Annotated in this window: 226 protein-coding genes, 6 tRNA genes, 1 other RNA gene, 2 pseudogenes and 1 riboswitch (2 of these 236 cut by a window edge); of the genes and pseudogenes, 128 read left to right on the plus strand and 107 right to left on the minus strand. The window is 63.3% G+C overall.

Features of this window, described 5'->3' with window-relative positions; translation table 11 throughout:
• A protein-coding gene (locus QU596_RS01775) for a citrate synthase (RefSeq protein ID WP_308516674.1) crosses the window boundary here: on the minus strand, positions 1–695 show its 5' portion. The gene continues 592 nt to the left of window position 1, outside the view; only the first 695 of its 1,287 coding nucleotides appear in the window; the start codon lies at positions 693–695; its stop codon lies beyond the left edge, outside the window.
• Positions 692–2,092: a glutamate--tRNA ligase gene (gene gltX, locus QU596_RS01780; protein ID WP_308516675.1), complete on the minus strand. Its 1,401-nt coding sequence runs from the start codon at positions 2,090–2,092 to the stop codon at positions 692–694. The genes QU596_RS01775 and gltX overlap by 4 nt, the downstream gene beginning before the upstream one ends.
• 179 nt (positions 2,093–2,271) lie before the next feature.
• Between gltX and QU596_RS01785 the strand changes: the two genes are divergently transcribed.
• On the plus strand, positions 2,272–4,329 hold the full coding sequence (locus tag QU596_RS01785; RefSeq protein ID WP_308516677.1) for a ComEC/Rec2 family competence protein: 2,058 nt from the start codon (positions 2,272–2,274) through the stop codon (positions 4,327–4,329).
• On the opposite strand, the gene QU596_RS01790 is transcribed toward QU596_RS01785, so the two are convergent.
• The 3 genes from QU596_RS01790 to QU596_RS01800 form a co-directional block, all read right to left on the minus strand.
• A complete protein-coding gene (locus tag QU596_RS01790) occupies positions 4,283–4,627 on the minus strand; it encodes a VOC family protein (protein WP_308516679.1) in 345 nt (114 codons plus the stop codon). The genes QU596_RS01785 and QU596_RS01790 overlap by 47 nt on opposite strands.
• 1 nt (position 4,628) lies before the next feature.
• Positions 4,629–5,279 carry a transcriptional repressor LexA gene (gene lexA, locus QU596_RS01795; RefSeq protein ID WP_308516681.1) on the minus strand — a complete coding sequence of 217 codons (651 nt, stop codon included), beginning with the start codon at positions 5,277–5,279 and terminating at the stop codon, positions 4,629–4,631.
• A 71-nt stretch (positions 5,280–5,350) separates the two neighbouring features.
• A complete protein-coding gene (locus tag QU596_RS01800; RefSeq protein WP_308516682.1) occupies positions 5,351–7,294 on the minus strand; it encodes a peptidylprolyl isomerase in 1,944 nt (647 codons plus the stop codon).
• A gap of 100 nt (positions 7,295–7,394) precedes the next feature.
• Here QU596_RS01800 and tpiA point away from each other — a divergent pair, with 100 nt between their 5' ends.
• From tpiA to QU596_RS01835, 7 genes are all read left to right on the plus strand, one after another.
• Entirely contained in the window at positions 7,395–8,138 is a 744-nt protein-coding gene (tpiA, locus tag QU596_RS01805; RefSeq protein ID WP_308517922.1) for a triose-phosphate isomerase, read from the plus strand.
• Between the two features lie 71 nt (positions 8,139–8,209).
• Entirely contained in the window at positions 8,210–8,713 is a 504-nt protein-coding gene (locus QU596_RS01810) for a ribosome maturation factor RimM (protein ID WP_308516684.1), read from the plus strand.
• Between the two features lie 64 nt (positions 8,714–8,777).
• Complete coding sequence (gene secG, locus QU596_RS01815) at positions 8,778–9,134, plus strand: preprotein translocase subunit SecG (RefSeq protein WP_308516686.1); 357 nt, start codon at positions 8,778–8,780, stop codon at positions 9,132–9,134.
• A gap of 74 nt (positions 9,135–9,208) precedes the next feature.
• Positions 9,209–10,843: a CTP synthase gene (locus tag QU596_RS01820; RefSeq protein WP_308516687.1), complete on the plus strand. Its 1,635-nt coding sequence runs from the start codon at positions 9,209–9,211 to the stop codon at positions 10,841–10,843.
• Positions 10,844–10,917: 74 nt separating this feature from the next.
• Positions 10,918–11,067: a lmo0937 family membrane protein gene (locus tag QU596_RS01825; protein ID WP_308516690.1), complete on the plus strand. Its 150-nt coding sequence runs from the start codon at positions 10,918–10,920 to the stop codon at positions 11,065–11,067.
• A 52-nt stretch (positions 11,068–11,119) separates the two neighbouring features.
• Positions 11,120–12,085 (plus strand): thioredoxin-disulfide reductase, encoded by a 966-nt coding sequence (trxB, locus tag QU596_RS01830; protein WP_308516691.1) that lies wholly within the window; start codon positions 11,120–11,122, stop codon positions 12,083–12,085.
• 27 nt (positions 12,086–12,112) lie between these two features.
• Complete coding sequence (locus QU596_RS01835) at positions 12,113–13,342, plus strand: type III PLP-dependent enzyme domain-containing protein (RefSeq protein WP_308516692.1); 1,230 nt, start codon at positions 12,113–12,115, stop codon at positions 13,340–13,342.
• On the opposite strand, the gene truA is transcribed toward QU596_RS01835, so the two are convergent.
• Together truA and fmt are read right to left on the minus strand one after the other, a co-directional pair.
• Entirely contained in the window at positions 13,339–14,079 is a 741-nt protein-coding gene (gene truA / locus QU596_RS01840; RefSeq protein ID WP_308516693.1) for a tRNA pseudouridine(38-40) synthase TruA, read from the minus strand. The two genes, QU596_RS01835 and truA, sit on opposite strands and share 4 nt — an antisense overlap.
• Positions 14,076–14,975: a methionyl-tRNA formyltransferase gene (gene fmt / locus QU596_RS01845; protein ID WP_308516695.1), complete on the minus strand. Its 900-nt coding sequence runs from the start codon at positions 14,973–14,975 to the stop codon at positions 14,076–14,078. The genes truA and fmt overlap by 4 nt, the downstream gene beginning before the upstream one ends.
• A gap of 102 nt (positions 14,976–15,077) precedes the next feature.
• Between fmt and recR the strand changes: the two genes are divergently transcribed.
• From recR to QU596_RS01860, 3 genes are read left to right on the plus strand one after another with little or no spacing between them, the layout of a single operon-like run.
• The gene (gene recR, locus QU596_RS01850; protein WP_308516697.1) at positions 15,078–15,674 is read left to right on the plus strand and encodes a recombination mediator RecR; all 597 of its coding nucleotides are present in this window, start codon (positions 15,078–15,080) and stop codon (positions 15,672–15,674) included.
• Positions 15,675–15,705: 31 nt separating this feature from the next.
• Positions 15,706–16,245 carry a peptide deformylase gene (def, locus tag QU596_RS01855; protein WP_308516698.1) on the plus strand — a complete coding sequence of 180 codons (540 nt, stop codon included), beginning with the start codon at positions 15,706–15,708 and terminating at the stop codon, positions 16,243–16,245.
• A 1-nt stretch (position 16,246) separates the two neighbouring features.
• A complete protein-coding gene (locus QU596_RS01860; protein WP_308516700.1) occupies positions 16,247–16,618 on the plus strand; it encodes a DOPA 4,5-dioxygenase family protein in 372 nt (123 codons plus the stop codon).
• On the opposite strand, the gene QU596_RS01865 is transcribed toward QU596_RS01860, so the two are convergent.
• On the minus strand, positions 16,615–17,004 hold the full coding sequence (locus QU596_RS01865; protein WP_308516701.1) for a four-helix bundle copper-binding protein: 390 nt from the start codon (positions 17,002–17,004) through the stop codon (positions 16,615–16,617). The two genes, QU596_RS01860 and QU596_RS01865, sit on opposite strands and share 4 nt — an antisense overlap.
• Positions 17,005–17,109: 105 nt before the next feature.
• Here QU596_RS01865 and QU596_RS01870 point away from each other — a divergent pair, with 105 nt between their 5' ends.
• Together QU596_RS01870 and QU596_RS01875 are read left to right on the plus strand one after the other, a co-directional pair.
• Positions 17,110–17,769 carry a hypothetical protein gene (locus QU596_RS01870; RefSeq protein WP_308516703.1) on the plus strand — a complete coding sequence of 220 codons (660 nt, stop codon included), beginning with the start codon at positions 17,110–17,112 and terminating at the stop codon, positions 17,767–17,769.
• Between the two features lie 54 nt (positions 17,770–17,823).
• Positions 17,824–19,173, plus strand: coding sequence for a DNA recombination protein RmuC (locus tag QU596_RS01875; protein ID WP_308516705.1), 1,350 nt, complete (start codon positions 17,824–17,826; stop codon positions 19,171–19,173).
• A 240-nt stretch (positions 19,174–19,413) separates the two neighbouring features.
• Here the strand turns inward: QU596_RS01875 and QU596_RS01880 are convergent, their stop codons facing one another.
• The 8 genes from QU596_RS01880 to QU596_RS01915 are packed head-to-tail and all read right to left on the minus strand — an operon-like array spanning position 19,414 to position 24,861.
• On the minus strand, positions 19,414–19,755 hold the full coding sequence (locus tag QU596_RS01880) for a COG3650 family protein (RefSeq protein ID WP_308516707.1): 342 nt from the start codon (positions 19,753–19,755) through the stop codon (positions 19,414–19,416).
• A gap of 10 nt (positions 19,756–19,765) precedes the next feature.
• Positions 19,766–20,563 carry a TrmH family RNA methyltransferase gene (locus QU596_RS01885; RefSeq protein WP_308516709.1) on the minus strand — a complete coding sequence of 266 codons (798 nt, stop codon included), beginning with the start codon at positions 20,561–20,563 and terminating at the stop codon, positions 19,766–19,768.
• Positions 20,563–20,835: an HPr family phosphocarrier protein gene (locus tag QU596_RS01890; RefSeq protein WP_308516711.1), complete on the minus strand. Its 273-nt coding sequence runs from the start codon at positions 20,833–20,835 to the stop codon at positions 20,563–20,565. Before QU596_RS01890 ends, QU596_RS01885 begins: the two co-directional genes overlap by 1 nt.
• Positions 20,832–21,239 (minus strand): PTS sugar transporter subunit IIA, encoded by a 408-nt coding sequence (locus tag QU596_RS01895; protein WP_308516713.1) that lies wholly within the window; start codon positions 21,237–21,239, stop codon positions 20,832–20,834. Before QU596_RS01895 ends, QU596_RS01890 begins: the two co-directional genes overlap by 4 nt.
• Positions 21,236–22,162 (minus strand): RNase adapter RapZ, encoded by a 927-nt coding sequence (gene rapZ, locus QU596_RS01900; RefSeq protein WP_308516716.1) that lies wholly within the window; start codon positions 22,160–22,162, stop codon positions 21,236–21,238. Before rapZ ends, QU596_RS01895 begins: the two co-directional genes overlap by 4 nt.
• A complete protein-coding gene (locus QU596_RS01905; protein WP_308516718.1) occupies positions 22,162–22,617 on the minus strand; it encodes an HPr kinase/phosphorylase in 456 nt (151 codons plus the stop codon). Before QU596_RS01905 ends, rapZ begins: the two co-directional genes overlap by 1 nt.
• Positions 22,614–24,185, minus strand: coding sequence for a sensor histidine kinase (locus QU596_RS01910; protein WP_308516721.1), 1,572 nt, complete (start codon positions 24,183–24,185; stop codon positions 22,614–22,616). Before QU596_RS01910 ends, QU596_RS01905 begins: the two co-directional genes overlap by 4 nt.
• The gene (locus QU596_RS01915; protein WP_308516724.1) at positions 24,154–24,861 is read right to left on the minus strand and encodes a response regulator transcription factor; all 708 of its coding nucleotides are present in this window, start codon (positions 24,859–24,861) and stop codon (positions 24,154–24,156) included. Before QU596_RS01915 ends, QU596_RS01910 begins: the two co-directional genes overlap by 32 nt.
• 239 nt (positions 24,862–25,100) lie before the next feature.
• On the opposite strand from QU596_RS01915, the gene QU596_RS01920 reads away from it, so the two are divergent.
• The 4 genes from QU596_RS01920 (at position 25,101) to QU596_RS01935 (ending at position 29,697) form a co-directional block, all read left to right on the plus strand.
• Positions 25,101–26,741 (plus strand): phosphoenolpyruvate carboxykinase, encoded by a 1,641-nt coding sequence (locus QU596_RS01920; RefSeq protein ID WP_308516726.1) that lies wholly within the window; start codon positions 25,101–25,103, stop codon positions 26,739–26,741.
• A 40-nt stretch (positions 26,742–26,781) separates the two neighbouring features.
• Entirely contained in the window at positions 26,782–27,228 is a 447-nt protein-coding gene (locus QU596_RS01925) for a hypothetical protein (RefSeq protein ID WP_308516728.1), read from the plus strand.
• Positions 27,229–27,292: 64 nt separating this feature from the next.
• Positions 27,293–29,044: a DUF885 domain-containing protein gene (locus QU596_RS01930; RefSeq protein WP_308516731.1), complete on the plus strand. Its 1,752-nt coding sequence runs from the start codon at positions 27,293–27,295 to the stop codon at positions 29,042–29,044.
• 62 nt (positions 29,045–29,106) lie between these two features.
• Positions 29,107–29,697, plus strand: coding sequence for a DUF937 domain-containing protein (locus QU596_RS01935; RefSeq protein ID WP_308516733.1), 591 nt, complete (start codon positions 29,107–29,109; stop codon positions 29,695–29,697).
• A 1-nt stretch (position 29,698) separates the two neighbouring features.
• Here the strand turns inward: QU596_RS01935 and QU596_RS01940 are convergent, their stop codons facing one another.
• The 3 genes from QU596_RS01940 to QU596_RS01950 are packed head-to-tail and all read right to left on the minus strand — an operon-like array spanning position 29,699 to position 33,014.
• Positions 29,699–31,546 carry a DUF885 domain-containing protein gene (locus tag QU596_RS01940; RefSeq protein ID WP_420030949.1) on the minus strand — a complete coding sequence of 616 codons (1,848 nt, stop codon included), beginning with the start codon at positions 31,544–31,546 and terminating at the stop codon, positions 29,699–29,701.
• Complete coding sequence (locus QU596_RS01945; RefSeq protein WP_308516738.1) at positions 31,543–32,010, minus strand: NfeD family protein; 468 nt, start codon at positions 32,008–32,010, stop codon at positions 31,543–31,545. The genes QU596_RS01940 and QU596_RS01945 overlap by 4 nt, the downstream gene beginning before the upstream one ends.
• Positions 32,010–33,014: an SPFH domain-containing protein gene (locus tag QU596_RS01950; RefSeq protein WP_308516740.1), complete on the minus strand. Its 1,005-nt coding sequence runs from the start codon at positions 33,012–33,014 to the stop codon at positions 32,010–32,012. Before QU596_RS01950 ends, QU596_RS01945 begins: the two co-directional genes overlap by 1 nt.
• 44 nt (positions 33,015–33,058) lie before the next feature.
• Here QU596_RS01950 and QU596_RS01955 point away from each other — a divergent pair, with 44 nt between their 5' ends.
• The 4 genes from QU596_RS01955 to QU596_RS01970 are packed head-to-tail and all read left to right on the plus strand — an operon-like array spanning position 33,059 to position 37,098.
• Entirely contained in the window at positions 33,059–33,886 is an 828-nt protein-coding gene (locus QU596_RS01955; RefSeq protein WP_308516742.1) for an HpcH/HpaI aldolase/citrate lyase family protein, read from the plus strand.
• A 37-nt stretch (positions 33,887–33,923) separates the two neighbouring features.
• Positions 33,924–35,396, plus strand: a complete 1,473-nt coding sequence (gene guaB / locus QU596_RS01960; protein ID WP_308516743.1) for an IMP dehydrogenase — start codon at positions 33,924–33,926, stop codon at positions 35,394–35,396.
• Positions 35,397–35,399: 3 nt separating this feature from the next.
• A complete protein-coding gene (locus QU596_RS01965; RefSeq protein ID WP_308516744.1) occupies positions 35,400–36,575 on the plus strand; it encodes an RsmB/NOP family class I SAM-dependent RNA methyltransferase in 1,176 nt (391 codons plus the stop codon).
• 25 nt (positions 36,576–36,600) lie between these two features.
• The gene (locus QU596_RS01970; RefSeq protein ID WP_308516746.1) at positions 36,601–37,098 is read left to right on the plus strand and encodes a tetratricopeptide repeat protein; all 498 of its coding nucleotides are present in this window, start codon (positions 36,601–36,603) and stop codon (positions 37,096–37,098) included.
• On the opposite strand, the gene rsmA is transcribed toward QU596_RS01970, so the two are convergent.
• The 4 genes from rsmA to QU596_RS01990 are packed head-to-tail and all read right to left on the minus strand — an operon-like array spanning position 37,095 to position 42,555.
• On the minus strand, positions 37,095–37,916 hold the full coding sequence (gene rsmA, locus QU596_RS01975) for a 16S rRNA (adenine(1518)-N(6)/adenine(1519)-N(6))-dimethyltransferase RsmA (RefSeq protein ID WP_308516748.1): 822 nt from the start codon (positions 37,914–37,916) through the stop codon (positions 37,095–37,097). The genes QU596_RS01970 and rsmA overlap by 4 nt on opposite strands.
• Positions 37,913–38,917, minus strand: a complete 1,005-nt coding sequence (pdxA, locus tag QU596_RS01980) for a 4-hydroxythreonine-4-phosphate dehydrogenase PdxA (protein WP_308516750.1) — start codon at positions 38,915–38,917, stop codon at positions 37,913–37,915. Before pdxA ends, rsmA begins: the two co-directional genes overlap by 4 nt.
• A gap of 25 nt (positions 38,918–38,942) precedes the next feature.
• Entirely contained in the window at positions 38,943–40,319 is a 1,377-nt protein-coding gene (locus tag QU596_RS01985) for a peptidylprolyl isomerase (protein WP_420030950.1), read from the minus strand.
• Between the two features lie 58 nt (positions 40,320–40,377).
• Positions 40,378–42,555 (minus strand): LPS-assembly protein LptD, encoded by a 2,178-nt coding sequence (locus QU596_RS01990; protein ID WP_308516754.1) that lies wholly within the window; start codon positions 42,553–42,555, stop codon positions 40,378–40,380.
• Between the two features lie 184 nt (positions 42,556–42,739).
• Here QU596_RS01990 and QU596_RS01995 point away from each other — a divergent pair, with 184 nt between their 5' ends.
• The 4 genes from QU596_RS01995 (at position 42,740) to ndk (ending at position 45,308) form a co-directional block, all read left to right on the plus strand.
• Entirely contained in the window at positions 42,740–44,209 is a 1,470-nt protein-coding gene (locus QU596_RS01995) for a leucyl aminopeptidase (RefSeq protein ID WP_308516756.1), read from the plus strand.
• A gap of 15 nt (positions 44,210–44,224) precedes the next feature.
• The gene (locus QU596_RS02000) at positions 44,225–44,374 is read left to right on the plus strand and encodes a DUF2256 domain-containing protein (RefSeq protein WP_308516757.1); all 150 of its coding nucleotides are present in this window, start codon (positions 44,225–44,227) and stop codon (positions 44,372–44,374) included.
• Positions 44,371–44,808, plus strand: coding sequence for a DNA polymerase III subunit chi (locus QU596_RS02005; RefSeq protein WP_308516759.1), 438 nt, complete (start codon positions 44,371–44,373; stop codon positions 44,806–44,808). Before QU596_RS02000 ends, QU596_RS02005 begins: the two co-directional genes overlap by 4 nt.
• Before the next feature lie 77 nt (positions 44,809–44,885).
• Complete coding sequence (gene ndk / locus QU596_RS02010; RefSeq protein ID WP_308516760.1) at positions 44,886–45,308, plus strand: nucleoside-diphosphate kinase; 423 nt, start codon at positions 44,886–44,888, stop codon at positions 45,306–45,308.
• An 8-nt stretch (positions 45,309–45,316) separates the two neighbouring features.
• Here the strand turns inward: ndk and cls are convergent, their stop codons facing one another.
• The 4 genes from cls to purM all read right to left on the minus strand — a co-directional run bounded on the left by cls (position 45,317) and on the right by purM (position 49,297).
• Entirely contained in the window at positions 45,317–46,699 is a 1,383-nt protein-coding gene (gene cls, locus QU596_RS02015; protein ID WP_420030951.1) for a cardiolipin synthase, read from the minus strand.
• A gap of 61 nt (positions 46,700–46,760) precedes the next feature.
• Positions 46,761–47,267, minus strand: coding sequence for a hypothetical protein (locus tag QU596_RS02020; RefSeq protein ID WP_308516763.1), 507 nt, complete (start codon positions 47,265–47,267; stop codon positions 46,761–46,763).
• Positions 47,268–47,277: 10 nt separating this feature from the next.
• Positions 47,278–48,240 (minus strand): phosphoribosylglycinamide formyltransferase, encoded by a 963-nt coding sequence (gene purN, locus QU596_RS02025; RefSeq protein ID WP_308516765.1) that lies wholly within the window; start codon positions 48,238–48,240, stop codon positions 47,278–47,280.
• Positions 48,233–49,297 (minus strand): phosphoribosylformylglycinamidine cyclo-ligase, encoded by a 1,065-nt coding sequence (gene purM / locus QU596_RS02030; protein ID WP_308516766.1) that lies wholly within the window; start codon positions 49,295–49,297, stop codon positions 48,233–48,235. Before purM ends, purN begins: the two co-directional genes overlap by 8 nt.
• Before the next feature lie 64 nt (positions 49,298–49,361).
• Between purM and QU596_RS02035 the strand changes: the two genes are divergently transcribed.
• Positions 49,362–50,642 carry a heavy-metal-associated domain-containing protein gene (locus QU596_RS02035; RefSeq protein WP_308516767.1) on the plus strand — a complete coding sequence of 427 codons (1,281 nt, stop codon included), beginning with the start codon at positions 49,362–49,364 and terminating at the stop codon, positions 50,640–50,642.
• On the plus strand, positions 50,639–51,262 hold the full coding sequence (locus QU596_RS02040; protein WP_308516768.1) for an HdaA/DnaA family protein: 624 nt from the start codon (positions 50,639–50,641) through the stop codon (positions 51,260–51,262). Before QU596_RS02035 ends, QU596_RS02040 begins: the two co-directional genes overlap by 4 nt.
• Here the strand turns inward: QU596_RS02040 and QU596_RS02045 are convergent.
• Together QU596_RS02045 and rnd are read right to left on the minus strand one after the other, a co-directional pair.
• Positions 51,259–51,537, minus strand: a complete 279-nt coding sequence (locus tag QU596_RS02045; RefSeq protein ID WP_308516770.1) for an I78 family peptidase inhibitor — start codon at positions 51,535–51,537, stop codon at positions 51,259–51,261. The genes QU596_RS02040 and QU596_RS02045 overlap by 4 nt on opposite strands.
• Positions 51,530–52,714 (minus strand): ribonuclease D, encoded by a 1,185-nt coding sequence (gene rnd / locus QU596_RS02050; protein ID WP_308516771.1) that lies wholly within the window; start codon positions 52,712–52,714, stop codon positions 51,530–51,532. The genes QU596_RS02045 and rnd overlap by 8 nt, the downstream gene beginning before the upstream one ends.
• Before the next feature lie 116 nt (positions 52,715–52,830).
• Between rnd and aspS the strand changes: the two genes are divergently transcribed.
• Together aspS and QU596_RS02060 are read left to right on the plus strand one after the other, a co-directional pair.
• Entirely contained in the window at positions 52,831–54,606 is a 1,776-nt protein-coding gene (gene aspS / locus QU596_RS02055; RefSeq protein ID WP_308516772.1) for an aspartate--tRNA ligase, read from the plus strand.
• A gap of 56 nt (positions 54,607–54,662) precedes the next feature.
• On the plus strand, positions 54,663–55,403 hold the full coding sequence (locus QU596_RS02060; protein WP_308516774.1) for a polyphosphate kinase 2 family protein: 741 nt from the start codon (positions 54,663–54,665) through the stop codon (positions 55,401–55,403).
• Here QU596_RS02060 and greB read toward each other — a convergent pair.
• Both greB and QU596_RS02070 read right to left on the minus strand, forming a co-directional pair.
• The gene (gene greB / locus QU596_RS02065; protein WP_420030952.1) at positions 55,400–55,846 is read right to left on the minus strand and encodes a transcription elongation factor GreB; all 447 of its coding nucleotides are present in this window, start codon (positions 55,844–55,846) and stop codon (positions 55,400–55,402) included. The genes QU596_RS02060 and greB overlap by 4 nt on opposite strands.
• A gap of 41 nt (positions 55,847–55,887) precedes the next feature.
• A complete protein-coding gene (locus QU596_RS02070; protein WP_308516778.1) occupies positions 55,888–57,846 on the minus strand; it encodes a lytic transglycosylase domain-containing protein in 1,959 nt (652 codons plus the stop codon).
• Positions 57,847–57,923: 77 nt separating this feature from the next.
• Between QU596_RS02070 and dapA the strand changes: the two genes are divergently transcribed.
• The 8 genes from dapA (at position 57,924) to clpX (ending at position 67,007) form a co-directional block, all read left to right on the plus strand.
• Positions 57,924–58,799: a 4-hydroxy-tetrahydrodipicolinate synthase gene (gene dapA / locus QU596_RS02075; protein WP_308516780.1), complete on the plus strand. Its 876-nt coding sequence runs from the start codon at positions 57,924–57,926 to the stop codon at positions 58,797–58,799.
• Between the two features lie 5 nt (positions 58,800–58,804).
• The gene (smpB, locus tag QU596_RS02080) at positions 58,805–59,287 is read left to right on the plus strand and encodes an SsrA-binding protein SmpB (RefSeq protein WP_308516781.1); all 483 of its coding nucleotides are present in this window, start codon (positions 58,805–58,807) and stop codon (positions 59,285–59,287) included.
• Positions 59,280–59,834, plus strand: coding sequence for a DUF2062 domain-containing protein (locus QU596_RS02085; protein ID WP_308516782.1), 555 nt, complete (start codon positions 59,280–59,282; stop codon positions 59,832–59,834). The genes smpB and QU596_RS02085 overlap by 8 nt, the downstream gene beginning before the upstream one ends.
• Positions 59,835–59,928: 94 nt before the next feature.
• Positions 59,929–61,983, plus strand: a complete 2,055-nt coding sequence (locus QU596_RS02090; RefSeq protein ID WP_308516784.1) for a M13 family metallopeptidase — start codon at positions 59,929–59,931, stop codon at positions 61,981–61,983.
• A 32-nt stretch (positions 61,984–62,015) separates the two neighbouring features.
• A complete protein-coding gene (locus QU596_RS02095; protein WP_308516785.1) occupies positions 62,016–64,388 on the plus strand; it encodes a response regulator in 2,373 nt (790 codons plus the stop codon).
• Positions 64,389–64,428: 40 nt separating this feature from the next.
• Positions 64,429–64,788 (plus strand): response regulator, encoded by a 360-nt coding sequence (locus tag QU596_RS02100; protein ID WP_308516787.1) that lies wholly within the window; start codon positions 64,429–64,431, stop codon positions 64,786–64,788.
• 28 nt (positions 64,789–64,816) lie between these two features.
• Positions 64,817–65,563, plus strand: coding sequence for an alpha/beta hydrolase (locus tag QU596_RS02105; protein WP_308516789.1), 747 nt, complete (start codon positions 64,817–64,819; stop codon positions 65,561–65,563).
• 178 nt (positions 65,564–65,741) lie between these two features.
• The gene (gene clpX / locus QU596_RS02110) at positions 65,742–67,007 is read left to right on the plus strand and encodes an ATP-dependent Clp protease ATP-binding subunit ClpX (protein ID WP_308516791.1); all 1,266 of its coding nucleotides are present in this window, start codon (positions 65,742–65,744) and stop codon (positions 67,005–67,007) included.
• Positions 67,008–67,029: 22 nt separating this feature from the next.
• On the opposite strand, the gene QU596_RS02115 is transcribed toward clpX, so the two are convergent.
• Entirely contained in the window at positions 67,030–68,316 is a 1,287-nt protein-coding gene (locus QU596_RS02115; RefSeq protein ID WP_308516792.1) for a L,D-transpeptidase family protein, read from the minus strand.
• A 230-nt stretch (positions 68,317–68,546) separates the two neighbouring features.
• A complete protein-coding gene (locus QU596_RS02120; protein WP_308516794.1) occupies positions 68,547–68,756 on the minus strand; it encodes a hypothetical protein in 210 nt (69 codons plus the stop codon).
• 98 nt (positions 68,757–68,854) lie between these two features.
• On the opposite strand from QU596_RS02120, the gene lon reads away from it, so the two are divergent.
• The 3 genes from lon to QU596_RS02135 all read left to right on the plus strand — a co-directional run bounded on the left by lon (position 68,855) and on the right by QU596_RS02135 (position 71,789).
• Positions 68,855–71,251 (plus strand): endopeptidase La, encoded by a 2,397-nt coding sequence (lon, locus tag QU596_RS02125; protein ID WP_308516795.1) that lies wholly within the window; start codon positions 68,855–68,857, stop codon positions 71,249–71,251.
• Positions 71,252–71,380: 129 nt separating this feature from the next.
• Complete coding sequence (locus QU596_RS02130) at positions 71,381–71,653, plus strand: HU family DNA-binding protein (protein ID WP_308516796.1); 273 nt, start codon at positions 71,381–71,383, stop codon at positions 71,651–71,653.
• 61 nt (positions 71,654–71,714) lie between these two features.
• Positions 71,715–71,789 (plus strand) — tRNA-Val (locus QU596_RS02135).
• A 15-nt stretch (positions 71,790–71,804) separates the two neighbouring features.
• On the opposite strand, the gene QU596_RS02140 is transcribed toward QU596_RS02135, so the two are convergent.
• Together QU596_RS02140 and QU596_RS02145 are read right to left on the minus strand one after the other, a co-directional pair.
• Complete coding sequence (locus tag QU596_RS02140; protein WP_308516798.1) at positions 71,805–72,236, minus strand: Crp/Fnr family transcriptional regulator; 432 nt, start codon at positions 72,234–72,236, stop codon at positions 71,805–71,807.
• A 359-nt stretch (positions 72,237–72,595) separates the two neighbouring features.
• Positions 72,596–73,024 carry an HIT family protein gene (locus QU596_RS02145; protein WP_308516799.1) on the minus strand — a complete coding sequence of 143 codons (429 nt, stop codon included), beginning with the start codon at positions 73,022–73,024 and terminating at the stop codon, positions 72,596–72,598.
• A 100-nt stretch (positions 73,025–73,124) separates the two neighbouring features.
• On the opposite strand from QU596_RS02145, the gene QU596_RS02150 reads away from it, so the two are divergent.
• From QU596_RS02150 to QU596_RS02185, 8 genes are all read left to right on the plus strand, one after another.
• Positions 73,125–73,201: transfer RNA gene (locus QU596_RS02150), tRNA-His, on the plus strand.
• 33 nt (positions 73,202–73,234) lie between these two features.
• A complete protein-coding gene (locus QU596_RS02155; RefSeq protein WP_308516800.1) occupies positions 73,235–74,293 on the plus strand; it encodes a Glu/Leu/Phe/Val family dehydrogenase in 1,059 nt (352 codons plus the stop codon).
• 40 nt (positions 74,294–74,333) lie between these two features.
• Positions 74,334–75,047 carry a heme ABC transporter permease CcmC gene (gene ccmC, locus QU596_RS02160; protein ID WP_308516801.1) on the plus strand — a complete coding sequence of 238 codons (714 nt, stop codon included), beginning with the start codon at positions 74,334–74,336 and terminating at the stop codon, positions 75,045–75,047.
• A 121-nt stretch (positions 75,048–75,168) separates the two neighbouring features.
• Entirely contained in the window at positions 75,169–75,609 is a 441-nt protein-coding gene (gene ccmE / locus QU596_RS02165) for a cytochrome c maturation protein CcmE (protein ID WP_308516802.1), read from the plus strand.
• The gene (locus tag QU596_RS02170) at positions 75,606–77,537 is read left to right on the plus strand and encodes a heme lyase CcmF/NrfE family subunit (protein ID WP_308516803.1); all 1,932 of its coding nucleotides are present in this window, start codon (positions 75,606–75,608) and stop codon (positions 77,535–77,537) included. The genes ccmE and QU596_RS02170 overlap by 4 nt, the downstream gene beginning before the upstream one ends.
• Entirely contained in the window at positions 77,534–78,061 is a 528-nt protein-coding gene (locus QU596_RS02175; RefSeq protein ID WP_308516804.1) for a redoxin family protein, read from the plus strand. Before QU596_RS02170 ends, QU596_RS02175 begins: the two co-directional genes overlap by 4 nt.
• Entirely contained in the window at positions 78,058–78,471 is a 414-nt protein-coding gene (locus tag QU596_RS02180) for a cytochrome c-type biogenesis protein (RefSeq protein ID WP_308516805.1), read from the plus strand. The genes QU596_RS02175 and QU596_RS02180 overlap by 4 nt, the downstream gene beginning before the upstream one ends.
• Entirely contained in the window at positions 78,471–79,100 is a 630-nt protein-coding gene (locus QU596_RS02185) for a tetratricopeptide repeat protein (protein WP_308516806.1), read from the plus strand. The genes QU596_RS02180 and QU596_RS02185 overlap by 1 nt, the downstream gene beginning before the upstream one ends.
• Here QU596_RS02185 and QU596_RS02190 read toward each other — a convergent pair.
• The gene (locus QU596_RS02190) at positions 79,097–79,321 is read right to left on the minus strand and encodes a DUF3072 domain-containing protein (protein WP_308516807.1); all 225 of its coding nucleotides are present in this window, start codon (positions 79,319–79,321) and stop codon (positions 79,097–79,099) included. The two genes, QU596_RS02185 and QU596_RS02190, sit on opposite strands and share 4 nt — an antisense overlap.
• Before the next feature lie 61 nt (positions 79,322–79,382).
• Entirely contained in the window at positions 79,383–80,489 is a 1,107-nt protein-coding gene (gene ald, locus QU596_RS02195; protein WP_308516808.1) for an alanine dehydrogenase, read from the minus strand.
• A gap of 177 nt (positions 80,490–80,666) precedes the next feature.
• Here ald and QU596_RS02200 point away from each other — a divergent pair, with 177 nt between their 5' ends.
• The 3 genes from QU596_RS02200 to QU596_RS02210 are packed head-to-tail and all read left to right on the plus strand — an operon-like array spanning position 80,667 to position 83,692.
• A complete protein-coding gene (locus QU596_RS02200) occupies positions 80,667–82,607 on the plus strand; it encodes a potassium transporter Kup (RefSeq protein ID WP_308516809.1) in 1,941 nt (646 codons plus the stop codon).
• A gap of 30 nt (positions 82,608–82,637) precedes the next feature.
• Entirely contained in the window at positions 82,638–83,201 is a 564-nt protein-coding gene (locus QU596_RS02205) for a PRC-barrel domain-containing protein (protein ID WP_308516810.1), read from the plus strand.
• On the plus strand, positions 83,186–83,692 hold the full coding sequence (locus QU596_RS02210) for a 2'-5' RNA ligase family protein (protein WP_308516811.1): 507 nt from the start codon (positions 83,186–83,188) through the stop codon (positions 83,690–83,692). Before QU596_RS02205 ends, QU596_RS02210 begins: the two co-directional genes overlap by 16 nt.
• Here QU596_RS02210 and QU596_RS02215 read toward each other — a convergent pair.
• Positions 83,689–84,114, minus strand: a complete 426-nt coding sequence (locus tag QU596_RS02215; RefSeq protein ID WP_308516813.1) for a DUF3775 domain-containing protein — start codon at positions 84,112–84,114, stop codon at positions 83,689–83,691. The genes QU596_RS02210 and QU596_RS02215 overlap by 4 nt on opposite strands.
• 128 nt (positions 84,115–84,242) lie before the next feature.
• Between QU596_RS02215 and QU596_RS02220 the strand changes: the two genes are divergently transcribed.
• The 4 genes from QU596_RS02220 (at position 84,243) to QU596_RS02235 (ending at position 86,474) form a co-directional block, all read left to right on the plus strand.
• A tRNA-Met gene (locus tag QU596_RS02220) sits at positions 84,243–84,319 on the plus strand.
• Between the two features lie 289 nt (positions 84,320–84,608).
• Positions 84,609–85,211 carry a PEPxxWA-CTERM sorting domain-containing protein gene (locus tag QU596_RS02225; RefSeq protein WP_308516815.1) on the plus strand — a complete coding sequence of 201 codons (603 nt, stop codon included), beginning with the start codon at positions 84,609–84,611 and terminating at the stop codon, positions 85,209–85,211.
• 3 nt (positions 85,212–85,214) lie between these two features.
• A complete protein-coding gene (locus tag QU596_RS02230) occupies positions 85,215–85,874 on the plus strand; it encodes a L,D-transpeptidase family protein (protein ID WP_308516816.1) in 660 nt (219 codons plus the stop codon).
• A 114-nt stretch (positions 85,875–85,988) separates the two neighbouring features.
• Positions 85,989–86,474 carry a CAP domain-containing protein gene (locus QU596_RS02235; RefSeq protein ID WP_308516817.1) on the plus strand — a complete coding sequence of 162 codons (486 nt, stop codon included), beginning with the start codon at positions 85,989–85,991 and terminating at the stop codon, positions 86,472–86,474.
• Here the strand turns inward: QU596_RS02235 and metC are convergent.
• Both metC and QU596_RS02245 read right to left on the minus strand, forming a co-directional pair.
• Positions 86,453–87,625: a cystathionine beta-lyase gene (gene metC / locus QU596_RS02240; protein WP_308516819.1), complete on the minus strand. Its 1,173-nt coding sequence runs from the start codon at positions 87,623–87,625 to the stop codon at positions 86,453–86,455. The two genes, QU596_RS02235 and metC, sit on opposite strands and share 22 nt — an antisense overlap.
• A 36-nt stretch (positions 87,626–87,661) precedes the next feature.
• The gene (locus QU596_RS02245; protein ID WP_308516820.1) at positions 87,662–87,901 is read right to left on the minus strand and encodes a YgaP family membrane protein; all 240 of its coding nucleotides are present in this window, start codon (positions 87,899–87,901) and stop codon (positions 87,662–87,664) included.
• Between the two features lie 399 nt (positions 87,902–88,300).
• On the opposite strand from QU596_RS02245, the gene proS reads away from it, so the two are divergent.
• From proS to dnaE, 5 genes are all read left to right on the plus strand, one after another.
• Positions 88,301–89,623, plus strand: a complete 1,323-nt coding sequence (gene proS, locus QU596_RS02250; RefSeq protein WP_308516821.1) for a proline--tRNA ligase — start codon at positions 88,301–88,303, stop codon at positions 89,621–89,623.
• Positions 89,620–90,870, plus strand: coding sequence for a lipoprotein-releasing ABC transporter permease subunit (locus tag QU596_RS02255; RefSeq protein ID WP_308516823.1), 1,251 nt, complete (start codon positions 89,620–89,622; stop codon positions 90,868–90,870). Before proS ends, QU596_RS02255 begins: the two co-directional genes overlap by 4 nt.
• Positions 90,863–91,537 carry an ABC transporter ATP-binding protein gene (locus tag QU596_RS02260; protein WP_308516824.1) on the plus strand — a complete coding sequence of 225 codons (675 nt, stop codon included), beginning with the start codon at positions 90,863–90,865 and terminating at the stop codon, positions 91,535–91,537. The genes QU596_RS02255 and QU596_RS02260 overlap by 8 nt, the downstream gene beginning before the upstream one ends.
• Positions 91,537–92,466, plus strand: coding sequence for a lysozyme inhibitor LprI family protein (locus QU596_RS02265; protein WP_308516825.1), 930 nt, complete (start codon positions 91,537–91,539; stop codon positions 92,464–92,466). The genes QU596_RS02260 and QU596_RS02265 overlap by 1 nt, the downstream gene beginning before the upstream one ends.
• Before the next feature lie 109 nt (positions 92,467–92,575).
• Complete coding sequence (gene dnaE, locus QU596_RS02270; protein ID WP_420030953.1) at positions 92,576–95,977, plus strand: DNA polymerase III subunit alpha; 3,402 nt, start codon at positions 92,576–92,578, stop codon at positions 95,975–95,977.
• 3 nt (positions 95,978–95,980) lie between these two features.
• Here the strand turns inward: dnaE and QU596_RS02275 are convergent, their stop codons facing one another.
• The 3 genes and pseudogenes from QU596_RS02275 to QU596_RS02285 form a co-directional block, all read right to left on the minus strand.
• A complete protein-coding gene (locus QU596_RS02275) occupies positions 95,981–96,658 on the minus strand; it encodes a hemerythrin domain-containing protein (RefSeq protein WP_308516828.1) in 678 nt (225 codons plus the stop codon).
• 323 nt (positions 96,659–96,981) lie between these two features.
• Positions 96,982–97,713, minus strand: a pseudogene (mtgA, locus tag QU596_RS02280) (monofunctional biosynthetic peptidoglycan transglycosylase); the annotation flags it as partial.
• Positions 97,714–97,724: 11 nt separating this feature from the next.
• The gene (locus QU596_RS02285) at positions 97,725–99,275 is read right to left on the minus strand and encodes a hypothetical protein (protein ID WP_308516829.1); all 1,551 of its coding nucleotides are present in this window, start codon (positions 99,273–99,275) and stop codon (positions 97,725–97,727) included.
• A gap of 91 nt (positions 99,276–99,366) precedes the next feature.
• Between QU596_RS02285 and alaS the strand changes: the two genes are divergently transcribed.
• Positions 99,367–102,021, plus strand: a complete 2,655-nt coding sequence (alaS, locus tag QU596_RS02290) for an alanine--tRNA ligase (RefSeq protein WP_308516831.1) — start codon at positions 99,367–99,369, stop codon at positions 102,019–102,021.
• Complete coding sequence (locus tag QU596_RS02295) at positions 102,018–102,464, plus strand: GFA family protein (protein WP_308516832.1); 447 nt, start codon at positions 102,018–102,020, stop codon at positions 102,462–102,464. Before alaS ends, QU596_RS02295 begins: the two co-directional genes overlap by 4 nt.
• Here QU596_RS02295 and QU596_RS02300 read toward each other — a convergent pair.
• Positions 102,419–104,221, minus strand: a complete 1,803-nt coding sequence (locus tag QU596_RS02300; protein ID WP_308516833.1) for a cation:proton antiporter domain-containing protein — start codon at positions 104,219–104,221, stop codon at positions 102,419–102,421. The two genes, QU596_RS02295 and QU596_RS02300, sit on opposite strands and share 46 nt — an antisense overlap.
• Before the next feature lie 65 nt (positions 104,222–104,286).
• Here QU596_RS02300 and QU596_RS02305 point away from each other — a divergent pair, with 65 nt between their 5' ends.
• Both QU596_RS02305 and QU596_RS02310 read left to right on the plus strand, forming a co-directional pair.
• Entirely contained in the window at positions 104,287–104,493 is a 207-nt protein-coding gene (locus QU596_RS02305) for a hypervirulence associated TUDOR domain-containing protein (RefSeq protein ID WP_308516834.1), read from the plus strand.
• 42 nt (positions 104,494–104,535) lie between these two features.
• Positions 104,536–105,735: an FAD-dependent oxidoreductase gene (locus QU596_RS02310; protein ID WP_308516836.1), complete on the plus strand. Its 1,200-nt coding sequence runs from the start codon at positions 104,536–104,538 to the stop codon at positions 105,733–105,735.
• Here the strand turns inward: QU596_RS02310 and QU596_RS02315 are convergent.
• Complete coding sequence (locus QU596_RS02315) at positions 105,732–106,961, minus strand: NADP-dependent isocitrate dehydrogenase (RefSeq protein ID WP_308516837.1); 1,230 nt, start codon at positions 106,959–106,961, stop codon at positions 105,732–105,734. The two genes, QU596_RS02310 and QU596_RS02315, sit on opposite strands and share 4 nt — an antisense overlap.
• Positions 106,962–107,061: 100 nt before the next feature.
• On the opposite strand from QU596_RS02315, the gene QU596_RS02320 reads away from it, so the two are divergent.
• Complete coding sequence (locus QU596_RS02320; protein WP_308516838.1) at positions 107,062–107,802, plus strand: phosphatidylserine decarboxylase; 741 nt, start codon at positions 107,062–107,064, stop codon at positions 107,800–107,802.
• A 38-nt stretch (positions 107,803–107,840) separates the two neighbouring features.
• Positions 107,841–108,566: a CDP-alcohol phosphatidyltransferase family protein gene (locus QU596_RS02325; protein WP_308517924.1), complete on the plus strand. Its 726-nt coding sequence runs from the start codon at positions 107,841–107,843 to the stop codon at positions 108,564–108,566.
• Here QU596_RS02325 and QU596_RS02330 read toward each other — a convergent pair.
• Positions 108,529–108,747, minus strand: coding sequence for a hypothetical protein (locus tag QU596_RS02330; RefSeq protein ID WP_308516839.1), 219 nt, complete (start codon positions 108,745–108,747; stop codon positions 108,529–108,531). The genes QU596_RS02325 and QU596_RS02330 overlap by 38 nt on opposite strands.
• A gap of 252 nt (positions 108,748–108,999) precedes the next feature.
• Between QU596_RS02330 and rpsB the strand changes: the two genes are divergently transcribed.
• The 11 genes from rpsB (at position 109,000) to fabZ (ending at position 119,645) form a co-directional block, all read left to right on the plus strand.
• Positions 109,000–109,755, plus strand: a complete 756-nt coding sequence (gene rpsB / locus QU596_RS02335) for a 30S ribosomal protein S2 (protein WP_308516840.1) — start codon at positions 109,000–109,002, stop codon at positions 109,753–109,755.
• 86 nt (positions 109,756–109,841) lie between these two features.
• On the plus strand, positions 109,842–110,786 hold the full coding sequence (gene tsf, locus QU596_RS02340; RefSeq protein WP_308516841.1) for a translation elongation factor Ts: 945 nt from the start codon (positions 109,842–109,844) through the stop codon (positions 110,784–110,786).
• 90 nt (positions 110,787–110,876) lie between these two features.
• Complete coding sequence (pyrH, locus tag QU596_RS02345) at positions 110,877–111,599, plus strand: UMP kinase (RefSeq protein ID WP_308516842.1); 723 nt, start codon at positions 110,877–110,879, stop codon at positions 111,597–111,599.
• Between the two features lie 3 nt (positions 111,600–111,602).
• Complete coding sequence (gene frr / locus QU596_RS02350; RefSeq protein ID WP_308516843.1) at positions 111,603–112,157, plus strand: ribosome recycling factor; 555 nt, start codon at positions 111,603–111,605, stop codon at positions 112,155–112,157.
• The gene (uppS, locus tag QU596_RS02355; RefSeq protein ID WP_308516844.1) at positions 112,154–112,921 is read left to right on the plus strand and encodes a polyprenyl diphosphate synthase; all 768 of its coding nucleotides are present in this window, start codon (positions 112,154–112,156) and stop codon (positions 112,919–112,921) included. Before frr ends, uppS begins: the two co-directional genes overlap by 4 nt.
• Complete coding sequence (locus tag QU596_RS02360; protein ID WP_308516846.1) at positions 112,918–113,550, plus strand: phosphatidate cytidylyltransferase; 633 nt, start codon at positions 112,918–112,920, stop codon at positions 113,548–113,550. The genes uppS and QU596_RS02360 overlap by 4 nt, the downstream gene beginning before the upstream one ends.
• An 8-nt stretch (positions 113,551–113,558) precedes the next feature.
• A complete protein-coding gene (locus QU596_RS02365; protein ID WP_420030954.1) occupies positions 113,559–114,704 on the plus strand; it encodes a 1-deoxy-D-xylulose-5-phosphate reductoisomerase in 1,146 nt (381 codons plus the stop codon).
• Between the two features lies 1 nt (position 114,705).
• Positions 114,706–115,833, plus strand: a complete 1,128-nt coding sequence (gene rseP, locus QU596_RS02370; protein WP_308516851.1) for an RIP metalloprotease RseP — start codon at positions 114,706–114,708, stop codon at positions 115,831–115,833.
• 217 nt (positions 115,834–116,050) lie between these two features.
• The gene (bamA, locus tag QU596_RS02375; RefSeq protein ID WP_308517925.1) at positions 116,051–118,561 is read left to right on the plus strand and encodes an outer membrane protein assembly factor BamA; all 2,511 of its coding nucleotides are present in this window, start codon (positions 116,051–116,053) and stop codon (positions 118,559–118,561) included.
• Positions 118,561–119,157 carry an OmpH/Skp family outer membrane protein gene (locus tag QU596_RS02380; protein ID WP_308516853.1) on the plus strand — a complete coding sequence of 199 codons (597 nt, stop codon included), beginning with the start codon at positions 118,561–118,563 and terminating at the stop codon, positions 119,155–119,157. The genes bamA and QU596_RS02380 overlap by 1 nt, the downstream gene beginning before the upstream one ends.
• Before the next feature lie 68 nt (positions 119,158–119,225).
• On the plus strand, positions 119,226–119,645 hold the full coding sequence (fabZ, locus tag QU596_RS02385) for a 3-hydroxyacyl-ACP dehydratase FabZ (protein WP_420030955.1): 420 nt from the start codon (positions 119,226–119,228) through the stop codon (positions 119,643–119,645).
• A 3-nt stretch (positions 119,646–119,648) separates the two neighbouring features.
• On the opposite strand, the gene QU596_RS02390 is transcribed toward fabZ, so the two are convergent.
• Positions 119,649–121,472 carry a TonB-dependent receptor plug domain-containing protein gene (locus QU596_RS02390; protein ID WP_308516857.1) on the minus strand — a complete coding sequence of 608 codons (1,824 nt, stop codon included), beginning with the start codon at positions 121,470–121,472 and terminating at the stop codon, positions 119,649–119,651.
• 88 nt (positions 121,473–121,560) lie between these two features.
• Positions 121,561–121,710, minus strand: a riboswitch (cobalamin riboswitch).
• Between the two features lie 56 nt (positions 121,711–121,766).
• Here QU596_RS02390 and QU596_RS02395 point away from each other — a divergent pair.
• The 3 genes from QU596_RS02395 to QU596_RS02405 all read left to right on the plus strand — a co-directional run bounded on the left by QU596_RS02395 (position 121,767) and on the right by QU596_RS02405 (position 123,201).
• Positions 121,767–122,297, plus strand: a complete 531-nt coding sequence (locus tag QU596_RS02395) for a DUF6580 family putative transport protein (protein ID WP_308516859.1) — start codon at positions 121,767–121,769, stop codon at positions 122,295–122,297.
• Positions 122,298–122,391: 94 nt separating this feature from the next.
• Positions 122,392–122,622, plus strand: a complete 231-nt coding sequence (gene rpmE, locus QU596_RS02400; protein WP_308516861.1) for a 50S ribosomal protein L31 — start codon at positions 122,392–122,394, stop codon at positions 122,620–122,622.
• Positions 122,623–122,625: 3 nt separating this feature from the next.
• Positions 122,626–123,201 carry a GNAT family N-acetyltransferase gene (locus QU596_RS02405; RefSeq protein ID WP_308516863.1) on the plus strand — a complete coding sequence of 192 codons (576 nt, stop codon included), beginning with the start codon at positions 122,626–122,628 and terminating at the stop codon, positions 123,199–123,201.
• On the opposite strand, the gene QU596_RS02410 is transcribed toward QU596_RS02405, so the two are convergent.
• From QU596_RS02410 to QU596_RS02440, 7 genes are all read right to left on the minus strand, one after another.
• Positions 123,160–125,058 (minus strand): DUF2207 domain-containing protein, encoded by a 1,899-nt coding sequence (locus QU596_RS02410; RefSeq protein WP_308516866.1) that lies wholly within the window; start codon positions 125,056–125,058, stop codon positions 123,160–123,162. The genes QU596_RS02405 and QU596_RS02410 overlap by 42 nt on opposite strands.
• Position 125,059: 1 nt before the next feature.
• The gene (locus QU596_RS02415) at positions 125,060–125,626 is read right to left on the minus strand and encodes a LemA family protein (protein ID WP_308516868.1); all 567 of its coding nucleotides are present in this window, start codon (positions 125,624–125,626) and stop codon (positions 125,060–125,062) included.
• A 783-nt stretch (positions 125,627–126,409) separates the two neighbouring features.
• Positions 126,410–127,600 (minus strand): acyl-CoA dehydrogenase, encoded by a 1,191-nt coding sequence (locus QU596_RS02420; protein ID WP_308516870.1) that lies wholly within the window; start codon positions 127,598–127,600, stop codon positions 126,410–126,412.
• A gap of 99 nt (positions 127,601–127,699) precedes the next feature.
• Positions 127,700–128,572, minus strand: coding sequence for a hypothetical protein (locus QU596_RS02425; RefSeq protein WP_308516872.1), 873 nt, complete (start codon positions 128,570–128,572; stop codon positions 127,700–127,702).
• 101 nt (positions 128,573–128,673) lie between these two features.
• Complete coding sequence (locus QU596_RS02430; RefSeq protein WP_308516873.1) at positions 128,674–130,560, minus strand: M56 family metallopeptidase; 1,887 nt, start codon at positions 130,558–130,560, stop codon at positions 128,674–128,676.
• A complete protein-coding gene (locus tag QU596_RS02435; protein ID WP_308516875.1) occupies positions 130,560–130,940 on the minus strand; it encodes a BlaI/MecI/CopY family transcriptional regulator in 381 nt (126 codons plus the stop codon). The genes QU596_RS02430 and QU596_RS02435 overlap by 1 nt, the downstream gene beginning before the upstream one ends.
• A gap of 656 nt (positions 130,941–131,596) precedes the next feature.
• A tRNA-Ser gene (locus tag QU596_RS02440) sits at positions 131,597–131,684 on the minus strand.
• Positions 131,685–131,818: 134 nt separating this feature from the next.
• On the opposite strand from QU596_RS02440, the gene QU596_RS02445 reads away from it, so the two are divergent.
• The 9 genes from QU596_RS02445 to mazG all read left to right on the plus strand — a co-directional run bounded on the left by QU596_RS02445 (position 131,819) and on the right by mazG (position 140,180).
• Entirely contained in the window at positions 131,819–132,883 is a 1,065-nt protein-coding gene (locus QU596_RS02445; RefSeq protein WP_308516876.1) for a lytic murein transglycosylase, read from the plus strand.
• 39 nt (positions 132,884–132,922) lie between these two features.
• Positions 132,923–134,101 (plus strand): D-alanyl-D-alanine carboxypeptidase family protein, encoded by a 1,179-nt coding sequence (locus QU596_RS02450; protein WP_308516878.1) that lies wholly within the window; start codon positions 132,923–132,925, stop codon positions 134,099–134,101.
• Positions 134,098–134,718, plus strand: a complete 621-nt coding sequence (tmk, locus tag QU596_RS02455; protein ID WP_308516879.1) for a dTMP kinase — start codon at positions 134,098–134,100, stop codon at positions 134,716–134,718. Before QU596_RS02450 ends, tmk begins: the two co-directional genes overlap by 4 nt.
• Positions 134,715–135,686, plus strand: coding sequence for a DNA polymerase III subunit delta' (locus QU596_RS02460; protein WP_308516880.1), 972 nt, complete (start codon positions 134,715–134,717; stop codon positions 135,684–135,686). The genes tmk and QU596_RS02460 overlap by 4 nt, the downstream gene beginning before the upstream one ends.
• A 34-nt stretch (positions 135,687–135,720) precedes the next feature.
• Complete coding sequence (gene metG / locus QU596_RS02465; protein WP_308516882.1) at positions 135,721–137,232, plus strand: methionine--tRNA ligase; 1,512 nt, start codon at positions 135,721–135,723, stop codon at positions 137,230–137,232.
• The gene (locus QU596_RS02470; protein ID WP_308516883.1) at positions 137,229–138,011 is read left to right on the plus strand and encodes a TatD family hydrolase; all 783 of its coding nucleotides are present in this window, start codon (positions 137,229–137,231) and stop codon (positions 138,009–138,011) included. Before metG ends, QU596_RS02470 begins: the two co-directional genes overlap by 4 nt.
• Before the next feature lie 5 nt (positions 138,012–138,016).
• Positions 138,017–138,775 (plus strand): MBL fold metallo-hydrolase, encoded by a 759-nt coding sequence (locus tag QU596_RS02475; RefSeq protein WP_308516885.1) that lies wholly within the window; start codon positions 138,017–138,019, stop codon positions 138,773–138,775.
• The gene (locus tag QU596_RS02480; RefSeq protein ID WP_308516886.1) at positions 138,772–139,362 is read left to right on the plus strand and encodes a retropepsin-like aspartic protease family protein; all 591 of its coding nucleotides are present in this window, start codon (positions 138,772–138,774) and stop codon (positions 139,360–139,362) included. The genes QU596_RS02475 and QU596_RS02480 overlap by 4 nt, the downstream gene beginning before the upstream one ends.
• A 65-nt stretch (positions 139,363–139,427) precedes the next feature.
• Complete coding sequence (mazG, locus tag QU596_RS02485) at positions 139,428–140,180, plus strand: nucleoside triphosphate pyrophosphohydrolase (protein ID WP_308516888.1); 753 nt, start codon at positions 139,428–139,430, stop codon at positions 140,178–140,180.
• Here mazG and hflX read toward each other — a convergent pair.
• The 5 genes from hflX to dusB form a co-directional block, all read right to left on the minus strand.
• Entirely contained in the window at positions 140,159–141,310 is a 1,152-nt protein-coding gene (hflX, locus tag QU596_RS02490; RefSeq protein WP_420030934.1) for a GTPase HflX, read from the minus strand. The genes mazG and hflX overlap by 22 nt on opposite strands.
• Positions 141,311–141,465: 155 nt before the next feature.
• Positions 141,466–141,960 (minus strand): RNA chaperone Hfq, encoded by a 495-nt coding sequence (gene hfq, locus QU596_RS02495; protein WP_308516890.1) that lies wholly within the window; start codon positions 141,958–141,960, stop codon positions 141,466–141,468.
• A gap of 8 nt (positions 141,961–141,968) precedes the next feature.
• Positions 141,969–143,351 carry a nitrogen assimilation response regulator NtrX gene (ntrX, locus tag QU596_RS02500; protein WP_308516892.1) on the minus strand — a complete coding sequence of 461 codons (1,383 nt, stop codon included), beginning with the start codon at positions 143,349–143,351 and terminating at the stop codon, positions 141,969–141,971.
• Positions 143,341–145,605, minus strand: coding sequence for a sensor histidine kinase NtrY-like (locus tag QU596_RS02505; RefSeq protein WP_308516894.1), 2,265 nt, complete (start codon positions 145,603–145,605; stop codon positions 143,341–143,343). Before QU596_RS02505 ends, ntrX begins: the two co-directional genes overlap by 11 nt.
• Before the next feature lie 61 nt (positions 145,606–145,666).
• Complete coding sequence (dusB, locus tag QU596_RS02510) at positions 145,667–146,665, minus strand: tRNA dihydrouridine synthase DusB (protein ID WP_308516895.1); 999 nt, start codon at positions 146,663–146,665, stop codon at positions 145,667–145,669.
• Positions 146,666–146,729: 64 nt separating this feature from the next.
• Between dusB and QU596_RS02515 the strand changes: the two genes are divergently transcribed.
• Both QU596_RS02515 and QU596_RS02520 read left to right on the plus strand, forming a co-directional pair.
• The gene (locus tag QU596_RS02515) at positions 146,730–147,869 is read left to right on the plus strand and encodes a bifunctional 2-C-methyl-D-erythritol 4-phosphate cytidylyltransferase/2-C-methyl-D-erythritol 2,4-cyclodiphosphate synthase (protein ID WP_308516896.1); all 1,140 of its coding nucleotides are present in this window, start codon (positions 146,730–146,732) and stop codon (positions 147,867–147,869) included.
• Positions 147,866–148,369 (plus strand): CinA family protein, encoded by a 504-nt coding sequence (locus QU596_RS02520; protein ID WP_308516897.1) that lies wholly within the window; start codon positions 147,866–147,868, stop codon positions 148,367–148,369. Before QU596_RS02515 ends, QU596_RS02520 begins: the two co-directional genes overlap by 4 nt.
• On the opposite strand, the gene QU596_RS02525 is transcribed toward QU596_RS02520, so the two are convergent.
• Together QU596_RS02525 and lipA are read right to left on the minus strand one after the other, a co-directional pair.
• On the minus strand, positions 148,330–148,791 hold the full coding sequence (locus QU596_RS02525; protein ID WP_308516899.1) for a type II toxin-antitoxin system RatA family toxin: 462 nt from the start codon (positions 148,789–148,791) through the stop codon (positions 148,330–148,332). The genes QU596_RS02520 and QU596_RS02525 overlap by 40 nt on opposite strands.
• The gene (gene lipA / locus QU596_RS02530; protein WP_308516901.1) at positions 148,791–149,711 is read right to left on the minus strand and encodes a lipoyl synthase; all 921 of its coding nucleotides are present in this window, start codon (positions 149,709–149,711) and stop codon (positions 148,791–148,793) included. The genes QU596_RS02525 and lipA overlap by 1 nt, the downstream gene beginning before the upstream one ends.
• A gap of 64 nt (positions 149,712–149,775) precedes the next feature.
• Between lipA and QU596_RS02535 the strand changes: the two genes are divergently transcribed.
• Positions 149,776–150,411: a carbonic anhydrase gene (locus QU596_RS02535; RefSeq protein ID WP_308516903.1), complete on the plus strand. Its 636-nt coding sequence runs from the start codon at positions 149,776–149,778 to the stop codon at positions 150,409–150,411.
• A gap of 33 nt (positions 150,412–150,444) precedes the next feature.
• Here the strand turns inward: QU596_RS02535 and QU596_RS02540 are convergent, their stop codons facing one another.
• Positions 150,445–150,825 carry a hypothetical protein gene (locus QU596_RS02540; RefSeq protein ID WP_308516905.1) on the minus strand — a complete coding sequence of 127 codons (381 nt, stop codon included), beginning with the start codon at positions 150,823–150,825 and terminating at the stop codon, positions 150,445–150,447.
• 157 nt (positions 150,826–150,982) lie between these two features.
• Here QU596_RS02540 and QU596_RS02545 point away from each other — a divergent pair, with 157 nt between their 5' ends.
• On the plus strand, positions 150,983–151,711 hold the full coding sequence (locus QU596_RS02545) for an NYN domain-containing protein (RefSeq protein ID WP_308516907.1): 729 nt from the start codon (positions 150,983–150,985) through the stop codon (positions 151,709–151,711).
• Positions 151,712–151,825: 114 nt separating this feature from the next.
• The gene (locus tag QU596_RS02550; RefSeq protein WP_308516909.1) at positions 151,826–151,996 is read left to right on the plus strand and encodes a hypothetical protein; all 171 of its coding nucleotides are present in this window, start codon (positions 151,826–151,828) and stop codon (positions 151,994–151,996) included.
• A 10-nt stretch (positions 151,997–152,006) separates the two neighbouring features.
• Here the strand turns inward: QU596_RS02550 and ettA are convergent, their stop codons facing one another.
• From ettA to QU596_RS02570, 4 genes are all read right to left on the minus strand, one after another.
• The gene (gene ettA, locus QU596_RS02555) at positions 152,007–153,686 is read right to left on the minus strand and encodes an energy-dependent translational throttle protein EttA (protein WP_308516911.1); all 1,680 of its coding nucleotides are present in this window, start codon (positions 153,684–153,686) and stop codon (positions 152,007–152,009) included.
• A gap of 66 nt (positions 153,687–153,752) precedes the next feature.
• Positions 153,753–155,354: a long-chain fatty acid--CoA ligase gene (locus QU596_RS02560; protein WP_420030956.1), complete on the minus strand. Its 1,602-nt coding sequence runs from the start codon at positions 155,352–155,354 to the stop codon at positions 153,753–153,755.
• A gap of 60 nt (positions 155,355–155,414) precedes the next feature.
• A complete protein-coding gene (locus QU596_RS02565; protein WP_308517927.1) occupies positions 155,415–155,738 on the minus strand; it encodes a YbaB/EbfC family nucleoid-associated protein in 324 nt (107 codons plus the stop codon).
• 10 nt (positions 155,739–155,748) lie between these two features.
• On the minus strand, positions 155,749–157,488 hold the full coding sequence (locus QU596_RS02570; protein ID WP_308516915.1) for a DNA polymerase III subunit gamma/tau: 1,740 nt from the start codon (positions 157,486–157,488) through the stop codon (positions 155,749–155,751).
• Positions 157,489–157,615: 127 nt separating this feature from the next.
• Between QU596_RS02570 and QU596_RS02575 the strand changes: the two genes are divergently transcribed.
• Positions 157,616–158,098 (plus strand): DUF4188 domain-containing protein, encoded by a 483-nt coding sequence (locus QU596_RS02575; RefSeq protein ID WP_308516917.1) that lies wholly within the window; start codon positions 157,616–157,618, stop codon positions 158,096–158,098.
• Here QU596_RS02575 and ffs read toward each other — a convergent pair.
• An RNA gene (gene ffs, locus QU596_RS02580) (signal recognition particle sRNA small type) lies at positions 158,096–158,190 on the minus strand. The genes QU596_RS02575 and ffs overlap by 3 nt on opposite strands.
• Before the next feature lie 100 nt (positions 158,191–158,290).
• Here ffs and QU596_RS02585 point away from each other — a divergent pair.
• Both QU596_RS02585 and QU596_RS02590 read left to right on the plus strand, forming a co-directional pair.
• Positions 158,291–159,028, plus strand: coding sequence for an EF-hand domain-containing protein (locus tag QU596_RS02585; protein WP_308516918.1), 738 nt, complete (start codon positions 158,291–158,293; stop codon positions 159,026–159,028).
• Positions 159,029–159,083: 55 nt separating this feature from the next.
• Positions 159,084–159,746: an EF-hand domain-containing protein gene (locus QU596_RS02590; RefSeq protein ID WP_308516920.1), complete on the plus strand. Its 663-nt coding sequence runs from the start codon at positions 159,084–159,086 to the stop codon at positions 159,744–159,746.
• Here QU596_RS02590 and QU596_RS02595 read toward each other — a convergent pair.
• The 3 genes from QU596_RS02595 to QU596_RS02605 are packed head-to-tail and all read right to left on the minus strand — an operon-like array spanning position 159,743 to position 162,260.
• On the minus strand, positions 159,743–160,078 hold the full coding sequence (locus QU596_RS02595; protein WP_308516922.1) for a 2Fe-2S iron-sulfur cluster-binding protein: 336 nt from the start codon (positions 160,076–160,078) through the stop codon (positions 159,743–159,745). The genes QU596_RS02590 and QU596_RS02595 overlap by 4 nt on opposite strands.
• On the minus strand, positions 160,075–161,193 hold the full coding sequence (locus tag QU596_RS02600) for a cysteine desulfurase family protein (protein ID WP_308516924.1): 1,119 nt from the start codon (positions 161,191–161,193) through the stop codon (positions 160,075–160,077). Before QU596_RS02600 ends, QU596_RS02595 begins: the two co-directional genes overlap by 4 nt.
• Positions 161,190–162,260 carry a cysteine desulfurase family protein gene (locus QU596_RS02605; protein WP_308516926.1) on the minus strand — a complete coding sequence of 357 codons (1,071 nt, stop codon included), beginning with the start codon at positions 162,258–162,260 and terminating at the stop codon, positions 161,190–161,192. Before QU596_RS02605 ends, QU596_RS02600 begins: the two co-directional genes overlap by 4 nt.
• Positions 162,261–162,370: 110 nt before the next feature.
• Between QU596_RS02605 and QU596_RS02610 the strand changes: the two genes are divergently transcribed.
• The gene (locus QU596_RS02610; protein WP_308516928.1) at positions 162,371–163,054 is read left to right on the plus strand and encodes an alpha/beta hydrolase; all 684 of its coding nucleotides are present in this window, start codon (positions 162,371–162,373) and stop codon (positions 163,052–163,054) included.
• Here QU596_RS02610 and QU596_RS02615 read toward each other — a convergent pair.
• Positions 163,026–163,193 carry a hypothetical protein gene (locus tag QU596_RS02615; RefSeq protein ID WP_308516930.1) on the minus strand — a complete coding sequence of 56 codons (168 nt, stop codon included), beginning with the start codon at positions 163,191–163,193 and terminating at the stop codon, positions 163,026–163,028. The two genes, QU596_RS02610 and QU596_RS02615, sit on opposite strands and share 29 nt — an antisense overlap.
• Positions 163,194–163,245: 52 nt before the next feature.
• Here QU596_RS02615 and QU596_RS02620 point away from each other — a divergent pair, with 52 nt between their 5' ends.
• A complete protein-coding gene (locus QU596_RS02620; protein WP_308516932.1) occupies positions 163,246–163,500 on the plus strand; it encodes a hypothetical protein in 255 nt (84 codons plus the stop codon).
• Here the strand turns inward: QU596_RS02620 and QU596_RS02625 are convergent.
• On the minus strand, positions 163,497–164,444 hold the full coding sequence (locus QU596_RS02625) for a threonine ammonia-lyase (RefSeq protein WP_308516934.1): 948 nt from the start codon (positions 164,442–164,444) through the stop codon (positions 163,497–163,499). The two genes, QU596_RS02620 and QU596_RS02625, sit on opposite strands and share 4 nt — an antisense overlap.
• A gap of 189 nt (positions 164,445–164,633) precedes the next feature.
• Here QU596_RS02625 and QU596_RS02630 point away from each other — a divergent pair, with 189 nt between their 5' ends.
• The 3 genes from QU596_RS02630 to QU596_RS02640 all read left to right on the plus strand — a co-directional run bounded on the left by QU596_RS02630 (position 164,634) and on the right by QU596_RS02640 (position 167,585).
• Entirely contained in the window at positions 164,634–165,863 is a 1,230-nt protein-coding gene (locus QU596_RS02630) for a type III PLP-dependent enzyme (RefSeq protein WP_308516936.1), read from the plus strand.
• A gap of 136 nt (positions 165,864–165,999) precedes the next feature.
• A complete protein-coding gene (locus tag QU596_RS02635; RefSeq protein ID WP_308517928.1) occupies positions 166,000–167,082 on the plus strand; it encodes a 1,9-bis(guanidino)-5-aza-nonane synthase in 1,083 nt (360 codons plus the stop codon).
• A 65-nt stretch (positions 167,083–167,147) separates the two neighbouring features.
• Positions 167,148–167,585: an MAPEG family protein gene (locus QU596_RS02640; RefSeq protein WP_308516937.1), complete on the plus strand. Its 438-nt coding sequence runs from the start codon at positions 167,148–167,150 to the stop codon at positions 167,583–167,585.
• Here the strand turns inward: QU596_RS02640 and QU596_RS02645 are convergent.
• Genes QU596_RS02645 through QU596_RS02665 form a run of 5 tightly spaced genes read right to left on the minus strand, consistent with a single transcriptional unit; the run spans position 167,572 to position 174,215 of the window.
• Positions 167,572–168,744, minus strand: a complete 1,173-nt coding sequence (locus QU596_RS02645) for a class I SAM-dependent RNA methyltransferase (RefSeq protein ID WP_308516939.1) — start codon at positions 168,742–168,744, stop codon at positions 167,572–167,574. The two genes, QU596_RS02640 and QU596_RS02645, sit on opposite strands and share 14 nt — an antisense overlap.
• Complete coding sequence (locus QU596_RS02650) at positions 168,741–170,102, minus strand: NAD(P)H-hydrate dehydratase (protein WP_308516941.1); 1,362 nt, start codon at positions 170,100–170,102, stop codon at positions 168,741–168,743. The genes QU596_RS02645 and QU596_RS02650 overlap by 4 nt, the downstream gene beginning before the upstream one ends.
• 9 nt (positions 170,103–170,111) lie before the next feature.
• A complete protein-coding gene (locus QU596_RS02655; RefSeq protein ID WP_308516943.1) occupies positions 170,112–170,918 on the minus strand; it encodes a 4-(cytidine 5'-diphospho)-2-C-methyl-D-erythritol kinase in 807 nt (268 codons plus the stop codon).
• Positions 170,915–172,564 carry a tetratricopeptide repeat protein gene (locus QU596_RS02660; RefSeq protein WP_308516945.1) on the minus strand — a complete coding sequence of 550 codons (1,650 nt, stop codon included), beginning with the start codon at positions 172,562–172,564 and terminating at the stop codon, positions 170,915–170,917. The genes QU596_RS02655 and QU596_RS02660 overlap by 4 nt, the downstream gene beginning before the upstream one ends.
• A 1-nt stretch (position 172,565) precedes the next feature.
• Positions 172,566–174,215, minus strand: a complete 1,650-nt coding sequence (locus QU596_RS02665) for an electron transfer flavoprotein-ubiquinone oxidoreductase (RefSeq protein WP_308516947.1) — start codon at positions 174,213–174,215, stop codon at positions 172,566–172,568.
• A gap of 113 nt (positions 174,216–174,328) precedes the next feature.
• Here QU596_RS02665 and QU596_RS02670 point away from each other — a divergent pair, with 113 nt between their 5' ends.
• The 5 genes from QU596_RS02670 to QU596_RS02690 all read left to right on the plus strand — a co-directional run bounded on the left by QU596_RS02670 (position 174,329) and on the right by QU596_RS02690 (position 179,834).
• Positions 174,329–175,030 (plus strand): uracil-DNA glycosylase family protein, encoded by a 702-nt coding sequence (locus QU596_RS02670; RefSeq protein WP_308516949.1) that lies wholly within the window; start codon positions 174,329–174,331, stop codon positions 175,028–175,030.
• The gene (locus QU596_RS02675) at positions 175,027–176,886 is read left to right on the plus strand and encodes a lytic transglycosylase domain-containing protein (protein ID WP_308516951.1); all 1,860 of its coding nucleotides are present in this window, start codon (positions 175,027–175,029) and stop codon (positions 176,884–176,886) included. The genes QU596_RS02670 and QU596_RS02675 overlap by 4 nt, the downstream gene beginning before the upstream one ends.
• 97 nt (positions 176,887–176,983) lie before the next feature.
• The gene (locus QU596_RS02680) at positions 176,984–178,054 is read left to right on the plus strand and encodes a PA0069 family radical SAM protein (protein ID WP_308516954.1); all 1,071 of its coding nucleotides are present in this window, start codon (positions 176,984–176,986) and stop codon (positions 178,052–178,054) included.
• Positions 178,055–178,123: 69 nt separating this feature from the next.
• The gene (locus QU596_RS02685; protein ID WP_308516956.1) at positions 178,124–179,527 is read left to right on the plus strand and encodes a M28 family peptidase; all 1,404 of its coding nucleotides are present in this window, start codon (positions 178,124–178,126) and stop codon (positions 179,525–179,527) included.
• A gap of 25 nt (positions 179,528–179,552) precedes the next feature.
• Positions 179,553–179,834: a hypothetical protein gene (locus tag QU596_RS02690; RefSeq protein ID WP_308516958.1), complete on the plus strand. Its 282-nt coding sequence runs from the start codon at positions 179,553–179,555 to the stop codon at positions 179,832–179,834.
• A gap of 21 nt (positions 179,835–179,855) precedes the next feature.
• On the opposite strand, the gene QU596_RS02695 is transcribed toward QU596_RS02690, so the two are convergent.
• The 4 genes from QU596_RS02695 to QU596_RS02710 form a co-directional block, all read right to left on the minus strand.
• Positions 179,856–179,932, minus strand: a tRNA-Pro gene (locus QU596_RS02695).
• A gap of 57 nt (positions 179,933–179,989) precedes the next feature.
• Positions 179,990–180,064, minus strand: a tRNA-Ile gene (locus QU596_RS02700).
• 55 nt (positions 180,065–180,119) lie between these two features.
• Entirely contained in the window at positions 180,120–181,625 is a 1,506-nt protein-coding gene (locus QU596_RS02705) for a histidine kinase dimerization/phospho-acceptor domain-containing protein (protein ID WP_308516960.1), read from the minus strand.
• A 161-nt stretch (positions 181,626–181,786) separates the two neighbouring features.
• Positions 181,787–183,013, minus strand: a complete 1,227-nt coding sequence (locus QU596_RS02710; protein ID WP_308516962.1) for a tetratricopeptide repeat protein — start codon at positions 183,011–183,013, stop codon at positions 181,787–181,789.
• A 350-nt stretch (positions 183,014–183,363) separates the two neighbouring features.
• Here QU596_RS02710 and gyrA point away from each other — a divergent pair, with 350 nt between their 5' ends.
• The 3 genes from gyrA to QU596_RS02725 all read left to right on the plus strand — a co-directional run bounded on the left by gyrA (position 183,364) and on the right by QU596_RS02725 (position 187,049).
• Positions 183,364–186,069, plus strand: coding sequence for a DNA gyrase subunit A (gene gyrA, locus QU596_RS02715; RefSeq protein ID WP_420030957.1), 2,706 nt, complete (start codon positions 183,364–183,366; stop codon positions 186,067–186,069).
• 95 nt (positions 186,070–186,164) lie between these two features.
• Entirely contained in the window at positions 186,165–186,632 is a 468-nt protein-coding gene (locus tag QU596_RS02720; protein WP_308516965.1) for a host attachment family protein, read from the plus strand.
• Positions 186,633–186,788: 156 nt separating this feature from the next.
• On the plus strand, positions 186,789–187,049 hold the full coding sequence (locus tag QU596_RS02725) for a hypothetical protein (protein ID WP_308516967.1): 261 nt from the start codon (positions 186,789–186,791) through the stop codon (positions 187,047–187,049).
• Here the strand turns inward: QU596_RS02725 and QU596_RS02730 are convergent.
• Positions 187,046–187,477, minus strand: a complete 432-nt coding sequence (locus QU596_RS02730) for a DUF488 domain-containing protein (protein ID WP_308516968.1) — start codon at positions 187,475–187,477, stop codon at positions 187,046–187,048. The two genes, QU596_RS02725 and QU596_RS02730, sit on opposite strands and share 4 nt — an antisense overlap.
• A gap of 41 nt (positions 187,478–187,518) precedes the next feature.
• Here QU596_RS02730 and trmFO point away from each other — a divergent pair, with 41 nt between their 5' ends.
• Positions 187,519–188,847, plus strand: a complete 1,329-nt coding sequence (trmFO, locus tag QU596_RS02735) for a methylenetetrahydrofolate--tRNA-(uracil(54)-C(5))-methyltransferase (FADH(2)-oxidizing) TrmFO (RefSeq protein WP_308516970.1) — start codon at positions 187,519–187,521, stop codon at positions 188,845–188,847.
• A gap of 70 nt (positions 188,848–188,917) precedes the next feature.
• A complete protein-coding gene (locus tag QU596_RS02740; protein ID WP_308516972.1) occupies positions 188,918–190,864 on the plus strand; it encodes a serine hydrolase domain-containing protein in 1,947 nt (648 codons plus the stop codon).
• A 10-nt stretch (positions 190,865–190,874) separates the two neighbouring features.
• On the opposite strand, the gene QU596_RS02745 is transcribed toward QU596_RS02740, so the two are convergent.
• From QU596_RS02745 to eno, 7 genes are all read right to left on the minus strand, one after another.
• Positions 190,875–191,459: a hypothetical protein gene (locus tag QU596_RS02745; protein ID WP_308516973.1), complete on the minus strand. Its 585-nt coding sequence runs from the start codon at positions 191,457–191,459 to the stop codon at positions 190,875–190,877.
• 61 nt (positions 191,460–191,520) lie between these two features.
• Positions 191,521–191,997 carry an EF-hand domain-containing protein gene (locus QU596_RS02750; RefSeq protein ID WP_308516975.1) on the minus strand — a complete coding sequence of 159 codons (477 nt, stop codon included), beginning with the start codon at positions 191,995–191,997 and terminating at the stop codon, positions 191,521–191,523.
• Positions 191,998–192,070: 73 nt separating this feature from the next.
• Positions 192,071–192,652, minus strand: coding sequence for a hypothetical protein (locus QU596_RS02755; protein WP_308516977.1), 582 nt, complete (start codon positions 192,650–192,652; stop codon positions 192,071–192,073).
• 43 nt (positions 192,653–192,695) lie between these two features.
• Positions 192,696–194,111, minus strand: coding sequence for a pyruvate dehydrogenase complex E1 component subunit beta (locus QU596_RS02760; protein WP_308516979.1), 1,416 nt, complete (start codon positions 194,109–194,111; stop codon positions 192,696–192,698).
• On the minus strand, positions 194,111–195,190 hold the full coding sequence (gene pdhA / locus QU596_RS02765; RefSeq protein ID WP_420030935.1) for a pyruvate dehydrogenase (acetyl-transferring) E1 component subunit alpha: 1,080 nt from the start codon (positions 195,188–195,190) through the stop codon (positions 194,111–194,113). Before pdhA ends, QU596_RS02760 begins: the two co-directional genes overlap by 1 nt.
• A 59-nt stretch (positions 195,191–195,249) precedes the next feature.
• Positions 195,250–195,561, minus strand: a complete 312-nt coding sequence (locus QU596_RS02770) for an FtsB family cell division protein (RefSeq protein ID WP_308516980.1) — start codon at positions 195,559–195,561, stop codon at positions 195,250–195,252.
• Positions 195,562–195,645: 84 nt separating this feature from the next.
• Positions 195,646–196,935, minus strand: coding sequence for a phosphopyruvate hydratase (eno, locus tag QU596_RS02775; protein WP_308516982.1), 1,290 nt, complete (start codon positions 196,933–196,935; stop codon positions 195,646–195,648).
• Positions 196,936–197,077: 142 nt separating this feature from the next.
• On the opposite strand from eno, the gene QU596_RS02780 reads away from it, so the two are divergent.
• The 5 genes from QU596_RS02780 to QU596_RS02800 are packed head-to-tail and all read left to right on the plus strand — an operon-like array spanning position 197,078 to position 198,978.
• Positions 197,078–197,608, plus strand: coding sequence for a hypothetical protein (locus tag QU596_RS02780; protein ID WP_308516984.1), 531 nt, complete (start codon positions 197,078–197,080; stop codon positions 197,606–197,608).
• A gap of 8 nt (positions 197,609–197,616) precedes the next feature.
• A complete protein-coding gene (locus tag QU596_RS02785; RefSeq protein WP_308516986.1) occupies positions 197,617–197,961 on the plus strand; it encodes a phage holin family protein in 345 nt (114 codons plus the stop codon).
• A complete protein-coding gene (locus QU596_RS02790; RefSeq protein WP_308516988.1) occupies positions 197,958–198,299 on the plus strand; it encodes a DUF3618 domain-containing protein in 342 nt (113 codons plus the stop codon). The genes QU596_RS02785 and QU596_RS02790 overlap by 4 nt, the downstream gene beginning before the upstream one ends.
• Positions 198,299–198,703 carry a hypothetical protein gene (locus QU596_RS02795; RefSeq protein WP_308516989.1) on the plus strand — a complete coding sequence of 135 codons (405 nt, stop codon included), beginning with the start codon at positions 198,299–198,301 and terminating at the stop codon, positions 198,701–198,703. Before QU596_RS02790 ends, QU596_RS02795 begins: the two co-directional genes overlap by 1 nt.
• 32 nt (positions 198,704–198,735) lie before the next feature.
• Complete coding sequence (locus tag QU596_RS02800) at positions 198,736–198,978, plus strand: DUF4170 domain-containing protein (protein ID WP_308516992.1); 243 nt, start codon at positions 198,736–198,738, stop codon at positions 198,976–198,978.
• On the opposite strand, the gene QU596_RS02805 is transcribed toward QU596_RS02800, so the two are convergent.
• The 6 genes from QU596_RS02805 to carA form a co-directional block, all read right to left on the minus strand.
• Positions 198,975–199,604, minus strand: a complete 630-nt coding sequence (locus QU596_RS02805) for a rhomboid family intramembrane serine protease (RefSeq protein WP_308516994.1) — start codon at positions 199,602–199,604, stop codon at positions 198,975–198,977. The genes QU596_RS02800 and QU596_RS02805 overlap by 4 nt on opposite strands.
• Position 199,605: 1 nt before the next feature.
• Positions 199,606–200,082, minus strand: coding sequence for a transcription elongation factor GreA (gene greA / locus QU596_RS02810; protein WP_308516996.1), 477 nt, complete (start codon positions 200,080–200,082; stop codon positions 199,606–199,608).
• Between the two features lie 75 nt (positions 200,083–200,157).
• The gene (gene carB / locus QU596_RS02815) at positions 200,158–203,502 is read right to left on the minus strand and encodes a carbamoyl-phosphate synthase large subunit (protein WP_308516998.1); all 3,345 of its coding nucleotides are present in this window, start codon (positions 203,500–203,502) and stop codon (positions 200,158–200,160) included.
• Positions 203,503–203,706: a hypothetical protein gene (locus tag QU596_RS02820; RefSeq protein WP_308517000.1), complete on the minus strand. Its 204-nt coding sequence runs from the start codon at positions 203,704–203,706 to the stop codon at positions 203,503–203,505.
• A 102-nt stretch (positions 203,707–203,808) separates the two neighbouring features.
• On the minus strand, positions 203,809–204,231 hold the full coding sequence (locus QU596_RS02825; RefSeq protein WP_308517001.1) for a hypothetical protein: 423 nt from the start codon (positions 204,229–204,231) through the stop codon (positions 203,809–203,811).
• On the minus strand, positions 204,228–205,412 hold the full coding sequence (gene carA / locus QU596_RS02830; RefSeq protein WP_308517003.1) for a glutamine-hydrolyzing carbamoyl-phosphate synthase small subunit: 1,185 nt from the start codon (positions 205,410–205,412) through the stop codon (positions 204,228–204,230). Before carA ends, QU596_RS02825 begins: the two co-directional genes overlap by 4 nt.
• A 119-nt stretch (positions 205,413–205,531) precedes the next feature.
• Between carA and QU596_RS02835 the strand changes: the two genes are divergently transcribed.
• The 5 genes from QU596_RS02835 (at position 205,532) to QU596_RS02855 (ending at position 212,845) form a co-directional block, all read left to right on the plus strand.
• A complete protein-coding gene (locus QU596_RS02835) occupies positions 205,532–205,987 on the plus strand; it encodes a GatB/YqeY domain-containing protein (RefSeq protein WP_308517005.1) in 456 nt (151 codons plus the stop codon).
• Between the two features lie 61 nt (positions 205,988–206,048).
• On the plus strand, positions 206,049–207,899 hold the full coding sequence (dnaG, locus tag QU596_RS02840; protein WP_308517006.1) for a DNA primase: 1,851 nt from the start codon (positions 206,049–206,051) through the stop codon (positions 207,897–207,899).
• A 13-nt stretch (positions 207,900–207,912) separates the two neighbouring features.
• Positions 207,913–209,970, plus strand: coding sequence for an RNA polymerase sigma factor RpoD (gene rpoD / locus QU596_RS02845; protein WP_308517008.1), 2,058 nt, complete (start codon positions 207,913–207,915; stop codon positions 209,968–209,970).
• A gap of 75 nt (positions 209,971–210,045) precedes the next feature.
• Positions 210,046–211,803 (plus strand): chloride channel protein, encoded by a 1,758-nt coding sequence (locus tag QU596_RS02850; protein ID WP_308517010.1) that lies wholly within the window; start codon positions 210,046–210,048, stop codon positions 211,801–211,803.
• Positions 211,796–212,845, plus strand: a complete 1,050-nt coding sequence (locus QU596_RS02855; protein WP_308517012.1) for a PDZ domain-containing protein — start codon at positions 211,796–211,798, stop codon at positions 212,843–212,845. Before QU596_RS02850 ends, QU596_RS02855 begins: the two co-directional genes overlap by 8 nt.
• 13 nt (positions 212,846–212,858) lie before the next feature.
• Here the strand turns inward: QU596_RS02855 and QU596_RS02860 are convergent, their stop codons facing one another.
• Entirely contained in the window at positions 212,859–213,422 is a 564-nt protein-coding gene (locus QU596_RS02860; RefSeq protein WP_308517015.1) for a DUF2939 domain-containing protein, read from the minus strand.
• A gap of 5 nt (positions 213,423–213,427) precedes the next feature.
• Positions 213,428–213,859: a hypothetical protein gene (locus tag QU596_RS02865; RefSeq protein ID WP_308517017.1), complete on the minus strand. Its 432-nt coding sequence runs from the start codon at positions 213,857–213,859 to the stop codon at positions 213,428–213,430.
• Positions 213,860–214,077: 218 nt separating this feature from the next.
• Between QU596_RS02865 and QU596_RS02870 the strand changes: the two genes are divergently transcribed.
• Both QU596_RS02870 and QU596_RS02875 read left to right on the plus strand, forming a co-directional pair.
• A complete protein-coding gene (locus tag QU596_RS02870; protein ID WP_308517019.1) occupies positions 214,078–214,713 on the plus strand; it encodes a hypothetical protein in 636 nt (211 codons plus the stop codon).
• A gap of 40 nt (positions 214,714–214,753) precedes the next feature.
• On the plus strand, positions 214,754–215,410 hold the full coding sequence (locus QU596_RS02875) for a YoaK family protein (RefSeq protein WP_308517021.1): 657 nt from the start codon (positions 214,754–214,756) through the stop codon (positions 215,408–215,410).
• Here QU596_RS02875 and QU596_RS02880 read toward each other — a convergent pair.
• The 3 genes and pseudogenes from QU596_RS02880 to QU596_RS02890 all read right to left on the minus strand — a co-directional run.
• Positions 215,407–215,793, minus strand: a complete 387-nt coding sequence (locus tag QU596_RS02880; RefSeq protein ID WP_308517022.1) for an energy transducer TonB — start codon at positions 215,791–215,793, stop codon at positions 215,407–215,409. The genes QU596_RS02875 and QU596_RS02880 overlap by 4 nt on opposite strands.
• A gap of 93 nt (positions 215,794–215,886) precedes the next feature.
• Positions 215,887–216,087, minus strand: coding sequence for a hypothetical protein (locus QU596_RS02885; RefSeq protein WP_308517024.1), 201 nt, complete (start codon positions 216,085–216,087; stop codon positions 215,887–215,889).
• A 66-nt stretch (positions 216,088–216,153) separates the two neighbouring features.
• Positions 216,154–216,348 (minus strand): annotated as a pseudogene (locus QU596_RS02890) (cold-shock protein); the annotation flags it as partial.
• Positions 216,349–216,579: 231 nt separating this feature from the next.
• On the opposite strand from QU596_RS02890, the gene QU596_RS02895 reads away from it, so the two are divergent.
• Positions 216,580–216,963 carry a SpoIIAA family protein gene (locus tag QU596_RS02895; RefSeq protein ID WP_308517025.1) on the plus strand — a complete coding sequence of 128 codons (384 nt, stop codon included), beginning with the start codon at positions 216,580–216,582 and terminating at the stop codon, positions 216,961–216,963.
• A gap of 158 nt (positions 216,964–217,121) precedes the next feature.
• Here QU596_RS02895 and QU596_RS02900 read toward each other — a convergent pair whose 3' ends face one another.
• The 3 genes from QU596_RS02900 to QU596_RS02910 all read right to left on the minus strand — a co-directional run bounded on the left by QU596_RS02900 (position 217,122) and on the right by QU596_RS02910 (position 218,530).
• Positions 217,122–217,640 (minus strand): DUF3761 domain-containing protein, encoded by a 519-nt coding sequence (locus tag QU596_RS02900; RefSeq protein ID WP_308517027.1) that lies wholly within the window; start codon positions 217,638–217,640, stop codon positions 217,122–217,124.
• Positions 217,641–217,665: 25 nt separating this feature from the next.
• Positions 217,666–217,827, minus strand: a complete 162-nt coding sequence (locus QU596_RS02905) for a hypothetical protein (protein WP_308517028.1) — start codon at positions 217,825–217,827, stop codon at positions 217,666–217,668.
• Positions 217,828–217,942: 115 nt separating this feature from the next.
• Complete coding sequence (locus QU596_RS02910) at positions 217,943–218,530, minus strand: DUF4142 domain-containing protein (protein WP_308517029.1); 588 nt, start codon at positions 218,528–218,530, stop codon at positions 217,943–217,945.
• Between the two features lie 119 nt (positions 218,531–218,649).
• On the opposite strand from QU596_RS02910, the gene QU596_RS02915 reads away from it, so the two are divergent.
• Positions 218,650–219,072: a DUF3597 domain-containing protein gene (locus QU596_RS02915; protein WP_308517031.1), complete on the plus strand. Its 423-nt coding sequence runs from the start codon at positions 218,650–218,652 to the stop codon at positions 219,070–219,072.
• On the opposite strand, the gene QU596_RS02920 is transcribed toward QU596_RS02915, so the two are convergent.
• Both QU596_RS02920 and QU596_RS02925 read right to left on the minus strand, forming a co-directional pair.
• Positions 219,069–219,605, minus strand: a complete 537-nt coding sequence (locus tag QU596_RS02920; RefSeq protein WP_308517032.1) for a hypothetical protein — start codon at positions 219,603–219,605, stop codon at positions 219,069–219,071. The two genes, QU596_RS02915 and QU596_RS02920, sit on opposite strands and share 4 nt — an antisense overlap.
• Positions 219,606–219,615: 10 nt before the next feature.
• Entirely contained in the window at positions 219,616–220,128 is a 513-nt protein-coding gene (locus tag QU596_RS02925; RefSeq protein WP_308517033.1) for a GNAT family N-acetyltransferase, read from the minus strand.
• A gap of 111 nt (positions 220,129–220,239) precedes the next feature.
• Here QU596_RS02925 and QU596_RS02930 point away from each other — a divergent pair, with 111 nt between their 5' ends.
• A complete protein-coding gene (locus QU596_RS02930; RefSeq protein WP_308517034.1) occupies positions 220,240–220,974 on the plus strand; it encodes a hypothetical protein in 735 nt (244 codons plus the stop codon).
• Here the strand turns inward: QU596_RS02930 and QU596_RS02935 are convergent, their stop codons facing one another.
• Together QU596_RS02935 and msrB are read right to left on the minus strand one after the other, a co-directional pair.
• On the minus strand, positions 220,975–221,766 hold the full coding sequence (locus tag QU596_RS02935) for a trypsin-like peptidase domain-containing protein (RefSeq protein WP_308517035.1): 792 nt from the start codon (positions 221,764–221,766) through the stop codon (positions 220,975–220,977). It abuts the gene before it with no gap.
• Between the two features lie 49 nt (positions 221,767–221,815).
• Complete coding sequence (msrB, locus tag QU596_RS02940; RefSeq protein WP_308517037.1) at positions 221,816–222,304, minus strand: peptide-methionine (R)-S-oxide reductase MsrB; 489 nt, start codon at positions 222,302–222,304, stop codon at positions 221,816–221,818.
• A gap of 47 nt (positions 222,305–222,351) precedes the next feature.
• Here msrB and QU596_RS02945 point away from each other — a divergent pair, with 47 nt between their 5' ends.
• Positions 222,352–223,255 carry the 5' portion of a chymotrypsin family serine protease gene (locus QU596_RS02945; protein WP_308517038.1) on the plus strand. 293 nt of this gene lie beyond the right edge of the window, so the window shows 904 of its 1,197 coding nt (coding positions 1–904); its start codon is at positions 222,352–222,354; the stop codon falls past the right edge of the window.

A 223,255-nucleotide genomic window follows, 5' to 3' on the forward strand; every position in this document is an offset into this window, starting at 1 on the left:
TGCTCGTGGTCGGCGTGCAGGATAAAGATCCGCCGCATCGCATTCTCGATGATCGGGTTCACTTCATAGGGCTCGGCCGGGACGCCGAATGTCATCCGCAGGAAGTTGCCCGTGTAGGACAGCTTGTTCTCCGGATACATGAACGGCTGGCCGATCGAATATTTGTACGCCATCGCGGCGATCGTCGGCATCTTGGCGATCAGCCGGTGCGACGCGATCATGCGCTGCTCGGGGTCGGTGATGTCGGTGCTATCGTGATAGAAAGCCGACAGGGCGCCGACAACGCCGATCATGATGGCCATCGGGTGCGCGTCGCGCCGGAACCCGCGGTAGAAGGTCGCCAGCTGCTCATGCAGCATGGTGTGGCGGCTGATCGTGTAGCTGAAATTGTCCAGCTCCGCCTTCTTCGGAAGCTCGCCGTTCAGCAGCAGATAGGCGACTTCCATAAAGCTCGAATTCTCGGCCAGCTGGTCGATCGGATAGCCGCGGTGAAGGAGGATGCCCTGTTCTCCGTCGATGTAGGTGATCGCGCTCTTGCAGGCGGCGGTCGAGGTAAAGCCCGGATCGTAGGTGAACTTGCCGGTTTCGCCGTACAGCTTGCGGATATCGATGACTTCAGGACCGACGGAGCCGTCGAGCACCGGGAACTGGTCGCTATCGTCCCCAACGTTCAGGGTCGCGGTCTTGTCGGTCATTCAGTCGGCTCCATCTGGTCGGCGATGCGGGCGAGGCTTTCGTCGCGGCCTAGCAGCGCCAGTACGTCAAAAATTCCCGGAGAGGTGGTGCGTCCGGTGAGCGCGGCGCGAAGCGGTTGGGCCAGCTTGCCCAGCTTCACGCCATTCTCCTCGGCGATCTCGCGGATGGCCGCCTCTAGAACTGCCGGTTCCCATTCCGCAAGGGCACCCAGCTTGGCATACGCCGCGCCGAGGATTTTGCGGGCATCGGGCGTCAGCAATGCGGCCGCCGCTTCATCCACGTCCAGCGGCCGCTGGACGAACAGGAAGCGCGCGCCGTCGGCCAGCTCGTTGAGCGTGTGCGCGCGGGCCTTAAGCTCCGGCATGGCTTTTACGAGCAGCGCCTTGTCGGCGCCGGGCAGGCGAGGGGCGACCAGATCCGCGAGCCGGGCATCGTCCGCCTCCCGGATGTAATGACCATTGAGGTTTTCGAGCTTCTTGAAGTCGAAGCGCGACGGCGATTTGCCCACCTGCGGCAGGTCGAACCACTCGATCGCCTGCGCGCGGCTGATAATCTCATCGTCGCCATGGCCCCAGCCAAGCCGCAGCAGATAATTGTTCACCGCCTCGGAGAGCAGACCGAGCTCGTCGCGATAGGCGTCGACGCCCATCGCGCCGTGGCGCTTGCTCAACTTCGCTCCATCCGGCCCATGGATCAGCGGCACGTGCGCATAGGTCGGCTCAGGCCAGCCCATGGCGCGGATGATCGCCAGCTGGCGGAAGGCGTTGTTGAGGTGATCGTCGCCGCGGATGACGTGGGTCACGCCCATGTCGTGATCGTCCACCACGACCGCCAGCATATAGGTCGGGGTACCGTCGGAACGGAGCAGCACGAAATCGTCCAGCTCCACGTTCTGCACCGTCACGCGGCCCTGAACCTCGTCGTCGATGACAGTCTCGCCCTCGCGGGGAGCCTTCAGGCGGATAACGAACGGCGTGTCGCCTTGGCCTTCGGTAACGTCGCGCCAGGGGCTGTCGATGCGGAACGGCTTGCGCTCCGCACGCGCCTGCTCGCGCTGGGCTGCCAACTCTTCCTGCGTCATATAGCAGCGATAGGCGGCGCCGCGCTCCAGCAGGCGATGCGCCACCTCGGCATGCCGCGCCCAGAATTGCGATTGATAATATTCGTGGCCGTCCCAATCGAGGCCGAGCCAGTTCATCCCGTCCAGGATCGCATCGATGGCATCCTCAGTAGACCGCGCCTTGTCGGTATCCTCGATGCGAAGCAGGAACTTGCCTCCGCGGTGCCGGGCGTAGAGCCAGTTGAACAGCGCCGTCCGGGCACCGCCGATGTGGAGGTAGCCGGTCGGCGAGGGGGCGAAGCGGGTGACGACGGGACGGTTGTTCTGATCGGCCAAAAGTTTCTCACTTGCGCCGGGCGGCGCTTTGCTCTTCTCTCTATGCTGCAATGCAACGGACGAGCGCCCCTAACATAGGGGAAGCGCCTCTTCCACAGCGTGCTCGGAGCTTTTGGAAGACGCGGATTTCCGCGCTTCACGGGGAGGTCGAAGGCTTCCTCGAGGCGGAGCGCGCCCAGTTGCCGCCTTGGTTCGTCGTCGGCTTCGGTGCCGGGATCGCGGCATGGTTCGTCATCGCCGGACCGCGGGGCTGGCAGGCGTTCCTTTGCGTTTCGCTCGCGCTTGTACTGATCGGTCTGGCCATCGGGCAGGAGCGGAGCGGGCGGGCGCTCGCCTGGTTCGCATTTGCCGCGGCGAGCGGCTGCGCGCTCGTCTGGGCACGGTCGGCCTGGGTCGCGTCGCCACGCCTCGACCGGCCGCAGGTCGTTCAATTCACCGCGACCGTCTCGGCCGTCGACCACCTCCCCGCGCGGGAAACTGTCCGCTTGCTGCTCAAGTCCGGAACGCCAGGGCTCCCGCCGACGGTCCGCGTATCGCTTGACGAAGACAAATTTCCCGCGGGTATCGCGCCGGGAGCGGTTGTCGACCTTCGCGCGCGCCTCGCGCCGCCACCGCCAATGGCGCTGCCCGGCACCTACGACTTCGCTCGCGATGCTTGGTTCAAGGGTATCGGCGCAGTCGGCAAGACGCTCGGTCCGGTCACCGTCACCAAAGCCGCGCAGCCGCACGGCCTCGACCGGGTCCGCGACCGGCTCCGGCGCCACATCATGGATCGCCTGCCTGGCAACGACGCAGGGATCGCCATCGCAATGGCGACCGGGGACCAGAATGCGGTCGACCAAGAAGACGCCGACGCCATGCGTCGCAGCGGCCTCACGCATCTTTTGTCGGTTAGCGGCTTGCACATCGCGGCGGTTGTCGCCTTCGCCATGTTCCTAACCCTCAAGTTACTTGCACTGAGTGAATGGCTGGCGCTCCGATTTAACTTGGTGCTGGTGGCGGCCGCGGCGGGGGCAATGGCAGGGATTGGCTATACCCTTCTCACTGGCGCCCAGGTGCCGACCGTCCGAAGCTGTGTCGCCGCGTTGCTCGTGCTTGCCGGGATAGCGCTTGGCCGTGAGGCGATCAGCATCCGGCTGATTGCCACCGGTGCGCTCGTGGTACTGATCTTTCGCCCTGAAGCGCTGGCTGGCCCGAGCTTCCAGATGAGTTTTGCGGCGGTGACCGCCATCGTCGCCTTTCATTCCGCTCCGTGGGCGCGGTGGTTACTGGAACGGCGGGAAGAGGGGCTATTGCAGCGCATCGGACGCAGCCTGCTGGGAGTCATTGCGACCGGGGTCGCCGTCGAATGTGCCTTAATTCCGATTGCGCTTTTCCATTTTCACCGGGCAGGTCTCTACGGGGTCGCCGCCAATATCCTTGCCATTCCACTGACGACCTTCCTCGTGATGCCATTGGAGGCAGGAGCGCTTATCCTCGACGGGATTGGGCTAGGTCGGCCGTTGTGGTTCCTTTGCGGTCTGGCGATCAAAACACTGCTCGCCCTGGCGCATGTCGTCGGATCCGCGCGAGGTGCGATTGCGATGATGCCGTCGATGCCGGGCTGGTCCTACGCACTGCTTGCCGCCGGCGGGTTGTGGATTTGCCTATGGACGACGCGGGCTCGTCGCCTGGGGCTCCTCCCCATTGCCGTCGGGGCCGCCGGCGCGCTCGCCGCCCCCGCGCCCGACCTCCTGATCACGGGCGATGGACGTCACCTCGCCATTGCTGACGCTGGAGAAGTTTACATTCTGCGTGACCGTGCCGGCGACTACATCCGCAGTTTGCTCGCCGAAGCGTCAGGATACGACGGCGATCCCTCCGCCATTGATGCACAGTCGACCAGTGATTGCACCTACGACGCTTGCCTGACGACCATCCATAGAAACGGATCGGCGTGGCACCTGCTTGCCACGCGCTCGGCAACCCGGATCGATTGGTCCGCGATTACACAGGCCTGCGCGTCTGCGGACATTGTCATCTCGGATCGACGTTTGCCGAAAGCTTGCGTGCCCCGCTGGTTGAAGCTTGACGCGGCCAGCCTCAAGCAGACCGGAGGACTCGCGATCACGCTCGCCGATGTGCCCCGCATAGCGACTGTCTCGGAGCGCGTGGGCAATCATCCATGGGCTTCACGCCCAAAGTTAAGCTCTACGTCGCACTCCAGACCGCGAGTTCGCTCCCGGACGGATCAATGAAGTGAAACCTCCTGCCACCCGGGAACGCAAAGATGGGCTTGGCAATCACGCCGCCCGCACCGGCTACCTGATTGAATGCCGCATCGAGGTCGTCGACCCGAATGACGGGCAATGGAGCCGAAAGCGCTTCGCTCCGGTCGCCCTGTAGACCGAGGTCCGTGATGCCGTTTGTCGTTGCAGCGTAATCTGGTCCGTATTTCGTGAACGTCCAGCCAAACGCTTTTGCATAGAAAGCCCACGTGAGCTCATGCGCCGTCGCGCTTGGCAATTCGACATAATCGATCCGCGGCCCGCTCACCTCAGTAACGGCGGATCAGACCGGCAAGTCGGCCCTGGATCCGCACCCGCCGCGGATCGTAGCGCTGAGGCTCGTAATTGCGGTTCGCCGGGTCGAGACGGATCATGCTGCCCTCGCGGCGGAAAGTCTTGAGCGTGGCTTCTTCCTCATCGATCAATGCCACGACAATCTCGCCGTCATGCGCGACATCGACCTTGCGGATCAACGCGAAGTCGCCATCGAGGATGCCCTCGTCGACCATCGAATCACCGGAAACCTCCAGCGCGTAATGCTCGCCCGTGCCGAGCAAAGCCGCCGGAACCGCAAAACTTTCCGTGCCCTGCAGCGCCTCGATCGGTGTGCCCGCGGCAATCTTGCCGTGCATCGGAATTTCAAGTGTGTCGTTGGCAGGCGCCGTGGTCACCGGGCGGATTGGTGTCACCGTGGCCGATGGCCTTGCTTCAGGTAGCTTCACCACCTCAAGCGCGCGCGCCCGATTGGGCAGTCGGCGTATGAAGCCGCGTTCCTCCAGCGCCGAGATCAACCGGTGCACACCCGACTTGGACTTCAGGTCCAAAGCCTCGCGCATTTCATCGAAACTGGGACTGATCCCCTTATCCTTGAGGCGGTCATCGATGAACAACAGCAATTCGCGCTGCTTGGCGGTGAGCATGGCCGTGAACCCCTTCAGGAACGAACGGGGAACTTTTAGGAAACAAAGATACTGTGGTCAAGCTTTGCCCGTTAATTCCCGCTGGTGAGAAGACGGGTCCGGAAGGCAGCAATCGCGCTTTCATTACGCTTTGCGCCCATTTCCTTGCGTAGTGCGGCGGTGAATTGTTCCGCATAATCTTGCGCCGTCGCTTCGCTCAACTGGCTTTGAACCTGGGTGATTAGCTGCGGCGCACTGAGCGCATTGCCCGGCGTGATCTTATTGGTTTTAACGATGAAATATCCGCCCCCTGCGGGATTGGCTAACATTCGTGCCTTACCGGTTGCGGTTGTGAACAACGCCCGCAAAGCCGGGGGCACGTTGCCGCGCTGATCGGAGATTTCGATGCGCCGGGCAGCGATGGGGCGCGAAGGCGGCAGCGTGACGCCGGCGGCCTTGACCGCATCGGCAATGGGGGCGCCGGCACTGGCCCTGTCGGCAATCTGCTTGGCGACGGCTTCAGCTTTTCTGTTTGCCTGGTCGACGATCCAGTCGGTCGCGACCCGGTCGCGAATGCTCGTCAGGGGTGCCGGGGCTGCCGGCAGAACCTGGCCGGGGGAGACCACCGCGTAACCGGCGTCGCCGCCCAGCGCGACGATTTCGGGCGGGTCGTTGGGTGCGATCTCAAACCCGGTCTTGATCACCGGCGCAAGCTCTGCAGGAGCCTTGTAAGCCGCGTCGACGCGTGATGTACCGGCGCTCGTGATCAGCGGCGTCGTCGTCACGGGCAGCTTGGCTGCCGCGACCGCCTCGGCAAAGTTGCTGCCATCGTCCAGTGCGGTCTGGACCTTGTCGACCAGATCCTCGATCGCGCTCTTCCGTTTGTCCGCGGTCAACTTTGTCGCAATTTCCGCGCGGGCCTGCTCGATCGTTTTGCCGCCACCGGCTTTCACTGCATCGATCTTCACGATCACCCATCCGAAGTCGGACTGGATGGGCCCGACCAACGCGCCGTTGGCAGCCGCAAAAACAGCATTGGCGGTCTTGTCTCCAGCCACGCTGGAGTAGGCCGCGCGGCTTTGATCTGTCAGCGTGGTGAGGGCAGCGTGGGCGCCTGCCGGGGCGGCGGCCGCAGACAAGGTCTGACCGCCCTTGACCCGCTGGGCGATGGCGTTGGCCGTCGGCTGGTCGGGCACCACGACTTGCGTTAGCGACCGCGTGTCACTGGGCGCATAGGCCGTCTTGTTCGCATTGTAATAATCGGTGATTTCCTTGTCGCTCGGCACAACGCCGGCGACCTGCTCCGCGCCGATCCGAGCGATGCGCAGCGCTCGTTGCTCCGGCACTGTGTAGCGATTTCGATTGGCCCCGTAGAACTGCTGGATCTGCGCGTCCGTTGGCTTCAGTCCGGCCTTGAACAGTTCGGTCGGGACAATGGCGGCTTCACCTTCGCGCGCCTCGAGCAGCAGGGACGCGTATGGCGTCGCCATGCCGACCGGCACGCGAGCGTTGGTCGCGATCGGCGTCAGCATCAGCCGCTGCAACAAACCCCCGGACAAGATGCGGCGGACTTGCGGGTCGGTCAGACGCTGCTGCGCCAGGAACTGCTGATAAGCCTGTTCGCTGAACTTGCCGTCCAGGCCTTTGGTGTTGGGCAATTGCGCGATCTCCGCATCGACCAGCCGCTTGGAGAGCGGGAAGCCATATTTGTCGGCGAATGCCAGCATTGTGCTCTGGTCGATCAACGCGTTGATGACCGCCGGAAGGTCGCTGATGACGCTGTTGTAATCCGCTTCGGGCCGCTGCTGCCGCGCTTCCTGAAGCCGGCGCTGCATCGCCTCGCTGGCTTCGCGCTCGGTCACGTCCTGGTTGCCGACGCTGGCCAGCGCACCTGTGCTTCCACCCAGACCGATCTTGCCTGATCCAAAGTTGGAAATGTCGGCGATTGCGAACCCGGCCAGGATGGCAATCAGGATCAGCGCCATGATGCCGGTGCCGATTTTGGATTTGGAAAGACGGCGGAAGAAGGAGAGCATCGGTATCCGGTGCGAAGTGGAGGTTGGGGGTGCTTTAGGGGCGGGGGTGGCACGCATCAAGCGGCGCCGCTACGGGACCGGCGAGCAGGGGAGTTTGCGCATGGTGAAGAAGCTCGTGGCCGGCAACTGGAAGATGCACGGCGTCTCGTCGGACGTCGCGGAAATCCGCGCCATCGCCGAAGGATCTCGTCAGTATCCGAGCGTCGACGTTGCGCTCTGCCTTCCCTCGATCCTAATCCATCGCGCGGTGGAGGCGGTGCCGGGCTTCGCAATCGGCGGTCAGGACGTTCACCATGCCGAAAAAGGCGCCCACACCGGCTGCACCTCCGCGCAAATGCTGGAGGACTCCGGAGCTAGGCTGACCATCGTCGGGCACAGCGAGCGGCGGGATGCGCAGCGGGAGAGCGATGACGAGGTGCGAGCGAAGGCCGAGGCCGCGCTTGGGATTGGCCTCGACGTCATCCTCTGCTGCGGCGAAAGCCTCGACGTTCGAGAAGGCGGCACCGCGGTGGAAACGGTACTCACCCAGCTCGAGGGATCGCTTCCGCCAGCACTCGCCGGCGGTGCCGAGCTCGCCATCGCGTACGAACCGATCTGGGCTATCGGCACCGGCAAGATCCCGAGCATTGCCGAGATTGCCGAGATGCATGCCGCCATCCGCGGCAAGCTTCAGGAGCGTTTTGGGGCCGCAGGCATCCAGCTCCGCATTCTCTACGGCGGATCGGTTAAGGCCTCCAACGCCGCCGAGATTTTCCGCATTGAGAACGTGGACGGGGCGCTCGTCGGTGGGGCAAGTCTCAAAGCCGCGGATTTTCTCCCCATCGTCGCAGCGGCAGGACTGTAAATTTCAACCGTTCAGTTCACAAACAGCAGGCGCATGCTATCTAAGGCCCCTAACGAAAGGTAGGGTTCAAGATGGTGAGGAACAATTTCGTCGTTGGTCTTTTGGGTCTCGCTTTGGCCATGCCGGTCGCCGCGCAGAGTGTCGGCATGCAGGTCGTGGACAGTGCGGGCGCACCGGTCGGCACAGTCACAGCCATTCAGGGCGACAACCTTCAGGTGAAGACGAGCAAGCACGAGGCACTCCTGCCAAAGTCTAGCTTCAGGGCGGAGGGCGGCAAGCTATTGTTCGGGATGACGCAGGCGCAGCTCGACGCCCAGATTGAAGCGACGGCAGCGTCGGCGAATGCCGCGGTGGTCGCCGGCGCGACTGTCAAAGGAATCGGCGGCACTACGGTTGGCACGATCGATTCGGTTGCTGACGATAAAGTCGTGATCGCTCTAAAGTCGGGGCAGAAGCTGGCTTTCCCGACCAGCGGCGTTCGGGGAAATGCCGACGGTTCGGTGACGGTCGGCTATTCATCCGCGCAGCTCGAAACGCTAGTCAAAGGATCGGCAACCGCGCCGCAGGGTCAGTAGTCCGGTTGAAAGCGGGTGCGGTGGCCGCTACTTGCTTCCGCACCTCATTCGTCAAAGGTCTTAAATGTTCGCCTTCCTGCTGATCGTTCAATCGCTCATTGCTGCGTCGCTCGTTGCCGTCATCCTGATGCAACGCTCGGAAGGTGGCGGCCTCGGCGTGGGTGGCAGTTCCTCAGGCTTCATGACGGCGCGCGGTGCGGCGGACTTTCTGACCCGCTCAACCGCCGTTCTTGGCGGCGCATTCATCGTCCTGTCGATCGTGATGGCGGCGATCGCCGGCGCATCGCGGGAACCGGCGAAGATCGATACCTCGCTCGCCGGCAAGACCGCGCCGGTCCAGGATACGCGGCCCGTGCAGCCGACGCCGACCGCGCCAGCGACGCAGAACCAATCCGCGCCAGCGGTCCCACTCGCCCAATAAGCGACGCTTTCCACGAATTTATTTCACGCGGCGGGTTGCGTCGCCGCGCCAACACCCCCTAAGCCCCGACACCCATGGCGCGGTTCATTTTTGTCACCGGCGGCGTGGTTTCCTCGCTTGGAAAAGGCTTGCTTTCGGCGTCCCTCGGGGCGCTTCTCCAGGCGCGTGGATACAAGGTCCGCATTCGAAAGTTCGACCCCTATCTCAACGTAGATCCGGGGACGATGTCCCCGTATCAGCATGGGGAGGTCTTCGTTACCGACGACGGCGCCGAGACCGATCTCGATCTCGGCCATTACGAGCGGTACACCGGCGTATCGGCGCGCCAATCGGACAACATCACCACCGGCCGCATCTACCGCGACATTATCGCGAAGGAGCGGCGCGGCGATTATCTCGGCGCGACCGTCCAGGTCATTCCGCACGTAACCAACGCGATCAAGGAATTCGCGCTCGCCGACACCGACGGCCTCGACTTCGTCATCTGTGAGATCGGCGGCACCGTCGGTGACATCGAAAGCCTGCCGTTCATCGAATCGATCCGGCAGCTCCGCAACGATCTCGGCCGCGGCAATTCGGTCAGCGTGCACACCACGCTCGTGCCGTGGATCGCCGCCGCGGGTGAGCTGAAGACCAAGCCGACCCAGCAGTCCGTCCGCGAGATCGCCAGCCTCGGCGTTCAACCGGAAGTGCTGCTTTGCCGCTGCGACCGTCCGCTGCCCGACAGCGACCGCGAGAAGATCGCGCTCTTCTGCAACGTCCGGAAGTCGGCGGTCATCCCCGCGCTCGACGCGCGCAACATCTACGACGTGCCGCTGCAATATCATCGGGCAGGCCTGGACGACGAAGTCCTTTACGCATTCGGAATCGAGGATGCGCCGCCGCCAGACATGACTCGCTGGAACGCCGTCATGGACGCCATCGACCACCCGGACAGCGAGGTCACGATCGGCGTCGTCGGCAAATATGTCGGGCTACCCGACGCCTACAAAAGCCTCCGGGAAGCCCTGGTCCACGGGGGCATCGCCAATCGCGCGAAGGTCAACATCCAGTGGCTCGACGCCGAACTCTTCGAGCATCCCGACGCCGAGATCGCGGCCGAGCTCGAGCCGCTGCACGGCATCCTCGTTCCCGGCGGTTTCGGCGAACGCGGCAGCGAGGGCAAGATCGCATCCGTGAAGTTCGCTCGCGAGCGCGAAATTCCCTTCTTCGGGATTTGCCTCGGCATGCAGATGGCCTGCATCGAGGGAGCACGGAACGTCGCCGGCATCGCCGAAGCGTCGACGACCGAGTTTGGCGAGACCTCGGAACCCGTGGTCGGCATGATCACCGAGTGGATGAGCGAGGAGGGGCTGCAAAAGCGCGCCGCTGGCGGCGACCTCGGCGGCACGATGCGTCTCGGAGCCTATCCCGCAAAGCTGGACGGCAACAGCGTCGTCCGCTCGATCTACGGCACCGACACGATCAGCGAGCGGCACCGCCACCGCTATGAGGTCAACGTCCACTATCGCGAGGCGCTGGAGAATGGCGGCCTGATCTTTTCCGGCATGTCGCCCGACGGCGCGCTGCCGGAGATCGTCGAGCGGCCCGACCACCCCTGGTTCATCGGCGTCCAGTTTCACCCCGAATTAAAGAGCCGCCCGTTCGAGCCGCACCCGCTCTTTGCCGGGTTCATCGGCGCTGCGGTGGAGCAATCGCGCCTCGTTTGATGGACATCAGTTAACGGAACGCCCTTTGTGCGCGTTGGTTACGTTCACGTCCTTCACCAACGCGAGGCTGTCCGATGCTCCTGACCATCGCCATCATTCTTTTCATCCTGTGGGTATTGGGCGCGTTCGTTGTCCACGTCGGCGGCGGCCTCATCCACCTGCTGCTGGTCATCGCCGTTATCGTCGTGATCTGGAACTTCGTTACCGGCCGCCGCGCCGTTTAACTGCGGGTAACCAGCATTGCGGCGTGGCGTCACGCCGCTTAGATGTTGTTCGATGACGAACAGCATTTCTACGCGGGTGGCCGTGCTCGGCTCCGGGCCGGCCGGCCTCACCGCGGCGATTTACGCGGCGCGTGCAGGCCTCGGCCCCGTGGTGATCCAGGGGATTCAACCGGGCGGCCAGCTCACGACCACGACGGACGTGGAAAATTATCCTGGCTTCCGCGAGGTCATCCAGGGCCCGTGGCTGATGGAAGAAATGCAGGCGCAGGCCGAGCATGTCGGCACCAAGGTTGTTTGGGATCACATCAGCGCAGTCGACCTGTCCCGCCGCCCGTTCCGGCTGACCGGGGACAGCGGCGCGCAATTCTTCGCCGACAGCCTGATCATCTCCACCGGTGCCCAGGCCAAGTGGCTCGGCCTGCCGTCGGAGGAGCATATGAAGGGCAGGGGCGCCTCAGCCTGCGCCACCTGCGACGGCTTCTTCTACCGCGGCAAGAAGGTGGCGGTGATCGGCGGTGGCAATACCGCGGTCGAGGAAGCGCTCTACCTCACCAATCACAGCCACGACGTCACACTCATTCACCGGCGCGATTCGCTGCGCGCCGAGAAGATCCTGCAGGACCGCCTGTTCGCGCACCCGAACATCAACATCATCTGGGACAGCGAAGTCGTCGAATTCGTCGGCGGGGGGCAGCCGGAAGCGCTGGTCGGCCTCGACATCCGCAACAAACGGACGGGCGAAGTCAGCCGTGTCGACTGCGAAGGCGCATTCGTCGCCATCGGCCACCAGCCCGCGACCGAACTCTTCAACGGCCAGCTCAAGCTGGACGACGATGGCTATATTCTCGTCGAACCGGGCACCACGCGCACCAGCGTCGACGGGGTGTTCGCCTGCGGCGACGTCATGGACAAGATTTACCGCCAGGCGGTCACCGCCGCCGGCACCGGCTGCATGGCCGCCCTCGACGCGGAGAAATATCTGGCCGCTCAGGAATATGAGGCGATCGCCGCCGAGTAAGGCGGTTCACGGGGAGGGGGATCGCAGTTGAAGCCAGTCGGACCGATCCCGCCCTATTTCGAAGCCCGCGACGACGGCCAATTGATGATCGGCGGCATCGCCGCGGACGAGCTGATCGAAGAGGCTGGCGGCACCCCGCTGTTCGTCTACGACAACAATATCGTCGGCGCGCAAGTCGCCCGTTTCAAGGGCGCGATGGCCGATGGCATCGCTCTCCATTATTCAGTAACGGCAAACCCTTACGAGCCATTGCTCGAGTTCCTTGGCAGATACGTCGACGGTTTCCGCATCGTCTCAAAGGGCGAATTGCGCCGCCTTCAGGATGCGAAGTTAGCAGGTATCCCGATCAACTTCGCCGGTCCCGGTAAGCTGTCCGAGGAGCTTGAGGCGGCGGTCATCGCCGGTGCAACGATAAGCGTGGAGAGTGAAGGCGAAGCCGAACGCGCGATCCGTGCCGCCGAACGCGTCGGCATCCAGCCGCGCATCTCGGTCCGCGTCACGCCGCCGTACAGCATCGAAGCCGGCGCCGTGACTCTCGTCTGCGAAGCCAGCCCGTTCGGCGTCGATGCCGAACGCGTGCCTTCGCTCGTTCAGGGCCTGCTCGAGGCCGATGTCGACTGGCGCGGCCTGCACATGTTCGGCGGCGCGCAGTGCCTTGATGCAGATGCGCTGTCCGAAATTCATCGTCTCACGGTAGGTCAGGCCGGCGAAATCGCCGACGCCATCGGCCTGCCGCTTCCCGAGCTAAACCTCGGCAGCGGTTTCGACATCGCCTGCCGCCCGGGGGACGAGCCGCTGGACATCGACCGCGTCGCCGCCGCGCTCAATCATACCCTATGCAATGCGCCGCCGCTGCTCGCCACAACGCGCTTCACGATCGAGCTCGGCCGCTGGCTGGTCGGCGAGAGCGGCGTCTACCTGACCCGCGTCGTCGACCGTACCGAAAGCTGCGGCCACACCTTCCTGACGACCGATGGCGGTGGGCATCACCTAATCGGCGCGACCGGGAGCCTCGGCGAACGCGGCATGGCCAATTTCCCCATTGCCGTTGCCAATCGCTTCGATGCCGAGCCCGAGGAGTCCGTGACCGTCGCCGGCTGCCTGTGCACGCCGTTCGACGTGCTTGGCGACAACGTCAGCCTGCCGCGTGCGGACGTCGGTGACGTGATCGCCGTGTTTTGCGCCGGCGCCTACGGCCTCAGCGCGAGCCCCCAAGGCTGGGAAAGCCGACCGCTAGCGCGTGAGATACTCGTCTAGGGGTAGATCGCCTCGACGAAATAGAGACCCTGCGGCGGCGCATTGAACCCCAGCGCCGCGCGATCCCGCGCCTCCAGCGCCTTGAGCATGTCGTCAGGCTGCCACTGCCCACGCCCGACCATCGCCAGGCACCCGACCATCGACCGCACCTGGTGATGCAGGAAACTCCGCGCGGCCGCGATCACATGGATTTCTTCACCAACCCGACCGACCTCCAGCCGGTCCAGCGTCTTCACCGGACTGTCCGACTGGCACTGCGCCGAGCGGAAGGTGGTGAAGTCGTGCCGCCCCAAGAGATGCGCGGCACCCGCCTGCATCGCGTCGAGGTCCAAGGGCACTCCGATGTGCCACACGCGCCCGGCATCCAGCGCCGGGGGCGCCCGCCGGTTGAGAATGCGGTACAGATAGCGCCGACCCACGCACGAAAAGCGCGCGTGCCAATCGTCGGCGACCGTCTCCACTTCCAGCACCGATACGGGCTGCGGCCGCACCAGCGCGTTCAGTCCCTCGCGCAGTCGATGCGGCGTGAGTGACGTCATGACGTCGACATGCGCAGCCATCGCCAGCGCATGCACTCCCGCGTCCGTCCGCCCCGCAGCCAGCACCTGCGCCGGCTCACCGGTCATCCGCTGAAGCGCCTCCTCCACCGTCTGTTGCACCGACGGTCCATGATCCTGCCGCTGCCAGCCCATGAATGGCCCGCCATTATATTCGACTGTTAGGCGCCAGCGCGTCACGGCAGCACGGTGCCTTTCGGGACCGCAAAGCCCCGCAGCAGCTCGCCCGGAGTCATCGCCCCGCGTCCCGCGCGCTGCACCGACAAAGGCCGCAACGCACCTTCGCCACATGCGATCGTCAATTGCTCGTCCAGCACCTCACCACGCGCGCCGCTGCCGTCAATCAATTCTGCGGCAAGTAGCTTGATCCGCTCTCCACCGGCCTCGAGCCAGGCGCCCGGCACCGGATTGAACGCTCGCACCTGCCGCTCGATTTCCGCAGCGCTCCGCGACCAATCGATCCGCGCTTCGGCCTTGTCGATCTTCGCCGCGTAGGTCACGCCCTCTTCAGGCTGCACTGTCGGTAGCGTCTGCTCTGCTAGCCAGTCGACCAAGGCGTTTGCGCCAAGTTTCGCCATTTCTTCCGTAACTTGACCCGCCGTCTTGCCGTGAAGGCTAAGCTCACGCGTCAGTAGCATCGGCCCGGTATCTAGCCCTTCCTCCATCTGCATGATGGTCACGCCGCTAACTTCGTCGCCTGCCAGAATGGCCCGCTGGATCGGCGCCGCGCCCCGCCAGCGCGGCAGCAGCGAGGCGTGCACGTTGATGCACCCCATGCGCGGCGCCTGCAGGATCGGCCGTGGCAGGATCAGCCCGTAAGCCGCCACCACTGCCAAATCCGAATCGAGCGCTCGAAACCGCACCTGCTCTTCCTCGTTGCGCAACGTGCGCGGTGTCCGCACCTCGATGCCGAGCGTCTCCGCTCGCTCATGTACCGCGGTCTTGCGGTCACCCTTGCCGCGTCCCGCCGGCCGCGGGGGCTGCGAATAGACGCACACCACCTCGTGACCGGCCTCGATCAGAGCATTCAGGCTCGGGACCGCAAAGTCCGGAGACCCCATGAAGATTAGTTTCAAACCGTTCGCCCTGAGCTTGTCGAAGGGCTGCCCTTCTACTTCGCAAGCCCGAAAGGAAAAGGCAGGGCTTCGACAAGCTCAGCCCGAACGGTATGGAGAGGCGTGGCTAGTCAGGAAATCGAAGCATTGTCGCAAGCGCTGGCCCGCTTGCCGGGGCTCGGACCGCGTTCGGCGCGGCGCGCCGTGCTGCACCTGATGAAAAAGCGCGAGACGGCACTTCAACCGTTGCTCTCCGCCCTTCAGAACGTGTCGCAGAAGCTCTCAACCTGCTCGATCTGCGGCAATGTCGACACCTCCGACCCCTGCAATATCTGCCGCGACCCGCGCCGCGACGAGAAGTCATTGTGCGTGGTGGAAGAAGTCGCCGACCTCTGGGCCCTCGATCGCTCGCGGCTGTTTCCCGGCCGCTACCACGTCCTCGGCGGCCGGCTCTCCGCGCTGGAAGGCGTCCGGCCCGAAGATCTGGCCATCGACCAGCTTGTTCGCCGCGTCTCCGCCGGCGGCATTGACGAAGTGGTGCTGGCGATGAACGCAACGCTCGAGGGCCAGACCACCGCCCATTATGTGGCGGAACGCCTCGAAAACTTTCCTATTCGCCTCAGCCAGTTGGCGCACGGACTTCCCGTCGGCGGTGAACTCGACTATCTCGACGAGGGCACGCTCGCCCAGGCCCTCCGTGCCCGCCGCCCCATCGCTTGAACCGCCCAAACTGAAAGCCTAAATCTCACTCATGGCCATTCGTCGTATCTACGAGACCCCGGATCCCGTCCTCCGGCAGATCAGCAAGCCCGTCGAGACGTTCGATGCGGACCTGAGGACGCTCGTCGAAGACATGTTCGAGACGATGTACGACGCGCCCGGCATCGGCTTGGCGGCCGTGCAGGTCGGGGAACCGATCCGCCTGCTGGTGATCGATCTGCAGGAGCCGGAAGAAGAGGGCGGTGAGCCCGCCCGCGACCCAAAGGTATTCATCAATCCCGAGGTCCTGTGGCATTCGGAAAGCGACGTGCCCTATACCGAGGGCTGCCTTTCCGTCCCGGAGCAATATGCCGAGGTCATGCGTCCCGACCGCATCCGCGCCCGCTGGCGCGACGTCGAGGGCAATCAGTATGAGGAAGAGATCGACGGCTTGCTGGCGGTTTGCCTGCAGCACGAAATGGACCACCTCAACGGGGTCCTGTTCATCGATCATTTGTCGCGTCTGAAGCGCGACATGGTGCTAAAGAAGCTCGCGAAGTGGCGGAAAGAAAACAACTTAAAGGCCGCTTGAGTTGTCTGACGCGCCATTCCACGCGCATATCTATTATTCAGCCGAACAGCGCGACGCCGCCGATCGACTGCGCTCCAGCTTCACCAATGATCCGCAAATCCTGTTCGTCGGCGGCCTGACCGACCGCGGCGTCGGCCCGCATCCGATCCCCCAATATGAGATCCACTTTCTCGGGTCGGCGCGCGATCATGTAATTGCGTCGATCGAGGCATCCGGCCTGCGCGCCCTCGTTCACCCCCTAACCGACGACGACCTCGCGGATCACACGGATTTAGGTCACTGGATCGGCGAGCCGATCGAGCTCGACGTCAGCGTTCTCGACCCGCCGGGCGTGAACCAGGGGATGGACCGCTTCGGCAAGTCCGACTTTTAAGCCAGCGAAGCAGCCGCGTTCCGGCAATCTTCCGCGCATTCGCGGCATATTTGCGCGCACAGCTTGCAATGCTCGTGGTCGTGGCTCTCGCATTCGGCCGCGCATTGCTCGCACATGCGCGCGCACAGCTCGAGCAACTCGCGCAGCATTGGCTGATCGTCGCCCGTCCGCCGCAGCCCCAGCCGCGCCGTCGCCTCGCAAATGTCGGAGCAGTCCAGGCACAGGCGGATGCACTGCGTCATGTCCATCGGCTCGGCCATGCAGGCGTCCGCACAGCTCAGGCACATCTTCGAACAATACATCAGGTGATGGACGGCATCGCCCAGCGGCTGGTTGTTATGGTCTTTGCTCGCCGGGTGCAGCGCGATCATCTTGCGAATGGACATTGAAATCTCCTCATCTGGCTAACCGCATCGACTAGCTTGTGTTCCCGCTGCGCAGGGCTTCATTTACGCTTTCGCATTACATCGCCGCGCTGGCGAGGCCCGAACATGGCGGAACTTTCGAAACGCGAATTCACCAAGTCCCGGCATGCCCAGCGCCGCGAACTTTTCAAGGCCTGTCGAACTGTCACGAGGGGCACGCGCTGGCGTTCCAACCAGGGCGTTCTGTTCGCTCAGGACGGTGGCTGGTTCATGTCCGTCCAGGAAATGACAGACATCCTGCGTGAACGGACAAGGGCGAGGGTTTCGCTCAAGCCGATGGCGATCGATCCCATCTTCTGGCGCCTCGTCGGCCATCCCGAGCTTTGCAATCAGCCGCTGTCGTTCCGTGCCTATGGCTGGATGAAATGCGGTCTTTTGATCTTGGACGAGTTCGAGGTTTCCGAGGACGGGGGCGTTGACCACATTGCGCGGCGCTTGCTTGAGCAAGCCGATCACATGCTTGACGAGGTCGCCCGCGAATGGACGGCTGACGAATTCCTGAAGCAGATCGATAACTCCCGGAAACCTGATCAACGGTTCGTGACCCGGGTTACGACGCTTCTCGCTGTACAACGCTATGATGAGGCGCAGGCGCTTTGCGAGGAGTCCGCCGCCCATGGGTCAAGCGGTGGTTTCTGGTCCTCGTCGCTCGGGACGTTCAATGAGATGGTGATTAGGTTCGTCGCCGAGCAAAGGACTGTGGAAAACAGCAGCTCGCAGACTTGAGCGAGTAGCGCTGCTGGCGTAAAGTTCCCCAAATGTTCCGGGGAGTACGCGGTCATGACTGCCGCCATGCTGATCTTTCTTCTTATCGCTCTTGTCATTGGGGCGGCCATTGGCTGGCTGGTCGGAAGCCGCGCCGCGGCCGGCGCTGCGCACACCGTCGACGCGCTGCGCTTGCAATTGGACGGGGTCGTCAAGGAACGTGACGTCAACCGCGACGCCGCGACCAGGCTCGCTGCGATGGAAGCCGCGCATGCCGAACGCGAACGCGGTTTCGAGGCGCGGATCAACGAACTGATCGAGGCTAAGGAAGGGCTGTCGGCGCAATTCTCCGAAATTAGCAACAAGATCCTGGCCGAAGCGCAGGAGAGCTTCCTCAAGCGCGCGGACCAGCGTTTCCGTCAGTCGGAAGAGAATAGCGGACAGAATCTGCGGGCATTGCTGCAGCCGGTCCACGACCGGCTCGAGCGCTACGAAACCACGGTGCAGAAGGTCGAGGCCGAGCGCCGCGACGCCTTCGGGCTGCTATCGGGCCAGATCGAGGCCATGCGCACGGGCACTGAACGCGTCTCCGCTGAGGCCGCGAAGCTCGTCAACGCGCTGCGCAACGCACCCAAGGCGCGGGGCCGCTGGGGCGAACAGCAGCTCCGCAACGTGCTCGAAAGCTGCGGCCTGTCCGAACATTGCGACTTTGCGACCGAAATCAGCGTCGCGGACGGCGAGGGCGGTCGCCTTCGCCCCGACGTTGTCGTGCGCGTGCCCGGCGGTCAAAGCCTGGTGATCGACGCCAAGGTGTCGCTTAACGACTATCAGGATGCGTTTGGTGCGGTCGACGAAACTGACCGCGGCCGTTCGCTCGCGGCGCACGCCACGGCCATCCGCGCCCACGTTAACACGCTCGGCGCCAAGGCCTATTGGTCGCAGTTCGATGACGCGCCCGACTATGTCGTGATGTTCATTCCGGGCGAGCACTTCCTGACTGCCGCGCTCGAGCAGGATCCGAACCTGTGGGACTATGCCTTCGACAAGAAGGTACTGCTCGCGACCCCGACCAATCTGATCGCCATCGCGCGTACCGTGGCGGCGGTCTGGCGGCAGGAGCGCCTCGCCAAGGAAGCGCGGCAGATCGGCGAGCTCGGCAAGGAGTTGTACGAACGGCTCGCGAAGGCGGCAGACGATCTCCGCAAGGTCGGCAGCGGTTTGTCGACAGCGGTCAATAATTACAACAGCTTCGTCTCCAGCTTTGAGACGCGCTCGCTGGTCACGGCGCGCAAGTTCCGCGATTTGAACATCGAGCCTGGCCGCCGCGACATCGACGTGCTGACTCCAGTCGAAGCGCTTCCGCGCTACGCCGATGCCGAGTTCGGTCTCAACGATGAAGATCCGCCGCAGATCGCCGCGGAATGATTGCAAAGTAGGATTTGGTCTGGAAGCTACCTCTGATCAGCCTCCACGCCGTCGCTCTTTCACATCGTCGCCGACATGGTTTCTCGACCAAACTTGTTACCCCGGCTGTAACCCTCGAACCTGCCGCGTACGCAGCATGATCCGTGAGAAATGGCGCAAAACTGCCGCTTCCAATGGACGAGGGTTACAAAGTGGAGGAAGTGGAGGACCCCCCGGTTTCACTCTGTCCGGGTTACAGGTTCACAGTCCGCCGCAGCCCTCGAATCGTCGCCCATCGACCGTGACCTGCACCTTGTCCGGATAAACGCGATCGCTCATTCCGTCGCTGCATTGGGCGTGCACGATATTCACGTTGATCCGCGGGGTCTGATAGATTTCGCCCGCGATGCCGTGGATAGCCTGCGGTCTCGGCTGGCGAATTGGCTGTCCGTCGGGCTGGGTAAAAGTGACGTCACGCTCGTCGATCAGCACGTTCCAGAATGGCTCGGTCCCGATCGCCCGATAGGGCGGGGGCGGCGGCCCCGGGATCGGGTAGCAGGCGCTGAGCGCGAGAAACGAAGGCAGGATTATTCGCAAGCGCATTCCGATCTCCTTAGCGCCAACTGGCTTTGATGGCGAAAGCCATGACCGCCGTGGCGATCGCCGCGTTCAAGCTGTCGGCGCGTCCCGCCATCGGGATTTTGACGAGCAGGTCGCACTCGGCTTCGTATTCAACGGGAAGCCCTTGCTGCTCGTTCCCGACCACTAGGAAACACGGCTGTTCGTATTTCGGCTCGAGATAGTCGTGATCGGTCTTGAGGCTGGTCCCGACGAGCTGCCCCGGACCGCTGCGCAGCCACTCGACGAACTCGGGCCAACGGGCGGTCGCGATTCGCTGGGTAAACAGCGCCCCCATCGAGGCGCGGACCGCCTCCACCGAGAACGAATCGGCGCAGTCGTCGATCAGGATCAGACCGCCGGCGCCCACCGCATCCCCGGTCCGAAGGATGGTCCCGATATTGCCCGGGTCGCGGAGCGCCTGTGCCACGATCCAGAGCGGCGCGGCGCTCCGGTCGATCGCCGCGAGCTCGGTCGGCGGCTGCCGGTAGGCGCCGAGCAGCATCTGCGGATTGCCCTTGCCGCTCATCTTGGTGAGGATGTCCGGCGTCGTCAGGATAGCGTCGCCGCCAGCGGCCTCGGTCGCGGCGATGATCTCTGCAGCCAGCGGGTGCCGGGTGCCTTCGGCAGAGAAGGCCACGATTTCCGGCAGTTGCCCGCTGTCCCGCGCCTCGGTCAGGATCCTTAGCCCTTCCGCCAGAAACAGTCCTTCGACGCGCCGCGCCTTCTTATCCCGAAGGGAACGGAGCAATTTTACCGTAGAATTGGAAAAGGCGGTGACTTCGCGGGGCATTATTCTTCCCCGAACCGCTCCTCGACGAGCGCGACCATCTTGGCCAATGCGTCGTCGGCACCGTCGCCGTCACAGTGAATGACGATCGAATCGCCCATCGCCGCGCCGAGCATCATCAGGCCCATGATCGACGTGCCGCACACTCGGTTGCCGTCTTTTTCGACCTCGATCTTGGCAGGGAGCTCGCTGGCGAGATTGACGAACTTGGCGCTTGCCCGCGCATGGAGCCCGCGTCTGTTGGTAATCGCGACCTCTTGACTGAGCGCCGTCAAGCGGCGGCTTCCCCGAGGATCTCGCTGGCGACCGAAATATACTTGCGGCCCGCTTCTCGGGCGGCGGCGACCGCGGCGTGGACCGGCATCACCTTGCGGGCGCCTTCCAGCCGGATCAGCATCGGCAGGTTTACGCCGGCGATGACCTCGATGTTTTCGCTCTTCATTAGGCTGATGGCGAGGTTCGAGGGCGTTCCGCCGAACAGGTCGGTGAGGATGATGACGCCCTGGCCGCGGTCGACCTCGCGGATGGCCTTCGCAATATCCTTGCGGCGGCCTTCCATGTCGTCGTCCGGCCCGATGCAGATCGCGGCAATGGCTTCCTGCGGTCCGACTACATGTTCCATCGCCACGACGAACTCGGTCGCCAGTCGGCCATGGGTTACCAGCACTAGTCCAATCATCCGTTCAACTCGTCCTCGCTCGCCGGCGCACGCTGTCGTTCGATCGTGTCCCTTGGCAGCGACGCCAGATCACGGTGACGGACATTCGGAGCCATTCCGGCACGACGTAGACGTTCTGCCATTTCGGTTGCAGCGGCAACCGAACGGTGTCTCCCTCCAGTACACCCGAACGCGACCGTCACGTAGCTCTTGCCGGCGGCCCAGTAGCGGGGAATCCAATCGATGAGAAGCGCCTCGATGCGGTCCATCGCCTCGCTCCATGCTGGCTCCTTCTGAAGGTAGGCGCGAATTTCCGGGTCCTCGCCGGTCAGTGGCCGCAATTCCTCAACCCAGTGCGGATTGGGGAGGAAGCGCATGTCGAAGACCAGGTCGCCGGTACGGCTGATTCCGCGCGAGAAGGCGAAGGAGCTGATGGTAAGTACGGGCTGATCCGTAGCGCCGCCGTAGCGCAGACGAAGCTCGTCGCGCAGCGTGGCTGGCGAAAGGTCGGTGGTGTCGATCACGCTGTCGGCTGCAGCCCGGAGCAGGAACGTTTCGCGGCGCTCCCTTGCAATGCCGTCCTCCGCCGGCCGGTCCATTGCCAGTGGATGACGCCGCCGCGTCTCATCGTAGCGGCGGATCAGCTCGGCCTCACCGCAATCCAGGTAAAGAATTTCGGGCTGCACCCCGGGCGTCGCGTGAATTTGGTCGTGCAACGCCTCGGGATCGAACCCTCGGCTGCGAACATCCATGCCGATGGCGACGTTGGCGGTCCGGCACTGGTCGCCGCCGTGGACAAACGCCTCGATCAGGTCGGCGGGAAGGTTGTCGACTACATCCCAGCCCATGTCCTCCAGCGCATCGAGCACGGTCGATTTGCCGGCACCGGACATGCCGGTCACGAGCAGCAGGCGCGGCGGCCGTTTCTGGCCGCCACTCGTCATCAGAATTTCAGTCCCATGCGCTCGAACGCCAGGTCGACCTTGGCCGGCGCCGATGCCGGCATGGCATCGATGGTCACGAACGGAAGACCGACGCCGAGCATCAATCGTTCGCGGCTGTCTTCGGGAAGACGCTGAATGTCGCTTGTCAGCTCGACAACCAGGGCTACGGGCACTCCGTCGGTGTGTTCCAGTTCGACGATGCCAAGACCGCGGACTTCGAGCTTGCCGGCAATGGTGGGGGGCGCCGAAGCGACGATGCGTTCGCCGTCACGTTTCAGGATTGTGCGGTCGTCGCTGATCAGGCCGTAGCCACGATCGAAAAGGCGGAGCGTAAGGTCCGATTTACCCGAACCCGACGGACCGGTGATCAGGATCGCGCGTCCATCCTTGGTGACACTATTGCCATGAACGGTTTCCGCGCTGATGCGCGGTGCGGTCGGTGTAACGCGGTTCATTCGCGGTCTGCTGCCGGTAGCTTGATGATGAAGCGCGCTCCCGAAGGGGCGTCGTCGCGGTCCTGCACGTCAATCTCTCCGTCGTGGCCATTCACGATTGCCTGGGCGATGGCAAGGCCAAGACCGGAGTGACGGCCGAAGCTTTCGCCTTCGGGCCGTACTGAATGGAAGCGGTTAAAAATCGCCTCACGGGCTTCCTGCGGAACGCCGGGCCCCTCATCATCGATGCGGATTCGAACTTCATCGCCAACGCGCGCAACGGCCACCTCGACCAGACCGGCTGGCGGAGAGAAGCTCACCGCATTGTCGATGATCGCATTGATGGCTCGGGCCAGTCGATCCGGCTTCCCCATGACCGCCGCCGATTCCTTGCGTGGCCGTGCGAAAGCGATGCGGGCGTCACCAGTCTCGCGCCGCGTCTCCCAACTGTTGACCAGCTGGCCGATAAGCGTGCCGAGGTCGATCCGCTCGAATGTAGCGCGCGCGAGCTCGGCGTCGGTCCGAGCGGCTTCGCTAATGTCACCAATGAGACGGTCGAGACGCGCAACATCTTCACGGACGATTGTCTTCAATTTCTCGCGCAGTTGAGGATCCTCGACGCGATCGAGTCCATCGATTGCCGATCGGAGGGAGGCCAACGGGTTCTTCAGCTCATGAGTGACGTCCGCTGCAAATGCCTCGATATTGTCGATGCGGTGCCGGAGTGACTGGCTCATGTCCGAGACGGCACGTGCAAGCAGGCCGATTTCATCGCTGCGCGTGGGTAGGCGAGGGACGTTCACTTCGCGCGAGCGTCCCAGACGAACACGGTGCGCTGCAAGCGCTAGACGACGAAGCGGACGAACGATGGTCCGAGCGAGAAACAGCGAGAGCAGGACCGAGAGCCCAACCAAAAAGATCATTGCGCCAAGGATGTTGGCGCGCTGAGTGCGAACGGTCCGGGTGAAGGCCCGATCATTGGTCGTGGCCATGAGGACGCCGCCGTCCACCGGCACGGCCGCGGAAATCACCGGCGTTAGGTCCGGCGCATTACGGACGACTGTCACCGCCTTTCGTTGGGCCCTGGCCTGCTTCGCCTCGGGCCAGCTTTCCAAAGTGTCAGGGGTGGGCTCGGTATAATCATCCAGATGTTCGGCGCCGACCAGCGCATTAAAGCCGCGGTCGAGCGCTCGCGCCGCGCCCTTCGCCCACCCCTGTGTGGCGGGATCCTTCAACTCGAAGGTCGGACCAGTGAGGTGCCAACTATCGGCGAGCAACCGGCCATCGGGCGCGAAGAGACGCATGCGGCTGCCGGTCGATTTGGAGACGGTTGCCAGGATCGGCTCGCGGTCTTCGGGGCCCGCAGCCTCAATCGCCAGAGCCGTTGCGGTAGCTTCGATGCGTGTCTGGCGGGTCCGCTCCTTCGCAAGCCGATTGCGGAACACGTCAAGGTATAGCGTGCTCAACGCGACCAGAAGCACCGTGATCAAATTGAGTGCAAGGATACGATGCGCGAGCGACCACCGTCCCGACCAGGTCAGCCGGAGATCGGGATCCTCACTGCTCGTCGAAACGGTATCCGACGCCATAGAGTGTCTCGATAGAGTCGAACTTGGGATCCTGGAGTCGAAACTTCCGGCGAATACGCTTGATGTGGCTGTCGATGGTGCGGTCGTCGACATAGACATCATCGTTATAAGCCACGTCCAGAAGCTGATTGCGGGACTTCACAACTCCGGGCCGCTGCGCGAGTGCCTCGAGAATCAAGAACTCCGTTACCGTCAGGCTGACATCCTTGCCGTCCCAGATGACTTTGTGTCGCGCCGGATCCATGAGCAATCGCCCGCGCTCCAGACGCGGCGGCTCGGGCTCGCTATTTGCTGCCGCCTCGCCGCGTTCGAGGTCTTGGCGGCGTAGAATGGCACGGATGCGCGCAATCAGAAGCCTCTGGGAGAAGGGTTTGGCGATATAGTCGTCGGCTCCCATCGCCAGCCCGAGTGCCTCGTCCAGTTCATCATCCTTTGAGGTGAGGAAGATGACGGGCACGGAACTCGTTTCCCGCACACGCCGCAGAAGCTCCATGCCGTCCATGCCGGGCATCTTGATGTCGAACACGCCGAGGTCGGGCGGATTGTCGTTGATCGCTTTCAAGGCGGCTTGCCCATCAGAGTAGACGCGCGTGACAAAGCCTTCGGCTTGCAGCGCGATCGACACCGAGGTCAGAATGTTGCGGTCGTCATCGACCAGCGCGATCACCTGGCTCATCGTTGATTGGGGCTTAGCCAGCAGGGTTGCGGTGCACAAGGCGAGGGGTTCTCGCGAGTTGGACCGCACGGTTGTCCGGCTGTGGCACGATGTAACCGGTTTCATTGGCTAATCTGCCCTTTTCGGCTGCTACACCGTTTTGACCCCAGCCGATTTTCAGAGTTATAGGGCCTGCATACGTATGCGGCGGTGGGCCAGTGGCCGCCGCCGTTTCGACATTTTAAAAGGATGGATTGTCAGTGACCGACCGGGTTTCGAATAATGGCCTCGACGCGCAGGGTTTGTCGACGTCTGCTCATATCTTCTGGAATCTTGGGACGGCGCCGCTGGTCGAGCACGCGCTGAAGCGCGGCGAGGGCCGCCTGACCAAGGACGGCGCACTGCTGGTCGACACCGGCAAGTTCACCGGTCGCAGCGTTAAGGACAAGTTCGTTGTCCGCGATGCCACGACCGAAGACACCATCAACTGGGGCACGATCAACCAGCCGATGACGCCGGATCATTGGGCAAACCTTAAGGAAGACTTCCTCGCCGCGCTGAAGGGTCAGGATGAGCTCTTTGTCGCCGACCTGTTTGGTGGCAGCCAGCCGGAATATCGCGTCAACGTCCGCGTCATCAACGAGATGGCGTGGCACAATCTGTTCGTTCGCACCTTGCTTGTGCGTCCCACAGCCGAGGAACTCGCGGGCTTCACGCCTGAGTATACGATCATCAATCTGCCCAGCTTCAAGGCTGATCCGGCGCGTCACGGGAGCCGCAGTGACACGGTGATCGCGGTCAATTTTACGGAAAAGATGATCCTGATCGGCAATACGGAATATTCGGGCGAGATGAAGAAAGGCGTCTTTGGCCTCCTTAACTTCCTTCTCCCGGCCGAAGGTGTGATGCCGATGCATTGTTCGGCCAACATCGGCGCCGACGGCAAGAGCGCGATCTTCTTCGGCCTGTCAGGCACCGGCAAGACGACGCTGTCGGCTGATGCCAGCCGTACGCTGATCGGCGATGACGAGCATGGCTGGTCCGACACCGCGGTCTTCAACTTCGAAGGCGGCTGCTACGCCAAGATGATCAACCTGTCGGCCGAGGGTGAGCCGGAGATTTACGCGACGACCAAGATGTTCGGCACGATCCTCGAGAACGTGACGATGGACGAGACGACGCGCGAACTCGACTTCACCGACGACAGCAAGACAGAAAACACCCGCGGCGCATATCCGATCGAGTTCATCCCGAACACGAGCGAGAAGAACCTCGGCCCGCCGCCGTCAACGATCATCTTCCTGACGGCCGACGCATTCGGCGTGCTGCCCCCGATCGCGCGGCTGACGCCGGATCAGGCGATGTACCACTTCCTGTCGGGCTATACCGCCAAGGTCGCCGGCACCGAAATCGGCGTGACCGAGCCGACCGCGACCTTCAGTACCTGTTTCGGCGCCGCGTTCATGCCGCGTCCGCCGCAGGTCTATGGCAACCTGCTGAAGAAGCGTATCGCCGAGGGCGGCGCGGAGTGCTGGTTGGTCAACACCGGCTGGACTGGCGGCAAGTACGGCGTGGGCAAGCGCATGCCGATCAAGGAAACGCGGGCGCTGTTGAACGCCGCGCTCGACGGTGGCCTGAACGACGTGGAGTTCCGCAAAGACCCGAACTTCGGTTTCGAAGTGCCGGTCTCGGTGCCGGGCGTCGACAACTCGATCCTCGATCCGCGCAATACTTGGTCGAACCCGGCCGAATATGACGCGACGGCTGCGAAGCTGGTTGATCTGTTCGTCGACAACTTCGCGCAGTTTGCGGAGCACGTAGACGAAGGCGTTCGCCAATGCGCCCCGAAGGTCGCGCAACAACAAGCGCAACCTTCGCCCAGCCAAGCCACCGCCGCTTAACGGCTCGGTCAAGGATCGGGCCCCGCCAAGGACCCGATCGATGACCGAATACCGACCCAGACTTTTTGCTTCCGACGCCGACGTTGAACACGTCGGCGAAGGGCTGCTGTCGCATGAACTGCCTCGGGCAGAATGGACGCATGAGGCCCATCTCGCGGCGACGACCTATCTGCTGCTGCTGCATCCGGAGATCGACCTGGACGCTGAACTTCCCGGCTTGATCCGCCGCTACAATGAGAGCGTCGGAGGGGTGAACAGCGACACCGAGGGCTACCACGAGACGATTACGCGCGTGTTTCTTCATGGCGTGCGGCTGTTTCTCGCTGAGGCCAACCCGTTGGGGCCCGTGCATGAGCTTGTGAATGAGCTACTGTTGAGTCCGATGGGGAGACGCGACTGGCCGTTCCGTTTTTACTCACGCGAACGGCTGTTTTCGGTGGAAGCCCGGAGGCATTTCGTGACGCCTGATCTCGCTGCACTTCCCTGAGGCCAGTTGGCCGATTACCACCCGGGCACAAAGAGGGAGGGCAGGAATGCGGTTACGGACGTGGATGGCGGTTGGGATCATCGCGGCCGCGGCTGCGCCCGTTAGTGCTCAGGCTCCGGCGAAGGTTGCTTCACAGCCTTCCAACGCGGACGGTAGGCTGCGCGCCCTGTACGATGGCTATGCGGCCTGGGATGCGCGCGAGTCTGAGCAGTTCGAGGATGCCAAGGGTGAGACCAAGTCCACGGCGCATCTGCCCCATGTGGACGCCGCGTCGCAAATGCGGCGCGCGGCCTATCTCAAGGATTTGCTGGCGCAACTGAACGCCATCGACCCCAAATCATTGTCGGAGCCGGAACGGGTCAATGCGGCGGTGTTCCGCACCGTGTTGGAAAATGCCCTGGGCGAGGCGCGCTTCCGCCAATGGGAGATGCCCTTCAACAGCGATAGTTCCTTCTGGACCTATCTCGATGGCCGGCGCTCCTTTTCCGAGGTCGGGGAGTACCAGCGCTATATCGGCCGGATGCGCGACATCCCGCGTTACTTCGACGAGCAGATCGCGAATATGCGTGCGGGGCTCAAGCGGGGCTTCTCCGTACCGAAGGCAACCCTGGCCGGACGCGACGCGTCGATCGCCCTGTTTGTGGTGGACGATCCGGCCAAAAGTTCCTTCCTCAAGCCGTTCGCCGATATGCCGGCAACCATTCCGGCAGCCCAGCAGCAGGCGCTAAGGGCCGAAGCAATCGATGCCGTTCGGACGAATGTTCTGCCGGCCTATCGCAAGCTGCTGCAATTCTACCGGACGGAATATTATCCGAAAGCGCGCACCACCATCGCGGCGCGAGATATGCCCGATGGCGACGCTTATTATCGCGCCAATATCCGGCAATATACGACGACCGACAAATCGCCGGAGGAAATCCACCAGCTGGGATTGAAGGAGGTCGCACGCATCGATGCCGAGATGCGCAAGACCATGGCGGAGACCGGCTTCAAGGGCAGCTTCGAGCAGTTCCTCGTCTTCCTGAAGACCGACCCGCAGTTCTACGCCAAGACGCCCGATGAGCTGATGGGCGTGTCGTCGTACGTAGCGAAGCGTACCGATGGGAAAATCGGCGAATTCTTCGGGCTATTGCCGCGGCGGCGGTTCGCAATCGTGCCGGTGCCCGACGCGCTTGCGCCATTCTACACGTCGGGCCGTGGCGGCCTCGAAAGCTGCCAGATGAACACCTACAATCTGCCGACACGGCCGCTCTATCAGACGCCGGCATTGACGCTGCACGAGTGCGCACCGGGGCACAGCTTCCAGGCGGCACTCAGCCAGGAACAGAAGGCGCTGCCGCGCTTCCGGCAAAACCTTTATTTCTCGGGCTATGGAGAGGGGTGGGGCCTCTACAGCGAGTGGCTCGGCTACCCGATGGGCATCTATCGCACGCCCTACGAGCGCTTTGGCGCGCTGAGCTACGAGATGTGGCGCGCCGCCCGGCTGGTGATCGATACCGGCATCCACCGCTACGGCTGGTCCCGGCAGAAGGCGATCGATTATTTGTCTTCGCACACCGCCTTGTCGCAACATGAAGTCGTCAACGAAGTCGACCGCTACATCAGCTGGCCGGGGCAAGCGCTGGCCTATAAGCTTGGTGAGCTGACGATCCGCAAGCTGCGCACCGAGGCCGAGACGCAACTCGGGCCGCGCTTTGATCAACGCGCGTTCCATGACCGCATCCTGGGCATGGGCGCAGTTCCGCTGACGGTACTTGAAGAGCAGATGCGGGCGTGGATCTTCGCGGAAAAAGCTAAGCCCGCTAAGCCAACCTGATTTCACGGAACGGCCGCCGCCTGCTGCTGTTTAAGTTGAACCTATTCAAAGGAGTGGCCGAAATGGATTTGCTCAGCGCATTTGAATCGAACGGTGGCGTGGATGCGGTTTCGAAGGAATTGGGAATCGACCGGCAGACCGCGTCGACGGGGATTGGCGCTCTCCTGCCGTCGGTGCTGGAGGGAATTCGCGGTCAAGCGACAGGCGGCGCTCCCGGAGGCGCTCCGGCAGCGGGCGGTATCGGCGGCCTCCTTTCGATGCTCGGCTCGCTTGGCGGCGGGGGTCTTCTGAGCAACGTTCTTGGGTCCGAACCGACGGACGTCAGCCAGGGCAATAATGTGCTCGGTCAGATTTTCGGCAGCAAAGATACCAGCCGTGCAGTCGCGGACGACGCCGCGCAAAAATCGGGCCTTTCGCCCGACCTGCTCAAGAAGATGCTGCCGATCGTGGCGATGCTCGCGGTGGGCTATCTGGCGATGCACGGACGAAACTCTCAGCCGTCTGCTGCTGGAGAGCAGCCTGCCGAGGAGCACGAAGGCGGCCTGCTAGGCGGGCTGCTCAAAGGTGAAATCGGCGGCGGTGGCCTTCTCGGTACGACTGTAAGCGGTGGCGGAATTCTCGGCTCGATCCTTGGTGGCCTGAAGCGCGACTGACTTAGCCCCGCTTCGCTCGCGTTATGTAATCGTCGATGTTGGAGGCGAGCACGTCCATCGGGACGTTGCCGCCTTTGACCACCGCGTCGTTAAACGTTCGCAAGTCGTAGCGGCTGCCAAGCTCCGCCTTTGCCCTATCGCGCAGTCGATCGATGGTGGATTGGCCGACCTTGTAGCCGCACGCCTGGCCTGGCCAGCTGCAATAACGGTCCACCTCGCTCGCCACTTCGAGCGGGTTCGATCCGTTGCGCTGGACGAAGAAGTCTACGCCCTGCTGACGGGTCCAGCGCTTGGCGTGGATGCCGCTGTCGACGACGAGCCGGCAGCAGCGGAAAGCAATGGACTGGAGGTAACCGAGCCGGCCGACGGGGAAGTCATCGTACACGCCGAGCTCGTCGACCAACTGCTCGGCGTAAAGTGCCCAGCCCTCCGAATAAGCGTTGAAGGATTGAAGGGTACGGATCAGCGGGAGCTGATTTGCATATTCGCCCTGCCACACGTGGCCGGGGATTGCTTCGTGCGCAGCGAGGTCGGGCAGGCTGTAGCGGCTGTGCAGGTCGGTCGAGCGCAGGTTGATCCAGAATTTGCCCGGAATCTTGCCGTCGATCGAGCCTGCACCACCGTACGCGCCGGGCGCGCCGGGCTCCTGTTCGGGCGACATGCGCCGGACCTCGAGATGCCCGGGCACCAGCGTGTGAAAGGCGCGCGGCAGGACCGTGCGGATCTTCGCGATCCGCTCCTGGATGTAGGCCATGATCTCGGCGCGGCCCTTGTCGCCTTCGCTGAACTTGTACCGCGGGTCCTTGGCCAGCGCCTGCATCCGTTCGCCGACCGATCCTTGCGTGTAGCCGATAGATTTGAGGATCGGGTCCATGCGGCCGTGAAGCTCGGCAAGCTGGTCGAGGCCCATCTTGTGGACTTCGTCCGGCGTCATCTCGGTGGTGGTCGAGGCCTTCAGCGCCCAGCGGTAATAATCCTCGCCGCGCGGCCGCGACCACATGCCGGCGACGTCGGTCGCGACTTTGCGTTCGGCTTGAAGCTCGGCGATCTGGCGCTGCAGTGCTGCCACGACCGGGCCGGTGGCGATGCGCTTCGCCCGCGCTTCCCAATCGCCGGCGATCTTCTTCTCGCGGGTACGCTGGACCAGCGATTCAACCAGCGTGCCGCCTTGCTGAGTGCTCTTGAGCGAGATGTTGAGCTGCTCGATCGCCTTGTCGATCAGGAATGAAGGTGGGACGAGCCCGGCCGCGCGGGCTGACTTGATCCGCTCCAGCTCCCCATCGAGCTGCGCGGGAAATTGCGATAGGCGCGCGAGATATGCTTCGGCGTCCGCCCGATTTTCGATCGGATGGTCGGTGTCGAGCAGCTGTGGGGTGTCGATGTACGCGCCGACATTCTGGATCACGACGTAGGGCGTGTTGCGCCACGCATCGCCCGCAACGGGTGCATCGCCGTAGGGGAAGGCGAGGCCCTCGAGCTTGATCCTGAAGGCGTATTTCACGACCTCGACACTGGTCCGCGTCGTGAAGCTGAGCTTTGACGTATCCAGGGCATCAACGCGAGCGAGGTCTGCTTTCACGACCTGCGCAACGCGGCGCTGCCCTGCAGCCGAACGGTCCGGGAGTTTGGATCGCAGCGATGCGAGAGCGCCGGTATCGACACCGAGCCCGGTCGCCGTGGTTGGATAGAGCCGCAGCAAGTTGTTCGCGACGCTGTTCAGCAGCGCGTTGGCCTGCGCATCAATCGCGGGAGCTGCCAGCGCCGGAGATGAAAGCAGCGGCAGTGCCGTCGTGGCGGCGAGGCTAGCGAGCGTTTCGCGCCGGCTGAGCGACAGGTTTGGCAAGTCTATTCTCCGCTGGGTGGGGGTAGGCGGTGTTCGGGTTCGACCTTCAGGCAATTGCCTTCGACATCGACGATGCGGACGCGGTCGCCGACGGCGGCCGGCGCGCCGCGGGCGCTCCATTCGCTGTCGCCGAGCTTCACCCGGCCGCCGTGCGAGTCCACGGGCTGCACAACGACCACCACGCGGCCGAGCAGGCGGGCGGTGGGGTCGTTGATCGTGCGGTCCGCGCTGTGATCATAACGCGCGGCGTAAAAACGGCGGCCGCCGAAGTGGACGCTGAGGTACGCGAGAATGGCGAAGACGGCGAGCTGGGGCACCAATCCAAAGCCGAGCAGCAGCGCGAGGATGCCGGTGAACAACGCCGCCACCCCGATGAAGAGAAGAAAGAAGCCGGGCGCGATGACCTCAGCGATCAGCAGGACGACTCCGCCGATGGTCCACAGCCAGCCCAAGTCCCAGCCGCCGACCATCAGCCTTCGATCCGCGGCGTACCCGGCACGCTGACGGGCGGTGCGCCCCGCGTCGCGGTTGCCGGCGGCTTGGGCCGAGGAGCATTCTCCTTTGCGCCGCCGCCGATCGCTTCCTTGGCCAGTTCGCCGATGCCGCCAAGTGTGCCGATGAGTTGCGTCGCTTCGACCGGGAACAGGATGGTCTTGGCGTTGGGTGAGCGCGCGAACTCCCCGATTGCTTCGACATATTTTTGCGCGATGAAGTAGTTGATCGCCTGGCCGCTGCCTTGCTCGATCGCGTCGCTGACGGCCTTGGTGGCAGTGGCTTCGGCCTGAGCGGCACGCTCGCGGGCCTCGGCCTCGCGGAATGCCGCCTCACGAGCACCTTCGGCGGACAGGATGGCGGACTGCTTCTCGCCCTCGGCGCGGAGGATCGCCGATTGCCGCGAGCCCTCTGCTTCGAGAATGACCGCGCGCTTCTCGCGCTCCGCCTTCATCTGGCGGGTCATAGCATTGACGATGTCCTGCGGCGGACGGATGTCGCGCAGCTCGACGCGGGTGATCTTCACGCCCCAGTTCTCGGTCGCGTTGTCGACGACGGCGAGCAGACGCGTGTTGATCTCGTCGCGCTTGGACAGGGTTTCGTCGAGGTCCATCGAGCCCATGACGGTGCGCAAGTTGGTGGTCGAAAGCGCCATGATCGCGGCGTAAAGGTCGGACACTTCGTAGGCCGCCTTGGCGGGATCGAGCACCTGGAAGAAGACGACGCCGTCGACCGCGACCATCGCGTTGTCCTTGGTAATGATCTCCTGTCCCGGGATATCAAGAACCTGCTCCATCATGTTGATGCGCCGGCCGACGCGATAGAAAAATGGGGTCACGTAGTTGAACCCCGGCTCCGCCACGCGGACGAAGCGGCCGAAATGCTCGATGGTGTAGCGATAGCCCTGGCGAACGATTTTCACGCCCATCATCACGAAGACCAGTGCCAAAACCGCGACCGCGATCATGAACGTCGTCAGCATTCCTCTTCCCCAATATCCCTGTTGCAGGGCATGATGCGTCGGCCATGACGCAAGCGGAAGCCAAAAACGACAAAGGCGTCGACCTGTTCGCCGTGCGGTCGCTATTGTTCCTGCCGGCGTCCAACCCGCGGGCCATCGCCAAGGCGCGGGATGCAGGAGCGGACCTCGTCGTCCTCGACCTGGAGGATGCGGTGAAGCCGGCCGACAAGGCGGAAGGCCGTCGCGCAGCCGTCGAAGCGGTCAACACGGGCTGGGGGATGCCGGTCGCTATTCGGATAAACGGCGTCGGTACGGGATGGCATTCGCTGGATCTCGATGCGGTGGCGCGCTCGAAGGCCGATCTGGTCGTCGTGCCCCGAGCGTCGTCCGAACATCTGGTGCGCGATGTGGCGTCGACGACGGGGAAGCCGGTGATGGCGATGATCGAGACGGCGGCGGGGGTTTTGGCGGCGCCACAGATTGCCCATTCTTGTGCAGGCCTGATTGCCGGCACAAATGACCTTCGCGCCGATCTGCGCCTGCCGATAAACGCGACCCGTGAGCCAATCTCGGCGGCACTGCAGATGATCGTGTTGGCCGCGCGCGCCGCCGGGATTGCGGTATTCGATGGAGTTTTCAACGGTCTGGACGATCCCGATGGGCTTGCCGCCGAGGCGGCGGACGGGAGCCGGCTTGGCTTCGACGGCAAGAGCCTGATTCATCCCAACCAGATCGCTGGCTGCCACAGCGCTTTCGCGCCGAGCGCCGCTGAAGTCGAACGTGCGCAAGCGCTGGTCGAGGCATTCAACGGCGGCGCCGAGCGGTTCGGCAATGAGATGATCGAGCGCATGCACGTCGAAACCGCTAAGCGGGTGCTGGAGCGCGCCGGCTGAGGCTTGGCGAATCGCGCACCGCCTGCCATGGGCCGATATGGCTCAACTCAATAACATCGCCGACATCCCCCTTGGCCTGACGTTCGACGACGTCTTGCTGCAGCCGCTCGAATCCAGTGTGCTGCCCAGCCAGGCGGACACGCGCACGTTCCTGACGCGCGAAATTCCGCTCAACATCCCCGTGCTGTCCTCGGCAATGGACACGGTGACCGAAGCCGACATGGCCATCGCGCTGGCGCAGCTCGGTGGCATCGGCGTGCTTCACCGCAATCTGTCCGTCGAGGAGCAGGCAACTGCGGTCCGCCAGGTGAAGCGGTTCGAAAGTGGAATGGTCGTCAATCCGATTACCATGACGCCGGACCAGACGCTGGCTGAAGCGCTGGAGTTGATGAAGGCGAACCGGATCAGCGGCATTCCGATTGTTGAAAAGTCAGGAAAGCTGTGCGGGATTCTGACCAATCGCGACGTCCGCTTCGCCGAAAATCCCCGCCAACCTGTCAGCGAACTGATGACTCACCAGAACCTTGCGACTGTGCCGGTGGGCACCACTGAAGCCGAGGCTCGCAAGATCCTTCATCAGCGTCGCATCGAAAAGTTGCTGGTGGTCGATCGCGAGGACCATTGCGTCGGGCTCATCACGGTCAAGGACATCGAGAAGTCTGTCGCATCCCCGTTGGCCACGAAGGACGGGGAAGGGCGCCTCCGCGTGGCGGCTGCGACCACCGTGGGGGATGCGGGCTTCGCGCGCTCCGAGGCACTGATCGAAGCCGGCTGCGACTGCGTGGTCATCGATACCGCGCACGGGCACAATCGCGACGTGGCCGCCGCTGTGGAACGCGTGAAGGCGCTCAGTAACTCAGTGCAGGTCGTTGCTGGCAACGTCGCGACAGCAGAGGCCGCAAAGGTGCTTGCAGGCGCAGGCGCCGACGCGATCAAGGTTGGCATCGGTCCCGGTTCGATCTGCACAACGCGCATCGTCGCCGGCGTCGGCGTGCCGCAGCTCACGGCGATCATGGAGGCGTCGAGCGCGGCGGGGGACGTACCAGTCATCGCTGATGGTGGGCTGCGAACAAGCGGAGACGCGGCGAAAGCGCTGGCTGCGGGCGCATCGACCGTGATGGTCGGTTCGCTACTCGCGGGGACCGACGAAGCTCCGGGTGAAATTTTCCTGTACCAGGGCCGCAGCTATAAATCGTATCGCGGCATGGGCTCGGTCGGAGCCATGGCCCGCGGCTCGGCGGACCGTTACTTCCAGCAGGACATCAAGGATCATTTGAAGCTGGTTCCCGAAGGGATCGAGGGCCAAGTGCCGTACAAGGGTCCTGTCCGCGAGATCGTCCATCAGCTGGTCGGCGGTGTGAAGGCGGCGATGGGCTACACGGGTTCGTCCACGTTGCGGGATCTGCGTCAGCGCGCGCGTTTTGTCCGGATTACCAACGCGGGCCTGTCGGAAAGTCACGTGCACGACGTGACGATTACCCGCGAGGCGCCCAATTACCCGACGCGATAGACCATGACGCCCGCCGCGCGGACCCAAGCCGCCGTTGAGATACTCGACGAAGTCATTGCCGCTGCACATGGCAACGGGCCACCCGCCGACACGATCGTCAGCCGATACTTCAAGCAGCGCCGTTACGCCGGTTCAAAGGACCGGCGGGCGGTCCGGGAACTGGTGTTCCGGGCGATCCGGCGGTCAGCAGAAATTCCGATTAGCGGCCGCTCAGCGATCCTGGGACTGGCTCAGGACGATCCCGGGATTCTGTCAGGGTTTGGCGAACCACGCGGTCCGGACGCACTTGGCGACGGTGAAATACCGGCCGACGCCGGACATGTTCCTTCGTGGCTGCAGCCGCTGCTGTCGCCGCTGGTGGACGAAGCTGAGTGGCCTGCCTTGCTCAATCGTGCGCCGCTCGATTTGCGCGTGAATATTGCTCGCACGTCACGGGACAGAATGTTCGACGAGTTCGCCGAGGCGGTCCCGACGCCACTCAGCCCGTGGGGCCTGCGGCTACCTGCTGAGACCAAAGTCGACGATCGCGCGGCATTTATGTCCGGGCTTGTCGAAGTCCAGGACGAGGGCAGCCAGCTGATCGCGTTGACCTGTGAAGCCAGTAATGACGAACGATTGCTCGATCTGTGCGCAGGGGCTGGCGGCAAGGCGCTCGCGCTGGTTGCCGCGGCTCCCGGCATTACGATCCTCGCGACCGACAGCAACCGCGCGCGTTTAGCGCAGTTGGGACCGCGCGCTGAACGTGCGGGTGCGACGATCGAAACCCGATTGCTCAATCAACCGCGGGAACTGGATGAGCTGGCTGATTGGCGGGACGGAGCCGACACAGTCCTTGTCGACGCGCCCTGCTCGGGCAGCGGAACATGGCGCCGCAACCCCGAGGGCCGATGGCGGCTGACGCCGGATCGGCTTGAGCGTCTGATTTCCAGCCAAGAGCGCTTGCTGGACATTGCCGCGCAGCTTGTTCGACCCGGCGGAGCATTGGTTTACGCCGTTTGCTCCCTGCTGTCCCGTGAGGGGGCGGGGCAGATCGCGCGCTTCCTAGAGCATCATTCATCGTGGATTAGTGAGCCATTGCCCATCGAGGGAGGAAGGCATGACGGTGGCGGAAGATTATTAACGCCGGGTCACGACCAAACTGACGGGTTTTTCGTCGCGCGACTACGCCGGCCATGCTAGGCTGAACGGTGCTTTGGAGAGTTTAATGCAGTCTCTGTCTCGCCTACTGCTCGTCGGAATTGCTGGTTTGGTTGTGGCGGCACCTGTCGCAAGCCAGCGGGCAGACGATCAGATCTTGCCGCGTTCCGTTGAATTGCTGAAGCAGGCGCGAGCGTTGATTTCCGCGGGAAAACTGGAGAGCGCCGAGGATCTGCTCGAAACGGCGCTGGCGGTCGATCCGCGGAACCGTGGCGCCTACGTGGACATCGCGCGGGTCGCTGAAAAGCAGCACCTGTTCGGGAAAGCGATCCTGATGACGAGCAAGGCGCTCGCGCTCGAGCCTAATGATGCGGATGCGATCGCCGTACAGGGCGAAGCGATGGTCGAACTAGGCGCGACCGCTCGCGCGCAGGCCAATCTGCAGAAGCTTCAGACAATCTGTGGTACCAAGGGCTGCCCGCAGATTGCTCAGCTGTCGGGCGCGATCAGTCGCGGTCCGACCGTTGCCTCCGCCAAATCGCCGGAAAGCCCGAAGTCGAACTAAGCGTCGAGCTGTCGGGCGAGGCTTACCCATCCCGCGACGGACAGGGTTTCCGCCCGTCGCTGAGTATCAATGCCGACGATTTCCGCAGCTTTTAGCGCCCCGTCCAGCTGTTTCAGACTTGAGCGGAGCATTTTGCGGCGCTGACCAAAGGCTGCTTCGGTCAGTCGTTCCAGAGTGCGGGGCGATACGCCGGCCGGCTGCTCGCCTGGAACGATATGCACAATTGCTGACGTGACCTTCGGTGGCGGGACGAAGGAGGAACGATTGACTGTCATCGCAATACGAGCCGCACATCGCCACTGGACCGCGACGGAAAGCCGACCGTACGCATCGCTTCCCGGGGAGGCGACTATGCGCTCCGCCACCTCCTTTTGAAACATCAGCGTGAGCGAGCGCCACCAGGGCGGCCACATGTCGCCGCTAAGCCATTTGAGCAGCAAGGCCGTCCCAACGTTATAAGGAAGGTTCGCGACCACGTGCGCGCCGGGCACCATCTCCGGCTCATCGATCCGGAGGGCGTCGCCTTCGATTAGCTGAAGCCGATGCGCAAAGGCATCGCTGAGTTCTTCCAGTGCGGGGATGCACCTGCGGTCGCGCTCGACAGCGGTCACTTTCGCACCAGCTTCGAGCAGTGCGCGTGTCAGCCCCCCAGGACCGGGCCCGACCTCATAGACGCGTTCTCCTTCGCGAATACCGGGCACGGCAGCGATGCGGGCAAGAAGCTGGCGATCGAGGATGAAGTTCTGCCCGAGGGCCTTGCTGGCGGTTAGCCCGTGCCGGGCAATGACGTCACGGAGGGGCTCGGAGCTTTCGGTCAAGCGACTTCCGCGCGAAGAGCGGCATTGTCGGCAGCCATGCGCATCGCCGCCGCCATAGGTCTTGGATCGGCCTGATCGAGCCCCGCAATGTCGAAGGCTGTGCCATGGTCGGGTGCGGTGCGAACGATTGGCAGACCTAGCGTCACGTTGACCGCCTCCTCAAAATGAAGTGCCTTGATCGGAATCAACGCCTGGTCGTGGTACATGCACAACGCAGCGTCGTAATTGGCGCGGGCGCGGGCGTGGAACATCGTATCGGCGGGGTGGGGGCCGGTCACACGCCAACCTTCAGCCGCCAATGCGGCAATCGCCGGCTCGATAATGTCTATTTCTTCGTGACCGAGCTTGCCGCCCTCGCCGGCGTGGGGATTGAGTCCCGAAATTGCCAGCCGTGGTTCGGCAATCCCGAAATTTCGCTGCAATCCACGCAAAGCCGCGCGCCCGCGGCATTCGATTAAAATACTGCTCAGACGGTCGCGCACTTCGGTCAATGGCAGATGCGTGGTGACTGGGATGGTACGCAAAGTCGGTCCTGCCAGCATCATCACTACATTCTGCGGCGAAACGCCACAGCGTTCGGCCACAAATTCGGTCTGTCCCGGGTGAGCGAATCCGATGGCGTAAAGTTGTTCCTTGGCGACCGGCCCAGTGACGACAGCCGAGGCCGAGCCCGAACGCGCAAGTCCTACCGCAATCTCAAGGGAATCGAGCGACGTATGCGCGCCGCTAACACTCGGGTGACCCGGCTGGTCGCGTTCGGGAGCGTTGAGTTGGATGAGGGGTAGCCCGTAATCGAATGCCGCGTCCGCCTGACGGGGGTCGTCGACCAACTCGATGGGCCCATCCCATACCGCGGCTACCGACCGCGGGTCACCGATGGCCACGAATGCGGGCAAAGCGAAGCTGTCTCGATTGTCCCAGCACTTGGCAATCACCTCGGGACCAATCCCTGCAGGGTCGCCAAGCGAGACCGCCAGTGGATTTTGTAGCGCGCGAGCCATCAGCTCCGGCTTCTCACTGAGCGATCTACCTGAATTCGATTACCGCGTCGCGGCGAAGATCGCGCAGGTAGCGGCGGGCGCGCGAGTTCACGCGTTCCTCGTTCAACTGGTTGTACACGTCATCGTAGCTAGGCGCCGTCGAATCGACTTCATCGCGGCCGCACATTACCAGCACCCGGACGCCTTCATCGAGCGTCCCGAACGGCTGCGTCGCCTGACCTACCTGCATCGGCAGCATCAGACGCTGAAGGGCCGGCGGCAAATCGCGCATCTTGACCTGATCGCTCGTGACAACTTCGCCATGGAAGGTGGACGCGAGACGTTCCGCGCCGCCGCAGCCGCCGATATTGCGGGCAGCCTCGGCGAAGCGGGCGACAATCGGCTCGGCCGTGGCTTTCGAGGTTCCTTTCGGAAAATTGATCGAGACCTGCTTCAGCGCCAGCACGGCATCACGCGGGTCCGCGGTTAAAATCTTGCGCGTGTCCTGGATGGCGATGATCGAAAAGCCCCCGCCGACGGGAATGGGGTTACTGATTGCACCGGCATCCATTTGACGCACAGCGGCGGCCAATGATGCTGGCAATTGTTCGGGACGAACCCACCCGAGGTCGCCGCCGACGGGCGCAGTCGACGATTCGGAATATTGCCGCGCATAGCCGGCGAATGAGGCGCCGTTACGCAGCTGCGCGAGAATCTTGTTCGCGTTGTCCAGGGTCTGCGCTTCCGTGGCTGGGGTAGCCGACAGGAAAATCTCACTGATCCGGAATTCCTCGGTGCCCTTCGACGCGTTGAGCTTGTCGAGCACGGCCTTTACCTCGTCATCGCCGACGCTGACGCCGCTTTCGATCTTCGCGCGCTGCAGGCGCTGCCAAGCGATTTCCGCCTCGATTTGACGGCGCATCGATTTAATATTGGAGCCTTGACTGGCAAGGAGATCGGCCATCTGTTCCGGCGTTTTCTTGGCGTTCTCCGCCACGCGCTGGACCGTTCGGTCAATTTCGGACTGCTTGACCTCGATCTTCTCGGTCTTTGCCGCTTGAATTTCGAGCATTTCGTCGATCAAGTTGCGTAGGACCTGCTCGCGGAGGCGGTCAATCTCACCGCTCGGGATTTCGCCGCCGTTGGCTATCGCCATGAATGCGAGCCGCTGGTCGACGTCGGTCTGCGTGATCACGTCGCCGTTGACGATTGCCGTGGCCTTCACCACCGACGGCATTGCCTGGCCGAACACCTGCGGGTTCTGCGGAAGCCGAAGGGATTGGCTGCTGTTGACCGAGGCAGGTGCCGCCGCGGCTTGCTGATCGCCCGCCTGCGCAAGCGCACCGCTCGCCAATCCAAGGCCCGCGCCCGCACCCAGCATCAACGCGCGCACCGCGTTCGTTCGGAAAGTTGAACTCACGATCAGATTAATCCCTTGGTTTTCGTGACTTGCCCTTGCTGCGGGCCCGCTGAACGCAGGCTTAGCGGCTGACCCCCTTCAACGCCAAGTGAATGGCGAAGGTGCTGCCCTTACGGAAGGCACCGATGCGCTCATAGTCGCGCCGCCACGTCAGGCCAAGTTGCAGGCAATCGTCTTCATATTCGATCCCCAGGCGGTTGCGGATCGGCTGATAGCCGTCGGCGAGCGAAAGCGGGTCCTCGCTCTTGTCGGTCAGGTCGATGACTGCCGCACCGAAGATCGACCAGTATTTGCGAAACTTGATCCTTCCAGCGACCCGGAGCTCTTCTTTGTCGCGGAGATCCTCAATCGACGGATCGATGTCTCGGTTGAGCTTAAGATAGCCAATCTGGGCATAGGTATCGTTGGTGCCGATCGTAAGATCGAGCTCGTTGCGCCGAACCGTGAAGTTCTTTTTGTCGATGCGGAAGCGGTCGGTGATGTCGATGAAGTTGCCGTAGCGGATCCGCGTCCTTCCGACGATATCGGAGACCCGCCCGGTGAGGCCGGTGCCTTGCGGGAAGATCGTGCGAACCTTTTCGAAACGGAAACTCTGCCCAATGTTGCTGTCGATCGACAGGTTCTTGCGCTCGATCGACCAGTCCAGCCCGTAGGTGACGCGGGAAGAATCCTCCCACCGGTCATAGCCAGGGAAGCGGTTCAGCGCGAAAAGATTGCTATCCTCCAGGTCGACGGAGCGAGCATCTTCGTTGGGAATGTCGATGTTGGAGGTGCGAGGCGTGACAACGAACTGCACGCGCGGAGTGAGCCGCTGAATCCCGCCCAGGAACGGACCGATGAACGGCCATTTGATGTCTGCTGCGAGCGCCCCGATTGCACGGCCGTGCCAGCCATTGGTGCCCCGATAAATTGCGACATCCGTCAGCTCGGCTTCGTCGGTATGGTAGACGTCGGCCCGTCCATAGGCGGTCAGGTCCAGTTCCTGACCCCAAGGGGTGATGCGCCGCAAATCCCAGCGCAGGCTCGCAAAAGCGCGCTGCGTATCCTGGCCCTCGACCCGGTAAAGCGACAAGCTATTGGCCTGAAGTTCAATCTTGCCGCCGGCAACATCGCCGACACGGAAGCGAGCGTCGATCGCGGGAAGGGCAATTGGAATGGTCTTCTGGCGGTCGTCGACCCGGAGGCCTTGGAAGGCCCAACCGGCGATCGAGATGTAGCTGTCCGGCGTGATCCGCTCGGCATTGATGACGTTCCGCAGCCGGTCGTCGTTCGTCAGGTCGTAGCGGCGGGTGACCGTTTTGTCGGTTGCGGCGCGAAGCGAGGCGGTAATGCTCCAGACGGGATCGAGCTGGAACCGGCCGTTGCCCTCAAAGTAGCCGCGGAACCGCTTGGTGTCATCGGCTGTGACCGTTGGATCGATCTGATCGACCTCGCCGTAGGTCAGGAACCCGTGAAGCTGGAATGCTCCAAGACTGTTCAATTCGCGATACTGCGCATCCAGCGCAGGCAAGACGTTGGTGTAGACGTGCGGCGTGATCGTCGCATCGCGGTTGGGGCCAAGCTGCCAATGATACGGCACGGCGACTTCAAAGCCGTTGCGGCTTGAGACGGCGATATCGGGTACCAGCAGGCCCGTGGCGCCTTCGGTGCCCCGGGAAATATTGAAGATCGGCAGCAATGGGAGATTGATGCCGAACAGCTGCATCCGGCCGCCTTCGAAGCGGACGCGCTTGCTGGCCGGGTCGTCGACCACGCGCGCCGCCGTGATCGACCAGCTTGGCCGCTTCGGACAGCCTGTGTCGCTGGTCACCGGACAAGGCGAGTAGATAGCGTCTGTAAGACTCAGGACGCCATTCGTCCTGGAGCCGCGGCGGGCGGCAATTCGTCCGCCGCTGGCGAGCACGACCATCAGATTGTCGATCGTGCCATCGCGCATGGTATCCGTCAGCTGGACATTCTCGCCGACAAGCTTGTCCCCTTGCGGGGTCAGCATGACGACGTTGCCCCGTGCGAAAACCTGCCCGGTTTTCCGCTCCCAGATTACCTGATTGGCCGCGAGGTAATTGCCGTCGCGGTTCATGCGAACGTCGCCGGTGGCAGTGACCGTTTCCGCCTCACTGTCGTAGGCGACGGAATCGGCGCTGAATTCGATGATCTGGTCAGGCGGAACGATCGCGGCGGGCGCAGCAGCCGGTGCGGTGGTTTGCGCCTCAGCGGCTGCCGGGACCGTCAAAAGCAAGGGGAGCGCGGTCCACCAGACAAATTTCGTCCGCAACGCTCGTCCCGCCCCAACTTCCCAAAGATGATCTTTGCGCCTGACTAGAGGCTCGGGGCGGCGGGGACAATCGTTCAAGACGCTACTTTGCCAAGCTTTCAGTTGCATCTTAAAGGTCGCCGCAACTGATCGCTTGCAAGGGATACTCATGAAAATTCGTTTCGCCGATAGCCGGCCCGCCGGCGAATATGCGCTGGTTCTGCCCGTTGCGGGCAAGGATCGCGGCACGTTGTCGTCGCTAGGCGCCTCGGAGAAAGCGGTTTCGGCGGCGCTCGATCGTCAGCGTTTCGAAGGCGATGCTTCCGGTGTCGCCGAGCAATTTTATGATGACGGAGGCGGCGCTCGACGCTTGATCGTGGTCGGCACCGGAAGCAGTGCGCCCAAGGAGGCAGCCGAAAAGCTCGGCGGCAACGCGGTGGCGCGACTTTTGACGTCCGGCGAGAAGATCGCCGTCATCGACATCACCGGTCTAAATTACGACGCTGATGCCGCCGCCCGGGTCGGCTTCGGCGCCTTGCTCCGTTCGTGGCGCCACGATCGGTACCGGACCAAGCTAAAGGACAATCAAAAGCCAACCCTTGAAGAGGTTGTCGTCGTGGGCGGCGATCCGGCGGCGGCAAAGCGCTACGAAGACCGCTGGGCGCCTGTGGCCAAGGGTGTCTCTCTAACCCGGGAACTCGTCACCGAGCCGGCGAACATCATTTATCCAGAGACATTCGTTGACCACGTGACAGCGTCCGTCGATGGCCTAGGCCTCGAAGTCGAAGTGCTGGACCGCGCGGCGATGACCGAACTGGGCATGGGCGCCTTGCTGGGCGTAGCGCAGGGATCGGTCAGAGAGGCGCGCCTCTTGATCCTGAAATGGACCGGCGCGGGTGCGGGCGCGCCGCCGGTGGCCTTCGTGGGCAAGGGCGTAACGTTCGATACCGGCGGCATCTCCATCAAGCCCGCCGCCGGCATGGAAGCCATGAAGTGGGACATGGGCGGCGCCGGCGCCGTGGTCGGCGCAATGAAGGCGCTCGCCGGCCGCAAGGCTAAGGCGAACATCGTCGGCATCTGCGGCCTCGTTGAGAACATGCCTGGTGGAAATGCGCAGCGTCCTGGGGACGTCGTGACGACGATGTCGGGGCAAACGGTGGAGGTCATCAACACCGACGCGGAAGGTCGCCTCGTGCTGGCGGATGCGGTCACCTACGTCCAGCGCAACTTCAAGCCGACGGCAATCATCGACCTGGCCACGTTGACAGGGGCCATTCTCATCTCGCTTGGGCACGAGTGGGCAGGCCTGTTCTCGAACAACGAGGATCTCGCGGGCAAGCTGCAGGCCGCCGGCGAGGAGTCCGGTGACAAGTTGTGGCGCATGCCGCTCGCGGAGACCTTCGACCGCTTGATCGATTCGCCGATCGCGGACATGAAGAACGTCGGCCCGCGCGAAGGCGGCTCGATCACTGCCGCGCAGTTCATCCAGCGCTTTGTCGAGAACGACACCAAGTGGGCGCATATCGACATGGCGGGCAAGGCATGGTCCGACAAAGCCGCATCGACCTTCGACAAGGGTGCGACCGGATTCGGCGTCCGGCTGCTGGACCAGTATGTCGCGGATAACCTCGAGCACTGATCGCCGGTGCCCAAAATGCGCCGGAAAACGGACCTGCCGTCGAAGATCTGCGCGGCCTGCAGGTTGCCTTTCTCCTGGCGCAAGAAATGGGAGCGGGACTGGGAACAGGTTCGCTTCTGTTCCGAGCGGTGCCGCCGCGCGGGCAAGTCTGCTGATCAGCAGTGAAAGTTGATTTCTACCAGCTTGCTGGTCTCGCAGCCGAACAGGTCATCGCCAGCTTGGCAGAGAAAGTTCTGGCGCTGGACGAACGACTGCTTGTCGTTGCCGACGACGAGGCTGCCCTTGCGCGCCTGGATCGGGTGCTGTGGGACCAGGGACCTACCAGCTTCCTCCCGCATGGGCTTTCCGGTTCCGTCGACGACGCCGATCAGCCGATCTTGCTGACCACCGGTTCCGACGCGCCCAATCAGGCGCGCAACATGCTCATTGCCGACGGCGTGTGGCGGGAAGCGGCACTAACTTACGACCGCAGCTTTTATTTGTTCGACGCAGCCTCATTGGATGCGGCGCGGCTGGCATGGAAACTGCTGGCTGGGAGGGAAGGCGTTGAGCGTCGCTACTGGGCGCAAGAGGGCGGCCGCTGGGTGCAGAAGGCGTAGGCCTTGCCCACTCCGCGTCGCGCGGCTAGGCCGCGCCTCAAATTCCACCCGTTCCAACCACAGGAGATCGCCCGGTCATGGCCGCGACGCGCACTTTTTCGATCATCAAGCCCGATGCCACCCGCCGCAATCTGACTGGCGCCGTGACCAAGATGCTGGAAGACGCCGGTCTGCGTGTCGTTGCCTCGAAGCGTATCCACATGACCCGCGACCAGGCCGAGGGCTTCTACGCCGTCCACAAGGAGCGTCCCTTCTTCAACGACCTTTGCACCTTCATGACGTCGGGCCCGGTCGTGGTTCAGGTCCTCGAGGGCGAGGATGCCGTAACCCGCAACCGCACCGTCATGGGCGCCACGAACCCGGAGCAGGCCGACGAGGGCACGATCCGCAAGACCTATGCGGAATCGATCGAAGCGAACTCGGTTCACGGCTCGGACAGCGATGAGAACGCAAAAATCGAAATCGAATATTTCTTCAAGCCTGAAGAAATCGTCGGCTAACTAGCTGGTCAGAGCAGCGGGCTGAGCATAGCCACGCTGTTCTGCCAAAGGCGCTGCCCAAGGGTGAAGCGCTCAATATCCTCCATCGTGACGCGGCGGCTGTCGGCGAGATAGTCGGCCTGCCGCGCCATGACCTGCGCCGCGAAGCCCGGGTCGGTGAAAAGGATGTTGTTCTCGAAATTGAGCTCGAAGCTGCGGCGGTCGAGATTGGCAGACCCGATCAGCGCCACTGTTCGATCGGCGACGATCGTCTTCGCGTGCAGCAGTCCACAGCGATACTCGTACAGCTCGATCCCGGCGGCGACCAAGTCGCGATAGTAACTCTTGCAGGTCGCTGCGACGAAGCGGCTGTCGACCCGCGCGGGGAGAATGAGCTTAACCGACACTCTTCGCCGAGCGGCAGCGGTTAGCGCAAAAAGGATCTGCTCGTCGGGCACGAAATAGGGCGTCGTAACGGTCAATTGCTCCCGCGCCGCGTGGATCAACGATGCAAAGCAACTGGGCATGGCGTCGTAGCGAAGTGTCGGGCCGGTGCCGAATACTTGCGCCGTGATGCCGTCGCTGCCGGATGGGACGGCGTCTGTCAGGCAATGGCTTGGATCGTCGCTGCCATCGGCTAGCCAATCGGACACGAAGAGGTACTGGCACTGCTGAGCGGCCGGCCCCTCCCAGCGGGTCATGATGTCCACCCACGGGGCATAGTGCGGCTTGACGCGAAACTCGGGATCGGCGGTATTCTGGCTGCCGATCCACGCGATGCGGTTGTCGATGATGGTCAGCTTGCGATGATTGCGAAGATCCAGTCTTCCGCGCAGGATCGTCATCAGCGGGTTGCCAAGCGGAATCGCCGCGCAGGCAGCAACGCCAGCCTCTTTCAGATCGCGCCAATGCTGCGATCCGATGAACGCGCGTGACCCGAAAGCGTCGGCAAGCACGCGAACTTGGACGCCGCGCTTCGCTGCGCGTCGGCATGCATCCTTGACCTTGAGGCCGTTCCCGTCCGCCAGCCAGATGTAATAACAGGCGTGGACGGTGGTCTTGGCGGCGTCGATGTCAGCGACGATTTCGTCGATGGCGCGGTTGCTGTCGGCGGCGAGCGAGGCGCGATTGCCCGAAGTTGGCCCGAGGCCATTGATCGATGCAGCAAGGCGGAAAGTCCCCCCGTAGCTGCCAAGTCTGGTCGTGTCGGCATCGCGGAGGGTTGTGGCCGGCCTCAGCAGCCTGGCGTCGATGGCCATTCCGCGCTCGCGCCGGCGGCCGCCAATTCGCGCCTCTCCAAGTAGCAAATATCCGATCGCCCCGATGATGGGCGCCACTACGATTACCAGAACCCATGCGAAGCGGGACGCCGGCTGGCGATGGGGACGGAGGAGGGCGCGACCGAGAACCACCAGCTCGATGGCGAGCAATATGACACTGAAGGCCTCTCGTGCCGTCAAGCGCGCACGCGCCTCACGCGCGGGAAAAACCCACTAACCGCAGCGAGCGGCCGCCGAACAAGCCTCCGCCCTCCCACTTGTAGCGAAGGACATAATTGCCGCCCCCGCGCCGATCGACGCCATCTTCGACGTATCGAGCCTCAGCTTTCATGGGCAGCCGCAGGACTGTCCCTTTGCTCTCGTCTCCGCCGCTTTTCAGTGTCTGCTGGATTTGCGAGGCGTCGAACTTCCCGTCGCTGCCGACCTCGATCGACGATCTACCAATCTTCAGGACGATGGATTCGAGCGCGTGGGATGGGTCAGCGGGTGAGATGGTCAGGGTCTCTCCACGATCGTCTACGCTCCCCCGCAATGCTAATGGCACCCGCTTACGCTGCTCGACGATCTGCGTGGGACCGCTCGGTTTGCTGCTTTCCCAAGCGATCCAGACGCCGAGGGCAGATACGACCAGCGCCGCTAGCGCAATCAATTCGCCAAAGGGGATAAGCGGTCGTTTTTTGGAAGGATCGGCTTCGCTCATTCATTCGATCCTAGAAGTCTTCCGCAGCGCGCATCAATTTGGTGAGGCGATGTGGGGCACAGGCACGCCAACTGCGCTCTAGCCAATCCTCGACCTCGCCCCAATCAACGTCCCGGCGGTTCATCTTAAGCCCCAGCCATCCGCTCACGCCGTAATATTTGGGCCAGTAATATTTGTCGGGCTGGGTTTCGATCAGGCCGGTCATTTCGTCCAGCCCACTGGCCTTGATCAGCAGGCCAATCGCGTCCTCGCCGTGATGTTGGTCGGCGATAATGGCGAAGAGCTTTCCTTTCTCACCGCCCGCAGACCAGCCGGGCGAGCCGTGACTGGTCTTGCGACCGACTTCGGGGAGCCGTCGGGCGAGGCCGTCGACTTGCCGTTCGATCCACGCTGCGTCGAAGGGCCGCGACGCATATTCGGCGAGTATGCGCGGATAAAGCTGGTGCTCGGCGATCAGTACGCGGTCGGCCAGGGCTTGATCATCGTCGTCAGGCAACACTGCGACTTCCACCTGCCCGAGGATTTCCCCGGAATCGAGTTCCTCGGACACGAGATGGACAGTTGCGCCGCTCACACGATCGCCGGCCGCAATGCAGGCGGCGTGGGTCTTTAGCCCCTTGTGTTTCGGCAGCAGGGAAGGGTGAATGTTGATAATTCGGCCAGCCCATTTGGCGACGAAATGGGCCGGAAGGATGCGCATGAACCCGGCCAATGCGATCAAGTCGACGCGGGCTTCCTCGAGCGTCTGTTGAAGAGCGGCAAAGAACAAGTCTTTGCCCTTTGCGGGCGCCGGTAGGCGGGCGACAGGCACGTCTTCGGCTTCGGCAAGCGTGAGCCCCGGCGCGTCGGGCCGATCCCCGGTGACGAGCACAATTTCGTAAGGACAGCTTGCGGCGCGGGACGCGTAGATCAAGGCGGCCATGTTCGAACCGCGGCCTGAGATCAGCACCGCCACGCGGCTGCGATCAGGCATTATGCGTAGCGCTCCATCCCGGGCCGCTCACGGTGCAGCCCCGCTCGCCCGCTTCTACCTCCCCAATGCGCATCACCTGTTCACCGGCAGCTTCGAGACGGAGGGTTACGGCCTCAACATTCGCCGGGGCGACGATTACTGCCATCCCAACGCCGCAGTTGAAGGTGCGGACCATTTCCTCGTTGGCGAGATTGCCCCCCTGCTGGAGCATCTCGAAAACTGGCGGCAGCGGCCAATCCATCGTCACCCGAGCATGGCGACCGTCCGGCATAATGCGCGGAATGTTTTCAAGAAGCCCGCCGCCCGTGATATGGGCAAGCCCTTTGATCGCCTTTTCCTGGACGGGCGGGAGGAGCGATCTCACGTAAATTCGCGTTGGCGCCAGCAGCAAGTCGGCAAGTGTCTGACCGCCGGCCGAGGGCAATATCTCGTCAAGCTTCCACCGGCGGTCGGCAATGATCCTTCGCACGAGTGAAAAGCCGTTGCTGTGCACGCCCGAACTCGCAAGGCCAATGATAACATCCCCGGGAGCGATCTTGCTCCCGTCGAGAACCTTGTCGCGATCGACGGCGCCGACGCAGAAGCCGGCAAGGTCGTAATCCCCGGCGTCGTACATGCCGGGCATCTCGGCAGTTTCGCCGCCAATCAATGCGCAGCCTGCCTGGCGGCAACCTTCCGCAATCGAAGCGACCACTTGCGCGGCCACGTCGTTGTCGAGCTTTCCCGTCGCGTAATAGTCCAGGAAGAACAATGGCTCGGCGCCCTGTACGATGAGATCGTTGGCGCACATCGCGACGAGATCGATGCCGACGCCCTCATGTCGACCCGTCTCGATCGCCAATTTCAGCTTCGTGCCTACGCCGTCGTTTGCGGCGACCAGCAAAGGATCCTCGTAACCCGCCGCTTTGAGATCGAAGAAGCCACCGAAGCCGCCGAGTTCCGCACCTGCGCCCGGGCGGGCGGTCGAGCGGGCGAGGGGTCCAATCGCTTTTACCAGTGCATTACCGGCGTCGATCGAAACGCCTGCCTCGGCGTAGGTCAGCGGTTTGGTCGTCATTCTTCGGCGGCACTAAAGACAAGCCGCTTGGATTTCCACGCCGTTATCGCCAAAAGACGCCCGAATGCTTCGCCGCCCCGTCCTTGCATCGCTGTTGGTTGCCGCGGCGCTCACTGCGTCGGCCGCGATCTATGCGCAGCTCGAGACGGCTGATCGCGGCATCCTGCCTCTCGACAGCTCCAATACGCTCGAGATTGGCGGCATTCATGTCGACGCCAGCGGCGCGGATGCCGACAGCGCGCGCTACGCGGGATGGCGAATGGCCCAGCGGCAAGGCTTCAAGGCGCTGTGGGCGAAGATGCACAACGCGCCGATCGGCCAGGCGCCCAATTTGCCGGACGGGGCACTCGATCAGATCGTCAGCTCGATCAACGTGGAGCGCGAACAGATCGGCCCCGGCCGATATATCGCGGACCTTGGCGTTCAATTCGATCGCTCGCTTGCGGCGCAATATCTTGGGGTTGAGGGAAGCGCCGTGCAGCGCTCAGAGCCGATGCTGCTGATCCCGATGATCGTGACCGCGGGAACGGTGACTAGCGTGGAATTGCGCAATGCCTGGCAGCGCGCTTGGGCGCAATTCCGGACCGGGGGAAGCCCGGTCAATTACGTTCGCGTCAGCGGAATGGGTTCGGACCCGTTGCTGGTGAATGCCGCCCAGACGACGCGGCCGGGCCGGGGATGGTGGCGTAATCTGGTCGACATGTACGGCGCGTCGGACATCCTGATCGCCGAGGTCCAGCTCCAGCGACTGTATCCGGGCGGGCCCGCGCGTGGTCGCTTCATCGCTCGCCATGGCCCTGACAACGAAATCATTGGCGGCTTCACGCTGACTGCGCAAAATAGCGAGGGCATCCCCGCGATGATGGCCGAAGGCACGCGCAGGATCGACGCCATCTACACGAAGGCACTCGTCGCTGGTCAGCTGTCGCGAGACCCTTCCCTCAACCTGCCCCCGCCGCCAGTGCTTCCGCCAATTGTCGAGGAAAAGCCGGTGGTCCAGGTGGCGGCCTCGACGGCGGTGCAGATCCAGGTGACCGGGAAAAACGTCACCATCTACAATTTCGCCATGGCGCATTTGCGGACGATGGCCGGCGTGGAATCGGCGACGCCGCAACAGATCAACCCCGGTGGCACCAGCTACATCCTGGTGAATTACAAGGGCAATATCGCGTCATTGGCGAGCGCATTGGCCGGGCGCGGCTGGGTCGTTGAAACTGCCGGCACGGTTATCCGCATCCATTCGAACGCGGACAAGCCCCCGGCTTTACCGCCGCCGCCGGTGCAACCGCAGGCGACGCCGCCGGCACAAGCAGCCACGAGCAATCAGAGCGGAGCCGATCGGTGAAGCAGGGCGCGGACCAGATCGCGCTCCCGCTCGACTGGCCGCAAAGTGATGGCGATGCGCGGTTTATCGTTAGCGATGCCAATCGCGATGCCTTCGATCATTTCCGCAAACTCAGCATGTGGCCCGTCAAGGCAACCATCCTGACCGGACCGCGGAGATCAGGCCGTACCTTGCTTGGGCGCAGCTTCGTAGAGCGCGTCGGCGGCCGTCTCTTCGACGAAGCGGACAGCCGTGATGAGGAAGAACTGTTTCACGCCTGGAACCAGGCCCAGGAGAGCGGTCGTCCTCTCGTTATGATCGCCGACCAGGCGCCGCCCGCCTGGACGCCGCGATTGCCCGACCTGAAAACGCGCCTCGCGGTAACGCCGGTTGTCACAATTCTTCATCCTGACGATGCGCTCTTCGCGGCACTGATCCAGCTTCATTTCGCCGACCGCGGACTTCACATTCCGGCCGACGCGCTTCGCTTCATGAGCGAACGGTTGCATCGGGACTATTGGACAGCCGAGCGCGCGGTCGAGACGGTCGATCGCTACGCTATTGCCGAGCGCGCGCGGCTTTCGCTGCCGACGATCCGGCGCGCATTGCTCGACGCGCGCATGATTGGAGAGGCGGCCTAGCCGCAGTGAATTGCGGCGATCCGGCCGTCGGGGCCGAGCCTGACGGTAACGCGGCTCCCATTGAACTCCATGGTCATCATCATGCCGGGCCTTGCCCAGCGCAGCGTGGAAGAATGGGTCGCGGCGAGGATGGCCGCTCCCGTTTCGCTCGTTCCTGCCTGACCGACAAACCGGTCCGCTCCCATCGCATCGCACACAGCGTTCGAGCTAGCGTTCGTGGAGACCGTCGAGCACCCCGCCAGAAACACCGCGCCGACGGCCGCGAACTTACGCATCCACCGCCTCTTGCTGGACGACGCGGCTCATCTTGAGCTTGCCGTTCTCGATCGCGAAAGCGAGGCGGCCTTCGACCAGATCGAGGGCATCCTTGCCAAACTGTTCGTAGCGCCAGCCCGCCAGGATATTCAGGTTTTTGCGCACACCCGCTGCCAAGGCTTCCAGATCATCCGAGCGGGCGATGAGGCGGGCAGCGACGCCCGTCTCTTTGGCGCGGATCTTGAGGAGGAGCTTGAGGAGGTCGCTCACCAGCACGCCGTCCTTGGTCAGGCCCGGACGGCGCGGTTCGCGGTCGGGCATGTCCTCCTGATCGAGCGGCTTCCCGGCCTGGATCGCGCTCATCAAACGAGCGCCGATGTCATTAGTACGCCAGCCGGCGGAAAGGCCGCGGACGCGCCCCAAATCATCCTGATTTTTCGGCGGGTGGAGGACGATCTCGTTGAGCGTATCGTCCTTGATGATCCTGCCGCGAGGAAGATTTTTAGAGCGGGCCTCGGTTTCCCGCCATGCCGCCAAGGCCTTCAAACGCCCTAGCACCGCCGGGTTTCGAGAGGGCAGCTTGAGGCGCTTCCAGGCGTCCTCCGGGGCGAATGCGAAGCTCGACGGATCGGCAAGACGGTCCATCTCCTCGTCCAGCCAAGCCCCGCGCCCGGTCTTGCGCAGCTTTTCCACCATGCGTGGAAAGACGGTCGCGAGATGGGTGACGTCAGCGATGGCGTAGTCGATCTGGCGCTTGTCGAGCGGACGCCGGCTCCAGTCGGTAAACCGCGCACCTTTGTCGAGGCTGTGACCGAGCAGACTCTCGATCAGATTCGAATAGCCGATCTGCTCGCCATGCCCGAGGGCCATCGCCGCGATCTGCGTATCGAAGAGTGGCAACGGTACTTTGCCGGTCAAGTTGTGAATGATCTCCAAGTCCTGCCCGCCGGCGTGAAATACTTTGAGGACTTCATCGTTCGTGACGAACAAGTCGAGCAAAGGCTGCAGGTCGAGATCCGCCTTGGGATCGATCGCTGCAGCTTCCTCGGGACTTGCGACCTGGATCAGGCAAAGGTCAGGCCAATAGGTATTTTCGCGCATGAACTCAGTGTCCACGGCGATGAAGTTGTGGGCGGAGAGGCGGTCGACGAGAGCGTTGAGGTCGTCGGATTTGGTAATCAGAGGATGGATACGCATGAGTCTTGGGCGGCCTTTAGCGGGCGCCTGCCGGGTTGACAAAAAGCTTCGTGCCAGTGAAGCGCGGCGCGCGCTTTTCTCCACAATTTTTCGCTTGGAAGCAGGCTTAATTCATCATGCACGCCTATCGTTCGCACAATTGCGCTGAACTGCGCGCCGCAAATGTCGGTGAGACCGTCCGGCTGTCGGGCTGGGTCCACCGCAAGCGCGATCACGGGCACCTGCTGTTTATCGACCTGCGCGACCATTACGGGATCACGCAGATCGTCACCGATACGGACTCGGCGGCATTTGCCACGCTGGACCGCCTTCGCGTGGAATCGGTGGTGACGGTGGAAGGGGAGGTCGTTGCCCGGTCCAAGGAAACGGTGAACGCGAACCTCCCGACCGGCGAGATCGAAGTTCGGGCTGGCAGCGTGACGGTTCAATCCGCCGCGGCGGAGCTGCCGATGCCGGTCTTCGGTGACCAGGAATATCCGGAGGAAATCCGCCTCAAATATCGTTACCTCGACCTGCGCCGGGAGCAAGTTCATTCGAACATCGTCCTGCGGTCGAAGGTCATCAGCTCGATCCGTCGCCGGATGATCGATCAGGGCTTCACCGAGTTCCAGACGCCGATCCTGACCGCCAGCTCGCCAGAGGGCGCGCGCGATTATCTGGTGCCGAGCCGCGTCCACCCGGGCAAATTCTACGCGCTTCCCCAGGCGCCGCAGATGTTCAAGCAACTGATCATGGTCGCTGGCTTCGACCGCTATTTCCAGATCGCGCCCTGCTTCCGTGACGAGGATGCCCGCGCGGATCGCTCGCCGGGCGAGTTCTATCAGCTCGATTTTGAAATGAGTTTCGTCACGCAGGACGACGTGTTCAACGCGATCGAGCCGGTGCTTTCGGGCGTTTTCGAGGAATTCGCGGATGGGCGGAAAGTCACTGCCGCAGGCGACTATCCTCGCATTCCTTATAAGGAAGCGCTGCTAAAATACGGCAGTGACAAGCCGGACCTGCGCAACCCGTTGTTGATCAGCGACGTCGGCGAGCAGTTTAAGGGCTCGGGCTTCGGCCTGTTTTCGGGGTTGGTCGAGAAGGGCGCCGTCGTTCGCGCCATTCCGGCTCCCGGTACGGCGGAGAAGAGCCGCAAGTTCTTCGACGACATGAACGAATGGGCTCGGGGCGAGGGCTTTGCGGGCTTAGGTTACGCCACGCGCAAGGGCGGCGAGTGGGGCGGTCCGATTGCTAAAAACCACGGCGAAGAGGGCATGAACCGACTGGCCGACACCATGGGTCTCGGCCCGGACGACGGCATTTTCTTTGCCGCCGGCAAGGAAGAGGAAGCGGCAAAGCTGGCGGGTCTCGCACGCACCCGGGTCGGCGAGCAGCTTGGGTTGATCGAACAGGGGACATTCCGCTTCTGCTGGATCGTCGATTTCCCGATGTTCGAGTACAATGACGACCAGAAGAAGATCGATTTCAGCCACAACCCCTTCTCCATGCCGCAGGGCGAGATGGAGGCGCTGGAGACCAAGGATCCGCTCGAAATCCTCGCGTGGCAGTATGACATCGTCTGCAACGGCGTGGAGCTGAGCTCCGGCGCAATCCGGAACCACCGTCCGGACATCATGTACAAGGCGTTCGAGATTGCCGGCTACACGAAGGAAGAGGTCGACACGAACTTCGCGGGCATGATTAACGCCTTCAAGTTCGGCGCGCCGCCGCACGGCGGATCGGCACCGGGCATCGACCGCATCGTCATGCTGATCGCCGACGAGCCGAACATCCGTGAGGTCATCCTCTTCCCGATGAATCAGAAAGCGGAAGATCTGATGATGAATGCGCCAGCGGCCGTGACGCCGAAGCAGCTCAAGGAGCTGAGCATTAAGGTCGTCGCCGACAGCTGATGGGTGTCGTTTCGACCCCGTTGTAAGCGCGATAGATTGCGGTAACTTCAGCGGCAATGGTCGAGACCCATTCCCGCTTTGCCGGCAGCGGCGGTAGTGACGCCAGGGGCGAGCTTGACGCGCTTTGCGCATGCATAGCGGAGCGGCAATTGCCGCAAATCGCGCATGGCCGCCGGGCTATCGTCGTTCTGGAAGGCCCGGAAGGCGCCTCGAAGAAGCACGCGCTGCGCCTATTGGTTCGCGCATTCGATCCATGCCACCTCAGCGTGCATGCCACCGGCTTTGATCGGCGGGAGGCGACTGAAGGTCACTGGCTTGCGCGGTTCTGGCGTCAGCTACCGCCGGCGGGCAACACCGCCGTGTTCTTCCGCAGCTGGTATCGCCGGGCGTTGGAAGACCGCGTGCTCGGTCGGACGGCCGGCGATTCGGTGCCGCGCGTATTCGACGAGATTAACGAATTCGAAGCGCAGCAGCGCGATTATGGAACGCTGCTGGTCAAGCTGTACTTCGACGTCAGCGCGGACGTGCAGGAGCGTCGTCTAGCGAAACGACGGCAAAGCCCGTGGCGAACGCGTGCTGCGGCTGACGATTTCATCCGTGCCGACGATCCGGCTTATCAGCATGCTTTGGCAGAACTGCGGGCCAATACGGACACGCGCTGGTCGCCGTGGCGGACCATTGACGGAGACGATGAGGATCGGGCTGCGTTGGCGACATTGGAAGTCGTTGCGGAGGCCTGGACTAAAGCCATGCCCGCGGAACCTCCCAAGTTGGTTTCGCCACCCCGCGTCGCTTAGCCTGGATACCGAATCTCTAGCACTTCATAAGATTTTTCGCCGCCGGGGAGGCGGACAGTGCGCTCGTCGCCAACGCGAGCGCCAACGAAGGCACGGGCAAGGGGGGCGCTCCAGCCGATCCGCCCCGCGGAAGCGTCGCTTTCGTCGTCACCAACAATAGTCAGAGTGCGGCGGTTGTCGTCTTCGTCGGCGAGGTCGATGGTCGCACCGAACCGGATCTGGTCGCGAGAAGGCTGACGGGCCGGGTCGACGACCTTCGCCGCTTTCATGACTTTCGATAGATAGCCGAGACGGCGATCGATCTCCCGAAGCCGCTTCTTGCCGTATAGGTAATCCGCATTTTCAGAGCGATCGCCCAGCGAAGCTGCCCATGAAACAACCTCGACGATCTTCGGCCGCTCGGTGCTAAATAAATCCTGATATTCCGCGCGTATGCGCGCCATGCCTTCGGGCGTGATAAAGCGGTCAACCACGCCTCCGCCTATCAGCCAGGGCGGTCTTTCCCAAGATAGCGCGAGACGTGCATCGCCGATTGTTGTGGCTGCTGCGGCCGCATCGAGTCGTAGACGACGCTATTCTCGATGACGCGCTGCACGTAGGCCCGCGTTTCCGAGAATGGGATTGCCTCGATCCACTTGAGCACGTCGACTTGGCTGCGGGGATCGCCGTACTGGCGGACCCATTTGCCTGCGTTGCCGGACCCGGCATTGTAGCTTGCGACTGCCAGCGGGACGTTGCCGTTCCAGATGTTCAGCATTCGCTGGAAATAGGATGCGCCGATCGAGACATTATAGGCCGGGTCGCTGATAAGCCGATACCCGTCATAGGCGATGCCCATCTTGCCGGCCTGTTCGCGGGCCGTACCCGTCATCAACTGCATCATCCCGCGCGCGCCAGCGTGGCTCGTGACGTAGGGATCGAACGAGCTTTCCTGCCGGCTGATGCCATGGGCCAACGACCAAAGCTCGCCGGAGACGTTGCCGGGGAGGATCGGGTAGGCTTGCCGGACGTAAAATGCCGAGCCCTTCACCCGCGCCATCCGCGCCGTCCAGACTGCAATGTCCTGCCGGCCAATCTGCTGGCCAAGATCGACCGCAAGGTTCCGGTCGGTATCGTTTTCGAGCGATTCGGCGAGTGCCCGCACGAACAGTGCTTGTTCATTGGCACTGTTCTGAAGCAGGCGGATCGCTTGCACGAGACGCCGGCTATTGAAGGCGGTTCGTTGCAGCTGCGTCGTCACATATTGCGGGAGTGCGGCAGGGGGAGGAGTGACGGATCGCCCAAGGCGTTCGAGCGCGAGTTGCCCGTAGAAAAGTTCCGGATAGGCCGCGGCGCGAGCAAAGTACGCGTTCGCTTCGGCATAGCGACCTGCGCCAAGCGAGGCCCGACCCGCCCAATAGTTCCCCTTCGTGCTCACTTGGAGCGACCGGCCGCCGCGGGCGTAACGATCGAACATCGCAACAGCGCTTGAAGGCCGATTCATCCGGTCCAGCGCAACAGTCCCGGCAAGCCAGGCCAGCGTCGTGTAATCGTCGCGGACACCCAAGGGCTGCTTGGCCATGTCAGCGCCGGCCGGAAGCGCGTCATCGATCTGGCTCGCGATGTTGTATGCGGTTTGCCAATTGCGATCCGCAACGGCGTCGCCGGCGAGCTGGATCAGCATGTCGTAGAAACGCTCTGGGTCGGCAGGCTTGAGCGTAAACTGGTGATCGCGTGCCGCGAGTTGCTGGGCCGCCGCGCTGAAATTGTTGGCCCGCAGCCAACGCGCGCGGTCCATCATCAATCCAGCGTCCTGAGTCACGCTGCCGATCACGGCGGCGTACCTGGCATCGGCGTCAGCCGCATTTTGCTGCATGGCGATGCGAGCACCGAATGCCGCCTGGCGCTCCGGACTTGTGGCCGTCAGGTAGCGGAGAGCCGCGTCCGGCTTCTTGGCGAACAGCAGCTCGTCGACCCGGTTGTCATTGTCCGCGCGCGTGAAATTGCCGCCGAAGCGGGCCCAGATCGCCTGCTCGTCGGTCGCGCTGAGGTCCGGGGAACGCCAGGCCTGCCGAGCGGCGTCCAGGGCGGGCCCCGCCTGCGCGGTTGACGATAAGGCCTCGGCGAGGCGTGCCCAACCGTTGCCCGTGCGCGGCTTATCGCTCGCGAAGAAGGCGATGACCGTTGCCGCATTCTCGCCGGGCTGCATCGCTTTCTCGGCCCAGCCGCGCATCCGGCTTTCGTCGGGCCAATCAGGATTGGCGATCAGGAAATTCGCATAATCGGAGAAGCGATAGCCGCTGCTTTGCCTCAGTGTTCGCCAAGTTTGAATCGAAGAAGCGACCGTCGGCGCATAAGCTGGCGCGGATACGTAGGTGGGGCTCGCATATTGTGCAGAGCTGCTGCCTGGCGTCATCGCCAGCATGACCGGGAAGATGGCCGCTACTCGCCACATGCTGGACATCTTGGCTTCCCCCTCCTTATCAGACCGTGAACGCCGGCCGGCCGCTCAATTCAGCGGCCCTAAGTGAAAGAAAAAGCATGTTTTCTGGCTCGATACCCGCGCTGGTAACGCCATTTGCGGCAGGACGAGTCGATGGAGCGCTATTCCGTGATTTCGTCGAATGGCAGATCGCGGAGGGTTCGAATGGGCTGGTGCCCTGCGGCACGACAGGAGAGACTGCGACCCTGACCCGCGAGGAGCACCGCGAGGTCGTCAGCATCGCGGTTGAAACGGCGAAGGGCCGGGTGCCGGTCATCGCGGGATGCGGCAGTTATTCAACGGCTGTCGCGATCGATCTGGTTAAAACCGCCGCTGAAGTCGGCGCGGACGCTGCCTTGGTCGTGGTGCCTTACTATAACAAGCCAAGCCAGGTTGGGCTGGTCGCGCACTTTTCGGCGATCGCCGAGGCGTCGTCTCTGCCGATTGTCGTGTACAACGTCCCGTCGCGTACGGTCGCGGACATCTCGGTCGAAGCGCTGGCGGAAGTTGCCAAGCATCCGAAAATTACGGCCATCAAGGATGCGACCGGCAATCTTGCACGGGTAACTGCGCAGCGCCTCGCGTGCGGAACGGAATTCATTCAGTTGTCGGGCAATGACGACATGGCCTTGGGCTTCAATGCCATGGGCGGGGTGGGTTGTATCTCGGTGACTGCCAACGTTGCGCCGCGGTTGTGCGCGGACTTCCAGAGGGCAACCCTTGAAGGGCGTTGGGGCGATGCGCTTGCGCTCCAGGATCGCCTATATCCTCTGCACGCAGCCCTGTTTTCCGACGCGTCGCCCGGACCGACGAAATATGCGCTGACACGGGTGCGAGCCGGCTTTCCCATGGCACTTCGACTGCCGCTGACTGAGCCATCGGACGCGTCCCGCCGTGCCGTGGACTTGGCGCTGGAGCATGCAGGCCTCATTTAGTCAGTATGGCCAAGGCGCTCCCCCAACCGTTCGACAAGCAAAAGGTCGTCGCTGAGAACCGGCGCGCGCGCTTCGATTATTTCGTCGAAGACCGTTACGAGGCCGGTATTCAGCTTGCCGGAACCGAGGTGAAGTCGCTTCGGCACGGCGAGGGCTCCATCGCAGAAAGCTACGCGACCGCGGAAGGAGACGAGATCTGGCTGATTAACAGCCACATTCCTGAATACAGCCATGGGAACCGCTTGAACCACGAGCCGCGACGGCCGCGTAAACTGTTGCTCAAGGGTCGTGAGATAGCAAAACTCAACGGTGCGGTGACGCGCCAGGGTCTAACGCTGGTCCCGCTTTCGATCTATTTTAACGGCGCGGGCCGGGCGAAGGTTGAGCTGGCGCTGGCCCGAGGCAAGAAGGTGCACGACAAGCGCGATACGATGAAGGAACGTGACTGGAAGCGGGAGCAGCAGCGGCTGCTCAAGTCCCGTGGCTGAGATCAGCCGCGCACCTCGGTTCCAGTGGATCACGCGTCACATCCCGACGCGCGATTCCATCCACCGATACCGTCTGCTTCGTCCGTTCGCGCCCTACCTGACGCACAACTCCTTATGGCGCATGAACCGCCGGTCGGTGCCACGGGCAGTGGCGCTCGGTTTGTTCGTCGCGGTCATCATTCCGGTGATGCACACGGCAATTGCGGCCATTCTGGCGATTCCCACGCGGGCGAATATCGCAATTGCGGCCGCATTCACCCTTGTCGTCAATCCGCTGACGATCCCGCCTTTATATTACGCGGCCTATCGCGTCGGATCTTGGGAACTCCACCACGATCTGACGATCGTCGACCCGCATGCAGCGGCACATTTTTCAAGTGAACTGAGCCGGATGCTGTTCTGGATCCATCAGGCTTCAAGCTCGATCGCGCTCGGCGTGCTGACGATTGCGGTGGCAGTAGCCATCGTCGGATATGGAATTGCCTCGCTGACCTGGCGGTATTGGTCCCGTAATCGTTGGCAGCAGCGGAGGCGTACAAGAGGCTGAACGGCACTCTCTGGCGCTGAGCGAGCGATTGGCATTGACCTTCTCGCCGATCCCGGCACCTTGTCCAACGATAGGTGCCTGAGAGGGGAATCCAATGATTCGGAAGTTTGCGTTCGTTCTTGCATCGACGGCTATCGCGGGAAGCGCGAGCTTGGCCCTTGCCCAAGCGGGCTCTTCGGCAAATGTCGCGGGCGCTTCCACTGCAACGGTGCGCCCGCAATATGGTAGCTTCGGTTTCGACGCGGCGGGGATGGATCGTAGCGTTAGCCCCGGCGACGACTTTTTCGATTACGCCAACGGCACTTGGCTCAAGAATAACCCGATCCCGGCCGACAAGTCGCGTTACGGCATGTTCAATGTTCTCGACGACCTGTCGAAGACCCGGACCAAAGCGATCATCGATGCGCAGTCGAAAGATCCGAATAGCCGGATCGGTAACGCTTACGCGGCCTTCATGGATCAAGCCGCGATCGAAGCGAAAGGCCTCGCGCCGATCCAACCATGGCTGAATCAGATCAAGGCGACGAAGTCCAACGCTGGGCTCGCCACTCTGTATGCGAAAGCTGACCGGATCGGGGTCAACATCCCGTTCCGACTGTTCGTCGGCCAGGATCGCAAGGCGAGCGATCGCTACACGCTGAACATGTCGCAAGGCGGCCTCGGCATGCCCGACCGTGATTATTACCTGTCGAGCGACCCGAAGCTCACGGAGACACGGGCGAAATATCTCGAGCATCTTACTAACGTCCTGACGCTCGCCGGCGAGACTGATGCGGCCGCGCGGGCGAAGGCTGTGCTCGACTTCGAAACGGGGATAGCCCAGGCGCATTGGACGCGTGCCCAGTCGCGCGATGCGAACAAGACCTACAACAAGTTCACGATGGCCGAGCTCGCCAAGCAGGCGCCCGGCTTCGACTTTGCCGGCCTTGCGAAGGGCGAGGGAGCTTCGACGCCTTATGTCATTGTTGCCCAGCCCAGCGCCGTGACCGGGATTGCGGCCGCGCTGAACAAGGCGCCGCTCCAGGTCCTCAAGGATCAGCTGATGATCCGCTCCTTCGACGCTTATGCGTCGGTCCTGCCGCAAAAGTTCGACCGCGAAAATTTCAATTTCTTCGGGACGATGCTCTCTGGAACGCCCGAGCAGGAAGTCCGGTGGAAACGCGGGGTGAGCTTTACGGTCGGCGCACTGGGTGATGACGTCAGCAAACTCTACGTCGCCGAATATTTTCCGCCGGCCACGAAGGCCGCCGCTGATCAGCTGGTCAAAAACCTGATCAAAGCAATGGACCGCCGGCTCGACCAGCTCGACTGGATGAGCACGGAAACCAAGGCCAAGGCGCATGCCAAGCTGGCCGCTTTCACGCCGAAGATCGGCTACCCCTCCCAATGGCGGAATATGAGTGGGCTCGTCATCAAGCCGGGCGATGCGTTCGGCAACGCGATGCGTTCGCGCGAGTTCGAGCATGCCTATCAAGTCGGCAAGCTGGGCGGCCCGATCCGCCGCTGGGAATGGGGCATGACCCCGATGACCATCAACGCCTACTCGAATTCGACAATGGTCGAGATCGTGTTTCCGGCCGCGATTCTGCAGCCGCCGTTTTTTGATCCGAACGCCGATCCGGCGGTGAATTACGGTGGAATCGGCGCCGTGATCGGTCACGAGATGAGCCACCAGTTCGACGACCAGGGGTCGAAATTCGACTTGCACGGCAATCTGATCGATTGGTGGACTCCGGGCGACAGCAAGCAGTTCACCGCGCGGCTCGACAAATATGAGCAGCAAATCAACGCGTACGAGCCGCTGCCGGGCATGCACGTCAACGGCAAGCTGACGATGGGCGAAAATGTCGCGGATCTCGCCGGTCTGACAATTGCCCATGACGCGTATCTCGCGTCGCTGAACGGCAAGGCGCCGCCAGTGATTGATGGCCTCACCGCGGATCAGCGCTTTTACCTGGGCTTCGCGCAAGTATGGCGTTGCAACCAGCGCGAAGCGGCTCTGCGGCAACAACTGCTGACCGACCCGCACTCGCCGTGTCCGGTGCGCGCGAGCGTCGTTCGCAACATGGATCCGTGGTACCAGGCGTTCGACGTGAAGCCGGGTCAAAAGCTCTACCTTGCACCGGCCGACCGCGTTCGCATCTGGTAGGCTGCGCCACGGCTGCTAACATGCGGCCGGCGATGCTATACCAAAAACTGCCCTTCATCGATTCCACGCCACTCGATGGGTGGGATCGATGGCTGGCGCCTGCGTTGCTGGTCGCCGCCGGCGTTAGTGCCGCCGCCGTCGTTCTGCTTGCAGGATTTTCTCTCTGGTCGCTGCTCGCGCTATTGGTGGCGCCGGCAATACTCGCCGCATTGCATTTGAAAAAGGCCGACGCTCGGTCGTTCGAATGCGTTCCGAGACAAGCTCCCGATTACGCGCTGGTAGGGACGGCTCTGAGCCTGAGTGACGAGCCAATTGCGCTTACCGATCGCGACGGTTCCTTGCTCATCGCTAACGTCGCATATCGGGAAGCGTTCGGAACTGAGGTCCCGCGCTCACTTGGCATCGACGAGGACTCGCAACGCGGCCTGGACCTCGCCCATAGCATGGCGTGGCGGGATGGAGCGGGGTGTGTCACGGGGATCAGGACAAACGACGGATTGCGGCCCGTCGAAGTCGAGAGAGGCGGCGCCACTCAGGACGTTCTGATTTGGCATTTTCCCAAATCCGCTGCGCCGGATGCGCTGACAACAGCCGTCAAAAGGATCGATGGTGAGGCAGGCCAACGCTTGGCTGCCGCTGGAATTGCGAGCGCCGTCGTCGATGCTGGCGGCGTTATTCTCGCGACCAACAGTCTATTCAACGAACGAGCGGGTGAGAAAGGCGAAGGCGTCCGCGGCCGCCGCTTGTCAGATCTGATTGACGTCGGGTCGGATCATCAAATGCGGTTCGACGCGGACGGAGAAAATGGGCCGCCTGTGCGGGCAGTCCACCTTCCCGAGGGGGACGGGGGCGCGGGCACCTTCCTGATGTTCGATCCCACCGATGAAGCGTCGGTCGCGCAATCTTCCAATCTCCAGGCGCTTCTCGATGTCATGCCAATTGGGCTGGCGTTGGTCGACCGTGACGGGCGCTTTCTCACCATGAATGCCGCTTTTCGTCAGGCGGCCGGGATCGGGGAACGACCGATGCCTGCCTATCCTGGCGATCTCGTCGTCAAAGAGGACAAGGCAGCGGTTGCGGATGCCGTCCGACGCAATGCGCGAGGTCCCGCGATGTCGGGCGATCTAGCCGTCAGGCTCGCTCAGCAGACGGCTGAGCCGGTTGCGTTGACGATCGCCGGGCTACGCGGGTTAGGCGATGCCGCCGTAATGCTATTGCTTAAGGACAATAGCGAGGAGGCGAAGCTCAAGCGGCAGGTGGCACAGGCAACGAAGATGCAGGTGGTCGGCCAGTTGGCTGGCGGTGTCGCACACGACTTCAACAACATTCTGACCGCGATCATTGGCCACTGCGACCTGATGCTGATGCGGCACACGCCTGGCGACAGCGACTATGACGATCTGCAGCAGATCAAATCCAATTCGAACCGCGCGGCCGGTTTGACGCGTCAGCTCCTGGCCTTCTCTCGTCAGCAGACGCTTCGGCCTCAAGTCCTGCAGTTGCCCGACGTCGTTTCCGAAGTTTCGCATCTGCTTAAGAGACTGCTTGGTGAGACCGTGCAATTGGTCGTCAAGCACGGCCGCAGCCTAGGCTCTATCCGGGCAGACCCTGGTCAACTGGAGCAGGTTATCATCAATCTCGCGGTCAATGCGCGCGACGCGATGGCGCCGAAAGGCGGCGGAACGCTGACCATTCAAACCTATGCGGTCAAAGCAGACCAGGTTGCGGAACTGGGTTCGGACATTCTGCCGATCGCCGAATATACAGCGCTATCCGTCACCGATAGCGGAACGGGAATTCCTCGGAACGTCCTCGGAAAGATCTTCGAGCCATTCTTTACTACAAAAGAAGTGGGGAAGGGCACAGGGCTCGGCCTCTCCACCGTCTACGGCATCGTCAAGCAGTCCGGTGGTTTCATCTTTGCGGATTCGCAGCCGGGCGAATGGACTCAATTCGTCATTTATCTTCCTGTTCATCGAGAGGAGGCTGGCGCGGCCAAGAGCCGCAAGCCGGCTAAAACGAAGAAAGATGAGCTATGGGGAAGCGGGACAGTCCTGCTTGTTGAGGACGAGCCGATGGTTCGCGGGGTCGCCGAACGCGCGCTGACGCGGCACGGTTACAATGTCATCACCGCGGACAATGGCGAGGATGCGCTGGAAATCCTGGCACGAAATGAGCCTATCGATCTTTTGATCAGCGACGTCGTGATGCCGGGCATGGATGGGCCCACCATGGTGCGCGAGGCGCGACAGAGCCGGCCTGACCTTAAAATCCTTTTTATGTCCGGCTATGCCGAGGAGCAGCTGCGCAAATCGATCGACATCGAGAACGTCAATTTCTTGCCTAAGCCCTTCTCGGTCACCGACCTCGCGGAAGCAGCTCGCCGGGCCGTGATGCCTAAATAGGTATTTGCGCTTTGTTCTGTGGGCAGTATGCCAAGGGAATATGTCGGGGCCACAGCATTCCATCCTGATCGTTGAAGATGAGCCGCTCATCGCAATGATGCTCGAAGATTTTCTGGATTCGCTCGGCCACAAGGTCAGCGGGACCTGCGACACCGTGCAGTGCGCGCTGGCGGAAGTGGAAAAGGGCGGCTTCGATCTCGCGATCCTGGACGTGAACCTGAAGGGCGAGAACGTCTGGCCGGTCGCGACCAAGCTTCGCGAACGTAATGTGCCCTTCGTTATTGCCACCGGCGGTCACGTCGATCCCCCGCCGCCCGAGTTCGACAATGCGCCGGTGATCGAGAAGCCGTATACCGTGGATCGTGTCACGCCCGCTATCGAGGCTGCCGTCGCCGGCTGAGTAGGCCGCACCCGACCGGCCTCCAACAATGATCGATTTCCAAAGTCATCTGATTTTTCCGGTCCATGCGGTTCCGCGGGCCGGCCCGCTGCCTGCGGGAGCCGAACGGCTAACGGTGAAGACACAGGGAGCCACGCTTCAAGGCGTTTACCTGCCCGCTGATCATCCCGGTAAGCAAAAAACTCTGATTCTCGGGTTTGGCGGAAATGGCTGGAACGGTCAGGATGTGGCCGAGTATCTGCATGGAGTTTTCCCTGACGACGAGGTCGTGGCTTTCCACTATCGTGGCTATGCCCCTTCCACCGGTTCTCCCTCCAGCGATGCGCTCGTTGCCGACGCTCCGCTGATCTTCGATGCGGCGATGGAGCGGGTTTCTCCGAGCCGCGTGATCGCGGTGGGATTCAGCATCGGCACTGGCGTCGCCGCGCAGCTCTCCTCGCAGCGGAAACTCGACGGAATCATCCTGGTGACGCCCTTCGACTCGCTGAAGGCGGTGGCGCAGGCAATGTATCCTTGGCTGCCGATCAGTCCCTTCTTTCACCACGAAATCGATGCAGCGACGCCGTTGCAGGCAGGCAACGCCCCGGTTGCGATCATCGCGGCCGACCGGGATGAATTGGTACCGACCGATCGGACTGACGCCTTGCGCAAGGCCGCGGTTAAAGTCGTCTTTGATCAGACGATCAAGAACGCGGGACACAACAGCATTTATGCTCGGCTGGATTTTCAGAACGCGATGCGCTCAGCTCGAGACGCCGTCTTGAGATCGGCCTAGTGACTACAGGCTGGTGAAGGGCCTTGCTACGCCGGGGCGGCGCATCCATATTCTTGATTCTAAAGGGCCAATCCGGGGCGGGGATACGTTAACCCCCTAGCGGTGTTGATTGTGCCATAAAGCGGGCTAGCATGCCCAATAGAGGACGGTCGTTCGCGACCGAGATGCAGGACAACGAATGACCAAGCTTTCAGGCGGCGACAGCAAGAGCACCCTTTATTGCTCCTTCTGCGGCAAGTCTCAGCACGAAGTCCGGAAGCTGATCGCCGGCCCGACCGTGTTCATCTGCGATGAGTGCGTGGAACTGTGCAACGATATCATCCGCGAGGAATCCAAGTCGGCGCTGGTCAAGACGCGCGACGGCGTTCCGACCCCGCTGGAGATCTGCAAGGTTCTGGACGACTATGTGATTGGGCAGGCTCGCGCGAAGCGCGTGCTCTCGGTCGCGGTGCACAACCATTACAAGCGCCTGTCGCATGGCGCCAAGGCCGGCAACGAAGTTGAGCTCGCCAAGTCGAACATCCTGCTGATAGGCCCGACGGGCTGCGGCAAGACGCTGCTGGCGCAAACGCTGGCGCGCATTCTCGACGTGCCATTCACGATGGCGGACGCAACCACGCTGACGGAAGCCGGCTACGTCGGTGAGGACGTCGAAAACATTATCTTGAAGCTGCTCCAGGCCTCCGATTACAATGTCGAAAAGGCGCAGCGCGGCATCGTTTACATCGACGAAATCGACAAGATTAGTCGCAAGTCTGATAACCCGTCGATCACACGTGACGTGTCGGGTGAGGGCGTGCAGCAGGCGCTGCTCAAGCTGATGGAAGGCACGACTGCAAGCGTCCCGCCGCAAGGTGGTCGTAAGCACCCGCAGCAGGAGTTCTTGCAGGTCGACACAACGAACATCCTGTTCATTTGCGGTGGCGCTTTCGCCGGCCTCGATAAGATCATCTCTGACCGCATGCAGGGCAAGTCGATGGGCTTCGGCGCGCATGTCGCTGCCCCCGACGAGCGCAAGACCGGTGAGATCCTCAAGCATTGCGAGCCCGAGGATTTGCTGAAGTTCGGCCTGATTCCCGAATTCGTCGGCCGTCTGCCGGTGATCGCGACTCTACTCGACCTCGACGAAGCTGCGCTCGTTAAGATCCTGGTTGAGCCAAAGAATGCACTGGTGAAGCAGTACGCCAAGCTGTTCGACATGGAAGATGTCCAGCTGGAGTTTACCGACGACGCGCTCCATTCGATCGCCGTGAAGGCCATTGAGCGGAAAACCGGTGCACGCGGATTGCGCTCGATCCTCGAGGGCATCTTGCTCGACACGATGTTCGACCTTCCGTCGATGGACGGCGTCGACGAAGTGCATGTCGATGGTGAGGTGGTCGAGGGACGAAAGGATCCGGTCCGCGTCTACGCCGCCAAGGACAAAGCAGACGACGCCGCTTAACGCGGCGTCGCCTTCCTCATTCTCAGTGGAGGCCGCGAACTGCGGCGGTCAGCTGCGTTCCGAAGCGCTCCATCAAGTGAGCGTCACGGCCATAGGGGTCAGGCATGAACTGAATGCCTGATGCCGTTGGCTGCGCGGTCAGATACGTCATGTAGACCGGAACCGGCTTCGGCAAATCCACTTCCTGCTCGACCTTCGGATTCTGTCCTTGCGGTACCGAACCGTTGAACAACCACTTGGCAAAACGCTTGTAGTCCTCGACCCGAACACAGCCGTTGCTGATCCACAGTTCGTTCTTGGTAAAATGCTCCTTCTCCGGGGAGTCATGAAGATAGATGCCGAAGTAGTTGGGCAGCATGAACTTCATCATGCCCATCGAATTTGCCGGGCTGGGGAGGCGGCGTAGGCGCACTTGCTGCTGTCCGGCGACGACCGCGCGCCAATCCACAGTGTGCGGATCGATCGTTTGCGCATTTTCCGTGTAGTCCGTGAGAACCTGATACTCACGATCGGTCAGGTAGCTCACGCCTTGCGCCGCCACACGCGGCGCGATGAGGCTCCGGACCAGTTCGGGCGGTACATTCCAATAGGGGTTTACGCTGGCGTACTTGATGTACGCAGCCATCATTGGCGTGGCGGTTTCCGACTTGCCAACGACAACTTTCATCTCGTCGACCTTCCGTCCATTCTCCCACAGCGAAAGGCGAGCATTGCCGGCATCGACCACGGCATATTTGCGCTGCTCTTCGGGCGCAGGAAGCCGCCGCGCGCGCTCCATATTTATGATGATCAGTTGCTCGTAATATTGCGCCCCGCGATTGAGCGCTTCAATCGTTCCAGCACCAGCGATCCCGTCGGCTTTCAAGCCGTGTACCGATTGGAACTCCTTGACCTGGGCAGCGAGAGCTGCGTCAAACTTGTCGCCTGCCGGAAGACCTAGCCTGGCGCGCATGGCCGCGACGCGATCGCCGGTCATTCCGGTCTTGAGCGTCGGGCCGGCGGGGACCGGCACGTCCGGCAGATTGCCCCAACGTTGCTGGTACCGGACGAGACCTCGCCGCAAATCCGTATAGATCGGGTTGACGGACTCGAACATGTCGACCGGCGCCCCGCTCCACGCAGCAAAGTTCATGTCCGTCGCCGGACCGCCGTCGTGAACGGCCTTCGGGACGAGCTCCTCGTCAATGTAGATCATGTCGACGCCCTGCTCGATGGCCGGGGGCAGGTCGATCGGCTCAAGCGACGGCGCCTTGTTGGTTTCGGCCACCGGCGATTGCCAGGGCTGCCCCTGCGGCGCCGGGCGCGCCATCCAGGGCTCTGCAACCGCGGCTTGAGGGGCAGGTGCGTTTTGGACAGGCATTGCTCGGGGCGGAGGCGGAACGGCTCCGGGCACGGGCCAATTTCCGTTCCACTGCGCGAGCGCTGCAGCCGGAAGTGTGAGCGCGCTGAAGGCGATGAAGGATAGGTATCTGTTCACGCCGCCAAAATAGGCAGGAAAGCTGAACAGTTACAGAATCAGCGCCTTAAGCCTGCCGCGAATTACTCACCGTCGAGCGGAAGCGGGTCACTTTTCGATCGTGCGCCAAGCTTGATTGCTGCGCGCTCGACTTCCGCATCCGTCGGAGCAGTTGCGATTTCTTCGCCGGGCGCGAGCGCGTCGTCCGGAATGCCGGGAGCGGTTCCAGCAATGCTTTCGTTGATAGCTTCCTCGTTCGGACCCGTGCTGATCTTCTCGCGGTCGTAAGCCATCCTTATCCTCCGTTCGCCCTCCGATGATAAGCGAGCGACGCAATGCCAATGTTCCCGTCTTTGTTGCGCGGGCGCTGGGGGCCGCCCATATACTCCCCATGACTCGCTTCCTCCCCATTCTGCCGCTCCGTGACATCGTTGTTTTCCCTCACCGCATCGTTCCTCTCTTTGTCGGGCGCGAGAAGTCGGTGGCGGCGCTTGAAGCGGCGATGGCGTCGGACAAAGAACTGTTTCTGGTGGCCCAACTCGATCCGGGCGAGGACGACCCGGATCGCGACGCGCTGTACGATCTCGGGGTCGTGGCGACCGCCATGCAGCTCCTGAAACTCCCCGACGGCACTGTGCGCGTGCTTGTGGAGGGCGTGAAGCGCGCGCGCCTCGTCGACCTCGTGGATCGGGATGGCTTCACCGCCGCCGAGATCGAAGAGATTGAAGAAGAAGCCGCCGACGGACCCGAGGCGCAGGCGCTCATGCGTTCGGTGATCGATCAGTTCGAGAATTATGCGAAGCTCAACAAGCGGCTTCCGCCCGAGACGGGCATCCAGCTCGGTGAAATTGAAGAGCCGTCCGGATTGGCGGACGCTGTCGCTTCGAACCTGTCGGTAAAGGTGGCGGACAAGCAGGCGCTGCTTGGCGAGCTCAACCCGGCGCGGCGCCTTGAGATGGTATTCGCGTTCATGGAGGGCGAGCTCGGCGTTCTCCAGGTCGAGAAGAAGATTCGCAGCCGCGTGAAGCGGCAGATGGAGAAGACCCAACGCGAATATTATCTGAATGAGCAGCTGAAGGCGATCCAGCGCGAGCTTGGCAATGAAGGCGAAGAGGGTGGCGATGAGCTGCAGGAACTCGCCGAGAAAATCCGCAAGACACGGCTCAGCAAGGAAGCGCGGACCCGGGCGAACGCCGAGTTGAAGAAGCTGCGGGCGATGGCGCCGATGTCGGCCGAGGCTACAGTCGCGCGCAACTATCTTGATGTGCTGCTCGGCTTGCCCTGGGGGAAGAAGTCAAAGGTCAAGAAAGACATCGCCGAAGCGCAGCAGGTTTTGGATGAGGATCACTATGGCCTCGAGAAGGTCAAGGATCGGATCGTCGAATACCTCGCCGTCCAGGCCCGGACGAACAAACTGAAGGGGCCGATTTTGTGCCTCGTCGGTCCGCCGGGCGTCGGCAAGACATCGCTTGGCCGATCGATTGCCCGTGCAACGGGCCGCGAGTTCGTTCGCCAATCGCTCGGCGGCGTTCGCGACGAGGCCGAGATCCGTGGCCATCGCCGAACCTACATCGGCTCACTACCCGGTAAGATCATTTCGAATTTGAAGAAGGCAGGCACGTCCAACCCGCTGTTCCTGCTCGATGAGATCGACAAGCTGGGTCAGGATTTCCGCGGTGATCCGGCGTCGGCGCTTCTCGAGGTCCTCGACCCTGAGCAGAACAGCAAGTTTCAGGACCATTATCTGGAGCTGGATTACGACCTGTCCGACGTGATGTTCGTCACCACCGCGAACTCGCTCGACATGCCGCAGCCGCTGATGGATCGAATGGAGATCATTCGTCTCGAGGGCTATACCGAGGATGAGAAGGTACAGATTTCCAAGCAGCACCTCATTCCCAAACAGATGGATGCGCATGGGTTGAAGGCGGAAGAACTCACCTTCACGGACGAGGCGCTGCGCTCCGTCATTCGTCACTACACGCGCGAGGCGGGCGTTCGCACGCTCGAGCGCGAACTTGCGAAAGTCGCGCGCAAGTCCCTGCGCCAAATCCTGGAGGGCAAGGCGCAGACCGTAGAACTGACACCGGAAAACGTCGGCGATTTCCTTGGCGTCCGGAAATACCGCTTCGGAATGGGCGAAGAAGAGGATCAGATCGGTGCCGTGACGGGCCTGGCCTGGACCGAGGTCGGCGGCGAACTGCTGACGATCGAGGCCGTCACCGTCCCCGGTAAGGGCCAGATCAAGACGACAGGCAAGCTTGGGGAAGTCATGCAGGAGTCGATCCAGGCTGCGATGAGCTTCGTGAAAGCACGCGCGCCCGCCTATGGCGTCAAGCCGTCGATCTTCGCACGCAAGGATATTCACATCCACTTGCCCGAAGGGGCGGTGCCGAAGGACGGACCTTCGGCAGGCATCGGCATGGTCACGGCGATGATCTCGACCTTGACCGGCATCGCGGTGCGACGTGATGTCGCTATGACTGGTGAGGTTACGCTGCGGGGCCGTGTACTGCCGATCGGTGGCCTCAAGGAGAAGCTGCTGGCAGCTCTGCGCGGCGGCATCACGACTGTGCTGATCCCGCGGGAGAATGAAAAGGACCTCGTTGAGCTTCCGGCGACCGTGAAGGACGGCCTGGAAATCATCCCCGTCGATCATGTCGACGAGGTCTTGGCCCGTGCATTGGTCGAACCGCTCAAAGCTATCGAGTGGACCGATGCAGACGAGCACGCTGCGGAACCTCCGCACAACGGCGGCACGGCGGGCGAACCGGCGGTTCGGCACTGAGCGCGATCCCATAATCTGTCAGATTGTCGCGGCTTGGAGCGTCGCAAACGCTGGACAGCCGGGTGAAGACTTGCCTTAAGGGCTCGCGTTGTGCCGGGCTGATTCCGGCAACCGTCGGGAGCGCGGGGCATGAATAAGCAGGAACTGATCGGTCACGTCGCCGACCGTTCAGGGCTCAATCGGAACGACGCCGCGCGCGCGGTGGAAACCATGTTGGAAGTCATCACCTCGACGCTCAAGCGCGGTGACGAGGTGCGTCTGGTCGGTTTCGGCAACTTTTCTGTCACTCGGCGGAAGGCGTCGACAGGCCGCAACCCGCGAACCGGGGAGCCAATGCAGATCGCGGCCAGCGCCCAGCCGAAGTTTCGACCCGGCAAGATCCTGAAGGACGCGGTTCAGTAGCTGGACAGATGATGCGGCGGCACTATATCCGCCGCTTTCCGCAACTCGCGGATGGCAGGGCGGGCGCGTAGCTCAGCGGTAGAGCACACCCTTCACACGGGTGGGGTCACAGGTTCAATCCCTGTCGCGCCCACCACGCCTTGGCCACAACCTAGATATGAAGATATTCGGGCTGGAAGCTCGCCACTCGCCGCAACTCGGGCCAGTCCGTGAACTCGATCTCACGACCCTGTCGGCGAATTAAACCTTGGCGCTCCATGTCAGCAAACACTCGATTGACGTTGACGGACGTTTGCCCCGTGATGTCCGCAATCTGCTGTTGGGTGAATGGGTTCATCATTGCTTCTCCACCAGGCACGTGGAGCCTTGTCGCCGTCTCACACAACAGGTGGGCGACGCGAGCAACTGAATCACGACGTCCGCAATTCACCAGCCACTCGTAGCCAATGGCCTCATTGCGTTGCACCAGCTTCCAGAAGAACCGCTGCATTGCAGGATTGGCGTCGACGATCGGATCGAAGTCACTGGCCTTGCCAACAAGGACCTCACTGCGAACGATGGCTTGGATCCCGTAAGGCGCCAAGCCCGAACTCGGCAGAATTCCTTCACCCGCAAAGCGGAGCGCTACGATCTGTCTACGGCCCGAGGCGTCCGTTTGAAACTTCGACAAAAGCCCTGACCGTACGAACATGACTTCGTCACGCGGCGCGCCAGGTTCTCGAAATGGTCGGCGAGGGTCGACGTGAACCAAGCGCTGCGGAAACTTGTCGAGAAGATCAGCAAGTTCCGGTTCGAGGCCCGCGCGAATAAGTGTCTCGCGCAATTCAACTGGTCCAATTGGAACCCTGGGGCGCCGACTCGCCATCTGCTATCTCTCCCGGGCAGAACGATGCGCCTGCGTAACTTAACCTGCAACAGTATATTTGTTTTGGCTTACAATACTTAGCGAAAGATTCCGGCTAATTCGCTTGTCAACTTGTGCTGATCATCATGCCTTAAGGCTATTCCCGTTTCCAACCGGGGCGGGCCGGGCCAGCCGGCATCGCGGAAAGTCTGACCGTTCCAATCTCGGCTGCCTTCATAGCGCGGGATTACGTGGAAGTGCACGTGGGGGTCCACCATCATGAGCATGAGGTAATTGATCCGCTCGTAGTCGACGAATCGTTTGAGCGCGTGTTCAATCGCGCCGACAGCCTTGGATTGCTCCGCGAATGCGGCTTCCGGCAACTGACTGTACGCTGTTGCATCGCCTGACGCCGCCAGGACCAGGCTCCCGAGCGTTACCTGATTGGCGCGGACTAAGACGGCCCAATGGTCGAATTCGACAACGAGCGTTTCGGGGTAGCCGAACTTCTTCATCGTTGCGTTCATTGCTGGTCCTTTCCCGGTTGAGCGGGCGGCATCCTTGCGTTCGGAAACGCCGACCCTTAAGTGGCCCGCGCGGCCAAGGAAATGCTCCTTGATCACCGTGGCGATCGTAGCTCAGCTGGTTAGAGCATCGGTTTGTGGTACCGAGGGTCGGGGGTTCAAGTCCCCTCGATCGCCCCATTTTCTTTTCGCAGAACCGGAAATTCGAAGACGATGACGACGCCCTGGGGCTTGCCCGATTTCGACGCGCATGAAGAAGTCCATTTCGTCACCGACGAGAAGACCGGGCTCAAGGCGATCATCGCGATACACTCCACCCATCTCGGTCCTGCCGGCGGTGGCGCCCGCTTCTGGCACTATGCGGAGGACGAGGAAGCCCTCACCGACGCGCTGCGCCTCTCGCGTGGCATGAGCTATAAGAACGCCATGGCGGGATTGCCGCTCGGCGGTGGCAAGTCGGTGATCCTCGCTGACGCGGACCGCACCAAGACGCCCGAGATGCTGCACGCCTTCGGGAAGGCGGTCGACGGTATTTGTGGCCGTTACGTCACCGCGGAGGATGTCGGCATTAATGTTGCGGACATGATCGAGATCTCGCGGTCGACCAAGTTCGTCGCCGGACTGCCCAATTCGGCGGGTGACGTTGGCGGCGACCCAGGCCCGCATACGTCGCTGGGCGTCTTCCTCGGCATCAAGGCCGCCGTGAAGTGGGCATTGGGTAAGGACAGCCTGCGCGATCTTCACATCGCAATGCAGGGTGCCGGTAGCGTCGCCACAGGGGTGGCGATGCACGCCTGTGCCGAAGGCGCAAAATTGACAATCGCCGACGTTGATCAAGCCAAGGCTGAAAAGCTGGCCTCGCAGACCGGTGGAAAGGTCGTCTCGACTGACGAAATTCTTGGCGTTGAAGCTGACGTCATTAGCCCCAATGCCTTGGGTGCCATCCTCAATGAGCAATCTATCGCCGCGCTCAAGACGCCGATCGTCGCCGGCGGCGCGAATAACCAATTGGCCACACCCGAAGATGGGCATCGCCTTCATCAACGCGGCATCCTTTACGCTCCCGATTACGTCATCAACGCCGGCGGGATCATCAACGTCTGCACCGAGTATCTCGGCGACGGCGACGCAACCTTGGTTCGCCGCAGGATTGAGGGCATCCCCGTGCGCCTGGAACAGGTCTGGAAGGAAGGCTCGGAGACCGGGCGCGACCCGGCGGCCGTTGCCGATGCGATGGCACAACGCCTGATTGGTCGCGCGCCCCGCGGATAAGCGATTGCGCAGTATGCCTGCCGCTCGCAAATAAGGTTCAATGCACGCCCTAGCGAACCCTGCCCGATTCCTGCGTTTAGCACGGCCACTGACGACATGGTCGCTGCTAATCGGTGTGACACTTGCGCTGATTGGGGTCGCGGCCGGGCTGTTCTTCACACCGCCGGACTACCTGCAGGGGGAGACAGTCCGCATTTTGTACATCCACGTCCCCGCGGCGTGGCTCGGCATGGCGGGGTGGCTGGGCATCGCTGGGGCGTCGGTCAGCCAGATTGTCTGGCGTCATCCTCTGGCAGCAATCGCCGGGCGCGCCGTGGCGCCTGCCGGGGCAACGTTTGCAGCAATTTGCCTCATAACCGGTTCAATCTGGGGTCGGCCGACATGGGGGACGTGGTGGGAATGGGACGGTCGCCTGACCTCGATGCTGATCCTGTTCTTCATGTATCTTGGATACATTGCCTTGGGATCCGCCGAGCGGGAGCGAGGCGGGGAGAGGCGCATCGCAGCTATCTACGGCCTGGTAGGGGCGATCAACCTGCCCATCATTCATTACTCGGTGCTCTGGTGGCGAACGCTCCATCAAGGCCAGAGCATTACTGTGACAGGATCGTCGATCGACAACTCATTGTTGTGGCCTCTTCCCCTGACAATGATTGGGTTCACCTGCCTGTTCACTGCGGTAGCGCTGATGCGCATGCGCGCCGAGCTTGCTGAGACTAAGGTTGAAGCACGTATGCGGAGATTGAGCGCGTGAACCCCTGGCCGTTTGTGATCGCCGCCTACAGCGTTTGCATCATCCTCACCGGGACGTTGGTAATTTGGGCCCTCCTGTCCATGCGCCGGGCCGAGGCCGCGGTCGACGCGATCACTCGGCGGTGAGGCCCAAAAACCAGCGGCTGGCGCTGGTCTGCGCAGCAATCGCCGCCGTGCTGTTGGCGGTCCTCCTTGCTATGTGGGGTCTGCGCGATCGAGCATCCTACTTCTACACGCCGGCTGACATCATGGCCGGTAAGGCTGCGGGTGGTCAGGCAATACGGCTGGGCGGCATGGTTGAAACGGGCTCGATCCAGCGCGCGCCCGACGGAGTCACCATCCGGTTCAGATTGACGGACGGGAGGGCCGCAACGCCGGTGACGTACCGAGGCATCGTCCCAGACCTATTCCGCGAAGGTAGCGGCGCCGTCGCCGAGGGGCGGATGCAAGGGGATACATTCGTCGCTGACACCATTCTCGCCAAGCACGACGAGCGTTACATGCCACCGGAACTCGGCAACCTTTCAGCTGAGCACAAGGTTGGGAAGACGCTGGAGAAATGATCGCGGAGGCGGGCCTCGCAGCGCTTTGGCTGGCAGCTGGCCTAGCTATTTATCAGTTAGTCCTGATGGTTCTCGCATTGCGCAGCGATGTGTCGGTCGCCCGGCCGATGCGAGCCGTTGCCGTCTCTCAAGGGCTACTGACGATTATTGCGTTCGCTGCGCTGCTCCTCGTTTTCGCCCGTAGCGACATGTCCGTCGCGCTTGTTTTCGCCAACAGCCACAGCGACAAGCCGTTTATCTACAAGATCGCGGGAGCCTGGGGGAACCACGAGGGCTCGATGCTGATGTGGGTTACCATCCTCTCCGTATCCGGGGCGTTTCTGGCGCTATTCTCACGCAAGCTTACCGAGCGAACCCTGATTTCAGGCCTGGGCAGCCAAGCGGTCCTCGCCATCGGCTTTTATGCCTTTTTGTTGATCGCTTCGAACCCGTTCAAGCGCCTGTTCCCAGCGCCGCCGAACGGGCAGGGCCTTAACCCACTGCTGCAGGACCCGGGGCTCGCCTTCCACCCCCCGACGCTTTACCTCGGCTACGTTGGCTTGTCGGTCGCCTTCAGCCTCGCCGTCGGCGCGCTGCTCACCAACGAGGTCGACAGCCGCCTGGCTCGCGCCATGCGGCCCTGGGTGCTAGGTGCCTGGGTGTTTCTTACACTCGGCATTACGGCCGGAAGCTACTGGGCTTATTACGAGCTTGGCTGGGGCGGCTACTGGTTTTGGGATCCGGTAGAAAACGCGTCCCTGATGCCTTGGCTAGCGGCGACAGCCTTGCTGCATTCCATCAACGTTCTCGCGGCGCGCGGCGCGCTTAAAGCCTGGACCATGATGCTCGCAGTGATTGCTTTCTCGATGTCGATGGTCGGGACTTTCCTTGTGCGATCCGGCATTCTGACATCGGTCCACGCGTTTGCGATCGATCCAGAGCGCGGAACTTTCCTGCTGGCATTGCTGACGATCTATGTCGGCGCCGCGTTCGTCTTGTTCGCGTGGCGCGGCGCGACGCTCAAAGAGGGGGCACCGTTCCAGCTCATCAGTCGCGAAACAGGGCTGGTAGTGAACAACCTGATTCTCAGCGTCATCCTGGGCATTGTCTTTCTGGGCACGCTCTATCCGCTCTTCGTCGAGGGGATCAGCGGCGAGAAGATGTCGGTCGGTGCACCTTATTTCAACGCGGTCGCCGGCCCCCTCGCTCTCGTTCTGGCGGCGCTCGTAGGTGTCGGTCCACTGCTTAGGTGGCGGCGGGAGCGACGCCCTGTGCTCGCGAAGCTGAAGATCCCCGCGCTTCTCGGCGTTACCGCTTTCGTCATCACAATAATCATCTCGGCCAGCAATAGCCTGTTGTCGCGTTTCGGATTTGCCGTCGCCGCATTCCTCGCGGCTTCCAGCATTCTGCCGCTGCTCGGCCGCAATCCCTTACGCGCTCCGCTCGCGACGTGGGGCATGGTCGTTGCGCACCTGGGTATTGCGGTGTCACTGGCCGGCATGGCCTCAAATGCTGCTTTCACGAGTGAGCGCCTTGCCGTGGTTCAACTCGGAGAGACGGTCAAAGTTGGCCCATGGCTCGTTCAACTCGAGGACGTCACGCCGACCGCCGGGCAGAATTGGACCGCAATCGAAGCGCAATTGCGCGCAACCCGGGGCTCCGGCCCGCTCTTTCTTCACCCGCAAACCCGATATTTCACCGATCCGGTCACCGAAACCAACGAGGCCGCGATCGACACGTTCTGGAACGGGCAGCTTTATACGGTTCTCGGCAAGGCCGATCCATCCGGTGGTTGGCAGGTGCGGCTTTGGTGGAAACCATTCGTGACCCTGATCTGGGCGGGCGGGTTTCTGATCGCATTCGGTGGCGCGCTCGCACTGGGGGGACGGCTCTGGCGGATGCGGCGGCGAGGTGCGTCGTCGGATTGGCGTCGCGAGCGCTACGCATGAGTCGCGGTCTTCGCCTGGTCCCGATCATCTTGCTGCTATGGTTGGTGTCGACCTTCGCATGGCGCTTGATCAAGCCCGCCGATCCTGCGGTTCGGTCTCAGCTTGTCGAGCGGTCCTTACCGAACTTCACGTTGCCGCCGATGGTACCTGGGAAAGCGGGTTTAAGCGCGTCGGATCTTGCCACCGGGAAGCCACGGCTGCTCAATATTTTCGCGAGCTGGTGCGTTCCGTGCATTGGCGAAGCTCCGGTACTCGAAGAGTTAAAGCGGCGCGGCGTGCCAATCGATGCGATTGCCGTTCGTGACCGTCCGGTAGCGGTCCAAACGTTCCTCAACAGTCACGGCGACCCTTACCAGCGGATTGGAAACGACCCGCAGTCCGCGATACAAATTTCGTTGGGATCGTCCGGCGTGCCGGAGACGTTCGTGGTCGACGGGCGCGGGGTGATCAGACATCAATATGTTGGCCCGCTGACGAAGGCGAATATCCCGGGCGTGATCGCCCAACTCCAGGCGCTAAAGTGAGACCGGCGATCCTCGCCTTGATCCTGCTGCTCGCCGCGCCCGCGTTCGCCGACAGCGATCTCCCACCGGCCTATTGGGCCAACCGTCAGCTTCCCGACGCAAAGCAGGAAGCTCGCGCGCAGGGCCTGATGAACGAAATCCGATGTCTTGTGTGCCAAGGTCAATCCATCGCCGACTCTGATGCTGAACTTGCCGGAGACATGCGCGACCTCGTCCGTCGCCGCATTGCAGCGGGGGAACAGCCGTCCGCCATTCGGTCCTGGTTGGTCGAGCGATATGGAAGCTGGATCAGCTACAAGCCGACTGCCGAGCCGGCCGCCTGGCCGCTGTGGCTGCTGCCCATCGCGTTATTGATCGCGGGAGGGTGGCTGGTGCGGCGTCGCGTCAAGTTGGGGCGGGGGCAGAGCTGATGGGTTGGTTCGTCCTTGGGGTCCTGCTGGCGATCAGCATTGGCTTGATCTGGATCCAGCGCGTGCGCGGCGGCCTGCTTACCGCCAGCGCCGCAGCACTGCTTGTCGGCGCGTCCGGTTACGCGCTGCAGGGTCGACCGGATCTGCCTGCCGCGCCCGCCGAGCGGGTCGACAAAAGCGACGCCTTTCCCCTGACGGATGCGCGACATGCATTTTTCGGCCACTTTACCGCGGCGGAAAGCTGGCTGCGGATGTCCGAGGCACTCGCCCGCGACGGCAAGAGCGAAGACGCTGTCGGCATTCTTCAAAACGCTGCGCGCCGTTACCCAGGCGATCCGCAAATCTGGATTGGCCTAGGCAACGCCTTGGTCGATCATGCCCATGGCCTGACGCCGCCCGCCGAGATGGCCTATCGCCGAGCCGCACAACTTGCGCCGGGTTATCCGGCGCCAGCGTTCTTTTATGGCCTTGCGATGGCGCGGTCGGGGGATCGTGAAGGCGCGATAAATATGTGGAACGGCATCCTCGCGACTGCACCGCCGAACGCGCAGTGGCGTCCGCTGGTCGAGCAGGGCGTCAATGCGCTCACCAACCCTCCGCGCCAGCAGCCACCAGCGCTTGGCCGCTAGTCGCCGCGTCCTGTCGCCGCCTGTAGTTCGTCGATTCGCTTCGACGCATCGGCCTTCGAAAGATCGGGTTCGAATTCAGCGCCGGCCTCTTCACTAAGCGTCTGCAGGTAGGAGGCTTGCGCGCCGGTCATGGGCTCGTCGCCCGTTACCCAATCGTCAGGGTTCTTCTCGGCATTCCCGGTCGGATGCTGCTTGGGATCGGTCGGAATGTGGGTCGACATTGATGCACCTTTACAATCACTTGATCGGTGCACCAACGCCGAGTGTTCTCTTTGTGTTCCGTTATGCGGCCACCGGCTCGTAAGCCAGGTCGAGCGCTTCGGCGACCGCTTCGTGGCGGATTTTACCGCCCGACACGTTGAGTCCCATCGCAAGATGCGGGTCCTGCTTCATTGCTTCTTCCGCGCCGAGGTTCGCAATCTTGATCGCGAAGGGCAGGGTCGCATTGTTGAGCGCGAAGGCGCTCGTCCGGGCAACCGCGCCCGGCATGTTCGCCACGCAATAATGAATGATCCCATCGACCTCGTAGACCGGATCGGCATGCGTCGTCGCATGGCTGGTCTCGAAGCAGCCGCCCTGGTCGATCGCGATGTCGACCAGCACCGATCCGCGCTTCATCGTTTTCAGCATTTCCCGCGTGACGAGCTTCGGCGCCGCGGCACCCGGAACGAGGACTGCGCCAATGACCAGCTCGGCCTCCTTAACGGCATTCGCGATCGCCGCGCGCGAAGCGTATGCGGTCTTGATCTGGCTCGAGAAGAACATGTCCAGCTCGGCCAGGCGGTCGTTGTTGATGTCGTAAATGGTGACGTCCGCGCGCATGCCGGTCGCCATCTGCGCGGCATTCACCCCCGACACGCCGCCACCGAGGATCGCCACCTTGGCCGGCGCAACGCCGGGAACGCCGCCGAGCAGCACGCCGCGCCCGCCCTGTTCCTTCTCGAGATAATGCGCGCCGACCTGGACCGACATACGGCCTGCGACCTCGCTCATCGGCTTCAGCAGCGGCAGCGAACCATTGCGTGACGTCACCGTTTCATATGCGATGCAAGTGGCGCCAGACTTCATCAAACCTTCCGCCTGCGGCTTGTCTGCGGCGAGGTGCAAGTAGGTAAAGAGGATGTGCCGGGGCTCGAGCAGCGCGATTTCCGACTGCTGCGGCTCCTTGACCTTGACGATCATGTCCGCCGCCTTGAACACTGATGCAGCATCGGGAAGGATCTTCGCGCCGACGTTTTTATAAGTGTGGTCCGGGCAATCGATGCCATCGCCCGCCTTGGTTTCGACCACGACTTCGTGGCCGTGCGCGATCAGTTCCGCGACCGAAGCCGGCGTGAGACCCACGCGATATTCATGGACCTTGATCTCTTTTGGCACCCCAATGCGCATTACGTCGTTCTCTCCGATGGTGATGTTTGCGCGGGCCTATAGACCGGCTTTTCCTGGCTGTCCCCTGCGATTGCGGGGTCGAAACGGCGGTGCTATCCGGCGCGCTCCGCAGACGAGCGTGTCGAAGGCGGTTTTAGGAATGCAAGTTCGCAGTCTGCCGGGTTTGAACCGCACCACATGAGCATTACTCCCACCGGAGGCGCCACGACCGAGGCGCCGCAGGATACTGCGCACGGCCATGCTCATGGACCGCTGTACAAGCTCGTCATCGGCGCCATCGGTATCGTCTACGGCGATATCGGTACGTCGCCGATCTACGCCTTCCGTGAGACCTTCGCGGGTCATCATGAGCTGAAGGTCGACCAGCTTCACATCTTCGGCGTTCTCAGCCTCATTTTCTGGTCGATGATGATCATCGTGACGCTGAAATACGTCAGCATCATCATGCGTGCCGACAATAAGGGTGAGGGCGGTAGCCTCGCGCTTCTCGCGCTGATCAATCGCACCCTGTCCGGCAAGAAGAAGTGGACCAGCGGGGTGATCATGCTCGGCGTGTTCGCGACCGCGCTATTCTATGGCGATTCGATGATCACGCCGGCGATTTCGGTTTTGTCGGCGGTGGAGGGCCTGACGACCGTCAATGCCGGGCTGGAGCCGTTTGTCGTTCCCATCGCCATCGGCATCCTCGTCGGCCTGTTCACGATCCAGTCGCGCGGGACGGCGCGGGTGGGCCTGATGTTCGGCCCGGTCATGCTCCTCTATTTTCTGACGCTCGCGGTTCTGGGCGTGATTCACATCCTCGATCATCCCGCGGTGATCCTGGCGATGCTCAATCCGCTGAATGCCGTTCATTTCTTCACGTCGGATTTCGTCCGCGCCTTTATCGCCATGGGCTCGGTGGTGCTCGCAGTTACCGGGGCCGAAGCGCTCTACGCGGACATGGGACATTTCGGCCGTAGGCCGATCAAGATTTCGTGGATTTACTTCGTCCTGCCGGCGCTGTTGTTGAACTATCTCGGGCAGGGGGCGATGCTGCTGTCGGCCGACCCGAAGACCGCGCTTTCGCTTGTCCGGGATCCGTTCTTCTATCTGGCTTCGGACCAATGGCGGTTGCCGCTGGTGCTGCTCGCCACGGCCGCGACGGTGATTGCCAGTCAAGCGGTCATCTCCGGGGCGTTCTCGGTCACCCAGCAGGCGATTCAGCTTGGCTTCGTTCCGCGCTTGCGTATTGCCCACACCAGCGAAAGCGCGGCTGGCCAGATCTACATCCCTATCGTCAACTGGGCGCTGATGGTGATGGTCATCCTGCTGGTGTTGACCTTCCGCAGTTCGTCAAACCTGGCAGCCGCCTATGGCATTGCCGTCACTGGTGCGATGCTGATCGACACCGTGCTGATCGCAGTCGTGCTTCGGCAAATGTGGAACTGGAATCGCTACGTCGTGGGCGGGCTTCTCGCGCTCTTCTTCCTTGTCGACTTCACCTATCTCTCGGCCAACTTGCTCAAGATCCCCGCCGGGGGCTGGTTCCCGCTGCTGATTGGCGGAATTGCATTCACGCTGCTGACGACCTGGGCGAAAGGCCGCCAGCTGATGATCAGCCGGATGAACGAAGCCAGCCTGCCGATGGAAATCTTCATCAAGTCGGCAGCGCCGAGCGCGCAGCGCGTTCCCGGCACTGCGGTTTTCATGACCAGCTCGGCCAGTGGCGTGCCGCATGCGCTGTTGCACAATCTCAAGCACAACAAAGTGCTTCATGAGCGGGTCATCCTTTTGACCGTGCGTATCGAGGACGTCCCCTACGTCCCGCTCAAAAAGCGGATGGAAACCAGTCACTACGGATCTGGCTTCCACCGCGTCATCCTTCGCTATGGTTTCATGGAAGAGATCGACGTTCCAACAGCGCTCGCCCAACTCAAGGACATCGGCTCTCAGTGTAGGATGATGGACACCAGCTTCTTCTTGGCGCGGCAAACACTTCTCGCGTCATCAAGACCGGGAATGGCCATCTGGCGCGAGAAGCTCTTCGCCTGGATGCTGCGTAATGCGGAAAGTGCGATGGAGTTCTTCAAACTCCCGACCAACCGCGTCGTCGAACTTGGCAGCCAGGTCGAAATCTGAACCAAAATGGGCGCCGGGCATTCCGGCGCCATGGCTGACACCGTTTCCTGGATCGCGACGGCAGCGACGATCATCGCCGCCTCAATGACTGCTGCAAATTTGGGCTCGCGAATCACGGGTTATGGCTTTTGCGTATTCCTCGTCGGCTCGTTGGCTTGGATCGCCGCCGGACTGATGACCGGCCAGCCAGCACTTTTGTGGACCAACATTGTGCTGACCCTCCTCAATGTCTTTGGGATTTGGCGTTGGCTCGGCCGCCAGGCGAAAGTGGAAGAGGGTGCTCGGAGCGCGGCGGAAGTCAGCCACGAGACGCCCGGGGAAAGCCTTTTTCCCGTCTCGCTTTTGACCAAGGCGGCTGCAGGCAATGGGAATAGGAAGCTCGGCCAGTGCATCGATGCGATGGTCGGCTGCCGCACCGGACAGTTGAACTATATCGTCATCTCCGAAGGTGGCGTCGCTGGTATCGGGGAAACACTTCGCCGGGTACCTTGGCGGGACGTCAGCGTCGATGGAGAAGACGTGCGGGTGAAGATGGATCGCCGGGCATTTGATCGGCTTGAAATACTCGATCGGGATCAATGGCCGGGGCGCTAATCGTCACTGCGGAACTGGCACCTGCAGATTTCGCCTGGTTCGACAGCCTTAGGCGTCGACATTTTCCGCCTGAGCGCAATGTGTTGGGCGCGCACCTGACGATGTTCCATGCGCTGCCTCCGTCTGCCGAAAATGAGGTACGGCGCGATCTCGCACGCCTCGCCGTGCGGTCGCGGCCACGAGCGACGGTGGCCGGGCTCATGAACCTAGGTGGTGGCGTGGCCTATCGCATCGTCTCTGATGACTTAGAGGAAGTGCGGGAGGAGCTCGCCGACCGATTTCGCGGTCTCTTAACGGCACAGGACGCGGGGGGCTGGCGCCCGCATATCACAATTCAGAATAAGGTCGGCAGCAGCGTAGCGGCGCAGCTTAAGGCTGAACTGGAAGCGACTTTCGAACCGCATCCGCTGCATTCGAGCGGACTGGCGTTGCATCGATACCTTAATGGGCCGTGGGAGCAGGTCGCCTCTTTCGCATTTCGCGGCAGCTAAGAGAGGTCGCCAATCCCGTCGCAGCTTAGATCGAACGCAGCCATGCCTGATTCGAGCACCGACGCCAGCATTGGCTGCTGCATCAGTTCGTCAATTGCACCTCTAGCGCCGTCGCTGACGGTCGACTGCGCCTCCTCGATCGCCTCATCCCAATCGGCGGCTTCGTATGTGCCTTGGCCGACCCAGGTAAACGCGATCACTTCGGCCAGCTGGTCTTCGCCCAGATCTTCGAACGCCGCCTGCAGCTCTTCCTCGACGCTATCGTTGATCTCGTCCTCGAGGACGGAAAGCGCACCTTCCTGCTCGTCATCGACGTTGTCGGGATCCTCTCCACCGTCATAATCGCTGGCGGTTTGGGCCTCATATTCACGGGCCCGGAGGATGATTCGGCAAAGTGTGTCGAGTGGGGTCAGCGGGTCCATTGATGCCTCTTGTTGTTGTCGGCTCAACGAGGGCCGGGGTAAGCGGTTCCTCGCGTTGACCGACCGGATACGCGCACCTATATGCCGCGCCTTCCGGAGCCCTATCGGGCGGTCCCGAAGCGATTTGGGGCGGAGTAGCTCAGCTGGTTAGAGCAGCGGAATCATAATCCGCGTGTCGGGGGTTCAAGTCCCTCCTCCGCTACCATTTCCTGCGCCGTGTCTGGCGCACAACACCCACCGGAAAACTACTAAGGAAGTTTTGCTGGCAATTTGCGGGCCGCAACAAATCTCCTAATCGATGGTTAACGGTTGAATAACCAAGTTCGGGGCTGATCCTTGGTAGACGCGCGTTTTTCCCTAAAGTTTGAGTTTAGTTTGGATCTGCGCCGGGGTTCTGGCGCGAGATGAGCGCGCTTTCAGCTTCATTGGCAGGAAGGCGCGGCCTAATCGCCCTGCTAGCGCTTGCAATCGCGGCTGCGATTGGAATCAGCGTCATGAACGATCGAGGCATGTTCGGTCGCTCGCCGGATTCGTCCGCGGTGCCAGGCGTGGTCCGCAATAGCGTTCAGGCCGGAGTGAACAGTCTTAAAGCCGTCGGCGACAGCGTCGCGAGCTTGTTCGATAGCCGCTCGCCCGGTGAACGCGCGGCGGGCGTGCTTGCAAATATGAAGCACCGGAAAGCGCCCGCGCTCCATCAGCGCGCGCTGCCCAAGGTTCGTAAAAACCCGGTGAACCCTCTCGCGGGTATCGTTGGCGCGGTTCCGACGCCGCCAGTCGAGGCTCCTCCAATTGCGCCGCCGCTAGAAAAGGTTCTCAGCGGTGCACCGAGTGGGCCGGTCGCGATTTCACCGCCTCCGGGCGGCACTATCGGCGGACCGGGCGGCGGGGGATTCCCCGGCGTATTCGTCCCCGGTGGCGGCGGGGGAGGGGTCATTATCCCGCCGCCCGCCGTCAACCCGCCCGTGACGCCACCTGTCGTAACCCCGCCGACCACGTCTGGCGTGCCTGAACCGTCGACGTGGGCGATGATGCTATTAGGGTTCATCCTAATCGGTACCGCCGCGCGTCGCGCGCAAGCCCGTTCGGTTATTGCCTAAAAGATGAAGGCAAGACTGGCCGCCGGTGCGGCTCTGTTGATAATTTTGATCGGGGCGTGCTGGCTCTGGTTCTCGGCTGAAGCTCCACCGGCAAGAACCGAATTGCCTCAGGCGGCGGCAGCACCAAAAGCGTTAGCGTTGCCACCGGAGGCAGCGGCCAGTCGCGTGCTCCTGACAGACGACCAAGTTCAAAAAGCTCTCCAAGACGGGACGCTCGATCGCCCCGTGAAGTCGCTCCTCAAGGTTCGCGGCCCATTGCAATTTGGCGATTACCGCTGGGATGATGCTGGAGTGCCGTCCGGACCCACGTGGATCCGCGTCGACTTGGGTAAGCAGTTGCTTTCCGTTTTTCGGGCTGGGCACGAAATCGGTACGTCGGTGATCGTCTACGGCGGAGACAATAAGCAGACCCCGTCGGGCACACTGCACGTCCTGGCCAGGGCGCGCGATCACCGCTCGTCACTCTACGATGCGGAGATGCCGTTCACCCTGCGGCTCACCGATGATGGGGTCTCAATTCACGGAAGCACGGTGGCGTCCGGCAAGGCCACCCATGGCTGTATTGGCGTTCCTCTGGCGTTCGCCGGGCGCTTGTTCGATGCGACCAGGGTTGGCGAGGAGGTTGTGATCGTCCCTGCTGCACCCAGAACGCCTGTTTCCTGACGCCGCGTTAACCCTGGTTCGTAACGGGCTGCCAAGCCTGACATCCGTAATTTGGCGCTTCGAACAGAGGCGCACGTGGCAACCCGCAATCTTAGTCCCTTCGTTGCAATCGCAATGCTGGTCAGCAGTCCGCTGCTGATTGGAGGGACTTCGGCACGCGCAAACTTCAACGAGCGCCTGCTCGCCGCGCAGAATGCCGAGCGCGCAAAGCTTGGTGTTCCGGCATTGAAGTGGAATGCGGGCCTCGCCGCCGATGCTCGCCAATGGGCCGATCAGCTCGCCGCCACTGGGCGATTCGAACATTCGGCCGACGAGCCGGGGAAAGAACCGCAGGGCGAAAATCTTTGGGCCGGTACGCCTCGCGCATTTACGCCGGAAGCGATGGTGGGCCTGTGGGCCGCCGAAAAGCGCGATTACAAACCGGGCGTGTTCCCGAACAACAGCCGGTCGGGCGACGTCGAGCAAGTCGGACATTACACCCAGCTGATCTGGCGCGCGACCGGACAGGTCGGTTGCGCCACCGCAATCGGCAAAAAGGAGGAAGTCCTGGTTTGCCGCTACAGTGAAGCTGGCAACGTCTACGGCGAGCGGCCTGCCTGATCGAAGGAAGCCGCGAGGTCGGCAATCAAATCGTCGGGGTCTTCGAGGCCTATGTGAAGGCGCACTAGGTTGCGCGCGGGCGGGTCGCTCACCGTCCTCTGAGGATCAACTGGCAAGACCAGGCTTTCGTATCCGCCCCAACTATACCCGATCCCGAAAAGATTTAACGCATCGACGAAAGCGTCGCGATGAGCCGCAGCGTCTCCGGCGAGCTCGAAACTAAAAAGCCCGGAGGAACCGCGGAAATCTCGCTGCCAGAAACCATGGCCGGGACAATCCGCGAGTGCAGGGTGAAGCACCCGGCCGACTTCTGAACGCGTTTTCAGCCAATGCGCGACCTTCAGCGCATTCGCCTCATGTTGGCGCAGGCGAACCGCCATCGTCCTCAGTCCGCGCGAGGCCAGGAAGCAGTCGTCAGGCGACACCGCGAAGCCGAGGTCCCAGGCCGCCGTCTGGATGCGCTCGTAATAACTTGCGGTGGTGGTGGCGGAACCCAGCATGACGTCAGCGTGACCGCCGACATATTTGGTTGCCGCCATGATCGTGACATCGACCCCGGCGGCAATGGCTGGAAAGAGGAGGGGAGTCGCCCAGGTATTGTCTAGCAATGTGACGATGCTGCGCTCTCGCGCGGCAGCGCAGATGGCCGCCACGTCCTGCACCTCCATGGTGAGTGAACCCGGGCTCTCAAGGACGACCATACGGGTCGATTCACTGAAAAGGTCGGCGATGCCGCTGCCGACCAATGGGTCGTAATAGCGCGTCGCGATGCCCAACCGGCGCAGCATCGTATCGCAAAATTTGCGCGTGGGGCCGTAGACGCTGTCGGGAACCAGGAGTTCGTCCCCAGCTGTCAGAAGCGACAGCAACGGGCCGGTGATTGAGGCTAGGCCCGTTGGATACAAAACGGTCCCAGCCGCGCCGGGCTCTAACTCGGTCAAGGCTTCGGCAAGGGCCCAATAGGTCGCGGTGCCTTGAAGCCCATATCGATACCGCCCGTGACCAGGCTTGCTCGCGCGAAGCTCGGCCAGGTCTTCGAACAAGATGCTCGATGCACGCTCGACCGGGACGTTGACGAGTTTGCCGCGCCACTCCGGCCGACGCCCGCCGTGCACGAGCTTCGTCGCCGGACCGGTTTTACGGTCAGTCATTGGTGAGGAGGGGCCGCGTTGCCACGGCCCGAAAGCTTACAGGCCCGAGCGGTCGTCGGTGGTCGAGTAGGGCTGTTCCTGGACGCTCGTATCGACGTCGATCATCTTGTAGAAGATGCAACGCGCGAGCAGGCCAGTGATCAGCAGATACGCGGCCACGACGTAAACGACGATTTTCGCGACATCCGAAAGACCCGCGAAATAGGCGAGGACGCAGAGGCCCAGCGCCACGACAATGCGAACTACGCGATCTTCCGGTCCGATATTCCTGGTCATTGCCGCTAACCCCTTATTCAAGCGCTCTGAGAGCCTTCTAGGACGGGCGGTTCCTCCCATCAATATCGCGTTCGCGTCAATCGCATTCATGATTTGTGTGCAGGCGCCTTTGACAGAAACGCAAACGCCCGGATCGACATGCGATCCGGGCGCCCTGCGTGACGATTGCTCGCCAGCCCCCTTGGATGTGTCGCGGAGCCAGCGTCCCCAGTCGCCTACTCCGCGCCCCGAACCCGACCCAAGGGTCTGTGTCCGGACAAGCGCTGGGTAGGCCGCAAGCTTGCGCCTTGTCACCGCTGATTCGTCTCGGCGTTGCGATTCTGCCGAGGCCTGTGTCGAATGGGTCACATCGGCCGCGCGGTTGCCAGTGTCGATGAATGACCGCTAGAGCGCGCGCCCATGCGCTGGTCACAAGCATTCTTGCCCGTTCTCAAGGAAAGTCCCTCTGACGCTCAAATCGTCAGCCACAAGCTGATGCTGCGCGCCGGACTGGTTCGCCAGACCGCCGCAGGCATCTATGCGTGGCTGCCGCTCGGCTACCGAGTGTTACAGAAGATCGAGCAGATCGTGCGCGAGGAACAAAACCGCTCGGGCGCGCAGGAAATGCTGATGCCAACACTGCAGTCGGCAGACTTGTGGCGCGAGAGCGGCCGCTATGACGCCTACGGTCCTGAAATGCTCCGCATCCGTGACCGGCACGAGCGCGAGATCCTCTACGGTCCGACCAACGAAGAGATGATCACCGCGCTCTTCCGCGATGACGTGAAGAGCTACCGCGATCTGCCGCGCACGCTCTACCACATCCAGTGGAAGTTTCGCGACGAAGTCCGTCCGCGCTTCGGCGTGATGCGCGGACGCGAATTTCTGATGAAGGATGCCTACAGCTTCGACCTAGACGAAGCTGGCGCGCGCCAGAGCTACTACACGCAGATGCTGGCCTATCTGCGCACCTTCCAGCAGCTCGGCATCCGAGCGGTGCCCATGAAAGCAGCATCAGGCCCGATCGGCGGCGACCTCAGTCACGAGTTCATCGTCCTCGCGCCGACCGGCGAGAGCGAAGTCTTCTATGACGCCGCATACGAGGATTTTGACTGGCAGCAGTCGGATCTGGCGTATGGTGACGAAGCCGGCCTTCAGAACCTCTTCGACCGCGTCAACTCGACCTATGCCGCGACCGACGAGACTCACGACGAAGCGCGCTGGGCAACGGTTGCCGGGGATCGCCAGCGCACTGGCCGGGGGATAGAGGTCGGCCACATCTTCTACTTCGGCGACAAATATTCGAACGCCATGGGCCTGAAGGTTTCAGGCCGTGACGGCACGACGGTCACACCGATGATGGGCAGTTATGGCGTCGGCGTTTCCCGCCTTGTCGGCGCCATCATCGAGGCTAGTCATGACGATGCCGGCATTGTCTGGCCGGAAGCAGTAGCCCCCTGGAGGGTCGGCATCGTCACCATGCGAGCCGATGACGAGCCCAGCAACGCCGCGGCTGCGTCGCTTTACGAAAAGCTTCGAGCCGCCGGCGTCGAGGTCCTGTTCGACGATCGCGACGAGCGGGGCGGGGTCAAGCTTGGCTCGATGGACCTCATCGGCCTGCCCTGGCAGGTCGTCATCGGCCCGCGTGGCATCGCCAACGGCACCGTCGAGTTAAAGCGCCGTTCAACGGGAGAGCGCGAAGAGCTTAGCCTCGAAAGCGCATTGGCAAGGCTGACTCAGTGATCCTCAATCGCGCCGAGCGAATGCTCGCCCGCCGCTACCTTCTCCCTGGCAAAGGCGAGGGATTCATTTTCCTCGTCGCCAGCATCAGCCTGGTCGCCGTCGCCCTCGGCGTCGCCGCGCTGATCATTGTGATGAGCGTAATGAACGGCTTCCGCGCCGAGCTGTTCGACAAGATCGTCGGCCTCAACGGTCACGCCGTCGTCCAGTCCTACGATGGGCGCCTGTCGAACTGGCAGCAGATCGCCGAGCAGGCGAAGAGGACGCCGGGCGTAACTTCGGCCATTCCGCTGATCGAGCAGCCGTTAATGGCCACGGCTAATGGCCGTTTTGAGGGCGTACTCGTCCGGGGCATGCGCTTTGAGGACATTCGCGCCAACAAGACGATCATGGGCAATGTTCGCGCCGGCGACATGAAGTCCGTGACGCCGGGCAGCGGCATGGTCGCCCTGGGCTCCAGGCTTGCCGACACGCTAGGCGCCTATCCTGGCAGCAAGATTACATTGTGGAACCCCGAAGGCCGTTCAACGGTGGTCGGTACGGTTCCGCGGGAAGTGACCTACACGGTCGGCGCGGTGTTCGAGATCGGCGTCTACGATTACGACAAGGCCTTCGTGTTGCTTCCGATGCAGGATGCGCAGGAATTGCTGCTGACCGGCGATTCCGTCGGGATGATCGAAATCCAGACGCAGAACCCCGACAAGGTCGATCAGATCGTCGCGCCGCTCCGCAAGGCGGTGCAGGGCCAGGGCGCGATCGTCGACTGGCGTCAGATGAACTCCGCGCTGTTCCAGGCGCTTGAGATCGAGCGCGTCGCAATGTTCGTCGTCCTTTCCCTGATCGTGCTGGTGGCCGTATTCAACATCCTGTCCTCGCTGATCATGCTGGTTCGCGCTAAGACGCGTGACATCGCGATCCTGCGCACCATGGGTTCGAGCCGCAGCGGGATGATGAAAGTCTTTGTGACCGTGGGCGTGACGATCGGCTCGCTCGGCATCGTCCTTGGCGTAATCCTCGGCGCGATCTTCCTGTTCTTCCGTCAAAACGTCGTTGACGCCATTCAGGCGGTGACGGGCCAGAATCTTTGGGACCCGTCGGTACGCTTCCTGACCGATTTGCCCTCGAAGTCCGACCCGGTGGAAGTCGCGGCGATCGTTATCACCGCGCTGATCCTGTCGTTCCTTGCGACACTCTACCCGGCCTACAAGGCCGCGAGTACCGACCCGGTTCAGGTACTCCGCTATGAGTAGCCCGGTGCTCCAGACCGCTGGCCTCAAGCGCAGTTTCACCCAAGGCGAGGTGACCATCGATGTCCTGCGCGGCGTTGACCTCAGCATCCAGCCTGGCGAGATCGTCGCACTGCTGGGCCCCTCCGGCTCGGGCAAATCGACGTTGCTGCAAGCGGTCGGGTTACTCGAAGGGGGCTTCGAAGGATCGATTAAACTGGCCGGCGAGGAAGCCGCGACGCTTGACGACGACGGCCGAACGCGGCTGCGCCGCGACCTTCTCGGTTTCGTCTACCAGTTTCACCATCTCCTGCCGGAATTCAGCGCGGTCGAAAACGTCGTGCTGCCTCAGCTCGTCAGCGGGGCCGAGCCTGCAGCGGCGTACGAACGGGCACGCCAGCTGCTCGACACGCTCGGCCTCGGCAAGCGCCTCGATCACCGACCCGCCAAGCTGTCCGGCGGCGAGCAACAACGCGTCGCCGTCGCTCGTGCCCTCGCCAACAAGCCGCCGCTAATCCTCGCCGACGAGCCCACCGGCAATTTGGACGAACATACCGCCGACACGGTTTTCGCGGAATTTCTGAATCTGGTACGGGGTCAGGGCACCGCGGCACTCGTTGCGACCCATAACGAACGTCTGGCGGCCCGCATGGACCGCGTGGTGCGCCTCCACGAGGGCCGTCTCGAATAATGGTTGAACCGCCACCTTCGGATGAAGATGCCGTCCGGCAGGCTCCGTCGACGGCGAACTGGATCCTCATCGGTGCGCTGCTCCTCATTTTAGCGTTCGGCATTTTCATCGCCACGCGCGGCGGCGGAGATCAGGATAAGCTCAGCAATCCCGAGGTGAGTTCAACGGCGGCGCCGAGCAAAGACAAGGTCTGCGCCAGTAAGTCCACCTACGACTTCATTAAGCGAGATCTCTTCCGCAGGGCCGCCCAGGTCCGGGGCAGCGACCAGGCCGAATATGACCAGTTGGCTGCCGCGGCATCCCTGCGGATGGAAAACCCGGTGATGGAAAGCGAGGACAGCCGTACCGGCGCGGTGAATTGCTCGGGCGCGCTATCGCTCGACCTGCCACCCGGCGTTGCAGTGGTCGGAGGGCGTCGCACGCTGTCGTCGGACGTCGACTACACCGTCCAGCCCGCTGCCGATGGCAGCGGCCAAGTCGTCCTGCTTCGCAATGCCGACGCGATCGTGACGCCGCTCGCGACCCTCGCGCGCACGGCCGAAACCCCGCCCGAGACCGCGGGCGAGCCGAATGGAGTCGATACCTCCGACGACGATAGCGCCGCAGCCACCGCCGCAGCGCCGATCCCGCCACAGCAGCCCGCCGTGGTCCGGCCGGGCTTCGACTGCGGCGGCGCGCGGACGACGGGTGAGCGCGCGGTTTGTGGCGACGGCGGTCTCGCCGCACTTGACGCGAACATGACGGCGCAATTCCGCCGCGCTCTGGCGAACGCTGCGCCGGCTGAGCGCGCGCTCCTGCAATCCACCGGACGTCGTTTCATCCGCTATCGCGACGGCTGCCGGGATCGTGAGTGCATAGCCGATGCCTATGTCGGGCGCATGCGCGAGATCCGCGACATCGTCGATGGCAATTGGCAGCCGCCGCGCTGAGGTTTTCGGGGATAAGTGACCGCCCGGCCTTTCATCCGGCAGGCCGCAATTCCATAACGTTCTTGTGACTCAGCCCTTCGTCCCGCTTCGCGTCTTCTCCTCCTTCACGATGCTCGAAGGGGCGATGGAGCCGAAGACGATCGCCGAGCGCGCGGCCAAGCTCGGCTTTCCCGCGGTCGCGCTCACCGATCGCAACGGCCTCTACGGTTCGATGCAATTCAGCGACGGCTGTTTCGCCAAGGGTGTGCAGCCGATCGTCGGCGCGATGCTCGCGGTCGCCCGTCCGCCGAAGCTTGGTGGCGAAGCCGGCATCGACTGGCTCGCGCTGCTCGCGCAGGACGAGCTTGGCTATGCGAACCTGTGCAAACTGGTCTCCTCCGCACACCTCGACCGTCCGATCGAACAGGATCCTCATGTCTCTTTCGCCCGCCTCGAGGAGCTTAGCGGCGGGCTCATCGCGCTGACTGCCGGCGCGGAAGGCGCGCTCGCCAAGCTGCTTGCCGCCGGCCAGCAGACCAAGGCCGAGGCTTATCTCGACCACCTCCAAGCGACGTTCCCGCAGCGCCTCTACATCGAACTGACGCGGCGGCAGGACCCGATCGAGGATGCCGCCGAGGCCGCGCTGCTCGATCTCGCCTATGCCCGCGACATTCCCATCGTCGCGACCAATCCCGCGGCCTATCCGGACCCGGCGTTCCACGCCGCGCACGATGCCATGCTGTGCATCGCCAATTCGGCCTATGTCGAAAGCGCGGATCGCATCACGTCGTCCGCCGAGGCTTGGCTCAAGGACACGGCGTCGATGAATGCCTTGTTCGACGATCTGCCGGAGGCGCTCTCCAATACCGTTGTCATCGCCCAGCGCTGCGCCGTCGCCGCACCCAAGCGCAAGCCGATCCTGCCGCGCCTTGGGCAGGACGAGGACGAACAGCTTCGCAGCGATGCCCGCGCAGGGCTGGAAGCGCGCTTGGTGGGCCGTGATCCTGCCCAGCTCCCGGCCTACATCGAGCGGTTAAATTTCGAGCTCGATGTCATCACCAGCATGGGATTCGCGGGTTACTTCCTGATCGTTGCCGACTTCATCAAATGGGCCAAGGCCAACGACATTCCGGTCGGACCGGGCCGCGGTTCCGGCGCGGGCTCGGTCGTCGCCTGGGCGCTCACCATCACCGACCTCGATCCGCTGGCGCTCGGCCTGCTGTTTGAACGCTTTCTCAATCCGGAACGCGTGTCGATGCCCGACTTCGACATCGACTTCTGCGAAACCCACCGCGACAAGGTCATCTCCTACGTCCAGCGCAAGTACGGGCGCGACAAGGTGGCGCAGATCATCACCTTCGGCCGCCTCAAGGCCCGCGCCGTACTCAAGGATACGGGCCGCGTCCTGCAGATGAGCTACGGCCAGGTCGATCGCCTCGCGAAGCTGATCCCCAACCACCCGACCGACCCATGGACGCTGGAACGTTCGCTCAACGGCGTTTCGGAGCTTGCCGCCGAGTACAAGGGCGAGCCGGACGTCAAACGGCTGTTCGACCTCGCCATGAAGCTGGAGGGCCTGCCGCGCCACGCTTCGACCCACGCAGCGGGCGTCGTCATCGGCGACCGGCCGCTGGACGAGCTCGTCCCGCTCTATCGCGACCCGCGCTCAGACATGCCCGTCACGCAGTTCGACATGAAGTATGTCGAAGGGGCAGGCCTGGTGAAGTTCGACTTCCTCGGCCTCAAAACGCTCTCGGTCCTCAAGGAAGGCCAGCGGCTGCTTCGCGAGCAGGGCATCGAGGTCGATTTCGGTGCGTTGCCGTGGGACGACACTGCTGTCTACGACCTGCTCCAACGCGGCGACGCGGTCGGCGTATTCCAGCTGGAATCGGAAGGCATGCGCCGGACCCTATCGGCGGTTCGCCCAACCAACTTCGGCGACATCATCGCACTCGTCGCCCTCTATCGCCCGGGGCCGATGGACAACATTCCGTTGTTCGGCGACCGCAAGAACGGCCGCGTGCCCATCGAATATCCCCACCCTTTGCTCGAAGGCATCTTGGCCGAGACCTACGGCATCTTCGTCTATCAGGAACAAGTGATGCAGGCCGCGCAGATCCTGGCGGGCTACTCGCTCGGCGACGCCGATTTGCTCCGCCGCGCGATGGGCAAGAAGATCAAGGCCGAGATGGACGCCCAGCGCGCGACCTTCGTCGAGGGCTGCGCGAAGCACAACAATATCCCCGCCGCAAAGGCCAACGAGCTGTTCGACTTGATCGACAAGTTTGCGGGCTATGGCTTCAACAAGAGCCACGCCGCTGCCTACGCGCTCGTCGCCTACCAGACAGCTTGGCTCAAGGCACACCACCGCGCCGAATTCTATGCGGCCTCGATGAGTTTCGACATGGCGCTGACCGACAAGCTCGGCATCTTCGTCGAGGACATGCGCCGCGGGGGCGTCGAATGCCTGCCACCGGACATCAATGCCAGCCATCCGTTCTTCACGGTTGAAAATGGGGCGGTCCGCTATGCGCTGGGCGCGCTCAAGGGCGTCGGCGAAAAGGCGATGGAAGCCCTAGTCGAGGAGCGCGATCGGCACGGCCTGTATCCGAGCCTGGAGGAATTCGCCGCGCGCATCGATCCCCGGCTGCTCAATCGGCGCCAACTCGAAAGCTTGGCCGGGGCAGGGGCCTTCGATTCGATCAAGCCGGACCGCGCCGCCGTCTATGCGGCCGCGGAGATCATCCTCGCGCATGCCGCCAGCGCCCAGGATCAGCGCGAGAGCGGACAGGCAGCGCTGTTCGGCAGCAATCCTGCCGAGGCCGCACCGATCCGACTTCCGCGCGACGCCTCGTGGACCTTGGCCCAGCGCATGGCCGCTGAGCGCGATGCGTTCGGCTTCTACTTCTCTGCCCACCCTGTCGACGCATCGCGGCACCTGCTCGCGGCGCACAAGGTCAAGACCTTCGCGGAGATCGGCGAGCTGCAGATCGCCGAAGGGGAGCGGGTGGGCGCCCACATGGCAGCCCTGATCGAGGATACGCGCTGGCGCACGTCCGCCAAGGGGCGCCGCTACATGATGGCCACGCTCAGCGACAATTCGGGACAATTCATCGTCACCGCCTTCGATGACGATGCCACAGCCGCGCTCGAAGCCGCCGCAAAGGCAGGACAGTGCGGCCTATTATCCGTAGAACTCGATCGCCGCGCCGGCGACGAAACGCCCCGCGTCACCGTGAAGCGTTTTCAATCACTGGGAGACGTGGCCAAGCGAACCCGCCTGCAGATGACCGTTCGCGTGCCGGATGGCGGAATGGTCACTCGCGTTGCGAGCAGCCTAGCCACCGCCCGCGGCTCCAACGGGCTTTTGCGTTTCATAGTCCCGATGAGCGGTGGCGGCGAAGCCTCGATAATCGCCGGCCGCGACTTCGCGCTCGACGCGGAGCTGGCGGCGCACGTCGAACGGATCAGCGGCGAGGGGAGCGTCGACCTGTCCGCGCAAGAACCGCCGAAGCTCGCCCTCGTCGGCTAAGGCTCACGCCATCCAGAAGCCGTCGCGGTTGACCAGGCTAGTCACGCGATCGTTCTGATCTTCGCTCAGCGACTGCTTGAAGCGCGGGAAGACCTGCTCTTCTTCCATATGCGCATGCTCGGCGACCAGTGCGCGGAATTCGCGGACCGTCTCCAACCAACTGGGCGCTTCCGGGCCCATCTCGTTGAGCTGGTAGATGAACGTCTTGATATAGCCATGCTCGCCCTCGAGGTGGTCGGCGTCGACGGTTTCATCCGCTTCGCGAAGCGCTGGATAGACGACCATTTCTTCCTGATGCGCATGCTTGTCGAGCGCGTGGGTCAGCTTCATCAGCAGCATCTTGCGCTTAAAGCTCTGCGTATCGTCGGTCGCCAGCATCTTGTCGAAGATGGCCAGCGCCATGTCATGCTCCGCGGCGAGGATCTCGTCCCAGTCGCCAGCAGCCGATTCCAGGCCCTGCATCAGGAATTTGCGCCCGTAGTTGGCAGCAAAGCCGATGGCTGCACCGCCCAGAGCGGCAGCGAGGATCGGAGCCGTGCCTTCGCCCCATGAAAAGGCGCTGCGGCTCTGATTGCCGCGATTGCTGCTCGATGAGCGTTCGCTGCTGCCGCTGCTGCGATTGTCGCCGTTGCGGCTGTTGCCGGAACGGTTCGAGGTCCGGCTTTGGGTACGCGTTGCCATTACATCCTCCTGATTTTTCGGTTGCCCCGTCAACCCTTACAGAATGTGGGCCGTTCCTATCGTGAAGCCTGCGTTACGATCTAGCCTCAGCCCTGGTTTTCGACGGGCGGTAGCGTTTCAGCAGGACGCTGCTCTGCGGCCGGGAGCGGTGGGACAACCTCGACTGGACGATCCTGCTCGGTCGCCTCAGGCACGGGCTCCGCCTGCGCAGGCTCCGCAGGTGGGAGAGGCTTGGCGGTTTCATATTCTTCGCCAGGCAGCGGCCGCGCTTTCTTAGTGACCGAAGGCGGCGCCTTGTTCACCGGCGCAGGCGCGTCGCGATAGACGCACGCATCCAATCCGTCGCGCGAAACCGCGCCGATCCGTGCCGTGATCGTGTTCCCGTAGCGCCGCGTGAAGCCCTTCGGGGCAATCGCCCCACGCTTCTTTGGCAAGGGAAGCACTGCGGCGATCCGCGCCGCCTCGGTCGGGCTCATCGCGCTCGCGTCGTGTCCAAAATAGCGCTGCGATCCCGCACTTACGCCGTAGGTCCCAATCCCCGTCTCGGCGAGGTTGAGATATACCTCCATGATCCGCCGTTTGCCCCACAGATGCTCGATTAGGAATGTGAACCACGCCTCGGCGCCTTTGCGCGCATAGCCGCCGCCTTGCCACAGGAACGCGTTCTTCGCAGTCTGCTGACTGATCGTCGATCCGCCGCGAATACGTCCACCCGATGCGTTTCTTTTCATCGCATCTTCAATGGCTTCATAGTCGAAGCCGTTATGCGCACAGAATTTCCCGTCCTCTGCCGCAATGGCCGCGCGGACCATGTCGCGGTCGATTTGGCCGATCGGCATCCAATCCCGTGATGCCCCGCGTCCAGCCACGACGTCGCCAAGCATGGTCACCGTCGTCGGCGGGTTCACGAAGCGATAGGCCAGCACCCACAGCACCGAGAGAATCAGGCAGGCCAGCACCAGCTTGGCGATCCAGCCGAAGATGCGCCCGAGCAGCGATCCGCCTTTGCGCTTCCGTTTGTACTTCGGGATGGAGGGCGTGGATTTCCTGGCCATTGGCCCGGCGACTAGCGAGCCGCCGTCGCCGCGCCAAGCTTGGACAGCAACGCCAGCGATCCCGGATCCATCGGCCGATACTTGAGCGCAGCGTCCAGCTCCCGCCGGGCGCCAGCCCGATCATTCTGAGCGAGCAAAGCCGCCGCCAGATCGCGCCGGACCGGATAATGCCAGGCCGGCGGATCCGACACAGAACTGAAGTCGTCGCTCTCCTGCAATTCGGCAGCCTGCTGAAACGCGATCGCTGCTTCCGCTGGGCGACGATCCAACATCGCCGCGCGACCTATCAGCACGTTGCGCGCGATGAAAGTCATCGTCTGGGCCTGAAGCGAACCGTCGTCCTTGCTGAGTTCGCCGGTGATGCCACGGATCGCCGCGGCTTCCCGGCGGACGCCCGCGGCGTTGCCTTGCCGCGCCAGCGCCTCGCCGCGCGCATAATGCCAGGCGGCAATCAGGAACGGCAGTTTCGGCTCCGGCAGCGCCATGACTCGTGCTGGCTCGGCGAATTGCGCCATGGCCAGGTAACCGTTGGCGGCGATGAGCTGGCGGAACGCGCCTGCCTTGGTGTCCGTCTGCGATCGCTCGACCAGCGGCACGCCGAGTTTCAGCGCAATGTCGCGATCGCCGGCCTCCATGGCGCCGCCCAGCCCGAACGTCACATTATGCGCGTGATACGGTAGACCCCACACGCCGTCGGGCTGAGGCAGTCCCAACCGCTTGGCGTTCTCGATGCCGAGCTCGACAGCGCGCAGGTTGGTGCGCGCGGCCTCCTCATAGCGGCCGACCCAATAGTAAGTGTGACTTGGCATGTGCACGAGGTGGCTTGCCCGCGGCGCCAGCGCTGCCAGCTTGTCGGCATAGGGCTCGGCCTTGGCAGGCTCGCCGGCGACCTCGGTCGCGTGAATGTAGAAATGGATAGCCGGCGTGTTGTTCGGATTGCGCTTAAGGATGCCCTCCAGCAGCGGCATCGCCAGCGCGGCGTTAAGTTTCCACTCTTCGTTCGTCTTGGCCGGCGACATCAGCCACGCATCCGCCGCAATTACCGCAATCTCGTCGTCGGTCGGATACTGGCTCGCCAGCGCGGCCATCGCCCGCGCGAAGTTCAGGTCGCCGTTCTTGCCGCCGCTGCCATCCTTGTACCGCAGCTGCAGGGCATGGATCAGCGCGCGCTCGCGTTCTGTGCCATTCGTTTTCGCGAGGTCCGCCGCCTTGTCGGCCTGCGTCGCGAGCTCGCCGACCTCGTCCTCGCTCTTGCCGTAATTAATTGTCGGGCCGGAAGCCCAGGCCTCGCCCCACACGCACATCGCGCAGTGGGGGTCGAGCCGCACTGCCTCCTTCATCGCCTCGATCGCCGCCTTGTGTGCGAAGGCGTGCGCGAGCTGCATCCCATTGTCGAAATAGGCCTGGGCCTTCGGGTTCGTTGTCGTGATCGGGAAGCCGCCGTTGCCATAGCCTTCCAGCAGCATCGGCGTCTTCGGCGCAGCCATGTCACCGTGCGACATGTGGTCTTGCGCGGCGGCGGGCACCGCGGCGAACAGCATCAAGCCAAGCAATTTCTTCATGTGAGCCCCCTCGACCGAAAGCCTAGCACGCCGGCGCGACCGCTCAAGCGCCGTCCTTGCCGCACTGCAGCAAGAGATTTACATCGGCAGCATGACCTCGACCAACGACATCCGCCGCTCCTTCCTCGACTATTTCGAGACCAACGGTCACGCGCGGGTGCAGTCGGCGCCGCTGGTGCCGCAGAACGATCCCACGTTGATGTTCGTCAACGCCGGGATGGTCCCGTTCAAGAACGTCTTCACCGGCCTCGAAAGCCGACCTTATTCGCAGGCGACGAGCAGCCAAAAATGCGTCCGCGCGGGCGGCAAGCACAACGATCTCGACAATGTCGGCTATACCGCGCGCCACCACACCTTCTTCGAGATGCTCGGCAACTTCTCGTTCGGCGACTATTTTAAGGATCGCGCGATCGAGCTTGCCTGGAATCTGCTGACGAATGAGTGGGGGCTGAACCCCAATCGCCTGACCGCCACCGTCTATCACACCGATGACGAAGCCTTCGACCTGTGGCGCAAGATCAGCGGCCTTCCCGAGCACCGCATCATCCGCATTCCGACCAAGGACAATTTCTGGTCGATGGGCGACGACGGTCCGTGCGGGCCTTGTTCGGAAATCTTTTACGACCACGGCGAGCATATCCCGGGCGGACCTCCCGGCAGCCCGGACGAGGACGGCGACCGCTTCGTTGAGGTCTGGAACCTCGTCTTCATGCAGTACGAGCAGGCGGCGGGTGAGATCGTTTCCGAACTCCCCAGCAAGTCGATCGACACCGGCATGGGCCTCGAGCGCATCGCCGCGGTGCTTCAGGGCACCACCGACAATTACGAGACGGACACGTTCAAGGCGCTGATCGCCGCCTCGGAAATGCTGACGTCGAACGCTGCGCCGGACATGGCCGCCAGCCACCGCATCATTGCGGATCACCTGCGCACTTCGGGTTTCCTGATCGCCGACGGCGTGCTGCCGGCCAACGAAGGTCGCGGCTACGTCCTCCGCCGGATCATGCGCCGCGCCATGCGCCACGCGCATCTACTCGGCTCGAAGGACCCGCTGATGTATCGCCTGGTCCCGGCGCTCGTTGCGGAAATGGGCGTCGCCTATCCCGAGCTTCTCCGTGCTCAGCCGCTGATCGAAGCGACGCTGCAGCAGGAAGAGACGCGGTTCCGCCAGACGCTCGCCAACGGCCTTAAACTACTGGACGAAGCTACCGGCGACCTTGCCGAGGGCGGTACGCTGCCCGGCGCGACGGCGTTCAAGCTCTACGACACCTACGGCTTTCCTTACGACCTGACCGAGGATGCGTTGCGCGCCCGCGGAATTCAAGTCGATCGCCCCGGCTTCGACGCCGCCATGGCCGGGCAAAAGGCCAAGGCTCGCGCCGCCTGGAAAGGCTCCGGCGCCAAGGCGAGCGACGACGTCTGGTTCGATCTCGCCGAGGAATATGGTGCGACTGAATTCACCGGCTATTCGGGCGATGAAGGCGAGGGCGTGGTGCTCGCCATCGTCAAGGACGGCGCGCGTGCCGAGACTGCCGAGATTGGCGACACGGTCGAACTGCTGCTCAACCAGACGCCTTTCTATGGCGAGAGCGGCGGGCAGACCGGCGACCAGGGAAAATTGACCACGCTCAAGGGCTTCGTGGGTGAGGTTGAGGATACATCCAAGCCGCTGGGCAAGCTCCACGTCCTGCGGACGAAAATCACTGCGGGCGAGCTCAACCTCGGCGAAACGGTGCATCAGGCCGTCGACGCCGCGCGTCGTGACCGCGTCCGCGCCAATCATAGCGCCACGCACCTCCTGCATGCCGCCCTGCGCCGCCATCTCGGAACCCACGTAACGCAGAAGGGCAGCCTCGTCGCACCGGACTATTTCCGGTTCGACTTCTCCCATCCCAGCGCGCTGACCCGCGACGAGATCGAGGTGGTGGAGGCCGAAGTGAACGCGCAGATCCGCTCGAACGAGACGGTCAGCACCCGCCTGATGACGCCGGACGAGGCCATTGCCGCGGGCGCCATGGCCCTGTTCGGCGAGAAGTACGGCGACGAGGTTCGCGTCCTCTCCATGGGTCGCTTCGACGAGAACGACTATTCGGTCGAGCTGTGCGGCGGCACGCACGTCCGGGCGCTGGGCGACATCCAGCTGCTCAAGATCATCTCGGAAAGTGCCGTGTCGGCGGGCGTCCGCCGTATCGAAGCGCTCACTGGCGAGGCCGCGCGTGCATGGCTCAACCAGCGCGACGCCCGCCTGCGCGAAGCCGCCGCGACGCTGAAGTCCGCGCCGGACGAAGTTCCCGCGCGGATAGCGGCCCTGGTCGAAGACCGGCGCCGGCTCGAACGCGAGCTTGCGGATGCCAAGAAGGCGCTGGCGATGGGCGGCAGCGGCAACGCATCGGGCGCCGCGGAGCCGGAAGACGTGGGCGGCTACAAGTTCCTCGGCCAGATCGCGGAAGGTCTCAATCCCAAGGACTTACGATCCACTGTTGACGAGCTGAAGAAGCGCGTCGGCTCCGGGATCGGCGTGCTTATCGCGGTGAACGAGGGTCGCGCCAGCGTTGCCGTCGGCGTCACCGACGACCTCGTCGGGCAGGTCAGCGCGGTAGACCTGCTCAAGACCGCCGTGGCGGAACTGGGCGGGCAGGGCGGTGGTGGCCGCCCGGACATGGCGCAAGGCGGCGGACCGGACGGGTCCAGGGCCGCCGAAGCCATCGCCGCCGTGAAGGACGCGCTGCAGAAAGTTGCCGCATGATCGACACCGCATCGTCGGCGCCAGTCACATTGAATGGCGCCTGCCATTGCGGTGCGGTCAAATTCACGGCTGAACTGCCAGAGGGCCTGGCGTCGGCCCGTCGATGCACCTGTTCCATGTGCCGAATGCGCGGCGCGGTCGCGGTTACCGGAAGCATCGACGGCTTCACGCTCCTTCAGGGCGAGGCCAAGCTCGCCACCTATCGTTTCAACACCGGCGTGGCCGAACATCACTTCTGCACCGAGTGCGGCATCTACACGCACCACAAGCGCCGCTCGAACCCAAATGAGCTCGGCCTCAATGTCGCCTGCCTCGAAGGCCTGTCGCCGTTCGACTTCAAGGAGGTTGTCGTCAACGACGGCCAGCGACACCCTTCCGACAATGCTGAGCATCGGACTTACGTCGCTGGCGTGCTCCGCTTCGAGGCGGCCCCGGTCGCCTGAACATCCTCGCGGATGCGTCGGCGTCCTAACGTCGGCTCCTCGACCAGTTGCGCATCGGACATGATCTGGCCGCGCAATTCCGCTCGCTTTTCGTGGATTGACGCGATCACCGGCCCCATTGGCGCCCCAACGTCAACGAGCACCGCCTCGGCAAGCTGCAGCGAGGCTTCCAGAGCTTCTGGGACGGCATCGGTTACGCCGGCCTTGTACAGTTGGGCGGCATGAGCGGTGTCGCGAGCACGCGCGATAATCGGCAATTCGGGGACCCATCCGCGAACGCGCCTCGTCAGCTGCGCCACAAGTACTGGGTCATCCATGGTCAGGACCAGCGCGGATGCATGCCCTAGGTGTAGCCGGTCAGCGAGTTCCGGACGGCGGACGTCACCGAAGATCACCGAGTAACCGGCTTCCCGGGCCCGGCGGACGCCATCAACGTCGCTGTCGACTGCGAGATAGGGTTTGCCGTGCGCTATCAGCATGTCCGACACCATGCGCCCGACGCGACCAAAGCCGAAAATGACGACGCGCTGCTTGCCCGAGTAAGCTCCGTCGTCGAGGACGTCGTTCTCAACCCGCCGGGCCATCCGATTGCCAGCGGCGGCCAGCAATGGCGTGACGGTCAAACCAAGCGCCGTCACTGTGGTCCAGAACTCGGCATCAGCCGTAGCGATGATCCCGGCGCTCGCGGCGGCACCTATAACGATTAGGCTGGTTTCCGACGGACTTGCCATCACAACGCCGGTTTCCACCGCCACTGCCGGACGAATGCCTGACGCGCGCAAAAGAAGTGTCGTCACGATCGCCTTCACGACAAGAACCGCAGCCGCCGCGCCCAAAATCGCGGGCCAATTATGCATCAATTCCGGCAGGTCGATCCGCATGCCGACCGTGATAAGAAAAATGCCGAGCGCCAGACCGGCGAGGGGCGTGGTGATTGCCTCGACCTCCGCGCTGTAATCGGTCTCGGCGATGAGGATTCCGGCAATAAGCGCACCTAATATCGGCGATAGCCCGACCGCCCCGGTGGCGAGGCTTGCAAGAATGACGGTCAATAGGCTGATCGACAGGAACAATTCCGGGCTCTTGGTCCGCGCAGCCTGCGCGAACAGACCCGGCAACGCGAGTCGCCCAAGCACCAGCATGGCACCGACCACCAAGAGGCCGAGGATGGCCGTGCGAACGAACTCGCCGGTCTCGGCATGTCCGCCGATAAGCTCGATCAGAAAAAGCATGGGTACCAGCGCGAGATCTTCGAACAGCAGCATGGCAAAGGCCGAGCGGCCGACCGCGCGCTCGGTGCCGGTGATCGGCAAGACTAGAGCTGTAGACGACATCGCCAGGGCGAGGCCGAGAGCTACGGACAGCGCAAGCGAAGCTCCGAAGGCGTAGAGACCCGCACCGATGAGCAGCGCTGCGCCGAGCAGTTCCGCAATACCGACGCCAAAGACGGCATTGCGCATCGCGCGGAGCCGCCGAAAGCTGATGTGCAAGCCGGCCGAGAACAACAGCAGGATGATCCCGAGTTCCGCAAAGGGCTCAATCGATTTTGGCTCGGAAATCGAGACGGTGTGCAGCCAAGGATGATCGCGCGCGAGAGCGCCCAGTGCGAAGGGTCCTGCAATGATGCCAACCAGGATAAACCCGATGACCGGCGAAATTTTGAGGCGGGCGAACGCCGGTATGACGATGCCTGCAGCGCCGAGGATCGTCAGCGCGTCGCTTAGTCCATGGCCGCCAATCGATGTCTCTCCTGCCATACCGCCTTTAGAGCAGGCGCGGGGCGGGAAGTCATCCGCAAGCGTTATTGCGGCGGAGGTACACGATGACAAAAACGTTGAAGGCGGGCGACCGCGTATCTTGGAGTTCGCACGGCGGCACCGCCAAGGGCAAGGTCGTCAAAAAGGTCACGTCGCCGATGACCATCAAGGGGCACAAGGTCGCCGCGTCCAAGGACAATCCGGAATATCTCGTCGAGACTGACGAGGGCAAGCGCGCCGCGCACAAGGCAGGATCGCTCAAGAAAGCTTAACAGCTTCCGCATCGCGACTCCGTCTGGCAAGCTGCCGACGTCATGACGTCAGATCCTGACATCATCGTCGTTGGCGGCGGCCCTGCCGGGATGATCGCCGCGCTACTTTTCGCTCGCGCGGGTTGCCGCGTCCACGTCCTTGAAAAGCATGCGGACTTCTTCCGCGATTTCCGTGGCGACACAGTCCATCCCTCGACGATGCAAGTTCTTCATGAACTCGGGCTCCTCGGAGAGTTCCTGAAGCGGCCCCACAACCGCATCGATCGCGCTGAAATCAGCTGGAACGGTCGCCTGATGCAGATCGGCGACCTCACGCACCTCCACATGCCGGCGCCGTTCATCGCGATGATGCCGCAGTGGGATTTCCTCGATTTCCTCCGCGACCATGCAGTGACGCTGCCCGGTTTCCATCTCGCGATGGAAGCGCCGGTCGTCGAATATCTGCAGGAAGCGGGCAGGGTGGTCGGCGTTCGTTTGGCCGACGGCCAAGAGCTCCGCGCCCCGTTGGTAATCGCCGCGGATGGCCGAGATTCCCGCGTGCGGCAGATCCTGCCGCTCGAGGAGCTGGGTGCGCCGATCGATGTGTTCTGGGTGCCCGTCCCCAAAACAGAGAGCGGCACTGCGCTTCGTGGCGCGATCAAGGGCTATCGCTTGATAGTGATGATCGATCGTGGCGACTATTGGCAATGCGCCTTCGTAATCGCCAAGGGTGGCGCAGAGAAAATCATGGCCCGCGGAATCGAAGCGCTTCGGGCTGACTTGCGAGCCGCTGCGCCCGACCTGCCCAACCTGGAGCAGGCGATCCCAGACTTCGACCACGTCCGGCTTCTGTCCGTGTCGCTGGACCGCCTTACGCGCTGGCACATGCCCGGCCTGCTCGCCATCGGCGATGCGGCCCACGCAATGAGCCCGGTCGGGGGCATCGGCATCAACCTCGCCGTGCAGGATGCGGTCTGCACCGCGAATATCCTCGCCGGCCCGATCGCCCGCGGCGAGCAGGTCGACGATCTTCTCGCCAAGGTTCAGGAACGCCGAATGTTTCCGACCCGCGCGATCCAGGGCGCGCAACGCGCTGTGCACGAGCGCGTCCTGCAACCGCTTATCGAAGGTAGGCTGCAAGCAACGGAAAAACCGCCGTTTTTGCTGCGAATGCTAAATCGCTTCCCGCTCCTGCGGCGGATCCCGGGCTATTTCATCGGCCACGGGATCCGCCAGGAGCATGTCCGCTCGCCAAAGGCTTAGGCGGCCACCCCTTCGCCGGCCATGGCCGTCTCGAGGTTATGGACGATCGCGTCGAAAAACTGCTCGGTCGTCATCCACGCCTGCTCGGGGCCAACGAGGATCGCGAGGTCCTTGGTCATCTGGCCCTTCTCGACGGTCTCGACGCACACCCGCTCCAGCGTCTCGGCGAAGCGGACGACATCCGGCGTGTCGTCGAACTTGCCGCGATACTTGAGGCCGCCGGTCCAGGCGAAGATCGACGCGATGGGGTTGGTCGAGGTCGCCTTGCCCTGCTGATGCATGCGGTAGTGGCGGGTCACGGTGCCGTGCGCCGCCTCAGCCTCGATGGTCTTGCCGTCTGGGGTCATCAGCACCGAAGTCATCAGACCCAGCGAGCCGAAGCCCTGCGCGACCTGGTCGGACTGCACGTCGCCATCGTAATTTTTGCAGGCCCAAACGAACTTGCCGCTCCACTTGAGCGCGGAAGCAACCATGTCGTCGATCAGGCGGTGCTGATATTCGATACCAGCAGCCTCGAACTTCGCCTTGTATTCGCTGTCGTAAATCTCCTGGAAGATATCCTTGAAGCGGCCGTCATAGGCCTTGAGGATCGTATTCTTCGTCGAAAGGTACAGCGGCCAGCCGCGGCCGAGGCTGTAGTTGAAGCAGGCGTGGGCGAAATCACGGATGCTTTCGTCCAGATTGTACATGCCCATCGCGACGCCGGCCGCCGGGAAGTCGAACACGTCGAAATCGAGTTCCTGCCCGTCGTTGCCTACCCACTTCATGGTCAGCTTGCCGGGGCCGGGCACCTTGAAGTCGGTCGCGCGATACTGGTCGCCGAAGGCATGACGGCCAACCACGATCGGGTCGGTCCAGCCCGGGATCAGCCGCGGCACGTTCGAAATCACGATCGGTTCACGGAAGATGACGCCGCCCAGGATGTTGCGGATCGTGCCATTGGGCGACTTCCACATCTTGGTGAGCTTGAATTCCTCGACGCGGGCTTCGTCGGGGGTAATCGTCGCGCACTTCACGCCGACGCCATGCTCCTTAATCGCATTGGCGGCGTCGATGGTGACCTGGTCGCCGGTCGCGTCGCGGTTCTCGACCGAGAGATCGTAATAAAGCAGGTCGACGTCGAGATAGGGCTGGATCAGTCGTTCACGGATCCACTGCCAGATGATCCGCGTCATCTCATCGCCGTCGAGCTCGACGACCGGGTTCTTTACCTTGATCTTGGCCATATTTTCCCTGCGTTCTGGTTTGGCGGGCGCTCTAGGACTGCCGCCGCCGGAGGGCAACCGCAGCGTTGTGCGCGCTGATTTGTCCAAGTAAGGCACCGCGATGCCCGCAATCGACAAGCATGACAGCCCGCTTCCCACGACCACTGTAAAGTGGCGCTTTCCGGCCGTTCACCCCGAAGGCCGCAAATATGCGGTGGGTGTCGGCGCAGTCACGCTGCTGGCGTTCCTGTTGCATTGGCAGATGCTCGGATGGCTTCTCGTGGGCCTGACGATTTGGGTCGCGACATTCTTCCGTGATCCGGTGCGGACCACGCCGCGCGGGGAGGGGCTGATCGTCGCCCCTGCCGACGGCCTCATCACCATGATCGCCCGCGTGGCGCCGCCGCCCGAACTACGCGGCGCCGACGGTCTTGCCGACGGCGAGTACACCCGCGTCTCGATTTTCATGAGCGTGTTCGACGTGCACATCAATCGCGCGCCGATTTCGGGCCGCATCAAGCGCATCGCCTACGTTCCGGGCAAATTCGTCAACGCCGACCTCGACAAGGCCAGCGAGGATAATGAGCGGCAGCATTTCCTGGTCGAGAGTGCGGACGGCCTGCGCATTGGGTTTACGCAAATCGCCGGCCTCGTCGCTCGCCGCATTCTGTCGTTCGTGCGCGAAGGCGATGCGGTGGACGTGGGCCAGCGGGTCGGCCTGATCCGCTTCGGCAGCCGTGTCGATGTCTATCTACCGGCGGGAACTGCACCGAAGGTGTTGCTCGGCCAGCGATCGATCGCCGGCGAGACGGTGATTGCCGAGATCGGGAGTGACGTCACGCTGACCGGCATCAGCCAGTGAAGGACGACGCCGACCCGCGGCGCATTCCCTTTCGGGCGATGATCCCCAACGCCATCACGGCGATGGCACTGTGCATGGGCCTAACGGGCGTCCGCTTCGCCATTGGCGCGGAGTGGGAGAAAGCCCTCGCGGCCATCATTATCGCCGGCATCCTTGACGGCATGGACGGCCGCATTGCGCGTCTCCTTCGCGCGCAGAGCAAGTTCGGTGCCGAACTCGATTCGCTGTCCGACAACATCGCGTTCGGAACTGCGCCAGCGCTGATTATCTTCCTTTGGTCACTGCAGGCGGCGCCACGCTTCGGGTGGACCGCGGCGCTTGCCCTGGCGGTCTGCTGCGCACTGCGCCTCGCGCGGTTCAACGCTCGCATGGATGCTGCCGAACAGCCGCACAAATCCGCAGGATTCAACACCGGTGTTCCCGCGCCGGCAGGGGCGGGCCTCGCTTTCGTGCCGATCTATCTGTGGCTGATCACAGGGCGGCCGATCTTTCAGGATTGGCCTTTGGTCATGGCCTGGACGATCTTCATCGCCGCACTGATGATCTCCAGCCTGCCGACCTACAGCTGGACGAGCATCCGGATCAGGCGTGAGTGGCGGCTGTTCGCGCTCGCGGGTGTCGCCCTTTTTGGCGCAGCCTTGCTCACCGCCCCATGGATCACACTGCTGGCGCTGTCGTGTGTCTACCTGCTGATGATTCCATCAGCCTTGGCAAGCTACGCGAGGGTCAGGCGGCGGCGCGCCATTCCGCGGTTGCCCGCATAGGCTGCTGCAGCCGGGGCCGGGTGCGCATGCGAACCGGCATCGCCTGAACGGGACTGACGGCCGGCTTGCCCTTAAGCGCGGCGAGGATTTTCCCGCCGCTCTCTTCGAGCACCGCCGCGCCGACGACGACCAACAACCAAACCAGAACCAGAAAAACGAGGGTGCCCAACGCTGCAGTCATTGCATCATGTCCCTTCTTGGGAGCGCCTAACCATGCTGGACCTGATTTGTTCCAGTAGAGCGGCAGCGCTCTGGTGAGACGACTCAATGTTCCCTATATGTTCTAACGTGTCAAGCGGCGGCTCGCACCCTTGAAAGCCAGCCTCCGTTCCGCTAGAGGGCCGCGCATTCCACAAGCGGAGCCAACATACCGGTGCCGGCCGTAAGGCTGGTCATTCGGCTCCGCTGAGGCAAAACCGGAAGGAGAAAGACTATGGCGGCCACGGTCGTCACCATGCAGCAATTGCTCGAAGCCGGAGCGCACTTCGGCCACCAGACCCATCGTTGGAACCCCAAGATGAAGCCGTACATCTTCGGCGACCGCAACGGGGTGCACATCATCGACCTGTCGCAGACGGTTCCGCTGTTCTCGCGCGCGCTCGACTTCGTCCAGCAGACCGTTGCCCGTGGAGGCAAGGTTCTGTTCGTGGGCACCAAGCGCCAGGCGCAGGACGCGATCGCGGAAGCTGCGGCCGCTTCGGGTCAGCACTTCGTCAATCACCGCTGGCTGGGCGGCATGCTCACCAACTGGAAGACGATCTCGAACTCGATCAAGCGCCTCAAGACGCTCGAAGAGCAGCTGTCGGGCGACACCGCCGGCCTCACCAAGAAGGAAGTCCTTCAGCTGACGCGTGAGCGCGACAAGCTGGAGAAGAGCCTTGGCGGCATCCGCGACATGGGCGGCCTGCCGGACATCATGTTCGTGGTCGACACCAACAAGGAAGAGCTGGCGATCAAGGAAGCCAACACGCTCGGCATCCCGGTCGTCGCGATCCTCGATTCCAACAGCGACCCGAGCGGCATCGCGTTCCCGGTCCCGGGCAATGACGACGCCAGCCGCGCGATTCGCCTGTACACGGACTCGGTGGCGCAGGCCGTCGGCCAGGGCCGTCAGGGCAATGCGTCGTCGCGCGGGCAGGACATCGGCGCGATGGCCGAGCCTCCGGTCGAGGCCGCGCTCGAAGCCTAAGGCTTGGGCGCCTCGGAAAACGGGGCGCCATTCCTATCTATCTGACTGGACCCCGGTCGTCGCCGGGGAACGAAAGGACAATGGACATGGCGGAGATCACAGCCGCAACCGTGAAAGAACTGCGCGAGCGCACCAGCGCCGGCATGATGGACTGCAAGAAGGCGTTGGCCGAAAACAACGGCGACATGGAAGCCGCCATCGACTGGCTGCGTGCCAAGGGCCTGTCGGCTGCTGCCAAGAAGGCGGGCCGCACCGCCTCGGAAGGCCTCGTCGGCGTGACCGTCGAGGGCAATCGCGGCGCGGTCGTTGAAGTAAACTCGGAAACGGACTTCGTTGCCAAGAACGAAACCTTCCAGGAATTCGTTCGCAACGTGGCCAAGCTTGCGCTGCAGACCGGCAATGACGTCGAGGCGCTGGCTGCGGCGGCTTATCCCGGCGGCGGCACGGTTCAGGACAAGCTGACCGAGAACATCGCCACCATCGGCGAAAACCAGTCGCTGCGCCGCGCGGCCGTATTGGAAGTGAGCGAGGGCGCCATTGTGCCTTACGTTCACAATCAGGTCGTTCCGGGTCTCGGCAAGATCGGCGTGCTGGTCGCGCTCGAGAGCGCCGCAGCCTCCGATACGCTGACCGCCCTTGGCAAGCAGATCGCGATGCACGTCGCCGCTGCGCACCCGCTGGCGCTTAACGCCGATGATCTCGACGCCGACCTGATCGAGCGCGAGCGTTCGATCGCCATGGAAAAGGCAAAGGAAAGCGGCAAGCCGCAGAATATCGTCGAGAAGATGGTCGAAGGCGGCCTCGCGAAATTCCGCAAGGAAAGCGCTCTACTTAGCCAGTTGTTAGTGCACGACGGCAAGACGCCGATTTCGGACGTCGTCGCCGCTGCTGCGAAGGACGCTGGCTCGCCGATCACGCTCGCGGGCTTCATCCGCTTTCAGCTCGGCGAAGGCATTGAGAAGAAGCAGGAAGACTTCGCAGCCGAAGTCGCGGCAGCTGCCGGCACCAACAAGGCTGAGCCAGTCGCCTAACCGACGACGCTGCCCTAAGGCAGTTGGCAACAGGGCGGCTCGGCCATAAAGGCTGGGCCGCCTTTGTCATAACTGGGAAACATTCGCCGCATGACCGTCCCGCGTTTCAACCGCATCTTGCTGAAGCTGTCGGGCGAAGCGCTCATGGGGCAGGGCCAGTTCGGCATCGACCCCGCTACGGTCGCAAGCATGGCCGAAGAGGTCAAGGCGGCCAAGGAACAGAGCCATGAGCTCTGCCTGGTGATCGGGGGCGGCAACATCTTTCGCGGGATGGCCGGTGCGGCCAAGGGCATGGACCGCGCCCAAGCTGATTACATGGGCATGCTGGCAACGGTCATGAACGCGCTCGCGATGCAGAATGCGCTGGAGCAGATCGGTGTCGAGACCCGCGTTCAATCGGCGATCAAGATGGACCAGGTCTGCGAACCGGTGATCCGCCGCCGCGCCGAACGCCACCTCGCCAAGGGCCGTGTCGTCATCTTCGCCGCCGGGGTCGGCAGCCCGTACTTCACCACCGATACCGGGGCTGCGCTCCGTGCCGCCGAAATGAAGTGTGACGCGCTGTTCAAGGGAACCAGTGTGGACGGCGTCTATGATGCCGATCCGAAGAAGAAGAGCGGCGCCAAGCGCTACGACACCATCAGCTTCGACCGCGTGCTGGCGGACGACCTCAAGGTGATGGACGCCGCTGCCGTCGCCTTGTGCCGTGACAACAACATACCGATCGTGGTGTTCAACATCCGGCAGTCCGGCAATCTTGCCGAGGTGCTCGCCGGACGTGGGATCGCAACGGTCGTCGAGAACGGAGAGTAAGACATGGCTACCGATACTGCCGACCTCAAGCGCCGCATGCATGGCGCGGTCGAAGCGCTGAAGCACGATCTCGTCGGTCTTCGGACTGGGCGCGCCTCGACTGCCTTGCTCGATCCCATCCAGGTTGAGGTCTACGGCGCCAACATGCCGCTCAACCAGGTTGCGACGGTGTCGACGCCTGAAGCGCGCATGCTCGCGGTACAAGTGTGGGATCGCTCGAACGTGCAGCCCGTGGAGAAGGCAATTCGGGCCGCGGGCCTTGGTCTCAACCCGATCACTGATGGCCAGATGATCCGCTTGCCGATCCCTGAACTGACCGAAGAGCGCCGCAAGGAACTTGCGAAGCTGGTCGGCCAATATGCCGAAAAGGCGCGCGTGGCCGTCCGCAACGTGCGCCGCGACGGCATGGATGGGCTCAAGGCCGATGAGAAAAAGCACGAGATCAGCGAGGACGAGCGCAAGCGCCTCGAGACCGAGGTGCAGAAGCTGACGGACGACACCATCAAGGAAGTCGACGACGCCGCGGCCGCCAAGGAAAAGGAAATCCTCGGCAAGTGACCGCTGCACCGGCCCCGAAAGCGGGCGCGGCGGATAACGCGGCCGGCTTGGCAGGGGGCGGTCCGCGCTCCACGCCGCGCCACGTCGCGATCATCATGGATGGCAACGGCCGCTGGGCACAGCAACGCGGCCTTCCGCGCGCGGCTGGGCATAAGGCCGGCGCCGAGTCTGTCCGGCGTGCCTTGCAAGCGGCTACCGACAACGGTGTAGAAGTCCTTACGCTTTATGCCTTTTCTTCCGAGAACTGGCGCCGCAGCAGCGAGGAAATCTCCGACCTCACGGCGCTGATGCGCTATTATCTGGAGCGTGAGCTTAAGACGCTCGAGAAGGAGAAGGTCCGGCTCAAGCTGATCGGCGACTATTCCGCGTTCGGCGGCGAGCTGGTGGAGCGGCTGGAGCGCGCCGTCGAGCGCTGCGCTGATAATAGTCGGATCACGCTGGTAGTGGCGCTGAATTACGGATCGCGGGCGGAGATTGCCGCAGCTTCGCGCCGATTGGCGGCGAAGGCCGTCCGCGGCGAAATCGAATTACCCGCGATCACCGAGCAGGCCATCGGCGCCGAGTTGCAGACCGCGGATTTGCCCGAGCTCGATCTCCTGATCCGCACGTCGGGGGAGGTGCGGCTGTCCAACTTCCTTCTTTGGCAAGCCGCCTACGCCGAGCTTCTCTTCCTTGACACGCTTTGGCCTGACTTCGATGAGGCGGCTTTCACCAATGCGCTTGCAGTCTATGCGCGCCGGCAACGCCGGTTTGGCGGCCGATGAACGAGCTTTCGGTTCGCGCCCTCACCGGCCTAATCCTGATTGCGATTGCGCTGATCGCGGCAGTGCAGGGCGGTTACGTCCTCGCCGTCTTGGTCGCCGCAATCGCGACATTGATGTTCTACGAGTGGACCCGGCTGACGAAAGGCTGGGGCGCTGGGTGGTATCTTGGCGGTTTCATCTACGCGCTGTTGCCCGCCTTGGCACTGCTGTGGATCCGCGAACGGGATGTGCACGGTCTCGCACTGCTGATCTGGGCCTTCATCGTAACCTGGTCGACCGACATTGGCGCGTACTTCTCCGGCCGCCGCTTCGGACGCCGTAAGCTTGCTCCGACGCTAAGCCCCAACAAGACGGTCGAAGGACTTGCTGGAGGCGTTATTGCTGCCGCTTTACTTGGTGGCGCATGGGCAATCGCGATGGACCTTGGGAAACCTCTGCTGTTGCTGGCGCCCGTGTTCGCCATCTTCGCGCAGGCGGGCGACTTGTTTGAAAGCGGCATGAAGCGCCGGGCGGGCGTCAAGGATTCCGGAGCGCTTCTGCCTGGCCATGGCGGCGCTCTCGATCGCCTTGACGGATTGGTCCCGGTCGCGATCCTGACCGCAGCGGCGCAGATGTGCGGACTGACGTGAAGCGCAGAATCTCAATCCTCGGCGCAACGGGTTCGATCGGCGAGTCGACTCTGGACTTGGTTGAGCGCGAACCCGATCGCTTCGCCGTTGAAGCTGTCACCGCGGGCAGCAACGCTGCGTCCTTGGCCGACATTGCCCGGCGCACGGGGGCCCGCCTCGCAGTAATCGCGGACGAAACCAAGCTTGACGAACTTAAGTCGCTGCTTGCCGGGACAGATTGCCGCGCGGCCGCCGGTGAGCAGGCATTGGTCGAAGCGGCCTCGTGTGCGGATTTCGTCATGGCTGCCATCGTCGGATGTGCCGGCCTTCGGCCGACAATGGCCGCGGTGGAAGCCGGTGCAACCGTGGCCCTCGCGAATAAGGAGGCGCTGGTCACTGCGGGCGCATTGATGACGAGTGCCGCTATAGCGAGCGGCACCACGCTTCTGCCAGTCGACAGCGAACATAATGCAATCTTTCAATGTCTTGCGGGTAACCGCGAGGAGGACGTGTCAAGAATAATTCTGACGGCCAGTGGCGGGCCGTTCCGCACTGCGTCAGCGGAGACGATCGACAATGCGACGCCGGCTGAGGCTATCGCTCATCCCAATTGGTCGATGGGCGCCAAGATTTCCGTCGATTCCGCGACACTAATGAACAAGGGTCTCGAGCTCATCGAGGCCTCATACCTTTTTGGCCTGCCGTCTGATCGGCTGGATATCGTGGTGCATCCGCAATCCGTCATCCACTCGATGGTGGAATACATCGATGGCTCGGTTCTCGCGCAACTGGGCAGCGCCGATATGCGCATTCCCATCGCTTCCGCGCTTGCCTGGCCGCAGCGCATGGTGACGCCAGCTGCGAAACTGGACCTTGCATCGATCGGCAGGCTCGAATTTGAAGAGCCCGATCTCGAACGGTTTCCGGCTCTGGCACTGGCTCGCCAGGCGCTGGAAGCGGGCGGTGCGGCGGCGATCGTGCTCAACGCCGCGAATGAGATTGCCGTCGAACAATTCCTGGCCGGCAACATCCGTTTCGTCGATATTGCTGGCTGCGTACGCCAGGCGCTCGACGAGGCGGAATTCGACACGCCGCGCTCAATCGGCGATGTGTTGGAGGTCGACAGGGTGACCCGAGCGCGGACCCGCGCCATGATGAAGGCGAGCTGCGCTTAAGATGTTTTCCTCCCCACCGCTCTGGCTGATACTCGTCGCATTCGTGGCGATGCTGGGCCCACTCGTGTTTTTCCATGAGCTTGGGCACTATTCGGTTGCGCGTCTATTCCGCATTCCCGCGGAGACGTTCTCAATCGGCTTTGGCCGCGAGGTGATCGGCTGGACCGATCGGCAGGGAACCCGCTGGAAGGTCGGATGGCTGCCTTTGGGCGGCTACGTAAAGTTCGTGGGCGATATGAGTCCCGCAAGCAATCCAGCGGATCTCGAGTCCATTCCCGAGGAGCTGCGTGGCCACGTGTTCCAGGCCAGGCCGGTCTGGCAAAGGTTTCTGGTCGTGCTGGCCGGCCCCGCGGCAAACTTCCTGCTCGCGATCTTGATCTTCGCCGCCTTCTTCATGCTGCTTGGTGCGCCGCAGACGAACGTCGTCGGCGCGGTGGAGCCAGGTACGCCGGCGGCGCGTGCCGGTCTCCAGCCCGGAGACAAGATCTTGTCGGTAGGCGGGCGTGAAACCCCGACTTTCAATGATCTGCGGACCGTCGTTTCCCTTCGCGCCGGCGAGCAGGTCGATGTCACATACGAGCGGGACGCGGAAGCCCGGCACGTCGACGTCCAACTAAAGGCGGACACCTTTACTGACCAGTTCGGGAAACCACAGAAGAAGGGCCTGCTGGGCATCGCCCCGACGTCGACCGTGTTGGCGCCGCTATCCCCACTCGCTGCGCTGGGCGCTGCGGTCGATTACACCTGGCGGCTGGTCGTCTCAACGGTCGATGGCCTTGGCCGCATCATGAGCGGACAAATTTCTCCGAAAGCGATCGGCGGTCCGATTTCGATCGCCAAGGTCGCGGGAGAGGGCGCGTCATTGGGCCCGCTGGCCTTCGTGTCGCTGCTCGCATTCCTCTCAATTAATCTCGGATTCATCAACCTGTTGCCAGTCCCGATGCTCGATGGAGGGCACCTCTTGTTCTACGGCGTCGAGGCCGTCCGCCGGCGTCCGCTCAGTGCGGAAGCCCTGGAATGGTCGTTCCGTGGTGGACTCGCGGTTCTCTTCGCGCTGATGGTGTTTACAACGCTCAATGATTTGAGCTCGCTGGGCCTGTGGGATCGGTTACAGCGCTTGATTGGCTAGAAGGGTTGGGGCAGGGGCACTAACCGGGGCTTGGCGGCGGAGCGCGCCGCGTCTGCACCAACTACTCACAAGGCGGGGACGCGTGATTTCAAGATCGAAGAGTTTTAACCGGCGCGCCGGTTCTTTGCTTCTAGTCGGGACGGTCCTTGGCGGCTCTGCGGTGCCCCTGTGGGCTCAGGCTGCTGCGCCGGCCCAGATCGCGCCTCCGCCGCCGGCGATGACCGTCGCCGCGCCGGCACCGGCAGAGCGTCAAATCCGCTCAATTCTCGTCAAGGGCAGCCAGCGTCTCGAGCCCGAAACGATTCGGGCCTACGCCAATCTGTCCCCCGGCCAGACCTACACCGCACAGACGCTCGACCAAGCCCTAAAGGACCTCTACGCAACCCAACTCTTCGCCGACGTTCAGATCACGGGCGCGGACACGGGTGACCTCGTCATCGCCGTCCGTGAGAACCCGGTTATCAATCGTATCATCCTTGAGGGCAACAAGCGCCTAAAGGACGACAAGATCACGCCAGAGATCAAACTGGCGCCGCGGCAGATCTTCACACGCAGCGCCGCTCGCGCCGACGTCGATCGCATCCTTGAGCTCTATCGGCGGCAAGGCCGCTTCGCTGCGCGCGTCGAGCCGAAGATCGTCCAGCTCGATCAGAACCGCGTCGACGTCGTTTTCGAGATCTACGAAGGCGATCTCGCCAAGGTTCGCGCGATCAACATCCTCGGCAACACGCATTATCCAGACGGCCGCCTGCGCAAGGAAATGTACACGCGGCAGACCGGTGGTTTGCTTGGGTTCATGAAGTCCAATGACACCTACGACCCGGACCGCCTCGCAGCCGACCAGCAGAAGCTGCGCGCCTTCTATTTGACGCAGGGCTATGCCGACTTCCGCGTCGTTCAGGCGCTCGCCGAGCTGACGCCGGACCGCCGCGACTTCGTGATCACCTACGTCGTCGAGGAAGGTCCCCGCTACAAATTCGGCACCGTCGAGGCCGACAGCGCGCTTCGCGACTTCCCGAACAGTGAGGTCCTCGCAAAAGCGAAAATTCAGCCAGGCGCCTGGTTCAACGCCAAGCAGGTTGAAGACGCGGTCACGAACCTCAACGAGGCAGCGGGCAACCTTGGCTACGCATTCGCCGACATCAGTCCCGCCTATAATCGCGATGCCGAAAAGCGGGTGATGAACCTCACGATCAAGGTCGCGCCAACGCCGCGCGTCTACGTTGAGCGGATCGATATCACCGGCAATACCGCGACCCGTGACAAGGTCATTCGTCGCGAATTCCGCCTGAACGAGGGCGACGCGTTTAGCGCGCTTCGCGTGAAGCGCAGCCAGGACCGGATTCAGAGCTTGGGCTTCTTCCAGGAGAAGCTGGAGATCAAGCAGACCGAAGGGTCGGCGCCCGATCGCGTGGTTCTCGGCGTCAACGTTGAAGAAAAGCCGACCGGTCAGTTGTCCCTTTCCGGCGGCTATTCGAGCCTGGAGCGCTTCGTAGTCCAGCTCGCAGTTTCGCAAAATAATTTCATGGGCAAGGGCCAATCCCTGGATGCCTCGCTGAACTGGTCGCAATATTCGAAGTCGGTCGAGCTCGGTTTCACCGATCCCTACTTCCTGGATAAGTCGATCATCGTCGGCGCGAACCTGTTCCGTCGCGATTACCGCAGCTTCAACTTCATCGGCAACAACCGGAATACGACCTATTCGCAAACTAGCACCGGCGGTGCGCTGCGGTTCGGCTTCCCGATCACCGAATATTGGAGTTTCGGCGGCCGTTACAGCTTGAGCAACGACAAGCTCTCGCTCGACAAGAATACGTTCTATACAAACGGCACCTGCAACCCCGACCTCGCGGGTCGCTACCTGTGTGACGAAATCGGCACGCGTCTGACGTCGTTGATCGGCGTGTCTACGATCTACGACGATACGGACGGGCTTCATCCGACCCGCGGACAGCGGCTGAGCCTGTCGCAGGATTTTGCCGGCCTTGGTGGCGACGTGCGCTATCTGCGCTCGCGCGTCGACGCGACCAAGTATCGCAGCATTGGCGGAGGATGGGTCGTCTCGCTCCACGGCGAGGGTGGCTTCATTGCGCCGTTGCAAAAATCGCCGGGACCCGGTCGTGACGCGATCCGGCTGACCGATCGGTTCTTTGATCCGGGTCTTCGCGGCTTCGATATCCGCGGCATCGGCCCCCGCATTCAGCGCCGGAACTATACCTGTACCGATTCTACCACAAATGCGGACCAAACGGTCACCTGCAATGCGGTGGGCTTCACCGACGCTAAGGCTATTACGACGGACGCCATTGGTGGCCGTGCCTATTACATGGGCCGTTTGGAACTGGAGTTTCCGGTGAGTTCCGGCCTCAAAAGCCTCGGTCTCCGTCCCTCGGCCTTCGTCGACGTCGGATCGCTGTGGAAGGTCACGCAGCCCAACCTCAGCGATTACACCACGATTTGTTCGCGGGCGGCGACGGAGACGGTTCCCGCGGATGAAATCCGGCTTGCGCCCGGGCAGGGCATTAACTGCCCGACCGGTTACGCGCGCATCGATGGATACAAGGAGTTCTTCCTCGGCAATTCGCCGAAGCCACGGTTGACGATCGGTGTCGGCGTCAACTGGGTTTCGCCGTTCGGTCCGCTGCGGATCGACATTGCCAAGGCGCTCCTCAAGCAACCAGGGGACGACACCAAATTGTTCAGCTTCAACGTAGGAACTCAATTCTGATGACGAAAACTCTGCTCATTGCCGCGTCGCTGACTGCGGTCGCCATTCCTTCCGTCGCGCAGGCGCAGGCGCTTCCCGCGGCCGTCGTTGCCGTTGTCGACATCGAAAAGGTGACCAGCACGTGCAACGCGTGCCGTACCGCTATTACCGCCCTGCAAGGCCAGGTGACCGCGCTGCAGAACCGCGAGCGTACCCTGGGCACGCCCCTCGAAACTGAAGGAAAGTCCATTCAGACTGCGATCGACGCGCTGAATGGCAAGGAGCCCGACGCGGCGCTGAAGACTCGCGTACAGTCCTTTGGAACGAAGCGTCAGCAGGCGATGGCCGAATTGGAGCGTGGCAAGCAGCAGATCGGCCTGAATCAGCAGTATGTGAACAAGCAGATCGGCGACAAGCTTGGTCCGATCTACTCGCAGGTGATGCAAAAGCGCGGCGCCAACCTGATGGTCGAAATCGGCACCACGCTCGCCAGCGGTGCGGCGCTTGACGTCACCAATGACGTCCTGACCGCGCTGAACGCGGCGCTGCCGTCGATCTCGACTACCGCTCCGGCTCAGCCGGCGCAGCAGCAGCGCACGCAGCCGCAGGGCCGCTAAGCTTGAACGATAAACCGGCCGGCGCCGCCACATCCGCATCGGGCGGTCCGCTCGACATCAAGCGGGTGATGGCGGCGCTGCCGCACCGCTATCCGATGCTGCTCGTCGACCGGGTCGAAAGCCTCGACCCGGACACGGGCATCGTCGCGATCAAGGCGGTGAGCATGAACGAAGAATTCTTCCAGGGGCATTTCCCGGGAAGGCCGATCATGCCCGGCGTCCTGCAGGTCGAGGCGCTGGCCCAGGCTGCCGGCGTGCTGGCCGTAGAAAGCCTTGGTCTCGCCGGTTCCGGCAAGCTCGTCTACTTCATGTCGATCGACAACGTGAAGTTTCGCAAGCCTGTCGAACCCGGCGTGCTACTCCGCCTAGAGGTGCAATTCCTCCAGAAGCGCTCGCGGGTGTGCAAGTTCTCCGGCAAGGCCATGCTCGACGGCGAAGTTGCAACCGAATGCGAATTCACGGCGATGATCGCCGACCCTCCGGCCTGATATTCAACGGCTGAGGCGGACCCCGCCGAACAGCCCGCGCGGATTGGTCCGGTAACTGTACACGTCCTGATAGTGCTGGTTGAGAAGGTTCGAGCCGCGGGCGAACAGCTCGACGCCGGGCCTTATCGCGTAAGCCACGCGTGCATCCGCCAGCCAGTATGATCCAAGCGTCACCCGGTCGAACGGGAAGACGTCGCGATTATCCAGATGCTTGCCCACGTAAGCGAGCGAGGCGCCGTAAGTGAATGCCCCCGATTTGCCATCGACCGCCACTGCGCCGCTGTGCTTCGGGCGGCGAACCTCGGTCTGCTGTCCGCCAGACAAAGCATCCAGCTGCGTGGACTTTAAATAGGCATAGTTCGCCGACAGGCGGATGGCGGCAGTCGGCATCCAATCGAGCGTTGCCTCCACGCCGGAGCGCTTGCTCTTCCCCGTTGCATTTATGACGCTGGTGAAGGTGGCGTTGTTGACGATCTCGTCGCGCAAACGCTGCTGATAGCCGGTCAGGGAGGCGCCGACAGTGCCGCGCCGATAACGAAGCGACAGCTCGAACCCTCGTGAACTTTCCGGCTTCAAATTGGGGTTGCCGACGAAGCTTCCAGGGAAGAAGCCGTACAGGTCGAAAAAGGTCGGTTGCGCTATGCCTTCCCCATAGGAGCCGGCGAGGGCGAAGCCGTGACCCAGCTGGCCAAGCAGGGACGCGCGAAGGGTCGTCGCGTCTTTGAAGCGGTCGAAGCTGTCGTGCCGGACCGCGACGTCGGCGGCTACGCTGTCGGTCTCCGCGCGCCATTCGCCGGCGACGGAAGTGTGGCGGCGGGTGCGGTCCTGGTTCGTGAAACCGCCGAAAGCCGTGTCGCGGGCATGGAACTCTTCGCGCTCGGTGTCCGCGGCGACGATCAGACGGTGGGTGACAGCGCCGGTCGTCAGCTTCCGCTCCAACTGGGCCGATAGGTTGCGACGCTCGCCGCGAGTCCGGTTCTGCTCGAGTTCCGCGAGGTAATTTTTGTTTGAAGACCCAAGCAATGTGCCGGCGACCTTCGCCCGCCAGTCCGACGCGTCATCGCCGTAGATTGCCCACACGCGTCCCGCCGTCAGCCGGTTGCGACTATTGTCCAGCGTGTCGGTATGAGCCCCGGTGAACAGGTCGAAGCCGTCGAACTGCGAGCGGCCGGTAAGGGCCAGTAGCGACGCGCCGACGTGGAGCAAGTTGGTCGGTCGCCAAGTCCCGCGCAACCGACCCGACAGGTTTCGATACCCGTCCTTGTCGCCCGGGCCCTCGACACTGTTGATGCCACGGGCTCTTTGGAAGCCGATGGCGCCGCTCAGGCTCGTACGCTCGCCGGCGTAGCTCGCCGAGCCGCTGCCGCGAACGGATCCAAACGAACCGGCCTCTGCGCTCGCGGAATAGCCATCAACGTCGTCGACCCCGTTGACGGCAATCACGCCGCCGATCGCTTCCGATCCCCACAGTGCCGATTGCGGCCCGCGGACGATCTCAAGCCGCGACGCCAAGTCGGCATTCAGGATCTCGTACCGAGGCGTGTCGCCTGACGCGGGGTCGTCGATTTTGATGCCGTCCACGAACAGCAAGGTATGGTTGGCTTCGGCGCCGCGGATGCGGATTTCGGTCAGGGAACCGGCGGGACCGGAGGTGACGACCGCAGCCGAAGGCGTCAGGCGGATGAGATTGCTGAGCAATGGTTCGGACAGGCTGTCGATGAGTTGCCTGTCGATGACGGAAACGCTGGCTGCGGTTTGATCTTGCGCTTGCGGCGCGTGGGACGCGGTGATGACGATCTGGTCGGCAGGGACGGGGGGTACGGGCATTCAATCCTCCTTTGACGAAGTCGTCACGGAGGGATCGCTGTGTTCACACAGCGTTGCCCCACGTCCCATGGCTGGTCCCGGCCAAGGAAACGGACGACGGACCAAGGCAGGTTCCTGACTTCGCCGAAAAGGCTCGGCGTTCACAGTTGCGGGCACAGTGCCGGAATTTCGCCGGCTTCCCTTTGAACCGCCCCCGCCAGCAGAAGCTGTGGGCGGCACCCTAGTCGGTGGCGGCTGCTAGTCGCTCGCGACTTGGGCTGTCAAATCGCGAAATCTGGCGCTAAACGGCACGTCATGAACGCCAACACCCGCTTGCTTGCGCTGCTTTCGGCAATTCTCGCCGTGGCCGCACTCCGCCTCGTGCCCCATCCGCCAAACTTCACGCCCATCGGCGCGATGGCGCTCTTTAGTGGTGCGTATCTCGGCCGGCGCGCGCTGGCCTTCGTGGCGCCGCTCGCAGCCCTGCTGCTGAGCGATCTGGTGCTCGGTTTCTATCACGGTATGGCGACCGTCTACCTGAGCACGGCACTCGTCGCGGTCATCGGAATGCTCGCCCTGCAGCGCCGTTCCGCGCTACGCATCGGCAGCGCAGCCGTTTTTGGCTCCTTGCTCTTCTTCGTCCTGACCAACCTCGGCATGTGGTGGTTCAGCGGCTTCTATCCGCACACCCTGACCGGGCTCGAGGCCTGCTACGTCGCGGCGATCCCGTTCTTCCAGAACAGCCTTGCTGGCGACTTGTTCTATACTACGTTGCTGTTCGGCGGCTTCGCGTTAGCTGAACGGATGTTGCCGGCCCTCCAAGTGGACCAGCGTCAGCCAGCCTGACCGTCGGTTGCAACCTGGCGCCTCCTTCTGTAGAGGCGCCGCTCATCCTTTCGCTGCTGGTCGGAAACCAGCGGCTAACCCAAGGAAAAATCAGATGAAGTCCGATACGCATCCCGATTATCACATGATCACCGTCGAAATGACCGACGGGACCAAGTTCCAGACCCGTTCGACCTGGGGCAAGGAAGGTGACACGCTTCACCTCGACATCGATCCCACAGCGCACCCGGCCTGGACCGGCGGCAACTCGAAGCTGCTCGATACGGGCGGCCAGGTTGCGCGCTTCAACAAGCGCTTCGGCGGGCTGAGCCTCGGCAAGAAGTAGAAGGTGCGGTTTTCGGCACTGACCTCGGCTCCCACGCTGGAGACCGAGCGTCTGGTGTTGCGCGGCTTTCGCGAGGACGATCTCGACGCGCATGCGGCGATGTTGTCCGACCCCGTGGTCATGGAGCATTTCGGTGGCCACCTGTTCGGCCGCGAGGATGCGTGGCGCCGTTTGGTCGGCGGGGTAGGGCTGTGGCAACTGCAGGGCGTCGGCCTGCTCGCAGTCGAGCGGAAGGCTGACGGCAAGCTGATCGGCCACGTGGGCCTGTTCGACTATCACCGCGAAATGACGCCCTCGATCGAAGGCAAGCCGGAGCTCGGTTACATCTTCGCCGCGGAAGCCCACGGGCAGGGTTTCGCCGGCGAGGCTTGCGGCGCCCTCATGCAATGGGCCGACGAGGCAGTTGAGGCGGCGGAGGTGATGGCAATCATCGCACCAACCAACGCTCCCTCCATGCGGCTGGCAGAGCGGCTCGGCTTCCAGCGGCTACTGGACGCTATCTATCGGAACGAGCCGACCACGCTGTGGACCCGGGCTTTACCAGCCTCCACCACCTCCGCCGCCTCCACCGCCGCCTGAGAAGCCGCCGCCGCCGGAGCCGCTGCTCGAGCCGGGGGCGGTCGAGGCGGAGCTGATCGCGCTGGAGAGGGAGGAGCCGACGTTCTTCGCGAAACCGTCGGGGTCGGACCAGGGGCTGTGGTTGCCGGAGTACCACATGAAGCCCTGCTGACCCTGCGCGGCAGCGGCGGCGAGGACGCTCGCGAAGCGGTCGGCCCAGCGGTTTTCGACGCCAAGCGCGATTGCGTAGGGCAGGAAGCGCTCGAATATCTCGGGCGTATCCTCGGGCGGGTTCATGCGGTCGAGCCGCTCGCGCTCGGTGATCGAGAGATACTGCTTGAAGCCGGCAATGCGGTCGAGAACCTTGCGCCCGTCGAGCGTCGGCGCGTCGATCCAGAAGAAGGCGGAGATCACGAGCGGGATCGCAGCCAGCGCGGGAAGGAAGGGCAACAGCCAGCCCGTGGCCAGCGCCTGGGCGAGGATGGGGAAGCCGGTAAAGAGCGCGAGGATGCCGAAGATGGCGGCCATGCCTGTCGCGAGACATTTGCCGGTCGAGCTCGCAGTCTGCACCCACGCGAGCAGCAGCGCTGCCGTCGTAGCCGCCCCGAGCGATACGAGGACGAGCCGCACAACCAGTCCGGCCGCAGCGACGATCGCGGCGGCGACGAGCCACAAAGCGGCGATGAAAATCAGGACGCCCGCGATCGCCCAGCCCCAATTCTTGTTAAACAGTTTCCCTTCGTACTTGGCCTTCAGATCGGCATCCAAGGCCTTCTTCGCGGACGAAAAATCTTCGTGGTTCTTCTGCTCCATGATGATTGAGTCATCACTGGCGAAGAGCTTCGGCAGCGCGGCATTCTCGTCGCTGGTCAGCGGCTTGTCGGATTGCAGGCGGTCGATCCGCGTCTTGTCGCTGGAGAACCAGCCGCCTTCCTCTTCGACGAGTTTGACGTGGCCCTTAACCCCCATGTCGATCAGCGCCGCCGCGAAGGTGCGGTCGTCGCTGCCCATCCGGGTGACGTAACGGACCGCCGCGGGGCTGAGGTCGTCAGGCGGCGAGAACAGTGGGACGACGGTTCCGGCGGGGGGATCCCGGCCGACCCGGCGATAGGCGAAGATGTAGAAAGCGACGATGCCGATCAGGCCGAGGCCACCGACGATCGGCGGTCCGTTGTCGGCCAGCCAGTCGTGCAGCCGACTCGCCGAGCTTGGTGCCGCAACGACGTCCTTCGGGAAGGCCACCGCGACGGACAGCCCTTCGCCTGGCCCGAGCGGTCCCGTCGTCCTGATCAATATGTCGCCCGGCTTCTCCTCCACGACCTCGGCGGAATGGTCGGTCGATCCGTAAGCGCCCGTATAGAGCGACCGTTGTCCGAATTTCTCGGCGGACGGCAGACGAATTCTCGCCTCCGCCACGTCGATCGGAAAGATCCAGCCGTTACCGGTCGCGTTCCAGTAAAGCTCGTCATAGTTCTCGAAGCGGCCGATCTGTCGGGTGGTGCTGTAGCGGAGCACGTATCGATGTTCGCCCGGTTCGACATATTTGTCGGGATCGCCGACCTTGATGCGAACGCCGTTGCCGTAAGCTTCGGCACTGGCCGCGACCGGCTGTCCGTCCAGGGTCGCACCCTCGAAAGTAAAGCCGACGCGGACCTGACTGCCGTTGCGACCGCGGTATCGTGTCGGGAAGTCGCGGTAGATGCCATGATTGATCCGGTTGCGCTCGGCGCGGACGTCGATCGTTTCCGCCACCTGCAGCGACGAGTCCCGCTGGACCTGGACATCGCTCAGATATCGAAGGATGCGCTCGTCGGCGTGAGCCGGCGCTGACGCGACAACGAGCGCGAGGGCCGCACCAACCCAGCGCAGAAGGCGCATCTCAGCCTGCGGGCTTGGGGAAGGCGACCTTCGGCGCGCTCTGGATCGCCGGATCGTCGTCTTGATAGAACGGCTCTTCGGTGAAGCCCATCGGCCGCGCGATCAGCACCGGCGGGAAGCTCTGGATGCTCGAGTTCAGGTCGCGGACGGTCGCGTTGTAGTAACGGCGCGCGCTCTGCAATTCGCCCTCGATCCCCGACAGCTGGTCCTGCAGCTGCAGGAAGTTGGTGTTGGCCTTGAGCTCCGGATAGGCCTCCGCGACTGCGAAGAGGCGGCCGAGCATGCCAGTCATCTGCGCATCGGCCTGGGCCGTGGCAGCGACGCTGCCCGCATTCACCGACGCCGCGCGCGCCTTCGACACTTCCTCGAACACCTCGCGCTCATGCGTCGCATAACCCTGCACGGTTTCGACCAGATTGGGGATGAGGTCGGCGCGCCGGCGGAGTTGCACGGTGATGCCGCTGAAACCTTCCTTCACCAACGCGCGCAGGCGCACGAGCCGATTGTAGGTCGCAATGAAATACAACAGGACCAGGACGGCGACGCCCAGGACAATCCAGCCGATCATGATTTTCACCCCCGTAAAAGCCGACCGAGCATAAAAGCGATTTTGCGCACCGCATAGCTGTTCTGGTTCAGGACGACCGAAGACGCCAACGGGATGAGGCTAATGTCCGCTTTCGACCCATTGCGGACACTAGCGGCGTCCTCAGCGATACCAGAATGACTCGGCGTTGGAGTCTTCCGAGACGGACTCTGTTAGCGCGCCGTGAGCCACGGTGATTTGGCCAGACCGATACGAAACGTTGCCATGACCGTCAGACTCTCCGCACCCACCGGACATAAATCGGGCCATCGCGTTGGCCACATTCAAAGGAGATGCGGTACGCCGCGCGCACGTCGCTAAGCTCCTTCTGAACCCTCGCCAAATCTCCCCGAACCGATTGTCCATTGATGTGCAGACTGTTGGCGAACGTCAGCAGGTCGTGCGGCGTCGCCGAGCGCTGGGGTCAGTCATGTGACGTGACCGTGAAGAGACACGCGCTGCGCGAGATGGGACTGCTGGGACACTTCGCCGGGTTCGCGTGCGTCCGAATTGTCTGCACCGACCTTTCTGACTGCCAGGCGCCTAAGCCACGCAGACATTAGCCAGCGGCAATTCTCACCCATTGCAGACGTTTAGCGCCGCCAGTGCCGGACAATCATTACCGCGCCAAATGTAACAAGCATCAAACCCAAGAACCCGGGCAGCAAGAGTATCAGAATTGCTATCGGGTCTTCGTTGCCCATCGCCAGAAACCTAGCAGTCTAATGTCCGCTTTCCACCCAAAGCGGACACCAGATCACAATCTCAGAAGGCCGACAGTCCGGTGATCGCACGGCCCATGATCAGCGCGTGGATGTCGTGCGTGCCTTCGTAGGTGTTCACGGTCTCCAGGTTGGCGGCGTGGCGCATGACGTGGAATTCGGCGGAGATGCCGTTGCCGCCGTGCATGTCGCGCGCGATGCGGGCGATGTCGAGTGCCTTGCCGCAATTGTTGCGCTTCACCAGGCTGATCGTCTCGGGGATCAGCTCATCCTGCTCGAGCCGGCGGCCGACGCGTAGCGACGCCTGGAGCCCGAGCGTGATCTCGGTCGCCATATTGGCGAGCTTGAGCTGCACCAGTTGGTTGGCGGCGAGGGGGCGGCCGAACTGCTTGCGGTCCAGCGTGTATTGGCGCGCGGCGGCGTAGCAGGCCTCCGCGGCACCCATCGAGCCCCAGCTGATGCCGTAGCGGGCGCGGTTCAGGCAGCCGAACGGGCCTTTGAGCCCCTCGACATTTGGCAGCAGCGCGTCCTCGGGGACCTCGACGCCGTCCATCACGATCTCACCGGTGATCGAGGCGCGGAGCGACAGTTTCTCCTTGATCTTCGGCGCAGACAGGCCCGCCATGCCCTTTTCGAGGATGAAGCCGCGGATCTTGCCGTCATGCGCGTCGGACTTCGCCCAGACGACGAACACGTCGGCGATGGGCGAGTTGGTGATCCACATCTTGGATCCGCTGAGCAGATAGCCGCCCTGAACCTTCTGCGCGCGGGTGCGCATGCCGCCGGGGTCGGAGCCCGCGTCGGGCTCGGTCAGGCCGAAGCAGCCGACCCATTCGCCGCTGGCGAGCTTGGGTAGATATTTCTTGCGCTGCTCTTCGCTGCCGTAGGCGAAGATGGGGTACATCACGAGGCTGGACTGGACCGACATGGCGGAGCGGTAGCCGCTGTCGACGCGCTCCACGGCGCGGGCGATCAGGCCGTAGCTGACGTAGCCGAGGCCGGCGCCGCCATATTCGTGCGGGATCGTCGCGCCGAGCAGGCCGAGCTCGCCAAACTCGCTCATGATCTCGCGGTCGAACCGCTCTTCGAGATAGGCCGAGGTGACCCGCGGGAGCAGCTTCTCCTGCGCGTATCCCTCCGCAGTGTCGCGGACGAGGCGTTCCTCGTCGGACAGCTGGTGATTGAGATCGAACGGATCCTGCCAATCGAACGGCAAGATGGCTGGCTCGGCCATGAAGTTTCCCGCGCTTGCTGAAAGTTGCCGCGCTCTTAGCCGGGGAGGGCGGGACGCGCCACCCCGGCGAAGGTTCGCATGCTCAGCGCCATGGAGACCTTAGCGTCGACGACCGAAGATCTTCAACTCCGCGAGCTGGTTGAGCGGCGGCACGGCGCCGTTGGCGGGCGTCACCGACCGGACGAATTCCGGCGTGATGTCCAGCGCCTTGAGCTCGACGAGCTTGTTCACCGGCAGGTTGCCGTAGCCGATCCGCTGGAAGCCGGCGATGAAGTCCGGCGTGATGTTCAGCGCGCGAAGCTGGACCAGTTCGTCGGCGGGCAGATTGGCATAGCCGGCGCGGGCGAAGCTGCCGATCCATTGCGCATTGATGTTCAGCGCCTTGAATTCGATCAGCGAGCTGATCTTCTGCGGCCGATATCCCGCGCGGGCCAGATCACCGATATAGCGGCCATCAACACCGAGGGCGGAGAGGGCGATGACGTCATCCATTCGCGGTGTCGGGTAGCGGGCGGCGGCGATCGCATCGAGCATGGCGCGATGGGCATTGACGGCCATCAGCGCGAAGGCCTGGTCGCGCGTCGGCTGTCCGATGCCGCGCGACGCCAGCATCTGTGCGAAGCCTGCGTCAGCCGTGAACCGACAGTTGCCCGCGGCGAAGCTGTTCCCGCCGCTTCCGGCGCAATCGAGGCGGCCTGCTTCCCTTACTACGGAGAAGTGAAGCGGCCGGCTGCCGGCAGCACGAAAGGAGGACACCTCCAACCCGACGAGCTCGGACGGGGTGAAGCCGCTCGACCAATTGGAGTCGTTGCGGCCATCGCGCTGCTCGCGGAAGCTCGCGTGTAGCCTGGCACCGTCGCCCCGCTGCGGTTCGAGAATGAAGCGAAGGCCGTCGGACGGTGCAGCGCAAGCCGAACCGACCGTGACGAAGGCGCACAACAGTGCGGCGATGAAGGTAATGGAGCGGTTCATGACGACCTCCTTTTTCAGTTCACCGGGCAAAGTGCGCCCGTCCGCCCGGGATGGGCGCTTAGAAATCGGCGTACGGAGTTGATCAGTCGGTTAGGGTGACGTCAGCCGTCCGGGTCAGCCGCATGACGCGGCGGGACCGGTGGACGCGGCGGCACCGGCGGCGCTGTCCCGCCGAGCGCGCGTAGCTCGACGAGATCGTCAGCGTCGGTGACCTTTACACCCGACGCCTTGACCCGCGCAGCGAACGCGGGATCCACACCGACAGCGCGGAGCGAGACGAAGTCGTCGAGGTCACCGCGAAGGCCGGTCGCACGCATGGCCTGGATGTAGCCGCCGGTCAGCCCGACCGCGCGTGCCTCGACCAATTCGTCAGCGGTGATCCTGGGAAAACCCGCGGCAGCCATACCGCGCGCATATTCGGGTGTGACGCCAACCGCGCGCATGCTGGTGAGGTCTTCGAGATCAGCACCGGCGAGCTGGGGAAGTGCAGCGCGCATCGCGCCGACATATTCCGGGGTGACCCCGACGGCCTTCATCTCGAGGACCTTGTCGATCGGGCGATTGCTGCGGGGCACGCGGGTGTCGCGGAAGTCTCGCGCGTCGGCGTAGGTCACCGCGGTGGCGCCATTGGCCGCGACGGCCACGACCTTGCGGCGGCCGTTGGCATCCGGCGGATAAATGGTCGAGGTCGCGCCGTTCGGAGCGCGCGCGATCAACAGGCCGTCCTTCTGTTCGACCGTCGCACCGTTGGGGGCGGTGGTCTTGAAATCCGGCTCTACGGCGTGGCGGACGGTGTTGGGCGCTATCGCGGTCGCTGCCGCGACGGCCGTGGTGACCGACGTCGACACGCCGTCGGCGATGAGGCTTGGCAAATCGGCAGGAGGCTCGCTCGGCGCAGTGTAATAGGGGTCGCGCGGCTCGCCCGCGGCGATCGCCTTTTTGGCCGGGGTCGATTTCATCCCGGCTGGCGTCAGCGTCAGGGCCGCAAGGGGCGCCGCCACCATGATCGCACCAACGAATACGCCGATGGCGAACGGGCGGGCGACCGGGCCGCGGGTCAGCTTGCCGTCGAGGACGCGCTGGACGCGGCGGGCGAGCGAGCTTTTGGACGGAGCGACGCCATGGGCACCGAGCAGCAGGCCGGGGCATTCGTGCCGGGCGACGCCGACCAGCAGTTGCGCATAGTCGGTATCGACGATGTCGGCGGCAAGCACGGTGTCGTCGGCAGTCTCTTCGCGGAGCTGATGCGCTTCGCGAGCGAGCACCCAGACGAGCGGGTTGAACCAGAACAGAGCCGTCGCGACGCGTGCGAGCAGCAGCTTGATCCAGTCCAGGCGGGCGACGTGCGCGAGCTCGTGTGCGATGATTGCTTCGGCTTCGCCCGACGCTTCGACGGCGCGGCTGTTGAGCAGGATCACCGGGCGCATAAGACCCCAGCTGATCGGCGAGGCGAGCTCGTCGCTGGTCAGCAGGGCGGTGCCATGCTTGAAACCCATGCGCTTCTGGGCGCGGGCGAGGGCGCTCAACCAATGGCCGTCGACAAGGACGTCGGCGCGGGCTCGCAAGGCAATTAGTCGCGCAAGGGCGAGAAACGTAATGAGCAGCAGAATGGCCGCCGGCACCGCATAAAGCGCCGTCGCAGCTGCTGACAGGCCGAGCGAAGGGAATTCGAACCTTGGCTGAGCGGTTACCGGTTGTGTAGCGATTGGCTTAGCCGCGGATGACGTAACCGCCGCTGGAGGCGTCGCCACTTCCTTAACCGGCGAAATCGGTGCGGTCTCCGCGGCGGTGCCGAACATCGCGGGGGTTTCGACATTCCAGGTCGGCATGACCAGCGGCGCGAACGCCATGATCACCAGGGCCAGCAGGCCGATGTGCGCGACCCACGACCGTTCAGCCGCCGAGCGCTCCTTCATCAACCGCATCAAGCCCAGGGTCAGCCCCGCAAGGAGCAGCGACTTCAGGGCAATGCCGACCAGAATATGCATTACTTGGACCCCTTATCCTTGCGTGCACGGGCGATCATTTGTTCGAGCTGGCTTAGCTCGTCGTCTTTCAGTTTGTCGGACATGCCGAGCAGGGCGCTTGCTGCGCTGGCCGGCGACCCGTTGAAGAACACGCGGACGATCTCGCTGAGCGCGGACTTCTTGGCGACGGTGTCCGACACGACCGGACTATACAGGAACCCGCGGTCGGATTCATCGCGCTGCACGAAGCCCTTGTCTTCCAGGCGCTTGAGCATGGCACGAACGGCGGATCCACTAAGCTGAACGGGAAGAGCGTCGCAGATATCGGCGACAGGCATGGCGCCGCGTTCGTAGAGAATGTCCACGATCTGGCGTTCGCGCGGTGGGAGTTTACTAAGCATTCGCTTCCTTTCGGCACGGCGACTCGCCGCGCTACATTTGTAGAGTGCTACATTTGTAGCGTGAATGCAAGATGAATTCGATGGCTTTGATGGTTAGGTGACTGGCGCTTGCAAAGGCGAGGACCGACAACATGCGATCGAAACCATTGCGAAATGAGCAGCCGGCTATTGGTTCTCGTCATCAGCGTATTGCCGACTGTTGCCACAGCCGCTTGTCCAATTACCGGAGCGACCTATTCCACACCCAGCGGAGCGCGCGCCGAGTTTCGTTCGGTAGGAAGCATCGGCTGGATGTCAGATCTTGCGATCGGGGTCCGATCTGGCACGAACAGAGCAACGCACTGGTTTCTCTTCGACCGAGGATCGGCACGATACATCAATCTGATCTCCACGACCGATGTTACGCGTGCAGGATGGCGCCCGCCTTCTGCCGACGGAGGGGTTAGGCCCCTTGGCGAGACGCATTTCGTTGCGGCTTCCCGTGACCTGGTTGTTTCAGAAGAAGTCCCGACGTCTCATACTGCCGTGCCCTATTATCTCTTCTTCCCAGATTTACCCGAACTGCTCGCCCACAGTCCAATTCCTCCAGAAGACATGACCCAAGCCATCTTCAAGCTCGCGCGGTGCGGCCACCGCTAGGATTGAAAGTTAAAAGGTGGCGGATGGGGTGGGATTCGAACCCACGGACGCTTGCACGTCGCCGGTTTTCAAGACCGGTGCCTTAAACCGCTCGGCCACCCATCCGTCGCGCGGCTCTTGGCGGGAGGAGACCGCGCTTGGCAAGCGGCAATTGACGGCGAACTGTGCAGCAGGCGGGACGGATCAAGCTGGCCTGCGACCCTGCTTCACCTCTAGCCTTTCAGGGAAGGGGACGACGAATGGGTTTCTGGTTGGTCGCGGCGGGTTTGGCAGGGGCGGAGCCGGCAACGCTATCCAGCGTCCAACTGGCCCAAGCCGACGTGACGACGCCAACTTACGCAGCCGCAGCGCCGGACCCTTGGTACACGTACAAGATCCGATTGGCCGCGCTCGCGCGGCAGCAAGGGGTGAGCGACGCTACGGTCCAGGCGAATGTCTATTCGTTGACGGTCAATCAGCGTGTTATCGAACTGGAACGCTCCGAGCCCATCGCTCGCACGAGCGGTGGCGTGGTGGGGGCATTGGCGCCCTACCTCCGTTCGCACGTAACGACTTCGCTCATTCGCCGCGGGCAGGCGAACTATGCCGATCATTACGGATCGCTTCGACAGCTGGAGGTTCGCTTTGGCGTCGATCCGGCGGTGCTAATGGCGATATGGGGGCATGAGACCAGCTACGGCACCGTCACCGGCAGCACCGATCTGCTACAGGCGCTGGCCAGCCTCGGTTATTACGGCCGTCGCCGGGATTTCTTCGAGGCGGAATTTGTCGCCGCGCTGAAGCTCATGGACCAAGGCGTGCCGCGCTGGCGCCTCAAGGGCAGCTGGGCGGGTGCGACGGGATATCCGCAATTCATGCCATCTGTTGCCTTGAGACTTCGAGCCGACGGCGATGGTGACGGCTACGCCGACATCTGGTCCAACGAACTGGACGGGCTTGCGTCAATCGCCACCTACCTGCGCGACGCCGGATGGAAACCGAACGTCGCCTGGGGCATTCCCGTGCGCACGCCCTCCGGGCTCAACCGCGCTCAGCTTGTTAATCGTACCACGGCACCCCGCTGTCCGCAGGTCTATCGCCGTCATAGCCGTTGGCTGACAATGCGAGAGTGGCGCGCGCTGGGTGTGACGGCGATCGGTCGTGGGCTACCGGACACAGAGATGGCGAGCCTGATCGAGCCGGATGGCCCCGATGCGACGGCGTATCTGCTGACCACCAACTATCGCGCGATCCTCGATTACAATTGCTCAAATTTCTACGCGATCTCGGTCGGAGTTCTGGCGGACGCGATTGCGCGGCGATAGACGGGGTCGCACAAGCTTATCGGGAGGCCGAAACTTCTAATGCCGCGTATCATTCTTCTCGCCGCTGCAGGTTCGCTGCTTGTCACGACCGCGGCACCGGCGGCCGCGCCGCAATTCGACACGCCGGCAAAATATGCCTTCCTGATCGATCTGTCGTCGGGCGCCATCCTCTACAACAAGAATGCCGACGTCCGCATGCCGCCGGCGTCGATGGCCAAGATGATGACGAGCAATGTTGCGTTCGACCTGATCAAGCGCGGCGAGCTGAAGCTCGACAAGATGTGCACCGTGCGGCCGGAGACCTGGCAGAAGTGGCATGGGCCCGCGGCCGGATCGACGATGTTTTTGAGTCCCAACGAGCAGGTTAGCGTCGAGAACCTCCTGCACGGCATCATCACCTTGTCCGGAAATGACGCGTCGGTCGTGCTTGCCGAGTGCATCGCCGGAACCGAGGAAGCTTTCGTCGGCCAGATGAACGAGCAGGCGCGGCGGCTGGGCCTGACGAACAGCCATTTCGGGACCGCGAACGGCTGGCCGGACGAGGGGCGGACCTATGTCTCAGCGCGCGACCTAGCGAGCCTCGCGCGGGCCGAGATCGAGCATTTCCCTGATCTTTACAAGAAGTTCTACGGGCAGACGAGCTTCACCTGGGGCAAGACGCTGGGCGCCGGGCAGGACATCACGCAGGCGAACCGCAATCCGATCCTCGGCAAGGTACCCGGCGCGGATGGCCTGAAGACTGGGCACACCGAGGAGGCTGGTTACGGTTTCACCGGTTCGGCCGAGCAGAACGGTCGCCGCCTCATTGAAGTACTGGCCGGCCTGCCGAGCTGGAACGCGCGTGTCCAGGAGTCGACGCGGCTGATCCAATGGGGCTTCGGCGCGTGGCAGGCCAAACCGCTGTTCGCGGCGGGCGCTAAGGTCGGGGTGGCGAAGGTGCAGCTGGGCAGCGCGAGCGAAGTTTCGCTCGTGGCGCCGCGCAATCTCGCCGTGACGGTGCCGGCGGGGCTATCGACCGGCGCCATCAAGACCAGCATTCGCTATAACGGCCCGCTGGCCGCGCCGATCGCCAAGGGGCAGGAAGTCGCGCAGCTGGTCGTCACCACCGGTGACACCCCCCCGCAAATCGTCCCGCTCATTGCCGGTGAGGATGTCGGCAAGGCCGGCTTTTTCGGCCGCATCTGGCTCGGTCTCAAATCTTTGTTCGGGATGGCGTGACGACCGGCAGGTTCATCGCGCTCGAAGGCGGAGAAGGGGTCGGCAAATCGACGCAGGTCCGGGCGCTGGCAGAAGCGCTCCGTCAGCGCGGGATCGACGTCGTCGTTACGCGCGAACCCGGCGGTAGCGAGGGCGCCGAGCGCATTCGCGAACTGCTACTGAAGGGCAGTGAAGATCGCTGGGGCGCCCGCGCCGAGGCGTTGCTGTTCGCGGCTGCGAGGACGGACCATGTCGAGAAGACGATCCGCCCGGCGCTCGCCCGCGGGCAATGGGTGCTGTCCGATCGCTTCATCGACAGTTCGCTCGCCTACCAGGGCGGGGCCGGCGGGCTGGAGATCGACGCCGTCCGCGCCATCAATGCGTTCGGAATTGGCGACAGCTTCCCCGACCGCACCTTGATTCTGGTACACCATGAAGGCGGCGCGCGGGCGCGCGCTCGCGACGCCGAAGGCAGCGACCGGATTGGCGGGCGTTCGGATGACTATCACCGTGCGGTCAACGCTGGCTTTCGTGCCGTTGCGGAGGCAGAGGCTGATCGCGTGATGCTGGTCGATGCGTCGGGGTCGCCGGAGAACGTTACGAAACGTCTCCTGGCAGCGCTTGAGGACTTTCTGTGATCGTAGGACAGGATCGCGCGGTTCAGCAGTTCGCGAGTGCCTGGGGAACTCGCAAGCTGCACCATGCATGGCTGCTCGCCGGTCCGCGCGGCGTTGGAAAAGCAAGCTTCGCACATGCCGCCGCGCGCCGTGTGCTCGCCGAAGCGGCTGGGCCGCCGTTCGATCTGCCGGGGATCGACACACCCGACAGCCACCCGATCGTCAAACTGGTTGAAGCCGGGAGCCATCCCGACATGCGCCAGCTCGCGCGCCTGACCAACGAAAAGACCGGCAACCTCAACCGCAGCATCAAGGTCGAGCAGATCCGCGAGCTCGGCGAGTTCATGGGGATGACCGCGGGGCTGTCGCCGTGGCGCGTGGTGGTCATCGACAGCGTCGACGATCTCGAGACGTCGGGCGCGAACGCCCTTCTCAAGATCCTCGAGGAGCCGCCGGCGAACACCCTGTTCTTCCTCGTCACCCACGCGCCGGGCCGGTTGTTGGCGACAATCCGCTCACGCTGCCGCCGCCTTGAGTTCGGCCCGCTGGACGACGACGCCATGACGTCAGTTCTCGAAGCGCACGCAGCGGGCGTGACCGGCGCCGAGCGGGCGCAGATTATCGCCATGTCGTTCGGATCGGCGGGGAGGGCGCTGGCATTCGCCGAACTCGGCCTCGCCAAGCTGGAAGACGCGGCATTGGCGATCCTTCGCCAGGGCGATCCCACCAACGCCCGCCGTTCGGAACTCGCGCAGGATCTCGGCAAGAAGGCGTCGGCCGACCGCTACGCGGCGTTCCTCGAGCTCGCGCCGTCGCTGATCGCGCGGGAAGCTCGCTCAATGACGGGCGATCGCCTGGAGCGTGCGCTCGACGCTTATGCAAAGGCGCGCGAGTTGGCTTCGATTGCGCCGCGATTGTCACTCGACCCGGCGGCCACCGTGTTCCAGGTCGGCGGGATCCTTGCCGAAGCCGCGCCGCCGCTTCCTTGATGCCCCCGCGCGGCCCCGCTAGGGCCAGCGCAATATGGGCGACCCTTATTACATCACCACGGCCATCAGTTACCCAAACGGGCCGCCGCACATCGGTCATGCGTACGAAGCGATCGCAGCAGACGCGATGGCGCGCTTCCAGCGCTCGCAAGGTCGTGACGTCCGCTTCCAGACCGGCACGGACGAGCATGGGCTGAAGATGGCCCAGGCGGCGCGCAACAAAGGCGTGGAGCCTCGTGCGTTCGCTGACGAAATGTCGCGTCTTTTCCAGGACATGTGCGACACGCTTAATGTTTCCTACGACCGCTTTATCCGCACGTCCGAGGCCGACCATTACCGCGCCAGCCAGGCGATCTGGGCGGCGATGGAGGAGAGGGGGGACCTGTACCTCGACCGCTACGAGGGTTGGTACTCGGTCCGCGACGAAGCTTATTATGAGGAAGAAGAACTCGTCTCCGCGGACGATGGCACGAAGCTGTCGCCGCAAGGCACGCCAGTCGAATGGACCATTGAGGAAAGCTGGTTCTTCCGCCTGTCGAAGTACCAGCAGCCGCTGCTCGATCTTTACTCAGCCAATCCGGAGTTCATCCGACCCGAGAGCCGCCGTAACGAGGTCGTCCGCTTCGTCGAAGGCGGGCTGAAGGATCTCAGCATCTCACGCACCAGCTTCGACTGGGGCGTGCCGGTGCCGGGGAGCGACAATCACGTCATGTACGTGTGGCTCGATGCGCTGACCAACTACATCACCGGGCTCGGGTATCCGGACGACACAGAGCTTTGGCGCACCTACTGGCCGGCCGACGTCCACCTGATCGGCAAGGACGTCGTCCGCTTTCATGCCGTCTACTGGCCCGCGTTCTTGATGTCGGCGGGCATTGAGTTGCCGAAGCAGGTGTATGGCCACGGCTTCCTGCTCAGCCGCGGCGAGAAGATGTCGAAGAGTGTCGGCAACGTCGTCGACCCGATGGCGCTCGCCGAGCGGTTCGGCGTCGACGCATTGCGCTATTTCCTGCTGCGCGAAGTCACCTTCGGCCAGGACGGCAGCTACAGTGCCGAAGCTATTGTTAGCCGAGCCAATGCCGAGCTGGCGAACAGCTTCGGCAATCTGGCGCAGCGGACTTTGTCCATGATTTACAAGAATCTGGACGGCATTCTTCCGGCCCACGGCGAAAGCGCCGAAGACCGTGAATTGCTTGCACTCGTGCGCGGTATCACATCGGGCGAAATGGTCGAGCAACTCAATCGCTTCGGTTTCTCGTTCGCCATCGATGCTTGGATGAGGGCGGTCTTCGCCTGCAACGCCTACGTCGACGCCCAGGCCCCATGGGCGCTACGCAAGACGGACCCTCAGCGGATGGCGGCTGTCCTTGGTACGCTGGTTGCGGCAGTGCGCCAACTGGCTGAGACGATAGCTCCCATCATTCCGACCGCCGCAGCCAAGCTAATCGAGGCGATCGACGCCGGCTCAGGTGGCGCACCCATCGCGCAGCCCGTGCCGCTGTTTCCACGACTTGAATTGCCGGAAGCCGAGGACGCCGCCGCGTGACGCTGATCGATAGTCATTGCCACCTGAATTATGAAGGGTTGGTCGAGCGACAGGGCGACGTGCTCGATGCGGCACGCGGCCGGGGCGTCGCCGGTTTCCTCAACATCGCGACCAGGCAGCGTGAATGGCAGGACATTATCGGCGTCGCAGAGCGTGAGCCGGATGTCTGGGCCAGCGTTGGCGTCCATCCACACGAGGCTGATTCTCATCCTGACCTTGGCGCCGCGGCGCTGATCGAAGCCGCCGACCATCCGCGTGTGATTGCCATTGGCGAGTGCGGACTCGATTATTTCTACGACAAGTCCGACCGCGCGTCGCAGCGCGAGCGCTTCCAGGCGCACATCGATGCCGCCCGCGAGACCGGGCTGCCGCTGGTGATCCACACGCGGGAGGCTGAAGATGACACGGCGGAGATCTTGACCGAGGCCGTCAGGGAAGGGGGCGGCGTCACCGGTGTGCTCCACTGCTTCACGGGCTCCGCTGAACTCGCCCGCAAAGGGCTGGACCTCGGTTTCTACGTGTCGTTGTCGGGGATCGTTACGTTCAAGAATGCGGCTGACCTGCAGGAAACGGCGAAATGGCTGCCGGCAGATCAGATGCTAGTCGAAACGGACGCGCCCTTTTTGGCACCGGTGCCGCACCGCGGGCAGAAGTGCGAGCCCGCGTTTGTCGTCGACACGGCAGCCTTCGTAGCGGGGCTACGTGGCGAGGAGCCTGAGCAGCTTGCTGCGACCACGACCGAAAATTTCTTCCGACTTTTTGCCAAGGCAAGGGCCTAAATCGCGTGAAAGTCCGCATCCTCGGCTGCGGAACCTCGACCGGCGTTCCGAAGATCGGCGGAGATTGGGGCCGGTGCGATCCCGCCGAGCCGCGGAATCGCCGTTTGCGCACTTCCATCATGGTCGAAAGCCGGGGGGAGCGGATGCTGGTCGATTGCGGTCCGGACTTGCGGCAGCAGTTGCTCGCGGCGGAGGTTAACCGGCTGACCGGCGTCATCGTCACACACGCGCATGCCGACCATTGCCACGGCATCGATGAACTGCGTCCCGTAGCGCAAGCGATCGACGCGCCAGTGCCCATTCACGCACGCCGCGACGTCCTGGACCGCCTGCGGAACAGCTTCGCTTATGCGTTCACGCGGACGAGCTTCTATCGAACCATCCTCGAGCCTTGTGAGTTGGGCGACAGTCTGTCGTTCGGGGACGCCAACGTAAGGTTCGCGGATCAGCCGCATGGCGGGATCACGTCGCTCGGCCTGCGCTTCGAAGAGCAGGGCCGTAGCGTAGGATACGCCGTTGATTTCAACGCCTTCAATGACGACATGCTGGCTCTGTATGAGGGCGTGGACGTGTGGATTGCCGATTGCCTGACGCGTCAGCCGCATCCCACGCACATGCATCTGGACGGCATATTGCGAGCCGCGCGCGACCTGCGCGTTGGCCAGGTCTATCTCGTCCACATGGGTAATGGCCTCGACTATCGCACTTTGGTCAACGAACTGCCCGACTGGGCGGCGCCGGCCTACGACGGGCTCGAGCTATGATGACCAACGACATGATGCTCGGCGGGGTCTACCTGCTGATGGCCATCATGCTGGTCGCCGGATCGCTGATGACCCGCCGCGAGCCCGCGATGCGGATGCTGACCATGGCCTTGGCCTGGATTGCGATCTTCGGCGCCGGCTTCGTCCTGTTCACATTTCGTGACAACTTCGGCTGGGTGACGCAGCGGTTGAAGTCCGAAGCGCTCGGCACGCCGGTTCAGGAAGGCAAGCAGACGCGTATACCGATGGCCATCGACGGCCATTTCTGGGTCGATGCGACGCTGAACGGTCAAAAGGTCAAATTTCTGGTCGACAGTGGCGCCACCACAACGACCGTCGGACGCGACATCGCCAAGAAGTCAGGCGTGACGATATCTGCGCAACGGGATCGCTACGTGCGGACCGGCAATGGCATCATTCTCGTCGCGACTGGCCGAGCGCGTGAGTTGAAGGTCGGCGACATCGTTCGTCGCGATCTGGCGATCGAGATCGCGGATGGCGACAATCTCAACGTTCTTGGAATGAATTACCTGTCGACTTTGACCCGTTGGGGGGTCGAGGGACGATGGCTCATCCTCGAACCCTAGCGTGATCATACTTTACATAATGCATATTATCATACTTTTGGACAGACTAGGATTGGGGGCTCCAAATGTCCCTTGATCGCCTCGTCGAGATCATGCGCCGGCTGCGCGACCCGAATACCGGTTGCGAATGGGACAACGTCCAGACCTTCGATACCATCGCCCCTTACACGATCGAAGAAGCGTACGAAGTCGCCGACGCGATTGTGCGCAAGGATATGGATGCGCTGGCTGATGAGCTCGGCGACCTTCAGCTCCAGGTCGTCTTCCACGCGCGCATGGCCGAAGAAGCTGGCCTGTTCACGCTCGACGACGTGCTCGACAACATCACCAGCAAGATGGAGCGCCGGCACCCGCACATCTTCGGCGATGCGGAGCACGGCGGCCATCATCTGTGGGAGCAGATCAAGGCCGAAGAACGCGCAGGCAATGACGATCAAAGCGCGCTTGCCGGCGTGGCTCTCGCGCTGCCGGCCCTCGAGCGCGCGGCGAAGCTACAACGTCGCGCGGCACGCGTCGGCTTCGACTGGCCCGATGCCGACGGGCCGCGAGGCAAGATCACGGAAGAACTCGCCGAGCTAGATGCTGAGACAGACCGCGATCGCCAGCACGAGGAGCTAGGCGACCTTTTGTTTGCGGTCGTCAACCTCGCACGTCATCTGAAGATCGAGCCGGAAGCCGCGTTGCGGGATGCCAATCGCAAGTTCGAACAACGCTTCAGGGCGATCGAGCAAGAGCCCGGATTTGCGGAGCTTTCGCTCGACGAGAAAGAAGCGCTGTGGACGCGCGCAAAGCAGTCTCAGGCGGACTCCATAGCCTGAAAGCGCGCCCAATTGTCGGGCGACAAGCGTACCGATAGGGCGACCTCATCCTCCTCGACGCGCTGATCCAGAACTTCGCCGCGCGCGTGCAGCCAGGCAATCCGTTCTCCCGCGCTCGCAGGCAGGCGGACGTCGTGCACCTGCTCGCCATTGCGCAATCGCGACGCCATCAATTCCCGGAGTTCCTCAAGCCCCTCGCCGCTAAGCGCCGACACCATAGCCACGTCTTCGCGGCGCTTCGCTTCTTCCGTCAGCCGGTCGCGTTCTTCGGCGGTCAGCAGATCCACCTTGTTCCACGCTTCTAGCCGAGGCGGCGCCCCCTCCTCCGCCATGCCCAGTGATGCAAGCACATCGTCGACGTCGTCGCGCTGCGCCTCGCGATCGGGATGCGCCATGTTGCGAACGTGAACCAGCAGATCGGCTGATGCGACCTCTTCCAACGTAGCGCGGAACGCCGCTATCAACTCGGTCGGCAGGTCGGACACGAAACCAACGGTGTCGGACAGGATCACCTTGTCGAAACCCGGCAGGCGGATGTCGCGCATGGTGGGGTCGAGGGTCGCGAACAGCAGGTTTTCGGCGAACACAGCTTCCCCGGTTAGGCGATTGAAAAGCGTCGACTTTCCGGCATTCGTATAGCCAACCAACGCAATTACAGGCCACGGCGCCCGCTGGCGGCGGTCCCGATGCAGTGTGCGCGTGCGTTTCACCTGTTCGAGTTCGCGACGGATCTTCGCCATGCGGTCACGGATCATCCGGCGGTCGGCTTCGATCTGCGTCTCGCCGGGGCCGCCGAGGAAGCCGAAGCCGCCGCGCTGACGTTCGAGGTGGGTCCAGCTGCGAACGAGACGCCCCGACTGATATTGCAGGTGGGCCAGTTCGACTTGAAGCTGCCCCTCGGCAGTTGCCGCCCGCTCGCCGAATATTTCGAGGATCAGGCCGGTTCGGTCGATGACCTTGGTGCCGCTCTCGGTCTCCAGGTTCTTCTGCTGTATCGGCGTCAAGGCGGCATCGACGATCAGCAAATGCGCATCGTTGGCCTTGGCGAGTTCTGCGATTTCTTCAACTTGCCCTTTCCCGAGCAATGTCGCGGGTCGAACGGCGCGCACGCGGAACGCTCGCGCGGCCATGACTTCGATGCCGATCGCGGCGGCCAGGCCAACCGCCTCTTCAATCCGGGCATCGGCAGAGCGCCGAAGCCCCTCGCGCGGGAGTTCCGGAACCGCGATGATCGCCCGCTCGCCGCGTGCAACCTCAATCGCGCCATTGCCATCATATGCAGGACTCAGTTGTCCGTCTCCTTATCGCCGGCATGGTCAGCTACAAGGTCGAGCGAATGAGCCGGCTGTAACGTCGAGATGGCGTGCTTGTAGACCAGCTGCAACTGCGCGCCGCGCTCGAGAATCAGGCTGAATTGATCGAAGCCCGTCACCGTTCCCTGCAACATCACGCCGTTAACGAGGAACAGCGTCATCCGCTCGGCATCGCGCGACGCCGCGGCAAGGAACAGGTCTTGCAGACTGGCCTTCCCCCCTTCCGCGGTCAGGCGCGTTGCGACGAAATCCACCGGTTTTTCGCTCGGCATGATCGTCGAAATGGCGTGCTTGTAGAGCAGCTGCATCGTCCCGTCGCGCCGCAGGAGAAGCGAAAACGCGTCGAACCAGGTGACGACGCCTTGCAGTTTGACGCCCTTGACCAGAAAAATGGTCACCGGTGCCTTGGCGCGCCGCAGGCTGTTCAGGAACTGATCCTGCAAGCTCAACGAACGGGTGGCGGCCACCTTATCTCCTACTCTTCGCCGTCCTTCTTTTCCCCGATGCCCAAGGCCTTGAGCTTCCGGTGAAGCGCTGAACGCTCCATGCCGATGAACGAAGCGGTGCGGGAGATGTTGCCGGAGAAGCGGCGGATCTGGATTTTCAGATATTCGCGCTCAAACGATTCCCGCGCTTCACGTAGCGGGCTGCCCATGATGGCCATGGTGGTGTTGGAGCCGCCCGCCGATCCCTGACTATCGAGGATTTCCGGGGGTAGCAGATCGACCTCAATGCAGGACACTCGCTCGCTCGGGGCGAGAATCAACGTCCGCTCGATGATGTTGCGTAGCTGCCGGACGTTCCCCGGCCAGTCGTGCGCTTGCAATGCCGCCATGGCCTCTTCGGAAATAGCTGGAGAAGGCATTCTCCGCTCGGCCGCCAGGCGAGCGAGGAAATGACTGACCAGTTCCGGAATGTCCTCGCGCCGTTCCCGCAACGGCGGAAGCTTCACCGGGACGACATTCAACCGGTAGAAAAGGTCCTCGCGGAAGCGTCCCGCAGCGATCTCGTCCTGCAGATTGCGCGAGGTTGCCGAAAGAACTCGGACATCGACCTTGACGGGCCGCTGACCGCCTACACGCGTATAGCTCTGATCCGTCAGGACCCGCAGGATCTTGGCCTGCGTGGTCGGCGGCATGTCGGCGATCTCGTCGAGGAACAGCGTGCCGCCATGGGCATGCTCGAGCAGGCCGGACCGGCTCGTGCCGTCCGCCTCGCTGCCGAACAGTTCTTCCTCCACCCGCTCGGGACTCATCATCGCCGCGGAAAGCACGATGAAAGGCGCGCGGGCCCGCGGGCTCCATTGATGGATCATTCGAGCCGCGATTTCCTTGCCTACACCTGGAGGGCCGGAAATCAGCACGCGGCTCCCCGTCGGGGCCACGCGCTTCAAGGTTGCACGGACAGTGTTGATCGCGACCGAACTGCCGTGCAGCTGATCCTCATGGCCGAGCTGGAGCTTCAGCGTCTCGTTCTCGCGGCGCAGGCGCTCGGCCTCGGTAGCGCGATTGACGAGATAGATCAGCCGCTCGGCTTCGAAGGGCTTCTCGATGAAATCGATGGCCCCTTCCCTCACCGCCGCCACTGCGGTGTCGAGATTTCCATGGCCGGAGATCATCAGCACGGGCAGCGTCGAATCGCGGCGCTTGATCTCCTGAAGCAGCTGCAGGCCATCGAGCTTCGACCCTTGCAGCCAGACATCGAGCAAGACCATCGACGGCCGCCGCTCTTCAATCGCATCGAGCGTCTGCGTGCTGTCTGCTGCCGTACGAACCGAATAGCCTTCGTCTTCCAGCACACCGCCGACCAGCTCGCGGATATCGGCCTCATCGTCGACTACGAGTACTTCAAGCGCCATCTGCTTCCTCATCTAGGTCGTGGCCGGTTTTGCCGGATGGGCCGCCCTCGCCCGCCAGTGTCGCCAGTTTTGCCGTGTCGAACGCGATCCGGACATGCGTGCCGCCGCCAGACCGGTCGAGGAAGGAGATTTCGCCCATATGCTCCTCGACGATCTTCTTGACGATCGCGAGGCCAAGGCCGGTGCCCTTCACTCGGGTGGTCATATAAGGCTCGGTCAGCCGTTCCCGATCTTCCGGAAGACCGATGCCCGTATCCAGCACGTCGATGATCAGATGGTCCGCGTCCTGACGGATCTTGAGGTCGATGCGATCGCCAGCGATGCTGTGCTCGCCGCGATTCCTTCTTCCTTCAATGGCTTCGACGCTATTCTTCACGACGTTGGTGAGCGCCTGGCTGAGCTGACGGCGGTCGCCGACCATCCGGAATTCGCCCTGCGCCGGCTCCAGTGAGAAGGTGATCGAGGAGTGCGCGACTTCGTGCAGGAACAGCGCCTGGCGCGCGATCTCGTGTACATTTTCGTCGCGGAAGACGGGCTTCGGCATCCGTGCGAAGTCGGAAAATTCGTCGACCATCCGACGCAGATCGCCGACCTGCCGAACGATCGTCTCCGTCAGGCGCGAGAAAGTGTCGGGATCGGATGACACTTCCTTGCCGAAGCGCCGTTGCAGGCGTTCCGCAGCAAGCTGGATCGGGGTCAGGGGGTTTTTGATCTCATGCGCGATGCGCCGCGCAATGTCCGACCATGCGGCGCGGCGCTGATCCGAAAGCTGGTCGGTAATGTCGTCAAACGTAAGCACCGAACCGTCCGCATAGCGCATACGCTTCACGGCTAGGGTTCGCTGCACACCGTCGTCGGTGATCGTCACGTTGGCGTCGGATGTCTCGCCGCGCATAAACTCATCGAGTTCTGAAGAAAGCGATCTCAGGCCTCTGCCCTCAATCTCCTCGTCGCCCTGCTGAAGCAGCGTTTCTGCGGTGCGATTGAGCAACGTTACCCGATGCGAACCGTCGACCGCGATCACGCCGGCAGTTACGCTCGAGAGGACCGCTTCGATAAATGCTCGCCGAGTATCCAATTGCGTGTTCGCCGAGCGAAGCGCGTTGGTCTGCTCTTCAAGACGGCCCGTCATGCGATTGAACGCCGTGGATAAGGTCTGCACCTCATCCTCGGTCTTCGCGACGGGCACTCTTACGGAGAAGTCACCCGCTTCGACCCTCCCGGCGGCGTCCACGAGCTGGCCAACGGGGCGCACGAGCCGGTCTGCGAGCCTCAACGCCGCAAGGATGGACAGCCCGACGATGATGAGTGCGCCAAGGAGCAGCGCAGCGTTGAAGCGGAGCTGGTTGAGCCGCGATCGGGCAAGCAGCGCCTGGTAGTCTCTGAGCACGTCGTTTGCGCGGTCGAGCTGCTCCTTGAACTGCGGGTCGAAGACGCGCGCGGCGTAAAGATAGGTGTCCGGCCCGAAGGCGAGCTTGGTGACCGCGCCGACCCGGTCCGCCGAACTGATCGGAACAACTGATTTTTTCGACAGCTCCGTAATCGCCGCCGGCGGGATCGCGCGCTCCAATTGCCGGTCGTAGGGATTAACCAAGACCAGTGTTCGGATTTGCTTGTCGGGCCCGTAGGTGAAAATGATCGCTTCGGACAATCCGCGATTGAGTACCTGCAGCCGCGCAAAGGCGTCCTGGAAACGCGGATCCTCGATTGAATAGGCTTGCAGATACTCCGCAAGATTTCCGCTAGCGGCCAGCGTTTCCGCTGATACCCGATCGACTTCGTTGGCGTAACTCGCCCGGGCAACCTGGACGGTATTCTCCAGCATGTTCCTGGCACGATTGGAGAACCAAAACTCCAGGCCGCTTTGAAACAGCACTGAGGCGAAGATCGCTACGAGAACGGTTGGAACGACCGAGATGACGGAGAACAGCGCGACGAGGCGCACGTGCAGTCGGCCGCTGCCAAGCCCTCCCCGCTCCGCGCGCCGCACCGCTAGCTTGCGGGCATAGAGCACCATCAGTGCGATTGCGGGAAGCAGATTGGCGATCAGCAAAAGCGCGATCAAGGGAGCGTAAAGCAACGTGCCCGGCGCGGCATCGCGGCGTATCAACCAGATGCTGAGCGCCACCATTGCGGCCAAAAAAGCGCCAATGGCCCAAGCTAGTCGATCGTAGAACCGCCCGCTCGCGCGCTCGCGCTGGAGCCAATTGTCCTGCTGCTTAGTCACCGGCGATTCGGCCGTACGCGCGTCCATCCGGGCAGCGCCCTAGCATGGGCGTTGCAGAAACAACACAGGTTTGCGGTGAGTATTCCGTTCAGGCCGCGGCGCGCGCGCACCACGGCGAATAGAATTCCTGCAACATCGCGATGACGACCTTCGGATCGTCCTGCTGGTTGACCTTGTTGCGCAGGTCGGCCGATCCGGGCAGCCCCTTGGTATACCAACCGATATGCTTGCGCGCGAGGTTCACGCCCGTCTGTGTCCCGTAGAGCTGCAGCATGTCGTCATACTGCTCAAGCATCGTCGCCAGCTGCTCGTCGAGCGTTGGGTCGGGCCGTTGTCCACCCTCGCCGAGCGCGCTCATCACCTGAGCGATCAGCCACGGGCGTCCGTAAGCGCCGCGGCCGATCATCACGCCGTCGGCACCCGATTGGCGCAAAGCTTCGCGACTGTCATCGACCGAGCAGATATCGCCATTCACGATGACTGGCAGCGACACCGCTTCCTTGACCGAGCGAACGAACGCCCAGTCGGCGGTGCCCTTGTAGAGCTGACAGCGCGTGCGTCCGTGCACGGTGATCAGCTTCACACCCAGATCCTCGGCGATGCGCGCAAGCTCAGGCGCGTTGAGGCTGGAATGGTCCCACCCCATTCGCATCTTCAGCGTGACCGGCACTTTCACGGCCTTCACCGTGGCGTCGATCAACCGCGCGGCAAGCGGCAGGTCGCGCATCAGCGCCGACCCGGCATCGCCGTTTACGACCTTCTTCACCGGGCAGCCCATATTGATGTCGATAATCGCCGCACCGCGCTGTTCGTTCAGCTTGGCTGCCTCGGCCATCACATGCGGCTCGCACCCCGCCAATTGCAGCGAAATGGGCTCCTCGGCCGGATCCCACAGCGACTTCTGCAGCGACTGACGCGTCTCACGCACCATCGCCTGGCTGGCGATCATCTCGCTGACGGTCAGCCCGGCGCCGTAGCGCTTGACGATCCGGCGGAACGGCAGATCGGTGACGCCCGTCATCGGCGCCAGAATGACCGGCGCGTCGATCCGCAGCGGACCGATGTTGATGGGCTTCAGCTCAGACATGGGAGCGCCGCAGATAGTGGAGAACCCCTTGGCGGACAAGGCAAGCGCTCCTAGACGCGTCGCCGTGACCACGACTGCACTCATCGTCGCTGCCGGAAAGGGCGAGCGCCTTGGCGGGGGTGTGCCCAAGCAATATCGCGACCTCTGCGGAAAACCGGTCCTGCGTTGGGCGGCGGAAGCCCTTCTGCGCCACCCGGCAGTCCGTAACCTGTGCGTCGCCATTGGCGAAGGTCAGCAGGACAGAGCTGCTTCGGCGCTGCAAGGGTTGGAAGCCACTATCGTTCAAGGCGGAGCCGAGCGCGCGGACTCGGTAAGCGCAGGGCTCGATCGGATCGAGGGCGAAGCCGTGCTCGTGCACGATGCCGCACGTCCCTTCTGCCCCACAGACGTCATCGACCGCTTGCTTGCAAGTCTCGAGTTCTTCGACGGCGCCGCGCCCGTGCTGCCCGTGGGCGACACGCTCGCGCGGGGTGAAGCAACCATCGATGAACCGGTCGACCGCGCTGGGTTGCAGCGCGTCCAAACCCCGCAGGCGTTTCGCCTGGCCGCTTTGAAGTCCGCTTACGCAAGCTGGTCCGGAAGTACCCCGACCGACGAAACGACTGTCTTGCGCGCTGCCGGAATGAAGGTTGCCGCCGTCGAAGGCGACCCGCGCCTGGAAAAGCTGACCCTCCCCGCCGATTTCGCGCGGGCTCAGCAATGGCTGGCAGGCAATTCAATCCCGCGGACCGGCATGGGCTTCGACGTTCACGCCTTTGCAGGCACGGGTCCGATCATGCTTGGCGGCATCTCAATCGAGCATGATCGGGGCCTGAAGGGCCACAGCGACGCGGATGTGGTGCTGCATGCCATCACCGACGCACTGCTCGGAGCCGTCGCACTTGGCGACATCGGCGAGCACTTTCCGCCTAGCGATGCACGTTGGAAGGGTGCGGCGTCGCACATGTTCCTGTCCCATGTCGCGGAACTGGCGCGGGGTCAGGGCGCAATCATCGATCACGTCGACTGCACTGTCATCGCGGAAGCGCCCAAGGTCGGGCCGCATCGCGATGCAATGCGATTGCGGATCGCCGAGATCCTAGGCCTCCGGACCGATCAGGTGAGCCTGAAAGCAACCACCACCGAAGGTCTTGGTTTTACCGGACGCCGAGAAGGTATAGCGGCGCAGGCCGTGGCCAATGTACGGATGGGAGCGACGTGGTGAGCGACACGCTTTTGCCGGCGAAACTGGTCGAAAAAGCTCGCGAGGTGGTTGAAGCTAACCGCGCTGCAGGCAGGCGCGTCGCGACCGCCGAAAGTTGCACCGGCGGGCTGGTCGCGGCCGCTCTGACCGAAATCCCCGGCTCCTCGGAAATGTTTGAGGCGGGCTACGTAACCTATTCCAATGCTGCGAAGATTTCTGAGTTGCGTGTCTCCGAGGATGTCGTCGCGACATTCGGTTCGGTCAGCGTAGCGACTGCCTGGGCGATGGCGCGCGGGGCGCTGCAGGCGTCGGACGCCGACGTGGCCGTGGCCATCACCGGCATCGCCGGGCCCGGTGGCGGGACCGCGCAAAAGCCGGTCGGAACAGTCGTCTTCGCCTTGGCCGAACGCAACGCCGACCCCGCGAAGATCGTCGCCGACCAGAAATTCTTCGACGAGAAGACCCGGTCCGGGGTCCGGCTTCAGGCGGCGCTTTGCGCGCTCGACTTGCTGCTGCCGTAAAGCGCGGCAGCGCGCTGTTCGAAGGCTGACGTCATCCGCCGAAGGGCGCGGTCGAACATTGCCCCGGCGAGGGTCTCGAACAGTCGGGACTTGAACGCGAAATCCACAGAGAAGCAGACGTCGGTTCCTCCGTCCGCCGCGCGGTCAAACGTCCACTCGTTGTGGAGATATTTCAGCGGGCCTTCGACGTAGTCCACGCAAATCCGGGACGGCCGGTCCTTCACCACCCGACTCGTGAACCGCTCCTTGAAGGCATTGAAGCCAACGACGAGGTCGGCGACCGTTTCCTTCTCGCTGGATGAGCGCACGCGAACGGCAACGACCCAAGGCAAGAACTCGTCGTAGCGCGCGACGTCGGCAACCAGCTCGAACAGCTGCTCGGGCGTGTAGGGAAGATGCTTGGTTTCGCTATGCCGCGGCATCAGCCGTTTGCGCGCTCCAACTGCGCCGCGCGGTTTTCCTGCATGCGCTGGAAATCATCGCCCGCGTGATAGCTCGACCGCGTGAGCGGGCTAGCCGCCACCAGCAGGAAGCCCTTGGCACGCGCAATCGCGGCATAGGCGTCGAACGCCTGCGGGGTCACGAACTCCTCGACCTTGGCATGCCGCGGCGTTGGCTGAAGATACTGACCCATGGTCAGAAAATCGACGCCTGCCGAGCGCATGTCGTCCATGACCTGGTGCACCTCCAGCCTTTGCTCGCCGAGGCCGACCATGACGCCCGACTTGGTGAAGATCTGCGGCGCCTTGCGCTTCACGCTCTCAAGCAGCCGCAGCGACGCATAGTAACGCGCACCCGGACGGATCGTCGGGTACAGCCGCGGCACGGTCTCCAAATTGTGATTGTAGACATCGGGGCCCGCGGCCACGATTTCCTCGACCGCGGCTTCGCTCTTATTGCGGAAGTCCGGGGTCAGGATTTCAATCGTCGTCGACGGCGTCCGCTTGCGCAGCGCCTCGATCACGCGAACGAACTGCTTTGCGCCGCCGTCCGGAAGATCGTCGCGGTCGACCGACGTGATCACGATATGCTCGAGGCCGAGTTCCGCAGCCGCGGTCGCCACATGCTCCGGCTCAAGCGGATCGACCGCCCGCGGCATGCCCGTCTTCACGTTGCAGAAGGCGCAGGCCCGCGTGCAGGTGTCGCCGAGGATCATCACCGTCGCATGCTTCTTGGTCCAGCACTCGCCGATGTTCGGGCACGCCGCTTCTTCGCAGACCGTCGCTAGGTTCAGGTCGCGCATCAAGCGGCGCGTCGCGTGATAGCCTTCGCTGACCGGCGCCTTGACGCGGATCCAGTCTGGCTTGCGCCGTTTCGGCGGAACTGCGGCGGGAGCGTTCATGCGGGCCAGATAGCGACTGCCCGCCCCGCTTGCCACCCCTGCGCTGTCTGGCTAGCCGGATTCCATGCCATACATTTCGCAGCTGATTGAAGGATATCGCCGCTTCCGTGCCAACGATTGGGAGCACGAACGCGAGCGCTGGTCCGAGCTGGCCGAGGGTCAGAGCCCCAAGGTCATGATCCTGTCGTGCGCGGATAGTCGCGTTGAGCCGGCGCAGATTTTCGATGCCCGGCCGGGTGAGATGTTCGTGGTCCGCAACATCGCCGCCCTCGCCCCGCCTTACGAGACGAGCCCCGGCTATCACGGTGTATCGGCAGCACTGGAATTCGCCGTGACACAGCTAAAGGTTGGTGAAATCCTGGTGATGGGCCACGGCATGTGCGGCGGCTGCTCCGCCTCGCTGACCGGCGTGTTCGACGACAGTCGTCACGGCCACGGCCAGTTCATCGCGGACTGGGTCAGCATGTTGGAGCGGGCGCGCGACAAGGTTCGTGCGCGGCATACCGACCTCGATCGAGCGGCATTCCTCGACATGGAACAGGAGGCGGTAAAGGTTAGCCTGGCGAACCTGCGGACGTTCCCGTGGATTGCGGAGCGGGAGAAGGCAGGCGACCTCAAATTGCATGGAGCGCACTTCTCGATCGCGGAGGGGCGCCTGTACATGCTCGACGAGGCGGAAGAAACCTTCCGCCCCGTCTAACTTTGTCTCAATACTGACTGCTAAGTTGCTGAACTAGCAGCGCGTATTGTAGTCGTAGTGCGGCTGGCCGTATTGGTCGACATAATAGCAATAGCCGCGGGTATCGCGATAATATTGCCGGCCGTTGACCGTCGCGCCGAGCACGCCGCCAAGGATCGCGCCGGCGATCGCGCCGGTCCCGGTGCTGACGCCCGGGATGATCTTGCCGGCGATCGCGCCGCCAACAGCGCCAACCGCGGCGCCGGTCGCGACGTTGGCAGCCTTCTGGTTGCCGTCGTTGTAATAGCCCTGGTTGTAGCCGTTGTTGTACGGATTGCCGTAGGGGTCGTATCCGTATTGGTTCGGGTAGGTAGCGCAGCCCGACACCGCCATGCTGGCAGCAGCGAGACCTGCAACGAGACCAAGCTTCCTCATCGTCCTGTCCTCTCTCAACTTCGTCGCACCACAAGCGCATTAACAGGCGTTTCGTTCCCGCACCGATCATCCTCGGCCCAAGGTGAAACAGGACGCCGCGCCGGACGGTGGTCATTGCGCGTCACCGCGCTAGAGGAAGTGTGAAGAGGAGTCGTGGATGCGTGATCGCCTGCCGGAACAGGAAGCCAACATCGCCCTGCTGATCGACGCAGACAACGCATCGCCCGATCACCTCGATGAGTTGTTGTTGGTCCTTGGCGAGTTGGGCACGATCAACATTCGTCGCGCCTACGGAAATTGGGCGAAAGCGAGCCTCAAGGGCTGGGGCAACCTGACTGGCTCGCACTCGATCATCCCGATGCAGCAGTTCGACGTGGTCAAAGGCAAGAGCGCCACCGACATGCGTATGACCATCGATGCGATGGACTTGCTTTACCGCGGCAATGTCGATGGATTTGGCATCATGTCGTCCGACAGCGACTTCCTGCCCCTCGCCCAACGAATCCGTGAAGACGGTCTCCCAGTCTACGGCTTCGGTACCGCCAAGACGCCGGTCTCTTTCCAGCAAGCCTGCACGCGCTTCTTCGACGTCGGTGCTCTTGCAATGGACGAGGAGGAGGAACTCGAAGCGCCGAAACCATCGGCTGGGCAGCGCCAGGTTGACCCTGAACTGCTGCAGGTCTTGGGTGCCGCGTACAAGGCTTCGAAGCGCGATGAGGAGGGGTTTACGTCCCTGTCCGAGCTTGGGCAGCGCGCAAAGGCGGTCTCAAGCTTTGCTGCCCGCAACTATGGTTTCACTCGACTATCCGATCTGATCAAAGCCGTCCCCAATTTCGAGGTGAAAGGCGGCGACGATGGCCGCCTCCTCGTCAAACGCCTGCGATGATCCTGCGGAGTGTCGCTCCGCTGACACAGGCGTAAACTCTTGTCGCAGCTATGGAACTGCGATGTCGTGCATTGGTTTCAGCTCGGCAGGGGACCATATTTCCGATCAGAAATTATGCCGAACGACGATCAGACGAACCGTGTCGGGCAACCTGAAGACATGCGCGACCAGGCCGAACGCTGCCGACGCCTCTCCCGCTCGGTCTACGATCGGGCGACTTCCGAAATGCTCGCGAAGATGGCGCAAAACTTCGACCGCAGCGCCGAAGCGGCGAACGAAGGCTAACCTGTGCTCTCTACCGGGTTAGCTTGCGGTACGTCGTCCGATGCGGCCGCGTAGCCTCCTCGCCAAGACGGCGGACCTTGTCTTCCTCGTAGGCCGCGAAGTTCCCTTCGAACCACTCGACATGGCTGTCGCCTTCGAAAGCGAGAATGTGCGTCGCCAAACGATCCAGGAAGAAGCGGTCGTGGCTGATGACCACGGCGCAACCGGCAAAATTCTCGATCGCCTCTTCCAGCGCACCTAGCGTTTCGACGTCGAGGTCGTTGGTCGGCTCGTCGAGCAGCAGTACGTTGCCGCCGCGCTTCAGCATCTTGGCGATATTCACGCGGTTGCGTTCACCGCCCGACAGTTTGCCAACGTTCTTCTGCTGGTCCTGTCCCTTGAAGTTGAAGGCACCAACATAGGCGCGTGTCGACTGGTCGTGGCCATTGACCTTCATATAGTCGAGCCCGTCCGAGATCTCTTCCCAGACGTTCTTCGACGCATCGAGGTGGTCGCGGCTCTGGTCAACGTAGCCGAGGTGCACGGTCGGGCCGATGTCGACCGAACCCGTGTCCGGCTGTTCCTGACCGGTGATGATCTTGAACAAAGTCGACTTGCCGGCGCCGTTCGGCCCGATCACGCCAACGATGCCGCCCGGCGGCAGCGTGAAGGTCAGGTTCTCGAACAGCAGCTTGTCGCCATAGGCCTTGGAGATGTTCTCGACCTCGATGACCTTGCCACCGAGCCGCTCAGGCACCTGGATGAGGATCTCCGCCTTGCCGGGGACGCGTTTTTCCTGAGAGGCGACCAGCTGGTCGAACTTTGCGATACGCGCCTTCGACTTGGTCTGGCGGCCCTTCGGTCCCTGCCGGATCCACTCGAGCTCGTCCTTGATCGCCTTCTGGCGACCGGACTCCTCGCGATCTTCCTGCTCCATCCGCTTGGCTTTTTTCTCGAGATAGGTCGAGTAATTGCCCTCGTACGGGAAGTATTTCCCGCGATCGAGCTCCAGGATCCAGCTCACGACATTGTCGAGGAAATAGCGGTCGTGGGTGATCATCAGCACCGCACCCTCATACTCCTTGAGGTGCTGCTCCAGCCACTGAACGCTCTCGGCGTCGAGGTGGTTGGTCGGCTCGTCGAGCAGCAGGATCGACGGCTTCTGGATCAGCAGCCGGGTTAGGGCGATCCGGCGCTTCTCACCGCCTGACAAATTCTCGACCGGCCAGTCGGATGGCGGGCAGCGCAGTGCCTCCATCGCGACCTCGAGCTGATTGTCGAGCGTCCAGCCATCGACCGCGTCGATCTTGCCCTGGAGGTCGCCCATTTCCTCCATCAACGCATCGAAATCGGTGTCTTCCTTGGGATCGCCCATTTCGGCCGAAATGGCGTTGAAGCGGTCGACCATGTCCGCGACTTCGCGGGCGCCGTCCTTGACGTTTTCAAGCACGTTCTTGCTCGGGTCGAGCTGCGGCTCCTGCGGCAGATAGCCGACGGTGATGTTCTCGCCCGGCCAGGCCTCGCCCTGGAAGTCCTTGTCGATGCCGGCCATGATCTTCATCAGTGTCGACTTGCCGGCGCCGTTCGGGCCCACGATGCCGATCTTAGCGCCCTGGTAGAATTGCAGGTTGATATTGCTCAGCACCGGCTTCTGGGCGCCGGGGAAGGACTTGGTCATGTCCTTCATGACAAAAGCATATTGGGCGGCCATGGGGGTCGCAGATTCCTTCAAAGGTTCGGGATTTGGTTCGCAGTTAGTGGACTGCGACGCCTTTTTCTAGTCGCGCCCGACCATCGCCTCGGCATCGGCGAACCGATAGTCGCGATATCGGTCGCGCAGGTCCTTCTTGGACAACTTGCCCGTCGCCGTGTGCGGCAGCGCATCGGTGAACTCGATCGCGTCGGGCAGCCACCATTTGGCCATCTGCCCGGACAGGAACGCTCGGATTTCTGCTTCCGAGACATGGCTGTCGTCATCACGGACCACCACCAGCAAGGGGCGTTCATCCCACTTCGGATGAGGAATGCCGATCGCCGCCGCCTCAGCGACGCCCGGGCAGGCGACCGCCGCATTCTCGATGTCGATCGAGCTAATCCATTCGCCGCCCGACTTGATGACGTCCTTGGCGCGGTCGGTGATCTGGATCGATCCGTCGGGATGGATCGTCGCCATGTCGCCGGTGTCGAACCATTGATCGGCGTCCACGCAGTCCGCACTCTGCTTGAAATAGCGCTTTACTACTGCTGCTCCGCGGGTCTGCAGTCTACCAGAGCTTCTGCCATCGCGGGGCAAGACATCGCCCTTGTCATCGACGGTGCGTAGCTCGACGCCGAACATCGAGCGGCCGGGCCTCGTCAGATAAGCGAATTGCTCCTCTTCGCTCATCTGGTCCCAGCAGCCCGGCGGCGCCCCGACCGTGCCGACCGGCGACATTTCCGTCATTCCCCACAGATGGTTGACGCGAATGCCGCGCTCGTTGAACCAGCGGATCGTCGCGGGCGGCGCCGATGAGCCGCCGATGATCACGATCTCCAGCTTGTCGAGGGGCGCGCCGGTCTTCTCAACGTGGTCGATCATGCTCAGCCAAACGGTCGGCACGCCTGCCGTGTGCGTGACGCCCTCTTCATGGAAAAGCCGGCATAGGCGCTCGGGCGTGTTGTCAGCGCAGGTAACAAGCTTGAAGCCCGCCAAGGCCGCGGCGTAGGGAATGCACCAGCTGTTCGCGTGGAACATCGGCACGACGGGCAGCATGACCGACCGAGCCGAGGTGTTGAAGATGTCCGGCCCAACCACGGTCATTGCGTGCAGCACCGTCGACCGATGCTCGTACAGCACGCCCTTGGGGTCACCGGTCGTGCCGCTGGTATAGCAAAGCCCGCAGGGATCGCGCTCGTCGCCTTCATACCAGCGGTAGTCGCCATTTTCCGCTTCAAGCAGATCATCGAACTGATCGTCGAAGCGGACATAGTGCCGGATCGTGGTCCAGCGCGGTTTCATCCGCTGAAGGAGTTCTTCAAACGCCGCATCGTACAGCAGCACCTGATCCTCGCCGTGGTTGACGATATATTCGAGTTGATCGTCAAACAGACGCGGGTTCAGCGTGTGAAGCACGCCGCCCATCCCGACGACCCCGAACCATGCTGTAAGGTGCCGGTCGTGGTTCATTGCCAGTGTGGCGACCCGTTCGCCCGGCTTAATGCCCATCCGTTCCAGGACCTGCGCGAGCCGCCGGGCGCGGTCCGCGACTTCGATCCAGTTGGTTCGATGCACAGTTCCGTCGGAGCGCGCCGCGACGATCTCACGCGTCCCGTGCTCGCGCTCGGCGTGGTCGATCAGCCGCGTGATACGCAGCGGGAAATCCTGCATTGCGCCGAGCATGCCCATCAGCGCCTCCCTCCAGAGGGCGCATCATGGCGCAAAAACGGCCGCTAGCAAGCGCTAGAAGGGAAGCTTGAACCCCGGCGGCAGCGAAAGTCCGCTCTGCATCGCCTGCATCTCAACCGCAGCCGCCGCATCAGCCTTCGTCCGGGCATCGTTGAGGGCCGCGGCGATCAGGTCCTCGACCATCGTCTTCTCCGAGGGCTTTAGCAGGCTTTCGTCCAGATCGACGCCAAGGATCCGGCCCTTCGCCGTTGCGCGAACCTTCACCATGCCGCCGCCGGCAACACCTTCGACCTCGATCTTGTCGAGATTATCCTGGGCTTTCTGCAATTCGTTCTGCGCATTCTGCGCCATCTGCATGATGGATTCGAAGTCGGGCATTTCGGGCATGTCAGGCGCCTCTGGCTGAGAAAGATTCGAGTTCGGCATCAGGGAACGCGTCCATCACCGCGCGAACGTTGGGATCGGCAAGGACATCGGCGCGAACGCGCTCTTCGGCCATTTTCTCCCGATCCTGCAGTGATGGTTCCGCAGTTTCGTCCGACAGGGAGACCTGCCACGTCGTCCCGGTTGCCTGCTTGAGCGCTAGCGCCAGGTCGCGCGGCCAGTCCCCACCGAGCGGACGCATAGGCCGCAGCAGCAACTCGGGCGGCGCATAACGGACAAGGCCAACCTGGTCATGCAACTGCTGGGCGAGCAGATGCTTGCCGCTTCGTTCGAACAGCTTAACGAGCCCGTCGAAGTCGGACGGAATCCGCGCGACGGGAGCGCTGCTTGCTGACGGGGCAGCCGCCGCGGGCGCGGAAATGGAACCACCCTCCCCGCTCAGCCTGCCCATCACTGACGCCGGATCGGGCAAGTCGGCGGCATGGATGAGCCGTAGCAGCGCCATTTCCGCAGCCTCGCGAGGATCCGGCGCGACCTCCACATCCTGCAGGCCCTTCAGGAGCATCTGCCACAATCGATGGATCGAGCCCCACGACAACGCGGCCGCCATTTCCGCAGCGCCTTCTCGCTCCTCAGCGCTCTGCAGGGCATCAACCGCTGCCCCCGCCTTGGCACGCGTCGCGGCGTGGAGGCTCTCCATCAATCCGCGAAGAAGCTGGGTCGGATCGATGCCCAGGTCGTGTGCCTGGTCGAGGTCTGCGAGTGCGCCAGGCGCATCGCCGGTCAGCACCAGCTTCAGCAGCCGCCGGATGCGGCCGCGGTCGGCTAGCCCGAGCATGTCGCGAACTTGATCGGCGCTAACTGCGCCCGCCCCATGTGCTATCGCCTGGTCGAGAATTGACAGCCCATCGCGCGCCGAACCTTCGGCCGCCCGCGCAATCATGTTCAGCGCTTCCGGCTCGACCTCGACCTGCTCGGCCTCGGACACCTGCGCGAAATGTGCAGCCAATTTCTCTGCGGGGATGCGGCGAAGGTCGAATCGCTGGCACCGCGACAGCACCGTGACCGGAACCTTGTTCACTTCCGTCGTCGCGAACAGGAACTTCACATGTTCAGGCGGTTCCTCAAGTGTCTTCAGCAACGCATTGAAAGCGTTCTTCGACAGCATGTGGACTTCGTCGATGATGTAAATCTTGTAGCGCGCGCTGACCGACGCGTAGCGAACGGCGTCGATGATCTCGCGGATGTCGTCCACACTGGTGTGGGACGCGGCGTCCATTTCGATGACGTCGATGTGCCGGCCCTCGGCGATCGCACGGCACGGCTCGCAGACGTTGCAGGGGTTGATCGTCGGCCCGCCCTGCCCGTCGGGGCCGATGCAGTTGAGCGCCTTGGCGATCAGCCGCGCGGTCGACGTCTTGCCGACACCGCGAACGCCGGTGAGCAGGAACGCGTGCGCGATCCGGCCCCGCGCGATCGCGTTGGCCAGCGTCTTCACCATCGCGTCTTGGCCGATCAGTTCGCTGAAGTTCTGCGGCCGATACTTGCGCGCCAATACCCGATAAGCGCCGCCTGAAGTCGGAGCGGGAACCGGAACAGGTTGAACAGCCTGTGTCGGCGGCGCCGGGGCCCGCTGCGGCGGCTCGTCGCCGAACATCGCGGCCTGCCCCTCAGCTTCAAGCTCGGCCGCGCTCGGCGGCTTGTCTTCCGGCTCGTCGCCCAGGAGATCGCGGGAATCACTCATCGCCACCCATTTAGGGTCGGGCGCCCCGCTTGTCGAAGCATCCGCACTCCGGTCGAGGCACGGCACATGTGCTCGATTTGCGCGCGGCGGTGCCGGCGGCACAATCTAGCTGTCGCCGGAGTAAGCCATGCGCGGATCAATCACCAATGGACGGGTAACCGATCGTATGGATGGGACGATCGTCGTTTTCATCATCGGCATCCGGATAAACCGTTTTTTCCCGGTTGGTCGCTGGCTGCGCGTTGGGAGGGCTATGCCTCGAATGCTCGCGGAGCTTCGCTCAAAACCCGAGAGCGGTTTTCTTCATGCCGAAAATGCAATTGTCGGCCTTCGAACCGCGCTGATCATCCAATATTGGAGAAGCTTCGAGGCGCTCGAGCGCTACGCGCGCGACGCCGATCAGGCGCACTGGCCTGCCTGGCGAGAATTCAACAAACGCATCGGCGACGACGGCTCGGTAGGAATTTTCCACGAGACCTACGTGGTTCAGCAGGACGCTCGTGAAGCCATCTACGTGAACATGCCGCCCTTTGGTCTGGGAGCCATTGCAGGCACAGTAAGCGAATCGGGCACTCGCAGCGAAGCGCGGCAACGGATGATGTCAAAGTGAGGTGGAAGCCGACGACCCGGCACGAAATCGTTGTGGCTGCTTCCTTCCGGACCTGACCAGGTTGGCGACAATGCCGTCCGCCGACTTCCGCGCGGGCATATGGGTGAAGAAGGCGCCCCGCGCAAGTTGCCCGCATGCTTCAGTCGGTGTTCACTTGATCTGGCCTGAATGAACGGCTTTCCTGGAGGCTCGATGGCCGCATTCCTCGTACCGCTACTGCTCGCCGCGGCCGATGCGCCCATCACCGTTGTCGGTCACGCTTGGGCGCCCTTCATCAGCCCCATGGGTGAACCCTTCCGTGCCAGGAGCACGGCTGACGACACCCTCGCCCGATGGTTTCAACAGGCCGACCGCAATCATGACGGGGTTCTCACCGTCGACGAAATGCAGGCCGATGCCGATCGCTTCTTTGCGACCCTCGACGAGAACAACGATGGCGAACTCGATCCCGATGAGATCGCCAGTTACGAATATAATGTCGCGCCCGACGTGCAGGTCATGTCGCGCACCAAACGAGCTCAAGGCGATGCCGCAGCACCGGACGCGCATCAGACCGGCCTCGACGGACAGCCACTTTCGCGAAAAGGTCGCGATCAACGCGGAAGAGACGAGGCTCGGCAGCTTGGTCTCGGCGGTAGCTTGCAGGGAGCGGCGCGCTATTCGCTCCTCAATCTGCCGGAACCCGTCGCCGCCGCCGACACCGATTTCAATCGGGGGGTTTCACGCGCGGAGTTTCGTGAGGCGGCAGTCGAACGCTTCCGCCTGTTGGACAAGAGCCACAAGGGGCGGCTCGAGCTCGCCGATCTCCAGGCGATGCGCGCCGCCAATTGGGCTGCAGCGAAGAAACGGTCACGCTACCGCGACAATGATCCGGATCAGCGCGTAGGTAATGGCCTGCCCGCCGATCGACAGAAGCTAACGAAACCCTGACTTCACGCAGCGCCTGCGAGCAGGCATACCAACGCAGATAGCCGAAAGTCCCAGCATGCCGCTTCCGATCATCTTCCTTGGTCTCGCCGCCCAAGCCGCCGCGCCAGTGGCGCAACCTGCGCCAGCCCGACGCTGGACTCGCACGTTCATCAGTCCGATGGGCGAGCCATTCCGCCAGAAGACCCGCGGCGATGATATGCTCGCCGCGTGGTTCCAGCAGGCCGATACCAACCATGACGGGCGCTTGACCCTGGCCGAGATGCAGCAGGACGCGGAGCGGTTCCACGCGTTGCTGGACACGAACCGTGATGGAGAGATCGATCCCGACGAGGTCTCGCATTACGAAACGGCGATCGCCCCCGAGGTCATTAGCGGATCCAGCTTTGGCATGATGGAAGGCGCCGGTCCGGAAGGTTATCGGCGGCACAAACCGAAGTTCCTCCAATCGACCAGCAACAATCCGCAGCAGGGCGCCGGACGTTTCGGCCTGCTCGACCTGCCAGAACCGGTCGTCTCGGCCGATTCCAATTTCAACCGTGGCGTGTCGATTGCGGAATTCAGGCAAGCCGCCAGCCAGCGCTTCCTCGCGCTCGACCTCGACCACAGGGGGTATCTGACCTTAGCGGCCCTTGAGATGATCAGGCCAGCGCCGCCGCCCGCACCGAACAAACCCAATCGCAACGACCTCGACGAGAGCGCCCTGCCCGGCGGCGACTAGCGGCCCATCCAATTCCGCGATTCTGGCGGTATCTTGACCGTCAGGCTTTCGAGCTGATCGGTCAGCAGGATTTGGCAGGCAAGGCGCGATGTCCTGGTGGCGTGCGCGGCGAGGTCGAGTAGGTCCTCCTCTTCCTCGCTGGCGGGCGGTAACCGCTCGAAATCTGCCGGGTCGACAATAACGTGACACGTCGAGCAGGCCATCACGCCCTCACACGCCCCCTCAAGCGGCTCGCGCGCGGCCCATGCGACATCGAGCAGCCGCTGCCCTACGTCCGCTCCCACTTCCTTGTCCAAGGAACCGTCAGGTCGGAGAAACCGCACCCGGGTCATGCGTGAAGCTCTTCCTGCGCTAACGCCGCTTGAGTAAGTCTCTTGCACGCCTCCGCCAACTCCGCTTCCCCAGTGTAGCGGCCGAAGCCAAGGCGGATCGAAGCGCGCGCCTCGGACTGACCGAGACCGATGGCTTTCAGGACGTGGCTTGGCCGACCAGATCCGCTCGCACATGCCGACCCAAGTGAGAAAGCGAGGTGGCGCAAATCCGCGAGGATCCGCGCGGCATCCAGGCCCTTCCGTCGGATGTTGAGGTTTCCGTGATAGCGGTCGTGCACCGAACCGTTAACGATCCAGTCCGGGCCAAGGGCGTCCAGTGCTGTGCGCCACAGCGTCTCTACGTGATCATGATCGGTCGTCCGACGCAACTGCGCGAGTTTTGCCGCGGCGCCAAAACCGGTGCACAGTGCCGGCGACAAGGTCCCCGACCGTAGTCCCCGCTCCTGCCCGCCGCCATGGAGTAGCGGCGCAGGCTCGGAGCCGGTCCGCATCCACAATGCGCCGATCCCCTTGGGACCATGGATTTTGTGGGCGGAGATCGCGACCAGATCGGGGCCCTCGCAAATATCGATGCGACCGAACCCCTGAACCGCATCGCAGAGCATCAAAGCGCCATGATGATGAGCCAGTCGCGCAATCGCTGAGATCGGTTGAGTGACACCGATCTCATTGTTGACCAGCATTACCGCGACCAACGCGACGCGATCGTCGAGTAGCTCGGCCAGCTGGTCGAGATCGATCCGTCCATCGCGGTTAACTGGCAATACGGTCACCTCGGCGCCGCGCCCGTTCAACCATTCGCACGTGTCCAGAACGGCTGCATGCTCGGTGGCGACGGTAATCACCCGATCGCGACCGCCGCGCGAATTCTCGATTGTCCCTTTCAGCGCCCAGTTCAGCGCCTCCGTCGCGCTTCCGGTAAACGCGACGCCTCCCCCGCTTAAGCCGACAGCATCCTCGACCTGTTTGCGCGCCACCTCGATCGCAGCTGCGGCTTCGTAACCCCATCGCGATGGAGAATGCGGATTGGCAAACTTGTCCTCAATCCAGGGCTGCATTGCGCGCCCCACTTCCGGCGCGACCGGCGTCGTTGCCTGGTAATCGAGGTAAATCATGCCGCGCAGGATTGATCCCGGCCGGCGATCTTCTGCCACTCGGTCAAAAAGGCGTCGACGTCGGCTTCTGACGTCGAAGGTCCAAAGCTTATGCGCAGGAACCCGTCGGCCATCGCCTGGTCAACGCCCATTGCTTCGAGGACCGCGCTTTTCTTCATCTTGCCCGAAGAACAGGCGCTTCCCGCCGAGACCGCGATTCCGGCAAGGTCGAATTGCACGAGCAAGGCGGCGTTGGACGCGCCCGGCATCGAGATAGCGCCAATCGTCGGAATGCGTGGGCTGTTCTCGGCTATGACCTGTCCGCCCTGCGCTCTGACACCGTCTTCCAGTCGCGCGCGCAATCGGTTCAGCCGATCCATGTCATACGGCCGTGCAGCGACGGCCGCGGCAAATGAAGACGCGGAGGGTGCGTCCTGCGTACCGCGACGGTAACCTTGCTCCTGCCCACCGACCGCTGCCAGCGTCGCGAGATCGCGCACCAGCAGCACGCCAACGCCCGGCGGTCCGCCAAGCTTGTGCCCGCACGCCGCGATGAAGTCCGCATCGGGCAGCGCCAGCTTGTTCGCACTCTGCGCACAATCGGATAGCAGCAGCGATCCAGCCTCGCGGATCTTTGGCGTCAGACGATCCAGCGGCTGGATGACGCCGGTCTCGTTGTTGACCTGCTGAATCGCGATCAGCGCGGGCCCATCATCGAGAATGCGATCCAGCGCAGCTTCGTCGATCAAACCGTCCGGCGTCACCGGGATGACGTGCGAGGTCGGACCCATCGCATGGCCCACGATCGGATGCTCCGTCGCACCATGGGCTCGGCCCGCAATCTTCGCCCGGTGGGCAGCAATCTCGACGGACTCGCTGGCGCCGCTGGTGAAGATGACGGCATGACGCCACCCGAGCACTTGGGCGATTGTCTTGCGGGACTGCTCGAGGATCGCGCGCGCTGCCCTCCCTTCAGCATGGGGTGAACTAGGATTTGCCCAGGCTTCCATCGCCCGGACCATCGCCTCGCGCGCCTCCGGGACGATCGGCGTGGTTGCTGCGTGATCGAGATAGACGCGCTGCTTCAATTTGCCCGGTTTCCTGCCGATTGCCACATGAACGCCCCTCCCTATATAGGGTCCGACGCCGCAGCGCACCCGCGTGGCGACCACTTTATTCGCGAGCGAACCGCACTTTCATGCCCGAAGTCATTTTTCCTGGCCCCGAAGGCCGTCTCGAAGGACGTTTCCATCCCGGCACCCGCCCCCGCGCGCCCGTCGCGCTGATCCTGCATTCGCACCCGCAGGCGGGCGGCACGATGAACAACAAGATCGTGCAGCTGCTCTACCAAACCTTCGTCAAGCGCGGCTTTGCGACCCTCCGCTTCAACTTCCGTGGCGTCGGCAAGAGCCAGGGCATCTTCGACAATGGCATCGGCGAGCTGTCCGACGCCGCCAGTGCGCTCGACTGGGTGCAGTCGATCCATCCCGAGGCGGAGACGACCTGGGTTGCCGGCGTCAGCTTCGGCGCGTGGATCGGCATGCAACTCCTAATGCGTCGTCCGGAGATCCGCGGCTTCATCTCGATTGCTCCGCCCGCGAACATGTACGACTTCAGCTTCCTCGCACCCTGCCCGTCATCGGGTATCATTATCCAGGGTGAGGCCGACGAGGTCGTCACCCCAAGCGCAGTTCAGAAGCTGGTCGACAAGCTCCGTACGCAGCGGCACATCACGATCAGCCACGACCTCATTCCCAACGCGAACCACTTCTTCGCGAATGAGCTCGACCTGCTGATGAAGTCGGTCGACGATTATCTCGACATGCGGCTGGCGACCGACCCGATCAAGCCGTCTATACCGTCCAGATCATCACGTTCATGACCAATACGAGGGCCGCGGCGATCATTAGCATCCCGCGGCTTCGGGTCTGACGCGAAAGCGCCAGCTTCACCCCGCCTGCCAGCAGCAGGAGCGCGGCGACCATCGCGAGCGCTAGCGCTACCTGAGCAAAACTAGACAATATACCCCCCGGTTTTCACGATCGCTTAACCACGGACGCGCGATAAGGCCGCATGCCGTCCTCCGACCAGCAGGCGCGTCTCGACGAAGCGTTCGAGCGGATCGAAGAAACGATCCTGCCGTGCATCGCCATGATGCTAGACACGCTGATCGACGCCTCCGAGTCCGTGGAGAAGAATGAGCGCCGCTTCCTTGCCGCCGAGCTCAAGACGCTCGCCGCCGAGCTGGAAGAACTTACCAAGGCGGTCGAGCGCTCGAGCCCGGTCCACCTCGATCCCGGCGAATACAAGGCGCGCAACGTCGCCTAAGCGATAATCCGCGCGTGCAGCGCCGGATCGACGTTCCCACCCGACAGCAGCACGACTGTCCCATCCAGCGGACCGAGCCTGTCTGACAAGATCGCAGCAAGCGCCGCAGCGCCACCCGGCTCGACGACGAGCCCATGCCGTTCCCAGGCGAAGCGGATCGCCGCTGCGGCCTCTTCGTCCGTCACCGAGACCGCCTTCGCGGCGCGATCGCGCAGAATGCCGAAAGTGATCGGCGACACGCGCGGCGTTTGCAGCGCGTCGCAGAAGGTATTCGGCGCGTCAGGCTCTACGGGCACGATCTCGCCGCCCGCGAGCGACCTGCCCATGTCGTCCCAGCCCGAAGGCTCGACAATGACGATCTCGGCTTCCGGCACCGCAAGCGCGATGCCTGCTGCCAATCCGCCGCCGCCGCAAGGAATGACGATCCGCGCCGGCGCAACGCCGAGCTGCTCGACGATCTCAAGGCCCGCAGTCCCCTGGCCGGCGACAATCGCGGGGTCGTCGAAGCTCGGCACCACCGTCGCGCCGGTTTCACCAGCGATCCGGGCGGCGATTTCCTCACGGCTTTCAGTGCGCCGATTGAAGAAGACGATTTCCGCCCCCTCGCCTCGCGTGCCGTCGATCTTCACCTTGGGTGCGTCGGCCGGCATGACAATCACCGCCTTCATCCCGAGCCGCCGCGCCGCAATCGCCACGCCTCGCGCATGATTCCCCGACGAAAACGCAACGACTCCGCGCTCCCGCTCCTCCGGCGTCAGTTGAAGCAATCTATTGGTCGCGCCGCGCAGCTTGAAGGCGCCGCCGGTCTGCTGAGATTCGCATTTTAGCCACACGCGCGTGCCATCGACATCACTGTCGACAAGTGGCGTGCGTTCGATATCGCCACGAATTCGCCCTCCAGCGACAATTACGTCTTCGCGAGTGACGCGGGGCGTCTCGTTCAAGCTATTGATAACCTTGTCCTTTCGCCGAACCGTTGCAGTTTGACGACAAAACTGCCGCAAATTTCTCCAAGGGGTCCAAAGTAACTTTACAGGGGGGACCCCCCTACATATATCGCGCCTCCGCTGCCCCATGGGACTTCCAACCGCAAGGCAGCTTCCGTCGAATGTTCCTGTTGGAGGTCCCTTGAATTGCACCACGACCATCGCGCGCTGGGGCTAGCGTCCGCCCCAACCGGTAGCCGGGGGGCTGCCGCCATCGCCATGCAACGCCCGGTTCAGCCGGTCACCTTGCTGCGTCCGCATGCCGCGCGGCGCGCTGCCCGTTTCTTCGTCGAGAAGTTCCCGGGGCGCTCGCTCTATGCGGTCAAGGCCAACCCGTCGCCGGATCTGCTCCGCGTGCTGTGGGAAGCTGGCGTCACGCATTACGATGTCGCGTCGATCGGCGAAGTGCGGCTGGTGCATGAGACCCTGCCCGATGCGGTGTTGTGCTTCATGCACCCGGTGAAGGCCGAGGAAGCGATCGCGGAGGCTTATTTCGGCCACGGCGTGCGCACCTTCAGCCTCGATACGGCTGAAGAGCTGGAGAAGATCGTCCGCGCGACGTCGAGCGACGGCGTGCCGGCGAGCGACCTCAACCTGCTTGTCCGCATCCGCGTCAGCTCTGAGCACTCCAAGCTCAGCCTGGCCTCCAAATTCGGCGCCGATCCGCGAGACGTCGCGAGCCTGCTCATGGCGACCCGCCAGGCGGCCGACGCGCTCGGCATCTGCTTTCATGTCGGCAGCCAGGCGATGACGCCGGCGGCCTTCGCCGAAGCCATGGCGCGCGTCCGAGAAGCGATCGTCGAAGCTGCGGTCACCGTCGACATCGTCGATGTCGGTGGCGGGTTCCCGTCCTGGTACCCGGGCATGGAGCCGCCGCCGCTCGAGACCTATTTCGCGGTCATCCACCAGGCGTTTGAAGCGCTGCCGATCAGCTATTCCGCGGAACTGTGGTGCGAGCCGGGCCGCGCGCTGTGCGCGGAATACGCCAGCGTCCTCGTGCGCGTCGAAAAGCGCCGTGGCGATGAGCTGTACATCAACGATGGCGCCTATGGAGCGCTGTTTGATGCGGCGCACATCGGCTGGCGTTACCCCGTCACGCTGATCCGCGAGCCGGAATCGCATGTCCGTCCGATGAGCTTCAGCTTCTACGGCCCGACCTGCGACGACCTCGACCACATGACAGGGCCGTTCGAGCTGCCGGGTGATGTCAATGTCGGCGACTATATCGAAGTCGGCATGCTGGGCGCCTATGGCTGCGCGATGCGCACCCAGTTCAATGGCTTCGGCGCTGTTGAGGCCGTGGTGGTCGATGATGAGCCCATGGCGAGCCTCTACGGCGCTGCCGCGCCGGCCAGGTCCAACGTCATTCAGATGTGAGCTTTCCCTTCCGCTGCGGCGAAGGGGAAGCTAAGCGCATCTGACACTTTCGGGGTGAGGCTGTCCCCCGCAATTGAACGACATGCCCGTACCCGGCGCGCTGTTTCGCGCCTCGAAGACCTATTGGAGCATGAAGATGGAAGCCGATACGCTGAACAAGGTTCAGGACGCCGAGCGGATCAACGACACCCGCAAGGCGGAGCTGCTCGCGACCCCGATCGAGCATATCGACATCACCAAGTTCGACGCCCGCCCGATCATCGATTCGATGGGCAAGATGAGCTTCACCAGCCGCGACCTGTCGCGCGCCACCGGCATCTACAATACGATGCTGGAGGACAAGGATTGCTCGATCATCCTGGTCATCGCGGGCTCGACCTCGGCCGGCGGGTGCATGGATCTCTACGCCGAGCTGGTGAAGTCGAACATGGTCGACGCGATCGTCGCCACCGGTGCTTCGATCGTCGACATGGATTTCTTCGAAGCGCTTGGTCACAAGCATTATCAAGCCAATGAAATCCCTGACGATGATACGCTGCGGTCGCTGTACATCGACCGCATCTACGACACGTATATCGACGAGCAGCAGCTGCAGGATTGCGACTTCACGATCGGCAAGATCGCCGACAGCCTGGAGCCGCGCGCCTACTCCAGCCGCGCCTTCATCCGCGAGATGGGCAAGTGGCTGAGCGAGGGCAACGCCAAGAAGCAGGGCAGCCTCGTCCAGCTCGCCTATGAGCATGACGTGCCGATCTTCTGCCCGGCGTTCGTCGACTCATCGGCCGGCTTCGGTCTCGTCAAACACCAGGTCGACGCCATGAAGCGCGGCGGCCACTATATGGTGCTCGACGCCATCGCCGACTTCCGCGAGCTGACCGACATCAAGATCAAGGCGGGAACCACGGGCCTGCTGATGATCGGCGGCGGCGTGCCGAAGAACTTCACGCAGGACACCGTCGTCTGCGCCGAGATCCTCGGCCACGACGACGTCGAAGTGCACAAATATGCCGTGCAGATCACCGTCGCCGACGTGCGCGACGGCGCCTGCTCCTCCTCGACGCTTCAGGAAGCGGCGAGCTGGGGCAAGGTGTCGACCGCGATGGAGCAGATGGTGTTCGCCGAAGCGACCAGCGTCCTCCCGCTCCTTGCCAGCGACGCATACCACCGCGGCGCCTGGCGCAACCGCGAGAAGCGCCGCTTCGCGAAGCTCTTCGACTAAGTCGATTGCAAAGCGAAACGATCTGAAGCACCCTCCCTCGGACAAGCTCTGAGGGAGGGTGCTTCATGCATCATAGTCCGCTGCTCGGACCCGTCGTAGCGCTGGTTGCCTGGACCTTGCTGGTGATGGGGTGGATGGCGATTGCCCGTGCTGGTGAATTTCGACGGTTGGGTATCAAACCGACGACCATCCCCAACGGTGCGCGCGGTCAGGACCTCGAAGGTCGTGCCGATCCGCGTGCTCAGTGGAAAGCGCATAATTACGCGCATCTCGTTGAACAGCCGACGATCTTCTACGCGATCGTATTCGCGCTAATCCTCATGGGCTTCGACGCCGTCATCAATGTCTGGCTCGCATGGGCCTATGTCGGGCTCAGAGTGCTTCACAGCATATTGCAATCAACCGTCAATATAGTCCGCTATCGGCTTGTCTTATTTGGCTTAAGCAGCCTCTGCCTCATCGCACTGACGCTTCATGCGGCAATGGCGCTCATCCACGGGTGAAGCACGCCGCCAGCTCGACATGGGTCGACCAGCGGAACTGGCCGACCAGCTGGACCCACTCCAGTCGATAACCGCCACGGAGCAGGGTGTCGGCATCGCGCGCGAAAGTCGCCGGATTACAGCTGACGTAGGCGATCCTTCCTACGGATGACCTGCCGAGAGCCTCAATCTGCTCGGTTGCGCCCGCCCGCGGGGGATCGAGCACGACCGAACCAAACGTTTTGAGCTCGCTTGGGTCCAGCGGCCTGCGGTAAAGGTCCCGATGCTCGACCTTCATCGCCGGCGCCGCGCGTTGCAAGGCGGCCGCCGCGTCGCGTGACGCTTCTGCCGCATAAGTAGCGCCAATGCCGAGGGCAAAAGTCCCGAGCCCCGCGAATAGGTCGGCCGTCGGTCCGCTACTCGCTACGGCCTCTTCCACTGCCTCCAGCAAGGCTCTCTCGCCATCTTCGGTTGCCTGCAGGAAACTCCCGGGCGCGAACGCGACAGGTACGCCCGCGAGGACGATGGTCGCGGGGATCGGTTCGTAAAGTGCTTCCGGCCCAAGGCCGCGATCGACGCCCAGCCGCGCGAGCTGGTAGTCCATGGCAAACGACGTCAGCGCCTCGATCTCGGTAAGGCGCCCCGCAGGGACGCTCTTGAGCTGAACGTCCACGCCGCGATCCAGCAGCGTCAGCTGCACCTCCGCGACCCGCTTGGGGTGGATCATCCCGTTCAGCAGGTGGCGAAGCGGCTCTACCAGTTCGAATAGCTCGGGCCGCAGAACGTGACATTCGTGCATGTCGACGATGCGGTGCGACTGCGCGGCATTGAAACCGATTAGCACGCGCTGACCGACGCTCATCGCCTTGAGCGCAGCTCGTCGCCTGCTGCACGGCGGCGAGAGGTGGGGCGGCCGAATGGCTGTCTCGATGCCATGCTGCTTCAGGGCGTGTTTCACCCTCGATACAAGGAAGTCGCGATAAACGGTGTCGTCGGCATGCTGCAGCTGGCACCCGCCGCATTCGGGAAAATGTCGACAGGGCGGCTCCTGGTGGTGCGGCCCCAACGCAAGTGCACCATCGTCCAGGACAGCATCGCCGGGTACGCCAAAGGCTATATGCCGTCCGCTCGGTGTGACGCCATCGCCCCTCGCCGCGATCCTGACGATCGGTTCATTCATGCGATCGATGCAAGCGCAACAGGTATTGCCCGCGCCAGATCATCCGCGATCATTCCTGGTCCCGCAGCCTCCGCCGCGCGCCCATGCAGCCACACGCCCGCGCAAGCCGCTTCGAACGCCGGCAGGCCCCGCGCGCGCATTGACGCGATAATCCCCGAAAGCACATCTCCGGTCCCTGCGGTCGCCAGCCATGCCGGCGCCGGAGGGGCAAAGCCCAGGCGACCGTCGGGCGACGCCACCACCGTGTCCGCGCCCTTGTAGACGATCACCGCACCAGACCGCCGCGCGGCTTCCAGGGCCCTAGCCGGCTTGTCCCCGGGCAATTCTCCGAAAAGCTTTGCGAACTCGCCATCATGTGGCGTCATGACGGCGTCCTGTCCCTTAAGTCGCGCCGGATCGCCCAGATGGGTGATGGCGTCGGCGTCGATCACTTTGGGTGCGCGCGACGTTAGCGCCAGTGTCAAAACCTGCGGCAGATCGCCGAGCCCGGGGCCCACCAGCAAGCACCCGATCCGTGGGTCGTTCACCTTGCCGTCGCCGACCTGCACAACGGAGGACGGCAAGCCCTCGATCGCGCGCGACGTGCTGACGCGAACATATCCCGCCCCGGCGCGCGCCGCCGCGGTCGCGGCAAGCGCAATTGCTCCCGGCATCGTGCCGGCGAGCGCATGGACCAGCCCGCGTGTGTATTTGTGGCCGTCCGGTTGAAGCGCTGGCAACTTCGGTGCGGCGATCTCATGCCATTGGCTGGTCACATTAAGAGCAAGGTCCACGACTGCCACGCGCCCCATTTTGTGGATGGCGGGGGAAAGCCGATGCGCAGGCTTCAGCGCGCCCAGGGCGACCGTTAAATCGAATGCTGGAACGGCACTCAGTTCGTCACCACTGTCGGTCTCGACACCACTTGGGAGGTCGCAAGCTACATTTGCGACCGCGTCGTGGCAAAGCCGACTAAACTGTTCTGAAACAGTGTCATCCAGGCCGCGCTTCAACCCTGTGCCAAACAGGGCATCGATCAAAAGCGGAGCAGCGGCTGTCCCGGGCCCGAGCGGTTCGATCTGCCCGCCCCAATGGGATCGCGCTGCAATGGCAGCCTCAGTCTTTGGCTCGCTCACGGCTGCGACGCGAACCGCCACCCCGCGTTCGGCCAGAACGCGCGCGGCGACGTAGCCGTCACCTCCATTGTTGCCCGGTCCGCACAATATGAGGGCCGGCATCGGTCCGGCGAAACGAAATACCGCCTCTGCGAGCCCGGTCCCTGCCCGCTCCATCAACTCCGTGACGCTGCTGCCGCTGTCTTTCGCGCGCTGTTCCGCCGCGCGCATGGCTTCCGCCGTCAAGATGGGGCGCGGTGTCATGGGACGGCCTTAGCGCAGGAAGGTTGCGAGGCGCCACCAGTCTTCGGGGACCTCCTCGGCGGCCGCGTCCCGCGATGCCTCGTCCTCGAAAAGCGCGAAGCACGTCGCGCCCGACCCCGACATACGGCTGAAGGAAACCCCAGGCCGCGCGCGAAGCCACGCCAATACCTCCGAAATCTCTGTGACGAGGGCGATGGCTGGAATTTCCAGGTCGTTCCGTCCTTCGCGCCAATCGTCCAGGGGTCCGCGATCCTGGCCGTCCCATGCACCGAATACCGCTGCCGTCGACAGCGGGATGCGTGGATTCACCAGCAACACCGGGTTTCCCGACAGATTCGGTAGGTCGATCGGATGAAGCTCATCGCCCGCGCCTTTGCCGCGCATCGGCAAACTCAACAGGCACGCCGGCACGTCGCTACCCAGGAGCGGAGCCACCTGTTGCGCGAGCGCAGGATCAAGCCCGTGCATCGCAGTCAGTAGCCGCAACGCCGCAGCCGCGTCGGCCGACCCGCCGCCCACGCCCGACGCGACCGGCAGACGCTTGTCCAGGACGATCGCCGCACCAAGCGGACGAGCTGCCACCTCCGCCAAAAGCCGCCCGGCCGTCACCACGAGGTTGTCGTCGCCAATGTCCGCCGCGAACGGCCCGATGACGCTTAGCGCGAACTCATCGGCCGGCTCGGCGTTCAATCGGTCGCCATCGGTGCAAAAGGCAAAAATGGTCTCGATATCGTGGCGCCCGTCGCTCCGCTTCCCGCGGACGTGCAGCGCGAGGTTGAGCTTGGCCGCTGCAATTTCGCGCGATAGCGCGCTCACGGCGCGGCGTTGGCCGTCGTCAGCCCGCTCGCCAGCTTCGCCTTTACGCGGCCCGCGACGTCGTCCTCGGCCGTGACCAGCGCCGCGTTCCAGGCAAAGCGCGCCTCGAGCCGTCGTCCGGACTTGTACAGCGCGTCACCCAGATGCTCCTGGATCTCCGCCTGTCCCGGATCCTTCTCCGCCGCCCTCTGCAGAGTCGCGATGGCCTCATCCGTTTTGCCCCGCTTGAATTGCGCCCAGCCGAGCGAGTCCGCGATTGACGCATCGTCCGGCGCGAGCTCGCTCGCCTTGCGGATCATCGCCTCGGCGGAATCGAGGTTTTCACCGCGTTCGAGCTGGCCGTAACCCATGAAATTCAGCAGCAGCGGCTGATCCGGCGCGATCGCCAACGCTCGCTGCAGTGCGGCGCGTGCCTCGGGCCAGCGATTGGCATCCTCCAACGCGCCAGCCTGCAGCAACAGCAGAGTCCAAAGGTCGCTCTGCCCTGATCCTTTCTGCGCCAACGCAATGGCGCGGGCGTAGGCGTCGGCAGCCGGGCCACTGCGCTTCATCGCCTGCAGGACGTCGCCGAACCTCGAAAAATCGATTGCCTCGGCCCCTGGCGCAGCCGCGGCCGCCGCTGCGATGCGATAGGCTTCGTCGTACCGCTTATTGTCGGTCAGAATTCGGGTTTGGACATCGCGGATTTGCGAGATCAGCGGATCGTCACCCTGAACCGTTCGAAGCAATGCGAGCGCGTGGTCGGTTTGATCCTGCCCGGAGAGGAGCAACGCCAGCAATGCGACCGTGCTGCTGCTCTTGGGATTGATGTATCTGGCAACCTGCACCAGCCCGATCGGCGGCGTTCCGCGCTGCAGCCTGGTGAGGTCCGCGCCGAACGCCGCAAGCACTTCGCCATAGGCCTTGGGCAACGTGTCGATTGCCTGCCCGCCACTGCGCCCGGCACTGATCCGCGCGCGAGCGGCGGTTTCTCCGGCCCCCATGCCTTCGATGATCATCAGCGCGCGCTGGCGATCACCTGCCGCCAGGAAACCGTCCGCAAACGCAAGGCGGAGCCGATCTTCACGCGCTCCGCCGCGCCCGACCGCTGCGCGCGCATAAGGTTCTGCGTCAGCCGTACGCTTGAAGCGCAGCAGGATCAGTGCCCGCTCCTCGGCGGCGAGCGGCACGAGAAGATTACCGCCCGCAATCTGATCGAGCGCGGCAAGCGAACCTGCCATATCATTGCGGTCGGCGGCCGCCCAGGCGTTCACTAGCGGTACGAGAAACGTAAGATCGCCATTCTCGCGCGTTGCGTTCAGCCAGGCGTTGGCCCGGTCTGGCCGCCGCCGGCGGATTTCCTCCGCCGCCATTAGCAGTCGCGCGTCGCCGGGCAGCTTCGCTGCGGGGATCTTGCTTGCAAGAGCGATGGCCAGGTCCATCTGGCCCGCCCTCATTGCTTCCGCCAGCGCGCGCTGCGCCAGTTCTGGCTGACCGGGCTGGCTCGCCGACAGGGAGGCCAAGAGTTCCGCCGCGCGCCCGTGGTCGCCATTCATTGAGGCTGCACGCGCCTCCACATAAGTGCGGTCGGGTTCGCTGACCGCGATCCGCGCTCCCACTGATGTCGGCACCATTGCAAGCGCCGCCGCGGCGGCTCCAGCCAGCAACTTACATGTTCGGGTAATTGGGGCCTCCGCCACCTTCGGGAGTGACCCAATTGATGTTCTGGGTCGGGTCCTTGATGTCGCAGGTCTTGCAGTGGACGCAGTTCTGCGCGTTGATCTGCAGTCTCGGCTCACCGGTTTCGGCTCCCACGAATTCATAGACGCCTGCCGGGCAATAACGCTGCTCCGGGCCGTCGTAGACCGGCAGGTTGATGGCCGTCGGTATGTCCGCGTCCTTGAGCGTCAGATGAACCGGCTGATCTTCCTCATGATTAGTGTTCGAGATGAACACCGACGACAGCCGGTCGAACGTCAGCACTCCGTCCGGCTTCGGATAGACGATCGGCGCCGAGGCATCCTTGCGCCTCAGCCGGGTATGGTCTGGCTTGTGCTTCAGGGTCCACGGCACGCCGATCTTCAGGGCGTTCAACCAGAGGTCGAGACCTGCGTAGAGCGTGCCCGCAACCCCCCCCCAGTGCGCTACGGCCGGCTGCGCATTCCGCACGCCGTACAACTCCTGCGACACCCAGCTTTTGTGCAGCGCGGGCGGATAGTCCTCCAGCATGTCGCTGGCGCGGCCGGCCTGGATCGCCCGAAACGCGGATTCCGCGGCGATCATGGCCGACTTCATCGCCGTATGCGTGCCCTTGATCCGCGGGACGTTTACGAAGCCCGCCGCGCAACCGATCAGCGCGCCACCGGCAAAGACGAGCTTCGGGATGGCCTGATAACCGCCTTCGTTGATGGCTCGCGCGCCGTACGACACGCGGCGTCCGCCCTCGATCTCGGCCCGGATTGCCCGGTGCGTTTTCCACCGCTGCATCTCTTCGAATGGCGACAAGTGCGGGTTGGCGTAATCGAGCGCCACGACGAAGCCCAGCGCGACCTGGTTATTCTCCTGGTGGTAAAGAAAACCGCCGCCCCATGCGTCGTCGAGCGGCCAGCCTTGCGTGTGGATCACTCGCCCTGGCTTATGCTTCTCGGCAGGAATTTCCCACAATTCCTTGATTCCAAGACCATAAACCTGAGGGCCGCTTTCCTCGCGGAGGTTGAAGAGTTCGGTCAGACGTTTGGTCAAATGTCCCCGCGCACCTTCCGCCATGAAGGTGTACTTGGCGTGGAGCTCCATGCCGGGCTGATAGTCGGGACGGTGGCTGCCATCGCGGGCGATGCCCACATCGCCGGTCGCCACGCCCTTCACGGATCCGTCGTCATTGTAGAGAATCTCGGCCGCCGGAAAGCCCGGAAAGATCTCGACACCCAGTTCCTCCGCCTGGCTCGCCAGCCAGCGGCACAGATTGCCCAGGCTCAAGGTGTAGGTGCCGTGATTTCGCATGAACGGCGGCATCAGCATTTCGGGAAGGCCGAACTTGCCCTTCTTGGTGAGTATCCAGTGATGGTTTTCGGTGACCGGCACGGTCAGCGGCGATCCCTTTTCCTTCCAGTCCGGGATCAGCTCATTCAGCGCCTTCGGATCGACCACGGCGCCTGACAGGATGTGCGCGCCGATTTCGCTGCCTTTCTCGAGGATGCAAACGCTGGTCTCGCTCCCGGCTGCCTGCGCCAGCTGCTTCAGCCGGATGGCGGCGGCCAGCCCTGCTGGCCCTGCACCCACGATGACCACGTCATACGCCATGGATTCGCGTTCGCTCATCCGTTCCCCTTCATCCTGCCGCGCAACTCACACATTTCGACTCTTATCCACTGCCCATTCCTTGACCATGGCGTCAATGCCGGAGAGGGTGCGAGCGTGGGGAGGATGATGGGGTGATCGGCGAAGCCGAAGCACGCAGCGCATTGGGCTGGTGGCTCCAGGCAGGCGTCGATGTCGTCGTCCAGGAAGAGCCGCGCAATTGGCTACTGCCGCCGCAACCGCGCAAGCCGGCCTCACCGAGCGAGCCCCTTCCCGAAGCGAATGTCGCGCCGCCATCGCACGAAACGCTGGCAGCCCTGCAGGATTGGCTTGCCAGTTCGACGAAACTCCCGCTCGCTTCGGCGACCGCCCGGCGCATCATGCCGCATGGTCCCGAAAACGCCGAGATCATGCTGCTGACCGAGGCACCGACGCTAGAAGACTTTGCATCCGGACAGCCGATCGGCGGAGATTCTTGGGAACTCGCAAAGCGTATGCTGGCGGCGATCAAGATTGCGCCAGAGCAGGCGTACAGCGCCTCCCTTTCCTGCTTCAATGCGCCTGGCGCGCGGATGACCCCCGCGCAGCGTGAAGAATGCGCCGAAATTGCGCGGCAACACATCCAGCTCGCGAAGCCGTCCCGCCTTCTACTGTTCGGGGACGGACCATCCCAGGCATTGCTCGGCAAGCCGCTCGCCCAGGCCCGCGGCCATGTCTACAAGGTCGAAGGCGTCCGTACGGTCGCTACCTTCCATCCGCGCCATTTGATTAATCAACCCTCAAACAAGTCCTTGGCATGGAAGGACTTGTTGCTGCTCATGGAGAATGAGTCTTGAAGTCGGGTCTGCTTGCTTTGGGCACCTTGATCTGGGCTGTGCCGGGCTTTGCCCAAACAACGGATCCGCTGGCACCGCTGCCGACCACGCCTGCTCCCGCGACGCCGAGCCCTTCGGCACCTCCGGCACCAAAGGTCGCGTGGCCGACCTATGAAACGGTGGTTCCGGTACTCGGCCCAACGACGAGTGGTCAGAAGCCTGCCGTTCTCTCGGCACCACCCGCGATCCTTGCTCCGGCGGTTCCGGCTGCGAGCGTCGTTGTGCCAAAGGATTGGCGCGGCGTGTTCGATGCGATCGACGCCGGCAATTGGGCGTCGGCGCAAGCAGGCATTGCCACCCTCCCGCGCAATATTCTCACACCCGTCGCAAAGGCTGAACTATACACCGCAAAGGGTTCGCCGGTCGTCGATCTGGGGTCTCTACAGGCTCTCCTCGCCGAAGCACCCGAGCTGCCGCAGGCAACGCAGCTGGCAGCGATGACTCTTCGCCGCGGCGCCTTGGCCGCGCCGCCCGTCGTCACGCCAAAACAAACGTTCAACCTTGGCTCCGCGCCCGTCCGCTACAAAGCCAAGCCGGTGACGGGCGAGCCCTATGCCGACCAGCTGCGCACTGCGCTCGACCCGCTGATCAAGACCAACGACGCGGCGGGCGCAGAAGCGCAGTTGCTGACCTACGCCCCCTTCCTGTCGGTCGAGGCTCGCGCTGAAGCAGGCCAGCGCGTCGCCTTTGCCTACTACGTTAACGGGCTCGATCTTGACGCGAGACGGGTTGCCGACACGTGGCGCCAGGGCTCGACTGGGGAATGGGCCAGCCAGGCGGCGTGGATTTCCGCGCTCGCATCTTGGCGTCTTAATGACTTCAACGCCGCATCCGCCACCTTTCAGCAGGTTGCAGCGCTCGCCCCTCAACGCGAGCTGAAGGCAGCCGGCTTTTACTGGGCGTCCCGTGCAGAACAGGCCGCTGGCCGGCCGCGCACGGTCGAAGGCCTGCTGCGATCCGCTGCGAATACGGCCGAGGCAAGCGAAAGCTTCTATGGCCTGCTCGCGCGCGAAACGCTTGGCCTGTCGACGCGGCTCGTCGACGATCCATTCGTGGGCAATGATCCCCCGATCGACAATCTGCCCAACGTGCAGCGCGCAGTCGAGCTCGCCCGCATCGGCGAGCCAGCGCTTGCCGAGGAGCTTTTGCGCCATCAGGCCAAGCTCGGCCTCAACTCCGAACATCACGCGCTTATCCAGCTCGCCAAGCGGCTCGATCTTCCCGCGGCGCAGCTTTGGCTCGCGAACAATGGGCAATGGGGAGCTCGCTCCGACTCCACCGATCGCTATCCGAACCCCAAATGGCGGCCGATGAACGGCTGGCGCGTCGATCCGGCGCTGGCCTTTGGCCATATCGTCCAGGAATCCTCGTTCCGCCGCACCGCCGTCAGCGGTGCCGGGGCGGTCGGCCTGATGCAAGTGCTTCCGATCACTGCCCAGCAGATGGCGACCAGCCGCGGCGTCCCTTACTCGCGTGCCACGCTGACCGACCCGCAGTACAATCTCGAATTCGGGCAGAGCTTCATTGAGACCATGCGCGGATCCAGCGCGACTGCTGGCCAGCTCCCGCGGATCATCGCGTCCTACAACGCCGGCCCCCTCCCCGTCGCTCGTTGGGCGAATATCAACGACAAGGGTGATCCGCTGCTGTGGATCGAAAGCATCCCCTATTGGGAAACGCGCTACTACGTCCCCGCGGTGCTGCGGAACATGTGGGTTTATCAGGGCCTCAACAATGAGCAGACGACAACGCTGAAAGCGATGGCGCAGCATCGCTGGCCGAGCTTCCCGACGAGCATGACGTCACTCAATCACTAGGATCGTTTCGTGCTCTAACCGCGCTCACCCTTAATCGCAGGGCGGTGGCGGCGGCGTTGTTCTTGTTCTGTTCTGATGGACAGCGTAGGCTAGGTCAATGCCTGTCGAGTCGAACAGCGGTCGCGGCGCGACCCGCAACGCCACCCCTACGCGCTTCAATCTCAAGGAGCGCGTGGCCGAGGGCGAATGGCTCGATCAAGTCGAGGCACTCGACGGCGTGCCGAAGCGCCGCACCACCGTGACGATCGAGCATCCCCGTTCGATCCTGACCCGCAACAGCTCGCCGGACATCGGCTTCGACCGCTCGGTGAACGCCTACCGTGGTTGCGAGCATGGCTGCATCTATTGCTTCGCGCGGCCTACCCACGCCTATCACGACCTGTCGCCCGGCGTGGATTTCGAGTCCCGGCTGTTCGTGAAACCCAATGCCGCGCAATTGCTCCACGCCGCGCTATCGCGCCCGGGCTACGAGTGCCGCTCGCTGGCGATGGGCACCAACACCGATCCCTATCAACCTATCGAGGAGCGCTGGCGAATAACGCGGTCGCTGATCGAGCTGCTGCTTGAGACTCGCCACCCGTTTACGATCACTACCAAGTCGGACCGCGTGCTGCGCGACCTCGATCTCCTCAAGCAGGCCGCGGATCTCCGGATCGCATCTGTCGCCATTTCGGTGACGTCACTCGACCCGAAGACCGCCCGCACGCTCGAGCCCCGCGCACCCCAGCCCCGCAAGCGCCTCGCCGCGGTGAAGGCACTGAATGACGCCGGCGTCCCCTGCTATGTCGCCATCGCTCCCGTCGTGCCGCAGATCACGGATCACGAGCTAGAGCACATCGTCGAAGCTGCGGTCGAGGCCGGAGCGCCCGGCGGTTTCTATCTTCCCGTGCGTCTCCCGCACGAAGTCGCCCCACTATTCCGCTCCTGGCTCGATGAGTATTATCCCGACCGCGCGTCCAAGGTGATGGCGACGATCAACTCGCTACGTGGTGGCCGGGACAACGACCCGGGTTTCTTCAGCCGCATGCGTGGTCAGGGGCCTTGGGCCGACCTCCTTCGCACCCGCTTCGAAATCGCCTGCAAGAAATATGGCCTCCAGCAGGCCAAGTTCAGCCTTCGAACCGATCTGTTCCAGCCTCCCGAAGGCGCGCAAATGCGGCTGATCTGATCGACCAACTGCCAAATTTAATCGATTGGTGCGGGTGACTCAGCGGACCGCGCTGCTTAGCGTTCGGTTATGATCAAAGCCGCCCTCGCCGCCACTTTGCTGGCCACCGCCGCCCCGTCATTCGCCCAGCAGCCACCTGCCCCAAGCAAGCCGATCCTCACCGAGCCCTGGGTAGCCGCGCTGCGCGATAACGCGCTCGATAATGACCAATACGCCTGGGACATCGCCGAGGGTCTCACCACTGAAGTGGGCCAGCGCCTCGCGGCCACGGAGGCTGAAGCCCGCGCCCGTGACTGGGCGGTCAAGCGCTTGAAGGCCATGGGTTTCGCTAACGTCCGCATCGAGCCCTTCACCATGCCAGTGTGGACTCGCGGCGCGGAAGGCGCGGAGATTCTCGCGCCCTTTCCACAGAAGCTGACCATCGCGGCGCTGGGCTACAGCGGATCGACCGGCCCCGCCGGCGTCACCGGACAGATCGTCTATTTCGACAGCGTCGACGCTCTCAGGGCAGCGCCCGATGACGCCGTTCGCGGCAAGATTGTTTTCATCGATCACAACATGATGCCGGCCCAGGACGGCTCCGGCTATGGGCAGTTCGGCGCTCCGCGGCGGCAGGGCCCGACGATTGCGTCCAAAAAGGGCGCGCTGGCAATCGTCATCCGCTCGATCGGCACCGACCATCACCGCAATCCGCACACCGGCGTGCAATATTTCACCGACGGCGCGACGCCGATCCCTGCCGGTGCTCTCAGCGTGCCCGATTCCGAACAGCTTCGCCGAATTCTCAAGCGCGGTCAGCCGGTGACCATGCACCTGACCCTCGTCAGTCAGAAGAATGAGGGCGCGCCTTCCGGAAACGTCATCGCCGAGGTTCCGGGCCGTGATCCTCGCGCGCCGATCTTGCTCGTCGGCGGCCACCTCGACAGCTGGGATCTCGGGACCGGCGCGATTGATGACGCTTCTGGTGTCGCCATCGTCACCGCCGCCGCCAAGCATATTATGGACGCCGGACGCCCGCTCCGAACGATCCGGATCGTCTGGTTCGGGGCGGAAGAGCCCGGCGGGTTCGGCGGCGAAGCATATGCAAAGGCCCACGGCACCGAACGTTACGCCATCGCGGGCGAAAGCGATTTCGGCGCCGACCGCGTCTGGCGTTTCAGCTCTCAGTACCAGAAGACCGACCCGGTGCTCCACGCGCAACTCACCGCTGCGCTCGCGCCGCTGGGGATCACAAAAAACGACAAAGGCGACGCGGACGGAACCGATGTGGAACCGACGATCAAGCTCGGCGCACCCTGGATCTCGCTCAATCAGGACGGCACGCGGTATTTCGACTATCACCACACACCGGACGACACGCTCGACAAGATCGATCCGGCCCAACTGCGGCAGAACGTTGCGGCGTGGACCACAGCGCTCGCGATCCTCTCAGGCGGTATCGAACCGGGAGCGAAACAGCCGCGGCGGCGTTGAGCGGTCCAAATAAACGGAGGAAACCATGCGCATTGCACTCGCCGCCATCCCATTGCTTGTCCTCGGCGCCTGTCAGGTCAGCAAGGACGAAGGCAACGGCACGACCAGCGTCACCTACAATAGCGACGTGGCCGAAAATGCCGCGGCGGACATCGGCAACACCGCGAAAAGCATCGCCGGCGACATTGGCAACAATGTGAAGGAAGAAAGCGGCAAGCTGCAGAACAAGATCGATAACAAGGACGTGAAGGTAAACGTCAACGCCGATGTGAACACGACCGATACGTCGGAGAATAAAGCGAAGTAATCGCCGCCGCAGGTTCGATGATGGTCGGGGAGACAGGATTCGAACCTGCGACCCTCTGCTCCCAAAGCAGATGCGCTACCAGGCTGCGCCACTCCCCGACATCGTGCCGCTAGCGCGGATTGCCGTCGCCGCCAACCTCGATTGTGCGGCGATGTTGGTGGGCCCGGCAGGATTCGAACCTACAACCAAGCCGTTATGAGCGGCCAGCTCTACCGTTGAGCTACAGGCCCTCCCCGGTCCGCGCCAGATAGACGGCGCGATTGCTTGCGCCAAGATGTCGCACTGTCATGCGGTCGGAAAAACAAGCGCATAGGCATTGGGTGTCGCGATCAGGTCGCCGCCTGCCAGGCGAGCCAGCCCGCGCAACAATCGAAGCGGGAAAATCTCGTCAACCCGCTTCGCAGGCAAATCGGCCAGGCTGGGCGCCTCGCGCAATCGATCAGGGCGGCTGATTGTCAGCGTTCCCTCGCTTGCATTGACGACTAGGCGCTCCCCCGGCGCAGAGTGCGCGATCAACAGGTCAAAAAGCCGAAGAAGGAGTCGCTGGGCCATTTCGGGTCGCACCAGCGCCTCAATCCGCGGCCCTCCTCCAACGAACGCGACCTGTGCATCGCGAAGAGCAGCGCGGCTTCTTAATTCCGACTCTTCCGTTGCAAGCATTGCAGCAAGAAGCGTGGCGGGCCGTTGCTGACCGGAAGCCGCATGCAGCTTGGCCGCAAAATCGAGATCCTCGATGGCGGTCAGAAGAAGCCGCGCCTGGTAGACGATTTCGGAGGCGCGCTCCCGGTAGCCGCGATCCGCCGGTCCAAGATATTGCCCCTCGATGATTTCCGCGAAGCCAATGATTGCATTGAGCGGTGTCCTGATTTCATGGACGAGTTCTCGCAACGCGGCAGGGTCTGCCAATACTTCAGGCAACGGCGCAACTTCGCGTCCTGTCGGGCGAGGTTCCTCGCGTCGGGCAATGCCACGATACCCCTCAAACCTTCCGTGGGCGTGATCAAAGGCCGGTAGCGCGCTCAATTTCCAGTTGCCCGACACGGCACCGGCGCCACTTAGTTTCACGGCCGCTTCGCGGAAGGGCGCCTTGATTGCAAAGGCTTTTACCAGCTCCTGGTCAATGACGTCGCTTTCCGCCCCGCTCACGCGCGCGATTGAGCGCCCGATCAATGCTCCCCTCGGCGCACCGTCCACCCAGGTAATTTCACCCGCGGGATCACATTCCCAGCGGAATACTGACGGCGCCTCAGGTGCTGCCTCGGGAGATTCAACGGCGGCCATTTCTTCGGCGCGCAATTGCCGTCTTTGCTCGATGCGTTCGACGATATCCGTCAGTGCCGGCGGTGAATAGGGCGTCATCCGCACTGCCGTCTCTGACGGTGAACGTTCGGTCTGCAACGGGCCGGCGACCTGTGGATGCATGCCGGCGATAAACGCGCGCGTTTGCTCATCCGCATGGTCGTAGAGCTGCGACCATTCATCCGGCTCTAATTGCGCCGCGGTGAGCACTGACGCCGAGACGACGGGTGGTTCTGACGCGAAATATCGCAGCAATCCGAACGGTAGTGGCCACGCGGCGACTGATCGCGCGGCTGCGGCGCGGAGCGACTGTTCAACCAAGGCGGCGTCGGCGCGGATCACGGCCAGCGCTTGCTCGACAACTGGACTGTGCTGACCCGCCCCCCCCGCTCGCGCAACGAGGTCAACCAGCTGCCGCCATCGAACCGCAACGTCATGACGGTCGTCGGCCGGCTGGTTGAGTACGGTTAGCAGTCGGTCGTCATATCGCACGTGTTATTGGCCTCGAGCGCACCCTTCGGTTGCTCTACGAGGCCGTTTACAAATTGCTAACCGCGAAGGCGCCAGCGGCCCGTATCGGGACAACGGTTTCCTGATGAGGCCAGACAGAAGAGAGCCGACGAAGCATCTCTCTTCTGCCCGGTTTCAATGACTTAGACGGCAGTGCTCAGATAAAGCTGCCAAAACTTCGCAAGGTCAGCGTATGTGCCGGTAACGGCGTCCAACGCAGTTTTGGCACCCGCCTTGTCGCCGGCCCGCGCAAGAGCCATGCCAATGTGCAGATTGGCGACGGAAGTATCGACACCCGGCTTGCCCATTGCCTTGCGGTACAGTTCGACCGCCTTAGAATAGTCGCCCATCGCGTAGTACCGATCGCCGATACGAAGGAGCGCCATCCCGCTCTGTGCGGTCTTGGTGGCTTCGGCCAAATCTGCGGCGGTAGCCTTCTGCTTGGCTTTCAACCCCGAGCTCAGGTCGGAATAGTCCGCGGCAGTCGGGTTGATCTTGTTGGCCTTGACGCCAGCATCATATGCGAGCTGCGCCTCGTTAAAGTTGTTCACTTCGGCCGCGGCCCGAGCATAACGCGCATATTGATCGCCGCGCTGCATGGCGTTGGTAGCCAACAGCAAGCGGGACATATCGATCACGCCTTCGACGTCAGGCTGACGTACGTTATTGTAAATGGCGAGTGCGTCGCTCCAGCTCGCGGGGCTCGGATAGGCCGCGACCCACTGGCGCGCCACCTCGACCGCATTGGGTGCTTTTGTGTCGTACGCAATTGCTACAGCCCGCTTTAGGAGGGATTCATCTGGCTTCTGTCCCGCGGCGGTGCGTGCCTGGATGACGCGCTGCAGAGCGGCTCCAGCCTCCGCCTTCTGACCGGCCGAGAGATAAGCCTCGATCAGCATTGACTGTGCATCGGCGTTGTTCGGATTGAGTGAAAGAGCCTTCTGATAAGCCGTTACCGAGCGGGGGAAATCCTTCGCGTTGAAGAATGTGCCGCCCAGGCTCTGATACAGCGACGAAGATTCGGCAGCGCCAAGTTGACCTGACGAAGCCATGGCCTCGATGGCGGTTGCAGCGGCGTTGTTGTCGTTCTGCGCAACTGCCGCTTCGAGCTGAAACTTCCCGATCAGGTAGCGGTCTTCCTTGGTGCTGGCGACGGCCTGCGCCGCTGCGATCTTGGCGGGAACGCTAGCCCAATCCTTCTTCTGCACCGCTGTTTGCAGTTCGATCAGTGCCGGCGTGGCCTTCTTGGACGGCGTGACCTTGGCCGGCGCGGTAGCCGCTGCCTGGGCGGCGGGCGCCTTGTTCTGGGCCGCGGCGGGTGCCGCGCTAACGAAAGCAAGAGCAAGGGCGGTGGTGGAAAACAGCTTCATCGACGGGCAACTCCTGGTGCGGATGGCGCAGGGCCGAATACGGGCCGCGCCTTAGACCTTGAACGGTTGAACTCCAAGCGGCTTGGCGATGGCGCCATGAATGGGTTTTGAACCCGCGATTTCGGTGGATAAAGCGCCGTTTCCCTCGCGCGCGCGAGCGCGCGGGCTGGCGCGCGAGGTGTCGAAGGCCTAAATAAGACGTGGGGGAGGCACGCGGCGACGCGCCGCCTTTCCACGCATCTTAATCACAGCAGGACCTACTCTTGGCCACTCTGCCTCCGATCGACGACACCCCGACCACTCCTCCGTCCGGCGACGGCGACATCGCGCCGATCTCCATCGTCGAGGAGATGAAGACCAGCTACCTCGACTATGCGATGAGCGTCATCGTCAGCCGCGCGCTGCCGGACGTCCGCGACGGCCTGAAGCCGGTGCACCGGCGCATCCTCTTTTCGGCCAATGAGAACGGGTTCCACTACAACCGGCCGTACCGCAAATCGGCGCGCATCGTCGGTGACGTCATCGGTAAATATCACCCGCACGGCGACACCGCGATCTACGACGCGCTCGCGCGGATGACGCAGGACTGGTCGATGCGCCTCCCGCTCATCGATGGCCAGGGCAACTTCGGCTCGATGGACCCCGATCCGCCGGCCGCCATGCGATACACCGAAGCTCGCCTCGCCAAGGCGTCGGCCTTCCTCCTCGGCGACCTCGACAAGGACACCGTCAACTTCCAGCCGAACTATGACGCCAGCGAGAGCGAGCCGCAGGTCCTGCCCGCGCGCTTCCCCAACCTGCTGGTCAACGGCGCCGGCGGCATCGCGGTCGGCATGGCGACCAACATCCCGCCGCACAACCTCGGCGAAGTCCTCGCCGCCTGCCGCGCCTACATCGACGATCCGGCGATCAGTTCCGAAGGGCTGATGGAGCATGTGAAGGGTCCGGACTTCCCGACCGGCGGCCTGATCCTCGGCCAGTCGGGCATCCGCAGCGCCTACACCACCGGCCGCGGCTCGATCATGCTGCGCTCGCGCTACGTGATCGAGGAAGGTCGCGGCGACCGCCGTTCGATCATCCTTACTGAAATCCCATTCCAGGTCGGCAAGAACGGCCTGGTCGAGAAGATCGCGGAAGCCGCCAAGGACAAGCGCATCGAGGGCGTCTCCGACATCCGCGACGAATCGAATCGCGACGGCGTCCGCATCGTCATCGACCTCAAGCGCGACGCCACGCCCGACGTCGTGCTCAACCAGTTGTGGCGTCACACCCCGGCGCAATCGTCCTTCCCGGCAAACATGCTCGCGATCCGCGGCGGCCGTCCGGAAACGCTGGCGCTGCGCGACATTATCGAAAGCTTCGTGCGCTTCCGCGAGGAGGTGATCACCCGCCGCTCGAAGTTCGAGCTGCTCAAGGCCCGCGAACGCGCCCACCTGTTGCTCGGCCTGGTCGTCGCCGTCACCAATCTCGACGAGGTGGTAAAGCTGATCCGCGGCTCCGCCAGCCCCGCCGTCGCTCGCGAAAAGCTGCTCGAGCGCGACTGGCCGATGGACGAGATCCGGTCCTACATTGCGCTGGTCGAGGCGGTCGAACCGCAGTCGGCGCAGAGCACTTACCGCCTCAGCGAAGCACAGGTGCGGGCGATTCTCGAGCTTCGCCTCCACCGCCTCACGGCGCTCGGCCGCGACGAAATCGGCAACGAACTCGAAGGCCTCGCCAAGAACATCGGCGAACTGCTTGAAATCCTTGCGAATCGCGTGCGTCTCTACGAAGTGATGCGCGAGGAGTTCGAGGAAGTCGAAGCCGAATTCGCGACCCCGCGCCGCTCCGAGCTGGCCGCCGCCGCCGATGGCATCGAGGACGAAGACCTGATCGAGCGCGAGGAGATGGTCGTGACCGTCACCCTCGGCGGCTACATCAAGCGCTCGCCGCTCTCCGTCTTCCGCGAGCAGAAGCGCGGCGGCAAGGGCCGTTCGGGCATGGCGACCAAGGAAGAGGACATCGTCACCGAGCTGTTCGTCACCTCGACCCACAATCCGGTGCTATTCTTCACCAACATCGGCCGCGTCTATCGCATGAAGGTCTGGCGCCTCCCCGAAGGCGGCCCGAACACCAAGGGGCGGCCGATGGTGAACATCCTCCCACTGGCCCCTGGCGAAACCGTCACTACTGTCCTCCCGCTGCCGCAGGACGAGGCCGAATGGGCCAACCTCCACATCATGTTCGCCACTGCGCGCGGAACGGTCCGCCGCAACTCGATGGATGCGTTCACCAACATCCCGTCGAACGGCAAGATCGCGATGAAGTTCGGCGCCGCCGACGATGGCGACGAGGAAGAGGACACGCTGGATCGCCTGATCGGCGTCCGCCTGCTGACCGAGGAAGACGACGTCCTGCTGGCCACTCGCAACGGCAAGGCGATCCGCTTCGAATCCACCGCCGTTCGCGAATTCCAGAGCCGCGCCTCGATGGGCGTCCGCGGCATCCGCCTGCAGGAAGACGACGAAGTCATTTCCATGTCGGTACTCCGACGCGCTGGAACGACCGCCGAGGAGCGCGAAGCCTATCTCAAGTGTCCGCGCTGGCGCGACCATGATTGCGCTGACGGCCTTTCCGAGGAACGCTACGCGGAGATCGCCGACAAGGAGCAATTCCTGCTGACCGTCACCGAGAACGGCTACGGAAAGCGCTCGTCGACCTATGAATACCGCCGCACAAACCGCGGCGGTCAGGGCATCATCAACATCGTGACGTCGGAGCGGAACGGCGGGGTCGTCGCGAGCTTCCCAGTCCAGCCTGGCCAGTCGCTGATGCTCGTCACCGACCAGGGCAAGATGATCCGGACCACCGTTGGCGACATCCGTATCGCCGGGCGCAATACGCTCGGCGTCACCATCTTCCGCGTTGCCCAGAACGAGCGGGTCGTCAGCGTCGCCCGCATCGAGGAAAGCGACGAAGAAGAGCTGGAAGTGACATCCGACGAGGTTGCGCCCGACACCGGCGCGATCGTCGAAACCAGCGAGCTTGAGAAACCCGCCGATCCGGCGCAGGATTAAACTCGCCTGAGGCGGCTTGCGGCTGCGACGAACGGCCGCAACCGCCTCGGGCGGGTTCGCGTTTCCCTAGCACTCGAAGTTAGGAGAAATCGTTCATGCCGCTTCCCCACAACGCGCTCGTCCTGGTCGCCGATGGCCGGAAAGTCCTGTTCTTCCGCAATCACGGCGACGAAAACCAGATCGATTTACGGACGGAGGCGCACGATGAGCGGGAAGACCGGAAGGATTCCGATATCAAGACCGACGGGCCCGGCACTTCGAAGCAGAGCGCCGGTTATGGTCGCTCGACCTATGAGGAAACCGACTTCCACCAGCAGGAGGAAGATCGCTGGATCAAGGACGCCGCCGACGAATTGAAAGCGCGGGTGCTTCGCAACGATTTCGACGCCTTGGCGATCGTCGCGCCGCCCAAGGCGCTGGGTGTGTTGAAGAAGTGTCTCCACAAGGAGGTGGAGCGCCGCATCGTCTGCACCGTCAACAAGGAAATGAGCGGCCGGCCGATCCCCGAGATCGAAGCCATGCTCGACAGCGAAACCGCGCCGCAGGAACTGCCGACCGTCTAAGATTGGCGTGTATTACGAACATATAGCACCCGATCGGGTGCGAATGATGCCACCGGGAGACCGCAAGCTTTTGAAACTATGCGGTTTCCCGGTTTGGCACGCTTCTTGAAAAGAAACTCCCCGGCAGCGTGACCGCTGCAAAAAAGGGAGATTTTCATGTTCATGACCACCGTCGTTGCTATCGCGCTCGGCCTCGCACCGATCAAGGAAGATGGCTCGGTAGAGAGCTCACGCGACAATTACGCCGCCGCCGTCGGCAACTTTACGCAGATCGTTGATCGCCAAGGCACGACGCATCTCCGGGGCTTCAATCGCTTCACCGGCGCGCCTTACGACCTTAAGTTTAGGTCAAACGGCAAGGTGGAAGGCGACGTCGGCGACTTCTATGTGACGTTCAACGTCAAGGAAGTCGCTTAAGCGTAGAGGTGAACTACCTCCGCCTGCTCGGCCACCGCGTCGAGCAGCAGCGTACGATGGCAGTGTTGGGGCTCGCGCTCGTAGCAAAGGAGTGCGCTCGGTTTCTCGCGTGCGAGCTCCACCATCTGCTCCGCCTGCACCATCGCTTCCGGGAGTTCCAACTGACCCGCATAGATCCGCGCCATGTCATCGTGGCGCCTCGCACGCGCTGCTGCACGGCCGTCCGCAGGCGTACCAAGTGCCTTCAAGTGGACGTAGTCGAGACCGGACTCATTGAGCGCCGCGCCGAGCGCCGTTTTCGAGAAGCCCGGACGCCGGGACAGAGGTAGCGCACGAACGTCTATCACGCGCTCGACGCCCGCGGCCTTCAGCGTGTCGATGAACTCGCTGACGGTGGTCGCTTCATAGCCGATGGTGAAGATGCGCATTGGAGCTGGATAGCGTCGTCAACGGCGACTAACAGCCCCCCATGAGCTTCGACCTTCACATCGTCGGCGGCGGGTTGGCCGGCAGCGAGGCCGCCTGGCAGCTGGCGGAAGCCGGGTTGCGAGTGCGCCTGTCGGAAATGCGCGGTGGCGGTGACACCACCCCGGCGCATGAAAGCGACCGGCTAGCCGAGATGGTCTGCTCGAACAGCTTTCGCTCCGACGATGCGGAGCACAATGCGGTAGGCCTCCTACACCAGGAGATGCGCGACCTCGGCTCGCTGATCATGCGCGCCGCGGACAAGCACCGGGTGCCCGCCGGCTCGGCCCTCGCTGTCGATCGTGAGGCGTTTGCCAGCGAAGTGACATCTGCCGTGTCAGGCCATCCCAACATCAATGTCGTGCGCGAGCGGATAGACTCTCTCCCCGACCATCCGACGATCATCGCTACCGGCCCGCTAACTGGATCGGTCCTCGCCGAAGCCATCGCCGCCGAGACGGGCGAAGGCGCCCTCGCCTTCTTCGACGCCATCGCGCCGATCATCCATCGCGACAGCATCGACATGGACGTCGCCTGGATGGCCGCCCGCTGGGACAAGGGCGGCAAGGATTACATCAATTGCCCGCTCGACAAGGAGCAGTATCAGGCCTTCGTCGCCGCGCTGGTCGACGGCGAGAAAATGCCGTTCAAGGACTGGGAAAAGGACACGCCCTATTTCGAGGGCTGCATGCCGATCGAGGTGATGGCCGAACGCGGCCCGGAAACTTTGCGCTTCGGCCCGATGAAGCCGACCGGCCTCGACAATCCCCGCACCGGCCGCTGGCCCTATGCCGTCGTCCAGCTGCGGCAGGACAATGCGCTCGGCACGCTGTGGAACATGGTTGGCTTCCAGACCAAGCTGAAGCACGGCGAGCAGGTACGCATCTTCCGCACCATCCGCGGTCTCGAGAACGCCGAGTTCGCGCGGCTTGGCGGCATCCACCGCAACAGCTTCATCAACTCCCCGCGCCTGCTCGATCGCGAGCTACGACTGAAGTCGAAGCCGAACATCCGCTTCGCCGGCCAGATCACCGGTTGCGAAGGCTATGTCGAAAGCGCCGCAGTCGGCATCATGGCTGCGCGCTTCGCCGCCGCCGAGACGCGCGGCGAAACCCTGGCGACACCGCCCGTCGAAACGGCGCTCGGCGCACTGCTCGGCCACATCACCGGCGGCGCCGACGCGACGACCTTCCAGCCCATGAACGTCAACTTCGGCCTGATGCCGCCGCCGGGCCGCGCGAGGAAAGCGGACCGGAAAAAGGCCTACACCGATCGCGCGCGCACCGCCTTCTCGACTTGGCTCACCCAAGCTCCAACGCTCCAGGACGGCTGACCGCCAGCAGGCGCTTGACAGGCTAACCCCCTCACCTTCTGATGATCTTCACATCAGTTGGGGGCAAATGATGCGATATTTTCCAGGTCTCGCCGCACTCCTTTTCTCGGCCGCAACACCGCAAGCTCTGTCGGCGGCACCGCTCAAGATCGGTCCCGCTGAAGCCACGGTTCCTGCCGGGTGGGAGGTCACGCATCTCGGCCCGGTGATCCGCGTCCAACCGCCCGGCGAGGACCTGCGCGTTTATCTCTCGTCGCCTGCATCCGGCGCCGCGCCCCGTGCGGTCATCGCCTCCTTGGTCAAGCTCGATTCCACCTGCAATTTCCCAATCGAGACGACGGACCAGATTCCCGTGCAGCGTGGGTTCGATACATCCACCACATTCGGCTTCCGTGTTCCACCAACCGCCCACCGGCTGGTCTATGCGAATATCCTCAGCATCGGTAGCAAGCGCGTCGCCACCTTCCTCTGCGCTGACTTCGGCGCGTACGATCGCTTGTCCGCCGCGACCAATGGCTTCGGCAATTCGATCCAGCTGGCCGGTTGGAAGCCGGAGGACTTCAGCCGCACCAAGCCGCGCGGTTGGACGGCCGCCAACACCGCCGCCATCCGGCAATATCTCACGAACGGGATGCGCTCGCTCAACGTCCCCGGCGCGGCTTTCGCACTCATCCAGAACGGCCGCATCGTCCATGAAGAGGGTCTCGGTGTCCGAACGCTCGGCTCGAAACTGCCGGTCGACGCGCACACCCGCTTCCTGATCGCCTCGAACAGCAAGGGCATGGCGACCCTCCTGCTCGCCAAGATGGTCGGCGAAGGCAAGCTGCGTTGGGATCAACCGGTTTCGCAGCTGATGCCGGCCATCCGCCTCGCCGATCCAGAAGCCAGTCGAAAGCTGCAGGTCCGCCATCTCATCTGCGCGTGCACGGGCCTGCCGCGCGCCGATCTCGAAAGCTATTTCGTCGATCCTGCGGCCGACAGCCGTCTGGCGCTCAGTCAGTTGGCAATGCTCAAGCCCACGTCCGCGTTCGGCGAGCAATATCAGTACAGCAATACCCTGGCAGGAGTGGCCGGGATCCTCGCCGGCCATGTCGCCGATCCCAAGGCCGAACCCCTCGCAGCATTCAGTCGCGCGATGCATGACGAAATCTGGGCGCCGCTCGGGATGAACGACACCGACTTCGGCGATCCGCGTACCCAATCCGGCAATTTCGCGACCGGTTATCTGCAAGATGTGGATGGCCGCCTCGTCCCCGTCGAGCAGGGATTGAACGCGACCATCTTGCCCTACCGGGCAACCGGTTCGGGAATTTCATCGGCACACGACGTCGCTTTGTATGTTGCCAACGAACTGAATGAGGGACGCCTCGCGGACGGAAGGCAACTGGTCGATCGCACCGCACTGCTTGCGCGGAGGCAGCATGGCGTCTCGACCGGGCGCGACAGTTGGTACGGCATGGGCCTGATGCAAAGGCGCGTGGGCGGTGTCGAGTATCTCTACCACGGCGGCTACATGAGCGGATATCATTCGCAATGGATCGCCCTCCCCGGCACGGGGCTCGGCGCGGTCCTGTTGACGAGTAGCGACAACGCCTTCCCGCTCGTTGCAAATTTCCCGCGCCGCGTCCTCGAGCTGATCTATTCGGCCCAACCCATCGCGGTCGCGCGGCTCACCGCGGATGCCGGTGCTCAGCGGAAGTCGATTGCGGCGAGCGTTCGGCAGCTCAGCCCGGCGCGGGGGCCGGCGGCAGCCCTGGCCTCCGCTTATGCCGAACCCCTACTCGGAACCGTCGATGTCCAACGCACGCCAAAGGGTGTCCGCTTCGATTTCGGTCCGTGGGGCTCGAAGATGATGGCCAAGGCCGACCCCGGCGCAGTCGGCGGATACGACTTTGTCGCGATCGCCGACGGCTACAATCAGCCGGCAACGTTCGTCCCGGGGCGCGAGGCCGACGGCACCCGAACGCTGATCCTGTCCGACGCCCAGCACCGCTACGTCTATCGCGAGCGCCGCTGACAGCTCCGCCTCAGGTCGAGCCGGTCAGGCTTAGATACGGGTAATATATAATCAGGTAGGCGAACTGCTCGACCAGCAGGATGGCCGGGCAGACCAGCTGTACGATGCGGTTGCGCGAGAGCAGCGGCACCACCGCTAGGGGAATCATCGCGAACACGATCGCGTTTTGCCGGGCCCAGTCACCGATGCCGTTATGGCCTGCCTGCAGATTGGACAAGAAACTGACCACGTCGAGCGCGAGGATCGCGCCGATATAGGCCCGCGATTGTCGCTCGTGGAAAAGGTTCATGTCATAGCCGTGGTCCGCATCGAAATCGGGCGTGACCAGCGCGCAGGTAAAGTAGAGCGTCGTGACGAATCCGAACAACGTCAGGATCGTTCCGAGGTACATCACCTGCATCGAACGGAAATCGTAGATGGCGATCCAATTGCCGAAGAGGAGCATCAGCGCGTTCGCCATCCACAGCGCGTGTGGCCAGGAGAAGATCAGCACACGCCGGTGCCGGATCATCTCCGCCGCCGCCAGCAGCACGTGCGAAATCGCCAGCGCGTAGGCGAACGAGAAGAAGACGGTTAGAAATTCGAACGGTGTCATGACGGCGCCCCCGGCCAGGACTCAGCCTAACCGGGACTAGCCTTCGTGCAAGCTTCGGACCTTAGTCGTCGTTGGATGCGAGGTTCGCCGGCGTCGAGCAGCTGCACAGCTTGCGCTTAGGCGGCGGGGGCGCGGTAGTCGCATATTCAGCCGGAGTCAGAAAACCGTTGCGGTCCTTGTCGGCGCCTTGGAACTTGCCGATCGTCTTGGTCGCCCATTCCTCGAACGAAAGCGCGCCGTTGCCATTAACGTCCAGCTTGGCGAATGCCTTGCGCCGCGCAGCAAAGATTTCCTCGGCCTCGATCTTGCCATCCTTGTTCTTGTCCGCGCGGCTGAAGCGGCGCTCCTCGCGGCTCTTGGGGCTCGCTTCGGGCGCGCGCATTGCCTGCGCCTTCCCGGCAAAGGGAAGCGCACTCGCCAGGCGTGGAGCCGGCGCGTCTGGCAAGCTCGGAGCTTCGGCGGCACGCGACTGCCATATCAGGAACGCCCCGGACATGAGGAGGAAGCAGGCGGCGGCGCCTGCAAGAAAACGCAGCATTGGAATCTCCTGCAAGGAGGAGATTCGGCACCGCATTTATCTCCGTAACGAACCGGGTTCTGTCAACTCTCGCTTAAACGCGCCCCGTGAGACGATGGCGAAGCAAGGCCCAGGCGCGGCCCGGTGTACCTTCGGGTTCGAACCCATGGTCCTTGAAGCGAAGCAAATCCCGAGACGCTAATGCGGTCAGGGCGGTAAGTGGTCTAACTCTCTTCGCGAAACGACGCCGACTCTGCCACTCGTCTGCAGCACTGAGCCAACCGTGATCACGCGTTCTTCGCGCGAGATCGACGGTCGCGAATAAAGACCCCGCTATGTCCAGATGATGATCGCTTACGCTGAGCAGCGTGGCCCCGATTGCAAACAATCTTGCGCCCTTGGCACCTACTCGTTCTGCGTCAGGCCATTGATCGAGCAGTGTTGCCCAGCCGCCTTCCAACCCGGCTAACATCACACCAGTTATTCCCCTCGTTAAGAGGTCGGATGCTGCCGCTTGCAATCGTGGCTCGGCCGGCACCTTGCCCTCATCGAGTTCCTCAAGCCGTTCGCGCCACCACGCCAGCTTGATCGCGCCCAGCGCCGGCTGCGTCGATTCCGCGACGACGTCTCCCATCGCATCGTCGATCGCGAAGAGCGCGTCGAACGCGGGCCGCAATTCCGCCGGCCAGTAAAGCCGGACGAGATCGCGATCCTTCAGCTCAGCGATAGGTGACGGCCTTCACCGCCTCGACCACCTGGCTCGCCTTGATCAGCGCCATTTTCTCCAGGTTCGCGGCATAGGGCAGCGGCACGTCGACGTCGGTCACGCGAAGCACCGGCGCATCGAGATCGTCGAAGCCATCGGTCATCGCGATGGCGATGATCTCCGAGCTGATCGAGCAGGTCGGCCAGCCTTCTTCAACCACGACCATGCGGTTCGTGCGCTTGAGGCTCTCGAGCACCGTCGCCTTGTCGAGCGGACGTAGCGTGCGAAGGTCGATGACCTCGGCATTGATGCCCTGCGCCATCAGCTCCTGCGCTGCTTCGAGCGCGACGCCAACGCCGATCGAATAGCTGACGATGGTCACGTCTTTGCCCGGGCGGACGATCCGCGCCTTACCGATCGGCAGCACATAATCGTCCAGCTGCGGCACATCGAAATGCTGGCCGTAGAGTAGCTCGTTCTCGAGGAAGACGACCGGATCTTCGCTCCGGATCGCGGCCTTGAGCAGACCCTTGGCGTCCGCCGCGCTGTACGGCGCAATCACCACCAGGCCCGGCACGCTGGCGTACCACGGCCCGTAATTCTGGCTGTGCTGCGCGGCGACGCGCGCGGCGGCGCCATTGGGACCGCGGAACACGATCGGACAACGCATCTGGCCGCCCGACATGTAATTCGTCTTCGCGGCCGAATTGATGATGTGGTCGATCGCCTGCATCGCGAAGTTGAAGGTCATGAACTCGACGATCGGGCGGAGTCCGCCCATCGCCGCGCCCGCACCGATCCCGGCGAAGCCATATTCGGTGATCGGCGTGTCGATCACGCGCTTCGGCCCGAACTCCTGCAGCAGATTCTGCGTGACCTTGTAGGCGCCCTGATATTCGGCGACTTCCTCGCCCATCACGAACACGCGCTCGTCGGTGCGCATTTCTTCCGCCATCGCGTCGCGCAGCGCATCGCGAACGGTCGTGCTAACGAGCGGTGTGCCATCGGGCACTTCCGGCTCATCCTTCGTGGCCGCCACGTCCGCGACCAAGTCGCGCGCGGCGGTCTCGAACTTGTGCGGCGTCGGCGTCGCCTCGGGCTGCTGCGACGCAGGTTCCTCGACGGCTGCTTCGGCCTTTGGCGCCTCGGCAGGCGCCGCCCCTGAAGCTGAGGTTTCCACGGCTTCCCCGTCGCCGGCCATCAGCGCGATGGGTTGACCGACCTTCACGCCGTCCGTGCCTTCGGGCACCAGAATCTTGGCGATCTTGCCCTCGTCGACGGCCTCGAATTCCATCGTCGCCTTGTCGGTTTCGATCTCGGCCAGGATGTCCCCGGATTTGACGTCATCGCCTTCCTTGACCAGCCACTTGGCCAGCGTGCCCTCTTCCATGGTGGGAGACAGAGCAGGCATCTTCAGTTCGAGCGCCATCAGTAGCTCTCCACCAGGACGTCGGTGTACAATTCGCTCGCGTCAGGTTCGGGAGCTTCTTCGGCAAATTTCGCAGCTTCGACCACGATATCCTTGATTTCCTTGTCGATCGCCTTGAGCTCTTCTTCCTTGACGCCGAGCTTCGCCAGCTCCTGCTCGGCGTGCATGATCGGATCGCGGTGCTCGCGATAATCCTGCACTTCCTCGCGCGTCCGATATTTCGCTGGGTCGGACATCGAGTGGCCGCGATAGCGATAGGTCATGAACTCGATCAGGATCGGCCCCTTGCCGCCGCGCGTCCATTCCAGCGCAACTTCGGCCGCGCCACGAACAGCGAGAACGTCCATGCCGTCAACCTGCAGGCCCGGGATACGGTGCGCCTGGCCGCGGCGGAACAGCTCGGGCTCGGCCGACGACCGCTTGATCGACGTGCCCATGGCGTACTGATTATTTTCGACCACGTAGATGACCGGCAGGTCCCACAGTTTGGCCATGTTAAAGGCCTCGTAGACCTGACCCTGGTTCACCGCGCCGTCGCCCATGTAGGCGAGGCAGACGCCGCCATCTTCCGAATATTTGTGCTTGAGCGCGAGGCCGGTCCCGAGCGGGATCTGCGCGCCGACGATGCCGTGCCCGCCGTAGAAACCATGATCGACGCTGAACATGTGCATCGACCCGCCCTTGCCCTTGGAAATGCCCGCAGCGCGGCCGGTCAGCTCGGCCATGATCACCTTGGGGTCGATGCCATAGGCCAGCATGTGACCGTGGTCGCGATAACCGGTGATGACGCTGTCCTTGCCGACGGTCATCGCCGACTGCAGCCCGACGCCGACCGCTTCCTGGCCGATGTAGAGGTGACAGAAGCCGCCAATCAGCCCCAACCCGTAGAGCTGTCCCGCTCGCTCTTCGAAGCGGCGGATGAGCAGCATCTCGCGATAGAATTTAAGCAACTCGTCCTTGGTCGCCTTGTACCGTTGCGGCTGCGGCGGAAGCTCCATGTTGCGGTCGCGCGGAGCAGCAGGAACATTGGCTGTGCTGGGGGCAGGCTTGGCGCTTTTCGCCACGGCAATCTCTCTCATCTCTGACGCGCGCCAGCCTATAGGCAGCGGTTTGGCAGGCGGCAACCGCGCCTGACGCCTCAGTCGAGCGGGATGATTACCTCATCCGGCCGGACCAGCCCCAGGTCCTTGCGCACCAGCTCATCCGCCATGTCCGGATCAGCCTTGCGCGGATCCAACAGCTGCGAGCGATGACGGAGCTGCGCCCGCTCCTGCTCGAGGCCAGCGAGTTCAGCCTGCCGCTGCTGCAGCGCGCGATGATAGCTGCCCCAAGCGAGGACCCCGTTGGCACCCGCAATGGCATGGCCGGCGAAGGTCCCGACGATGATCACGGCCAGCGCCGGCATTGCGGCCCTGCGGATCAGCGCGAAGATACGGTTCGGTCCCCCCATGACGTCATCAGAAGAATCACGATGGGGTCGGACTTGCAAGTAAAAAGAATGATTTGGTGGACGAACCGGGGATAAATTTGTGGATCAGGCGGCCTTATAGGCCTTGAGGGCTGCGCGACCCCCATAACGAGCAGTGTCGCCGAGCTCTTCCTCGATCCGCAGTAGCTGATTGTACTTAGCGGTCCGATCCGACCGCGCCAAACTGCCGGTCTTGATCTGCCCGCAAGCCAGCGCGACCGCAAGATCCGCGATTGTCGAATCTTCGGTCTCGCCCGAGCGGTGCGACATGACTGCGGTGTAGCCATTGGTCTGCGCCATCCGCACCGCGTTGATTGTCTCGGTCAGCGAGCCGATCTGGTTGACCTTGACCAGGATCGAATTGGCGATGCCGTCAACGATACCCTGCTCGAGCCGCTTGACGTTGGTCACGAACAGATCGTCGCCGACCAGCTGCACGCGCGACCCCAGCTTCTCGGTCAGCGCCCGCCACCCGTCCCAATCATCCTCGGCCATGCCGTCTTCGATCGAGGCGATGGGATAATTGGCGGCAAGATCGGCCAGGAAGTCCGCATTCTCGGCCGACGACAGGGTCTTGCCCTCGCCCGTCATGCGATAGGCGCCGTCCTTATGATATTCGCTGGCTGCGCAATCGAGCGCCAGAAGCACATCGTCGCCGAGCTTGTACCCCGCCGCGCTGACCGCCTTCTCGATATAATCCAGTCCTTCGCGAGCGGAGCTGACAGCCGGCGCGAACCCGCCTTCGTCCCCAACCGCCGTCGACAATCCCGCCTGGTGCAGCCCGCTCTTCAGCGCGTGGAAAATCTCCGCACCGCAACGCAGCGCCTCGGCGAAGTCCGGCGCCCCGACCGGCATCACCATGAATTCCTGGAAGTCGATCCCGTTGTCGGCGTGCGCGCCGCCATTGAGGATGTTCATCATGGGCGTCGGGAGCAGGTTCGTGTCGACGCCGCCGACGTACCGATAAAGCGGCAGCCCGAGCGTGTCCGCGGCCGCCTTGGCCGTGGCCAGGCTAACGCCCAGGATCGCGTTGGCGCCAAGCCGTCCCTTGTTGTCGCTGCCGTCCAGTTCGATCATCGCGCGATCGACGCCGATCTGATCCTCGGCATCCATTCCGACGATCGCATCGGCGATCTCGCTGTTGACCGCCTCGACCGCCTTCGAGACGCCCTTCCCGCCCCAACGGCTCTTGTCGCCGTCGCGCAGCTCTACGGCCTCATGCGCGCCGGTAGATGCGCCGGACGGAACCGCGGCCCGGCCCATGCTGCCGTCTTCCAGCGTGACGTCCACTTCGACGGTCGGATTTCCCCGGCTGTCCAGGATCTGGCGAGCGTGCACGTCGACGATGGCGGTCATGGCTTTCCTTCTTGCGGAGGCGTAACAATATAGGCTGGTGCCACCGCCTATAAGCGGCACGCCGGAGCGTGCAACTTTCGCTGCGGCGCATGGGAACGAAGGCAAGCGGGTCAGGGTTGAGTCGGCGAAGGAGAATCAAATCATGATCGACGACGAAACCGATACCCTGCCCGATGGCACGGACACGGTGATCGCCGGTGCGTCGAAGGTCGACGACGGCGCCACCCTCGAAACGGAGGATACGGGCGTGAGCACGGAACTTGAAACCACCGACACGACCTCGTCGCGCAGCGGCGGCCTGAGTGAGCGCATCCGGTCAGGCCGTGATCAGCTGAGCGGCCAGGCTGGCGAAAAGGCTCGCGGCCTTGTCACGCAGGGCCTGGAACGTACCGCCGAAGCGCTGGCCAATGTCTCGCGCATGGTCGGCGATACCGCGCCGGGCATCGAGGAGCGGCTCGGCGCCGAATATGGTGATTACGCCCGCCGCGCCGCGGGCGCCATCGAAAGCGCGGCGAACAGCATCGCCGACAAGGATCCGGACGAGCTTATCGACGATACGCGGAATTTCGTCCGCAATAGCCCGGGCGTTGCCCTTGCCGGTGCGGCGGTCGTCGGGTTCGTCGTTGCGCGTCTGTTCAAGACCGGCCTTGCCCGCAACGAAGACGAGGCCTGACGTCAGTCGTGCTCAAGCCGGCAGACCCCGGACCGTTGCCGCCTGAGCGCCCCATCGGCGAGCTCGTCCATGAGCTCATCGAACAGGGCAAGGATTACGCACGGGCCGAGGTCGGGCTGCTGAAGGCGATTACGACGGCCAAGGGCAAGGCGCTGATCTTGCCCGCAGCCCTTTTCGGCATCGCCTTCATCTGCTCGCTGGCGGCAATCACTGCGCTGGCCATTGGCGTTGTGATCGCGCTTGCGAAGTTCATCGGGCCGCTCGCTGCCGGATTTGTCGGGATGCTCATCTTCACGGCGATTGCCGGTCTCCTGGGCTGGTCCGCCGTTCAGAAGCTGCGGCGCGACTTATGACCGATACGCCCGAAGTCGCCGCCGCCCGGATCGCCGTCGAACGCAGCCGCGCTCGCGTCATGGCCACCGCGCAGGAGCTTCAAGATCGGCTCAGCCCGAAGACGCTCGCGCGTTCAACCTGGCAAGGCGCCAAGGAAAAAGGCGCCGATCTGGCGGAGGACGCGGTCGATGCCGTCCGCGCGCGACCCGTTGCCGCAACCGGCGTCGTTGCCGCACTCGCCATGTTCCTCGCCCGCGAGCCGCTAATGGATCTCGCCGGCAAGGTGGCCGGCAGCGTTGGCGACAAGCGCAAGACCCGCAAAACCACCAAGACGAAAGTTCAAACGGAGAAGAAGTAATGATCGACCAGGACAACAGCCGCACCGCCGACGAAGACGGCAGCTCGGCCCGCCAGCGGGCGATCGAGGCGTATGACAATGCGCGCGAGCGCGCGAGCGACACCCTTGGCGAAGCTCCGCTCATCGCCCTCGCCGGTGGCCTGGCCGCGGGCGCGCTCATCGCGGCCCTCCTTCCCCGCACGCAAACCGAGGCTCGCCTGGTGGGGCCGACTGCCCGTCGAGTTAAAGACAGCGCGCGCAATGCCCTCAACGCCGCCCGTGAAACTGGCACCCAACGCCTTGATGAACTCGGCATCAGCCGTGAGAAGGGTGAAGAGACTATCCGCAATCTGCTCGGTAGCATCACCGACGCGGCGAAGGCTTCCGCGACCGCAGCCGCCGATTCTGTCCGCAACAAGGGCTGACGCCGAGCGGCGGATCGGGTAGCGGGGCGGCCATGAGCAAGCTTCACTTGGTATTCGGCGGCCACGTCAAGGATCCGCGCGGCCTCGACTTCGATCTCAAGACGATTGATCTCGTCGGCATCTACGACAGCTATGCCGAGGCCGAAGACGCATGGCGGGGCCGCGCGCAACGCACGGTCGACGATGCCGAGATGAAGTATGTGGTAGTGCACCTGCACCGGCTGCTCGAGCCCGACGCCGAAGGCATCGCGCGACCAAAGTCGAACGCGGGCTAGGCTTTACGGTATCGCCAAAGCAGCAGCGGACGCTGCAGCAGCAGGCCCGCCGCGAAACCCCCGATGTGCGCCGGGGTTGCGAGAAGGTAACCCTCGCCGCCCGCAAGCCAGGTCATCATGACCTGCAAAACGACCCACGCGACCATCAACCACAGGACATTGATCCAGCGGTTGACTCGCAGGTTGCTGGTAAACGCCTTCGCCCGACCGAAGCTGAGCGCGAACGCGCCCATGACGGCACTGATTGCGCCGCTGGCGCCGATCATCGGCGTGGCGCCATGCGGGTCCATCGCCCATTGTGCGCCAGCCGCCGCATAGGCGCCCACCAGATAGAGCGCGACCAACCCGCCAACACCAAGCACGCGTTCGACTTGCGCACCGCACCACACAAGGATGAGCAAATTGAAGCCGAGGTGCACCAGTCCGGCATGAGCGAGAGTCGCCGTTAGCGGCGTCAGGAATACCGGAACTGCGTTCAGTGTCGGAACTGCGGCCGTCACGCGCAGCGGGATGAACCCGAGCACGTACGCTGCCTGCGCCGAATAGCCGGCCAGCGCGGTCAGGACCCAGGCGAGCCCCGTGATCGCGGCTATGATGTTGGTCGCGGTGCGCGGGAAGCGCTCCACCTTAGATGAACTCGATCTTCTTGATCTCGTAATAGCGGTCGCCCGACGGCGTGGTGACTTCCACCTCGTCGCCCTTCTGACGTCCAATCAGCGCACGGCCCAGGGGGGAGTTGTAGCTGATGCGTCCGACCTTGGCGTCGGCTTCGGTCTGGCCGACCAGCTGGTACTTGACCTGCTTATCGTCCTCGTCGGTCATGGTGACCGTCGCGCCGAACACGACCTTGTCGCCGGACAGCGTAGTTGGGTCGATGACCATCGCCCGGCTCAGGCGGTCTTCCAGATCGGCGATCTGTGCTTCGATTTGACCCTGACGCTCCTTGGCAGCGTGATATTCGGCGTTTTCGCTGAGGTCGCCGTGCGCGCGCGCTTCCTCAATCGCGTCGACGATCTCGGGCCGCTCGGCCTTCAGCCGCTTAAGGTCGGCCTCGAGCATCCGGTGGCCCTCGGCCAGCATCGGCACCTTTTCGGCAGTCGCCATCGTCATCGTCCCTTTTCAAAACCTCGCCCCGGCGTGCTCTGGGCCCGCGATCGGAAGCAGAATGTGCTGGAAGCCTTAGCTAACGGAGGCGGAATAATAGGATTGAAGCGAAGCGACTTCAAGCTTGCGCCCCCTGACGGCCTCGATTGCCCGCGCTGCAGCAACGCTCGCCGGTGCAGTCGTGAAATAGGGCACTCTCCTCGTCAGCGCTGTCGTGCGGATCGAGTGGCTGTCCTTCAACGACTGCCAGCCCTCGGTGGTGTTGATCACTAGCGCCACGTCGCCATCCAGCATCCGGTCGACGATATGTGGCCGCCCCTGCGCGACCTTGTTGACTGTCTCCACGGGCAATCCCTTCGCCTGCAGATGCGCCGCCGTCCCGCCAGTCGCGATGATCTTAAAGCCAAGCTCGATCAGCTTCTCGACCGCCGGGATGACGTGATCCTTGTCGCTATCCTTGACCGAGACGAACGCCGTGCCCTCCTGCGGCAAGGTCATGCCCGCACCGATCAGCGCCTTGGCGAAGGCGATGTCGAATTCACCAGCGATTCCCATCACTTCTCCGGTGCTCTTCATTTCCGGTCCAAGCACAGGATCAGTTCCCGGGAAGCGCGCAAACGGGAACACGGACTCCTTGACCGCGATATAACCGGGCTCGCGCTCTATCGGCGGCAAGCTGCTCAACTTCTCACCGGCCATTACCCGCGCGGCCATCTTGGCCACCGGCACGCCGATCGCTTTCGCGACGAATGGCACGGTGCGCGAGGCACGCGGATTCACCTCGATCAAATAGACTTCGCCGTCCTTCACCGCGAACTGGACGTTCATCAGGCCCTTCACCTGCAGCGCCAAAGCCAGCTCGCGCGTCTGCCGCTCAATCTCGCCGACGATCCGCGGCTCCAAGCTGTGCGGCGGGATCGCGCAGGCGCTGTCGCCCGAGTGCACACCCGCCTCCTCGATATGCTGCAGCACGCCGCACACCGTGACGTCAGTCCCGTCGCAGATCGCGTCGACATCCACCTCGATCGCGTCGCGCAGATATTGGTCGATCAGCACCGGGCTCTTGCCCGACACCTGCACCGCGGTGGCAATGTAATTGTCGAGTTGCTGCGGCCCCTCGACCACCTCCATACCCCTGCCGCCCAGCACGTAGGACGGACGCAGGAGCACTGGGTAGCCGACCCGCTCGGCCACGCGGATCGCCTCGTCGCGGCTGCGCGCGATGCCGTTGGCCGGCTGCTTCAGTCCCAGCTTCTGCACCAGCGCCGCGAACCGCTCGCGATCCTCGGCCAGGTCGATGCTGTCGGGCGATGTCCCCAGGATCGGCACACCCGCCGCCTGCAGCTCCTCGGCCAGCTTGAGCGGCGTCTGCCCGCCCAGCTGGACGATCACCCCCAGCAACTCGCCCCGCTCCTGCTCGCGCCGGACGATCTCGAGCACGTCCTCGGCGGTCAGCGGCTCGAAATAGAGCCGGTCCGACGTCTCCGGATCGGTTGAGACCGTCTCGGGATTGCAATTGACCATGACGGTTTCGAACCCGGCCCCGTCACGGCCGAGCGCGAACGCGGCGTGGCAGCAGCAATAGTCGAACTCGATCCCCTGCCCGATCCGGTTAGGTCCGCCGCCCAGGATCATCACCTTCTTCCGGTCGCTGACGTTGGCTTCGTCCTCGGGCTCCCCGAACAGGGGCGCCTCGTAGGTCGAGTACAGATATGGCGTCGTCGCATCGAATTCGGCGGCACAGCTGTCGATCCGCTTGAACACCGGTCGCACGCCCAGCTTCTCGCGGTGCGCGCGCACCTCGCTCTCGGTGATCCCGCCCGACATCGCCCGCATTGCGCTGTGCACCACGCCGCCGCCCGCCGCGATCGCTTCGCTCATGCCGCGGTTCACCTCAGTCGAACGCAGCGACAATTGCGCGAGCCGTCCATCCGAGAAGCCCATCGCCTTCAGCCGCCGCATCCCGGCCGCATCGTTCGGCAAGCCCTCCGCGCGAACATTCTCTTCGGCCTGAACGATTTCCTGCAAGCGCTTTAAAAACCACGGATCGAAGCCCGCGATTTGATTGATCCGCTCAACCGTAAACCCCTGCCGCAACGCCTCCGCGGCGACCAGCAAACGGTCAGGCGTCGAACGAGCCAGCGCGCTCTCGATCTCGGAGGGGTCGGCACCTTCCAGCGCCCGCACCCGGTCCAGCCCGCACAGCCCCGTCTCCAGCCCGCGCAGCGCCTTCTGCAGGCTTTCCGGGAAGCTGCGGCCGATCGCCATCACTTCGCCGACCGACTTCATCGCCGTCGACAGCAGCGGCTCCGCGCCCTTGAACTTCTCGAACGCGAAGCGCGGGATCTTCGTCACCACATAATCGATCGTCGGCTCGAAGCTCGCCGGGGTCGCGCCGCCGGTGATGTCGTTCGCGATCTCGTCCAGCGTGTAGCCCACCGCCAACCGCGCCGCGACCTTCGCAATCGGAAAGCCCGTCGCCTTCGACGCGAGGGCCGAGGACCGCGACACCCGCGGGTTCATCTCGATGACGACCATCCGCCCGGTCTTCGGATCGACCGCGAACTGAACGTTGGAACCCCCTGTTTCGACGCCGATTTCCCGCAGCACGGCGATACTGGCCGAGCGCATGCGCTGATATTCCTTGTCGGTCAGCGTCAGCGCGGGGGCGACCGTGATGCTATCGCCCGTATGCACGCCCATCGGGTCGATATTCTCGATCGAGCAGATGATGATGGCGTTGTCGGCGCGGTCGCGCACGACTTCCATCTCATATTCCTTCCACCCGACCAGGCTCTCGTCGATCAGCACTTCAGTCGTCGGCGACGCCTGCAGTCCAGTGCGGACGTAATGCTCATATTCGTCGCGGTTGTAAGCGATGCCGCCGCCGGTCCCGCCCAGCGTGAAGCTGGGCCGGATCACCGCCGGCAGCCCGACATTCTCCAGCGCGACCGCAGCTTCTTCCATCGTATGGACGATCGCCGAGCGCGGCGACTCCAGCCCGATCCGGTCCATGGCATCCCGGAATTTCTGCCGGTCCTCGGCCTTTTCGATCGCCTCGGCATTGGCCCCGATCAGCTGCACCCCCCGCCGGTCTAGCGTGCCGTCCTTGAACAGCGCCAGCGCAGTGTTCAGCGCGGTCTGCCCGCCCATGGTCGGCAGCAGCGCGTCCGGTCGCTCTTTCTCGATGATCCGCGCAACGATCTCCGGCGTGATCGGCTCGATATACGTTGCATCCGCCAGCTCCGGATCGGTCATGATCGTCGCCGGGTTCGAATTGACCACGATGATCCGATAACCCTCGTTTTTCAGCGCCTTGACCGCCTGGCTTCCCGAATAATCGAACTCCGCCGCCTGCCCGATGACGATCGGGCCTGCGCCGATGATGAGGATCGAGCTAATGTCAGAACGCTTGGGCAATCAGCCCTCCGGGAAAGTCATGTTGACGAAAACGGGCCTGAGACCGTTGCGGCGCGCCCATTGCGTGACGCAGACGCGCTGCTTGGGTGAAACGGTGTTGCGCAACGCGATGAGCAACTTCTTCTGCTCGGCATCCTGGATCAATTCGCCCAACGCCATCCCGCACCCGGTCGCGACCGTGTTTAGCTGCGCCTCGTCGTACATCCGCGCCGGCGTTGCGCAGGCACCAAGGGCAAGAGGGAGACAAAACGTTGCTAGCAAGCAGCGCTGCTTGGGTATCTCGTTGATGACCGGTCGGCCCCGCATCTAACGCAAGACCGAACTGAGGAAGAGCGCAGCTAACGCGCCCGCCGCCGCAGCAATTGGCACGATTGGATCACGCAGGCGCTCATCCATTGTGCGTCTAAGCTGCTGAACAGAACTCGGATCATCAAATTTGGGCCGCGCTACGTATTGATTGCACGCGCGCCATCCTTCGACGTTCCGTTCAAACCAGTCCCGGCCTTCAGCCGTCACGGCGATTATCTTCCGCCTTCTCTCACCATCTTCTTCGATTTCTCGGATGAATCCCGCGCGCATTAGGTTGGAAACATAATCCCGCCCCTTGGAAGGCGAGCGATGTTCGACGTGTGCCAGAAACTGCTCTGTCGTGTCCTTCGACCGCCCGGCCTCTTCCAGAAAGTAGGCATGCGCGAGGGCTTGGACCTCGTCATTCTTTAGGACGGTCATGACTGAGAACCTGCGGCCATCGACCCGACGAACTTCTCGAACAGATAGAAGCTGTCCTGCGGTCCCGGACTCGCCTCGGGATGGTACTGCACGCTGAACGCCGGCCGGTCGGTCAGCTCGATCCCGCAATTGCTGCCGTCGAACAGCGACACGTGCGTCTCGCGGACATTCTCCGGCATGCCCTCGCGCTCCACCGCGAAGCCGTGGTTCATGCTGGTGATCTCGACCGCGCCGTCCGCGAGCCGCTTGACCGGGTGGTTCGCCCCGCGGTGTCCCTGGAACATCTTGGACGTCCGCCCGCCGACCGCCAGCGCCAGCATCTGGTGGCCAAGGCAGATGCCGAACAAAGGCTTTTTCGTCTCCAGCATCTGCCGGATCACCGGCACCGCATATTCGCCCGTCGCCGCGGGATCGCCCGGACCGTTGGACAGGAAGAAGCCGTCCGGCTCATGGCTCATGATCTCGTCGAAACCCGCGGTCGCCGGGACCACCGTGACCCGTGCTCCCGCCTCAACAAGCAGCCGAAAGATATTGCGTTTGTTGCCATAATCGACAGCAACGACGTGCGGCCGGTCGTCATCCGCACCGCCCAGCTCGTACCCTTGTCCCCAACGCCACTTGCCGCCGGTCCACGCCTCCACCTGCTCCCGGCTCACATCCTTGGCCAGGTCCATGCCCTCCAGCCCCGGCCATTCGGCGGCTAGCCGCTGCAGCGCGTCGAGATCGAACTTCCCGTGGGCGCTATGCGCAATGGCGATGTTCGGCGGCCCCTCGCTTCGCACCAGCTTGGTCAGTGCCCGCGTATCGACGCCGGAAATGCCGATCCGCCCGGTCTTGGCCATCCAGTCGGCAAAGCCTTGGTTAGCGCGGTAGTTGGACGGTTCGGTCACCACCTCGCGCACCAGGCAGCCGAGCGCATGCGCTTCGCCCGCTTCGATGTCCTCGTCGTTGGCGCCGACATTGCCGATGTGCGGGAAGGTGAAGGCGATCACCTGCTTCGCGTAGGAAGGATCGGTCATCACCTCCTGATAGCCGGTCATCGCGGTGTTGAAGCAGAGCTCGCCGACTGCCTCGCCCTCCGCCCCGAAGCCCTTGCCCCACACCGTCCGCCCATCGGCGAACACCACGACTCCCGTCGCGCCCTCAGGTTGCGGGGCGCGCGAAGAGTGTGCGTCGGCCATTCGTGAAGGAGCCTTCCGTCGGGGGTTTGCCAGCGATGTCGCTAAGTCGTTGCCGATATGCAGATTGGCTAGCGGGGTCAACGCTGGTCAGCGTGAAAATGCAACGCTAGGTGGCAAGCATGATCCGCGACGACATCAAAACCGCGACCGTTACCGCCATGAAAGGCGGCGACAAGGAAACCACGGCGACCCTGCGGCTGGTCTCCGCCGCCATTAAAAACCGCGACATCGAAGTGCGCACGGGCGGCACTCCTGCCAGCGACGACCAGCTGGTCACCGAAGTCCTGCAAAAAATGGTCAAGCAGCGTCGCGAGAGCGCCGATATCTACCGCAAGAACGGCCGCGAAGACCGCGCTGCCACGGAAGAAGCCGAGATCGCCGTCATCGAACGCTTCCTGCCGCAGCAACTCGGCGAGGCCGAAGCGGAAGCGAAAATCCGCGAGATCGTCGCAGAAACGGGCGCGAGCAGCATGAAGGACATGGGCCGCGTCATGGCGCTGGTGAAGGAGCGCCTCGGCGGCGCCATCGAACCCGCCCGTGCCAGCGCCTTGGTGAAGGCCGCGCTAAGCGCCTGAGTCTGTGGATAAGTTGCCCGTTTCGGCTTGCGAGGCGGCGATTCGCGCATAGGGTCGAATCGTGACCCTGTCCCCGGCATGGCTTGATGAATTGCGCGCGCGGACGACGCTGTCCGCGGTCATCGCACCGTCCGTCAAACTCGTCCGCGCCGGGCGGGAGTTCAAGGCGTGCTGCCCGTTCCACCAGGAAAAGACCCCGTCATTCACGATCAACGACGACAAGGGCTTCTACCATTGCTTCGGTTGCGGCGCACATGGCGATGCGATCCGATTCCTGACCGACAATCGCGGCATGCCTTTCATGGATGCGGTCAAGGAACTGGCCGCCAAGGCCGGCATGGACGTGCCCGCGCCCGATCCGCGGGCTCAGGAGCAGGCCGATCGCACCTCCTCGCTGACTGACGTCATGGCGTCGGCCGCCGCCTGGTACACCGAGCAGCTCAACGGTCTCGCCGGTGCCGACGCCCGCGCCTACCTCCAGCGCCGCGGCATCGACGCCGATACCGCGCAGCGCTTCGGCCTCGGCTTCGCGCCCGACAGCCGCGTGGGCCTCAAGCGCGCGCTCGAAAGCGCGGGCGAGGACAAGCTCGTCGAGACCGGCATGCTCATCCAGCCCGAGGAGCGCGGCAAGGAAAGCTACGACCGTTTCCGCGGTCGCCTGATGATCCCGATCCGCGATCCGCGCGGGCGGGTCATCGGCTTTGGCGGGCGGATCGTGGGCGACGGCGAGCCCAAATACCTCAACTCGCCGCAAACGGTGCTCTTCGACAAGGGCCGCACGCTCTACAACCTCGACCGCGCCGGCCCCGCCAGCCGCACCGCCAGGCGGCTCATCGTGGTCGAAGGCTATATGGACGTCATCGCCCTCGACCGCGCCGGCATTTCCGAAGTGGTCGCGCCCAACGGCACGGCGCTCACCGAAGGCCAGCTCGAGCGCCTCTGGCGCCTCGATTCCTCGCCGATCCTCTGCTTCGACGGTGACAATGCGGGCCGCAAGGCCGCCATCCGCGCCGCGACCCGGGCACTGCCCCTGCTCCGCCCAGACCGCACCCTGCGCTTCGTTGAGCTGCCCGCCGGTCAGGATCCGGACGACGTCATCAAGGCCCTTGGCCGAGACGCGTTCGAAGAACTGATCGCTCGCCCTGAGCCACTCAACGCACGCCTGTGGCGCCACGAGCTTGAAGCCGAGCCCCTGGCGACCCCCGAAGCCTGGGCCGGGCTCAAGGCGCGCCTGATCGAGCACGCTGCCGCCATCGGCCACGCCGACCTCTCCCGCATGTACCGCGAGGATTGGCTCGGCCGCTTCTTCGAGCAGCGCCGTCCCGCCGCCGCGCAACGCCCCTTCGCGCAACAGGGCCGACAGCAGCAACGCCGTGGCGCCTTTAAGAACGGCCGCTGGGCCCCGCCCGAGCCGCCCGTCGGAAAGGACGCGCGCGACATCGCCGCGGCCGGCATCGACGCGCCGACCGCCCGCGCGCTTATCCTCGGCTTCACCAATTTCCCGGAAGAACTGCCCGCCCATTGCGAGCAGCTCGCGACGCTCCCGATCGCCGATCAGGGCACGGCCAAGGCCCGCGACTTCCTCGTCAACGCCGCCTTCACCGGCGCGGCGCTTGATCGCGACGGCCTCGCCACCATATTGGGCACCGATGGATCAACGGGTGGCAACGCCCCGAGGGCCATGGGTTTTTCCTTCACCCGCCGCGACAGCGACCCCAACCGCGCCCGGAGCGATCTGGCCGCAGCCGTGGAGATCATCGCCGCGGCGGAGGAAGTGGAGCAGGCCCTGGACCATGCAACCGAACGGCTGAAGCGGGATTTCACCGACGAAGCCCTGGAAGAACAGCAGCGTCTCGTCGAGGCGCAGCGCGGATTACGACAGAGGCTGGCGCAGCTGGCCGGCACTGATTAAGCGGCGAGAACTTATGGCGAAAAACGATACCCAGGACGTCGACATGGCCGAAGCGGGCGATGCCCCGCTGATCGACCTCAACGACGCGCAGATCAAGAAGATGATCGCCCGCGCCAAGAAGCGCGGCTACATCACCGTCGACGAGCTGAACGAGGCCCTGCCGCAGGACCAGATGTCGTCCGAGCAGATCGAGGACGTCATGTCCGCGATCAACGACATGGGCATCAACGTCGTCGAGAACGAAGAGCGCGGCGAGGACGACGAGGACGACGACAAGGACTCCGACACCGCGACCGAAGACGAGGTCGATCCGCTCGACGACGGCGGCCCCCGCCCGGCCGCAGCGGTCAAGAAGGAACCCACCGATCGCACCGACGACCCGGTCCGCATGTACCTGCGCGAGATGGGCGCCGTGGAGCTCCTCAGCCGCGAGGGCGAGATCGCCATCGCCAAGCGCATCGAGGCCGGCCGCGACACCATGATCTGGGGCCTGTGCGAAAGCCCGATCACCTTCAACGCCATCATCGGCTGGTCCGAAGCCCTCAACGAGGGCCGCATGCAGCTGCGCGAGATCATCGACCTCGAGGCCATGCTCTCCAAGGGCCCGACCGCGGAGCAGATCGCGGCGACCGAGGAAGGCGACGAGAGCGCCGACGGCGAGATCAACGAGAAGACCGCCGGCCCCTCGATCAAGGAAGAGGAAGAAGTCGCCGACGAGCCCGAGGCTTCATCGGACGATGAGGACGAGGACATGGTCGAGCGCCGCCAGCGCCCGGCCGAAGGCGGCGACGATGACGAGGACAACACCCTCTCCCTCGCCCAGATGGAAGAGACGCTGAAGCCGCAGGCGCTCGAGAAGTTCGCCGAGATCACCGCGGTCTTCAAGAAATTCTCCAAGGTCCAGGACGCCCGCATGGAGGCGCTCGCCGCCGCGACGGAATTCCCGGCGGCCGAGGAGAAGAAGTACCAGAAGCTCCGCGAGCAGCTCACCGCCGAGGTGGAGAGCGTCCAGTTCCACGGCAGCAAGATCGAATATCTGGTCGAGCAGCTCTACAGCTACAACCGTCGCCTGACCGCGCTCGGCGGCCAGATGCTGCGCCTCGCCGAGCGTCACAAGGTGCCGCGCAAGGCCTTCCTCGAAAGCTACATGGGGCATGAGCTGGACGAGACCTGGCTCGACAGCGTCGCCAAGCTCGACAAGAAATGGGCCGCCTTCGCCGCGTCCGAAGCCGACACGGTCGAGCGCATCCGCAACGAGATCGGCACCATCGCGACCGGCACCGGCACTTCGCTCAGCGAGTTCCGCCGCATCGTCAACCAGGTGCAGAAGGCGGAGCGCGAGGCACGCATCGCGAAAAAGGAAATGGTCGAGGCCAACCTTCGCCTCGTCATCTCCATCGCCAAGAAATACACCAACCGCGGCCTGCAGTTCCTCGACCTCATCCAGGAAGGGAACATCGGCCTGATGAAGGCGGTCGATAAGTTCGAATACCGCCGCGGCTACAAATTCTCGACCTACGCCACCTGGTGGATCCGGCAGGCGATCACCCGCTCGATCGCCGACCAGGCGCGCACCATCCGCATCCCGGTGCACATGATCGAAACGATCAACAAACTGGTCCGCACGGGGCGTCAGTTCCTGCACGAAACCGGCCGCGAAGCGACGCCGGAGGAGCTTGCCGAGCGTCTTTCCATGCCGCTCGAAAAGGTCCGCAAGGTCCTCAAGATCGCCAAGGAGCCGATCAGCCTCGAAACCCCGATCGGCGACGAGGAAGACAGCCACCTCGGCGACTTCATCGAGGACAAGAACGCCGTCATCCCGGTCGACGCCGCGATCCAGTCCAACCTCAAGGAAACGGTGACGCGCGTGCTGGCGTCACTGACCCCGCGTGAGGAGCGCGTTCTCCGCATGCGCTTCGGCATCGGCATGAACACCGATCACACGCTGGAAGAGGTGGGGCAGCAGTTCAGCGTGACCCGCGAGCGTATCCGGCAGATTGAAGCGAAGGCTTTGCGGAAGCTGAAACATCCGTCGCGGTCGCGGAAGATGCGGAGCTTCCTCGACCAGTAAGGTGACGAGCGGCGTCTCAGTTTTCGTCGCGGTTCGCGGCCTGGTGAATTGCCGACGCCTGAGCTTCGCTGTCGAATGAGATTTAGCAGCCCGCTACCGCTCGCGCCGGTCTACCAAAGCGGCGTCGCGTCGTTCCGGCGGATCTTCCGCTCGAGCGAAGGTGCGCTGATCGTCCTGTCTGTCGGAATCGGTATCCTCGCCGGTTTGCTCATGGTTTTCCAGCGGGCGATTGCACATGGCGTGCAGACGCTCATCTACGGCCTCGGCGGCCCGAGCCTCAGCGGTGCAGCGTCAATCAATCCGATCAGCCTGCTCGCTCTCCCGGTCGCCGGTTTCATCCTTGCTCTTGGTTCGCGCGCCGCGGCACGGCGCTGGCGAACGCCGGTCGACGTCGTCGAAGCCAACGCCCTGCACGGCGGCGCCATACCGCTGCGGGACACGCTCATCGTTTGTGCCCAAACGATCGTCTCGAACGGCGCCGGTGCGTCGGTCGGCCTCGAAGCTGCGTACGCGCAGGCCGGCGGCGGGATTGCGTCACAGCTCGGCCGCTGGCTCCGCCTGCGCCGGGCGGATCTACGCATTCTAGTCGGTGCCGGTGCCGGCGCGGCGGTTGGAGCAGCCTTCGGTGCGCCACTCACGGGCGCCTTCTACGCGTTCGAGATCGTTATCGGCGCCTACACGCCCGCGGCCATCGCCCCCGTCGCCGCTGCGTGCCTTTCCGCCGCCGTGCTCGTTCGCCTTGCGGGGGTGGAGGCCTACTTAATCGCGTTGCCCGGTGCCAAAGCCATCACGACGGTCGACTACCTGCTCTACGCCGCGCTCGGTCTGCTCTGCGCCTTCCTCGGCATTGGTATTATGCGGGGCGTCACTTTCCTGGAAAGTCACGTTCGCCGTTCACCGATACCCGAGCTGTGGCGTCCGGCGATTGGCGGCCTCCTCCTGATCCCGCTCGCGCTCATCACCCCGCAGGTCCTCTCAGCGGGTCACGGTGCCTTGCACAGCGATCTGGGCGCCGACGTCGGCCTGCGCTTCATTCTCCTCGTGCTGATCGTGAAGATCGTCGCATCGACCGTCTCGCTCGGCTTCGGCTTTCGCGGCGGCTTGTTCTTTGCGTCGCTGTTCATCGGGTCCCTGGCCGGTCAGCTCTACGCCGGCGCCATCGCGCACCTGCCCTTCTTCGACAGTTTCGACACGTCCGACGCAGCCCTTATCGGCATGGCGGCAATGGCCGTTGCGGTGGTCGGCGGACCGATGACCATGTCGATGCTGGTACTCGAAGTCACCCACGACTTTGCACTGACGAGCGTCGCCATCACCGCGGCGTTGTGCTCCAGCACTTTCGTTCGCGAAACTTTCGGCTTCTCCTTCTCGACCTGGCGTCTTCACACCCGCGGCGAAAACATCCGCAGCGCGCGCGATGTCGGGTGGATGCGTACGCTGACCGTGGGAAAGATGATGCAGCGCGACACCAAGACCGTTCCTGTAAGCACGACGCTGACCGAGTTTCGTCGCCGCTTCCCGCTCGGCTCGACCAGCAAGGTCGTCCTCGTCGACAATGCGAGCCGTTATGCCGGCGTTGTCGAGACGGCCAAGGCATTCGACAGCGCGAATACGGACATCGATGTTGCGGCCCTTGGCACGCTGCGTGACGTGGCCCTCAAGCCCGAGCAAGACGTGCGGTCGGCGATCGAAACCTTCGACCTGAGCGAAGCCGACTATCTCGCGGTGATTGGCGACGACGGCCAAGTGCTTGGTACCTTGTCGGAACACTACGTCCACCGCCGCTACGCCGCCGAGGTCGAGAAGGCCCAACGGGAGATGTTCGGTGAGTGAACCCGAACAGCCGCCCCGCTGGGGGTCGGTCCGAACGCTGCTCATCGGGTGCGCCCTGCTTGCTCTGGTGCTCGGCGGCGCCATCGTCGCGCGGATGGTTTCACCGTCACGGCCAGGGGTGTCGCGCAAGGAAGCGCCTGCGCAGGCGCCGCGGCCGATCGTCCAGATCGTGCGGCAGCAACCCGATCTGCCGGATCTTTCCGACCTGGTCGACCGGACCTGCCCCGCAATCGCGGCCGTCGTTGCTCGCAGTGACCGCGGTGCTGTTCCTGCCGAATCGGCTGCGGGGTTCGCGTATTCGGCAGATGGCTGGATTGTCGCCGAGGCAGGCGCATTACCCGACGGTCCTCTCGATGTCCTGTTTAGCGATGGCACGCGAGCCTCAATCACTGAGACGCGCACAGATCCCGTGACGGGCCTCGTCGTTCTGAAATCGACGGCAAGTCCCGTTGCGCTCGATTTCACGGATCAGCCATTTCCGCGCGTCGGACAGTTGGGCATTCCCCTCACCGCCCCGGCCGGCCACGGTTGCAGCGCCACCACGTCCATGATCGGCAGCGATTTTCTGGCCGATGGTGGCGGACCCATCGGCTACGTACGCCTGCGGCCAACGCCCGACACCTGGGCGACTGGAACGCCGATCATCGGATCGGACGGCCGGGTCCTGGCCGTGGAAGTATCCGGCGAGCCCGGGGCGGCAATCCCTGCGGCTCTCGCTGCGATCGTTGTCGACGAACTCGTGCGCGACACCCCGTCTTCTTCCGTGGGCTACGGGTTCCGGACAATCGATTTTGCCGGACCCATCGCCGGACGCATCGGGGATGTCCGGACCGGCGCCGCCGTGGCCTTTGTGGAGGACGGCTCCTCCGCGCAAAAGGCAGGCCTTCGCGCCGGCGACATTATCACGACCGTTAACGACCAGCCCGTCTCGGGCGCATCCGAGCTCAGCCGGCTGCTCGATGGCGCCAAGTCCCAAGTCACCTTAGGAGGCCGCCGGCAAAGCGATACCTTCGAGATTCGCGTCCGCGCGACGAAGGTCTGACGTTAGCTTCTAATTACAGCGCGCCGAGCACGTCCTCCGGAAGCTGGATACTGGCGAGCTTCCAGCTCAGCCCGTGCCGCTCGAAGATGAGGTCGCCGTCCTGGCCCGCCTTGCCCTTCGCATGGAGCTTGAACCCGTTCAGCCCTTCGCGGACAATCTCACGGTTGGCGGCGCCGAGGCCCGTCGGCTTGTCCGGCGCTCGCTCCGACCCTGCCTCCCCGTACGGCGCGGCATCCTTCGAGCGAGTTCGCTCCATGACGAAAATGGTCTCAAGCCCCTTTGGCGTAATTACCTGGTCGACCAAGTCATCAGCGATGAGATCGGTCGCAACGATCATGATCGACCCGGTGTTCGAGATTGAACCTGCAGAGAGCCGGTCGAAATGCGCGTGAACCTGCGCCTTGGTGCTCGCGCGAAGCTTGGGATAATCTACATAGCCGGACAAAGCCGCCGCATCATGCGCCCGCGCCGCTTCCGCCATCTGCCGCAGCGTCCACCATGGGCTCGCCACGTACCAGGTGACTGCCGCCGCGAGCAGCAGCAGTCCAACGACGATCCAGCCCCGCGTTTTGCCCACTTCAATCAGTCTCGTATCCGAATGATGCTTCGCTCGTACACGGCGTCCCAATCGACTTCGACATCGAGCAAACCGCTGGTTGGCACGCCCCCAGCGTCGACACCAGGCGTGAAGCTCGCCCGGCGCTGCAATAGCTCGCAAGTCTGGCGAACGAGCAGATCTTCAGCGTTGGTCGCCCGCAGAGCGCACGCATACGCGTGTCCCGAGGCGTCAACAAACAACCGCAAGTTCACGATGCCGCGCGGCGCTTTCTTCCCCTGCAACGCTGCCGGAAAATCGTCCGGCGAGAACAGGCTGATGAGCGACCCGCCGCGCGGCGTCGGCGCGGTGACCGGCAGCCGCGCCATCCCCGCCGCGGGTGGCGCCGGCAGGATCATCACGACGGGCGCCGGCACCGCTTGTTGTGTCGCGATCAGAAGTAACGGAAGGAACATCATCGACAATCCATGGAGCACGAAGCCGAGCCGCGCCAGCCTGGCAACCAGCGCGCGAACGCCACCGCGAAGCGTTCGGAAAGCCCTGCGTCATTCCTGGTGGTCGTCATGACCCCTGCCGCCGTTCGTCGAAACCAGCCGTCCTCTTGTCAAATCGACGCTGCAATTGTAGCGCTACATTTGTAGCACACGCTGCATCAGGTTTGAAAAGGGATGATGCCATGTTGAACTTGTCCACCACCAGATCCGGCCAGCGCGCCCTCGCCTTTGCCGGTGCGCTCGTGATTTCCCTCGCCACGTTTGCGGTCACCGCGGGTCCGGCACGCGCCGCGACGGCCGAGTCCGGCAACCGCCTCAGCTACGTGCTGATGACCGGCGACGGCGACAGCATCATGAGCGGGTCGACCGCCGATTACGACGGTGCACGTGCGCTGCGTGCCGGTGGCGCCCCATTGCTCTACGTGCGTCAGAATGGGGCCGCGTACGTGATCCGCGATCCCGCGATCCTCCGCCGCGCTGAGCAGATCATGCAGCCGCAGCAGGAGATGGGCCGTCGTCAGGCGGAGCTTGGGCGGCAGCAGGCGGGCATCGGCGGCCAGCAGGGCGCTATCGGGGCGCAGCAGGGACGGCTAGGCGCGATGATGGCGGCTTCGACGCCCGCGCAGATGCGCGCCCTCGGCGACCAGCAGCGCGATCTCGGCCGCCGGCAGGAAGCGCTCGGCGTTCAGCAGGCGGCGCTCGGACAACGTCAGGCGGCGCTAGGCCGCGAGCAGGCGCGCCTTGCCGCGCTTGCCGAACCGCAGTTCCGCGCCCTCCTCGACGAAGCCATCCGCCGCGGCCTCGCCCGGCGCGTCTAGGCGGCAGCGCGCCGGTGGCGCGCTGTGATAGGCGTGCGGCATGACACGCCTCGAATCGCGCGCGCGCCTGTTCGCCTGCTGCCTGTCCGCCCTCGCCGGCTTCGTCGACGCCATCGGCTTCATCCAGTCCGGCGGGTTCTTCGTGTCCTTCATGAGCGGTAATTCGACCCGGATGGGCGTCGGCATCGCGGAGAACGGACTCGCGGCCCTCGTCGCAGCGACGATCATCGCCTGCTTCCTTGGCGGCGTGATCGGCGGCAGCCTCCTCGGCTCGCGGTTCGAAGGGCGGCGGCCGGCGGCGGTCCTCCTCGCCATCGCCGCGATCATCGGCCTTGCCGCGCTTCTCCAGCAATTCGGCAGCGAGGACTATGCGATTGCGCTGCTGGCGCTCGCGATGGGCGCGGAAAATGCGGTCTTCGAACGCGATGGCGAGGTCCGCATCGGCGTGACCTATATGACCGGCAGCCTGGTGCGCGTCGGCAACGGGATCGCGGGAGCGATCCTCGGCCGCGGCGGCAACGGATGGGGCGGATACCTGCTGCTCTGGCTGGGCTTCGTGGCGGGCGTGGCGGTCGGCGCCCTCTCCTTCGGATCGGGCAACAGCAGCACCCTGTGGGCCGCCAGCGGCGCCGCTTTAGTCCTCGCGATGCTGTCTACGAGAATGTTTGCTTTCGAAGAGTCCCGCCCTGCGATCTAGCGCTTGCCAAACTTGTGGAAGATCGCGTCCCAATCGACCGAAAAGTCCAACGTGCCGTTGGTCGGCGCACCGCTGGCGTCCCTTGCCGGCGTGAAGCGCGCGCGGCGGCGCAGGATGTTGCAGGTCGCCATTTCCAGCACTTGGTCGGCACTCGACCGTATCGGCTGGCAGGCGACAAGGCGTCCGCTCGGATCGGCGGTCAGCTTGAGGTTGACGACGCCACGCCGGCCTTCCCTGCCCTGCAGGGCCGCCGGATAATCCTCGTAAAAGAACAGGCTAATCAGCGGCTGGCGCGAAACCGGCGCATTGACCGCCTTGTCCGTCGCGATCGGGGTCGCCGGCAATGGAGCATGAACCACTGTCTGGGCGACAAGCAAAAGCATCGGAACGAACATCATCGACGCACCTCACGGCAAAAGGCCTGCGAGTCCGCAGCCTAGCGCGCGTCGTTGACCCCGTCACACGGAAAAGCTGTCTTAGCTGACGAGGCCGGCGTCCGCCTTGCGCTGCGCTTCGGCTTCGCGAAGCTGTTCCGACTTGCGTGCTTTATTGGCCAGCGATTGCCAGGCGGCTTGCGACCGTTCGCACCGTTCGCGGACATGGTCGAGCGTTGCCGCCTCGCCCTCAGCCCGCGCCTGTTCGACGCGGGCGAGGAAGAATTCCAGGTTGCTATTCAATTACTCGGCCTCGCTCTCTTCCGCGGCCGATGACGTCGGTTGCGTACCCGCATCGTCACATCCGCGCAGGTTGCCGGCCGCCATCTTGCCACGGCGGTCTTCTTCCAGGTCATAGGCGACGCGCTGGTTTTCCTGCAGCGTGCGCATGCCGGCGCGCTCGACCGCGGTAATGTGAACGAATGCGTCCTGTCCGCCGCCGTCGGGGGCGATGAAGCCATAGCCTTTGGATTCGTTGAAAAACTTGACGGTGCCGTTGGGCATTTAAGGTCCTTCCAGTGACGGCCGAAGAGCGGCCGCTTCACGCTAGGAGCGACAAGAGAAGGAGCGGCGCTTGGCGCGCCCGGCCTGACATTGCGACTAGTAGCGCTCCCCTCTTAGGCGCATCGTGGCGGAATAGATAGGTTTGGGCTTGGTCCTACGTACTAATCCCGATCCCCCAGGCTTCCTCATCAAGCTATTTCACGGTGCGTCCCGAGCCATAGGAGGCCGCGCATGCATAAGTTTCTCGACAGTCCGGACGATATCCTCGCGCTTGAATTGACGGGGACGATCACCGGTCGCGACCTCGACTCCATCATGGACCGCACCGACGCGATCATGGCCGCGCACGACAAGATCCACGTCTTTGTCGAAACGCGCGGGGTGGATGGGCTGCAACTGTCCGCCCTGCCCCACCACATGAGCCGCGCCTTCCCGCTATTCGGAAAGCTGGATCGCTTCGGCCGCGTCGCCGTCGTTTCCGATCAGGCCTGGATGCGCGCGGGAACACGGCTGGAGAGCGCACTGCTGCCGAATATCAGCTACCGCGTGTGCAAGCCGGAGGAGCGCGACGAAGCACTCGCCTGGGCCATGGGCGGGCAACCTGTAACCGCCTGACGCGCTGTCCTACATGGCCGGCTTGCAGTAGCCTGCCCCGGGATCGAAGCAACGCCGCATGCATGACGGTAAAGTCACACAAACGGCGCTGCTCGGCGTGAACTTAGTGACTTTAAGGCGGTTTCACGGCCGAGTTTCACGGCCAGTCCCGTGTACGCTCAGCTCCAGCGGCCGACACCGCCGTGCCGCGAACAGGCCCCGGTCCGCGCCTTGGCGTGGCTGAAGGTTCCGTCCTTGCACTGCGCGATCGCGCCGGCCGGATTGCGATCCTCGACCGATGCCGGCGCCGCCGCTGCCATGCGCCGTGCAGCAGGCTTGGCCGCCGGGGCTGGTGTCGACGAACGCCCGAACATGCTGCTCATCCGCGACAGCAGGCTGGGCTTCGCGGGCGGGGCCGCCGCAGCGGTCTTGGCGGCAGGCTTCACGCCGGCGGCTTTTTCTGCCTTGGCGGTCGCCTTGGCCTGCGCCTTCTCGGCACGGGCATTGGCCTTGGCCTGCGTTGCCGCGATCTTTGCGGCGCTTGCTGCCGGTGCAGCTTTCGCTCCGGCCTTGCACTGCACCTTGTTGGCGTTGCCGGCCTTCGAACAGTCGTAGTTGCGGGTCGCCGCGTTCGCCGGAACGGCGGACGCAAGGCTTCCTCCCGCCGCAAGCGCGGCAGCCAGGATCAAACGGTTCATGATGTGGTCTCCGAGCTAGATCAGCTTAACACTTGGCGAAGTGGCCCTTGGCGTTGCGGCACAGCTTGGGCTTGGCCGGGCATTTGACGAACTTGCCCTTCTTGTCCTTGCACGGTGCAGCAATCGCAGGAGCGGCAGCCCCAGCGACAAGGCTCAGCGCGGACAGCGCGATCACGATGCGTTTCATATTGTCCTCCTTCGGCACGTCTGACCATCGGGAGGTAGGCCACCGCGTCCGAACGGACGGTGGCGGGAACATTACAAAGTGGCGCGCCAGCACGCGGCCGGCGCGCCTCAGGGGGCTATTTCAAGCCTTTTGCCATGTTCAGGTGAGCCGTCACGGTTGGGATCAAACCATCGGCGAAGGTTTTGAGAGCCGGCGTGTCGCCCGAAGCCGAATAATTCTTCAGGACATCAAGCGTTTTCGTGTGGGCGTCGACTTGCGCCGTCTTATATGCGGCGTCGAAATCCGCACCCTTCAACGTCTTGAGGTTGTCTAGCGTCGACTGCTGCTCGGCCGTCAGCGTGTCGACCGGGGTGACCGGCGGGGTCATGCCGGATAGAGTCGATTTGAGCTTCGCCGTCGACGCCGTGTGAGCAGTGATCATCTTGTCCGCAAAAGCCTTGGTCGCCGACGATGCGCCGGCCGCGCTGGCGAGCTTCGACGTTTCGATCTCAAACTTGTCGCTGGCCGCTGCCGCATTGACGAAGCCCTGGGCCGAAGTCGGCGACATTGAGGCTGTATCGTTCGCTGCCAGATTGCCAGCATCCATGTTGGTCATGCTGGTGTCGGACGCATTCATGTCGGCGTTGGTCGTTTCTGCCTTCTGGCCGCAAGCCGCAATGGCCAGCGTCGATGCGAACAGCAGTAAAGCCTTGAATTTCATCATGTCTCTCCTCCGCTCGCTGCAACGAGCCGGGCGCTGACGATGTTCCTGCAAAAACGGTGGAGCCGACGACGCTGACACTCGTTTGAAGGAAGGAGCAACACCAGGAGGACTGTGCGGCCATGAGCATCTTCGGCAACATCATGAACAAGATTTTCCATCACTCGGCAGCCTCCGCGGCGCCCGCCCCACAGGAGGCCGGCTCGGCAACGCCAAACCCCGCGCCCGGCGACGCAGGAGCAACCGCCGCCCAGGCGCCGTCGCAACAGCAGACGGCAGCCACCCAAAATGTCGACGTCGGCGCGGTGCTCAGTGAGATGGCCTCGATGAAGGGCGGTGGAGGCAACTACCAGACGTCGATCGTCGACCTGTTGAAACTGCTCGACCTCGATTCAAGCCTGCAGGCCAGGAAGGAACTCGCCGACGAACTCAACGTCCACGTCGGGGCCGACGGGAGTGCGGAAGAGAACATCGCGCTGCATAAAGCCGTGATGCAAAAGCTCGCCGAAAACGGCGGCGTCGTACCCGACAGCCTTCGCAACTAACTGGATTCTGGCGTCGCATCCCCATCGGATCGCGGCGCCAGCCAGGTCACGAGATCATATTCGTTCCGGATGCTGACGAGCAGCAGTGCTACTTGAGCAGCGGCCGCGCCGTGCAAGGACCAATCAGCCCCTCGCCAAGCGCCAAGTGCGACCCCTGCTAACGCAAGGTACACTACCATTGGGATCACGCCGTAGAACCACACGTCGGTCCAGTGCACCTCCTCCCCCCCGATCGCCTTCAGGCGGCCAATGCGGATCGTCGAATAAAGTCCGCGCGCAGTCCCCCAGACTGAGATGACCCCAACGAGCGCCGCGTAAAATGGAAAGGTCATTCGCGGTGTCAGCGCCGCGGCGCTGAGCGTCAGCACGAAGCCCATGTGGAGAACAATCGGTCCCATATAGAGCCGCGAACCCGTGAGAACCGTTGATCTGGGTCGCCCGTGCATCAGCGTCACAACGACGAAGATCAGTCCAATCAGGACCGCAGCCGCACCGCCGACGACCAAGTAGAACTCGTGCCATCCCTCAAACATCGTCCGCCTCTCACTTCGCCGATGCGCCGCCTTCCGTCAGGTCGGCCTGCATGTAGACGCTGTCTAGCCAACGATCGAACTTGAAGCCGACGGCGCGGAGCCTTCCAACAGCCTGGAACCCGAACTTGGCGTGAAGTGCGACGGATGCCGGCTCGCCACCGCCGACAACGGCGATCACCGTTCGAAAACCGTTGCGGGCGCCGCGCGACAACAGCGCTTTTAGCAGCGCGGTGCCGACCCCACGACCCATCGCGTCGGCCCGGACATAGATGCTGTCTTCCGCCGTAAACCGATAGCCTTCGCGATCGCGGAACTGCGTCAAGTAAGCGTAGCCCAGCAGTTGCCCATCCTCTTCCGCAACAAGGAAGGGCCATCCCGCTGTAGCGACCCGCCGAATTCTTGCGAGATGGAAGCCAGCCGGCGGAGGCTCATAGTCGAAGGAAGCAGTGCCGTTGATGACATGATGCGCGTAAATCGCGGCGATTTCCTCGGCATCACGCTCTTCGACTTCGCGAATGATCATCCGCCTGCCGTCGCACCCCTATGCGGCGAGCGGCAAGGTCAAGGTTTCACTCCCGGTTCACCTCAACGGAAGCTATCTGTCCGGCACGCGACGCATTTTTTTCGGACCAGCTTGTCAACGTATCGCCTCGAACTGCCTTACGAGCGTCCGCCGCTGCAGCGACGGCTCACTGGGCTTGGGCTCGCGCTCGCAATCAATGTCGGGCTTATCTTTGTATTGCTGACACTCGGCATCCTGCCGCCGCAGGCCCAGCGCAGCCTGCGCGGCACCGTTATCGACCTGATGCCCATGTCCGACAGCAACTCCCCTACCCGATCGAAACAGCAACGGGTCGAAAAGCCAATCCAGCCCGATCGGCCCGTGCCGAAGCAGCCGCCGGTCGTATTGCCCGTCAAGCCGACGATCGCGCCGCCGCCCACCCAAACGACGCCAAGAACACAGTCGTGGATCGAGATGACCAGTGCAGACATGGCCGCCTCCGACATCGGGAAGATGCCGAAATCCGGGTCGGGAAGCGCGGGGGACAGCGAAATCGTGGGTCGCGGGCCGAACGGGGATGCGATGTATGCGGCGCAATGGGCTCGAGAACCCTCCGATGCTGAGCTCGCGGGCTATTTGCCGCGCAGCGCACCTGAAGGTTACGGTCTGATCGCCTGCAAAACGATCCCTGGAAACCGGGTAGAAGATTGCGTGGAGCTGGAGAGCCAGCCGCCAGGATCGCACCTTGCCAGCGCAGTTCGCCAGGCGGCGTGGCAATTTCGAGTTCGGCCGCCGCGCAAGGGCGGCAAACCGCTCATAGGATCCTGGGTGCGGATCCGGATCGAATATTCGCGTCCCGGCGCCTGATCAGCGCGGGGACTGACGTTCCGCTTCGGCCAAGACCTGTTTCACGACGTTGCTCGGGATAGCGAAACCAATTCCGACATTACCCGCGCTGCCCTGGTTGCTACTGGGGCTGAACAGCGCGGAATTGATCCCGATCAGCTCGCCCCTCAAGCTGATGAGGGCACCGCCGCTGTTGCCCGGATTGATCGGAGCGTCCGTCTGGATGAAACGCCGCTGGTCATCCTGGCCGAGGGGTCGATCGGTGGCGCTGACAATGCCGCTTGTGACCGTTTGGCCGAGTCCGAAGGGATTCCCGATCGCGACGACATAGTCGCCGACCTGCAGCTGCTTGCTGTCGCCCAGCGTCAACGTTGGCAGGTCTTTGGCGTTAACCTTTAGCACCGCGAGGTCCAGGCTCGGCGCAGCGCCGATGGGTTGCGCATCGAGCTTGCGGCCGTCCTTCAGGATGACCTGAATTGCCTGCGCATTCTGGACGACGTGGAAGTTCGTGATCACGAAACCACGGCCACCATCGACAATCACGCCCGATCCGGCTGCCATGGCTGGTTGAAGCGCTGCATCGGGGACCCCGAAATAGCGGCGGTAGAACGGGTCCTGGAGCAAGGGGTTCTGCTGCGCCGGAGAAGGCTGCAGAACGGCGATGTTTACCACTGCCGGCGCCGTCTTCCGGACTAAAGGAGCAAGGCTTTCCTCCGCTGGTCCGGCAAGTACGCGGGGTGCCGCGGGCGCGGAATCAGCGCCTAACGGCAGCATCCGCGCGACAACGCCGCCGATCACGGCGGCGAGCGCCATGAATATGAAGATTAAAACGAAGGGGAACCGCGAAGGCCCGCGCGCCGGTTCAGCCACGCACGGCCTCCGGCTCTCCCTCGGGTGCGCCGCGATCGAGTTTGTCGGGCAGCGGCTCGCCGGCCGGCGTGAAGTCGAGGCTCACCGAGTTGATGCAATAGCGCTCGCCGGTTGGGGGAGGCCCGTCGGGGAAAACGTGGCCCTGGTGAGATCCGCAGCGGCCGCAGACGATCTCCGTTCGGATCATCCCGTAGCTCGTGTCACGGATGGTCCGCAGATGGTTTTCCGCGAAGGGCTGGGTGAAGCTTGGCCAACCCGTACCGCTTTCGAATTTCGTTCCGCCATGAAAGAGCGGAAGACCGCACAAACGGCACGTGAACGTCCCCGGGCGCTTTTCATCAAGGAAGGTCCCACAAAATGGGGCCTCCGTACCGTGCTCGAGAAGCACGTGACGCTCCTCGTCGGTGAGCTCCGACGCCAACTGCTGGAATTGCTCGTCGGTGGGCGGCGTCAGATCGAAGCCGGAAAGTGTGGTGGCCATGGGTCCTCCTTGCGGTTCGGCGCCAACATGGGGATGAGACGGTCCGGATGCGATGGCTGTTCCTAGTCTTGCTGTTTTTTACCTCTGCTGGCGAGGCCCAGACACCGCTGACGCGCGCGCAGGCGGTTGGCGAGGATGCGCTCCAATATGCAGCGAAATTTGACGTCTCAGTAGCGGAAGCGACTCGGCGCCTGCGCGTACAAGAGGCCAGTGTCTCAGCCACGGAATCGATCGCTCGCGAATTCGCCGCCCGCCTTGCCGGCATTTCGATCGAACATGTGCCGGAATACCGCATCATCGTGCTGTTGAGCGGAACCGAACCCGTTCTCCCCCGGATGTTCGATGGTGTTCCGATCGTTTTTCGCACTGGGGCAAAGGCGACCCACAGCGACGCGATCCTCGCGCTAAGACGGCATCTGATCGATTTTCGGGCCGACCTGCCGAATGCCCGCGGGGCCGGGTACGATCAGCGCACCGGCGAAATCGTCCTGCTCGTAACCAGCGCGGACGCCCGGAAATTCGGATTGGACGCCATCAAGACGCGCGCAGAAGAAGTGGGTGGCATACCCGTCCGTGTTGTCATCAACGAGCTGCGCGAAGCGAACATGAGCGCCTTAGGCGGTGGGCGGGTCGAGGGCCTGAATGCCCTGTCCCGTCGAAGCCTGTGCACGACAGCCTTCGTAATCACGAACGGGGAAACCAACGCGGTGACGACCGCAGCCCATTGTCCTGACCAACTGACCTATGTCGATCCCGATGGCACGACCATGGAGTTGCCGATGATCGGCTCGTGGGGCGCAGGCTATCAAGACGTGCAGATCAACGGCAGCCCAAGTTCTCCGTCACCTCTCTTTTACAGCAATAGGGGAGCGGGCACCCTGCGCCGGCTTGTGAGCTGGCGGAACGTCGCAAGCACGCGCGCAGGTGACTTCGTCTGCCACTATGGCGAGA

This window comes from Sphingomonas flavescens, assembly GCF_030866745.1.
GTDB classification, from domain to species: Bacteria; Pseudomonadota; Alphaproteobacteria; order Sphingomonadales; family Sphingomonadaceae; genus Sphingomicrobium; species Sphingomicrobium flavescens.

Excerpts from the sequence above, each read along its gene's own strand:
- pdxA (WP_308516750.1), bottom strand. The coding sequence starts at position 38,917 with ATGGCTCGCGCGCTACAAAATCCACTGGCGGTCTCGCTTGGCGACCCT.
- QU596_RS02590 (WP_308516920.1), top strand. The coding sequence starts at position 159,084 with ATGCCGCTTCCGATCATCTTCCTTGGTCTCGCCGCCCAAGCCGCCGCG.
- tsf (WP_308516841.1), top strand. The coding sequence starts at position 109,842 with ATGGCGGAGATCACAGCCGCAACCGTGAAAGAACTGCGCGAGCGCACC.
- QU596_RS01915 (WP_308516724.1), bottom strand. The coding sequence starts at position 24,861 with ATGAGCCAGGTGATCGCGCTGGTCGATGACGACCGCAACATTCTGACC.
- purN (WP_308516765.1), bottom strand. The coding sequence starts at position 48,240 with ATGCCTGATCGCAGCCGCGTGGCGGTGCTGATCTCAGGCCGCGGTTCG.
- QU596_RS02645 (WP_308516939.1), bottom strand. The coding sequence starts at position 168,744 with ATGAATGAACCGATCGTCAGGATCGCGGCGAGGGGCGATGGCGTCACA.
- QU596_RS02035 (WP_308516767.1), top strand. The coding sequence starts at position 49,362 with ATGCTTCGCCGCCCCGTCCTTGCATCGCTGTTGGTTGCCGCGGCGCTC.
- QU596_RS02410 (WP_308516866.1), bottom strand. The coding sequence starts at position 125,058 with ATGCGCCTTCTGCGCTGGGTTGGTGCGGCCCTCGCGCTCGTTGTCGCG.
- QU596_RS02315 (WP_308516837.1), bottom strand. The coding sequence starts at position 106,961 with ATGGCCAAGATCAAGGTAAAGAACCCGGTCGTCGAGCTCGACGGCGAT.
- secG (WP_308516686.1), top strand. The coding sequence starts at position 8,778 with ATGTTCGCCTTCCTGCTGATCGTTCAATCGCTCATTGCTGCGTCGCTC.
- QU596_RS02525 (WP_308516899.1), bottom strand. The coding sequence starts at position 148,791 with ATGCCGCGGCATAGCGAAACCAAGCATCTTCCCTACACGCCCGAGCAG.
- QU596_RS02450 (WP_308516878.1), top strand. The coding sequence starts at position 132,923 with ATGCCGCGTATCATTCTTCTCGCCGCTGCAGGTTCGCTGCTTGTCACG.
- msrB (WP_308517037.1), bottom strand. The coding sequence starts at position 222,304 with ATGGCCACCACACTTTCCGGCTTCGATCTGACGCCGCCCACCGACGAG.
- QU596_RS02275 (WP_308516828.1), bottom strand. The coding sequence starts at position 96,658 with ATGGCAACGCGTACCCAAAGCCGGACCTCGAACCGTTCCGGCAACAGC.
- QU596_RS02020 (WP_308516763.1), bottom strand. The coding sequence starts at position 47,267 with ATGAGCGAAGCCGATCCTTCCAAAAAACGACCGCTTATCCCCTTTGGC.
- ald (WP_308516808.1), bottom strand. The coding sequence starts at position 80,489 with ATGCGCATTGGGGTGCCAAAAGAGATCAAGGTCCATGAATATCGCGTG.
- QU596_RS02210 (WP_308516811.1), top strand. The coding sequence starts at position 83,186 with ATGGCCGGGGCGCTAATCGTCACTGCGGAACTGGCACCTGCAGATTTC.
- metC (WP_308516819.1), bottom strand. The coding sequence starts at position 87,625 with ATGACTGACCGTAAAACCGGTCCGGCGACGAAGCTCGTGCACGGCGGG.
- QU596_RS02425 (WP_308516872.1), bottom strand. The coding sequence starts at position 128,572 with ATGAACCGCTCCATTACCTTCATCGCCGCACTGTTGTGCGCCTTCGTC.
- alaS (WP_308516831.1), top strand. The coding sequence starts at position 99,367 with ATGACCTCGACCAACGACATCCGCCGCTCCTTCCTCGACTATTTCGAG.
- QU596_RS01965 (WP_308516744.1), top strand. The coding sequence starts at position 35,400 with ATGACGCCCGCCGCGCGGACCCAAGCCGCCGTTGAGATACTCGACGAA.
- pdhA (WP_420030935.1), bottom strand. The coding sequence starts at position 195,190 with ATGAGAGAGATTGCCGTGGCGAAAAGCGCCAAGCCTGCCCCCAGCACA.
- proS (WP_308516821.1), top strand. The coding sequence starts at position 88,301 with ATGCGCTGGTCACAAGCATTCTTGCCCGTTCTCAAGGAAAGTCCCTCT.
- dnaE (WP_420030953.1), top strand. The coding sequence starts at position 92,576 with ATGCTCGAAGGGGCGATGGAGCCGAAGACGATCGCCGAGCGCGCGGCC.
- ettA (WP_308516911.1), bottom strand. The coding sequence starts at position 153,686 with ATGGCCGCCCAATATGCTTTTGTCATGAAGGACATGACCAAGTCCTTC.
- QU596_RS02770 (WP_308516980.1), bottom strand. The coding sequence starts at position 195,561 with ATGGGGGGACCGAACCGTATCTTCGCGCTGATCCGCAGGGCCGCAATG.
- QU596_RS02310 (WP_308516836.1), top strand. The coding sequence starts at position 104,536 with ATGACGTCAGATCCTGACATCATCGTCGTTGGCGGCGGCCCTGCCGGG.
- QU596_RS02620 (WP_308516932.1), top strand. The coding sequence starts at position 163,246 with ATGCCGTCCTCCGACCAGCAGGCGCGTCTCGACGAAGCGTTCGAGCGG.
- guaB (WP_308516743.1), top strand. The coding sequence starts at position 33,924 with ATGGCTCAACTCAATAACATCGCCGACATCCCCCTTGGCCTGACGTTC.
- QU596_RS02120 (WP_308516794.1), bottom strand. The coding sequence starts at position 68,756 with ATGGCTTACGACCGCGAGAAGATCAGCACGGGTCCGAACGAGGAAGCT.
- QU596_RS02780 (WP_308516984.1), top strand. The coding sequence starts at position 197,078 with ATGATCGACGACGAAACCGATACCCTGCCCGATGGCACGGACACGGTG.
- QU596_RS02095 (WP_308516785.1), top strand. The coding sequence starts at position 62,016 with ATGCTATACCAAAAACTGCCCTTCATCGATTCCACGCCACTCGATGGG.
- QU596_RS02230 (WP_308516816.1), top strand. The coding sequence starts at position 85,215 with ATGAAGGCAAGACTGGCCGCCGGTGCGGCTCTGTTGATAATTTTGATC.
- QU596_RS02790 (WP_308516988.1), top strand. The coding sequence starts at position 197,958 with ATGACCGATACGCCCGAAGTCGCCGCCGCCCGGATCGCCGTCGAACGC.
- QU596_RS02215 (WP_308516813.1), bottom strand. The coding sequence starts at position 84,114 with ATGGACCCGCTGACCCCACTCGACACACTTTGCCGAATCATCCTCCGG.
- QU596_RS02730 (WP_308516968.1), bottom strand. The coding sequence starts at position 187,477 with ATGCGCATCTTCACCATCGGCTATGAAGCGACCACCGTCAGCGAGTTC.
- QU596_RS01870 (WP_308516703.1), top strand. The coding sequence starts at position 17,110 with ATGGCGGAACTTTCGAAACGCGAATTCACCAAGTCCCGGCATGCCCAG.
- QU596_RS02435 (WP_308516875.1), bottom strand. The coding sequence starts at position 130,940 with ATGCTTAGTAAACTCCCACCGCGCGAACGCCAGATCGTGGACATTCTC.
- QU596_RS02200 (WP_308516809.1), top strand. The coding sequence starts at position 80,667 with ATGAGCATTACTCCCACCGGAGGCGCCACGACCGAGGCGCCGCAGGAT.
- QU596_RS01910 (WP_308516721.1), bottom strand. The coding sequence starts at position 24,185 with ATGGCGTCGGATACCGTTTCGACGAGCAGTGAGGATCCCGATCTCCGG.
- QU596_RS02800 (WP_308516992.1), top strand. The coding sequence starts at position 198,736 with ATGAGCAAGCTTCACTTGGTATTCGGCGGCCACGTCAAGGATCCGCGC.
- QU596_RS01885 (WP_308516709.1), bottom strand. The coding sequence starts at position 20,563 with ATGCCCCGCGAAGTCACCGCCTTTTCCAATTCTACGGTAAAATTGCTC.
- QU596_RS02245 (WP_308516820.1), bottom strand. The coding sequence starts at position 87,901 with ATGACCAGGAATATCGGACCGGAAGATCGCGTAGTTCGCATTGTCGTG.
- QU596_RS01800 (WP_308516682.1), bottom strand. The coding sequence starts at position 7,294 with ATGCTCTCCTTCTTCCGCCGTCTTTCCAAATCCAAAATCGGCACCGGC.
- QU596_RS02070 (WP_308516778.1), bottom strand. The coding sequence starts at position 57,846 with ATGTCCAGCATGTGGCGAGTAGCGGCCATCTTCCCGGTCATGCTGGCG.
- QU596_RS02395 (WP_308516859.1), top strand. The coding sequence starts at position 121,767 with ATGAACGCCAACACCCGCTTGCTTGCGCTGCTTTCGGCAATTCTCGCC.
- QU596_RS02320 (WP_308516838.1), top strand. The coding sequence starts at position 107,062 with ATGCCCGCAATCGACAAGCATGACAGCCCGCTTCCCACGACCACTGTA.
- QU596_RS02505 (WP_308516894.1), bottom strand. The coding sequence starts at position 145,605 with ATGGACGCGCGTACGGCCGAATCGCCGGTGACTAAGCAGCAGGACAAT.
- QU596_RS02745 (WP_308516973.1), bottom strand. The coding sequence starts at position 191,459 with ATGACACCGTTCGAATTTCTAACCGTCTTCTTCTCGTTCGCCTACGCG.
- QU596_RS01995 (WP_308516756.1), top strand. The coding sequence starts at position 42,740 with ATGAAAATTCGTTTCGCCGATAGCCGGCCCGCCGGCGAATATGCGCTG.
- QU596_RS02420 (WP_308516870.1), bottom strand. The coding sequence starts at position 127,600 with ATGGCCGAGCCAGCCATCTTGCCGTTCGATTGGCAGGATCCGTTCGAT.
- tpiA (WP_308517922.1), top strand. The coding sequence starts at position 7,395 with ATGGTGAAGAAGCTCGTGGCCGGCAACTGGAAGATGCACGGCGTCTCG.
- rpsB (WP_308516840.1), top strand. The coding sequence starts at position 109,000 with ATGGCGGCCACGGTCGTCACCATGCAGCAATTGCTCGAAGCCGGAGCG.
- QU596_RS02060 (WP_308516774.1), top strand. The coding sequence starts at position 54,663 with ATGGTCGAGACCCATTCCCGCTTTGCCGGCAGCGGCGGTAGTGACGCC.
- QU596_RS02155 (WP_308516800.1), top strand. The coding sequence starts at position 73,235 with ATGACGACGCCCTGGGGCTTGCCCGATTTCGACGCGCATGAAGAAGTC.
- greB (WP_420030952.1), bottom strand. The coding sequence starts at position 55,846 with ATGGCGCGCATACGCGCGGAATATCAGGATTTATTTAGCACCGAGCGG.
- rapZ (WP_308516716.1), bottom strand. The coding sequence starts at position 22,162 with ATGACGAGTGGCGGCCAGAAACGGCCGCCGCGCCTGCTGCTCGTGACC.
- QU596_RS02305 (WP_308516834.1), top strand. The coding sequence starts at position 104,287 with ATGACAAAAACGTTGAAGGCGGGCGACCGCGTATCTTGGAGTTCGCAC.
- QU596_RS02565 (WP_308517927.1), bottom strand. The coding sequence starts at position 155,738 with ATGCCCGACTTCGAATCCATCATGCAGATGGCGCAGAATGCGCAGAAC.
- ndk (WP_308516760.1), top strand. The coding sequence starts at position 44,886 with ATGGCCGCGACGCGCACTTTTTCGATCATCAAGCCCGATGCCACCCGC.
- QU596_RS02360 (WP_308516846.1), top strand. The coding sequence starts at position 112,918 with ATGAACGAGCTTTCGGTTCGCGCCCTCACCGGCCTAATCCTGATTGCG.
- QU596_RS01925 (WP_308516728.1), top strand. The coding sequence starts at position 26,782 with ATGACCGAATACCGACCCAGACTTTTTGCTTCCGACGCCGACGTTGAA.
- QU596_RS02895 (WP_308517025.1), top strand. The coding sequence starts at position 216,580 with ATGCATAAGTTTCTCGACAGTCCGGACGATATCCTCGCGCTTGAATTG.
- QU596_RS02795 (WP_308516989.1), top strand. The coding sequence starts at position 198,299 with ATGATCGACCAGGACAACAGCCGCACCGCCGACGAAGACGGCAGCTCG.
- eno (WP_308516982.1), bottom strand. The coding sequence starts at position 196,935 with ATGACCGCCATCGTCGACGTGCACGCTCGCCAGATCCTGGACAGCCGG.
- QU596_RS02105 (WP_308516789.1), top strand. The coding sequence starts at position 64,817 with ATGATCGATTTCCAAAGTCATCTGATTTTTCCGGTCCATGCGGTTCCG.
- QU596_RS02480 (WP_308516886.1), top strand. The coding sequence starts at position 138,772 with ATGATGACCAACGACATGATGCTCGGCGGGGTCTACCTGCTGATGGCC.
- frr (WP_308516843.1), top strand. The coding sequence starts at position 111,603 with ATGGCTACCGATACTGCCGACCTCAAGCGCCGCATGCATGGCGCGGTC.
- QU596_RS02915 (WP_308517031.1), top strand. The coding sequence starts at position 218,650 with ATGAGCATCTTCGGCAACATCATGAACAAGATTTTCCATCACTCGGCA.
- dapA (WP_308516780.1), top strand. The coding sequence starts at position 57,924 with ATGTTTTCTGGCTCGATACCCGCGCTGGTAACGCCATTTGCGGCAGGA.
- QU596_RS02235 (WP_308516817.1), top strand. The coding sequence starts at position 85,989 with ATGCTGGTCAGCAGTCCGCTGCTGATTGGAGGGACTTCGGCACGCGCA.
- QU596_RS01905 (WP_308516718.1), bottom strand. The coding sequence starts at position 22,617 with ATGAACCGCGTTACACCGACCGCACCGCGCATCAGCGCGGAAACCGTT.
- QU596_RS02910 (WP_308517029.1), bottom strand. The coding sequence starts at position 218,530 with ATGATGAAATTCAAGGCTTTACTGCTGTTCGCATCGACGCTGGCCATT.
- QU596_RS02535 (WP_308516903.1), top strand. The coding sequence starts at position 149,776 with ATGCCATACATTTCGCAGCTGATTGAAGGATATCGCCGCTTCCGTGCC.
- QU596_RS02265 (WP_308516825.1), top strand. The coding sequence starts at position 91,537 with ATGGTTGAACCGCCACCTTCGGATGAAGATGCCGTCCGGCAGGCTCCG.
- QU596_RS02825 (WP_308517001.1), bottom strand. The coding sequence starts at position 204,231 with ATGACCGTCCTAAAGAATGACGAGGTCCAAGCCCTCGCGCATGCCTAC.
- QU596_RS01875 (WP_308516705.1), top strand. The coding sequence starts at position 17,824 with ATGACTGCCGCCATGCTGATCTTTCTTCTTATCGCTCTTGTCATTGGG.
- QU596_RS01950 (WP_308516740.1), bottom strand. The coding sequence starts at position 33,014 with ATGCTGACGACGTTCATGATCGCGGTCGCGGTTTTGGCACTGGTCTTC.
- rnd (WP_308516771.1), bottom strand. The coding sequence starts at position 52,714 with ATGCGTATCCATCCTCTGATTACCAAATCCGACGACCTCAACGCTCTC.
- QU596_RS02690 (WP_308516958.1), top strand. The coding sequence starts at position 179,553 with ATGCGCATTGCACTCGCCGCCATCCCATTGCTTGTCCTCGGCGCCTGT.
- QU596_RS02285 (WP_308516829.1), bottom strand. The coding sequence starts at position 99,275 with ATGAAGAAATTGCTTGGCTTGATGCTGTTCGCCGCGGTGCCCGCCGCC.
- QU596_RS02560 (WP_420030956.1), bottom strand. The coding sequence starts at position 155,354 with ATGCTCGGCGCAATGCAGGATTTCCCGCTGCGTATCACGCGGCTGATC.
- bamA (WP_308517925.1), top strand. The coding sequence starts at position 116,051 with ATGACCGTCGCCGCGCCGGCACCGGCAGAGCGTCAAATCCGCTCAATT.
- gyrA (WP_420030957.1), top strand. The coding sequence starts at position 183,364 with ATGAAGACCAGCTACCTCGACTATGCGATGAGCGTCATCGTCAGCCGC.
- QU596_RS01955 (WP_308516742.1), top strand. The coding sequence starts at position 33,059 with ATGACGCAAGCGGAAGCCAAAAACGACAAAGGCGTCGACCTGTTCGCC.
- QU596_RS02905 (WP_308517028.1), bottom strand. The coding sequence starts at position 217,827 with ATGAAACGCATCGTGATCGCGCTGTCCGCGCTGAGCCTTGTCGCTGGG.
- QU596_RS02325 (WP_308517924.1), top strand. The coding sequence starts at position 107,841 with ATGATCCCCAACGCCATCACGGCGATGGCACTGTGCATGGGCCTAACG.
- QU596_RS02820 (WP_308517000.1), bottom strand. The coding sequence starts at position 203,706 with ATGTACGACGAGGCGCAGCTAAACACGGTCGCGACCGGGTGCGGGATG.
- QU596_RS02380 (WP_308516853.1), top strand. The coding sequence starts at position 118,561 with ATGACGAAAACTCTGCTCATTGCCGCGTCGCTGACTGCGGTCGCCATT.
- QU596_RS02090 (WP_308516784.1), top strand. The coding sequence starts at position 59,929 with ATGATTCGGAAGTTTGCGTTCGTTCTTGCATCGACGGCTATCGCGGGA.
- purM (WP_308516766.1), bottom strand. The coding sequence starts at position 49,297 with ATGACGACCAAACCGCTGACCTACGCCGAGGCAGGCGTTTCGATCGAC.
- QU596_RS02260 (WP_308516824.1), top strand. The coding sequence starts at position 90,863 with ATGAGTAGCCCGGTGCTCCAGACCGCTGGCCTCAAGCGCAGTTTCACC.
- QU596_RS02190 (WP_308516807.1), bottom strand. The coding sequence starts at position 79,321 with ATGTCGACCCACATTCCGACCGATCCCAAGCAGCATCCGACCGGGAAT.
- QU596_RS02170 (WP_308516803.1), top strand. The coding sequence starts at position 75,606 with ATGATCGCGGAGGCGGGCCTCGCAGCGCTTTGGCTGGCAGCTGGCCTA.
- QU596_RS02225 (WP_308516815.1), top strand. The coding sequence starts at position 84,609 with ATGAACGATCGAGGCATGTTCGGTCGCTCGCCGGATTCGTCCGCGGTG.
- QU596_RS02920 (WP_308517032.1), bottom strand. The coding sequence starts at position 219,605 with ATGTTTGAGGGATGGCACGAGTTCTACTTGGTCGTCGGCGGTGCGGCT.
- fabZ (WP_420030955.1), top strand. The coding sequence starts at position 119,226 with ATGGCGGCGCTGCCGCACCGCTATCCGATGCTGCTCGTCGACCGGGTC.
- QU596_RS02650 (WP_308516941.1), bottom strand. The coding sequence starts at position 170,102 with ATGACACCGCGCCCCATCTTGACGGCGGAAGCCATGCGCGCGGCGGAA.
- ccmC (WP_308516801.1), top strand. The coding sequence starts at position 74,334 with ATGCACGCCCTAGCGAACCCTGCCCGATTCCTGCGTTTAGCACGGCCA.
- carA (WP_308517003.1), bottom strand. The coding sequence starts at position 205,412 with ATGGCCGACGCACACTCTTCGCGCGCCCCGCAACCTGAGGGCGCGACG.
- QU596_RS02545 (WP_308516907.1), top strand. The coding sequence starts at position 150,983 with ATGCGTGATCGCCTGCCGGAACAGGAAGCCAACATCGCCCTGCTGATC.
- QU596_RS02430 (WP_308516873.1), bottom strand. The coding sequence starts at position 130,560 with ATGCATATTCTGGTCGGCATTGCCCTGAAGTCGCTGCTCCTTGCGGGG.
- QU596_RS02635 (WP_308517928.1), top strand. The coding sequence starts at position 166,000 with ATGGAAGCCGATACGCTGAACAAGGTTCAGGACGCCGAGCGGATCAAC.
- QU596_RS02720 (WP_308516965.1), top strand. The coding sequence starts at position 186,165 with ATGCCGCTTCCCCACAACGCGCTCGTCCTGGTCGCCGATGGCCGGAAA.
- QU596_RS02595 (WP_308516922.1), bottom strand. The coding sequence starts at position 160,078 with ATGACCCGGGTGCGGTTTCTCCGACCTGACGGTTCCTTGGACAAGGAA.
- greA (WP_308516996.1), bottom strand. The coding sequence starts at position 200,082 with ATGGCGACTGCCGAAAAGGTGCCGATGCTGGCCGAGGGCCACCGGATG.
- lipA (WP_308516901.1), bottom strand. The coding sequence starts at position 149,711 with ATGAACGCTCCCGCCGCAGTTCCGCCGAAACGGCGCAAGCCAGACTGG.
- QU596_RS02760 (WP_308516979.1), bottom strand. The coding sequence starts at position 194,111 with ATGGCGCTCGAACTGAAGATGCCTGCTCTGTCTCCCACCATGGAAGAG.
- clpX (WP_308516791.1), top strand. The coding sequence starts at position 65,742 with ATGACCAAGCTTTCAGGCGGCGACAGCAAGAGCACCCTTTATTGCTCC.
- QU596_RS02875 (WP_308517021.1), top strand. The coding sequence starts at position 214,754 with ATGACACGCCTCGAATCGCGCGCGCGCCTGTTCGCCTGCTGCCTGTCC.
- QU596_RS01895 (WP_308516713.1), bottom strand. The coding sequence starts at position 21,239 with ATGATTGGACTAGTGCTGGTAACCCATGGCCGACTGGCGACCGAGTTC.
- QU596_RS02935 (WP_308517035.1), bottom strand. The coding sequence starts at position 221,766 with ATGGCGCTCGCCGCCGTGATCGGCGGCGTTGTCGCGCGGATGCTGCCG.
- QU596_RS02175 (WP_308516804.1), top strand. The coding sequence starts at position 77,534 with ATGAGTCGCGGTCTTCGCCTGGTCCCGATCATCTTGCTGCTATGGTTG.
- QU596_RS01880 (WP_308516707.1), bottom strand. The coding sequence starts at position 19,755 with ATGCGCTTGCGAATAATCCTGCCTTCGTTTCTCGCGCTCAGCGCCTGC.
- QU596_RS02925 (WP_308517033.1), bottom strand. The coding sequence starts at position 220,128 with ATGATCATTCGCGAAGTCGAAGAGCGTGATGCCGAGGAAATCGCCGCG.
- QU596_RS02740 (WP_308516972.1), top strand. The coding sequence starts at position 188,918 with ATGCGATATTTTCCAGGTCTCGCCGCACTCCTTTTCTCGGCCGCAACA.
- trxB (WP_308516691.1), top strand. The coding sequence starts at position 11,120 with ATGACGAACAGCATTTCTACGCGGGTGGCCGTGCTCGGCTCCGGGCCG.
- metG (WP_308516882.1), top strand. The coding sequence starts at position 135,721 with ATGGGCGACCCTTATTACATCACCACGGCCATCAGTTACCCAAACGGG.
- QU596_RS02725 (WP_308516967.1), top strand. The coding sequence starts at position 186,789 with ATGTTCATGACCACCGTCGTTGCTATCGCGCTCGGCCTCGCACCGATC.
- QU596_RS01810 (WP_308516684.1), top strand. The coding sequence starts at position 8,210 with ATGGTGAGGAACAATTTCGTCGTTGGTCTTTTGGGTCTCGCTTTGGCC.
- QU596_RS02550 (WP_308516909.1), top strand. The coding sequence starts at position 151,826 with ATGCCGAACGACGATCAGACGAACCGTGTCGGGCAACCTGAAGACATG.
- QU596_RS02570 (WP_308516915.1), bottom strand. The coding sequence starts at position 157,488 with ATGAGTGATTCCCGCGATCTCCTGGGCGACGAGCCGGAAGACAAGCCG.
- mazG (WP_308516888.1), top strand. The coding sequence starts at position 139,428 with ATGTCCCTTGATCGCCTCGTCGAGATCATGCGCCGGCTGCGCGACCCG.
- QU596_RS02390 (WP_308516857.1), bottom strand. The coding sequence starts at position 121,472 with ATGCCCGTACCCCCCGTCCCTGCCGACCAGATCGTCATCACCGCGTCC.
- QU596_RS02045 (WP_308516770.1), bottom strand. The coding sequence starts at position 51,537 with ATGCGTAAGTTCGCGGCCGTCGGCGCGGTGTTTCTGGCGGGGTGCTCG.
- rseP (WP_308516851.1), top strand. The coding sequence starts at position 114,706 with ATGTTTTCCTCCCCACCGCTCTGGCTGATACTCGTCGCATTCGTGGCG.
- QU596_RS02900 (WP_308517027.1), bottom strand. The coding sequence starts at position 217,640 with ATGAACCGTTTGATCCTGGCTGCCGCGCTTGCGGCGGGAGGAAGCCTT.
- trmFO (WP_308516970.1), top strand. The coding sequence starts at position 187,519 with ATGAGCTTCGACCTTCACATCGTCGGCGGCGGGTTGGCCGGCAGCGAG.
- lexA (WP_308516681.1), bottom strand. The coding sequence starts at position 5,279 with ATGCTCACCGCCAAGCAGCGCGAATTGCTGTTGTTCATCGATGACCGC.
- QU596_RS01820 (WP_308516687.1), top strand. The coding sequence starts at position 9,209 with ATGGCGCGGTTCATTTTTGTCACCGGCGGCGTGGTTTCCTCGCTTGGA.
- QU596_RS01865 (WP_308516701.1), bottom strand. The coding sequence starts at position 17,004 with ATGTCCATTCGCAAGATGATCGCGCTGCACCCGGCGAGCAAAGACCAT.
- QU596_RS02575 (WP_308516917.1), top strand. The coding sequence starts at position 157,616 with ATGCGCGGATCAATCACCAATGGACGGGTAACCGATCGTATGGATGGG.
- QU596_RS02600 (WP_308516924.1), bottom strand. The coding sequence starts at position 161,193 with ATGATTTACCTCGATTACCAGGCAACGACGCCGGTCGCGCCGGAAGTG.
- QU596_RS02300 (WP_308516833.1), bottom strand. The coding sequence starts at position 104,221 with ATGGCAGGAGAGACATCGATTGGCGGCCATGGACTAAGCGACGCGCTG.
- QU596_RS02750 (WP_308516975.1), bottom strand. The coding sequence starts at position 191,997 with ATGCTGCGTTTTCTTGCAGGCGCCGCCGCCTGCTTCCTCCTCATGTCC.
- dusB (WP_308516895.1), bottom strand. The coding sequence starts at position 146,665 with ATGTCTGAGCTGAAGCCCATCAACATCGGTCCGCTGCGGATCGACGCG.
- QU596_RS01935 (WP_308516733.1), top strand. The coding sequence starts at position 29,107 with ATGGATTTGCTCAGCGCATTTGAATCGAACGGTGGCGTGGATGCGGTT.
- QU596_RS02640 (WP_308516937.1), top strand. The coding sequence starts at position 167,148 with ATGCATCATAGTCCGCTGCTCGGACCCGTCGTAGCGCTGGTTGCCTGG.
- QU596_RS02115 (WP_308516792.1), bottom strand. The coding sequence starts at position 68,316 with ATGGCGCGCCCGGCGCCGCAGGGGCAGCCCTGGCAATCGCCGGTGGCC.
- QU596_RS02295 (WP_308516832.1), top strand. The coding sequence starts at position 102,018 with ATGATCGACACCGCATCGTCGGCGCCAGTCACATTGAATGGCGCCTGC.
- QU596_RS02685 (WP_308516956.1), top strand. The coding sequence starts at position 178,124 with ATGATCAAAGCCGCCCTCGCCGCCACTTTGCTGGCCACCGCCGCCCCG.
- QU596_RS02415 (WP_308516868.1), bottom strand. The coding sequence starts at position 125,626 with ATGATCGGCTGGATTGTCCTGGGCGTCGCCGTCCTGGTCCTGTTGTAT.
- ntrX (WP_308516892.1), bottom strand. The coding sequence starts at position 143,351 with ATGGCGCTTGAAGTACTCGTAGTCGACGATGAGGCCGATATCCGCGAG.
- QU596_RS02185 (WP_308516806.1), top strand. The coding sequence starts at position 78,471 with ATGGGTTGGTTCGTCCTTGGGGTCCTGCTGGCGATCAGCATTGGCTTG.
- pyrH (WP_308516842.1), top strand. The coding sequence starts at position 110,877 with ATGACCGTCCCGCGTTTCAACCGCATCTTGCTGAAGCTGTCGGGCGAA.
- QU596_RS01945 (WP_308516738.1), bottom strand. The coding sequence starts at position 32,010 with ATGGTCGGCGGCTGGGACTTGGGCTGGCTGTGGACCATCGGCGGAGTC.
- QU596_RS02710 (WP_308516962.1), bottom strand. The coding sequence starts at position 183,013 with ATGAAGCTGTTTTCCACCACCGCCCTTGCTCTTGCTTTCGTTAGCGCG.
- QU596_RS02540 (WP_308516905.1), bottom strand. The coding sequence starts at position 150,825 with ATGAGGAAGCTTGGTCTCGTTGCAGGTCTCGCTGCTGCCAGCATGGCG.
- QU596_RS01970 (WP_308516746.1), top strand. The coding sequence starts at position 36,601 with ATGCAGTCTCTGTCTCGCCTACTGCTCGTCGGAATTGCTGGTTTGGTT.
- QU596_RS02585 (WP_308516918.1), top strand. The coding sequence starts at position 158,291 with ATGGCCGCATTCCTCGTACCGCTACTGCTCGCCGCGGCCGATGCGCCC.
- QU596_RS01825 (WP_308516690.1), top strand. The coding sequence starts at position 10,918 with ATGCTCCTGACCATCGCCATCATTCTTTTCATCCTGTGGGTATTGGGC.
- QU596_RS02330 (WP_308516839.1), bottom strand. The coding sequence starts at position 108,747 with ATGACTGCAGCGTTGGGCACCCTCGTTTTTCTGGTTCTGGTTTGGTTG.
- QU596_RS01930 (WP_308516731.1), top strand. The coding sequence starts at position 27,293 with ATGGCGGTTGGGATCATCGCGGCCGCGGCTGCGCCCGTTAGTGCTCAG.
- smpB (WP_308516781.1), top strand. The coding sequence starts at position 58,805 with ATGGCCAAGGCGCTCCCCCAACCGTTCGACAAGCAAAAGGTCGTCGCT.
- QU596_RS02610 (WP_308516928.1), top strand. The coding sequence starts at position 162,371 with ATGCCCGAAGTCATTTTTCCTGGCCCCGAAGGCCGTCTCGAAGGACGT.
- QU596_RS02870 (WP_308517019.1), top strand. The coding sequence starts at position 214,078 with ATGTTGAACTTGTCCACCACCAGATCCGGCCAGCGCGCCCTCGCCTTT.
- QU596_RS02000 (WP_308516757.1), top strand. The coding sequence starts at position 44,225 with ATGCGCCGGAAAACGGACCTGCCGTCGAAGATCTGCGCGGCCTGCAGG.
- QU596_RS02865 (WP_308517017.1), bottom strand. The coding sequence starts at position 213,859 with ATGATGTTCCTTCCGTTACTTCTGATCGCGACACAACAAGCGGTGCCG.
- QU596_RS02100 (WP_308516787.1), top strand. The coding sequence starts at position 64,429 with ATGTCGGGGCCACAGCATTCCATCCTGATCGTTGAAGATGAGCCGCTC.
- hflX (WP_420030934.1), bottom strand. The coding sequence starts at position 141,310 with ATGGCCGCGCGAGCGTTCCGCGTGCGCGCCGTTCGACCCGCGACATTG.
- QU596_RS02880 (WP_308517022.1), bottom strand. The coding sequence starts at position 215,793 with ATGCTTTTGCTTGTCGCCCAGACAGTGGTTCATGCTCCATTGCCGGCG.
- QU596_RS02835 (WP_308517005.1), top strand. The coding sequence starts at position 205,532 with ATGATCCGCGACGACATCAAAACCGCGACCGTTACCGCCATGAAAGGC.
- QU596_RS02680 (WP_308516954.1), top strand. The coding sequence starts at position 176,984 with ATGCCTGTCGAGTCGAACAGCGGTCGCGGCGCGACCCGCAACGCCACC.
- QU596_RS02130 (WP_308516796.1), top strand. The coding sequence starts at position 71,381 with ATGAATAAGCAGGAACTGATCGGTCACGTCGCCGACCGTTCAGGGCTC.
- QU596_RS02205 (WP_308516810.1), top strand. The coding sequence starts at position 82,638 with ATGGCTGACACCGTTTCCTGGATCGCGACGGCAGCGACGATCATCGCC.
- QU596_RS02665 (WP_308516947.1), bottom strand. The coding sequence starts at position 174,215 with ATGAGCGAACGCGAATCCATGGCGTATGACGTGGTCATCGTGGGTGCA.
- rpmE (WP_308516861.1), top strand. The coding sequence starts at position 122,392 with ATGAAGTCCGATACGCATCCCGATTATCACATGATCACCGTCGAAATG.
- QU596_RS02445 (WP_308516876.1), top strand. The coding sequence starts at position 131,819 with ATGGGTTTCTGGTTGGTCGCGGCGGGTTTGGCAGGGGCGGAGCCGGCA.
- lon (WP_308516795.1), top strand. The coding sequence starts at position 68,855 with ATGACTCGCTTCCTCCCCATTCTGCCGCTCCGTGACATCGTTGTTTTC.
- QU596_RS02145 (WP_308516799.1), bottom strand. The coding sequence starts at position 73,024 with ATGAACGCAACGATGAAGAAGTTCGGCTACCCCGAAACGCTCGTTGTC.
- QU596_RS02850 (WP_308517010.1), top strand. The coding sequence starts at position 210,046 with ATGAGATTTAGCAGCCCGCTACCGCTCGCGCCGGTCTACCAAAGCGGC.
- aspS (WP_308516772.1), top strand. The coding sequence starts at position 52,831 with ATGCACGCCTATCGTTCGCACAATTGCGCTGAACTGCGCGCCGCAAAT.
- def (WP_308516698.1), top strand. The coding sequence starts at position 15,706 with ATGGCCATTCGTCGTATCTACGAGACCCCGGATCCCGTCCTCCGGCAG.
- rpoD (WP_308517008.1), top strand. The coding sequence starts at position 207,913 with ATGGCGAAAAACGATACCCAGGACGTCGACATGGCCGAAGCGGGCGAT.